The organism is Streptomyces parvus (genome assembly GCF_014648875.1).
In the GTDB taxonomy this organism is placed as follows: domain Bacteria; phylum Actinomycetota; class Actinomycetes; order Streptomycetales; family Streptomycetaceae; genus Streptomyces; species Streptomyces parvus.
Genome location: NZ_BMRY01000006.1, coordinates 1 through 230,686, shown reverse-complemented (window position 1 = coordinate 230,686; position 230,686 = coordinate 1). Strand labels below are relative to the sequence as shown.

The window sequence follows — 230,686 nt, the reverse complement described above, 5'->3', positions numbered from 1 at the left end:
CTTCGTGCCCGACCACCCGGCCCGCCAGATGCAGGACACCTTCTTCGTCCAGGGCACCACGCCCGACGGCAAGGTGACCGAGGGCGACGAGTCCGGCGTCGTGCTGCGTACGCACACCTCCCCGGTCCAGGCCCGCTCGCTCCTGGAGCGCAAGCCCCCCGTCTACGTGGTCTGCCCCGGCCGGGTCTACCGCACCGACGAGCTGGACGCCACGCACACCCCGGTCTTCCACCAGATCGAGCTGCTCGCCGTCGACGAGGGCCTGACCATGGCCGACCTCAAGGGCACCCTCGACCACATGGTCCAGGCGCTCTTCGGCCCGGACATGAAGACCCGGCTGCGGCCGAACTTCTTCCCGTTCACCGAGCCGTCCGCCGAGATGGACATGGTCTGCTACGTCTGCCGCGGCGAGTCCGTCGGCAACCCCGACCGCCCCTGCCGCACCTGCGGCAGCGAGGGCTGGATCGAGCTGGGCGGCTGCGGCATGGTCAACCCCAAGGTGCTCACCGCCTGTGGCGTCGACCCCCAGAAGTACAGCGGATTCGCCTTCGGGTTCGGCATCGAACGGATGCTGATGTTCCGCCACAACGTCGAAGACATGCGAGACATGGTCGAGGGTGACGTCCGGTTCACCCGGCCGTTCGGGATGGAGATCTGATGCGCGTCCCGCTTTCCTGGCTGCGGGAGTACGTCGACCTGCCGGAGACGGAGACCGGCCGTGACGTCCAGGCCAAGCTCGTCTCCGTCGGCCTCGAGGTCGAGACCGTCGAGCAGATCGGCGCGGGCCTCAAGGGCCCCCTGGTCGTCGGACAGGTCCTGACCATCGAGGAGCTGGAGGGGTTCAAGAAGCCCATCCGCTTCTGCACCGTCGACGTCGGCACCGCCAACGGCACCGGCGAACCGCAGGAGATCGTCTGCGGCGCCCGTAACTTCTCGGTCGGCGACAAGGTCGTCGTGGTCCTCCCGGGCGCGGTCCTGCCCGGCGACTTCGCGATCGCCGCGCGCAAGACGTACGGCAAGACCTCGCACGGCATGATCTGCTCCACCGACGAGCTCGGCATGGGCGACGACGGCACCCACGGCATCATCGTGCTGCCGCCGGAGCACGAGGTCGGCACCGACGCGATCGAGCTGCTCCAGCTCGTCGACGAGGTCCTCGACATCGCCGTCACCCCGGACCGCGGCTACTGCCTCTCCATGCGCGGTGTCGCCCGCGAGACCGCGACCGCCTACGGGCTGCCGCTGCGCGACCCGGCGCTGCTGGACGTGCCCGCGCCGAACGCGTACGGCTACCCGGTCCAGATCAGCGACCCGATCGGCTGCGACCGCTTCACCGCCCGCACCGTCACGGGTCTCCAGCCCGAGGCCCGCTCGCCGATCTGGATGCAGCGCCGGCTGCAGAAGGCCGGGATGCGGCCGATCTCGCTGGCCGTCGACATCACCAACTACGTGATGCTGGAGCTCGGCCAGCCGCTGCACGCCTACGACCGCAACCGGGTCGACGGGCCGATCGGCGTGCGCCGCGCCACCCAGGGCGAGAAGCTCACCACCCTGGACGGCACCGTCCGCGTGCTGGACGCCGAGGACCTGGTCATCACCGACAACCGCGGGCCCATCGGCCTCGCGGGCGTCATGGGCGGCGCCAACACCGAGATCGCCGACGCGGACGGCGAGCACGCGCTGACCACCGAGGTCGTCATCGAGGCCGCGCACTTCGACGCGATCTCGATCGCCCGCACCGCGCGCCGCCACAAGCTGTCCTCCGAGGCGTCCAAGCGCTTCGAGCGCGGCGCCGACCCGCAGGCCGCCGCGGCAGCGGCGCAGCGCACGGTGGACCTGCTGGTCCTCCTCGCGGGCGGCACCGCCGAGGCCGGGGTCACCGAGATCACCTCGCCGCACGCGCCGCGCACCATCGCCATGCCGGCGAACCACCCGGACACGGTGGCCGGTGTGGAGTACGGCCGCGAGACCGTCGTCCGCCGCCTCCAGGAGGTCGGCTGCGACGTCTACGGGCAGGACGAACTGATCGTCACCGTCCCGTCCTGGCGGCCCGACCTGAACGAGCCGAACGACCTGGCCGAAGAGGTCATCCGGCTGGAGGGCTACGAGAACCTGCCCTCCACGCTGCCCACGCCCCCCTCCGGGCGCGGTCTCACCGGCCGGCAGCGGCTGCACCGCCGCATCGGCCGGGTGCTGGCCGGAGCCGGTTACGTCGAGGCGCTCAGCTACCCGTTCATCGGCGACGCGGTCCTCGACCAGTTCGGCCTGGAGGCGGACGACGCCCGCCGCCGCACGGTCAAGCTGGTCAACCCGCTCTCCGACGAGGAGCCGGCGCTGCGCACCACGCTGCTGCCGGGCCTCCTCGGCGCCCTGCGGCGCAACGACGGCCGCGGCAGCCACGACCTGGCGCTCTTCGAGACGGGCCTGGTCTTCCGGCCGACAGGCGAGGAGACGCAGGCCGTCCGGCTGCCCGTCGACCGCCGCCCCACCGACGAGGAGATCGCCGGTCTGGACGCGGCCCTGCCGCGTCAGCCGCGCCGCGCCGCCGTCGTCCTCGCGGGCGCCCGCGAGCAGGCCGGCTGGTGGGGCAAGGGCACCCCGGCGACCTGGGCCGACGCCGTCGAGGCGGCCCGCCTGATCGCCGCGGAGGCCGGTGTCGAGGTCATCGTCCGCGCCGACCAGCACGCCCCGTGGCACCCGGGCCGCTGCGCCGCGCTGTACGTCAACGTGAACGGCGAGGAGACCCTCTTCGGACACGCGGGCGAGCTGCACCCGCGCGTGATCAAGGCGCTGCACCTGCCCGAGCGGACCTGCGCCGCCGAGGTCGAGCTGGACGTCCTGGAACAGGCCGTCGACGGAGCGCTCCAGGCGCCGAGGATCTCCACCTTCCCGGTGGCGACCCAGGATGTCGCGCTCGTCGTCGCCGGGGATGTCCCGGCCGCCGACGTGGAGGCGGCGCTGCGCGAGGGCGCGGGTGAACTCCTCGAATCGCTGCGGCTGTTCGACGTCTTCACCGGCGAGCAGATCGGCGGGGGCAACAAGTCCCTGGCGTACGCGCTGCGCTTCCGCGCCGCCGACCGCACGCTGACCGTCGAGGAGGCCTCGGCCGCCCGCGACAGCGCGGTGGCCCTGGCCGCCGAGCGTACGGGCGCGGTGCTGCGCGGGGCGTGACACCCAGGTGCCACGGCGTTGAGAAGGGGCGTATCCGGCCACCGGATACGCCCCTTCTCCGTCCCGCCGATCGGCGGAGGGACCACACGCCGGATCCGGAGCGGGAACCGGGAGGAAGCGCGGTTCCGGCCGCCGTTCCGCAGCCACCCTCCTTCGTCGTCGGTCAGTGGGCCGTGCGGTCCGGGCGCCGTCCGCACCGCCTCGGAGTGTCGGGCAGGTAGCGGTGCGGACGGCGCGGGTGCGGGTCGTGGGCCGTTACGAGGGGGAGCCGACGACCCGGCCGCCTCTTGCGAGGGAGTTCATTCAACCGAGCCCGGGACCCGCGCGGCAGAGCGCACAGCAGGAGGGTTCGGGCATTCCGTTCACACCCCGTGTGAATCGTGCTCCACTAGGCTCATTGCGACACGCACCTGGGGGGACGATGGAGCCCAATGTCCTGCTCGAATCGTTGATCGAGGAGTCCGGTGTCTCCCGGGCGGGCCTCGCCGGTCACGTCAACCGGGCGGGCCGGTCCCGCGGGCTGGCCCTGCGGTACGAACACACCGCCGTTTCTCGCTGGCTCAAGGGCCAGCGCCCGCGCGGCCAGGTGCCGGACCTGATCTGCGAGGTGCTGGCCGGACGGCTGGGCAGGCCGGTCGGGCTCGACGACATCGGGATGGGCGCGTCGGCGTCATCCGCGGGGACGGACGCCGGCACCGCGAGCGCCTCCCTCTCCGGGTTCGTCGAGCGGGCCACCGCGCTGTGGCGTTCCGATGAACAGCGGCGCCCGCACCTCGCCGCCGTCCCCGCCGTCACGGGGACCTCGGCGGTGATGCCGGTCTGGGAGTGGGAGAACCCGCCGGAGGACACCGACGTCTCCCGTCCCGGCCCCGGCCGGGTGAGCCCCGCCGACATAGCGATGCTCAAGGCGGCCCGCGACCACTACGAGCAGATGTACCGCAAGACGGGCGGCATCGCGACCAGATCCCGGATCGTCCGCTTCCTCAACGCGGAGGCCGCGCCGCTGCTGCGCGGCGGCCACAGCGACGCGCTCGGCCGCAGCCTGCACCGGGCGACGGCGGGCCTGGTCGCGGTGGCGGGCATCTGCGCCTACGACTCCGACGCCCACGGTCTCGCCCAGCGCTACTTCCACCAGGCGCTGCGGCTCGCCAAGTCCAGCGGCGACCGGGGGCTCGGCGGCTATGTGATCGCTCTGCTGGTCACCCAGTCGCTGTTCCTCGGCGACTACCGCCGCTCCATCGCGTTCGCCGAGGCCGCGCTGCGGGCCGCCGGCGGCCACATCACCCCGGCCCTCGCCGCCGATCTGCACGCCATGCAGGCCAAGGCGTACGCCCAGCTCGGCGACGCGGCGAGCGCCCGCGCCTGCATCGGGCGGGCCGAGGCCCAGGCGGGCCGGATCCACACCGGCCGGGAGCCGGACGAGACCGGGTACGTCCAGCCGGGCCTGGTCGACGTCCAGGTGGCCGAGGCGCTCATCTGTCTCGGCGATCTGTCCGCCGCCCGGGAGCACGCGGCCTCCGCCGTGCGCGCCCCGGCGCACGACCGGGGGCGCGTGCACCGCCTCGCGATGCTCAGTCATATCGAGCTGCTCCAGCGCGAGGCCGACCGCGCGGCCGGTACAGCTGCCGAAATGGCCGTACGGGCCCGGGGAATGGAGTCCCAGCGGCTGCGCGACCGGCTGCGGCAGGTCCGCGGCGAGCTGGCCGCGAGCGGCTGCGCCGACGCCGTCGAAACCACCGATCTCATCGACGAGGCGCTCCGCGTGCCTCTGTGAGCTCCGCCGACGCCCCCGTCGTCCGTTCCCTCCGACTGCCGAGCCTGCTGGCATGTTGACCCCAACATGTCGAAAGGCGGCAGAACCGTGCAGTGGACGAACTTAAGCGAACAGAATGTGTATCAGAACCCGTGGTTCCGGGTGAATCTGGCGGATGTCGAGCTGCCCGACGGCAGCCACCTCGATCATTTCGTCATCCGGCTGCGCCCCGTCGCGGCCGCCACGGTCGTCAACGAGGCGAACGAGGTGCTGCTGCTCTGGCGGCACCGGTTCATCACCGACAGCTGGGGGTGGGAGCTGGCCGCGGGCGTCGTCGAGGACGGCGAGGACATCGCGTCGGCGGCGGCCCGCGAGATGGAGGAGGAGACCGGCTGGCGCCCCGGCGAGCTGCGCCCCCTGCTCACCGTGGAACCGTCGAACGGCCTCACCGACGCCCGCCACCACCTCTACTGGTCCGACGAGGCCCACTGGACCGGCCGGCCGCAGGACGCCTTCGAGTCGTCGCGCCGCGAGTGGATACCCCTCAAGGTGGTCCCGGACATGATCGCCCGGGGCGAGGTGCCCGCAGCGAACATGGCGGCCGCGCTGCTGATGCTGCACCATCTGAGACTGGGCTGAGCCGGGCCCCGTAACCCAGTCCCTGTGTGCCACGACCTCCGAGGAGGAGAATGCGATTCCTTGTCCGGGCCGACCGCGACATGACCGTGGTGTTCGAGCCCACAGCGGAGGAGGTCTCCCTGAAACCGGGCGAGACCCTCACCGTGGAGTGGTTCGCCGAGAAGACGGACGGGATGGTCTCGCTGGAGGAGGGGGACCTCGTCGTGTCGGCCCCGAGCGGCGGGTACACCCGCGTCTGGGGGTCCGACGGGGCGGAGATCTACGTCGGCCCCGACTCGGGCGGCGACGCATGGTGATCGACGCCTCGGCCGTACGGTCCTGACCTCGGAAAAGTGCTGTGGCGGGCCCGGCCGCGTGAGCGTCGGGCCCGCCACCGGGACGGTCAGTAGGCGTAGAAGCCCGAGCCGGTCTTCCGGCCGAGGCGCCCCGCGTCGACCATGCGCTGGAGGAGAGGCGGGGCGGCGTACAGCGGCTCCTTGTACTCGGCGTACATCGAGTCCGCGACTGAGGCCACGGTGTCCAGGCCGATCAGGTCCGCCAGCTTGAGCGGGCCCATCGGGTGGGCGCAGCCCATCTCCATGCCGTTGTCGATGTCCTCGCGGCTGGCGATGCCCGACTCGAACATCCGGATCGCGGAGAGCAGATACGGGATCAGCAGCGCGTTCACGACGAACCCGGACCGGTCCTGGGCGCGGATCGGGTGCTTGCCGAGCACGTCCTGCACCACGGCCTCGGCGCGCTTGATCGTCTCGTCCGACGTGGTCAGCGCCGGGATCAGCTCGACGAGCTTCTGCACCGGTGCCGGGTTGAAGAAGTGGATGCCGATGACCCGGTCCGGGCGCGAGGTGGCGACGGCCAGCTTCACCAGCGGGATCGAGGAGGTGTTGGACGCCAGGATCGCGTCCTGCCGGGTCACCACCTGGTCGAGCACCTGGAAGATCTCCGTCTTGACCTGCTCGTTCTCCACGACGGCCTCGATGACGAGATCGCGGTCGGCGAACTCCCCGAGGTCGGTGGTGAAGCTCAGCCGGCCGAGGGTCTCGTCCCGCTCCTCCGCCGTGATCTTGCCGCGTTCGGCGGCCTTCGAGAGGGAGTTGTGCAGACGGGTGCGGCCGATCTCCAGCGCTTCGCCGGTGGTCTCGGCGACCTTCACTTCGAGGCCGCTGCGCGCGCACACCTCCGCGATACCTGCGCCCATCTGGCCACAGCCCACCACTCCGACGCGTGCAATGTCGGCCATAAGGTCCGTCACCTCGTGCCTTTCGCTGTTCTCCGTATCGCAGGGTCCCGTGTGATTCCGGTGCCCGCCTCGACCCCACGACGTTACTCCGAATGCCGACGCGAACGTCCCGCGGGTCATGACGGCTACGGATGGGCATGATGCGGTTACGTGGAGCCATCGGAGTCGGGTGCGGGACACGGCGGAGAGAGGTGGGCCGGGATGCGGCGCACGGGTGTGGCGAGAAGGGCGTTCGTACTGAGCGCGGCGGGACTGCTGGCGGCGATGACGACCGCAGGTGACGCGGTCGCCTCCCCGTCGGGGCGGCGGAAGGGTGGCGGGCTTCCGTGGGCGGCGGGCGAGGTGCGCGGCATGTGGATCGCCACCGTCGCCAACATCGACTGGCCCTCGAAGCCGGGCCTCACGGCGGTACAGCAGGAGGCCGAGCTCTTCGCCTACCTGGACCGGGCGGTGGAGCTGCGGCTCAACACGGCGGTGTTCCAGGTCCGGCCGACCGCCGACGCCCTGTGGCCCTCGCCGTACGAGCCGTGGGCCGACTGTCTCACCGGCACCCAGGGCAAGGACCCGGGCTGGGACCCGCTCGGCACGGCGGTGCGCGCGGCGCACGACCGGAGCCTGGAGCTGCACGCCTGGTTCAACCCGTACCGGGTGGCGAACCACACGGACCCGTCCCGCCTGATCGCCTCCCACCCGGCCCGGCTCAACCCGGGCTGGACCGTGCCGTACGGAGGGAAGCTCTACTACAACCCCGGCCTGCCCGAGGTCCGTCGCTTCGTCCAGGACGCGATGCTCGACGCCGTGCGCCGCTACGACATCGACGCCGTGCACTGGGACGACTACTTCTACCCGTATCCGGTGGCCGGGCAGACCTTCGACGACGACACGGCGTTCGCGCGGTACGGCGGCGGCTTCGCCGACCGGGCGGCCTGGCGGCGCGACAACATCGACCGGCTCGTGCGCGAGACGGGGGAGCGGATCCGGGCGATCAAGCCGCACGTCCGCTTCGGGATCAGCCCCTTCGCGGTCTGGCGCAACAAGGAGACCGATCCGCTGGGGTCGGACACACGGGCGGGCGTGCAGACCTACGACGACCTGCACGCCGACACCCGCAAGTGGGTCAAGGAGGGCTGGATCGACTACATCTGCCCGCAGATCTACTGGCACATCGGCCAGACCGCCGCCGACTACGCCAAGGTCCTCGCCTGGTGGAGCGCGACCGTGCGGGGCACGGGCGTCGAGCTTTACGTGGGCGAGGCGCTGTACAAGGCGGGTGACCCCGCCCAGGCAGCCGCCTGGCAGGACCCGGTGGAGCTCTCCCGCCACCTCGCCCTCGCCCGTGACCACGAGGAGGCGGGCGGCCATGTCTTCTTCTCCGGGAAGAGCGTGATGGCGGACCGGATCGGCGCGATGCGACGCGTGGTGGCCGACCACTACCAGGACCGGGTCCGGCTCTACCCGGACCGGGGCCGCGCCCGCTCCCGCCGTCGGGGCCGGTTCCCGGGGTGAGCCGCCCGGGGCGGTTCGCGGACTGAGCCGCTGGGAACGGTTCCCGGGCTGAGCCGTCCACGCCGCGGGCCGGGACCCTTCTGTGCGGTCCCGGCCCCGGCGCTGTTACCGCGTCTGCTCGTCCTTCGGCGCCTCCATGTGCTGGACGACGCTGTCGGGGCCCGGTGACATCAGGTGTTCATGGCCGTCGTCGAAGCGGAGCCGGTACGGGGGAGCGCCCCCGTCACCGAGCACCTCGATGATCTCGGCGACCCGGTCGTGCTGTCCCACGGTCCTGCCGTGCATCAGCAGCCGGTCGCCCGTGTGTGCCTCCATCGGGAGCGACCTCCTCACAGGGGGAGACGGTGTCCGTGTCGACAAGTCTATGACCGTAAGGGCCGGGATTCCCGTCCTGACCGTACGGTCCCGGCTTCCCGCCCCGCGCGGCGGCCGGCCCGCTGGGTGGCGGCGATGCAGACGAGTACGGCCACCGCCGCGACCGGAGCCGCCGCCGAGAGCTCCTCGCCGAGCAGGAGGAACGACCACACGAGCGTCAGCAGCGGCTGGGCGAGCTGGAGCTGACTGGCGCGGGCCACCCCGATCGCCGCCATCCCCCGGTACCAGACGTACAGCCCGAGGAACGTCGATCCGGCGGCGACCCAGACCAGGCCGAGGACGCCGTGGGCGTTCAGGTGCACGGGTTCGAGCGGCAGGGCGATCAGGCTGCCCGCCACCGCGAGCGGCAGGCACAGGACCAGCGCCCAGCCGATCACCTGCCACCCCGGCATCACCCGGGCCAGCCGGCCGCCCTCGGTGTATCCGGCCGCGCAGACCAGCAGAGCGCCGAACAGATACAGGTCGCCGGTCGTCAGGGCGCCGCCGCTCTGCTGCACGGTGAAGGCGATCACCACGGCCGCCCCGGCGAGGGCCGCGATCCAGAACGCGCGCGAGGGCCGCTCGCCGGTGCGCAGGGATCCCAGCACCGCCGTGGTCAGCGGCAGCAGACCCACGACCACGGCCGCGTGCGAGGTGGTGGAGGTCTGCAGGGCCAGCGTCGTCAGCAGAGGGAAGCCCACCACCACCCCACCCCCGACCACCGCGAGCCCGGCCCAGTGGCGGCGCGCGGGCAACGGGACGCGCGCGGCCAGCAGCACCCCGCCCGCGACCAGGGCGGCCAGCACGCTGCGCAGCGCCACCAGGGACCAGGGGCCGAAGCTCTCCAGCCCCCAGGCCGTGGCCGGGAAGGTGAGCGAGAACGCCACGACGCCGAGCCCGGCGAGCACGGTCCCGCTCCGGCCGGCCGAAGGAGCGGCCGAGGAAGCCACCGAAGAACTTGCCGGAGAGGCGGCAGAGGAAGCTGCCGAAGAACCGGCCGGAGGGGCGGTTGCGGAGCCGGCCGGAGAGGAGGCCGCCGAAGTGGGGTGCGGGGGGACCGCCGGATCGCCGGCGACCGCTATCGCTGAAGTTCGGGTAGCGCTATTCTCTGCTCTCATGCAAGAGCGTAGCAGCGTCGCCGAACTGGTCACTTCCCTGCGGGCCGAGCTTAACCGCTACTCTCCCGGTGGAAAGCTGCCGTCCAGTCGGGCGCTCGTCGAACGGTTCCGGGTCAGCCCCGTCACCGTCTCCCGCGCCATCGCCCAGCTCTCCGCCGAGGGGCTCGTCACCACCCGCCCGGGCTCCGGCGCGTTCCGGGCGGACCCTCGCGCCGCACTCCCGGCCCCGGGCGACACGTCCTGGCAGGAGGTGTCGCTGAGCGGCGACGGCGGACCCGAGGTCGTGCCGCGTACGGTCGACGCCTCCGGGGTGCTGGTCACCCTCACCGCTCCGCCGCCCGGCGTCATCGAGTTCAACGGCGGCTACCTCCACGCCTCGCTCCAGCCCGAACGGGCCCTCTCCGCCGCCCTGGCCCGCGCGGGCCGCCGGCCGGGCGCCTGGAGCCGGCCTCCGACGGACGGGCTGCCCGAGCTGCGGTCCTGGTTCGCCCGCGAGATCGGCCCGGCCGTCAGCGCTGCCGACGTCCTGATCACCGCGGGCGCGCAGGGTGCCTTGGCCACCGCCCTGCGCGCCCTCGCCCCGCCCGGTGCCCCCGTCCTCGTGGAGTCACCGACCTACCCCGGGATGCTCGCCGCCGCCCGCGCCACCGGACTGCGCCCCGTCCCCGTGCCGATGGACGCCGACGGGGTCCGCCCCGAGCTGCTCGCCGACGCGTTCCGGGCCACCGGCGCTCGGGTCTTCGTCACCCAGCCGCTCTTCCACAACCCCACCGGGGCCACCCTCGTGCCCGCCCGCCGCCCCGAGATCCTGGCCATCGCCCGGGCGGCCGGGGCATTCGTGGTCGAGGACGACTTCGCCCGCCGGCTCGTCCACGACGACTCGGGGCCGCTCCCCGCGCCGCTCGCCGCCGATGACCCCGACGGGACCGTCGTCCACGTCTGCTCGCTGACCAAGGTCACCTCGCCCAGCCTCCGGGTCGGCGCGCTCGCCGCCCGCGGCCCGGTGCTGGAGCGCCTGCGGGCCATCCAGGTCGTCGACAGCTTCTTCGTGCCCCGGCCGCTCCAGGAAGCCGCCCTGGAACTCGTCGGCTCCCCGTCCTGGGGCCGCCACCTGGCCGCCGTCGCCACCGAGCTGCGCCACCGTCGTACGGCCCTGGCCACCGCCCTCGGCGGCGAGCTCCCGGAACTCGTGCTGCCGCACCTCCCGGCGGGCGGCGGCAGCCTCTGGCTCCGGCTCCCCGGCGGCGGTGCGGGGGACGGCCCTGACGAACCGGCGCTCGTCTCGGCCGCCCTGCGCGCCTCGGTCGCCATCGCCCCCGGCCGCCCCTTCTTCTGCGCCGAACCCCCGGCCGGACACGTCCGCCTGAGTTTCGCCGGCGTCTCCGGAGCGGCCGAGATCGCGGAGGGCGTCCGTCGCCTCCGTACCGCTTTCGACGGCCTCCTGGGCGGCTGACGCTGCGTCCGGGCGGGCACGCCCTCTTGACCAAACGCGCGTTCGGCCTCACGATCCCGCCATGACGCTTCGGGTCCACCTGGTCGCAGCGGCGCGCAGCTCCTCCCGGCTGGCCGAACGCTTCGACGACGACCGGCCGCTCGATCAGGCCGGCTGGCACGAGGTGCAGCTCGTCGCCCACACGCTCGTCCCGCTCGGCGCCGCCGAGCTGCGCTACTGCTCGCCCACCCCGCGCAGCCGCGCCACCGGCGACGCCCTCGGCTTCGCGCCGATGGCTCAACCGGCCCTGCGCGACTGGGAGATGGGCCGCTGGCGGGGGCTGACCCTGGGCGAGGTCACCTCCCGGGAACCGGCAGCCGTGGACTGCTGGCTCGCCGACCCGCGCAGCGCCCCGCACGGCGGCGAGTCGATGCTCGGCTTCATCGGGCGCGTGGGCGGCTGGCTGGACACCCGCCCCGCCGACGACGGCCTCGTCGTCGCGGTCGCCGAACCCGCCGTGATCCGGGCGGCCCTCGTCTACGCCCTGAACGCCCCGCCCGCCACGTACTGGAACGTCGACGTCCGCCCCCTGTCGACCATCACCCTGACCGGTCTGCCGGGCCGCTGGAGCCTGAGCCTGGAGGCGGGCATCCGCTGAGCCGGGCGGCGGCGGCCGGGGCTCCGCTGTTCCCCGGGCATCGGCCCTTCCCTCCGATCCGACCAGTCGGTACGTTGCGGGGGCGTCAGGCTCCGGTTTCCGCCGCCGGACCCGCGCCCGCGACGAGGGAGGCCCCGTGCCCCAGATCCACGGCCACTGCGACGACCGGTTCGCCGGGGTCCGGGACGCCTTCGAGGAGAACTTCACCGAGCGCGGCGAACTCGGCGCGGCGGTGACCGTCCTGGTCGACGGCGAACCGGTGGTCGACCTGTGGGGCGGCTGGGCGGACGCGGCCCGCACCCGGCCCTGGGAACGGGACACCCTGGTCAACGTCTGGTCCACCGGCAAGGGCCCGACCGCGCTCTGCGCCCATGTCCTGGCCGACCGGGGGCTGCTCGATCTCGACGCCCCGGTCGCCCACTACTGGCCGGAATTCGCCGCGCACGGCAAGGAGTCCGTCCTCGTACGCCACCTCCTCTCGCACCGCTCCGGAGTGGCCGGGCCCGACAGCCCGCTCTCCCTGGAGGAGCTCTACGACTGGGATACGGCCTGCGCCCGGCTCGCCGCCACCGCCCCCTGGTGGGAGCCGGGAACCCGCTCCGGATACCACGCGATCAGTTACGGATTCCTCGTCGGCGAAGTGGTCCGCCGGATCACCGGGCTGCGGCCCGGGGCGTTCCTCCGGCAGGAGATCACCGGACCGCTGGGCATCGACTTCACCTTCGGCCTCCCGGAGAGCGAGACCCACCGGCTCGCCGAACTCGTCCAGGAGCGCTCCGACCGGGCCGCCCAGGCGGCCCTCCTGGACCGGATGACACCGGTCGCCGTCGCCTCCCTGCTCAATCCGCCGACCGGCCGGGCCGCCGCCAACACCCCCGCCTGGCGGGAAGCGGAGATCCCCGCCGCCAACGGCCACGGCACCGCCCGGGCGGTCGCCGCGCTCTACGGGATCCTGGCCGGACGCGGCAGTCTCGACGGCCGCCGGATCCTCTCGGAGAGGGCGGCCGCCCGCGCCGGGGAAGGGCAGGGAGCCTGCCGCGACCTGGTCCTCGGCGACGGCTTCCCGCACGACACGGAGATCGCCCTCGGCTTCTGGCTGAGCGGTGCGAACCGCTCGTACGGCCCCGACCCGCGGGCGTTCGGCCACGACGGCGCGGGCGGTTCCTGCGGCCTGGCCGACCCGGATGCCTCCATCGCCCTCGGATACGTCATGAACCGGATGGGCTCCCGGCTCGCCGACGACCCGCGCAAGACGGCCCTGGTGAACGCCGTCTACGCGGCCCACCGAGGTGCCGCCGGAGGGTGAGCGGAATCCAGACTTCCGGCGTGCCGACCCAACCCGGGTTTCACCTGCGGTTGCCAGGAATGTGAGGATGTCACCATGACAACCAAGGTCTACTTCGACATCACCATCGACAACGCCCCCGCAGGGCGGATCACGTTCAACCTGTTCGACGACGTCGTCCCCAAGACGACGGAGAACTTCCGCGCGCTCGCCACCGGCGAGAAGGGCTTCGGCTACGCCGGCTCGTCCTTCCACCGCGTCATCACGGACTTCATGCTCCAGGGCGGTGACTTCACCCGCGGCGACGGCACCGGCGGCAAGAGCATCTACGGCGAGAAGTTCGCCGACGAGAACTTCAAGCTCAAGCACGACCGTGTCGGCCTGCTCTCGATGGCCAACGCCGGCCCGAACACCAACGGTTCGCAGTTCTTCATCACCACGGTGCTCACCCCGTGGCTGGACGGCAAGCACGTGGTCTTCGGCGAGGTCGCCGACGAGGACAGCATGAAGCTCGTCCGCAAGATCGAGGCGCTCGGCTCCGGCAGCGGCCGTACCAGCGCCAAGGTCACCATCGCCGAGTCCGGCGTTCTCTGACCTCACCGGTACCCGACGACCGATCCGGTACCCGACGGGCCCGTGGCAGGGCCGCGCCACCGACGTACGCGTCGGCGGGGCGGACCGGCCACGGGCCCGTGGCATGTGTCCGGCCGTTTCCGTGGTGCCGGCCCCCACGATCGGGCAGAATTTGAGGTGTCCACGACGGGGGAAACGGCGATGCGACGCACCGAAGCCGCACGGGAACTCGGCGGATTCGTCCGCGAACACCGCACCGACGGCGGCAGACGGCTACGACTGGCCGGGATCCTGCTGGTCACCGGGGTCGTCGGACTCGCCTTCGGAGTGCCGGTGACCATCGCCTCGATCGGGACCACCGACGGCGCGCCCGAACTGGCGGGCCTGCTCCTCGGGGTGGGGCTGGCCGGTCTCGGGCTCGGGATCTGGCGCCTGATGCAGGCCCTCCGCACCCGGGAGCAGTGCTTCGACGTTCATGAGCGCGGGCTGACCCACCGGGTCGCGGGCACCGCCACGCTGATCCCCTGGGCGGACATCGAGCGGATCGGGTCCGCCTCGGCCGGGGACGGACGCCCGCTGGCCGAGGCCCGCGGGACGGGCTTCGGCTACGCCATCGAGCTGCGCGACGGGCGGAAGATCCGGGTGGACACCTTCACCGAGGATCCGCGAGAACTGGCCGAGACGATTCACCGTGCGGTGAGCCTCGGCGAGTTCCCGCAGGGGCGGGGCCGCAGGCCCTGACGGGCGGGCCCGACGCCCTGAGGGGAGGCCCGGAATCCGTGACGGTCGACGTCCGGCCGGGGGATCCGGCCACTGCTGACCGCCGGAGTTACTGCTGCTCGCCGGAGCGTGCGGCCCGCTCGGCGTTGCGCTCCTTGATGCGGGCGGCCTCCTTGCGCACCTCGGCCTGCGTGGCGCGCTCCTTCCGGAGCCACTCCGGCATCTCGTCCTTCAGCGCGTCGATCTGCTCGGTGGTGAGCGGCTCGGTGACCCCGCCGCGGGCGAGCCCCGCGATCGAGATACCGAGCTTCGCGGCGACGACCGGGCGGGGGTGCGGGCCGGTGCGGCGCAGCTCCACAAGCCAGGCGGGCGGGTCCGTCTGGAGGGCGTTGAGCTCGGTGCGGGAGACGGCACCCTCCTGGAACTCGGCGGGCGTGGCCTGGAGGTACACACCCAGCTTCTTCGCCGCCGTGGCGGGCTTCATGGTCTGGGCGGTCTTGTGCGACGTCATGGGTCCAGGGTATCGACCATGGGACATACCTCCGACCACCGACCGGTAGCCTGGTTCCGTGACAGGCTCGGACATCCCCTCATCCTTCCGACTCGCGTACGTCCCCGGCGTGACGCCCACCAAGTGGGTGAGGGTCTGGCACGAGCGGCTGCCCGACACCCCCCTGGAGCTCGTCCAGGCGACCGCCGCCGACGCCCCCGGACTGCTGGCGGACGGCGGCGCCGACGCCGGGCTCGTACGGCTGCCGGTCGACCGGGACGTCCTGGCCGCGATCCCCCTCTACACCGAGACGACCGTCGTGGTGATCCCCAAGGACCACGTGGCGACCGCCGCCGAAGAGGTGTCGCTCGCCGAGCTGGCCGACGAGATCGTGCTGCACCCGCTGGACGACGTCCTCGACTGGGAGACCCTGCCCGGCCGCCCCGCCGTCGAGCGCCCGGCCACCACGGCGGACGCGATCGAGCTGGTCGCGGCGGGCGTGGGCGTCCTCCTCGTCCCGCAGTCCCTGGCCCGGCTGCACCACCGCAAGGACCTCACCTACCGCCCGGTCCCGGAGACCCCCGAGTCCCGCGTCGCCCTGTCGTGGCCCCAGGCGGACGAAGCCCCCGACCTGGTGGAGGAGTTCATCGGGATCGTCCGGGGCCGCACCGTCAACAGCACCCGGGGCCGCGCGGCCACTCCGCAGCGCCCCACGGCCAAGGCCAAGGAGAAGGCCAAGGGCAAGCGGGCCGGTACGGGCGGCGGGCAGGGCGGGGCCCGGCACAAGCCCGCGGCGGGCAGGAAATCCTCGTCGGGCGGCCGGGCCGGCGGCCAGAGCGGCAAGCGCGGGAAGCCGCGCGGCCGGTAGCGGGCACCCGAGCCCGCCGGGACCGGCACGCTCCGCCGACTCCCGGCCCGCGGGGACCGGCACGCTCCACCGGCTCCCGGAAACCACCCCGCGAACGCCCCGGAACGCCACCCCGCGCCGGTTCTCTCGTTGATGAGGCAACCGCCGTATGCAGGGGAGCGCCCGACCGATGCCGAACATCCGCAGAACCCAGCACCTAGGCCTCGTCGGGATGCTGCTCATTGCCGTGGCCTTCACCGGACTCCAGCTGACGGCGGCCACCGGCCGGGCCTCGCCCGACACGAAGAACTACCTCTCCTACGCCCTGAGCCTCAGCGGCGAGAGCCGCGGGGAGGCGGGCCGCAGGGCCATCGCCTACTCCTGCGACAGCGGGCAGCACGCGTCCCTGAGCCCCGTTCCCTGGACCAACAGGAAGACCGTGGGGGAGTCGGAGGAGCAGTGCGTGCGCCGGCTGAACGACTCGGTCGCGTACTGGACCCGCCACGGCAACACGTCAGGGATGACCGCCCCGTTCGCCAACCAGCGGTTCATGGCCATCTTCGAGGCCAGGCCCGGCTATCCGCTGTTCCTGGTCCCCTTCCTTGCCGTCTTCGGTATCACCTGGGGCCTCTGGCTGGCGGGGCTCGTCGTCGCGCTCGCGGGAAGCGTCTGCGTCCTGCTCACCCTGCGAGCGGCGGGCGCTTCCCGGCGCGCCGGTCTGGCCGGGCAGGCCCTGTATCTCGCCCTGCCCACCGGCACCGTCTCCATGAACCCGCTGAGCGACGGCCTCTCCCTGGCGCTCGGCACGGCGGTCGTCCTCGGCTGTGTCCTGCTGCTGCGGGACCGGCCCGGTATGGACGGGGGATCCGGTGCGCTTCCCGGCCCGTGGCCGGTGGCCGTAGCGGGACCCCGTACGGGCGCGGCGCTCGTCGCGGGCGGACTCGCCCTGATGTTCTTCGTCCGCTACTCGCAGGCACTGCTGCTGGCGGCCGCGCTCGCGGGAGTCCTCGTCCTCCGGTACGGGTGGCTCCGCCTGAAACAGCGGCAGTTCACGCCCGTCCTCCGGGCGGCCGGGCTCTGCGCCGGTCTGACGGTGGGCATCTACGCCGGGGCGCATCTGCTGGGGTGGCCCATGGGCGAGGACAGCGCCCAGGATCTGCTGACCCACCACTACCAGCGCCCCGATCTGCCCGACCCCTGGCCCGAGTTCTTCGTGCAGGAGGGTGTCTTCTGGTCGGCGTGGCTGCGCCGCCAGGCCGCGTCCCCCATCCTCCCCGTCCTGCTCGCGCTCTCGGCCTGGGCGATGCTGAGGCGGCGCTCCGTGGTGCTGCCCATCGCCCTGGCGGCAGGTGCGGCGGGCCTCCTCAACCAGGCCGGCCACCCGAACCTGGGCCAGCTCTACGGCTTCCGCCTCCTCGTGTTCCTCTGGCTGGTGCCCGCCCTGGTGATCCCGCTGCTGCTGGACCGGCCGGCGCGGGGTGCCTCACCCGTCCCCGCGCAGCCGGAGGAGGTAGGCGGCGGTCAGCGCGACGGCACGGTCGGCATCGCCCACCAGGTCCGCGAGCGCACGTGAGGCCGTGGCGCCCGGGATGCCGGCCAGCGCCTGAGTGAGCCGCCCGCGCGCGGGCTGCCCGGTGGTCCCGTCGCCGATGCGGCCGACGAGGAGGGACGCGATCCGGTCCGCCGCCGCGTCGTCGCCGGCCAGGACGCTCAGCGCGTCGGCCGCGTCCGTGTCGTTGCTTCCCGCGACGATCATGTCGACGAGCACCGGGATCGCGGCGGCCTCGCCCCGGGCCCCGAGCGTCAGCGCCGCCCGGCCCCGGACCACGGCGTCGGGGCTCACGAGGGCGTCCCGGAGCAGCGTGGCGGCCTCGCGGCCGGGCATCTCGGCGAGGGCCCGGACGGCACGTTCCCGTACCGCCGCCACCGGGGAGCCGAGCCCCTCCGCGAGCAGCACGGCACCGCCGCCCGATCGGGAGAGAGCCCAGCGCAGGGCCCCGGCGACGTACGGGTCCTCCTCACCGAGCGCCGCCTGGGCCAGTGCCTCCACCGGAACCTCGTCGACCGAGGCGAGGGCCGCGCGCTGACGGGTGCCCGCACTCGTGGATCCGAGGGCCCGCAGGAGCGCCAGGACCTGGAGGACGTCCTCCCAGCCGGCCGGGTCCGTGGCGTGGACCCGGTCCAGCCGGATGAGCAACTCGGTCTCGGCGGCGATACGTTCGCGCGTCCGGCGGATGAGGCCGTCGACCAGGTCCGCGGGGGTGAAGCCGGGATCGTCGAGCGCGCGGCCGATCTCCCGCAGCGACAGCCCCATCGCCCGCAGGCTCTCGATATGGAAGATGCGCCGGACGTCCTCCCCGGAGTACTCCCGGTAGCCGGACCCGGTGCGGCCCGAGGGCCGCACCAGACCGAGCGACTCGTAGTGCCGGAGCATGCGGGCGCTGACGCCGGACCGCCGGGCGACCTCACCGATCAACACGCGCTACGACCCTCCCTCGCCGCTGTCCGCCCCGCCCAGGGCCACCACGCGCTTCGCCTCCTCCAGGGCGAACGCGAAGCCGGTGTCCGGGTCGTTCCGCAGCCGCTCCGTGGCGAGCGCGTGCGCGCGTACGTCCGGGTCGGGGGAGCGCCGCGCGGCGTCCAGGGCCGACACCACCGCGCTCCCCAGCCCGACCAGCGCCCGGCCCAGGCTCAGCTGTGTCTCCTGCCCACCGCGCCCGAGCTGCGTCACCAGCACCGCGGCCAACGCGCCCTCCTCCCCTTCCGGTACGAGCACGACGGCCGCCCGCCAGGCGGTCCGGGCGACCTCGTCGTCGGCGTCCGTCAGGAGCGCCCGGGTGATCACGGGCCACGCCCTCGGGTCCCCGACCTTGGACAGGGTGTGCAGCGCCTGGCTCCGGGCCTGCGGACGCTCCGAGTCGACTTCCCGGAGCAGCAGGGGCAGGGTGTCGGAGACCGGGTGGCGGGTGAGCGCCCACGTCAGCATGTCGCGGACGAGGAACTCCGGCTCGACCGCGCACCGCTCGACCAGCGGTCCGACGAAGCGCTGATCCGGCGTCGAGCCGATCGCCAGAGCGGCGCTCAGCCGCACCGACGAACGCTCGTCCCGCAGCGCCCCGAGCGCTCGTACCGCATCCGTACCGTGTCCCGTGACCGTCATCGAGACCACCTCCTCGGCAAGCAGTGAAGAGCTTGTCACCGTGTCAAGGTCAAACCGGGGAGGCCGGGTCCCCGGCTCAGGGGCCGCGCCAGACGTTGGCGAAGGCGGTGTTCTCGATGGTCCGCCGCTGCCGTACGGCCTCCAGCTCCATCACCGCTTCATGGACGGTGGCGACCACGGTGGTCACCGTCTCGTCGCCGAGGTGGGGTTCGTCGTCGTCGGACCGCTCGCCGTCGAGGCCCACGGCCGACGCGAGGGAGGCGAGGACGGGGTCCCCCTCGTCCCGGCGGGACACGGCCCGGCGGCGGGCGGGCGTGTCCACCAGCTCCACCTCCTTCGGGCCGAACGGCAGCAGGCCGCTCCGCTTCCGCGTGAGCTCGCCGTCCTCCTCCAGCGCGTCCTGGTAGGCGGCCGCGAGGTCCCGGCCCCGGCGCCACAGCCAGTCCTCGATCCGCTCGTGGGGCGGCTGCCGGCTGATCCCCGCCGCGGCCGCGGCCAGCAGCCGGTCGTCCGGCACCGACGACCCGCCCGGTACGACGAGGTCGCCGTCCACGGTGATGGTCCCCGCGTCGAGCAGGTCGAGCAGTTCGGCACCGGCGAGGGCGAGCGACAGATCGCCCTGTCCCACGGGACGCTCCGACGCGGGATCCATCGAGATGATGAACAGGTCTTTCGCCGTGGTCATGAACGGCTCCCCTCAAAGGCATCGACTGAGGCATCGACTCAGGAACGGGACCTCAACCACCCGAGCCCGCCCGGCGAGGCGACTGCCGGGACCAGTATCGCTTCGGCCCCGGCTGGACCGCGAGCAGTTGATGGTCGTTTCGCGGCACCGCGACGCCGGGACAGCGCGTCATGACGGGCCCTCACCGTGCCGTCAGGGGCCGCTGTTCCCCTCGAAGTCGCCCAGGTTGACAAAGCTCACCCGGTCCTCCCACGCGTCCCACGTCACATGCTTCCGAGAACCCCAGTAGTAGGCCTCGTAGCTCATGAGGTCGCCGTACGCCTCGTTCTCGTGCACGCGATCGGGCCGGCCGAACGCAGCCAGGAACTCCTCGTACGAGGTCAAGTGCGCGAAGTGGGACAGATGCGGGCCGCTGATCGCGAAGCCCACCACTGCTCCCGCGCGCACCTTGTAGTTGACCTTGTCGACGCCGTACAGGAACCCGTCCGATCGGACGACGTCGTCGATGATCTCCTCCAGCGTCAGACTCCGCCCATCAGCGGCGTAGTACTCGCCTTCGATGTCGGTCCCGCCGCGGTACCGGGCGATGACCGGGGACAGGCCGCTCGCGATGCGCTCCCGTGGAACGGTGGCCGCAGGCGCCCCCAGGGCGATGCCGTTCACCTCGACTGCGGCGAGGTCGAGGTTCGGCCGGGACAGCAGGTCCAGGTTCTCGAGGATCTCGGTCACCGTTGGAGTCTAGAAGGGATTGATCCGGGCCCCGACCGCCGCGACCCGGGGATGCCCGCCACCGGGAAGTCGAGTGTGTGGTTCGCGCTGCCCTCATGACTCTTTGCATAAAAGTGCGTCGATGCGTATAGTCATGCCATCGATCAGGAGGGTTACCGATGGTGGTACGAGCAGCAGTGGCAGGGGCGAGCGGATACGCCGGCGGGGAGCTGCTCCGTCTTCTGCTCGCACACCCGCAGGTCGAGATCGGTGCCCTCACCGGGCACTCCAACGCCGGGCAGACGCTCGGCTCGCTCCAGCCGCACCTGCGGTCCCTGGCCGACCGGGTGCTGGAGCCCACCACCGCCGAGGTGCTCGCCGGGCACGACGTCGTCTTCCTCGCGCTCCCGCACGGGCAGTCCGCCGCCGTCGCCGAGCGGCTCGGGGACGAGGTCCTCGTCGTCGACATGGGGGCCGACTTCCGGCTGAAGGACGCGGGGGACTGGGAGGCGTTCTACGGGTCCCCGCACGCCGGGACCTGGCCCTACGGGCTGCCCGAGCTGCCGGGCGGGCGGGCCGCGCTCGCCGGGGTGAAGCGGATCGCCGTGCCGGGGTGCTACCCGACCGCCGTCTCGCTCGCGCTCTTCCCCGCGTACGAGGCCGGTATCGCCGAGCCCGAGGCCGTCATCGTCGCCGCGTCCGGCACCTCCGGGGCGGGCAAGGCGGCCAAGCCGCATCTGCTCGGCTCCGAGGTCATGGGCAGCATGACCCCGTACGGCGTCGGCGGCGGTCACCGCCATACGCCCGAGATGATCCAGAACCTCAGCGCCGCCGCCGGGCAGCCGGTCACCGTCTCCTTCACGCCCACCCTCGCCCCCATGCCCCGCGGCATCCTCGCCACGTGCAGCGCCAAGGCGAAGTCCGGAGTGAGCGCGGAGAGCCTGCGCGCGGTGTACGAGAAGGCGTTCGCGGACGAGCCGTTCGTCGACCTCCTGCCCGAGGGGCAGTGGCCCGCCACGGCCTCCGTTTACGGCTCCAACGCCGTCCAGATCCAGGTCGCGTACGACCCCGCCGCCGGGCGGATCGTCGTCGTCGCGGCCATCGACAACCTCGCCAAGGGCACCGCGGGCGGCGCCCTCCAGAGCATGAACATCGCCCTCGGACTCCCCGAGGACACAGGTCTTTCGACGATCGGAGTCGCACCGTGAGCGTCACGGCAGCACAAGGGTTCTCGGCGGCGGGCATCGCCGCGGGAATCAAGGAGAGCGGGAACCCGGACCTGGCCCTCGTGGTCAACAACGGGCCGCGCCGCGCCGCCGCGGGCGTCTTCACCTCCAACCGCGTCAAGGCCGCCCCCGTCCTCTGGTCGGAGCAGGTCCTCAAGGGCGGCGAGGTCACCGCCGTCGTCCTCAACTCCGGTGGAGCCAACGCCTGTACGGGCCCCCAGGGCTTCCAGGACACCCACGCCACCGCCGAGAAGGCCGCCGAGGTGCTGGACGGCCACAGCGCGGGCGAGGTCGCCGTCGCCTCCACCGGGCTCATCGGCATCCTGCTCCCCATGGACAAGCTGCTCCCCGGCATCGAGCAGGCGGCCGCCGCCCTCAGCGAGCACGGCGGCGAGAAGGCCGCCATCGCCATCAAGACCACCGACACCGTCCACAAGACCGCCGTCGCGGGCGGCGACGGCTGGACCGTCGGCGGCATGGCCAAGGGCGCGGGCATGCTCGCCCCGGGCCTCGCCACCATGCTCGTCGTCCTCACCACCGACGCGGATGTGGAAGCCCCCGCACTGGACGCCGCTCTCCGCGAGGCCACCCGGACCACCTTCGACCGGGTCGACTCCGACGGCTGCATGTCCACCAACGACACCGTGCTGCTCCTCGCCTCCGGCGCCAGCGGCATCACCCCGGAGCAGGACGCGTTCGCCGAGGCCGTCCAGGCCGTCTGCGCCGACCTCGCCCGGCAGCTCATCGGCGACGCCGAGGGCGCCTCCAAGGACATCCGGATCGAGGTGATCAACGCGGCCACCGAGGACGACGCCGTCGAGGTCGGCCGGTCCATCGCCCGCAACAACCTCCTCAAGTGCGCCATCCACGGAGAGGACCCCAACTGGGGCCGGGTCCTCTCCGCCATCGGCACCACGAAGGCCGCCTTCGAACCGGACCAGCTCAACGTCGCCATCAACGACGTCTGGGTCTGCAAGAACGGGGGAGTGGGCGAGGACCGCGACCTCGTCGACATGCGCTACCGGGAGGTCAAGATCACCGCCGACCTCGCCGCGGGCACCGAGTCCGCCGTCATCTGGGCCAACGACCTCACCGCGGACTACGTCCACGAGAACAGCGCGTACAGCTCATGAGCGCCGCGCGGAAGCACACCGCACTCCCGAAGGCGCAGACCCTCATCGAGGCGCTGCCCTGGCTGACCCGGCACAACGGCAAGACCGTCGTCATCAAGTTCGGCGGCAACGCCATGATCGACGAGGAGCTGAAGGCCGCGTTCGCCCAGGACGTCGTCTTCCTGCGGCACGCCGGCCTCAAGCCCGTCGTCGTGCACGGCGGCGGCCCGCAGATCAGCGCCCAGCTCGACAAACAGGGCCTGGTCAGCGAGTTCAAGGCCGGGCTGCGCGTCACCACCCCCGAGGCGATGGACGTCGTCCGGATGGTGCTCGCCGGACAGGTCCAGCGTGAGCTGGTCGGTCTCCTCAACCAGCACGGCCCCCTCGCCGTCGGCATGACCGGCGAGGACGCCCACACCATCACCGCCACCCAGCACCGGCCCACCATCGACGGCGAGTCCGTCGACATCGGCCGGGTCGGCGAGATCACCGCCATCGACACCGGAGCCATCCAGGCGCTCCTGGACGACGGCCGCATCCCGGTCGTCTCCTCCATCGCCCGCTCCGCCGACGACCACCACGTCTACAACGTCAACGCCGACACCGCGGCCGCCGCGCTCGCCGCCGCCCTGAACGCCGAGACGCTGATGGTCCTCACCGACGTCGAGGGGCTGTACGAGGACTGGCCCAACAGCGACGACGTCATCAGCAGGCTCACCGCGAGCGAGCTGGAGAAGCTGCTGCCCGAGCTGTCCAGCGGCATGGTCCCCAAGATGCAGGGCTGCCTCCACGCCGTACGCAACGGCGTCGAGACCGCCCGCGTCATCGACGGGCGGGTCCAGCACTCGATCCTGCTGGAGATCTTCACCGACGAGGGCATCGGCACCATGGTCGTGCCGGACGCCCCCATCGACGTACACACAGGTCCTGAACTGGGGGAATCATGACAACCGGCACCGGAACCACGACCGGACTCACCGCGCGGTGGCAGGGCGCGCTGATGGACAACTACGGCACCCCCCGGCTGCCGCTCGTCCGCGGCGAGGGCGCCCACGTCTGGGACGAGGACGGCACCCGCTACCTCGACTTCGTCGGCGGCATCGCGGTCAACGACCTCGGCCACGCCCACCCGGCCGTCGTCGAGGCCGTCTCCAGCCAGATCGCCTCCCTCGCTCACGTGTCGAACCTGTTCATCAGCGAGCCGCCGGTCGCCCTCGCGGAGCGGCTGCTCCAGCTCTTCGGCCGGCAGGGCCGGGTCTTCTTCTCCAACTCCGGTGCGGAGGCCAACGAGGCCGCCTTCAAGATCGGCCGGCTCACCGGGCGCACCCACATGGTCGCGACCGACGGCGGTTTCCACGGCCGGACGATGGGCGCGCTCGCGCTGACCGGCCAGCCGGCGAAGCAGGAACCCTTCCGCCCGCTCCCCGGCGATGTCACCCATGTCCCGTACGGGGACGCGGACGCCCTGCGCGCAGCCGTCACGACCGACACCGCGCTGGTCGTCATCGAACCCATCCAGGGCGAGAACGGCGTCGTTGTGCCGCCCAAGGGCTATCTGGAGGCCGCCCGGGAGATCACCCGGGCGACCGGGACGCTGCTCGTCCTCGACGAGGTGCAGACCGGCATCGGGCGCTGCGGCCAGTGGTTCGAGCACCAGGCGCACCAGAGCGTCGAGCCGGACATCGTCACGCTCGCCAAGGCGCTCGGCGGCGGTCTGCCGATCGGCGCGACGGTCGCGTTCGGCCCGGCGGCCGACCTGCTGAAGCCGGGTCACCACGGCACGACGTTCGGCGGCAACCCGGTCGCCTGCGCCGCCGGACTCGCCGTCATCGACACCCTCGCGGCCGACGGCACGCTCGACGACGTCAAGCGGCTCGGGGAGAAGATCCGCGACGGCGTGGAGGCGCTGGGACACCCGCTCGTATCCCATGTCCGCGGCAGTGGCCTGCTGCTGGGTATCGTGCTCACCGGACCCCTCGCACCGCAGGTGCAGCAGGCGGCCCAGGGAGCCGGCCTCCTGGTGAACGCGCCCGCCCCCGATGTCGTGCGGCTCATGCCGCCGCTGATCATCGGTGACGCGGAGGTGGACGCGTTCCTGGAGATCCTGCCGGGCGCTCTCGACGCGGCACACGGGGACGGACGATCCGGAGCATGACCCTCCGGAGAATGAGGCGACGACGATGACCGAGGCGCAGGAAACCGAGCACGGCGGGCCGTCCGTGCCGCAGACCCGCACCGCCCGCCACCGCCGGATCGTGGACATCCTGAACCGGCAGCCGGTCCGCTCGCAGAGCCAGCTGGCCAAGCTCCTCGCCGACGACGGGCTGAGCGTCACCCAGGCGACGCTCTCGCGCGACCTGGACGAGCTGGGCGCGGTGAAGATCCGCAACACCGGCGGCGAGCTGATCTACGCGGTGCCGAGCGAGGGCGGATTCCGTACCCCGCAGGCCCCGCTGGGCGGCTCGGCCAAGGAGGAGCGGATGCGCAGGCTCTCGGCCGAACTGCTCATCTCGGCCGAGGCCTCGGCCAACCTGGTGGTGCTCCGTACGCCACCGGGCGCGGCCCAGTTCCTCGCCTCGGCCATCGACCAGGCCGAACTGCACGACATCCTCGGCACGATCGCGGGCGACGACACGCTGATGCTCATCAGCCGCGACCCGAACGGCGGTCAGGCGCTCGCCGACCATCTGCTGAGGCTCGCTCAGAACGACCGCTGAGCCGCCGCGTTCAGTAGCGCGTGATCGCGGTCGGGCCCGAAGTGGTCCCGACCGCGATGTGCGGTTCGCGCTCCGGGTCCGCCCACGCCAGGATCTCCGCCATGGCGTCGGCGGGCACGGACACACAACCCGCCGTCGCCCCGCGCCCGTTCACATGCAGGAAGATCCCCGCGCCCCGGTTGCGCACCGGCTGCTCGTAGTTGAAGCCGATCACCAGCGCCCGCGCGTACTGCGTGCCGTAGGAGACCAGGTGCTCGGCCTCCGCCGCGCGGCAGTGGGCGGGCCGCGGTTCCACCCAGCGGTTGTACGCGACCGAGTCGTTGTCCTGGCACCACCAGGAGTCCTCGTTCACCTTCCGGTACGGATACGTCGTCCCCGCCGGGGCGCCCTCGATACCGAAGGCGTACGGCAGGTCGAACAGCCCGGTCGGCGTGGTGCTGGTGCCCTGTTCCCGGGTCGCCCCCTCGGCCAGCCCGTTCGCCCCGAACCGCGCGGGCGCGGACCCCGCCTCCGCCCATCGGCCCCCGCGCCGCTCCCACCAGGTCACCGTGCCGGTGGTCGAGCCGGTGGCGGGGGCCTCGGCGGTGATCAGCTGAGTGCCGCCACCGGTGTCCGCCAGCCGGTCCGGCAGGGGCGGCACGTCGGAGGCGTCGGCGGGAGCGGCCCCGAGGGACCCGGCCAGGGCGAGGAGAACGGCGGCGGTCACCAGTGATCTGCGCATGCTCCGGACCGTACGGCGACCGGGGGCGACCCCCCACCGCACCTGCTCCGTACGGCCCAGCGGCGCACACCGGCCGGGGCATCACCGGCCGGGACATCACCAGTACCCGGGCTCCGGACGCCGCTGCCGCCCCGCCGCCCGCAGCAGCCGGTCCGCCGCCACCCGCACCGCGCGCGGCCTCTCCGGCGCACTCCGCTCGCGCAGCAGGTGCTCCGGAATCCCGGCGGCCTCCGGCAGCAGGGCCCGGGTCGCCGCCCGCACCACGGCCGGGCTCGGGTCGTCCAGCGACGGCGTCAGCCGCTCCCGCACCACCACGTCCAGGGCGCGCAGCCCGCTGATCGCGTGCAGGCGCACGGCGGGCACCGGGTGCTCGACCAGGGTCCACAGCGCCTCGGCGTCCGTCACGCGGTCGCCGCACTCGCCGAGACCCGCGGCTCCACCCGGGTGCGCGGCGGGGTCGGCGCACAACTCCCGGTAGAGGGGCAGCGGGTCGACGCCGCCCTGCCGCAGCACGTAGCGCGCGCAGGCCCGTACGACGGCCGACCGGTCGGCGAGGAACGGCTCCGCGTCACCGTGCCGCCCGGCCCGCCGCAACGCGGTCACCCCGGCCGAACGCACCCGGGGCGAGCGAGCCCCCAGCAGCCGGTCCAGCACGGCGGCCCCGTCCGGTCCCGGAGACGCGCCCGGCCGCACGGCCTCCTCCGGCTTCACGGCCGCGACGGCGGCTTCCGCGCAGAGGTCCTGGAGCGTGACGTCACCGCAGGCCGCCGCCGTGGCGGCCAGCTCGATGGGCGTCAGCAGCCCGCGTTCCACCGCGATCCGGTACGCGATTCTGTACGTCGCCCGGTCCGGGTCGGCCGTCAGCGCCAGCACCTCGGCCGCCGGGCCCTCGCGCAGCGCGCCCTCCAGCAGGGCGCGGGCGAAGCCGCCCCGGTCCCGTCGTGCCAGCCGCAGGATCAGCCCGGCCAGCGGGAACAGGGCGTCGCCGGGCAGCTCGGCGAGCAGCGCCCGGGCCCTCTCGCGGACCGGCGCGACCCAGTCCGCGCACCGCACCACCAGCAGCGGGCGCAGCTCAGGGGCGGTGCGGACCGCGTCCAGCGCCGCCTCCCGGACCCGCCCGTCCGGGTGGCACAGGGCGACGGCGGGAGGCGGTGGCGGCGGCGAGGCCGGGGGAGCGGCCCTGGGACCTTTATGTCCGCGCAACCGGTCCAGCAGCGTCGGGGCCGGCCGTTCCGGCTCCCCGGGCGGGCGGATGGACAGCCAGGGGCGGTCGTCCGTATTCCGCACACCGGCGTCGAAGGCGAGCCACGCGTCGGCCGACGCGATGCCGAACGCCTCCTCCGGCGTCGCGCCCTCGCACACCCGTACCACGGCGCGCATGGTCTCCCCGTCCCAGCCGTCCACGGCCGCCCCCTTCGTCGGCTGCCGAGGATAGAGGCGTTCCGGCCAAGGAGCGTCGGCATTTTCCGTCGGAACGACCGCACGGACCGCTCTGACCTGCCGCTTTGACAAACAATACGGAGGACTGCATAGTTATACCCATCAGTGATTGCACCGTAAGGAGAAACCCGTGACCGAGCGCGTCGTACTCGCCTACTCGGGCGGCCTGGACACCTCCGTCGCCATCGGCTGGATCGCCGAGGAGACGGGCGCCGAGGTCATCGCCGTTGCCGTGGACGTCGGCCAGGGCGGCGAGGACCTGGACGTCATCCGCAAGCGCGCGCTCGCCTGCGGTGCCGTCGAAGCCGAGGTCGCGGACGCCAAGGACGAGTTCGCCGAGGAGTACTGCCTCCCGGCGATCAAGGCCAACGCCCTCTACATGGACCGCTACCCGCTGGTCTCGGCCCTCTCCCGGCCGACCATCGTCAAGCACCTCGTCGCCGCCGCCCACAAGCACAACGCCGGGATCGTCGCCCACGGCTGCACCGGCAAGGGCAACGACCAGGTCCGGTTCGAGGCCGGTATCTCCGCCCTCGGCCCCGACCTGAAGTGCATCGCCCCGGTCCGCGACTACGCGATGACCCGGGACAAGGCGATCGCCTTCTGCGAGGAGAAGAACCTCCCGATCGCGACCACCAAGAAGTCCCCCTACTCCATCGACCAGAACGTCTTCGGGCGGGCCGTCGAGACGGGCTTCCTGGAGGACATCTGGAACGCGCCGATCGAGGACATCTACGAGTACACCGAGAACCCCGCCGTCCAGCGCGAGGCCGACGAGGTCGTCATCTCCTTCAAGGAGGGCGTGCCCGTCGCCATCGACGGCCGGCCCGTCACCGTCCTCCAGGCGATCCAGCAGCTCAACGAGCGGGCCGGCGCCCAGGGCATCGGCCGGATCGACATGGTCGAGGACCGGCTCGTGGGCATCAAGTCCCGTGAGGTGTACGAGGCACCCGGCGCGATCGCGCTGATCACCGCCCACCAGGAGCTGGAGAACGTCACCGTCGAGCGCGAGCTGGCCCGCTACAAGCGGCAGGTCGAGCAGCGGTGGGGCGAGATGGTCTACGACGGCCTGTGGTTCTCCCCGCTGAAGCGGGCCCTGGACGGCTTCATCAACGAGGCCAACCAGCACGTCACCGGCGACATCCGGATGACCCTGCACGGCGGCCGCGCCGTCGTCACCGGCCGGAAGTCCGAGGAGTCGCTGTACGACTTCAACCTCGCCACCTACGACTCGGGCGACACCTTCGACCAGTCCAAGGCGCAGGGCTTCATCGAGATCTTCGGCCTCTCCTCGAAGATCGCCGCGAAGCGTGATCTGCAGGCATAGCCTGCCGCGTACCTCGCCTGATCCTCTCTCGTTGTACAGCCGCCTCCCCGTCGTCACGCGGCAGGGAGGCGGTCGCATATCCGCACCTTGGCCACACGCCTTTGCCTTTTGAGGAGCACGCAGTGAGCAGCAACAACGGTGACGTCCGGCTCTGGGGCGCGCGTTTCGCCGACGGACCGGCCGAGGCACTGGCCAAGCTGTCCGCCTCCGTCCACTTCGACTGGCGGCTCGCCCCGTACGACATCGCCGGCTCCCGCGCCCACGCCCGCGTCCTCAACAAGGCAGGCCTGCTCACCGAGGACGAACTGACCCGGATGCTCGCCGGGCTCGACCAGCTCGAAGCCGACGTCGCCGACGGCTCCTTCACCGGCACCATCGCCGACGAGGACGTCCACACCGCCCTGGAGCGCGGCCTGCTGGAGCGCCTCGGCCCCGACCTCGGCGGCAAGCTCCGGGCCGGGCGGTCCCGGAACGACCAGATCGCCACGCTCTTCCGGATGTACCTGCGCGACCACGCCCGCACCATCGGCGGCCTGATCGCCGACCTCCAGAGCGCGCTGGTCGGCCTCGCCGAGGCCAACGCGGACGTCGCGATGCCGGGCCGGACCCACCTCCAGCACGCCCAGCCCGTCCTCTTCGCCCACCACGTGCTCGCCCATGTGCAGTCCCTCTCCCGGGACGCCGAGCGGCTGCGCCAGTGGGACGAGCGCACCGCCGTCTCCCCGTACGGCTCCGGGGCGCTCGCCGGATCCTCGCTCGGGCTCGACCCGCAGGCGGTCGCCGCCGACCTGGGCTTCGAGCACGGTTCGGTCGCCAACTCCATCGACGGCACCGCCTCGCGGGACTTCGTCGCCGAGTTCGCGTTCATCACCGCGATGATCGGCGTCAACCTCTCCCGGATCGCCGAGGAGGTCATCATCTGGAACACGAAGGAGTTCTCCTTCGTCACCCTCCACGACGCCTTCTCCACCGGCTCCTCGATCATGCCGCAGAAGAAGAACCCGGACATCGCGGAACTGGCCCGGGGCAAGTCCGGCCGCCTCATCGGCAATCTGACCGGCCTCCTCGCCACGCTCAAGGCGCTCCCGCTCGCGTACAACCGGGACCTCCAGGAGGACAAGGAGCCCGTCTTCGACTCCTGCGACCAGCTGGAGGTCCTGCTGCCCGCCTTCACCGGCATGATGGCCACCCTCACCGTCAACCGCGAGCGGATGGAGGAGCTGGCCCCGGCGGGCTTCTCCCTCGCGACCGACATCGCGGAGTGGCTGGTCAAGCAGGGCGTCCCCTTCCGGGTGGCGCACGAGGTGGCCGGCGCCTGCGTCAAGGAGTGCGAGCAGCACGGCATCGAGCTGGACCAGCTCACCGACGAGCAGTTCGCGAAGATCTCCGAGCACCTCACCCCCGAGGTCCGCACGGTCCTCAACGTGCGGGGCGCCCTCGCCTCCCGCGACGGCCGGGGCGGGACGGCCCCCTCCGCCGTCGCCGTACAGCTCGCCGAGGTGAAGGAAGACCTGGCGGCCCAGCACGCCTGGGCTACCGCCCGCCAGTAAGGCCAGCAGGTGGTGGCGGTGTCGTAAGAGGTCCACGAAGGGTGTCGCGAGCTACGTTCACCGGGGTAGGAGTAACCGAAACCGACCCCGAGGAGCCCGCGATGCCCTTCGCCGCCCTGGCCGCCGCGACGACCCCGACCGCCCACATCGGACTCGGCCTGGCCGCCGTCGGGAGGCCCGGCTACATCAACCTCCACCGGGACCGGGACCTGCCCGCAGACCGGGACCCCGAGTCCCTGCGCGCCCGCACCCATGAACTCCTGGACGCCGCCTACGCGCAGGGTGTGCGGTACGTCGACACCGCCCGCTCCTACGGCCGTGCCGAGGAGTTCCTCGCCGAGTGGCTGGACGCCCGGCCCTCGTTCACCGACCTCGTCGTCGGCAGCAAATGGGGCTACACCTACACCGCCGACTGGAGCGTCGAGGCCGAGCACCACGAGGTCAAGGACCACAGCCTCGCCACCTTCGAGCGCCAGTACGCCGAGACCCGCGACCTCCTCGGCGACCGGCTCAGCCTCTACCAGGTCCACTCGGTCACCCCGGACAGCCCGGCGCTCTCCGACAAGGAGCTGCTCGACCGCCTCGCCGCCCTGGCCGCCGACGGCGTCACCGTCGGCCTCTCCACCAGCGGGCCGGCCCAGGCCGACGCGATCCGGGCCGCCCTCGCCGTCACGGTCGACGGCGAACCCCTCTTCCGTACGGTCCAGGCCACCTACAACGCCCTGGAGACCTCGGCCGCCCCCGCGCTCGTCGAGGCCCACGACGCCGGGCTCACCGTGATCGTCAAGGAGGGCATGGCGAACGGGCGGCTCGCCGGGGACGAGGCCCCCGCCGTGTTCCAGGAGATCGCCGCCGGCGCGGGCGTGGGCGGCGACGCGGTGGCCCTGGCGCTCGTCCTGCACCAGCCGTGGGCGGGTGTCGTGCTCTCCGGAGCCGCCACGGCTGCCCAGCTCTCGGGCAATCTGCACGCCGCCGTCGTCGACCTGGACGACGAGCAGCGGGCGAGCCTCGACGCCCTGGTCGAGGAGCCGGAGGCGTACTGGCGGCACCGCGCCGGGCTGCCCTGGCACTGACCCCGGTCCGGCCGGGCGGCCCGCCGCGCGCCGTGCCGGCGACCCGGCCCGGCGGCCTCAGGAACCCGTGAGGACCACGAGTTCCCGGGTCGCCCGGGTCATCGCCACATACCGGTCCACCGCCCCCCGGACGCCCTCGCCGAACGCCTCCGGGTCGACGAGCACGACCAGGTCGAACTCCAGGCCCTTCGACAGCTCCGGCGTCAGCGACCGAACCCGGGCCGTCGCCCGGAAGTCCGGGGCGCCGATGACACAGGCGGTCCCGTCCTCGTGGGCGGCGATCCGGTCGGCGAGGACCGTGTCCAGGTCCTCGGCGCGGCCGTGGGCGACCGGGATGCCGCTGCTGCGGACGGAGACCGGCACGTTGGCGTCGGGGAGCGCGGCCCGGATCACCGGCGCCGCCTCCGCCATGATCTCCTCCGGCGTGCGGTAGTTGACGGTCAGCGAGGCGAGGGTGATCCGGTCGAGACCGACCCGTTCAAGCCGCTCCCGCCAGGTCTCGGGGAACCCGTTCCGGGCCTGCGCCCGGTCCCCGACGACGGTGAAGCTGCGGGACGGGCAGCGCCGGATCAGCATCTGCCACTGGGCGTCGGTCAGTTCCTGGGCCTCGTCCACGACGATGTGCGCGAACGGTCCGGCCAGCACATCCGGCTCGACCCCGCTCGGCCGGTCGGCGGTGGCCAGGGACTCCCGCAGGTCCTCCCCGCGCAGCATCACCAGCGCCCCCTCACCGTCCGCGTCCGCGTCGGCCAGCGTCTCGTCGGCGAGCAGGCTCTCGACGACCCGGTCCATCTGCTCCCGCTCGGCGGCGGCCGCCGCCTCGTGGCGGCGCCGGCGCCGGGACGCCTCCGGGTCGCCGAGCCGCAGCCGCGCCGCGTCCAGGATCGGCAGGTCGGACTCCGTCCAGGCCTGAGCGCCCGCCCGCCGCAGCCGCCGGACCTCCTCAGCGGTCAGCCAGGGGGCGCACCTGCGCAGATACGCGGGTACGGACCAGAGGTCGGCGACCAGGTCGGCCGCTTCGATCAGCGGCCAGGCGCGGTCGAAGAGGGCGAACAGCTCCCGGTTCCGCCGCAGCGAGGCCCGCAACTGCTCCTCCGGAGCATCGCCGTCGTGCTTGTCCACCAGAATCGTGAGCAGCTCCTCCCAGACCTCGTCACGCGCCTCGTTGTGCGGCGTGCCCGGATCCGGCGCCCCGAACGCCGAGGCCCAGTCGGCGGCGCTCAGCCAGATGTCCGACCAGTGCGTCTCCACCCGTACGCCCTCGGAGGGCGGCTCCTCGTAGAACCGGACGGCCGGCTCGACCGCCGCCACCAGCTCCGCCGACGCCTTCAGCCGGGCCACTTCCGGATCGGTCTCGGGCCCCGCCGCCGCACCCTCGGCGACCAGGTCCCGCAGGGTGCACGTCTGCACCCCCTCCTCGCCGAGGCTCGGCAGGACATCGGAGACGTACCCGAGATAGGGCTCGTTGGGCCCGACGAACAGCACGCCGCCACGACGGTGGCCCAGGCGCGGGTCGGCGTACAGCAGATAGGCGGCGCGGTGCAGGGCGACGACGGTCTTCCCCGTGCCGGGGCCGCCGTCGACGACGAGCGTGCCCCGGGAGCCCGCCCGGATGACGGCGTCCTGGTCGGCCTGGATGGTGCCCAGCACATCGCGCATCCGGGCCGACCGGGCGGAGCCGAGACTCGCGATGAACGCGGACCGGTCGTCCAGCGCGGCATGACCGGCGAGCCCCTCCGGAGCGAACACCTCGTCCCAGTAGTCGCCGACCCGGCCGCCGGTCCACCGGTAGCGGCGGCGGCTCACCAGGCCCATCGGGTCGCCGTGCGTGGCCCCGAAGAAGGGCTCGGCGGCCGGCGAGCGCCAGTCGACCAGCAGCCGGCGGCCTGTGCTGTCGGTCAGGCCGAGCCGTCCCACGTACAGCGGGCCCGATCCGTCGGCGGGGACCATGCGCCCGAGGCACAGGTCGAGGCCGAACCGGCGCAGGGTGCGCAGCCGGGCGGTCAGCCGGTGGATCTCCACGTCCCGGTCCATCGCCGCCCGGCTCGCCCCGCCGGGCGCGCGGCGCGCGGCCGCGAGCCGTTCGGTCAGCTCGGCGATCGACTGTTCCAGGCAGTGGGCGATGGCCGCGAAGTGCTGCTCGTCCTCGGCGATCAGCGCCGGGTCGGCCTTGGGGGAGAGCCGGTCGGGGAGATTGAACGCACTGGTGGTCAGGGGTGTCACGTCGTCAGTTCCGATCTGCGGGTGGTTACGGGGGCGGCGTCCCGTCCCGGCTACGGCGGACGATTCTGCGGCATTTGGGGGGCCTTGCCGCAAGGCCCCCCATGCGCTATAAGTTGAGAGTGGCCAGGAGAGGTTCTTCCTCCGGCCACTTTTTTTGTTTCCCGGTCCCACCCCGCCGCGCCCGGTTCGCCCCCGGGGTGAGCCCGCACGCTCTTCGATGAGACGAAAATGTCTCACATGAGTTATGGTCGTCTCATGACACTCGACCGTGAGCAGGTGCTGCGCAGCGCCGCCGCTCTGCTGACCCGCAAATCGACCGCCACCATGGACGAGGTCGCCAAGGCGGCGGGTATCGGCCGGGCCACCCTCCACCGCCACTTCGCCGGGCGCGACGCCCTGGTGAAGGCGCTGGAGAGCCTCGGTATCCAGGAGTTCGAGGCGGCCCTGGACGCCGCCCGGCTCGACGAAGGCACCTCGGAGGAGGGACTGCGCCGCCTCATCGCGGCCGTCGAGCCCAGCGCCGGGCTGTTGTCCTTCCTCGTCAACGAGAACCAGCTCTTCGAGGGCGACGAGGTCAACGAGGGCTGGGACCGAGCCGACGCCCGGGTCTCCGCCTTCTTCCGCCGTGGCCAGGAACGCGGCGAGTTCCGTATCGACCTCACCCCCGCCTGGCTGACCGAGGCCCTCTACGGCCTCGTCGGCACCGGAGCCTGGTCCATCCAGGCGGGGCGGGTCGCCGCACAGGATTTCCAGTACATGATCGTCGAGCTGCTGCTCGGCGGAGCACGCCGGAGCGTGGAGCAATGATCAGCACCGAGAAGAACCCGGACACCACGGACGCGGTACGCCGTCCAGGACGGTGGATCGCGCTCGCCGTCCTCGTCCTCGCCGTGCTGCTGGTGGCCGTGGACGCCACCGTCCTCGGTCTCGCCACCCCGTTCCTCAGCGAGGACCTGGAGCCCACCGGGAACCAGCTCCTCTGGATCGGTGACGTCTACTCCTTCGTCATCGCCGGTCTGCTCGTCTCGATGGGCAGCCTCGGCGACCGCATCGGCCGCAAGAAGCTGCTGCTGATCGGCGCCGTGGCGTTCGGCGCGGTCTCCGTGCTCAACGCGTACGCGACCACGCCCGAGATGATGATCGTGGCCCGGACGCTGCTCGGTGTCGCGGGCGCCACCCTGATGCCGTCCACCCTCGCGCTGATCCGCAACCTCTTCCACGACCCGCGCGAGCGCAGCCTCGCCATCGGGATCTGGGGCGCCATGGCCTCGGCGGGCGCGGCCGTCGGCCCGGTCGTCGGCGGATTCCTGCTGGAACACTTCTGGTGGGGCTCGGTCTTCCTCATCAACCTGCCCGTGATGGCCGTCCTCGTCCTCGTCGGCATCAAGCTGATCCCCGAGTCCAAGAACCCGGCCCCCGGCCCCTGGGACATGCTCAGCGTCGGGCTCTCCCTGGTCGGCATGATCGGTGTCGTCTACGCCATCAAGGAGACGGCCTCGCACGGAGTGAGCTGGGACTCGGCGGCAGCCGCCGTCGTCGGCGTCGCCGCGCTGACCTGGTTCGTCCGCAGGCAACTGCGGCTGCCCGCCCCCCTGCTGGACATGCGGCTCTTCCACCACCGGGGCTTCTCCGGCGCGGTCCTCGCCGACCTGCTGACCATCCTCGGCCTGTCGGGCCTGGTCTTCTTCCTCTCCCAGTTCCTGCAACTGGTGCAGGGGCGCGGCCCGCTGGAGGCCGGGCTCGCCGAACTGCCCGCTGCGATCGGCGCGGTGACCGCCGGTCTGCTCGCCGGATTCGCGGCCCGCCGCTTCTCGGTCCGCTCCGTCGTCTCGGGCGGCCTGGCCGCGGTCGGTCTCGCCCTGGGCAGTGTGACCCTGCTCGACCAGCACACCGACTATCCGCTGCTCGGCGCCATGCTGCTGGTCGTCGGCGTCGGCGCGGGCTTCTCCTTCACCGTCACCGCCGACGTGATCCTCTCCAGTGTCCCGAAGGAGCAGGCGGGCTCCGCGTCCGCCGTCTCCGAGACCGCGTACGAACTGGGCGCCGCCCTCGGCATCGCCCTGCTCGGCTCCATCGTCACCGGCGTCTACCGGGGCTTCCCGACCCCGGCCGGCATCCCCGCCGATATCGAGTCGGCCGCCCACGAGTCGCTGGGCGGTGCGGTCGAATCGGCCGCGGCGCTGCCCGCCGCCCAAGCGGGGCCGCTGGTCTCGGCGGCCCAGGAGGCGTTCGTCGACGGACTGCGGTCGGCCGCGGGCGTCGGCGCGGCGGTCCTGCTGGCGGCTGCGGTCGCCGCCTGGTTCCTGCTGCGGGGCCAGAAGCTGGAGGACGGCATCGAGCACCCGTAAGGGTGTACGACGAAGGGCCCGCACCCCGGAGCTTCCGTTCCTAGTGGGGTGCGGGCCCTTCCCGTGTCTGTACGGCCGACGGAATCAGGCCGCCTTCGCCTTCGTCGCGTACATGTCCACATACTCCTGGCCGGACAGCCGCATCACCTCGGCCATCACCGAGTCCGTCACCGCCCGCAGCACATAGCGGTCGCGGTCCATGCCCTCGTACCGGGAGAACTCCATCGGCTCACCGAAGCGCACCGTGACCTTGCCCGGCCGGGGCAGGCCCGCGCCGCCCGGCTGGAGCTTGTCCGTCCCGATCATCGCGAACGGGATCACCGGAGCGCCCGTCATCAGCGTCAGGCGGGCGATGCCCGTACGGCCCCGGTAGAGCCGGCCGTCGGGGGAGCGGGTGCCCTCGGGGTAGATCGCGAAGGCCTGCCCCTCCTCCAGCACCCGGCGGCCCGTCATCAGCGCCGCGACCCCGCCCCGGCCGCCGTCCCGGTCCACCGGGATCATGCCGCAGCCGGTGAAGAACCAGGCCATGAGACGGCCCTTGAGCCCCTTGCCCGTGACGTACTCGTCCTTGCCGATGTAGAACACCGGCCGGTCGACGCAGACCGGCATGACCATCGAGTCGATGAACGTCAGGTGGTTGCCCGCGAGGATCACCGGCCCGGTCCCGGGAATGTTCTCGGCGCCCTCCACCTGGGGGCGGAACATCAGGCGCAGAATCGGTCCGAGCACTGCCTTGATGACCGTGAGACGGGACAACGGTTCCTCCGGTGTCGTGGCCGGGCCGACCGCGCGGGAACGGGTCCCACGGGCGGTGGCCGGTGCCGACGGATGATGGTCGGTGCAGGTGAGGACGATACTCGCGGGTATGCGCTGATCGCACATCGGGTTCACGCAGCGGATACGCGGTGTTGACATGTGTTTCCGCCACGTTGGCCGAAGGTCCGTCCTCGGTTACGTCTCCCAGCCTACGATCGTGCCTCGCTCGACCGGTCCCGGACATCACCAAGCGAGGAGCATTCATGACGGAGCGTGCGCGGAAGACCCCCGGCCGACGGACCCTGCTGGGCGCGGCCGTCCTCGGCACCGCGGCCCTCGGCCTGCCCGCCGCCGCCCAGGCCGCCGAGCGGGGCCGCGGCCGCGGCACAGGAGGCCACGGGTCGCTGCGCGATCTGCCCGTGCCCACGGTGATCGGCCACCGCGGGGCCAGCGGCTACCGCCCCGAGCACACCCTCGGCTCCTACCAGCTGGCCCTGGACCTGGGCGCGCACATCGTCGAGCAGGACCTCGTGCCGACCAAGGACGGCCATCTCGTCTGCCGTCACGAGAACGACATCACCGGCACCACCGACGTCGCCGACCACCCCGAGTTCGCCGGCCGCAGGACCACCAAGAGCATCGACGGCGTCTCCTACACCGGCTGGTTCACCGAGGACTTCACCCTCGCCGAGCTCAAGACCCTGCGGGCAACGGAGCGCATCCCGGGCAACCGCCCGGACAACACCCTCTACAACGGCCGGTGGACGGTTCCCACCTTCGAGGAGGTCCTGCGCTGGGCCGAGAAGGAGGGCCGCAAGCGCGGTGCGCCCGTCTGGCTGTACGTCGAGACCAAGCACCCCACCTACTTCCGCAAGCTCGGCCTCGGCCTGGAGGAGCCCCTCGCCCGGCTGCTGCGCCGGTACGGCCGGGACCGGAAGAACTCCCCGCTCATCCTCCAGTCCTTCGAGCCCGGCTCCATCCAGCGCCTCGCCCGGCTCGTCGACACACCGCGCATCGTCCTGCTGTCCGGCCCCAAGGAGCGCCCCTGGGACTTCGTCGAGTCGGGCGACCCGCGCACGGTCGCCGATCTGGTGAAGCCCGCCGGCCTGAAGTGGCTGGCCTCCTTCGCCCAGGGCATCGGCCCCACCCTCGACCTGGTCATCCCCAAGGACGCCTCGGGGCGGCTCACCACCCCGACCACCCTGGTACGGGACGCGCACGCCAAGGGCCTGCTGCTCCACCCGTACACCCTGCGCAACGAGAACAGCTTCCTGCCCGCAGACTTCCGCCGCGGCACCGACCCCAACGCCTACGGGGACGTGTTCGGCGCCTGCGCGGCCTACTTCGCCACCGGCATCGACGGCATCTTCGCCGACCACCCGGACACGGCGCTGCTGGCAGCCGCGGACCACGCGGGACGCTGACGGGGTACGGGGCGGCGCACCTCCCGTACGGGCTGGATCGGCGGGGGCCGCGTACGCGAGGCACGCCGTCAGCCGTACGCCCCCGCATGCCCCGGTCGGGTGGTGCGGCGCGGCCGGAGCAACCGGCCGCCCCCACCGGCACGTCCGCCGGGGCATGACGCTTCTCGATCATGACCTCGGCCCTGCCGCCTCCACCGCCCTCGTCGTCCGCGCCCTGCAACCCCTGGTGCGCGCGGAGGCGAGGGCCGAGGCCCCGGCGGCCGGAGTCGATCCCGCCGATCTCGAACAGGGCGTCTGGGTACGGCTCCTGGAGCGCCCGGACGACGCCGGACCGCCCGCCGACGCCGCCCGCTGGGTCCGCGACACCGTACGGGCCGAGGCCCGCCGCGCCCGGCGCACGGCCCGGCGGGAACGTCCGTACGCCGGAACGGAACCCGTCGCCGGGCCGGCCGACTGCCCGGAACGCGCCGCGCTCGGGGCCGCCGAACGCCGGGCGCTGCGCTCCGCGATGGCCAGGCTGCCCGGACGCTGCCCCCGGCTGCTGGAGGCGTTACTCGACCCCGGCGACCCGACCTACCGGGAAATCGCAGGGGAGTTGGGTATGTCACAGGGGAGTTTGGGCCCGATCCGTTCCCGTTGCCTTGGATGTCTGCGCAGAATGCTGGCTGCGGAGGTTGTCGCCCCATCCGTGCGGGGATAGGGAGCGGTAGGCAACCGGCGGACAGGTGAGCGGGAGGCGTGCACACATGGGCATGAGCGTGACCATCTCGGCGGCGACGGCACAGGACGTCGAGCAGATCTTCAGACTTCAGTACCTCTGCTTCCAGCGCGAGGCCGAGCTGTACGACAACTACCGGATCGACCCGCTCGTCCAGAGCCTCGACTCACTGCGCGCCGAAGTCGCCGACGACCTGGTGTTCGTGGCCCGGCTCGGGGACGAAGTCGTCGGCGCGGTCCGGGGATTCACCGATCCCGACGGCACGGGCCTGATCGGGAAGCTCTGCGTCCACCCCCGGCTCCAGGGTCACGGCCTCGGCGCCCGGCTGCTGCTGGCCGCCGAGTCGGCACTGACCGCCGAGCGGTCGGCGACCCGCTACCGGCTGCACAGCGGCCATCGCAGCGAGAGTAATCTGAGGCTCTACCGGAAGGCCGGATACGCCCAGGTCGGAGCCGTCACAGGAGCCGACGGCGTACGCCTGATCCTGCTGGAGAAGGACGCCGCCGAGCGGGACTTCGTGGCCAGCGCCTGACCGCGCGCCGCGCGAGGCCGGGAGGAACGGGGCCGGGAGCAGCGGGGCCGGGAGGAACGGGGCCGGCGGAGCCGTAGGCCTCGGACCGCCGGCGTCTTCAGACCGCCACCGTCTTCGCGCGGCGCAGCCAGATCATCCCGGTGACCGGCAGGATCACCGGGATGAAGAGGTACCCCATCCCGAAGTCCGACCACACCGTCGCGTCCGGGAACGCGGCCGGTTCGGCCAGCGTCCACGCGCCGACGACCAGCACGCCCAGCAGCTCCGCCGCGCAGCACACCAGCGCCGCCCGACGGGCCTTCTCCCCGCCGCGCACCAGCGAATACGTGATGAAGCCGTACACCACGGCCGCGACGGCCGAGAGCACGTACGCCAGCGGCGCCCGGTCGAAGTCCATGATCATCTGGACGATCGAGCGCGAGGCCGCCGCGACCGTGAACACCCCGTAGAACCAGACCAGGACCCGGCCGGGACCGGTGCCCAGCTCGAAGGCCGGCTTCGGGGCCGCGGCCACCTCGGGGCGGTCGGTGTCGCTCACGTCAGTTTCCCCAGATGTCATAGAGCCGGACCTCCAGAACCGCCAGCACCACCGCGCCCGCCGCCACCGTGACCGAACCCCAGCGGGTCCGCTCGGTCAACGACAGGAATCCGGCCGCGGGCACGGCGGCGAACGAACCGATCAGATAGGCGATGAACACCGCCATCCCCTGCTCCGGCCGCTCCCCGCGCGCCAGCTGCACGACGCCCACCACCAATTGGGCCAGCGCCAGCACGGAGACGACCGCCATCCCGATGAAATGCCAGTCCTTCGTCGGCTGGTCCCGGTAGGCGGCATGTCCGCACCAGGCGGCGAGGGCGAGCGCGGTCACGGCGACCGCGACCGTCAGGGCGTCAAGCATGAGTCGAGGGTATTACGGACGGAACGCCCGCCCGCGTGCGGCCCCGGCCCCGCACGGGCGGCCGCCGCCCCGGCCGCGCGAGGGTGGCCTTGAACACAACCGGCGGGCAGGATTCCGCTCACCGGTCGGTCGGGTGCCCTTGGGTGTGCTTCTGAATCCTGTCCGTTTCCGCAGGTCAGGGACGTGCGCGAGAAGGTGTGCGGTTGAAGCGGAAGGTGGGCGTCCGACCATCCAGCACTGTCCGCTATGCGGACAACCGGGATCGCGGCGACCTCACGTCTGTTTTACTTGGGCCCATGACCACGACGAGCAGCCGCACCCTTGCGACCGAGGCGATCAGCACGCCCGGTGCTCGTTGTATGTGTCGAATGCGCGCCTTCTGAGGGCCCCCGCCTGAGCCTCGCGCCCCGAAGCGAGACCCGAGCCTGTGCCGTTCGCAGTCCCTGGAACGAGCCCGCCCGCGCATGCGCTGCCTCCCGGCCGATCGCCGCTCGAAGCCATGCCGAGACATGACCCGGCCCACCAGCCCGAACAGTCTCCTCGACGAATGCCCCGTGCCCGGCGGACACCGCGCCGCGCACTCGACAGTGACGGAAACCCCCTGTGATCACCACGACGGGCCTCACGAAGGTCTACCAGTCGCGCGACCGTGAGGTCACCGCACTCGACGGCGTCGACCTGCACGTCCGCGAAGGCGAGGTCTACGGCGTCATCGGACAGAGCGGCGCCGGCAAGTCCTCCCTCATCCGCTGCGTCAACCTCCTGGAACGCCCCACCTCCGGCACCGTGACAGTGGCCGGCCAGGACCTCACCGCCCTCGCCGGCCGCGGCCGGCGGGCGAGCGCCGAGCTGCGCCGGGCACGCACCCGCATCGGCATGGTCTTCCAGCACTTCAACCTGCTGGACTCCCGCACCGTCCTGGACAACATCGAACTGCCGCTGGAGATCCTCGGCGTCTCCGGCCAGGCCCGCACCCGCAAGGCCAAGGAGCTGCTGGACCTGGTCGGCCTGGCCGACAAGGCGAAGTCCTACCCCGGACAGCTCTCCGGCGGCCAGAAGCAGCGCGTGGGCATAGCCCGCGCCCTCGCGGGCGACCCCCAGGTGCTGCTCTCCGACGAGGCGACCTCCGCGCTCGACCCCGAGACCACCCGCTCCATCCTCCAGCTGCTGCGCGACCTCAACCAGCAGCTCGGCCTCACCGTCCTGCTCATCACCCACGAGATGGACGTCGTCAAGACCATCTGCGACTCCGCTGCGCTCATGCAGCGCGGCCGGATCGTCGAGTCCGGGACCGTCGGCGAACTCCTCGCCACCCCCGGATCCGAACTGGCCCACGAGCTGTTCCCGGTCGGCGGCACCGCCTCCGGCCCGGACCGCACGGTCGTCGACGTCACCTTCCAGGGGGAGTCGGCCTCCCAGCCGGTCATCTCCCAGCTCTCACGGACGTACAACATCGACATCTCGATCCTCGGCGCCGCGATGGACACCGTCGGCGGCAAGCAGATCGGCCGGATGCGCATCGAGCTGCCCGGCCGGTTCGAGGAGAACGTCGTCCCCATCGGCTTCCTGCGCGAGCAGGGCCTCCAGGCCGAGGTCGTCGACGGCGAGAGCACCGCGACCGCCGCGGCCCCCCTCGTACCCGAGCAGACGCCCGCCGCGATCACCAAGGAGGCCGTCAAGTGACCTGGTCCGAAATGCAGCCCCTGCTGACCCAGGGCACCTACGACACCCTCTACATGGTGCTGTGGTCCGCCCTGGTCACCGTCGTCGGCGGACTGCCGCTCGGTGTTCTGCTGGTCCTCACCGACAAGGGCGGACTGCTCCAGAACACCGTGGTGAACAAGGTCATCGGCGTGATCGTGAACATCGGCCGCTCGCTGCCCTTCATCATCCTGCTGATCGCCCTGATCCCCTTCACCACCTGGGTCGTCGGCACCTTCATCGGCCCCACCGCGATGATCGTGCCGCTCGCCGTCGGCGCCATCCCGTTCTTCGCCCGGCTCGTCGAGACGGCGATCCGCGAGGTCGACCACGGGCTCGTCGAAGCGGTCCAGTCGATGGGCGGCTCCATCCCCACGATCGTCCGCAAGGTGCTCCTCCCGCAGGCCCTGCCCTCCCTCGTCTCCGGCGTCACCACCACCCTCATCGTGCTCATCGGCTACTCCGCGATGGCCGGTGCGGTCGGCGGCGAAGGACTCGGCTCCAAGGCCGTCACCTACGGATTCCAGCGCTTCGACAACCAGTTCATGCTGATCACCGTCGCGCTGCTGATCGTCATCGTCACCGTGATCCAGCTGATCGGCGACCTCACCGTCCGGCTGCTGGCCCGCCGCGGCCGCACCGCCTCCTGAGGCCCGCCCCCAAGACTTTCCGTCCCCACCGAGCCCGAACTCCTTGTCCGGGCGCACCACCACAAGAAAGAGGCACTTTTCGTGCGCAAGAACATCAAGATCACCGCAGCTGCCGCCGCCACCGCCGCCCTCGCCATCGGCCTCAGCGCCTGCGGTACGTCCTCCGACCCCGCGTCCAAGAGCGAGACCGGCGCCAACGCCGACACCTCCAAGGCCCTCGTCGTCGCCGCGTCCCCGACGCCGCACGCCGACATCCTGAACTTCGTCAAGAAGAACCTGGCGGACAAGGAGGGCCTCAAGCTGGAGGTCAAGGAGTTCACGGACTACGTCCTGCCGAACACCGCCACCCAGAACGGCCAGGTCGACGCCAACTTCTTCCAGCACAAGCCCTACCTGGACGACTTCAACGCCAAGCAGAAGACCACCATCGTCCCGGTCGTCGACGTCCACCTGGAGCCGCTCGGCCTCTACTCCAACAAGGTCAAGGACCTCAAGGACATCAAGGCCGGCCAGACCATAGCCGTCCCCAACGACACCACCAACGGCGGCCGAGCCCTCCAGCTGCTCGCCGAGAACGGCCTCATCACCCTCAAGGACGGCGTCGGCACCAGCGCCAAGCTGAGCGACATCACCGACAAGAAGGGCCTGGAGTTCAAGGAGCTGGAGGCCGCCACCGTGCCCCGCGCCCTGAACGACGTGGACGCCGCCGTCATCAACGGCAACTACGCCATCGAGGCCAAGCTCAAGCCCGGCAAGGACTCCATCGCCCTGGAGAAGGCCGAGGGCAACCCGTACGCCAACTTCCTGGCCGTCAAGGAGGGCAACGAGAAGGACCCGCGCGTCGAGAAGCTCGCGAAGCTCCTCAACTCCGACGAGGTCAAGAAGTTCATCGAGGACACCTACCAGGGCTCGATCGTCCCGGCCTTCGGCGCCCCGGCCAAGTCCTGACGCCCGCCCGGCACTTGCCGACGGAGCCCCGCCCCTCCCTCCCCGGAGGCGCGGGGCTCCGTCGTGCCGACCCGCCCATGCACAAGCCGTACCCGATGCTGCATGCTGTGCTTTTACCCGGTCCTCGGCATGGAGTTGCGCATGACTACCACCTTTCCGTCCATCTCCATCAGCACGGACAGGTTGGTGATGCGCCCCTTCGAGATGGCCGACATCCCCGCGTACATCGAGATGATGAACGACGAGGCCGTCGTCGCGTGGATGGACGGACCGAACCCGTACACCCAGGTCGACGCCGAACGCTGGGTCCGCAGGGTCGCCCCCGCGGAACGCACCGGCGGCCAGGGCATCGCCCTCGCCGTCACCGAGTTCCTCACCCAGCGGCTCGTCGGCAGCGTCCGCCTCCTCAACACCGACTGGCGCACCCGCTCCACCGAGGTCCGCTACATCACCGCCCCCTGGGCCCGCGGTGAGGGGTACGCCACCGAATCCGTGCTCGCCATAGCCGAGTGGCTCTTCCGCGACCAGGGCTTCGAACGCATCGAGCTGCGCACCCCCGCCGACAACACCGCCTCCCAGCAGGTCGCCCAGAAGCTCGGCTGCATCAGCGAGGGCGTCCTGCGCAACGCCCGTATCGCCCGCACCCGCACCGAGAACGGCACCGACGGCGGCTGGACCGACATCCGCACCGACCTGATCGTCTGGGGACTCCTCCCCGAGGACCTCGAAGGGGTCGCCGAACAGCTCGCGGACGCCGGCGGCTACGGCACGTACAACGACTGGAAGTAGCGCCCGAGGCCCCCCGCGGAGCCTTGGCCCGGACCAGGTACTCTCACCCCTGCCCGGCACCGCAGGGGCAGCGCCCCGCACCTCCGGGCAAACGCCCCGCACCACACGGGTGAACGCTCCCGAAACCCTCCGACCCCCCAGGAGACAGACGACGATGGCCGACCGGGTCACGGTGATCGGCTGGGACGGCTCGCCACTGTCCGGAGCGGCCACGGCCGCGCTCTCGGCCGCCACGCTCGTCGCCGGCGCCGCACACCACCTCGCCCTGCCGGAAGTGCCACCGAACGCCGAACGCATCCGGCTCGGCAGTGTCGACCTCGCCGCCCGCAGGATCGCCGGACACCGCGGCAGCGCCGTGGTCCTCGCCGGCGGCGACCCCGGCTTCTTCGGCGTCGTCCGCACCCTGCGCGCCCGCGAACACGGCCTGGAGGTCGAGGTCGTCCCCGCCGTCTCCTCCGTGGCCACCGCCTTCGCCCGGGCCGGGATGCCCTGGGACGACGCCCAGATCGTCGTCGCCCACCCCCGCACCCTGCGCCGCGCGGTCAACGTCTGCCGCGCCCACCACAAGGTCGCCGTCCTCACCTCACCGGGCGCGGGCCCCGCCGAACTGGCCCTCCTCCTCGACGGCATCCACCGCACCTTCGTCATCTGCGAGGAACTGGGCACCGACCGCGAACGCGTCACCGTCCTCACCTCCGACAAAGCGGCCGATCACGCCTGGCGCGACCCCAACGTCGTGATCGTCATCGGCAGCGGACCCGAGACCACAGCGGCCGGTGCCTGGATCGCCGGCCGCCAGCCTGCCTACCCGCAGGGGATACGCGGCTGGGCCCTGCCGGCCGAGGCCTACCGGGCCGCCGGGGCCGAACGGATGCAGGAGTCCGGCGAGGGGGAGTTCCCCGGCCTGCGCGCCGCCCAGCTCGCCCGCCTCGGCCCCCGCACCGGCGACCTCCTCTGGGACATCGGCTCCGGCAGCGGCGCCCTCGCCGTCGAGGCGGCCCGCTTCGGCGCGGCGGTCCTCGCCGTGGACGCCGACCCGGCCGCCTGCGCCCGTACCGAGGCCGCCGCCCGCGCCTTCGGCGTCCCCGTCCAGGTCGTCCGCGGCAGCGCCCCGCACATCCTGGAACGGCTGCCCGAACCCGACGTCGTACGGATCGGCGGCGGGGGAGTCCCGGTGGCCCGGGCCGTCATCGACCGGCGGCCGGAACGCATCGTCACCCACGCCTCCAACCGGGACGAGGCCGAGGCGCTCGGCGCGGCCCTCACCGGCAACGGGTACACCGTCGAATGCTCGCTGCTCCAGTCCGTCGACCTGGACACCGAGGTGTGGACCGAGCGGGAGAGGTCCGTCGTGTTCCTTCTCTCCGCAGGGCGTTCGGACCTCGCCCCCTGATCCGTTACGCCCGGTACGCGAGGTAGGCTGGCCGATTGTTGTACCGCGCCCGGGCGTTCGTCACTTCGTTCGTCAATGTCCGGAAAAGTGGACTGTTTTGGTCCGCTCTGTGGTACGGCACAACCCGGGGGACGCGCAACGTGGCGCAGTCCACAGTGAGCCGTGGCAGAACTGCCTGTCGCGGCGGCGATCGGCCGCGAGAATAGGAAGCCCGCGGGCGTTTCGTGCCGCGCGGCGAGCCCGCTCGTTCTTGATGACGAGCACCGGCGTGCCGTGGTTCGGCGTCCCGGGCGAAGGGCCGAAGGAGCACTGACGATGGGCGAGGGGTACGCATGACTGACACCGGCCAGATCCCGGGCGAGGGACTGCCGGAGAACGCAGGCATGGTGGAGCAGCCGGGCATCCCCGCCCCGGACGCGCACACCTTCCTCGACCCCTCCGAGCACACTCCCGAGGACGACGACCTTCTGCTGATGCCGACCTCCCAGGGCGCCTGGAGCGACCCGCAGGCCGCCCCCGCCCCCACGCAGGGCCAGCCCCTCGCGCAGACCGCGACGGCGCAGCCGCCGGTGGCCGAACACGGTCCGGGCCTGCCCCAGCCGCAGGTTCCCGCGCAGCAGTTCCACGAGGCCCCCGCCGCGGAGACGCCCAGCACCCACGAGACCGGTGGCCGCGACTCCGGTTCCGTGGACCTCAACGGCGTACGCATCCCGGCGCCCGCCCCCGCACCGGTGGGCGCGCACGCCGCCGCGCCTGCCCCCGCCCGCCGTCCCCTGCACCGGGGCCCGGCCGCCGCCGACCCCCCGTCGTACGGCGGCGGTACGCAGGGCGGCGTCGTACGCTCCCTGGCCGACCGGGGCCCTGCCGGCGCCACCCGGACCGCCCCGCCGGCCCGCCACGCGGGCCCGCCGACGACCGGCCCCGAGTACTTCGACATCCCGGCCGAGGACCCCTCGACCCTGCCGGGCCCGCAGCTGGGCGAGATCCCGCCGCAGGCCGGCGCCCCGTGGGGGGCACAGCCGGAGCAGCCCGTCGCGGAGCCGGTGGCGGTTGAGCCGGTGGCCGCCGAGCAGACGGCTGCCGAGCCGGTTCAGCAGCCGGAGCAGGTGGTCGCGGAGCCGGAGCAGGCCGTCACGGCCGAGCAGCCGGTGACGGAGCCTGCGGTGGCCGAGCAGGCCGAGGCAGTGGCGGAGCAGCCGGTCCAGGCCGAGCAGCCGGTTCAGACGGCTCCTCCGGTCCAGCCGGTCGAGCAGCAGGTCCAGCAGCCCGAGCAGGCGGCCGTGTCGGCCCCTGAGGACGTCCGGGTGGCCCCGGTGGCTTCGGTCGCCCCGGCGGCCCCGGTCGAGCAGCTGCACCAGCCGGCCCAGCCGGTTCAGCCCGCTGCCGAGGTACAGCCCGAGCCGGCCCCGCAGGCCGTCCCGGCAGAAACGGTCGTTCCCGAGCCGGTCCCGGTGGCGATGCCCCCCGCCGGGCCGGTCCTCGTCCCGGAGGCCGAGGCGGCCCAGCCGGAAGCCCCGGCAGAACCGGCGGAAGCACCCATCCAGGCCCCGGCCGACGAGGCGACCGCGCAGGAGCTGCCGGAGCCGGTCGAGCCGGTGGAGGCCCAGCAGGTCGTCGCCGTGACCCCGGAGCCCGAGGCACAGGCAGTCCAGGTGGATGCCGCCGCCCCGGGACCCCAGGCTCCCGTACAGGACCAGCCCGTCGTCGAGCAGGTGGCACAGCCCGAGCCCGTGGTGCAGCCTGAGCAGGTGGCACAGCCCGAGCAGGAGCAGCCCGTCGAACCGGCGCAGGCCGCAGCAGTGGCCGAGAGCCCGGAGGCGGTCGTGGCTCCGGAGCCCGCCGTGGCCCAGCCCGAGCAGGTGGCCGCACCGCCCACCCCCGAGCCCGTACAGCCGGAGCCGGTCGCGGAAGAGCCGGTCGAGCCCGCCGAGCCCGTCGCCGAGGAAGTGGAAACGGCCGGAGAAGCCGCGCCGCAGCAGGAAGCGGCCCCGGATCCCGCCCCCGCCCCCGAGCCCGCAGTGGCGGAGACGGAGCCCGAGGCAGCCCCCGTGATCGCGCCCGACGCCGAGGACGGCACCGGCCCCGAGGTCATCGAGACGCCGGAGCTCCTCCCGGAACCGCAGGCGCAGGCACCGGCCGAGGCGGTGCAGCAGTCCGAGGGGACACCGCAGCGGGTCGAGTCGGATCAGCAGCCGGTGACGGCAGTGCGGCCCGAGGAGCCGGCGGAGCCGCTGGAGGCCGTGGGGCCCGCCGAGCAGCCGACGGCCACCCCGCCCGCCCCCGGTTACGACGACGCCGAGCGCGAAGCGGTGCTGCGGGTCATGCGCGAACGCCGGGACATCCGCAACGGCTTCCGCAGCGACCCGATTCCGCACGAGGTCCTGCTCCGGGTGCTGGAGGCGGCGCACACCGCGCCGAGCGTCGGCCACTCGCAGCCGTGGGACTTCGTCGTCATCCGCTCGGCGGAGACCCGCCGCTCGATGCACGAACTGGCCCAGAGCCAGCGTGACGCCTACGCCAAGTCGCTGCCCAAGGGCCGGGCGAAGCAGTTCAAGGAACTGAAGATCGAGGCGATCCTCGACACCCCGGTCAACATCGTCGTGACCGCCGACCCGACCCGCGGCGGCCGCCACACCCTGGGCCGCCACACCCAGCCGCAGATGGCGCCGTACTCCTCGGCCCTCGCCGTCGAGAACCTGTGGCTCGCCGCCCGCGCCGAGGGCCTCGGCGTCGGCTGGGTCAGCTTCTTCGACGAGCGGGAGATGGTCCGCGCGCTGGGCCTGCCCGAGCATCTGGAGGTCGTGGCCTACCTCTGCGTCGGTTACGTCGACGAGTTCCCCGAGGAGCCCGAGCTGATGCAGGCGGGCTGGTCGAAGCGCCGCCCGCTGTCCTGGGTCGTCCACGAGGAGACGTACGGCCGTCGCGCGCTGCCCGGTGCCGAGCCGCACGATCTGCTCCAGGAGACGATCTCCGCGATCCGCCCGCTGGACGCGAAGGCGCTCGGCGAGGCGTGGGAACGCCAGAAGCGGATGACGAAGCCCGCCGGGGCGCTCGGCATGCTGGAGATCATCTCCGCGCAGCTGTCCGGGCTCTCCCGGATGTGCCCGCCGCCGATCCCGGAGCCCGCGGCCGTCGCGATCTTCGCCGGCGACCACGGCGTGCACGCCCAAGGGGTCACCGCCTGGCCGCAGGAGGTCACCGCCCAGATGGTGGCGAACTTCCTCGGCGGCGGAGCCGTCTGCAACGCCTTCGCGGCCCAGGTCGGCGCGGAGGTCTGCGTCGTGGACGTCGGCGTGGCCACGGACCTGCCCGCGACGCCCGGTCTGCTGCCCCGCAAGGTGCGCCCGGGGACGGCGGACTTCACGACGGGCCCCGCGCTCACCCGCGAAGAGGTCCTGGCCGCGATCGAGGTCGGCATCGAGACGGCCAGGGACCTGGTGGCGGCGGGCAACAAGGCGCTGCTCACCGGCGAGATGGGCATCGCCAACACCACGGCGTCGGCCGCTCTGATCTGTGTCTACACGGGGATCGACGCGGCCGAGGTGACCGGCCGGGGGACCGGCATCAACGACGAGATGCACGCCCGCAAGGTCGACGTCGTACGCCGCGCCCTCGACCTGCACCAGCCGGACCCGGCCGACCCGATCGGCGTGCTCGCGGCGGTCGGCGGCCTGGAGCACGCGGCGATGGCGGGCTTCCTCCTCGGCGGAGCCTCCCTGCGTACGCCGGTGATCCTGGACGGTGTGAGCGCGGGGGCAGCCGCCCTGGTCGCCCGCGCCATCGCCCCCGAGGCACTGGCCGCATGCATCGCGGGCCACCGCAGCGCGGAGCCCGGCCACGTCGCCGCACTCAACAAACTGGGCCTGCGCCCCCTGGTCGACCTGGACCTCCGCCTCGGCGAGGGCACCGGCGCGCTGCTGGCACTCCCGATCGTGCAGAGCGCGGCACGGGCGATGCACGAGGTGGCGACGTTCGACTCGGCAGGCGTGACGGAGAAGTAGAACCGCGCTCCGCCCCGTTTCAGCCCCTCCGGCGTCTGAGGAGCGGGGCCCGGGGCGGAGCCCCGGTTCCGGGAAGGGGCGGGGCAGGGGAGAAGGCCCGCCGCAGGCGCCCCAACCGGCCCCGCCCCGCCGCCCCACCCGCACCCCCACCCCGTATCGTGTTCCCACCCGCACCCCCACTTCCCGCACGTCACAGCCGCTCCACCGCCGCAGCGGCACGCAACGCAGCACCCGCACGAGGAGCCGTACCGCCATGGCCGAGCACGCAGACCACGCCGACCGCTCAGGTCACGCCGACCACCCCGCGTATCCCGTAGGACTGCGCCTGCACGGCCGCCGCGTCGTCGTCATCGGCGGCGGCCAGGTCGCCCAGCGCAGGCTGCCGCAGCTCATCGCCACCGGTGCCGTCATCACCCTGATCTCGCCCTCCGCCACGCCCTCCGTCGAGGCGATGGCGGATGCCGGGGAGATCCGCTGGGAGCGCCGCCGCTACCAGCACGGCGACCTCGCCGACACCTGGTACGCCCTCGTCGCCTCCTCCGACACCACAGCCAACGACGCCGCCTCCGCCGAGGCCGAGCGCACCCGCACCTGGTGCGTCCGGTCCGACGACGCCGAGGCCGCCACCGCCTGGACCCCGGCCACCGGCCGCATCGAGAACATCACCGTCGCCGTCCTCAACACCACCCCCCGGGGCCGCGACCCCCGGCACTCCGCCGCCCTCCGCGACGCCATCGTCGAAGGCCTCCGCGACGGCACCCTCGCAGCCCCGCACCACCGCACCCGCGCCCCCGGCGTCGCGCTCGTCGGACTCGGCCCCGGCGACCCGAACCTGATGACCCTGCGGGGCCGCCGCCTCCTCGCCGAGGCCGACGTGGTCATCGCCGACCGCCTCGGTCCCCGCGACCTGCTCGACGAACTGCCGCCGCACGTCGAGGTGATCGACGCCGCGAAGATCCCGTACGGCCGTTTCATGGCCCAGGAGGCGATCAACCAGGCGCTCATCGAGCACGCCAAGGCGGGCAAGTCCGTGGTCCGGCTCAAGGGCGGCGACCCGTTCGTCTTCGGCCGCGGCATGGAGGAGGCCCAGGCGCTGGCCGCCGAGGGCATCCCCTGCACGGTCGTGCCCGGCATCTCCAGCACCATCTCCGTCCCCGGGGCGGCCGGCATCCCGGTCACCCACCGGGGCGTCGCCCACGAGTTCACCGTGGTCAGCGGGCATGTCGCCCCCGAGGACCCGCGCTCGCTGGTCGACTGGGAGGCGATCGCCCGGCTGCGCGGCACCCTGGTCCTCCTCATGGCCGTCGACAAGATCGGCGCCATCGCCGCCGCCCTGATCGCCCACGGCAAGGACCCGGCCACCCCGGTCGCCCTCGTCCAGGAGGGCACCACCGCCGCTCAGCGCCGGGTCGACGCGACCCTCGCGGACGTCGGGGAACGAGCGGTCGCCGAGGACGTGCGGCCGCCCGCCGTGATCGTCATCGGCGACGTCGTCGCGGTCGGCCCGGACTCCGCGCCCGCCCCCGCCGAGGACGCGGCCGAGTAGGCAAGAGCCCCCGCCCCGTAACCCGCGGTTACGCAACTCCCTCCCGGGCGTTGGCACCGCACACCGGACAAGGCAGTATCACCCTGTGGCAGAACTCATCACCGTCGACGACCCCGACGACCCGCGGCTGAGCGACTACATCGGCCTGACCGACGTCGAGCTGCGACGACGGCGCGAACCCGCCGAAGGCCTCTTCATCGCCGAGGGCGAGAAGGTGATCCGCCGCGCCCGGCAGACCGGGTACGAGATGCGGTCCATGCTGCTCTCGGCCAAGTGGGTCGACGTGATGCGCGATGTCATCGACGAGGTCCCGGCCCCGGTGTACGCGGTCGCTCCCGAGCTGGCCGAACGCGTCACCGGCTACCACGTCCACCGCGGCGCGCTCGCCTCCATGCAGCGCAAGCCGCTGCCCGCCGCCGATGACCTGCTCACCACCGCGCGCCGGGTCGTGGTCATGGAATCGGTCAACGACCACACCAACATCGGCGCCATCTTCCGCAGCGCGGCGGCCCTGGGCATGGACGCGGTCCTGCTCTCCCCGGACTGCGCCGACCCGCTCTACCGCCGCTCGGTCAAGGTCTCGATGGGCGCGGTCTTCTCCGTCCCGTACGCACGCCTCGAAGCCTGGCCCAAGGGACTGGAGGCCGTACGGGAAGCGGGCTTCCGGCTCCTCGCCCTCACCCCCGACGCCAAGGCCACCAGCATCGACGAGGCCGCCCCGCACCGGTTGGAGCGCGTGGCGCTGATGCTCGGAGCCGAGGGCGACGGGCTGTCCACGCGGGCCCTGATGGCCGCCGACGAATGGGTCCGCATCCCGATGGCGCACGGCGTCGACTCGCTGAACGTGGGCGCGGCGGCGGCGGTCGCCTTCTACGCGGTGGCCACGGGACGCCCGGAGAGCTGAGGAACGGGCTGAAGCACGGCCCCGGCCGGTCCGTGCGTCGGCGTCAGGACGCCGGGCCCGCCGGGACCGCGGACCCGGCACCAGCACCCGCACCCGCACGGGAGGCGGAACCAGGGCCGGCCCCGGAACCGCCCGGCACCGAATCGGCCCCCGTCCACGCCTGCGCCCGCGGCACACTGCCCGGCCGGTCGCTCCCGCCCAGACCACGCGCCGGCCCCTGGCAGCCCTGTGCCGCCGCGATGCCCAGCGCCACCAGCAACGTCACCACGACGAACACCACCAGCCGCTGACGCAGCAGCCGCGGATTGGCCGGACGCCGCCCCGCCGAGGTCGTACGGCCCCCGGAACGCGTCCCCGGGCGTCCGTTCGTCCCGGCCGGGGCCCCCGGCCGCTTCCCGCTCTTCCCACCCGAACGCGTCGTGTTGCGCGACGCCTGCTGCGGGCGCGATCCACCGGTGCGCGGCGGCCCCGAACGCACGGGCGCGCCACGCCTGCCCGGCTGGGGGCGGGAGCCGGACGGCCCCTCCGCACGACGGGTGTGCTGATCGGCGTACGGATCGGCCATCCGCCCCGTCGGCCGTTCGGCGTCCTGGGCGGAACGCTGGACGGGCGGCCGGCTCTCGTGCAGCCCCTGCGCCTCGCGCGCCGCGATCTCCTTGAGCCGCATGGACAGTTGCAGCGTGCTGGGCCGCTCCTCCGGATCCTTCGCCAGACAGGCGCTGATCAGCGGGGCCAACGCGTCGTGCACCCCGCGCAGCTGCGCCTCCTCGTGCACCACGCGGTACAGCATCACCTCGGAACTGCCGTGCCCGAAGGGGGAGTCGGCCATCGCCGCGTACGCCAAGGTCGCGCCGAGCGAGAACACGTCCGTCGCGGGCGTCACCGCCGCGCCCCGGACCTGCTCGGGCGCGAGGAACCCCGGCGACCCCACCGCCGTACCGACATGGGTGAGCGTGCTGGCCCCGGTCGCCCAGGCGATACCGAAGTCGATGATGCGGGGACCCTTGGGGGAGAGGAGGATGTTCGACGGCTTCAGGTCCCGGTGGACCACCCCCGCCTCGTGCACCGCCACCAGGCCCTCGGAGAGCGCCGCCCCGATCGAGGCGACCTCCGCGGCGGCCAGGGGGCCCTCCTCGGCGACCTTGTCGTGCAGCGAGGGGCCGGGCACGTACTGCGTGGCGAACCACGGGCGGTCCGCCTCCAGATCGGCGGCGACCAGCCGGGCCGTGCAGCCGCCGCGGATCCGCCGGGCCGCGGACACCTCGCGCGCGAACCGCGAACGGAACTCCTGATCCTCCGCCAGGTCGGGCCGGATCACCTTCAGCGCGACCCGCTGGCCGCGCCGGTCGGAGCCGAGGTAGACGACGCCCATACCGCCCGCGCCGAGCCGCCGGTGCAGCCGGAACGAGCCGACGAGACGCGGGTCCTCGCGCCGGAGCCGCATCATCGCCATCGTCTGCCCATCCCCGCTGCCTGGTCCGCCTGACGAGGCACAGCTTACGTACCCCGCGCCCGGCGCGCTCAGAGGCCGCGCCCTCGCCGGGGTTTCGATTGTCCGTGCCGGTCGGGAGAAGTGAAGAAGGGTCAGTGCGCGGTGGATCCGGGCCCGTCGGCCGGCCGGTCGCCCCAAACGGCCACCGGGGCACGGGGATTGGATCACCGAGGGAACGCCGGGACGCCGCCGCCACCCAGGACGCGGTCACCGCCCCCGCATGCGGGGTGGAGGTGTCCCCGGTGGTCCCCGGGTGGGACGGCCGCCCGCCGGGCGGCTGCGGACGTGAGTGAAGTCACCCGCCGACGCCCTTCCGGGCCCGGACCTCTACCGGACGTGCACCTGCTGACCCCCCGGCGCCCCCTCCGGGATGACCCCAACCTTCGGCAGTCCGTCTCCACCCAGGGGAGTACGCCGATCGGCGACGGCTCATCCTCCGGGAGGCCCGGTATTCGGTACGCGGGCATGACGCCCCGTGGTCGCCGTTTACCTAATGTTGAGATCAAGCGGCGGGTGAAGCACTCGTCCCCCGAGGTCACGCCCGCCGCTTCCCGATCAGGTCAGGAGAGGAACCATGGCGGACACGGCAACGCGGACGGTGGTCCGTATGCGGGGACGCAAGGCGTACGCCTCGTTCGGCGCCCGTCCGTCCGGCACGCGTCACCCGTTGGTGGCGACGGTCATGGTCCTTCCCCTGGCGGCCCTGCTGGCGGTCGTCTTCGGCGGCTGGGAAGCGGTGGTCACACAGGCGTCGTCCGTGGCGGTGATGCTGGGGCGCTGAGCGGCGCCCGGGGTCCGGAAGAGCGGTCCGGACCCACACATCCGGCCAACAGCCCCGTGGGGACGGGGGTGCGGCGGACGGCAGCGTTTGTCCGGTCAGCTGGGGAGCTGACCGGGCATCGCGCTGTCCGGGCCCGGGAAGCCTTCCGGCTGTCCGGGCCGAGGTGTTGACCGGGGCGGGGTGCCTTTCGGCTGTCCAGGCCCAGGCGCTTCCGACGGGGCCGACGCCCCGCGCACCGCCGTGGCTCGGACCGGCTCCCGCGTTAGGCTCGCAGCGGGCCCGGTGCCACGGCCGGGCCGACCGCCGCCGGGGGAGCCGTTGACCACCACCCAGACCTCCGTAGTCCATGACCTGGGCACGCTCGCGCACCGTCTCTCCCACCCCGCCCGGACGCCGTGCGTGTGCGAGCCGCCGCAGGTCCTCGCGGACCGGCCCGACGGCACGGTGGTGCGCAGCGGCGCGATCGTCGCGAAGGCCCACGCCGCAGACACCGACCGCGAGGCGCTGGCCGCCCGGATCGCCCTGGCCGCCGCCCCGCAGCTGGCCGGCATCCTGCTCCCGCCGCTCACCGCCCCGGAACCCGCCGTGCCCACCGCCCGCCCGGTCAGCCTCTGGCCGCTCGGAGCGCCCGTGGACCCCACCGACCCCGGCGCGGCCCCCTGGGCCGAGGCCGCCGATCTGCTCGCCCGCCTCCACCGGACGGAGCCCCCGTTCCCGCTGCCGCCGATGCGCGGCCCGGCCAAGGCGGCCCGGGCCGTCGCCCGGATGCGTGCGGCACTCCGGGGCGACGCGATCACCCCGCCGCGTGACCCGGCTGCCGAGCCCGGCGACGTGATCGCCCTGCCCCGTGACCCGGCTGTCGAGCCCGGCGACGCGATCGCCCTGCCCCGTGACCCCGCCGTCCTGTCCGTGCTGGCCGGCTGGCGGTCCCTGCCCGCCTGGGCGCGCGGCGAGGCCCCGGCCCCCGCGCCCGGGGCCGATGCCCTGTGCCACGGTGACCTGCACCTCGGCCAGCTCGTCCGCCACCCCGCCCCGGACGGGCCCTGGCTGCTCATCGACATGGACGACGCGGGGGTGGGCGATCCCGCCTGGGACCTCGGCCGGCCCGCCGCCTGGTACGCGGCCGGACTCCTGGCCCCCGAGGACTGGTCCATCTTCCTGGACGCCTACCGCGCCGCCGGGGGACCGGCTGTTCCCGCCGACGGCGACCCCTGGCCCGCCCTGGACGTCCCCGCCCGCGCGCTGACGGTGCAGACGGCGGCCGTCGCCCTCGCCAAGTGCGCCACGGAGCAACGGGATCCGGACGACCACGAACAGCTGATGATCGAATCCTGTGCCCGAATCGCTACGTTGCCGCCCGAGTTGGCCACCGGTCCCGCGTCGTAGGGTGAACGGACTGTGGCCGGGCAGACATTCCGGCGACGGCACAACGAGGGCGAGGAGCCGAGTCGATGATGCAGTGTCCGAAGTGTCACGCGCAGATGAACACGTACAACCGCAACGGTGTTCAGATCGAGCAGTGCAACGGTTGCCGGGGGATATTCCTCGACTACGGCGAGCTGGAGTCGCTGACCCGTCTGGAGTCCCAGTGGGCCCAGCAGGCTCCGCCCGCGCCCCCCGCCCCGCAGCAGGCCTACCCGCCCGCTCCTCCCGCCGCCCACGCCCCGGCCTGGGGCGCGCCGCAGCACGGCGGGCACTACGGCCACCGCCGCCAGAAGGGCTTCGGCCGGATGCTCTTCTCGTCCTGAGCCGTCCGAGCCGCTTCCTGCGTGGCCCGGGGCCCGGGCCACGCAGGGCGGGGTGGGCCGTACGACGAAAGAACCCCCGGCCGTGGAGACGACCGGGGGTTCTTGCTGGTGCGCGATACTGGGATTGAACCAGTGACCTCTTCCGTGTCAGGGAAGCGCTCTCCCGCTGAGCTAATCGCGCAGGTGAACCTGCGTTTACCGCGTGTGTACTGCGTGCGCGATACTGGGATTGAACCAGTGACCTCTTCCGTGTCAGGGAAGCGCTCTCCCGCTGAGCTAATCGCGCGGGGATCCTTGCGGATCAGTGGACGATACTGGGATTGAACCAGTGACCTCTTCCGTGTCAGGGAAGCGCTCTCCCGCTGAGCTAATCGTCCTTGGAGGTGGAGACGGGATTTGAACCCGTGTAGACGGCTTTGCAGGCCGTTGCCTCGCCTCTCGGCCACTCCACCAGGGATGGGGGCTCGGGAAGAATCCCCCACCTTCTGCGAGCGGACGACCAGGTTCGAACTGGCGACCTCAACCTTGGCAAGGTTGCGCTCTACCAACTGAGCTACGTCCGCTTGTCTTTCCCGTTCCGCTTGCGCGTCCCGGCGACGTGTTGAACTCTAGCGGATTCCTGGGCCAGTACAAAAACGCGTTTGCGCAGCGTGCTGCGGCGGCCTGGGCCCGGTCCCCGCCCCGGCGCAGGTCACCGCGCACCGTCCTAGACTCGTTCGCGTGTCCGACCTCGCCCCCTTGGCCCGTTTCGACGGCCTCACAGCCTCCGGTCTGCAGGATGTGACCCACGATCCCGCGGCGCTCGACTCGTCCGGTTTCTGGGCTGTATCCGCCGATTTCGAGGGGCGTATCGTCTGCGCCCGCTTCTCCGACGTACGCAGGGAGGCGGTGCCCGCTCCCGTGCCCGGAGCCTGGCGCGGACCCGCTGTCGGCGACTGGACCTCCTCGCTGGACCGTGACGCCTACACGGCGGGCGTACGGCGGATCCGTGAACACATCGCGGCGGGCGACGTCTACCAGGCCAACCTCTGCCGCGTGCTGTCCGCACCGCTCCCCGACGGCGGGGCCGGCGCCGACGTCGACGCCCTGACCTCCCTGCTCGCCCGCGGCAACCCCGCCCCGTACGCGGGAACGGTCCGGCTGCCCGGCCACGGTGTGGAGATCGCCACCGCCTCCCCGGAACTGTTCCTCCGGCGCGACGGGCGGACGGTGGAGTCCGGGCCGATCAAGGGCACCGGCCGGACCGAGGACGATCTGCTGGAGAAGGACCACGCCGAGAACGTGATGATCGTGGACCTGGTCCGCAACGACCTGGGCCGGGTCTGCGCCACCGGCAGCGTGAGCGTGCCCGATCTCTGCGTGGTGGAGAAGCACCCGGGCCTCGTCCACCTCGTCTCCACGGTCCGGGGCCGGCTGGCCGACGGAGCGGGCTGGCCGGAGCTGTTCGCGGCGGCCTTCCCGCCCGGCTCGGTCACCGGCGCGCCGAAGTCCAGCGCACTGCGGATCATCGCCGAGCTGGAACGGGGTCCGCGCGGGCCGTACTGCGGGGCGATCGGCTGGGTCGACGCCGACCGGGGCACCGCGTCGCTCGCCGTGGGCATACGGACGTTCTGGATCGACCGGACCGGGCCGGCGCCGCTGCTGCGGTTCGGGACCGGCGCGGGGATCACCTGGGGTTCGGACCCGGAGCGCGAATGGGACGAGACCGAACTCAAGGCCTCCCGGCTGCTCGCTGTAGCGTCGGGGACGCAGCTGGAGACAGGAAGGGACGCATGATGAGGATCTGGGTCAACGGCGGACTGCGGGACGCCGACGACGCCCGGCTTTCGGTGCTCGACCACGGTCTGACCGTGGGCGACGGCATCTTCGAGACGGTGCGTACGAGCGAGGGGCGCCCCTTCGCGCTGACCCGGCACCTCGACCGTCTCGCCCGCTCCGCCCGGGGCCTCGGCCTGCCCGACCCGGACCACGACGAGGTACGGCACGCCGTCGCCGAGGTCATCGACGCCAACCCCGTCGCCCTGGGGCGGCTGCGGATCACCTGCACCGGCGGGCTGTCCCCGCTCGGCTCGGACCGGGGCGACCACGGGACGAGCCTCGTCGTCGCCCTCGACGGGGTGAGCCGCCGCCCGGACACCACGGCGGTGATCACCGTCCCCTGGACCCGCAACGAACGCGGCGCGCTCGCGGGCCTGAAGACCACCTCGTACGCGGAGAACGTCGTCGCCCTGGCCCGGGCGCGGGAGAGGGGCGCGTCCGAGGCGCTGTTTCCCAACACCGCCGACCGGCTCTGCGAAGGCACCGGCTCCAACGTGTTCGTCGTCCTCGGCGGCCGCATCCACACCCCGCCGGTCGCCTCCGGCTGCCTCGCCGGGATCACCCGCGCGCTGGCCGTCGAGTGGACCGGCGCGGAGGAGACCGACCTGCCGATGGAGGTGCTCGCCGAGGCCGACGAGGTGTTCCTGACCTCGACCCTCCGCGACATCCAGGCGGTGCACCGGGTCGACGGCCGGGAGCTGACGCCGGAGATCGGGCCGGTGACGGCGAAGGCCATGCGGATCTTCGCCGAGCGGGCCGGTGACGACCTCGACCCGTAAAGCGCGTGACGGGGCGTCGTCCAGGGGATACAAACCTTTGATGACGACGACACTCCGGCCGTCCGGGCCGCTTCAGGAGGGGGCCGACGGCGCGCGGGCCCGCCACTACGACGTGTGCGACAACGGGCGGCCCGTCGGCTCCGTCGCGATCAGCACCGACGACGCGTTCGGCCCGACCGCCGGAGTGCTGCGCTCCCTCAGCGTCGAGGAGTCCCGGCGCAGGCGCGGCCGGGGCGTCATCGCGGCGCTCGCCGCCGAGGAGGTGCTGCGGGGGTGGGGTTGTACCCAGGTGCGCGTGGAGGTCCCCGCCGACAACGACCCGGCCCGGCGCCTCGCCGCGGCCCTCGGCTACACCGAACGCAGCCGCAACATGGTCAAGGACCTCGGCCCGGACACCGCCCCGCTGCCCCAGGGCCTCACCTCGCGCGCCATGAGCGAGGAGGAGTTCGCCGGCTGGCGGCAGGACGCGGTGCGGACGTACGCCCAGGGCTGGATCGACCGCGGCGTCTCCCCGGAGCAGGCCCGGCTCAAGTCCGAGGCCGACCACGCCGGCCACCTGCCGGACGGACTGGCGACCGAAGGGGTGCGTTTCCAGGTGCTGGTCCGGGCCGGCGAGGTCGTCGGCCATGTGTGGGTGGCCCTGCGGGAGCCGGCGCCGGACGGCACGGGCGGATTCGTCTTCGACGTCGAGGTGCGCGAGGAGCACCGGGGCCGGGGCCACGGCCGGACCCTGATGCTCCTCGCCGAGGACATCACCCGCGCCTGGCGCGCGGACCGGCTCGGCCTGCACGTCTTCGCGTCCAACACCCCGGCCCTGCGGCTGTACGAGTCCCTCGGCTACACGACGACGCGGTACAACCTGGCCAAGGCGCTGTAGGTCCTCTCCGAGGCGGCCGCCCGGTTCCCGCCCCCGGCCTGCCCCGGCTAGCGGTCCCGTGCGGCCAGGGTCCGGTCGACGATCTCCTCGATCCGCTCGCGCAGCCCTTCCTGGCTCTTGCCGCCGTCCAGCCGCTCGTCGCCGATCACATAGGTGGGGGTTCCGGTGACGCCGATCGCCTTGCCCTCCGCATGGTCGGCGTCGACGATCAGCAGATGCCGGCCGTCGATCAATGCCGTGTCGAACTCCTCGGTGTCCAGGCCCAGTTCGCGGGCCACGTCGAGGAGCACCGGCTCGCCCGTGCGGCCGAGGTCGTCGGTCCGGGACAGCAGAGCCTCGATGTACGGCCAGCCCCTGCCCTGTTCCACGGCCTCCTCGGCGGCCTGCGCCGCGGCGAAGGCGTGCTTGTGCTTCTCCAGCGGGAAGTGCCGCAGCCGGATCTCGACGCGGTCCCCGTACCGGGCGCGCAGGGCGCGTACGTCGTCGAGGGCTCGGTGGCAGTCGGGGCATTCGAGGTCGCACCAGAGGTCGAGGGCGACCGGTGCCGCGGGGGTGGAATCGCTCATACGCCCAGTCTTCCAGGCCGGGCGGACGCGACCCAATCGGCACCGGGCCCCACCCCCTGGGGAGGAGCCCGGCCCTGAAATGTCCCTGAGGTGGGCCGCCACCGTGGCCCCGACGGCGCTCGTCGGTGCAGGATGGAAGGGACGTACCCCCTGCGCCTGGAGGCCGTGATGCTTGCCGAGACCATCTGTTCCGCGGTGTCGGCGGCCGGCCTGGGCATCGCCGCGGTGACCGCGTACCGCAAGCGGTTCCTCACGGCGACGAGGATCGCCGCCTACTCCCTCGTCCCGGTCGGGCTCGTGCTGACCGGCGTTGTCGAGTGGGTCGCCGGGATCGCCTTCAAGCCGAGCGTCTGGCTCGGCTTCGGGGTGCTCGGCCTGTCCTGGCTGCTGTTCATGACCACCCGCGCCATCGAGCGCCGCAGCGGCACCACCCGCGCGGAACGCAAGGCCGCGCGGGCGGCCGGGCGGAACGAGGCGGTCGCCCCGGGCGCCTCGGCCCCCTCGCTCGGTGCGGGCGGTGGAGCCGGACCCGCGGCGACAGCGGCGAAGCCGCAGTCGAAGCCGAGGAAGAAGCAGGAGGCCGCCGCGTCCGGCGACGACTTCAGCGACATCGAGGCCATCCTCAAGAAGCACGGCATCTGAGGCCCCGGGTGCCCGGCGAGCCCGGGCGCCCGCGCCTTCCCGGTCCGAATGCCTGACGGCGACCCGTACGCCGGAGCGATTTCCCATGGCCACGGGACGGTGAACTCCCGGGGGAATGACCCCGGTTGAGCGCGAACCCGCTTATGCGTGCGTCATGATCACACCGAGATGGTGGACACTTCCCGGGGCGAAGCCCCCGCACGCCCCGCCGAAGAGCCCCGCGGCTGCCTCTTCGCGCTCTCCCAGCCGCCCCTGATGATCTTCCTGACGGTCATCGGGGTGCTGCTGCTGATGGCCGCCCTGCACGACCTCTTCATGCTGTGACGCGCCGCGCCGCCGCGCGGGGCGACGCCGGCGACGGCGTCAGCCCGCGGCTTCCTTGCGCCGGGCCCGGTACGCCGCGACGTGGAGCCGGTTCCCGCACGTACGGCTGGAGCAGTAGCGGCGGGAGCGGTTGCGCGACAGGTCGACGAACGCGTGCCCGCAGTCCGGGGCCTCGCACCGCCGCAGCCGCTCCTGCTCGCCCGCCACGATGATGAAGGCCAGTGCCATCCCGCAGTCGGCCGCGAGATGGTCGGCGATCGAGGCGTCCGGCGCGAAGTAGTGCACGTGCCAGTCGTAGCCGTCGTGGTCGGTGAGCTGCGGGGTGGTCCCGGCGGCCGCGACGAGCCGGTTGACCAGATCGGCCGCGGTACGGGGGTCGGAGGCCGCGAATACCTCGGCGAAACGGGCCCGCACGTCGCGCACGGCGGTCAGGTCCTTCTCGCCGAGCGTGCCGACCCCGCTGATGAGATGCCGCTCCGCGAAGCCGTACAGCGCGGCGATGTCGGCGAGCCCGTCCTCGGGACCGTCCCCGGTCCCGTCCGGCGGCGGCTGGCTCTCCGGCGCGGTGTTCATCAGATCGACCACCGTGTCGAGGGCGATCCGGGTGTCGTGAGGGATCAGCACGCTTCGCTCCCTGGCCTCCGGCGGGCGGGCGCCCGCCGATGGCGGCTGACTCTACTGGCTCGGCCCGTCGGCCCCCGGGCCGGTGCGGGCCGTGCCGGGAGCGGAACGGACCCTCCGGAGCCCGCGAGGGGGAGCGGGAGGGGGAGACGCACCGGCGCCGTCGTCGCGGTGGATTCCGCGGCGACGGCGCCGGTGTCTGCCCTATGCGGTTGTCGGCACGGCGCCGTCGCCCCGAGTCGGACGGCGTCGAGCGGCTCTCTGCCTGGCTCAGCTCTCGGCCAGGATGTGGGAGAGCTCCGTGTCCAGATCGAAGTGGCGATGCTCGGTGCCGGGCGGAACCGCGGCGTCGGTCCTCTTCAGGAACGACTCCAGGGCCCGCGCCGGAGCTTCGAGCAGGGCTTCTCCCTCCGGGGAGCTCAGGGCGATGCATACGACGCCTTGACCGTGACTACGAGATGGCCAGACGCGGACGTCTCCGGTGCCGGTGGGCCTGTGCAGCCCCTCGGCGAGGAGGTCGCGGGCGAATACCCATTCGACCGTCTCCTCCGCTCCGGTGTGGAAGGTGGCGTGCACGGCATAGGGATCGGCCGTGTCATACCGCAGGCCCGCGGGTACAGGCAGTGAGGACTCGCTCGACACAACGAGGCGCAGGTGCAGCTCGCAGCTGACCGTGGTGTTCATAAGCGCCAGGGCCTTTCGCTCAGTGTGCGCTCGGGGATTCGCACGTCGGCGAAATCGACATGCCACCTACGGTGGCGTTGTAAACCCCTCTGACCCATTTGTGATGCTTCGGGTCCCTCGCTCAGCGGCGTGTAACTTTGAGTTATGCGTCCATTCCAGTGACAAAAGTGTGACCGGGGCGGGTCGGGTAAGTTGGGTTCATGAACGCGGAGAGTGACGAGCGGAACAGGGTCGCCGAGCAGGCGCCCCCGGCATCCGCCACGGGGGAATCAGACCGGGAGGAACGCGAGCTCGGTTCGCGGGCGCCCGGCTTCATCAAGGCGTCGAAGGCGCTCCATCTGAGCTGGCAGGTCGGCGTCTTCGTCGTCGGCCTCGGCGTCGTGATCGCGGGCGTGCTCATGCTGGTGCTGCCCGGGCCCGGCTGGCTGGTGATCTTCGCCGGCATGGCGATCTGGGCGACCGAGTTCGTCTGGGCCCAGCTGGTGCTGCGCTGGACCAAGCGCAAGGTCACCGAGGCGGCGCAGCGGGCCCTCGATCCCAAGGTCCGGCGGCGCAACATCATCCTCACCACGGTGGGGCTCGTGATCGTGGCGGTGCTGGTCGGGATCTACGTCTGGAAGTTCGGGATCACCATGCCGTGGAAGATCAGCGAGTAACCCGGGAACGGTCCAGAAGCACCGCTGACATGGGGTAATGTTTGCGGTGCGCCCGGGCGATTAGCTCAGTGGGAGAGCGCTTCGTTCACACCGAAGAGGTCACTGGTTCGAACCCAGTATCGCCCACCCGGACAGAGGGCCCGGGAGACAGATTCCGTCTCCCGGGCCCTCTGCGTTGCCCGCTTCCCCGCCGGTCCGGGAGCCGCCGCGAACAGCGCGCCCCCGGACCGGCACACCTCACCGCATCCGCCCCAGCGCGTCCTTCAGCCGGCGGGCGTCGCGCAGCCGCTGCTCGTACGTCGCCCCCACCACCAGCAACAGCAGCCCGGCCAGCGCCGGCGGCAGCCACCGGGGGAGCGCCCCGGCCACCTGCACCACGTACGGCGCCAGCTCGTGCAGCCCGTCCAGCGCCAGCACCGCCCCGCCGAGCAGCAGCAGCGCCTGGAGGCGGTACCGCGCCCCCAGCAGCGTGATCACCAGCGCCGACAAGCCCAGCAGCAGCGGCCGCTGCCAGTCCGGATCGGTCCAGGCCACCGCCAGGCTCGGCAGCAGCGTCGCCGCGAGCCCCGGACCGTACGCCGTCCACGACGAGGCCTCCGGGTCCTTCCGCCGCCGCAGGAACCCGACCACCAGCGCGGGCGCGGTCACCGGCAGCGTGTACGCCTCCGGGAACGACACCTCCGAGGCCGCCAGCCGCACCCAGGTGGCCAGCACGAACAGCGCCGCCGCCAGGTAGGCCGCCACCGGCCGCCGCTCCGGCCGCACCGCCGCACCCGCCGCCAGCACCCCGCACAGCGCGAGCACCAGGGCCAGGAACGGCGCGTCCGGCACCGCGAGCGCCACCGCGACCAGCGCACCCAGCGCGCCCGTCAGCTCCACCGGCAACGCCGCGGGGTTCCGCCGCAGCCGGGCCCCGAACAGCACCGTCAGCGCGGGCACCAGGAGCATCAGCGGCGCGGCCTCGTGCGGGGCGAGCCCCAGAGACCGGCCCGCGAACCCCGTGAGCACGGTGCCCCCGACCGTGGCGGCGACCGCGAACACCGCACGCTCCACCCCGGCCCCCGCCCGGACCGCCGCCCCGGCGAACAGGGCCGCCAGCGCGCCGAACACCGCGTAGGAGGCGCCCTCGGACGCCAGCGACAGCAGCCCGGCGCTCACCGCCCCGGCCAACGCCGCCACCAGCGCGGTCACCGGAACCGCCGCCGAACCCTCCCGGCCGCTCCCCGTGCCGCGTACGGCCAGGGCGAGCAGACCCGCCACCAGGACCGTCTCCCCGGCCACCGCGACCGCGTAGGGCACATCCAGCACGGCCCCGGTCAGCAACAGCGCACCCCAGCCCAGCACCGCCGCCCCCGCACCGGCGGCCCCGCGCAGGGCCGCCCCGGACGGTCGCCTGCGGGCAGCGGACGCCCCACCGGCGTACCAGGGCGCTCCGGCCCGGCCCCCGGCGTACCAGGGCGCCCCGGTCCCGTGCGGCGCTCCGGAAGCCCCGGGTGCGGCCGCGCCGGGTGCGCCCGGGGCCTCTGCGCCCGACGCGCCCGGGGCCGGCGTGCCGACTGTCCCTGCGGTCCCGGCGCCCGGCTCCGGCGTTCCGGCGCCCGGTGCTCCCGCCGAGCCCGCCGGACCCGCGCCGTACGCGGCCGCACCGCCCGACCCCGGCTCCTCCCGTGCGATCAGCGACGCGGCGATCCGGGCCGGCGACGGCCACCACCGGTACGCCGACCCCAGCAGCCCTGCCGACACGGCGAGCACCACCGGGGTCGCCGCCAGGCCCGTCCACGGCAGCGTCGAGCCCAGTGCGGCCCGGAAGCCCTCCGGCGATCCCGCCCACACGTCCGACAGCAGCGTCACCGGGCCCAGCAGCACCGCCGCGAGCCCCGGCAGGGCCCCCGCCAGGGCTCCCGCCACCACCGCGGCCGACGCCACCAGCGCTCCGATCGCCGCGTTTCGCGGCAGCCGGGTCCGTACGACCGCCGTCAGCGCCAGGCCGGCCGACAGGTACGCGAGCACCGCCCAGTCCTCCGGCACCGCCGCCGCCGGGACGCCGCCCACCGCGGCCACCGACGCGAGACCGGCCACCACACCGCCCGCCCGCGCGAACCCCCTCGGCGCGCGCCACGCCCCGGCCAGGGCCGCCACCGCGGCCGTCAGCAGCAGCGCACCGGGCGCCAGGGCCCCGAGCGGCCCGGAGGCCGTCACGGACAGCGTCAGGCCCACCATCAGCGCCGAGAACGCCATCACCGATCCGCCGACGCACGCCGTGACCCGCGCCCCGGTGCCCTTGCCCCACAGGGCGATCGCCCCGTCCAGCACCGCCGTGGCCAGCAGCGCCCACCCGACCACCAGCGCCGACGCGCCCGCGGCCCACGCCCCGAACAGCAGCGGCCACTGGGCGAGGACCACGGCGGCGGGCAGCGGAAGGCGAAGCTTGCCCAGCGCCAGCCCGTACGCCGTCCACAGCGCCGCGAGCACAGCGGCCGCGACCGCGGTGAAACCGAGCCCGTCGGTGTCCGGGGCCGCCACCGCGTGGACCGCGTAGGCGTCCAGCAGTGTCAGCACCAGGGCAAGGGCGGCCAGCGCCTCGGCGGTGGCCGTCAGCCCCCGTCGCAGCAGCACCGCCGGGGCGGCCAGGGCCCCCACGGTCACCGCGGCCAGCACGGCCGACCGGCCGCCGATCCCCATCGAGCCCCAGCTCACCAGCGTGAACGCGATCGCCGCGACCGTCAGCAGCAGACCGCCCAGCGTCAGCAGGACGTTCTGCGCGCTGCGCGGCGCGGATGCCTGCTTCGGGGGGACGTGACCCCACGGCTGGGCCGGAGCCCCCGGGCGGCCGGGAGCGGGCGCGCCCCAGGCCGACGGGTTCCAGCCGGGAGCGGCCGTCGGCGCGGGCGGCCGCAGCGCGGCGAGCAGCCAGGCACGCCGGGTCAGCAACTGGGCCCGGCGGGCGTCCAGCTCGGCCAGTTCACGGTCGAGGCGGGCCAGTTCCTCGGCGGGCGGGGGCACATGTTCCATGTACGGGAGTGTGAGCCCCGGCCACCCGGCCCGTACATGCGCTCGGATACTCACTTCCCGGCCGGGACGCCCTGAGTAGAGCGGCGCCGGAAGCGGTTTGAACGAAGCCCGCGAAGCCCTGTATGGTTCAACCCGTTCCCGGGCGATTAGCTCAGTGGGAGAGCGCTTCGTTCACACCGAAGAGGTCACTGGTTCGAACCCAGTATCGCCCACCGGGGAAAGCCGGTCCGCAACGATCACGCGGGCCGGCTTTCGTATGTCCGGACCCTCGGACCCCTCACGCCGCCGCGGGCAGCTCCGGGCGCAGCGGCCACGACGGGTCCACCGCCTCCGGCGTCCCGCTCTTCGCGAACCAGGCCTCCAGGCCCCGCGCCTGGGCCGCGTGCCAGGTCGCCTGAAGCGTGTGCAGCTCCGACGGCGACAGCCGCTCCAGCCGGGTCGAGAAGCGCCGGCACACCGCCCGCACCAGCTCCAGTGAAGCCGTCGCGTCGGCCGCCGCGTCATGGGCCCCGTCGAGTACCACCTCGTAACTCGCGCACAGATCCGTGAGCGTCCGGCGGCCCTTGCGGTAGCGGTCCAGATGCTTGTCCAGCACCCGCGGGTCCACCACCCGCATCGGCACCCCGTCGAGATACCGCGCCAGCGACGACGCCCGGTGGCGCTTCAACTCCCGGTCCAGCAGCGTCAGATCGAAGGGAGCGTTCATCACGACCAGCGGCCGGCCGGTCGCACAGCTCTCCGCCAGCGCCCGGGCTATCTCGTCCATCACCGGGGCGGGCCAACGCCCGTTGCGCTGAAGGTGATCGTCGGTCAGCCCATGGATCTCGGTCGCCCCGGGCGGGACCGGAATCCCCGGATTGACCAGCCAACGGGTCACGCGGACGCGACCGCCCGCGGTGTCCTGCGCGACGAGAGCGGCCGAAACGATCCGGTCCCGCTCGACGTCCACGCCTGTCGTCTCCGTGTCAAAAGCGGCCAGCGGCCCTTCGAACCAGTGCATCATCCCCGAACTCCTCGCACCCGCACGGCAGATGGAATGATTCCTCTGCCCGATATCGGTGATACCCGGGCTGTTTGCCTGATACGCCGTTTGCGGTCGGTCTGATGCGGTGACAACACAGGTGAGACGTCGGGGAGTTGCCGTTGACGTCCGTCGATCCGTCCCGCCCACCACACCCGTCGGCAGGCTGCCTGCCGACGATCGGCACGCCCGGAAGGCACACGGAGCCATGGCGCTCGCGCAGCCCGACCCCGGGGGAACCGCCCGCACCGAGCCCTTCGGGCCCCGGTCGCCGCAGCAGCCGGACACGCCGCTGCGCGGCTCCCTCGCCACCACCGCCTGCATGGAGACCCTTCAGGTGGGCTACCTGCACGCCGTCGCGGCGGCGGCCGGATGCTCCCTGTCCCAGCCCTTCCCCGACAACGGCATCGACTGGCACGTCAGCCACGGCGCCCCCACCCACACCGTCGACGACGAAGTGACCATCAAGGTGCAGCTCAAGTGCACCTACCAGATACCGCCGCACCCGGCGGGCGGGGCGTTCTCCTTCACCCTCGACAACGCCCACCTCGTCAAGCTCGCCCGCTCCCCGGTGACGGTGCACAAGATCCTGGTCGTGATGATCGTGCCCCGCAGCCAGGACGACTGGCTGCGCGCCGGGCCCGGCGGCCTCGACCTGCGCCACTGCTGCTACTGGACCAACCTGGCCGGCCACGCGGTGACGGGCCGGTACCGGACCACTGTGCGCATCCCGACCTCGCGGATCTTCGACGACCGCGCACTCTGCGACATCATGGCCCGGGTCGGGGCCGGAGGGAGACCCTGATGCACCGGTCGATGGACGAGCCCACGGGCGCGGCGGGACTGCCCGCCGCCCGCTCGCACCCCACCGCCCGCCCATGGCCCCCGCCGCTCGCCGAGGCGGGCACCGAACTGCCCGACCCCGCCGTCCTCGGGGCCCTCCTGCGCCGGCACGGCTGGCAGCGGCGCGGGGGAGCGCCGGGACGCTACGGCCGCTGGACCCCGCCCGGGGCCGCCGCCGGGGCGACCAGCCTGCTCGTGCCCGAGAGCGCGGCCTTCCCCGACAGCGGGGAGCTGATCGAGGAGGCCCTCATCGCCCTCGGCCGCAGCGCCGCCCCATCCGCCCGCGACGTCCTCGTCTCCCTCGCCGTGCCCAGCGACGAGATCCGCTGGTGGCGCGAGGTCCCCGAATCGGCGGCCGGAGCGGCCGGGGCCGCGGGCTGGACCGAGGCCGAGGAGCTGAGGTCGGCCGCCCGGCAGGTCCTCATGGCCGGAGCCCTCGCGGCCCGCGGCCGGGCCGGCTACCACGGCGCCCGGCACCGCCGGAAGGCCCGGGCCGCCCTCGACGACGCCCTGATCGGGCCCGGCGCCGACGGCCGCACCCTCACCGCGTACGTCCCCGTCGCCTCCGGGCGCGCCGTCGCCGTCCAGCTCTGCCACGCCCTGCACGCCACCCGGGAGGCCGTGGACTACCAGCGGGCCACCGGCGGCATGGAGGCCTTCGACAGCGCGATCGCCGCGGGCGTCGGCCGGGAACTGACCGAATCTCTGATCGCCCTGGTCCGCGGCTGTGAAGGGGCCCGGATCGACCTGCGGTGGGCGCCCGCCGCGGGCACCCCGGACGGCTGCCCGGCCCGCCCCGCGCCCGTCGAGTTCTCCCCGGGCGACCTGCCCGCCCTCCGCGCCGCCGGAGCCCGCTACCTCCGCGACGAACCCGCCGTGCAGGTCCGGCTGACCGGCGCGGTGGTCCGGTTGCGCCGCTCCGGGCCGCGCGGCGCCGGGATCGTACGGCTGCGGGTGCTGGCCGGGGCCGAGGTCGCGCACGTCCGCGTGGAGCTGGACGAGGAGGCGTACCGCATCGCGGGCCACGCCCACCTCGTGGGGCTGCCGCTGCGGGTGGAGGGACGCCTGGAGAACCGGGGCGGCTTCCGGCGGCTCACCGGCGCCTCGCAGGTCGCACCCGTCCAGGTCGACGAGGCGGAGCGGGACCGGCTGATGAAGGCGCTCCAGGAGAACGTCGACTTCTTCGAGGAGGCGTGCGCGGGGGAGGAGGCGTAGGGGCCCGCCCGGAAGGCGTTCGCATCGGGGGCTGAGGGCTCGGTACGATTCGTATTGCCCAGCCGTACGAAGGCAGGCATCCCCCTCAGTCAGGAGAGACCGGTGTCAGACGTCCGTGTGATCATCCAACGCGATTCCGAGCGGGAAGAGCACGTGGTGACGACGGGCACGACCGCCGGTGAGCTCTTCCCCGGTCAGCGCACCGTCGTCGCAGCGCGCATCGGCGGCGAGCTGAAGGACCTGTCCTACGTCCTCCAGGACGGCGAGAGCGTCGAGCCCGTGGAGATCTCCTCCGAGGACGGCCTCAACATCCTGCGCCACTCCACCGCGCACGTCATGGCCCAGGCAGTGCAGGAGCTCTTCCCCGAGGCCAAGCTCGGGATCGGCCCGCCGGTCAAGGACGGCTTCTACTACGACTTCGACGTCGAGAAGCCGTTCACGCCCGAGGACCTCAAGGCCATCGAGAAGAAGATGCAGGAGATCCAGAAGCGGGGCCAGAAGTTCTCCCGCCGTGTGGTCTCCGACGAGGACGCCCGCGAGGAACTGGCGGACGAGCCGTACAAGCTGGAGCTCATCGGCATCAAGGGCTCCGCCTCCTCGGACGACGGCGCGGACGTCGAGGTGGGCGGCGGCGAGCTGACCATCTACGACAACCTCGACGCCAAGACCGGCGAGCTGTGCTGGAAGGACCTCTGTCGCGGTCCGCACCTGCCCACCACCCGGTTCATCCCGGCGTTCAAGCTGATGCGCAACGCCGCCGCGTACTGGCGCGGCAGCGAGAAGAACCCGATGCTCCAGCGCATCTACGGCACCGCCTGGCCCACCAAGGACGAGCTGAAGGCGCACCTGGAGTTCCTGGAGGAGGCCGCCAAGCGCGACCACCGCAAGCTCGGCAACGAGCTGGATCTCTTCTCCTTCCCCGACGAGATCGGCCCCGGCCTCGCGGTCTTCCACCCCAAGGGCGGCGTCATCCGCCGGGCCATGGAGGACTACTCGCGCCGCCGGCACGAGGAGGAGGGCTACGAGTTCGTCTACTCGCCGCACGCCACCAAGGGCAAGCTCTTCGAGAAGTCCGGCCACCTGGACTGGTACGCCGACGGCATGTACCCGCCCATGCAGATCGACGACGGGGTGGACTACTACCTCAAGCCGATGAACTGCCCGATGCACAACCTGATCTTCGATGCGCGCGGCCGCTCCTACCGTGAACTGCCGCTGCGCCTCTTCGAGTTCGGCACGGTGTACCGGTACGAGAAGTCGGGTGTCGTGCACGGCCTGACCCGCTCGCGCGGTTTCACGCAGGACGACGCGCACATCTACTGCACCAAGGAGCAGATGGCGGAGGAGCTCGACCGCACGCTCACCTTCGTGCTGAACCTGCTCCGCGACTACGGGCTCACCGACTTCTACCTGGAGCTGTCCACCAAGGACCCGGAGAAGTACGTCGGCTCAGACGAGACCTGGGAAGAGGCCACCGAGACGCTCCGCCAGGTCGCCGAGAAGCAGGGCCTGCCCCTGGTCCCGGACCCGGGCGGCGCCGCGTTCTACGGCCCGAAGATCTCCGTGCAGTGCAAGGACGCCATCGGCCGTACCTGGCAGATGTCGACCGTGCAGCTCGACTTCAACCTGCCGGAGCGGTTCGACCTGGAGTACACCGGTCCCGACGGCTCCAAGCAGCGCCCGGTGATGATCCACCGTGCCCTGTTCGGCTCCATCGAGCGCTTCTTCGCCGTGCTCCTGGAGCACTACGCGGGCGCGTTCCCGGTCTGGCTCGCCCCGGTCCAGGCCGTCGGCATCCCGATCGGCGACGCCCACATCCCCTACCTCCAGGAGTTCGCCGCCAAGGCGCGCAAGCAGGGGCTGCGGGTGGATGTGGACGCGTCCTCGGACCGGATGCAGAAGAAGATCCGCAACCAGCAGAAGAACAAGGTCCCGTTCATGATCATCGCCGGTGACGAGGACATGGCCAACGATGCCGTCTCCTTCCGCTACCGCGACGGTTCGCAGGAGAACGGCATCCCGGTCGACGAGGCCATCGCCAAGATCGCGAAGGCCGTCGAGGACCGCGTACAGGTCTGATCCGTACGCCGGAGTCGATCCTTGACGCAGCAACGGCCCCCGGAGCGCTAACCCCGCTCCGGGGGCCGCTTCTCGTCCTCCCTGGTGAACACCTGGATCAGCCACGACGAGAACGAGCCCGTCACCGCGCCCAGCAGCGCGAGACCGCCGGCCATCAGCCCCGCCGCGACCACCCGCCCCCAGAACGTGACCGGGGCCGCGTCTCCGTAGCCGACCGTCGTCAGCGTCGCGCAGGCCCACCACACCGCGTCGCCGAAGGTGCGGATGGAGGCGCCGGAGGCTGTGCGTTCGAAGTGGTAGACCGCCAGTGAGGCGGCGAAGCCGAGGAGGGCGGCGGTCAGGCCGGCGTAGGACATCACTCGCGCGTACAGGCTCAGCCGCGGCCGGTCGCGGCGGCGCTGCACCACCTGGTACACCTGGACCATCCGTAGCGGGCGCAGCAGCGGCAGCAGCAGGACCGCGGTGTCGAGCCAGTGCGTCCGGAGGAAGCGCGCGCCCAGGCCGCTGAGGTGCAGCCGGGTCGCGTAGTCGACGAGGAAGAGCAGCCAGGTCGACCAGACGAGGATCAGCGCGATGTCGTTCCACGGCTGGGCGTCGTGCGGGGTCAGCACCCGGACCGCGTACCCCGTCAGGAAGATCAGCCCCGCGAGGAAGAGCGGAACCTCCGTGCGCTGCTCCCAGCGGGTCAGCCGGGCGGGTGGATCGGGGGTGGTTCGGTCGCTCATCGCCTCAGCATCGTGGGCGGCCGAGCGGTCCGGCCCCGGCGACACGCTACGCCGGGGTGACGCAATATGCTGATCGGCATGACGAGTGAGCCGGAGCAGCAGATCGGCGTGGGGACGCCCGACGCATTCCAGCGCCTGTGGACGCCCCATCGGATGGCGTACATCCAGGGCGAGAACAAGCCGAGCGGCCCGGGTGCCGAGGACGGCTGTCCGTTCTGTTCGATCCCGGCGAAATCCGATGAGGACGGGCTCGTCGTGGCTCGTGGCGAGCACGTCTACGCGGTGCTGAACCTGTATCCGTACAACGGCGGCCATCTCATGGTCGTGCCCTTCCGGCATGTCGCCGACTACACCGAGCTGGACGGTCCGGAGACGGCTGAGCTCGCGGACTTCACCAAGCGGGCGATGGTCGCGCTGCGCGCCGCCTCGGGGGCGCACGGCTTCAACATCGGCATGAACCAGGGCTCCGTGGCCGGCGCGGGGATCGCCGCCCACCTGCATCAGCACCTGGTGCCGCGCTGGGGTGGGGACACCAACTTCATGCCGGTCATCGGGCACACCAAGGTGCTGCCCCAGCTGCTGGGCGACACCCGGGCGATGCTGGCCGAGGCCTGGCCCGCCGCCGTCCAGTAGGTACGTCGAACGCGGAGGGCCCCCGCCACGGCGGGGGCCCTCCGCGTTCGACGTACCTACGCGTCGTAGACGTCGGCCTTGCGCGGGGCCGGGTCCTGGACGAGGCCGCTCAGTATCATCGAGCGGCTGTCGAAGCGCTCGGTGTCGACGCCGTTCTCCTCAAGAACGCGCATCGCCGCCGAGTGGACCGCCCGCAGCACCGGGGTGGCGGCTCGCATCGCGTCGTCCGCCATGAAGCGGTGGTTCCAGGGCTTGGCCGCCCAGGCGTGCCGCAGTCCGAACGGCTCGGGCAGCACGATCTTTCCGCCCAGGTAGTCCAGCAGCGGCGGATACCAGGTGAGGGGGGCCCGCAGGGCGAGCCGGACGACCTCCTTGGCGTCCACCAGCGCCAGTTGGACGTCCCGGGTCTCCCAGAACCGGACGGTCTTGTTGACCGTCTTCGTCTTCGCCGCCGGCTTGGTGAGGAACAGACCGTGCACCGGGCCGAGCGCGTGGCCGGTGACCTCGATGCGCAGCGTCTCGTGGAGCACGGTGACGGTGATCATCATGGTGATCACCAGCTGACCGTCCCACAGGGTGAACTGGACGCCCAGGTAGTGCCGGTCGCCGCTGCCGAACTGCTGGTGGTTGCAGATCCGCTGTATCTCGTGGGGCTTCACCTGGAAGGTGGCGACGTCCTCGCCCTCGGGGCGGGTGACGGCGTCGGCGTTCTCCCCGATGGGCGAGACGATCCAGTGCTTCACGGACGGCTTCGGGAAGCCGCCGGTGTTCAGCGGTCCGCGCTCCAGCATCGCCAGCTGGTCGTGGATGATCCGGACCAGGTCCCAGCTGCGGAACTGGTGGATCTCCTTCGTCGGGTCCTTGGTGATCAGCTCCTCGGCCAGCTGCCAGCTGCCCCAACGGGTTCCCATCCCGAGGACGCCCTTGGGTCCTGCGTAGAAGACGGCGTTCGACTGCTGCTCGGCCGACAGCTTCTCCAGGCCCTGGCGCAGGGCCTCGCGCGCGGTCTCGTTGGGGTTCTTCGGCACCGCCTCGGGGATCTTCGCGATCACCCCGGTGCCGGAGAGAAGGCCTTCCCAGCGGGCCCGCAGGTCCTTGGCCGAGGTCTCCGCGATCCGTTTGGCGAGCAGCCAGCCGATCACCGGGGCGATGACGGCGCCCCGGAAGTAGAGGGCCCAGAAGCCGTCCAGCGGCAGCTTCACCACCAGGATCAGCGCCCCGACCCCGAAGGCGGCCAGCAGGACCGTGCCGACGGCCTTGAACGCCGTGTCCTTGGACTTGTTGAGCGCGTCCCGGATCCGGAAGGCGATCACCCAGGCCAGCATGCCGGGCAGGAACAGCACGCCGAACACCACGGTCACCAGGGTGAGCCGGGTGTCGCGGGCCTTGCGCAGGTTGTTCGCCGACAGGCAGTGCTCCACCACGGTCTGCGGGTCCGTCCCGAAGGACTGGATGAGCGCCTTGCGGGCGCCGCCGAGCATCCGCTCCTGTACGGCGCGCGCGAACGCCTCTCCGAGATTCGGCTTGAAGTAGTCGGACTTGAAGAGTTTGGAGGAGCCCGGCTTCACTTCCGATTTGTGCCACTCGCTGTTGGCGTCGAGGATCGTCTCCACCGGACTGTCCCGATAGGCCGCCGAGGCCAGGGCATTGGTCGCCACGGTCTGACTGCCCGCGCCCTGGATCGGGATCTGGGCCCCGGGTGAGAAGTCGAATCCGTCGTTGGCCACCTTGTCGCCCCCACTCGCCGCACGTCTGCTCCTGCGGTGTGCCCAACTACCGTACGCGGCATACCTTCTGAGCTGCGACCACAGCGTATCGTCCGGATCACCGCACCGGCGGCCACCGGCGTGGACGCGGACGGTGTGTGCGACAGTGCGCCGGTCACGCGCCGGGGGCCCCGACGGTCGACGCCGGGGCGGCCGTCGCCGAGCGGGTCGCCGGTCACGCGCCGGGGGACCCGTCCGCCCCCTCCGCGCGGACCCGGTCGGCGATCTGCGGCGGCATCGGCTCGTGCCGGGCGTACACGCGGTCGAAGCGGCCGGTGCCGTGCGACAGGGGGCGCAGGTCCACCGCGTACCGGCCGACCTCGATCTCCGGCACCTCCGCCCGTACGAGGGTGCGCCCGCCCGCGCCCTGCTCGGTGCCCACGACCCGGCCGCGCCGCCCCGACAGGTCGCTCATCACCGGGCCCACGTAGTCGTCGGGGATCAGGACGCTCACCTCGCACACCGGCTCCAGGAGCCGGATGCGGGATTCGGCCGCGGCCTCGCGCAGCGCCAGCGCCCCGGCGGTCTGGAACGCGGCGTCCGAGGAGTCCACCGAGTGCGCCTTCCCGTCCAGCAGGGTGACCCGTACGTCGACCAGCGGGTGCCCGGCGGACAGCCCCTTGGCGGCCTGGGCCCGGATGCCCTTCTCCACCGAGGGGATGAACTGGCGCGGCACCGCACCGCCGACGACCTTGTCGACGAACTCGATCCCGGAGCCCGGCGGCAGCGGCTCCACCTCGATCTCGCAGATCGCGAACTGGCCGTGCCCGCCGGACTGTTTGACGTGCCGTCCGCGCCCGGCGGCCCGCCCGGCGAACGTCTCGCGCAGCGGCACCCGGTGCGGTTCCGCGTCGACCTGGACGCCGTACCGGCTGCGCAGCCGATCCAGGGCCACTTCCTGGTGGGCCTCGCCCAGGCACCACAGGACGACCTGTCCGGTGTCCGGGTTCCGTTCGAGGCGCAGGGTGGGGTCCTCGGCGACCAGCCGGGCCAGGCCCTGCGACAGTTTGTCCTCGTCCGCCTTGCCGTGGGCCCGTACGGCCAGCGGAAGCAGCGGGTCCGGCGTCGACCAGGGCTCGATCAGGACCGGGTCGCCGGCCGGGGAGAGCGTGTCTCCGGTCTCCGCCTCGCCGAGCCGGGCCACGCACGCCAGATCGCCCGCGACGCACCGGTCCAGCGCGTTCTGCCGGCGGCCGAACGGAGAGGTCAGCGCCCCGACGCGGAGTTCCGCCTCGTGACAGGGGCGCGGGGCGTGCCCCGTGGCGTCCAGGCCGTGGCCGCACAGGTGTACGGAGTCGTCGGGGCGCAGGGTGCCGGAGAAGACGCGGACCAGCGAGACGCGGCCCACGTACGGGTCGGAGGACGTCTTCACGACCTCGGCGACCAGCGGGCCGTCCGGGTCGCAGACCGGCGCGGGCCGGGGCTTGCCCGAGGGGGTGGTGACGACGGGCGGGGTGCGCTCCAGCGGGGTCGGGAAGCCGCGGGTGATCAGCTCCAGCAGTTCGACCGTGCCGATGCCCTGGCGGGCGCCCTCGGCCGCCGGGGCCGCCGTGAGGACGGGGTGGAAGGAGCCCCGGGCGACGGCCCGTTCCAGATCGGCGATCAGGGTCGCGACGTCGATGTCCTCCCCACCGAGGTAGCGGTCCATCAGGGACTCGTCCTCGCTCTCGGCGATGATCCCCTCGATCAGCCTGTTCCGGGCCGCCCGCAGCGGTTCCTCCTGCTCGGGCGCCGGCGGCAGCTCGGTGCGTTCGCCCGAGGAGTGGTCGAGGATCCGCCGGCTCAGCAGCCCGGTGAGCCCGGTCAGCGGGGCGTGCCCGTCGGCTCCCTCGGGACCCAGTACGGGCAGGTACAGCGGCAGTACGGCGTCGGGGTCGTCGCCCCCGAAGTTCTCGGCGCAGATCCGGGTCATGTCGTCGAAGGAGGTGCGTGCTGTGTCCAGATGCGTGACGACGATCGCGCGCGGCATGCCGACGAGCGCGCAGTCCTCCCAGGCGGCCCGGGTGGTCGCCGCCACCGACTGGGCCTCCTGGGCCGCCGAGACGACGAAGAGGGCCGCGTCCGCCGCGCGCAGACCGGCCCGCAGCTCCCCGACGAAGTCCGCGTAGCCGGGGGTGTCCAGCAGATTGATCTTGCACCCGTCCCAGGCCACCGGGACCAGCGAGAGCTGTACGGAACGCCGTCGGCGCTGCTCGATCTCGTCGTAGTCGGAGACGGTCGCGCCGTCCTCGACCCGGCCGGCCCGGTTCAGGGCCCCCGCCGTCAGGGCCAGGGCCTCGACCAGGGTGGTCTTGCCCGATCCGCTGGGGCCGACCAGCACCACGTTCCGTACGGCGGAGGGATGGCCGGCCGCCGGTACTCCTCCGGCGGCTCCGGGGTGTGCGTGTGCCTTGTCGCCCATGGTGCGTGCCTCCCGGTCGACGGCGCGGTGCGGGGAGGGCGACCGCGCGCGGAGCAGCGGTGGTCACGGGGTGGGGAGGCCGCCGCGGCGGTCTCGGCGACGCCCGCGGTCCTTCGAGCTTGGCACCGCGGCGGGGCCTCGTCCATAGCTCGCGCACGGGCGGCCGCCCGCGTGGACCGTGCCCCGGGCACGGCGGGGTCCGGGGCGGGTGACACCCGGCGGCGGGTACCCGTCCGGTGGAAGGGACCGGCCGTGACTACGATGGGCCAGCCGGTGGCCGAAGGGGCCGCCCGGCGAACCGAGCCCTCGGGAAGGCCATGCTGAACAAGTACGCGCGTGCATTCTTCACGCGTGTCCTCACACCGTTCGCCGCTCTGCTGCTCCGTCTCGGGGTCAGCCCCGACGCGGTCACTCTCATCGGCACGGCCGGAGTGATGGCAGGTGCGCTGGTCTTTTTCCCGATGGGGGAGTTCTTCTGGGGCACGATCGTCATCACGATCTTCGTCTTCTCCGACCTCGTCGACGGCAACATGGCGCGGCAGGCCGGGATCTCCAGCCGGTGGGGCGCGTTCCTCGACTCGACACTGGACCGGGTCGCCGACGGGGCGATCTTCGCCGGCTTCGCCCTCTGGTACGCGGGCAGCGGTGACGACAACATCCTCTGCGCCGTCGCGATCTTCTGCCTGGCCAGTGGTCAGGTGGTCTCGTACACGAAGGCGCGCGGCGAGTCGATCGGGCTGCCGGTCGCGGTCAACGGCCTCGTGGAGCGCGCCGAGCGCCTGGTGATCTCGCTGGTCGCCGCGGGTCTCGCCGGACTGCACAAGTTCGGCGTGCCCGGCATCGACGTCCTGCTCCCGATCGCGCTGTGGATCGTCGCCGTCGGCAGCCTCGTGACGCTGATCCAGCGGGTGGTGACCGTACGCCGCGAGTCGGCGGAGGCGGACGCCGCCGAGGCCGCCGCGACGGGGCCGGCCGCCACGGATTCCGCGGGCTCCGCCGGCCGGGGGAGCGAGGCCGACCGGTGAGCACGCTCAAGGGCCGGCTCACCGACGGGCTGTACGGACTGGGCTGGAGCGCGGTCAAGACGCTGCCCGAGCCCGCCGCCGCCCGCCTCTTCCGGACCATCGCCGACCAGGCCTGGAAGCGTCGCGGCAAGAGCGTGCTGCGCCTGGAGTCCAATCTGGCGCGGGTCGTCCCCGACGCGAGCCCGGGGCGGCTGGCCGAGCTGTCGCGGGCCGGGATGCGCTCCTACATGCGCTACTGGATGGAGTCCTTCCGGCTGCCGACCTGGAGCCCGGAGCGGATCAGGGAGGGCATCGACGTCAAGGACGCCCACCTGCTCACCGAGGGACTGGACGCCGGCAAGGGCGTGATCCTCGCCCTGCCCCACCTGGGCAACTGGGACCACGCGGGCGCCTGGGTCACCACCCACCTCAAGGTCCCCTTCACCACCGTCGCCGAACGCCTGGAGCCCGCGACGCTCTACGACCGGTTCGTCGCCTACCGCGAGGGCCTCGGCATGGAGGTCCTGCCGCACAGCGGCGGGGCCGCCTTCGGGACCCTGGCCCGGCGGCTGCGCGCGGGCGGCCTGGTCTGCCTGGTCGCGGACCGGGACCTGTCCGCGTCCGGCGTCGAGGTGTCGTTCTTCGGCGCCACCGCCCGGATGCCCGCGGGCCCGGCGCTCCTCGCCCAGCAGACGGGCGCGCTCCTGCTGCCGGTCACCCTCTGGTACGACGGCACGCCGGTGATGGGCGCCCGCGTCCACCCGGCGGTCGAGGTGCCCGAGGAGGGCACCCGTACCGAGAAGACCTCCGCGATGACGCAGGCACTGGCCGACGCCTTCGCCGGCGGGATCGCCGAGCACCCGGAGGACTGGCACATGCTCCAGCGGCTCTGGCTGGACGACCTGGATCCCCGGGGGGAACCCACGTGAAGATCGGCATCGTCTGCCCGTACTCCTGGGACGTACCGGGCGGCGTGCAGTTCCACATCCGGGACCTCGCCGAGCACCTGATCCGGCTCGGCCACGAGGTCTCCGTGCTGGCCCCCGCCGACGACGAGACCCCGCTGCCTCGTTACGTCGTCTCGGCGGGCCGGGCCGTCCCGGTCCCGTACAACGGCTCCGTCGCCCGGCTGAACTTCGGCTTCCTGTCGGCGGCCCGGGTGCGGCGCTGGCTGCACGACGGCACGTTCGACGTGATCCACATCCACGAACCCACCTCCCCGTCGCTGGGCCTGCTGGCCTGCTGGGCGGCGCAGGGTCCGATCGTGGCCACCTTCCACACCTCCAACCCGCGCTCCCGGGCGATGATCGCCGCGTACCCGATCCTCCAGCCCGCGCTGGAGAAGATCAGCGCCCGGATCGCGGTCAGCGAGTACGCCCGGCGCACCCTGGTCGAGCACCTCGGCGGGGACGCCGTCGTCATCCCCAACGGCGTCGACGTCGGCTTCTTCGCCCGGGCCGAGCCGAAGGCCGAGTGGCAGGGCCAGACGCTCGGCTTCATCGGCCGCATCGACGAACCCCGCAAGGGCCTGCCCGTCCTGATGAAGGCGCTGCCCGCGATCCTCGCGGCCCGCCCCGAGGCCCGGCTGCTGGTCGCCGGGCGCGGCGACGAGGAGGAGGCGGTGGCCACGCTGCCGAAGGAGCTGCGCGAGCGCGTCGAGTTCCTCGGCATGGTCAGCGACGAGGACAAGGCCCGGCTGCTGCGCAGCGTCGATGTGTACGTGGCCCCGAACACCGGCGGCGAGAGCTTCGGCATCATCCTGGTCGAGGCGCTGTCGGCCGGTGCGCCGGTCCTCGCGAGCGACCTGGACGCCTTCGCGCAGGTGCTGGACCAGGGGGCGGCGGGCGACCTGTTCGCCAACGAGGACGCCGACGCGCTGGCCGAGGCCGCGATCCGGCTGCTGGGCGACCCGGAGCGCCGCAAGGGTCTGCGGGAGCGCGGCGAGGCCCACGTACGGCGCTTCGACTGGGCGACGGTGGGGGCCGACATCCTCGCGGTGTACGAGACGGTGACCGACGGGGCCGCCTCGGTCGCGGCGGACGAACGCTCCGGGCTGCGGGCCCGGTTCGGGCTCGCGCGGGACTGAGCCCAGGGCTCTCGCGGGCGCCGGGGCTCCCGGCGGTCGAGGTCCGGCCCCCGGTACGCGGCCTCGGTGGACTCCTGTTGAAGCGGGGGCCGCCGACGACGGTAGCGTGTGGGCCCGTGACCGTAACCCTCATCGTCTGGATCGTCCTCGCGCTCATCGCGATCGGCGTGTACCTCAGCTGGACCGCCGGTCGGCTCGACCGCCTGCACTCCCGGATCGACGCCGCCCGGGCCGCCCTCGACGCGCAACTGCTGCGCCGTGCGTCGGTCACCCAGGAGCTGGCCACCTCCGGCGTCCTGGACCCGGCCGCCTCGATCGTCCTGTACGAGGCCGCGCACGCCGCCCGGCAGGCCGAGGAGGACCACCGTGAGGTCGCCGAGAGCGAACTGAGCACCGCGCTGCGCGCGGTCTTCGGCGAACCGGCCCAGGTCGACGCGGTGAAGGAGATCCCCGGTGGTGTCGAGGCGGCCACCGAACTGGCCGCCGCCGTACGCCGCGTGCCCATGGCCCGCCGCTTCCACAACGATGCCGTGCGCGCCGCCCGCGCCCTGCGCCGGCACCGCACCGTCCGGCTCCTCCGGCTGGCCGGGCACGCCCCGTTCCCGCTCGCCTTCGAGATGGACGACGCCCCGCCGGTGGCCCTCGCGGACCGCCCGGGTACCTGAGATACGGGCGGATCCCAGGCCAAAACGATCCACGGCCTGTTCATTGGCCCTTGCTGTGGCCTGCTCCCACAGCGTTTGCTCGGCGATGCAGTATCCAGCGTCTTTCACCGAGTGAGGTCCCGTGTCCACGCTTCCCAGCACCCCGCAGTCCGCCGAGTCCCCCGCCACCGGCACCGCCCGCGTCAAGCGCGGCATGGCCGAGCAGCTCAAGGGCGGCGTGATCATGGACGTCGTCGACGCCGAGCAGGCGAAGATCGCCGAGGACGCGGGCGCCGTGGCCGTCATGGCCCTGGAGCGGGTCCCCGCCGACATCCGCAAGGACGGCGGCGTGGCCCGGATGTCCGACCCCAACATGATCGAGGAGATCATCGGGGCCGTCTCCATCCCCGTCATGGCCAAGTCCCGCATCGGCCACTTCGTCGAGGCCCAGGTCCTCCAGTCCCTCGGCGTCGACTACATCGACGAGTCCGAGGTCCTCACCCCGGCCGACGAGGTCAACCACAGCGACAAGTTCGCCTTCACCACCCCCTTCGTCTGCGGCGCCACCAACCTGGGCGAGGCCCTGCGCCGCATCGCCGAGGGCGCGGCCATGATCCGCTCGAAGGGCGAGGCCGGCACCGGCAACGTCGTCGAGGCCGTCCGCCACCTGCGCCAGATCAAGAACGAGATCGCGCGTCTGCGCGGCTTCGACAACAACGAGCTGTACGCCGCCGCCAAGGACCTCCGCGCCCCCTACGAGCTGGTCAAGGAGGTCGCCGAGCTCGGCAAGCTGCCCGTCGTGCTGTTCTCCGCCGGTGGTGTGGCCACCCCGGCCGACGCCGCGCTGATGCGCCAGCTCGGAGCCGAGGGCGTCTTCGTCGGCTCCGGCATCTTCAAGTCCGGCGACCCGGCCAAGCGGGCCGCCGCCATCGTGAAGGCCACCACCTTCTACGACGACCCGAAGGTCATCGCGGACGCCTCCCGCAACCTGGGCGAGGCCATGGTCGGAATCAACTGCGACACCCTGCCCGAGTCCGAGCGCTACGCCAACCGCGGCTGGTAACCACTGATGAGCGACACCCCTGTGATCGGCGTCCTGGCGCTCCAGGGCGATGTACGGGAGCACCTGATCGCCCTGGCCTCGGCGGACGCCCTGGCCAGGCCGGTCCGGCGCCCCGAGGAGCTCGCCGAGGTCGACGGCCTGGTCATCCCCGGCGGCGAGTCGACCACCATGTCCAAGCTGGCGGTCCTCTTCGGCATGATGGAGCCGCTGCGCGAGCGGGTCCGGGCCGGGATGCCGGTCTACGGCACCTGCGCCGGGATGATCCTGCTGGCCGAGAAGATCCTGGACCCGCGTTCGGGCCAGGAGACCGTCGGCGGCATCGACATGATCGTGCGGCGCAACGCCTTCGGCCGGCAGAACGAGTCGTTCGAGGCGGCGGTCGAGGTCGCAGGGATCGACGGCGGCCCGGTGGAGGGCGTGTTCATCCGCGCCCCCTGGGTGGAGTCCGTCGGCGCCGAGGCGGAGGTCATCGCGGAGCACGGCGGTCACATCGTGGCCGTGCGCCGGCGGAATGTCCTCGCCACGTCGTTCCATCCCGAACTGACCGGCGATCATCGCGTGCACGCTCTGTTCGTGGACATGGTGCGCGCAGTGAAGTGAGCGGACCCCGGTAGGATCTCTCGGGTTCGACTCGATTTTGGTGACGCGAAGGAGAAGGCAGATGTCCGGCCACTCTAAATGGGCTACGACGAAGCACAAGAAGGCCGTGATTGACGCCAAGCGCGGCAAGCTCTTCGCGAAGCTGATCAAGAACATCGAGGTCGCGGCCCGCTCCGGCGGCGTCGACCCCGATGGCAACCCGACGCTCGTCGACGCCATCCAGAAGGCGAAGAAGAGTTCCGTCCCGAACAAGAACATCGATTCCGCCGTCAAGCGCGGCGGCGGTCTCGAAGCGGGCGGTACCGACTACGAGACGATCATGTACGAGGGGTACGGCCCGAACGGTGTCGCGGTGCTCATCGAGTGCCTCACCGACAACCGCAACCGTGCCGCCTCCGACGTACGCGTCGCGATGACCCGGAACGGTGGCTCGATGGCCGACCCGGGCTCCGTCTCGTACCTGTTCAACCGCAAGGGCGTCGTGATCGTGCCCAAGGGCGAGCTGACCGAGGACGACGTCCTCGGCGCGGTCCTCGACGCGGGCGCCGAGGAGGTCAACGACCTCGGCGAGACCTTCGAGGTGGTCAGCGAGGCCACCGACATGGTCGCGGTGCGCACCGCCCTCCAGGAGGCGGGTATCGACTACGACTCCGCCGAGGCCAACTTCCTGCCGACCATGCAGGTCGAGCTGGACGAAGAGGGCGCGCGCAAGATCTTCAAGCTCATCGACGCGCTGGAGGACAGCGACGACGTGCAGAACGTCTTCGCCAACTTCGACGTGTCCGACGAGGTCATGGAGAAGGTCGACGCCTGAGGCGCGGCCGGCACAGCACGGCACGACGGGCCGACGGGGACACCCCGTCGGCCCGTCGTCATGTGGTTGCGAGGCTTTGTCAGTGCGAGCCGATAGCCTGCGGGAACAGATGAACGAGTGGGCGTCGCGAGCGGCGAGGACAGGGGGGCTCCATGCGGGTGCTGGGTGTTGACCCGGGGCTGACCCGGTGCGGTGTCGGCGTGGTCGAGGGGGTCGCGGGCCGTCCGCTGACCATGCTCGGCGTCGGTGTCGTGCGCACCCCCTCGGACGCGGAGCTGGGCGACCGGCTCGTCGCCGTGGAGCGGGGCATCGAGGCCTGGCTCGACGAGTACTCCCCGGGTTGTGTGGCGGTGGAGCGGGTCTTCGCCCAGCACAACGTCCGTACGGTGATGGGCACCGCCCAGGCCAGCGCGATCGCCATGCTCTGCGCCGCCCGCCGGGGCATCCCGGTCGCCCTGCACACGCCCAGCGAGGTCAAGGCCGCCGTCACCGGATCGGGCCGCGCCGAGAAGGCCCAGGTCGGGGCGATGGTGACCCGGCTGCTGCGGCTGGACGCCCCGCCCAGGCCCGCCGACGCCGCCGACGCCCTGGCCCTCGCCATCTGCCACATCTGGCGGGCTCCCGCACAGAACCGGCTCCAGCAGGCGGTGGCGGCCCACCGCACGCCGAGCGCCTCTCGCCGGCAGACCACGCCGGGCATCTCCCGTACCCCTGGCGCGTCCGCCACACCTCGTACCCCTGGCGCGTCCGCCACGCCTCGTACCTCAGGCGCGTCCGCCACGCCTCGTACCTCAGGCGCGTCCGCCACGCCTCGTACCTCAGGCGCGTCCGCCACGCCTCGTACCCCAGGCGCGTCCGCCACGCCTCGTACCCCAGGCGCGTCCGCCACGCCTCGTACCCCTGGCGCGCCCGGCGCGACCGGGGCCTCCGGCATCGCCCCCGCGCCCGGCGCGTCCGCCGCACCCCGTACCTCCGGCGCGTCCCGCGCCCCGCGCACGCTGAAAGGCCGCTCCGCATGATCGCCTTCGTCTCCGGCCCGGTGGCCGCCCTCGCCCCGACCACGGCCGTCATCGAGGTCGGCGGCATCGGCATGGCCGTCCAGTGCACCCCGCACACCCTCGCCGACCTGCGCGTCGGCAAGGAGGCCCGGCTCGCCACCTCCCTCGTCGTCCGGGAGGACTCCCTCACCCTCTACGGCTTCCGGGACGACGACGAGCGGCAGGTGTTCGAGCTGCTCCAGACCGCCAGCGGAGTCGGACCCCGGCTCGCCCAGGCGATGCTCGCCACCCACAGCCCCGACGCCCTGCGCCTCGCGGTCTCCACCGGCGACGAGAAGGCGCTGACCGCCGTCTCCGGCATCGGGAAGAAGGGCGCCCAGAAGCTGCTGCTGGAGCTCAAGGACCGGCTCGGCGAACCGGTCGACGCGCACATCGGCCAGCAGGGCGTCGGCACCCCCGTCACCGCGGGCTGGCGCGACCAGCTCCAGGCCGCCCTGATCGGCCTCGGCTACGCGAGCCGCGAGGCCGATGAGGCCGTCAACGCCGTCGCCCCGCAGGCCGAGGCCGCCGCCGCGGAGGGCACCGCACCCCCCGTGCCCCAGCTGCTGCGGGCCGCCCTGCAGACTCTCAACCGCGCACGCTGACCGGCACCGAACCACCGAAGAGGCCCTTGATGAACTGGGACGAGACCGGACCCGAGACTGACGAGCCGACCGGCCCGGTCTTCGACGACCGGCTGGTCGACGCCGACGCGGACGGCGAGGACACCGCGGTCGAGGCGGCGCTGCGCCCCAAGGACCTGGACGAGTTCGTCGGCCAGGAGAAGGTCCGCGAACAGCTCGACCTGGTCCTCAAGGCCGCCCGCGCCCGCGGCGCCACCGCCGACCACGTGCTGCTCTCCGGCGCCCCCGGCCTCGGCAAGACCACCCTCTCGATGATCATCGCGGCCGAGATGAACGCCCCGATCCGCATCACCTCGGGCCCCGCCATCCAGCACGCCGGCGACCTCGCGGCGATCCTCTCCTCCCTCCAGGAGGGCGAGGTCCTCTTCCTCGACGAGATCCACCGCATGTCCCGGCCGGCCGAGGAGATGCTCTACATGGCGATGGAGGACTTCCGGGTCGACGTCATCGTCGGCAAGGGACCCGGCGCCACCGCGATCCCGCTGGAGCTGCCCCCCTTCACCCTGGTCGGGGCCACCACCCGGGCCGGACTGCTGCCGCCCCCGCTGCGCGACCGCTTCGGCTTCACCGGGCACATGGAGTTCTACGCCCCCGCCGAGCTGGAGCGCGTCGTCCACCGCTCCGCCCGCCTGCTGGACGTCGGGATCGACGTGGAGGGCGCCGCCGAGATCGCCGGACGTTCCCGGGGCACCCCCCGTATCGCCAACCGGCTGCTCCGCCGCGTCCGCGACTACGCCCAGGTCAAGGCGGAGGGAGCGATCGACCGGGAGATCGCCGCGGCGGCCCTCAAGGTGTACGAGGTCGACGCCCGCGGCCTCGACCGGCTGGACCGTGCCGTCCTCGGCGCCCTGCTGAAGCTGTTCGGCGGCGGCCCCGTCGGCCTGTCCACCCTGGCCGTCGCCGTGGGGGAGGAGCGCGAGACCGTCGAGGAGGTCGCGGAGCCCTTCCTCGTACGGGAAGGACTGCTGGCCAGGACCCCGCGCGGCCGGGTCGCCACCCCCGCGGCCTGGGCCCACCTGGGGCTGGTACCGCCGCAGCACGGAGCAAAGGGACAACAGGGCCTGTTCGGGGCGTGATATGTCACAGGTTCGCGTGGACAGGAACCCGGGTGCCATGCTGGGCGTTGTTCCATCGATGCGGACTCATCTAGACTCCGCCGATGCCGCCCTAACCGGTCGGTGTACCCACCCCCGTATATAGAGGCCGCATTCCAGTCGCGGTCGTGCGAAGGAATTCCCGTCCCGTGGATCTCATCACTCTTCTCCCCTTCATCGTGCTCATCGGGGCCATGTTCCTGATGACCCGCTCCGCCAAGAAGAAGCAGGCGGCGGCCGCGCAGATGCGCAACGACATGCAGCCCGGTACCGGCGTCCGCACGATCGGGGGCATGTACGCGACCGTGAAGGAAGTCCACGACGACACCGTGCTCCTCGAGGTCGCCCCCGGCGTGCACGCGGTCTACGCGAAGAACGCCATCGGCGCCGTCCTCGACGACGCGGAGTACAACCGCATCGTCCACGGCGACGACCAGGAGCTGGACGCGGACGGCACCGTCGTTCCCGACGACGCCTCCTCGCTGACCGGTGACGCCGACGCCGAGGTCGCCAAGATCGACCTGGGCAAGGACGACGCGGCCGACGACGCCGAGACCGAGGACGCCACGGCCAAGGACGCCAAGGGCGAGGGCAAGACCGACGGCGACGCCGACTCCAAGTAGTTCTCACGATCCCGGGGACGTCGCGCGCCCACCGGCGCGGGGCGTCCCCGGGACCGTGCGGTCGTCTGCGGGGGCAGGGTCCCCACTACACTTCGTGGCCGCTCGGGCGCGTACCCGGCGCGGGGCGGTTGGACAGGGAGAAACGAGAAGGTGGCAGCACCCAAGAAGGGCCGAGGGCCGGCCGGCGGTCAGGGCAGGCCGGGGCGTGCCCTGGCTCTGATCCTCATCGTCATGGTCGCGCTCGCCGGCGGGATGTTCCTGTCCGGGCACACCACACCCCGGCTGGGCATCGACCTGGCCGGCGGCACGTCGATCACGCTGGAAGCGCAGAACCAGCCCGGCAAGCCGAACGCGATCAACCCGACCAATATGGACACCGCGGTCGGGATCATCGAGCGGCGGGTCAACGGTCTGGGCGTCTCCGAGGCCGAGGTCCAGACCCAGGGCAACAAGAACATCATCGTCAACATCCCCAAGGGGACGAACTCCAAGCAGGCCCAGGAGCAGGTCGGTACCACCGCCCAGCTCTACTTCCGGCCTGTTCTGACGGTGCAGGCGAGCGGTCCCGAGGCGCCCAAGCCCTCCGACTCCGCCAGCCCCTCGGCCTCCGGCACCCCGAAGCCCGGCGAGTCCGCCCAGGGTGAGGACAAGGCGACGGACGAGGACAAGCCCCAGGGCGAGGAGGCCACCGGTTCGGAGGCCACCCCCTCGGCGAGCGCCACCACCCAGGGCCGCGCGGTCACCGGCGCCCTGAAGAAGGACGACCCGACCCCCGGCGCCTCCGACAAGCCGAAGGCGTCCGAGTCGCCCGAGGCGTCGCCCTCCGCGGACCCGGCCACGGCGAAGCTCCAGGAGGAGTTCGCCAAGCTCGACTGCACCGACCCCAAGCAGCGGACCGACGCGGGCAAGAACGCCAAGGCCACCGACTCGATCGTCGCCTGCGGCTCGAACGTCCCCGGCAGCTACGAGAAGTACATCCTCGGCCCCGCCGAGGTCTCCGGCAGCGACGTCGACGACGCCAAGGGCGCCATCGACCAGCAGACCGGCGAGTGGATCGTGTCGATGGAGTTCACCTCCGCCGGCGCCAAGAAGTTCCAGACGATCACCGGCCGGCTCTCGCAGCAGCAGCCGCCGATGAACCAGTTCGCGATCGTCCTCGACGGCGAGGTCGTCTCCGCACCGTCGGTGCGCCAGGCGCTCAGCAAGAACGCCCAGATCTCCGGCAGCTTCGACCAGCAGTCGGCCGAGGACCTCGGCAACATCCTCTCCTACGGCGCCCTGCCGCTGACCTTCAAGGAGGTCAGCGTCACCACGGTGACCGCCGCGCTCGGCAGCGAGCAGCTCCAGGCGGGCCTGATCGCCGGTGCGATCGGTCTGGCACTGGTCATCATCTACCTGGTCGTCTACTACCGGGGTCTCGCGTTCATCGCGCTGCTGAGCCTTCTGGTCTCCGGCATCCTGACCTACACGATCATGTCCTTGCTGGGGCCGGCCATCGGCTTCGCGCTGAACCTCCCAGCCGTCTGCGGCGCCATCGTCGCCATCGGCATCACAGCGGACTCCTTCATCGTCTACTTCGAACGCGTCAGAGACGAGATCCGCGAAGGACGCACGCTGCGACCGGCCATCGAGCGCGCCTGGCCGCGCGCCCGCCGCACCATCCTGGTCTCCGACTTCGTGTCGTTCCTGGCCGCCGCGGTGCTCTTCATCGTCACCGTCGGCAAGGTGCAGGGCTTCGCCTTCACGCTGGGCCTCACCACCCTGCTCGACGTCGTCGTGGTGTTCCTCTTCACCAAGCCCCTGATGACGCTCATGGGCCGGACGAAGTTCTTCTCGAAGGGCGGCCCGTGGTCCGGGCTGGACCCGGAGCGGCTCGGCGCCCAGCCGCCGCTGCGCCGCTCGCGCCGTGTCAACGCCCCCACCGAACCGAAGGAGGCGTGAGATGTCGCGACTCGGCAATCTCGGCGCCCGGCTCTACCGCGGTGAGGTCGGCTACGACTTCATCCGCAACCGCAAGATCTGGTACGGCGTCTCGATACTGATCACCATCACGGCCATCATCGGCGTGGCGGTCGGCGGCCTCCGCATGGGCATCGAGTTCAAGGGCGGCGCGGTCTTCACGACCGACACCAAGGCCCAGATCTCCACCGCCCAGGCCACGGACGTGGCGACCGAGGCCTCCGGCCACCAGGCCATCGTCCAGGAGCTCGGCAACGGCGGTCTGCGCATCCAGATCACCGAGGTCGACACCGCGAAGGCGAACGAGATCAAGGAGACCCTCTCCGACGAGCTCGGCATCCCCGCCAACGACATCAACGCGGACCTGGTCGGCCCCAGCTGGGGTGAGCAGATCGCCAACAAGGCGTGGACCGGACTCGGGGTCTTCATGATCCTGGTGGTGATCTATCTGGCCATCGCCTTCGAGTGGCGGATGGCCGTCGCCGCCCTCATCGCGCTGATCCACGACATCACCATCACCGTCGGCGTCTACGCCCTGGTCGGCTTCGAGGTCACCCCGGGCACGGTGATCGGTCTGCTGACCATTCTCGGTTACTCCCTGTACGACACGGTGGTCGTCTTCGACAGCCTCAAGGAGGGCCAGAAGGACATCACCAAGCAGACCCGCTTCACGTACAGCGAGATCGCCAACCGGTCGATCAACAGCACCCTGGTCCGTTCCATCAACACCACCGTGGTGGCGCTGCTGCCGGTCGCCGGTCTGCTGTTCATCGGCGGCGGCGTCCTCGGCGCGGGCATGCTGAACGACATCTCTCTGTCGCTGTTCGTCGGTCTCGCCGCCGGTGCCTACTCCTCGATCTTCATCGCCACGCCGCTCGTCGCCGACCTCAAGGAACGCGACCCGCAGATGAAGGCGCTGAAGAAGCGGGTCCTGGCCAAGCGGGCCGCCGCGGCCGCCAAGGGCGAGTCCCCCGACGACGGCCCCGAGGACCTGCGTGACGACGCGGAGACCGCGGGCACGGCGATCGGCCGCCCCCGGTCGCACCGCACCCCCGGGAAGCGCTGAGCGATGACGAGCACCACCGAATCCCTCAGGGAGCTGCTGCTCAGCCGGATCCGCGATGTCGCGGACTACCCGAAGCCGGGCGTGGTGTTCAAGGACATCACCCCGCTGCTCGCGGACCCGGTCGCCTTCACGGCGCTGACCGACGCCCTCGCGGAGCTGTGCGTACGGCACGGAGCCACGAAGATCGTCGGCCTGGAGGCGCGCGGCTTCATCCTGGCCGCGCCCGTCGCGGTCCGGGCGGGCATCGGCTTCGTCCCGGTCCGCAAGGCCGGAAAGCTCCCCGGAGCCACGCTGAGCCAGACCTACGAGCTGGAGTACGGCAGCGCGGAGATCGAGATCCACGCCGAGGACCTCGACGCCGAGGACCGAGTCATGGTCATCGACGACGTCCTCGCCACCGGCGGCACCGCCGAGGCCTCGCTGGACCTCATCCGGCGGGCCGGCGCCCAGGTCGCGGGCGTCGCGGTGCTCATGGAGCTCGGCTTCCTCAAGGGCCGCGCCCGCCTGGAGCCGGGCCTCGCCGGCACCCCGCTGGAGGCCCTGATCACGGTCTGAACAGCGGACCGCCGTCCGGCGACGGACATCGAGCACACCAGGACGGGCACCCGGGAACACGGGGTGCCCGTCCCTCGTTGTGCAGGCTCCCACCGTCCCCGGACGAGGTCCCGCCGGGGGATCGATACCATGGGCTCTCCGGGTACCCCGGATCCGCACGAGGAGCGCTCTTGCCAGACGAGGCCCAGTCAGCCGCCGCCCCGCAGCCCGACAAGCCCGTGGCGGCCCCCGCCACGCCCGAGAAGGCTGCGCCCTCGAACGCGCCGGAGCCCGCGCCCGCCGAGCCGGCCGCCGATTCCGTGCGCCCCCGGGCGGCGAAGCCCGCCGCTCCTCCCGTGAAGCCCGCGGCCCCCGAAGCCCCGCCGAAACCGGCCGGGACGACGGGCCCCGTGCAGCCTCCGGCCAGGAAACCGGCCCCTGCCGCGCCCAAGCCCCCGCCCCCCGGGCCCCCCGCGAAGTCCGGATCCGCCACCGGCTCCGCGTCCCGCTCCGGCGGCTCCTCCAACCGGGTGCGGGCCCGCCTCGCCCGACTGGGCGTACAGCGCTCCAGCCCGTACAACCCGGTCCTGGAACCCCTCCTGCGTACGGTCCGGGGCAACGACCCCAAGATCGAGACGGCCACGCTCCGCCAGATCGAGAAGGCCTACCAGGTCGCCGAGCGCTGGCACCGGGGCCAGAAGCGCAAGAGCGGCGACCCCTACATCACCCACCCGCTGGCCGTCACCACGATCCTCGCCGAGCTGGGCATGGACCCGGCGACGCTGATGGCGGGCCTGCTGCACGACACCGTCGAGGACACCGAGTACGGCCTCGACACCCTCAAGCGCGACTTCGGCGACCAGGTCGCCCTGCTCGTCGACGGCGTCACCAAGCTGGACAAGGTCAAGTTCGGCGAGGCCGCCCAGGCCGAGACCGTACGCAAGATGGTCGTCGCCATGGCCAAGGACCCCCGGGTCCTCGTCATCAAGCTCGCCGACCGCCTGCACAACATGCGCACCATGCGCTACCTCAAGCGGGAGAAGCAGGAGAAGAAGGCCCGCGAAACGCTGGAGATCTACGCCCCGCTGGCGCACCGGCTGGGCATGAACACCATCAAGTGGGAGCTGGAGGACCTCGCCTTCGCGATCCTCTACCCCAAGATGTACGACGAGATCGTCCGCCTCGTCGCCGAGCGGGCCCCCAAGCGCGACGAATACCTCGCCATAGTGACCGACGAGGTCCAGTCCGACCTGCGCGCCGCCCGCATCAAGGCCACCGTCACCGGCCGCCCCAAGCACTACTACAGCGTCTACCAGAAGATGATCGTGCGAGGCCGCGACTTCGCCGAGATCTACGACCTGGTCGGCATCCGCGTCCTCGTCGACACCGTCCGCGACTGCTACGCGGCGCTCGGCACCGTCCACGCCCGGTGGAACCCGGTCCCCGGGCGGTTCAAGGACTACATCGCGATGCCCAAATTCAACATGTACCAGTCACTGCACACCACGGTGATCGGTCCCAGCGGCAAGCCCGTCGAGCTCCAGATCCGTACGTTCGACATGCACCGCCGCGCCGAGTACGGCATCGCCGCCCACTGGAAGTACAAGCAGGAGGCCGTGGCGGGCGCCTCCAAGGTCCGTACCGACGTCCCCAAGAACACCGGGCGCGGCCAGGACACGGTGAACGACATGGCGTGGCTGCGCCAGCTCCTGGACTGGCAGAAGGAGACCGAGGACCCCGGCGAGTTCCTGGAGTCCCTGCGCTTCGACCTCTCGCGCAACGAGGTCTTCGTCTTCACGCCGAAGGGCGATGTCATAGCGCTGCCCGCCGGCGCGACCCCCGTCGACTTCGCCTACGCCGTCCACACCGAGGTCGGCCACCGGACCATAGGAGCACGCGTCAACGGGCGGCTCGTCCCGCTCGAATCGACGCTCGACAACGGAGACCTGGTCGAGGTCTTCACCTCCAAGGCGGCCGGCGCCGGACCCTCACGGGACTGGCTCGGCTTCGTCAAGTCGCCGCGCGCCCGCAACAAGATCCGCGCCTGGTTCTCCAAGGAGCGCCGCGACGAGGCCATCGAGCAGGGCAAGGACGCCATCGCGCGGGCCATGCGCAAGCAGAACCTGCCGATCCAGCGCATCCTCACCGGCGACTCCCTGGTCACCCTCGCCCACGAGATGCGCTACCCGGACATCTCCTCGCTGTACGCGGCGATCGGCGAGGGCCATGTCGCGGCGGCGGGCGTCGTCCAGAAGCTGGTGCAGGCCCTCGGCGGCCACGACGAGGCCAACGAGGACATCGCCGAGTCCACCCCGCCCTCGCACGGCGGCCGCAGCAAGCGCCGCGCCAACGCGGACCCCGGCGTCGTCGTCAAGGGCGTCGAGGACGTCTGGGTCAAGCTCGCCCGCTGCTGCACGCCCGTCCCCGGCGACCCGATCATCGGCTTCGTCACCCGGGGCAGCGGCGTCTCCGTGCACCGCGCGGACTGCGTCAACGTGGAGTCGCTGTCGCAGCAGCCCGAGCGCATCCTTGACGTCGAGTGGGCGCCCACCCAGTCGTCCGTCTTCCTGGTCGCCATCCAGGTCGAGGCGCTGGACCGCTCCCGGCTGCTCTCCGACGTCACCCGGATCCTCTCCGACCAGCACGTCAACATCCTCTCGGCGGCCGTCCAGACGTCCCGTGACCGGGTGGCGACCTCGCGCTTCACCTTCGAGATGGGCGACCCCAAGCACCTGGGCCACGTCCTGAAGGCCGTACGTGGTGTGGAGGGCGTCTACGACGTCTACCGGGTCACCTCCGCCCGCAGGCCGTAGGCGTCGCCGAAACCGAGGCCGTGGCGTGACCGTACCGAGGTCACGTCACGGCCTTTTCCGTGCGGCCACCGCGTCCTGACGCCCGGCGATTGACCCATGATTTTGCCCTGAGAATGCACCCCGTTCCGGGTCGCTTCCGCGCCTACGGTCCTTTCATGACCACTTTTCAGGTGCCTCAGCGCATGAACTTCGCCGCCGTCTCTCCCAAGGTCTTCAAGGCGGTCCTCGCCCTCGACGCCGCCGCCCGCGAAGGGCTCGACCCCGTCCTGCTGGAACTGGTGCAGATCCGCGCCTCGCAGATCAACCGCTGCGCCTACTGCATCGACTACCACACCGGGGACGCCCGCAAGGCCGGGGAGTCGGAGGAGCGGATGCACCAGCTCTCCGGCTGGGAGGAGTCGAGTCTGTTCACCGAGAAGGAGCGGGCCGCCCTCGCCCTGACCGAAGCCGTCACCCTGCTGCCCGCGGGAGTGCCGGACGCGGTGTACGAGGAAGCCGCACGCCACTTCGAGGAGAAGGAGCTCGCCCAGCTCATCGCCCTCATCTTCACCGTCAACGCGTGGAACCGGATGAACGTCACCACGCGCAAGACACCCGGTACCCCGTGACCACCGTCGAGACCGGGGCGACCACGGCCACCGGTCCCTCACCCGTCAAGGGCTGGCTCGCCGTCCTGGCGGTGACCCTGGGCATCTTCTCCCTGATGACCTCCGAGCTGCTCCCCGTGGGCCTGCTCACCCCCGTCGGCCAGGCCCTCGACGTCTCCGAGGGCACCGCCGGGCTCATGGTGACGGTGCCCGGCCTGGTCGCCGCGGTCTCGGCGCCCCTGGTCACCGTGGCCACCGGGCACATCGACCGCCGTATCGTCCTGGTGGTCCTGATCGGCCTGATGGGCGCGGCCAATCTGGCCTCCGCCTTCGCCACCAGCTTCACGGTGGTCCTCGTCGCCCGGTTCCTGATCGGCCTCAGCGTCGGCGGCTTCTGGTCCATCGCCGGCGGCATCGCCCTGCGCCTGGTACCGGCGAGGCACGTCGCCCGGGCCACCGCTGTGATCTTCGGCGGGGTGGAGACCGCGTCCGTCCTGGGCGTGCCCAGCGGAACCCTCATCGGCGATCTCAGCGGATGGCGCACCGCGTTCGCCGCCGTGGGCATCCTCGGTCTTGTCTCCCTGGCCTGCATGCTCTTCTTCATGCCCAGGGTCCCGGCCGGGCGGACCGTCACCTTCTCGGCCCTGCCGCAGGTCTTCCGGGGCAACGCCGGTGTCCGGGTGGGTATCGCCCTCACCTTCCTGGTCATCACCGGCCACTTCCTCGCCTACACGTTCGTCCGGCCGATCCTCCAGGGCGACGGAGTGGCCGACAGCTCGATCAGCGTGCTGCTGCTGACGTTCGGAGTCGCCGGGATCTGCGGCAACTTCATCGCCGGAGCCCTCGTCACCCGCCACCTCCGGCGCTGCGTCATGGGCATCTCGGTGGTCCTCACGGCGGCCATGGCGGTCCTCGCGCTCGCCGACACCGGCGCCTTCTCGGCGGGGGCGATCCTGGTGCTGTGGGGGCTGGGCTACGGTGCGGTGCCGGTCACCTTCCAGACCTGGATACTCGACGCCGCACCGGACGCCACCGAGGCGGCCACCTCGCTGTACGTCTCGGCGTTCAACCTGTCCATCGCGCTGGGCGCGCTCCTCGGCGGCTTCGCCGTCGACGGCATCGGCACGACGAGCGTGCTGTGGGCCGGCGCCGCGCTGACCGTCCTGGCGCTGTTCGTGGTGGGCGGTGTTCGCCGCCCGGTCCCTGTCCCGTGACCGCGAACACGGGAAAGGCCCCGGTACGCATCGCGTACCGGGGCCCTGCCTGTGGGCTTCTCAGCCGCCGAACTCCTCCAGGCCCTTCAGCGCCTGGTCCAGCAGCGCCTGGCGGCCCTCCAGCTCCTTGGCCAGCTTGTCCGCGCGGGCGTTGTTGCCCTGGGCGCGCGCGGTGTCGATCTGGCCGCGCAGCTTGTCCACGGCGGCCTGGAGCTGACCGGTCAGACCCGCGGCGCGGGCCCGCGCCTCCGGGTTCGTCCGGCGCCACTCGGACTCCTCGGACTCCAGGAGCGCCCGCTCCACCGCCTGCATCCGGCCCTCGACCTTCGGGCGGGCGTCACTCGGTACGTGGCCGATGGCCTCCCAGCGCTCGTTGATGGACCGGAACGCGGCGCGGGCCGCCTTCAGGTCCTTCACCGGCACCAGCTTCTCGGCCTCGGTGGCGAGCTCCTCCTTGAGCTTGAGGTTCTCGCCCTGCTCGGCGTCCCGCTCCGCGAAGACCTCGCCGCGGGCGGCGAAGAAGATGTCCTGGGCGCCGCGGAAGCGGTTCCACAGATCGTCCTCGGCCTCGCGCTGGGCGCGGCCCGCCGCCTTCCACTCGGTCATCAGGTCGCGGTAGCGCGCCGCCGTGCCGGCCCAGTCCGTGGAGCCGGACAGCGACTCGGCCTCGGTGACCAGCTTCTCCTTGGCCTTGCGGGCCTCCTCGCGCTGGGCGTCCAGCGCGGCGAAGTGGGCCTTGCGCCGCTTGGAGAACGCCGAGCGGGCGTGGGAGAAGCGGTGCCACAGCTCGTCGTCCGACTTGCGGTCGAGGCGGGGGAGACCCTTCCAGGTGTCCACCAGCGCCCGCAGCCGCTCGCCGGCCGACCGCCACTGCTCGCTCCGCGCCAGCTCCTCGGCCTCGGCGACCAGCGCCTCCTTGGCCTGCTTGGCCTCGTCGGTCTGCTTGGCCTTCTGCGCCTTGCGCTCCTCACGCCGCGCCTCGACCGTCGCGACGAGCGCGTCCAGCCGCTTGCGCAGCGCGTCCAGGTCGCCCACCGCGTGGTGCTCGTCGACCTGCTGCCGCAGATGGTCGATGGCCGTCGTCGCGTCCTTAGCCGACAGATCGGTGGTCTTCACCCGCCGTTCGAGGAGGCCGATCTCGACCACAATGCCGTCGTACTTGCGCTCGAAATAGGCCAGAGCCTCCTCGGGGGAACCGGCCTGCCACGATCCGACGACCTGCTCGCCCTCGGCTGTACGCACGTACACGGTGCCCGTCTCGTCGACGCGGCCCCACGGGTCGCTGCTCACAGCGCCTCCTCCACCTGATGCCTGCGAGGGGGTTCGCCCCCCGGGCATCGTCCACAGTTTCCTGGGGCGGGCCTCGCCCGCCCTGCACAACGCCAATCTAGGCGACCGGCCACCCGGCTGTCCGCACTCAGCGCGGCTGAAATTCTCCGCTCGGGTTCCGCTCGGGCGGGGAGGGGCCTCCGCCCGGGCGGAGGCCCCTCCCCGCCGGTCGCCGTCCCGCGGGCTCAGCTCTTCTCGACGGACACCTTCTCCACCGTCACGGCCTTCTTCGGGGCGCCGTCGCCCGCACCGCCCTCGACCCCGGCCGCGCCGACCTTCTCGACGGCCTTCAGCGAGGCGTCGTCCATCGTGCCGAACGGCGTGTAGGTGGGCGGGAGCTTCGTCTCCTTGTAGACCAGGAAGAACTGGCTGCCGCCGGAGTTCGGCTGACCGGTGTTGGCCATCGCCACCGTGCCCGGCGGGTAGACGACCGTACCGTCGTCGCCCGCCTTGCCGAGCGCGTCCAGGTTCTCGTCCGGGATGTTGTAGCCAGGACCGCCCGTGCCGTCGCCCTTGGGGTCGCCGCACTGGAGCACGAAGATGCCCTGGGTGGTCAGCCGGTGGCACTTGGTGTCGTCGAAGTAGCCCTTGTCGGCGAGCGCCTTGAAGGAGTTCACGGTCTGCGGGGTCTTCGCCGCGTCCATCGAGAACGCGATGTCGCCCTGGCTCGTCGTGAGCGACATCGTGTACTTCGCCTTCTTGTCGATCTTCATCGCGGGGAGCGGAGCCTTGCTCTCGCTCTCCGAAGGCTCCGGAGTGGGGGTCTGGCTCGCCGCCGCCTCGCTCTTCTTGTCCTTGTCGTCGTCCTTGCCCGCCACGACGAACGCGCTCACGCCCACGACGGCGACCACGGCCACCGAGGCCGCGACGATCGCGGTGATGCGCCTCGTCCTGCGGCGGGCTTCCTCGCGGCGCTTCTGCTGGCGCTCGAACTTCTCCCGGGCGAGCTGCCGCCGCCGCTGTTCGCTGCTGGACACCGGTTGGGCTCCTTGTTACGTCGTGGATCGTCGGATGAGGGCCTGAGCTGCCCGTACCGTATATGGGTTACCTGTGTCATGAGGAGCGCCGGTAGGCTCTGATCCGCCGCATCCTTGTACTGCGGGCCGCATCCTCCGCCGAACATTAAGGACGATCGTGCTTATTGCCGGGTTCCCCGCCGGGGCCTGGGGGACCAATTGCTATCTGGTCGCCCCCGCCGCCGGTGAGGAGTGCGTGATCATCGACCCGGGCCACCAGGCCGCCCAGGGCGTCGAGGAAGCGCTGAAGAAGCATCGGCTCAAGCCCGTCGCCGTCGTTCTCACCCACGGCCACATCGACCACGTCGCCTCGGTCGTGCCCGTCTGCGGCGCCCATGACGTCCCCGCCTGGATCCACCCCGAGGACCGCTACATGATGAGCGACCCGGAGAAGGCGCTCGGCCGCTCCATCGGGATGCCGCTCATGGGCGAGCTGACCGTGGGGGAGCCGGACGACGTCAAGGAGCTGACCGACGGGTCGAAGCTGACCCTGGCCGGTCTGGAGTTCGGCGTCTCGCACGCGCCCGGCCATACCAAGGGGTCGGTGACGTTCGGGATGCCCGAGGCCGCGGACATTCCGCCGGTCCTCTTCTCGGGCGACCTGCTCTTCGCCGGCTCCGTCGGACGCACCGACCTGCCCGGTGGCGACCACGCCGAGCTGCTCGAGTCGCTGGCCCGTGTGTGCCTGCCGCTCGACGACTCGACCGTGGTGCTGTCCGGCCACGGCCCCCAGACGACCATCGGCCGCGAGCGCGCCACCAATCCGTTCATGAACGGCCTGGATGCGGCGCCGCGCCGAGGACTGTAGACGAGAGACGTAATCACGTGAGCACCTTTCAGGCCCCCAAGGGCACGTACGACCTGACCCCGCCGGACTCCGCGAAGTTCCTGGCGGTGCGCGAGGCCATCTCCGCGCCCCTGCGCGACTCCGGCTACGGCTACATCGAGACACCCGGCTTTGAGAACGTCGAGCTCTTCGCACGCGGTGTCGGTGAGTCCACCGACATCGTCACCAAGGAGATGTACACCCTCACCACCAAGGGCGGCTCCCAGCTGGCCCTGCGCCCCGAAGGCACCGCCTCCGTCCTGCGCGCGGCCCTCCAGGCCAACCTCCACAAGGCCGGCAACCTCCCCGTCAAGCTCTGGTACTCCGGCTCGTACTACCGCTACGAGCGCCCGCAGAAGGGCCGCTACCGCCACTTCTCGCAGGTCGGCGCCGAGGCCATCGGTACCGAGGACCCGGTCCTGGACGCCGAGCTGATCATCCTCGCCGACCAGGCGTACCGCTCGCTCGGCCTGCGCCGGTTCCGCATCCTGCTGAACTCGCTGGGCGACAAGGAGTGCCGCCCGGTCTACCGCGAGGCGCTCCAGACCTTCCTGCGCGACCTGGACCTCGACGAGGAGACCCGCCGCCGCATCGAGATCAACCCGCTGCGCGTCCTGGACGACAAGCGGGCCGACGTGCAGAAGCAGCTGACCGACGCCCCGAAGTTCCGCGACTACCTGTGCGACGCGTGCAAGGCGTACCACGAAGAGGTCCGGGCCCTGCTCACGGCGGCCGGCGTCGCGTTCGAGGACGACGAGAAGCTGGTGCGCGGCCTCGACTACTACACCCGTACGACTTTCGAGTTCGTCCACGACGGTCTCGGCTCGCAGTCCGCGGTGGGCGGCGGCGGCCGCTACGACGGCCTGTCCGAGATGATCGGCGGCCCCGAGCTGCCGTCCGTCGGCTGGGCGCTCGGCGTGGACCGCACGGTCCTCGCCCTGGAGGCCGAGGGCGTCGAGCTCGACCTCCCCGCCACCACCAGCGTCTACGCCGTCCCGCTCGGCGAGGAGGCCCGCCGGGTGCTGTTCGGCGTCGTCACCGAGCTGCGCCGCGCGGGCATCGCCGCGGACTTCGCGTTCGGCGGCCGGGGCCTGAAGGGCGCGATGAAGAGCGCCAACCGCTCGGGCGCGCGCTACACCCTGGTCGCGGGCGAGCGTGATCTCGCCGAGGGTGTCGTGCAGCTCAAGGACATGGAGTCCGGCGAGCAGAGCGCGGTGCCGCTGGCCGAGGCGGCGGCGGAGCTGGCGAAGCGGCTCGGCTGACGAGAGCACGGAGCACGGCGCGGACGGGAGGACTCCAGGTCCTCCCGCCCGCGCCGCACTCGTCTACAGCAGCCCGTGGCGCATCGCCCCGGTCACCGCGGCGGTCCGGTCGCTCACGCCCAGCTTGCCGAAGATCCGCAGCAGATGGGTCTTCACCGTCGACTCCCCGATGAACAGCTTCCGCCCGATCTCCGCGTTGGTGCACCCCTCCGCCACCAGCCGCAGCACCTGCGTCTCCCGCTCCGAGAGCCGCGGCAGCTCCGGCACCCCGCGCAGCCGGTCCACCAGCCGGGTCGCCACCGTCGGCGCGAGTACCGTCTCGCCCCGCGCCGCGGCCCGGATCGCGTCCGCCAGCTCGCCCCGGCCCAGGTCCTTGAGCAGATAGCCGGACGCCCCGGCCTCCACCGCCCGCAGGATGTCGCCGTCGCTCTCGTACGTGGTCAGCACCACGACCCGGCACGGCAGCCCCGCCGCCCGTATCCGGCGGATCGACTCGACGCCCCCGCCGCCCGGCATCCGCAGGTCCATCAGCACGATGTCCGGCAGCAGTTCGGCGCACAGGGCCTCGGCACGGGGGCCGCTGTCGGCCTCGCCGACCACGTCGAGGTCCGCCTCGGCGTCCAGCATTCCGCGCAGCCCCTCCCGTACGACGGGGTGGTCGTCGGCCAGCAGGACACGGATCATCAGGTGCTCCTTCGAAGGGTGGCGGGGGAGAGCGGCAGGGTCACGGTCAGCGAGGTCCCCGAGCCCGGGGCGCTCCGGACCTCCGCACCGCCGCCCGCCTCCTCGGCCCTGGCCCGTACCCCGTCGAGACCGTAACCCTCGCGTGGCGCCCGGGCGTCAAAGCCGCACCCCTCGTCCCGTACGGACAGGGTCAGGGCGTCGGGGGCGTACGCGAGCAGCACCGTCACCGGTACGGAAGGGCCCGCGTGCTTACGGGTGTTGGCCAGGGCCTCCTGGCAGGCGCGCAGGGCGACCACCTCGTACGCGGTCGGCAGCGGCCGGACACCGCCGTTCACCGTCAGCCGCGCCGGGGCCCCGGTCTGCGCGGTGTGCCGGTCGGTGAGCCGCTCCAGGGCGTCCGCCAGCGACGTACCGGCCAGATCGGCGGGGGAGCCCCCGGCCACCAGCGCCCGGGCCTCGGCGAGGTTCTCCCGGGCGGTCCGCGTCATCAGCGCCACATGCCGCCGGGCCTGCGGCAGGTCGTGCTCCAGCTCCGACTCCACGGCCTGGGAGAGCATCAGCAGGCTGGTGAACCCCTGGGCCAGGGTGTCGTGGATCTCCCGTGACATCCGTTCCCGCTCCGCCAGCGCCCCGTGCGCCGCCGACAGCCGGGCGATCTCCTCGCGGCCCGCCTCCAGCTCGGCGATCAGAGCGGCCCGGTCCCGGCTCTGGGCGATGATCCGCATCGTCCACTGCCCCAGGAACGCGCTGAAGGCGAACGTCGCCACCGCCAGCAGAAGCCGGAAGACCCCCTCGCCCAGCGACGGCCGCCACAGCAGCGTCCAGCCCGCGAACGGCACCGCGCCCATGATGCCCAGCACCCACAGCGCGCCCCGCAGCCGCAGCAGCATGAAGCACTGCGGGGCCAGCGCGAACGTGACGAGCTGCGTCTCGTTCACCAGGACCGCGGTGGGGAGGAACAGCAGCATCGCCCCCACCACATACCGGCGGGCGGGCCCCTGGTCCCCGGTGTCGTCCAGCACGGCCGGGCGGCCCACCAGGACGTACCACGGCAGGTTCAGCGCCACGATCGACGCCGCCACCGCCCGCAACGGCCACGAGGGCTGGGCGGCACCGAGGACCACGGCGAGCGTGACCACCCAGACGACGGCGAAATAGCCGTCCCAGGGGCGCAGCGACCGGACCCAGACGTCGGAGTCGCGCGCTCCGTCCGCGCCGGTCAGCCGTCGCGCCGGCTCTTCCAGCGAAACGTCAGCAGACACAGCAGCAATCCTCCGATGCACCACGCGCCCAGCACCAGGGCGATCCGGCCGAACTCCCAGTCGCCCGCCTGCTCCAGCACGGCGGCCGATTCGGGCAGGAAGACCCCGCGGAAGCCCTGGCACATCCACTTCAGCGGGAACAGGGCGCCGATGTTCAGCATCCAGTCGGGCAGTTCGCCGGCCGGGATGTAGACCCCGGAGATGAACTGGAGCACCAGGAACGGCAGGATCACCACCGACCCCGCGCTCCGGCCCGACCCGGGCAGGCTGCTGATCGCGATGCCGAGCAGCGCGCAGGCCGCCGTCCCGAGCAGGAAGATGCAGCCGAACGTCAGCCAGGTGGACACGTCCCCGGGCAGGTCGAGATCGTACAGTCCGACTCCGACCGCCAGCAGGACGGCGGCCTCCAGGGCCCCGGTGACCAGGACCAGCCACACCTTTCCCAGGAAGTAGGCGGCGGGCGGCATCGGTGTGGAGATCAGCCGACGCAGCAGCCGTTCGTCGCGCTCGATCGCGATGGAGATGCCGAGCGACTGGAAGCTGGTCGCCATGATGCCCGCCCCGAGCATCGCGGCCACATAGATCTGCGAGACGGGGACCTCGCCGTCGGCCACATCGCCGCCGAAGATCGAGGCGAGCAGCACCAGGAGGACGACGGGGAAGGCGAGCGAGAAGACGACCTGGTCGCGCAGGCGGAAGAACTGCTTCAGCTCCAGACCGCCGCGCAGCAGACCCAGGCGCCACGCTCCGGGCAGGCCGGTGGTGTCCCGCGGGGTCATCGGACGGCCTCCGACTGCCCGGTGAGCCGCAGATAGACGTCTTCGAGCGTGGGCCGGGTGACCAGGAGCCCCGGGACCTCTCCGCCGAACCGGCCGGCGAGCGCGGTGACCGTACGGGTCGGCGTCCCGGTCTCCTCGCAGCGCGGCGTTCCGTCGGGCTCCGTCCACCGGACCGTGGCGCGGGTGCCGTACCGGGCCCGCAGTTCCCCGGGAGTTCCCTCGGCGACCGCGGTGCCCGAGGCGACGACCACGAGCCGGTCGGCGAGCGCCTCGGCCTCCTCCAGGTAGTGCGTGGTCAGGAGGATGGTGGTGCCGCCGTCGGCGAGCAGCCGGATCAGCTCCCAGAACTGCCGCCGGGCCGCCGGGTCGAAGCCGGTGGTCGGCTCGTCGAGCAGGAGGAGTTCGGGGGAGCCGATCACTCCGAGCGCCACATCGAGACGGCGGCGCTGACCGCCCGAGAGGGCCTTGGTCCGGGACCCGGCCTTCGCTTCCAGGCCGACCAGGGCGATGATCTCGTCGGGGTCGCGCGGGCGCGGGTAGTAACGGGCGAAGTGCCGCACCGTCTCCCGCACCGTCAACTCGGCGGGCGCGGATTCATCCTGCCAGACGATCCCGACCCGGGACCGTTGACGGCGGTCGGCCGTCGCGGGGTCGACGCCGAGGACTTCCACCTGGCCGCCGTCCCGGTCCCGCTGCCCCTGGAGCACTCCCACACAGGTGCTCTTCCCGGCGCCGTTCGGGCCGAGCAGTCCGCACACCTCACCGCGCCGGATGCCCAGGTCCAGGCCGTCCAACGCGGTCACACCGCCGTACCGCTTGCGCAGTCCGCGCACGTTCACCACGAGTTCCGTCATGGGTCCGAGCATTCCGCGCGGCCGGCGATCCGCTGCCCACCGGGCGTACACCTTTATGTCCATCGAACGGTGGACCGGTGCAGGGGTGCGGCACAATGACCTTGCCCGGCTGACCACTCGGTGACGGAACGGCGATATGACGACTGCAGCGGTAGACCACGACCTCTCCTCCGATCAGGACGAGGGCGGCCGCAAGCGCACCTTCGGGGCCGGACGCGGTCTGGCCCTGCTTCTGGTGATCACCGGCGCGGCCGGCCTGCTGGCCTCCTGGGTCATCACGATCGACAAGTTCAAGCTGCTGGAGGACCCCTCCTTCACCCCCGGCTGCAGCCTCAACCCCGTCGTCGCGTGCGGCAACATCATGAAGAGCGAGCAGGCCTCCGCGTTCGGGTTCCCCAACCCGATGCTGGGGCTCGTCACGTACGGCATGGTCATCGCGATCGGGATGGGCCTGCTCGCCGGCGCCCGCTACCGCAGCTGGTTCTGGCTCGGGCTGAACGCCGGGACGCTGTTCGGGGTCGGCTTCTGCACCTGGCTCCAGTACCAGTCGCTGTACAACATCAACTCGCTCTGCCTGTGGTGCTGCCTGGCCTGGGTCGCCACCATCGTCATGTTCTGTTACGTGACCACGCACAACGTCAAGCACCGCATCCTCCCGGCCCCGGCCTGGCTGCGGAACGGGCTCACCGAGTTCCCCTGGGTGCTTCCGGTGATGTGGATCGGGATCATCGGCATGCTGATCCTGACCCGCTGGTGGGACTTCTGGACCAGCTGAGCCGTCGGACCCGCCCCTGGTCGGGCTGTCAGTGGGGTCGCTTAGGCTTCATGACGTGGAGCCCGACCTCTTTACCGCAGCCGCCGAAGACCGCCAGGAGAAGGACCCGTCCAGCAGCCCCCTCGCTGTCCGGATGCGTCCGCGCACTCTCGACGAGGTCGTCGGCCAGCAGCATCTTCTGAAGCCGGGCTCGCCCCTGCGCCGTCTCGTCGGCGACGGGGGCGGTCCGGCGGGGGCGTCCTCCGTCATCCTGTGGGGCCCGCCCGGCACCGGCAAGACGACCCTGGCGTACGTGGTCAGCAAAGCCACCAACAAGCGTTTCGTGGAGCTCTCCGCGATCACCGCGGGCGTCAAGGAGGTCCGCGCCGTCATCGAGAGCGCGCGTCGCGCCACCGGTGGCTTCGGCAAGGAGACCGTCCTCTTCCTGGACGAGATCCACCGCTTCTCCAAGGCCCAGCAGGACTCCCTCCTGCCCGCCGTCGAGAACCGCTGGGTGACGCTCATCGCCGCCACCACGGAGAATCCCTACTTCTCGATCATCTCCCCGCTGCTCTCGCGCTCCCTGCTGCTCACCCTGGAGCCGCTGACCGACGACGACCTGCGCTCCCTGCTGCGCCGGGCGCTGACCGAGGAGCGGGGGCTCGGCGGGGCGGTCACCCTGCCCGAGGACGCCGAGGCGCATCTGCTGCGGATCGCCGGCGGCGACGCGCGCCGGGCGCTCACCGCGCTGGAGGCCGCCGCCGGTGCGGCCATCGCCACGCACGAGGCGGAGATCACGCTGGAGACGGTCGAGGCGACCGTCGACCGCGCCGCCGTGAAGTACGACCGTGACGGCGACCAGCACTACGACGTGGCCAGCGCGCTCATCAAGTCGATCCGCGGTTCCGACGTGGACGCGGCACTGCACTATCTGGCCCGGATGATCGAGGCGGGGGAGGACCCCCGGTTCATCGCCCGGCGGCTGATGATCTCGGCCAGCGAGGACATCGGGCTCGCGGATCCCACCGCGCTGCCGACGGCGGTGGCGGCCGCCCAGGCCGTCGCCATGATCGGCTTCCCGGAGGCGGCGCTCACCCTCAGCCACGCCACCATCGCGCTGGCGCTCGCCCCCAAGTCCAACGCGGCGACGCTGGCGATCTCCGCCGCGCAGGACGATGTGCGCAGAGGACTGGCCGGACCCGTCCCGGCCCATCTGCGCGACGGCCACTACAAGGGCGCGGCCAAGCTCGGCCACGCCCAGGGCTATGTCTATCCGCACGATGTGCAGGGCGGCATCGCCGCCCAGCAGTACGCCCCGGACGCCGTCCGCGACCGGCAGTACTACACACCCACCCGCTACGGCGCCGAGGCGCGGTACGCGGACGTCGTCGAGCGCGTCCGCGAGCGCCTCGGCCGCGCCGGCGAGGGCGGCGAGCAGGAGTAAGGGGTGCTCATCCCGCCCGGGTCAGGACGCGGCCGCCTCGAAAAGGGTGTGCATGGCGCGACGCAGCTCGGTGACGTCCCGCACGGGCTCGGGGAACTCGAAGCGGGCGTCGAAGCACGCCTCCCTGCTCTCGATGAAGCGCACCCGCAGCCCGAAGCGGTCCAGTGCCACGGGCACGGCGCTCGGCTGGTTCGGCGCCACGGCCCGGGCGGTCCGCTCGCCCAGCAGCCCGCACAGCGTGCGCATCTGCTCGTCGTGGGCGGAGGCCAGGTGCTGGAGCAGCTCCGCCTCGTGGAGGACCAGCGGGTCGGGGGCCGCGTCGCGGAAGTCCTCCGGCTCGATGTCCTCGGCGCCCCAGAGGTCGTCCACGTACGCCTCGCCGAACTCCAGGCGCAGCATCATCCGGCCGGGCTCGGCGATGCCGGGGACGGAGGTGAGCCAGCCGGAGACCCAGGCCCGGCCGCGGATCCGGTGCGGTACGGAGACGGGAGCGACGTCCGTGATCTCCAGCACGGCGGTCAGCTCGTCGCCCTGCGCGTGCGTCGCGGCCCGAACGGCCGGGGAATCCGCGGCGAATTCGAGGAACACATCGCCCTCGGGCCCCACGCTCCGGCTGTCCGGGACCAGGGGTTCGGCGCGGGCCAGATCGAGCCCCGGTACGACGAGCAGCGCGGAGCAGGTACTCTGTACGAGAGTTCGTGTGCGCTCGGCTGCTGACGGCATCCGAGTGTTTTCTAGCCCGCTGGGACGCGGCTGACCACGATCTGATCGGCCTTCCGTCGTAGCAGCATCCTCCTCTGAGGTGCTGCCGCTGTCTGTGCTGTCCGTGACGTGAGTGGTGTTCCCAGGGCGAGACATGCGATCTCCTTGAGTAAGGTAAGCCTAACCTAACCTACAACGGAGGTCTGGAGAACGTGCCTAACCAGTCGCGTCCCAAGGTCAAGAAGTCGCGTGCCCTCGGCATCGCCCTGACGCCCAAGGCTGTCAAGTACTTCGAAGCTCGTCCGTACCCGCCGGGTGAGCACGGCCGTGGTCGCAAGCAGAACTCGGACTACAAGGTCCGTCTGCTGGAGAAGCAGCGCCTGCGTGCGCAGTACGACATCAGCGAGCGCCAGATGGCGCGCGCCTACGACCGCGCCAAGAAGGCCGAGGGCAAGACGGGCGAGGCGCTGGTCGTCGAGCTCGAGCGCCGTCTCGACGCCCTGGTCCTGCGTTCGGGCATCGCCCGCACCATCTACCAGGCCCGTCAGATGGTCGTCCACGGCCACATCGAGGTCAACGGTGGCAAGGTCGACAAGCCGTCCTTCCGCGTGCGCCCGGACGACATCGTCCAGGTCCGCGAGCGCAGCCGCTCCAAGGTCCCCTTCCAGGTGGCCCGCGAGGGTGGTTACGACACCGAGGGTGAGACCCCGCGCTACCTCCAGGTGAACCTGAAGGCCCTGGCCTTCCGCCTGGACCGGGACCCGAACCGCAAGGAGATCCCGGTGATCTGCGACGAGCAGCTCGTCGTCGAGTACTACGCCCGCTGATCCAGGCGTAGCCGCTCTCACCAGCGCTCCGGCCCGCCCCTCCCTGTCATCCGGGAGGCGGCGGGCCTTCGCGTTCCCCCGGGCCCGCCCGGCGCCGGCACCCCGCCCGCGCCCGGCGCGTCCACCCGCGCGCCCGGTCCGCCACCGGCCAGGGCCCGGTCGACCGCCGTGGCCGGATCCAGTCGCCTCCCCGCCCGCAGCCCTTCCTCGTACGCCGCGTTCCCCAGCTCCCGCCGCGCCTGCTCCTCGCACTCCACCCGGGGCCGCCCGTAGAACGCCGAACCGAACAGCTGCAGACCCACCGACGGCCAGATGCCCTCCGCCGCACCCTGGAGCACCGCGGCCTCCCCGGCGTCCCCCTCCACCGCCGTCACCAGCGCCAGCAGCTCCAGTGACAGCACCGTGCCCAGCAGGTCGTTGAACGTCCGGCCGATCGTCAGGCACTCGCCCAGCATCTGCCGCGCCCGGGCCGGCCGCCCCCGCCGCAGCGCCGCGTACGCCAGGACGTACAGCGCGTACGCCAGTGCCCACCGCTCGCCGTGGTCCTCGCAGATCTCGCGGACCTCGTCGCAGATCACCGCCGCCGCGTCCAGATCGCCGAGGAACGCCACCGCCATGGCCAGCTCCACCTGAGCCATCAGGACGTTGCTGTTGAGCTCGCCGACCTCGCGGTACCGGCCGAGCGCCTCGCGCAGCAGCTCCTCGGCGCGCTCCATGTCGTCCGTCACGATCGCCAGACACCCCGTGCGGTGCACCGCGTACGCCAGCGCCGTCGCGTCCCCGCGGCGCTCGGCCTCCTCCCGGCACTCCTGGAGCGCCGAGATCGCGCCCACCGCGTCGCCCTGGAGCACCGCCACATAGCCCAGCACCCACAGCACCTTCAGCCGTGCGGCATCGTGCGGGGTCGGCTCCTCCAGCACGTGGTCCAGCCAGTGCCGCCCCTCGGACAGCCGCCCGCAGCCGGTCCAGTAGAACCACAGGGTGCCCGCCAGATGCTGCGCGAGATGCACCTCGTCGGGGCTCTCCATCGAACATTCCATCGCCCGGCGAAGATTGGGCAGTTCGCTGTCGATCCGCGCCGCCACCTCCGCCTGGCGCGGACTGAACCAGTCCAGCTCGCACCAGGTCGCGAGCCCCAGGAACCAGTCCCGGTGCCGGCGCCGCAGCCGCTCGGCGTCCCCGGTCGCCGCCAGCCACTGCGCCCCGTACTCGCTGACCGTGTCCAGCAGCCGGTAGCGGGCCCCCGCCGGGCCGTCCTCGCGTTCCACCACCGACTGCGCGATCAGCTCGTCCAGCACATCGAGCACCGCGTCGGCCGGCAGATCCGGCCCACCGCAGATGTACTCGGCGGCCTCCAGATCGAACTGCCCGGCGAAGACCGAGAGCCGCGCCCACAACAGCCGCTGCTCGGGCGTGCACAGCTCATGGCTCCAGCCGATCGCCGTCCGCAGCGTCTGATGGCGCGGCGGCGCACCGCGACGGCCGCCGGTCAGCAGCCGGAACCGGTCGTCGAGGCGCAGCAGCACCTGGTCCACCGAGAGGGCTCGCAGCCGCCCGGCCGCCAGCTCCAGGGCCAGCGGAATGCCGTCGAGGCGGTGGCAGAGCTCCAGCACGGCCGCCCGCTCGTCCGTCGCCGGTTCCCAGCCCGGCCGCACCCCGCGCGCCCGCTCGGTGAAGAGCTCCACCGCGTCCCGGTCGGACATCGGGGCGAGCGGATACGTCCGTTCCCCGTCCACCCGCAGCGGGCAGCGCCCGGCCGCGAGCACCTGGAGGCCCGGAGCCCGGCGCAGCAGATCGGTGACGAGGTCCGCGCAGGCGTCGACGAGGTGCTCGAAGCCGTCGATCACCAGCAGCGTCCGGCGCTCGCGGAGGTGCTCGACGAGGACGGCGCGCGGCGGCCGGCTGGTGTGATCGGCCAGCCCCAGGGCGTCGATCAGGGCGTGTTCCAGCAGGTCGGCGTCGCGGACGGTGGACAGCTCGGCCAGCAGGACGCCGTCGCAGTACCGTTTCTCCCGGAGTGCGGCGACCCGGATCACGCACCGGGTCTTGCCCACCCCCGCCACTCCGGCGACGGTGACGAGCCGGGACTCCTCCAGCAGCCCGCCCAGCTCGGCCAGTTCGTCCTCGCGGCCCACGAACCGGGTCAGTTCGGCCGGGAGGGTGCCGGGCGCCGCCACGGGACGGGCGTCGGGACCATCGGGATTCGGGCAGGGGTCCTGCAGGCGTCGCATGAAACACGGAGCGTACTGGCTTGAAAGCTCTCCGTACAATCTCGCCGGACAACTCCGGTCCGGCCCGCGGGGAATGCGGTAGGGGAGGAGATGCGCGGCGCGATAGGCTCGTGGGACGACGATCGGGCGCGCGGGCGGCAGCCGGGCGGCACCGACGGAGACAAGCCCCCGAAGGGGCCGATCGACAAGCAGAGAGCGGTGCACTGTGTCCGGTGGAGAGGTGGCCGGGATCCTCGTGGCCGTCTTCTGGGCGATCCTGGTCTCGTTCCTCGCCGTGGTGCTGGTGAGGCTCGCCCAGACGCTCAGGGCGACCACCAAACTCGTCGCGGACGTGACCGAACAGGCCGTTCCGCTGCTGGCCGACGCCTCGGCGACGGTGCGCTCCGCGCAGACCCAGCTGGACAAGGTCGACGCCATCGCGAGCGACGTCCAGGAGGTCACCTCCAACGCCTCCGCGCTCTCCACCACCGTCGCCTCCACCTTCGGCGGCCCCCTCGTCAAGGTCGCCGCCTTCGGCTACGGCGTACGGCAGGCGCTCGGCCGCCGCACCGAGCCCGAACCGGAACCGGCGCGGGGCCGTGGCTCCGCCCGCCGTACGGTGATCGTCGGCCGGACCGTACCCTCGGCGCGCGGACGCAGGAGCCAACGCCGAAACGCCCGCGGACAGAAGGACTGATCGAGCGATGTTCCGCCGCACGTTCTGGTTCACCGCCGGCGCAGCCGCCGGTGTGTGGGCCACCACCAAGGTCAACCGCAAGCTCAAGCAGCTGACCCCCGAGAGCCTCGCGGCCCAGGCCGCGGACAAGGCGATCGAGACCGGTCACAAGCTCAAGGACTTCGCCCTCGACGTACGCGAGGGCATGGTCCGGCGCGAAGCCGAACTGGGCGGCGCCCTCGGCCTGGAGGCCCCGGTCGAGGACCTTCCCGTACAGCGGCACTACGCCGTCGAAGCGCCCGAAGCCGCGGCGCACCCGAACACGTACCGCACGCTTCCCTACAAATCGAACAACCGGAATGAGGACCACTGATGGAGTCGGCTGAAATTCGCCGCCGCTGGCTGAGCTTCTTCGAGGAGCGCGGTCACACTGCCGTGCCTTCGGCGTCGCTCATCGCGGACGACCCGACTCTGCTGCTGGTCCCCGCGGGCATGGTCCCCTTCAAGCCGTACTTCCTCGGCGAGGTCAAGCCGCCCGCCCCGCGCGTCACCAGCGTGCAGAAGTGCGTGCGTACCCCGGACATCGAAGAGGTCGGCAAGACCACGCGCCACGGCACGTTCTTCCAGATGTGCGGCAACTTCTCCTTCGGGGACTACTTCAAGGAAGGGGCCATCCAGCTCGCCTGGGAGGCCCTGACCAACTCCGTCGAGGACGGCGGCTACGGCCTCGACCCCGAGAAGCTCTGGATCACCGTCTACCTCGACGACGACGAGGCCGAGGCCATCTGGCGCGACAAGATCGGCGTCCCGGCCGAGCGAATCCAGCGCCTGGGCAAGAAGGACAACTTCTGGTCCATGGGCGTCCCCGGACCCTGCGGCCCCTGCTCGGAGATCAACTACGACCGCGGCCCCGAGTTCGGCGTCGAGGGCGGCCCGGCCGTCAACGACGAGCGGTACGTGGAGATCTGGAACCTGGTCTTCATGCAGTACGAGCGCGGCGCGGGCGACGGCAAGGAGGACTTCCCGATCCTCGGGGACCTGCCGTCCAAGAACATCGACACCGGTCTCGGCCTCGAACGCCTGGCGATGATCCTCCAGGGCGTACAGAACATGTACGAGACCGACACCCTGCGCGTCGTCATGGACAAGGCCACCGAGCTGACCGGCGTCCGCTACGGCGCCGAGAACGGCACGGACGTCTCGCTCCGCGTCGTCGCCGACCACATCCGTACGTCGGTGATGCTCATCGGCGACGGCGTCACCCCCGGCAACGAGGGCCGCGGCTACGTGCTGCGCCGCATCATGCGCCGCGCCATCCGCAACATGCGCCTCCTGGGCGCCACCGGCACGGTCGTCAAGGACCTTATCGACGTCGTGATCGACACGATGGGGCAGCAGTACCCGGAGCTGATCACCGACCGCAAGCGCATCGAGACGGTCGCGCTCGCCGAGGAGGCCGCCTTCCTCAAGGCCCTCAAGGGCGGCACCAACATCCTGGAGACCGCCGTCACCGAGACCAAGGCCGCCGGTGGCCGGGTCCTCGCCGGGGACAAGGCGTTCCTGCTCCACGACACCTGGGGCTTCCCGATCGACCTCACCCTGGAGATGGCCGCCGAGCAGGGGCTCTCCGTGGACGAGGACGGCTTCCGCCGCCTCATGCAGGAACAGCGCGACAAGGCCAAGGCCGACGCCCGCGCCAAGAAGACCGGTCACGCCGACCTCTCCGCCTACCGCGAGGTCGCCGACACCGCCGGCGCCACCGAGTTCACCGGTTACGCCAGCCTGGCCGGCGAGTCCACGATCGTCGGCCTGCTGGTCGACGGTGTGCCCTCACCCGCCGCCACCGAGGGCGACGAGGTCGAGGTCGTCCTCGACCGCACCCCCTTCTACGCCGAGGGCGGCGGCCAGCTCGCCGACACCGGCCGTATCCGGCTCGACACGGGTGCCGTGATCGAGGTCCGCGACGTCCAGAAGCCGGTCCCCGGCGTCCACGTCCACAAGGGCGTCGTCCAGGTCGGCGAGGTGACCGTCGGAGCCCCGGTCTTCGCCTCCATCGACGCCACCCGCCGCCGGGCCATCGCCCGCGCCCACAGCGCCACGCACCTCACGCACCAGGCGCTGCGCGACGCGCTCGGCCCGACGGCCGCCCAGGCCGGCTCCGAGAACTCCCCGGGCCGCTTCCGCTTCGACTTCGGTTCGCCCGCCGCCGTCCCCGGTACGGTCCTCACCGACGTGGAGCAGCGGATCAACGAGGTTCTTTCGCGCGAACTCGACGTCCAGGCCGAGGTCATGTCGATCGACGAGGCCAAGAAGCAGGGCGCCATCGCCGAGTTCGGCGAGAAGTACGGCGAGCGGGTCCGCGTCGTCACCATCGGCGACTTCTCCAAGGAGCTGTGCGGCGGCACCCACGTCGGCAACACCGCCCAGCTGGGTCTGGTGAAGCTGCTCGGCGAGTCCTCCATCGGATCCGGCGTGCGCCGCATCGAGGCCCTGGTCGGCGTGGACGCGTACAACTTCCTCGCCAAGGAGCACACGGTCGTCGCCCAGCTCCAGGAGCTGGTCAAGGGCCGCGCCGAGGAGCTCCCCGAGAAGATCGCGGGCATGCTCGGCAAGCTGAAGGACGCCGAGAAGGAGATCGAGAAGTTCCGCGCGGAGAAGGTCCTCGCGGCCGCCGCCGGGCTCGTCGAGTCCGCCAAGGACGTCCGCGGCGTCGCCCTGGTCACCGGCCAGGTCCCCGACGGCACCTCCGCCGACGACCTGCGCAAGCTGGTCCTGGACGTGCGCGGCCGCATCCAGGGGGGCCGAGCAGCCGTCGTGGCCCTGTTCACCACGGCCAACGGCCGCCCGCTCACGGTGATCGCCACCAACGAAGCCGCCCGCGAGCGCGGTCTCAAGGCCGGTGACCTCGTGCGTACGGCCGCGAAGACCCTCGGCGGCGGTGGCGGCGGCAAGCCGGACGTCGCCCAGGGCGGCGGCACGAACCCGGCCGCCATCGGCGACGCCGTCGCCGCGGTCGAACGCCTCGTCTCCGAGACGGCGTGACGAGCGGGATGACGCAGATGCGCCGAGGCCGACGGCTGGCCGTCGACGTCGGGGACGCCCGGATCGGGGTCGCCTCGTGCGACCCCGACGGGATCCTGGCCACGCCGGTGGAGACCGTGCCGGGACGCGATGTCCCGGCCGCCCACCGGCGGCTCCGCCAGATCGTCGAGGAGTACGAGCCGATCGAGGTCATCCTCGGTCTGCCGCGCTCCCTCGGCGGCGGCGAGGGTCCGGCGGCAGCCAAGGTCCGCGACTTCGCCCAGGTGTTCGCCCGTTCGATCGCGCCCGTTCCGGTGCGACTGGTGGACGAGAGGATGACCACAGTGACGGCGGCCCAGGGCATGCGCGCCTCGGGCGTGAAGTCCAAGAAGGGCCGATCTGTCATCGACCAGGCTGCCGCTGTGGTGATCCTTCAGAACGCTCTGGAGTCCGAACGGGCGTCAGGCAATCCCCCGGGCGAGGGCGTCGAAGTGGTTGTCTGATCGCGATACGGTAACGTTCCGCGCGATGCGGCGGTGTTCGAACAAACCGCACAGCGAAGCGAAGAGACGGAACGTCGTCTCGCGGCTCTAGGGGATCGATGACTGAGTATGGCCGGGGTCCCGGCTCCGAACCGTGGCATCCCGAGGATCCCCTGTACGGGGACCAGGGATGGGGAGGCCACCAGGCCGCCCACGGCCAGGGCCAGTACGGCGACCAGCAGCAGTCCTATCCGCAGGACCCGTACGCCCAGCAGCACCAGAACCATCAGCAGTACCAGCAGTACCAGGGCCAGGCGCACCAGCAGCAGCCGTACGACCAGCATCAGCAGTACGGCCAGCAGCAGCCGAACCACCAGCCTCAGCAGCAGTACGGCATGTCCCAGGACCCGTACGCGCAGCAGTCGGGTGCCCAGCCGCAGTACAACGGCGGCTGGGACACCGGCCAGCAGGCCGCCATGCCGTACGGGGCCGGGCCCCAGGACCCGTACGCGCAGCACCCCGGCGCGTACGACACGGGCCAGGACTACTACGGCACGCCGGAGGCCTACCCTCCGCCGCAGCCCCCGGGCCGCCGCGAGGCCGCGCCCGAACAGCAGCCCCAGCAGCCGCCGCAGCACCAGCAGGCCCAGCAGCAGGGACCGACGGACTGGGACCCGGACCAGCCGCAGGAGGAGACGCACCCCTTCTTCACCGGCGCGGACGACCCGGACGACGGTGAGCCCCGCGACGACGACGATGACCCGGACGACGACGGATCGCGCTCCTCGCGCCGGGACCGCGGGGGCAACGAGCGCCGGGGCGGCAAGGGGAAGAAGAAGAGCCGCAGCGGTGTCGCCTGTCTGGTGGTCTCCGTTGTCCTCATCGGCGGCCTGGGCGGCGTCAGCTACGTCGGTTACACCTTCTGGAAGAAGCAGTTCGGCGCACCGGCCGACTACACCGGGTCGGGCACCGGCGAGCAGGTCGAGGTCGAGATCCCCGAGGGCGCGTTCGGGTACGACATCGCGAACATCCTGCGCAAGCAGGGCGTCATCAAGTCCTCCGACGCGTTCGTCGCGGCGCAGAACGACAACCCGAAGGGCAAGTTGATCCAGGCCGGGGTCTATCTCCTCAACAAGGAGATGTCGGCGGCCAGCGCGGTCACGCTGATGCTCGATCCGAAGAGCCAGAACGCGTTCGTGATCCCTGAAGGGACGCGTAACGCGAAGGTCTACGAGATGATCGACACGCGGCTCAAGCTGAAAGAGGGCACCACGGCCGACATCGCCAAGACCAAGGCGGAGAGCCTCGGACTGCCCGACTGGGCCGATGACAACCCGGACGTGAAGGACCCGCTGGAAGGATTCCTCTATCCGGCCGCCTATCCGGTCGCCAAGGGGTCCAAGCCCGAGGACGCGTTGAAGCGGATGGTCGCGCGGGCGAACAAGGAGTACGGCAAGCTCGACCTGGAGGCCAGCGCGAAGAAGCTCGGCCTGAAGACCCCGTGGGAGCTCATCACCGTCGCGAGCCTCGTGCAGGTCGAGGGCAAGTACAAGCACGACTTCGACAAGGTCGCGAGGGTCGTCTACAACCGGCTCAAGCCGGGCAACATGGAGACCGTCGGGCGGCTGGAATTCGACTCCACGGTCAACTACATCAAGGGCCAGAGCACGCTGGACGTCGGTGCTGTCGACGATCTGCGGAAGATCGACGACCCGTACAACACGTACAAGATCATCGGCCTGCCGTCCGGCCCGATCAGCAACCCGGGTGCGGACGCCCTGCATTCGGCCATGAATCCCACACCGGGCCCTTGGTACTACTTCGTCTCGATCAACGAGGACAAGACCGTCTTCGCCGAGACCAACGAGGAGCACGAGAAGAACCGGCGGGAGTACGAGGACGAGAAGGCCGGCCAGTGAGCGCGCCACGCCGGGCCGCCGTCCTCGGCTCGCCCATCGCCCACTCCCTCTCCCCGGTCCTGCACCGCGCCGCGTACGCCGAACTGGGCCTGGCGGACTGGTCCTACGACCGGTTCGAGGTCGACGAGGCGGCGCTGCCCGGGTTCGTCGAGGGTCTTGACGCCTCCTGGGCGGGGCTGTCCCTGACGATGCCGCTCAAGCGGGCGATCATCCCGCTGCTGGACGAGGTCAGCGCGACGGCCGCCTCCGTGGAGGCCGTCAACACGGTCGTGTTCACCGAGGACGGCCGCCGGGTCGGCGACAACACCGACATCCCCGGCATGGTCGCCGCCCTGCGGGAACGCGGCGTCGACAAGGTGGAGTCCGCCGCCGTCCTCGGCGCCGGCGCCACCGCCTCCTCCGCGCTGGCCGCGCTCGCAGTGGTCTGCGCCGGGCCGGTCACGGCATACGTGCGCAGCCCCGAGCGGGCCGCCGAGATGCGCGGCTGGGGAGAGCGGCTCGGGGTCGACGTCATCACCGCCGACTGGGCGGACGCGGCGGCGGCACTGAGCGCACCCCTGGTCATCGCCACCACCCCGGCGGGCGCGACGGACGCCTTCACCGGCTCCGTGCCCGAGGCCCCCGGCATCCTCTTCGACGTGCTGTACGAGCCGTGGCCCACCCGGCTCGCCGCCGCCTGGTCCGCGCACGGCGGGGCGGTCGTCGGCGGACTCGACCTCCTTGTCCACCAGGCGCTGCTCCAGGTCGAGCAGATGACCGGCCGGATCCCGGCGCCGCTGGCCGCCATGCGGCATGCCGGGGAAGCCGCGCTCGCCTCCCGCTGATCGCCTCGTCCGCGGGCGTTGCCGGTCCGTCTGCTGGACCGGCGACCGGATCGTGCCTCCGTTCGTGGGAGGATCGGGGGTGGCGGGCCAGGGCCGCGCACCCGGTGGCGCCGTTGGAGTTCAGGCGCGAGCATGAGGAGCACCGTTGAGCAGGTTGCGCTGGCTGACCGCGGGGGAGTCGCACGGACCCGCACTGGTGGCGACGCTGGAGGGTCTTCCCGCCGGTGTCCCGATCACCACGGAGATGGTCGCGGAGGCGCTGGCCCGGCGACGGCTCGGCTACGGGCGTGGCGCGCGGATGAAGTTCGAGAAGGACGAGGTCACCTTCCTCGGCGGCGTACGCCACGGGCTCACCATGGGCTCCCCGGTCGCCGTCATGGTCGGCAACACCGAGTGGCCCAAGTGGGAGCAGGTCATGTCGGCCGACCCGGTCGACCCCGAGGAGCTGGCCCAGCTCGCCCGCAACGCCCCGCTGACCCGGCCCCGGCCCGGCCACGCCGACCTCGCGGGAATGCAGAAGTACGGCTTCGACGAGGCCCGGCCGGTCCTGGAGCGCGCCAGCGCCCGGGAGACCGCCGCCCGCGTCGCCCTCGGGACCGTCGCCCGCTCCTACCTCAAGGAGACCGCGGGCATCGAGATCGTCAGCCACGTCGTCGAGCTGGCCGCGGCCAAGGCGCCGTACGGCGTCGTCCCGGTCCCCGGTGACGTGGAGAAGCTGGACGCCGACCCGGTCCGCTGCCTGGACGCCGACGCGTCCAAGGCGATGGTGGCCGAGATCGACCAGGCCCACAAGGACGGCGACACCCTCGGCGGCGTCGTCGAGGTGCTCGCGTACGGCGTGCCCGTCGGGCTCGGCTCGCACGTGCACTGGGACCGGCGCCTGGACGCCCGGCTCGCCGCGGCCCTCATGGGCATCCAGGCGATCAAGGGCGTCGAGGTCGGCGACGGCTTCGAGCTGGCCCGGGTCCCCGGCTCGAAGGCGCATGACGAGATCGTCGCCACCGAGGACGGCATCCGGCGTACCTCCGGGCGGTCCGGCGGCACCGAGGGCGGGCTCACCACCGGTGAGCTGCTGCGCGTCCGCGCCGCGATGAAGCCCATCGCGACCGTGCCGCGCGCCCTGGCCACCGTGGACGTCACCACCGGCGAGGCCACCAAGGCCCACCATCAGCGCTCCGACGTCTGCGCCGTCCCGGCGGCGGGCATCGTCGCGGAGGCGATGGTCGCCCTGGTCCTGGCCGACGCGGTCGCGGAGAAGTTCGGCGGCGACAGCGTCGCCGAGACCCGCCGCAACGTCCAGTCGTACCTCGACCACCTCCAGATCCGATGAGCGGCCCCCTGGTCGTCCTCGTCGGCCCGATGGGCGTCGGCAAGTCAACCGTCGGCGAACTGCTCGCCGCCCGGCTCGGCACCACCTACCGGGACACCGACGCGGACGTCGTCGCCGAGGCCGGCAAGCCGATCGCGGAGATCTTCTACGACGAGGGCGAGGAGCACTTCCGTGCCCTGGAGCGCCGCGCCGTCGCCGCGGCCGTCGCCGGGCACCCGGGCGTCCTCTCCCTCGGCGGCGGAGCCGTCCTGGACGGGGCGACCAGGGAGCTGCTGGCCGGCCGGCCGGTCGTCTACCTCTCCATGGACGTGGACGAGGCCGTCCGCCGCGTCGGGCTCGGCGCCGCACGTCCTCTGCTCGCGGTCAACCCGCGCAGGCAGTGGCGCGAGCTGATGGACGCCCGCCGCCACCTGTACGAAGAGGTGGCCCGTACCGTCGTCGCGACCGACGAGAACACCCCCGAAGAGGTCGCCCAGGCGATCATCGACGCACTGGAACTGCCGGAGGGCGAAGCCGCCCCCGGCGTGGAGAACACCGGCATGACGCAGCAGGGCCCCACCCGCATCCAGGTCGCAGGCTCCGCGGGCTCCGACCCGTACGAGGTCCTCGTCGGCCACCAGCTCCTCGGCGAGCTGCCCCAGCTCATCGGCGACCGCGCGAAGCGGGTCGCCGTCCTGCACCCCGAGGCGCTCGCCGAGACCGGTGAGGCGGTCCGCGAGGACCTCGCCGCCCAGGGGTACGAGGCCATTGCCATCCAGCTGCCCAACGCGGAGGAGGCCAAGACCGTCGAGGTCGCCGCCTACTGCTGGAAGGCGCTCGGCCAGACCGGCTTCACCCGCACCGACGTCATCGTCGGCATCGGCGGCGGCGCCACCACGGACGTCGCCGGATTCGTCGCCGCCAGCTGGCTGCGCGGAGTCCGCTGGATCGCCGTCCCGACCACCGTGCTCGGCATGGTCGACGCGGCGGTCGGCGGTAAGACCGGCATCAACACCGCCGAGGGCAAGAACCTCGTGGGCGCCTTCCACCCGCCCGCCGGGGTCCTCTGCGACCTCGCCGCCCTGGAGTCGCTGCCGGTCCACGACTACGTCTCCGGCATGGCCGAGATCATCAAGGCCGGGTTCATCGCCGACCCCGTCATCCTCGACCTGGTCGAGGCCGACCCCGAGGGCGCCCGTACGCCCTCCGGGCCGCACACCGCCGAGCTGATCGAGCGCTCCATCCGGGTCAAGGCCGAGGTCGTCTCCAGCGACCTCAAGGAGTCCGGGCTCCGCGAGATCCTCAACTACGGTCACACGCTGGGCCACGCGATCGAGAAGAACGAGCGCTACAAGTGGCGGCACGGCGCGGCCGTCTCCATCGGCATGGTCTTCGCCGCCGAGCTGGGCCGGCTCGCCGGACGCCTCGACGACGCCACCGCCGACCGGCACCGCACGATCCTGGAGTCGGTGGGCCTGCCGCTCACCTACCGCGGCGACCAGTGGCCCAAGCTGCTGGAGAACATGAAGGTCGACAAGAAGTCGCGCGGCGACCTGCTGCGCTTCATCGTCCTCGACGGCATCGGCAAGCCCACCGTCCTGGAGGGCCCCGACCCGGCCGTGCTGCTCGCCGCCTACGGGGAGGTCTCCGCGTGACCCGCAGGGTCCTCGTCCTCAACGGCCCCAACCTCGGCCGGCTCGGCTCGCGCGAGCCCGACGTCTACGGGGCCACCTCCTACGCCGGACTCGTCGAGACCTGCACCGCGCTCGGCAAGGAGCTCGGCTTCGACGTCGACGTACGGGAGACCAACGACGAGGGCGAGCTGATCCGCTGGCTCCACGAGGCGGCGGACGGATCGATTCCGGTCGTTCTCAACCCGGGCGCCTTCACGCACTACTCGTACGGCATGCGGGACGCGGCCGCCCAGCGCACCGCCCCGCTGATCGAGGTGCACATCTCCAACCCGTACACCCGCGAGGAGTTCCGGCACACCTCCGTGGTCGCGGCGGTGGCCACGGGCACGGTGGCCGGGTTCGGCATCGGCTCCTACCGGCTCGCCCTGCGCGCCCTGGCCGACGAACTGACGGACTGACACCCCGCGGTTCCTGTCCGTCCCGCCGCGCGGCCGACGGGCACTTCGTACCCTCCCGGGCCGTTCACCCCGAGACGGCCCGGGAAGGTACGGTAGCCCTCCCAGCAGCGCAAGTTGCAGTGACGAGACGGAGTGGCACCGGATGCAGCACGCAGTGGGGGCCCCGCTGCCGCCCCACGGACCCGGTAGCGGGCACGTCGGCCGGCCGTACCAGGCCCAGCACCCCGGCCACCCCGGCCCGCCCCCGATATCCCCGCCGCCCCCGGGCCCCGGGCAGGCACAGCCCGCGCCGCCTCCCGGCCAGGGCCCGCCCCCGTCGGCTCCCGGCCAGGTTCCGCAGCCCCCGGCTCCCGGCCAGGCCCCTCCCGCACCCGGCCACGCTCAGCCGCCGCCCGCACCCGGCCAGGCCCCGGGCCCCGCATGGAGCGGCACCGGCCCCACGCCCCCCGCCAGGGAGGCCGTCGGGCACACCGGACACGTTCAGCTGCCCCCGGGCGGCCCCGTGCCGCTGCCCGCACCCCCCGCCGAGCCCGGCACCGGCGGCGCGACGCTCGCCGTGCTGCTCATCGGCCCCGCCGGGGCGGGCAAGACCACCGTCGCCAAGCTCTGGGCGGCCCGCCGCCGGGTGCCCACCGCCCACGTCTCCCTCGACGACGTCCGCGAGTGGGTCCGCTCCGGCTTCGCCGACCCGCAGGCCGGCTGGAACGACCACTCCGAGGCCCAGTACCGCCTGGCCCGCCGCACCTGCGGCTTCGCCGCCCGCAACTTCCTCGCCAACGGCATCTCCTGCATCCTCGACGACGCCGTCTTCCCCGACCGCCCGGTCGTCGGCCTCGGCGGCTGGAAGCGCCATGTGGGCCCCGGTCTGCTGCCCGTGGTCCTGCTGCCCGGCCTGGAGATCGTCCTGGAGCGCAACGCGGCGCGCAGCGGCAACCGCCGGCTCTCCGACGAGGAGGTCGCCCGCATCCACGGCCGGATGGCCGGCTGGTACGGCTCCGGCCTCCCGATCATCGACAACTCCACGTACGACGTCGAGACCACCGCCCGCGTCCTGGACGACGTGCTCGCCCGCTCCATCGCGAGCCCGCCCGCCTGGTAGCGACGGGCCCCCGGGTGGGTGCGCTGGCCGGGCGGGCCACCGCACCCGCTCGTACGCTCGAACCATGTCTGAGGTGCACGCCGTCCGACGCGGGCTGCTCCGCGACCGGTGCGCCGCCGCGGGTTCCGCGGCCGCCCTGGTCTCCCGCCCCGCCAACGTCCGCTATCTCGCGGGCGGAGCGCCCCCCGGCGCCGTGCTGCTGCTCGGCCCCGGCGAGGACGTTCTGCTCTGCCCCCGCGCCCCGGCCGGCGAAGGCGCCCACGGGCGGCCCGACGAGGCCCTGCGGATCGACCTGCTGCCCGCCCCGGACGAGGACCCGGTGGTCGCCGCCGCGGGTCTCGCCGCCGCGTCGGGCGCCGAGTCCCTCGCTGTCGAGGAGCACGACCTGACCGTCGCCCGGCACCGGGCCATGGGGAAGTCCGCCCCGCGGCTGAAACTGGCCGACCTGGGCTTCACGGTGGAGCAGCATCGGATCGTCAAGGACGAGGAGGAGATCGGCTGTCTCCGGATCGCCGCCGAGATCACCGACCAGGCCCTGGGTGAACTCCTCGAATCGATCCTGGTCGGCCGCACCGAACGCCATCTCGCCCTGGAACTGGAGCGCCGCCTCGTCGACCACGGCGCGGACGGCCCCGCCTTCGTCACCTCCGTGGCCACCGGACCCAACTCCGGCCAGGGACGCCACCGGCCCTCGGACCGCAGGGTGGAGGAGGGAGATTTCCTCTCCGTCCGCCTCGGCGCGAGCTACCACGGCTACCGCTGCGAGATCGGCCGCACCTTCGTCATCGGCACCGCCCCCGCCGAGTGGCAGATCGAGCTGTACGACCTTGTTTTCGCCGCTCAGCGGGCAGGCAGGGAGACCCTGGCGCCCGGGGCCGCCTACCGGGACGTGGACCGTGCGGCCCGGCATCCGCTGGAGTCCGCGGGGTACGGAGAGGGCCTTCAGCCGGTGACCGGGCACGGTGTGGGGCTCGAAAACGAGGAGGACCCGCAATTGGCACCGACAGCCATGGGTAAACTGGACGCTTGTGTGCCGGTCACCGTCGGACCGGGGGTCCACCTCCCGGGCCGGGGCGGTGTCCGGATCGATGACACGCTCGTCGTGCGCCCCGAGGCGGACGGCGGACCCGAGCTACTCACCATGACGACCAAGGAGCTGCTCGCGCTCTAGCGCGGATCCTCGGTCGTTCCACCAGCTTCAGTCCAGGAGATTCCGCAACCGTGGCTTCCACGAACGACCTCAAGAACGGCATGGTGCTCAAGCTCGACGGAGGCCAGCTCTGGTCCGTCGTCGAGTTCCAGCACGTCAAGCCCGGCAAGGGCCCTGCCTTCGTGCGCACCAAGCTCAAGAACGTGCTCTCCGGGAAGGTCGTCGACAAGACGTTCAACGCCGGCGTGAAGGTCGAGACGGCCACCATTGACCGCCGCGACATGCAGTTCTCGTACATGGACGGCGAGTACTTCGTCTTCATGGACATGGACACGTACGACCAGCTCATGGTCGACCGCAAGGCCGTCGGCGACGCCGCCAACTTCCTGATCGAGGGCTTCACCGCCTCCGTCGCCCAGTACGAGGGCGAGGTGCTCTACGTCGAGCTGCCCGCCGCCGTCGAGCTGACGATCCAGCACACCGACCCGGGCGTCCAGGGCGACCGCTCCACCGGCGGCACCAAGCCCGCCACGCTGGAGACCGGTTACGAGATCGGCGTGCCGCTCTTCATCACCACCGGCGAGAAGATCAAGGTCGACACCCGCTCGGGCGACTACCTCGGCCGGGTGAACAGCTAACCGTGGCCGCCCGGAACAAGGCCCGCAAGCGCGCCTTCCAGATCCTCTTCGAGGCCGACCAGCGCGGTGAGTCCGTGCAGAGCGTTCTCGCGGACTGGGTACGGCACTCGCGGACCGACGACCGTCAGCCGCCGGTCGGTGAGTTCACGATGGAGCTCGTCGAGGGGTACGCGCAGTACGCGGACCGGATCGACGACCTCATCGTCACCTACGCCGTGGACTGGGAGATCGACCGCATGCCGGTCGTCGACCGGAACATCCTGCGGCTCGGTGCGTACGAGCTGATCTGGCTGGACGAGACCCCGGACGCCGTGGTGATCGACGAGGCCGTCCAGCTCGCCAAGGAGTTCTCCACCGATGACTCCCCGTCCTTCGTGAACGGCCTGCTGGCCCGTTTCAAGGACCTGAAGCCGAACCTCCGCCGGGAGCAGTAGCCCCGTCGCGACGGCTCGGTCGCACACCACGAAGGGCCCACAGCCGACCGGCTGTGGGCCCTTCGGTGTACCCGGGGCGACACCGGGCGCACAAACGCCGGGCGGGCGGGAACCCGAAGGTCCCCGCCCACCCGGCGGCACGTTTCTGCTGTGGGGCCCGGCCCCGCTCGCTCAGCTCTCGTCGTGGGAGACCGCGCGGCGCGCGTCCGCGTCCAGCACGCCCCAGCTGATGAGCTGCTCCGTCAGCACGGACGGCGACTGGTCGTAGATCACGGCCAGCGTGCGCAGGTCGTCCTGGCGGATCGAGAGCACCTTGCCGTTGTAGTCACCGCGCTGGCTCTGGATGGTCGCCGCGTAGCGCTGCAGCGGACCGGCCTTCTCCGGCGGGACGTGGGCGAGGCGCTCCAGGTCCAGGACGAGCTTCGGCGGCGGCTCGGCCGCCCCGCCCGGCGTCGTGCCGGGCAGCAGTTCCTGCACCGGGACCCCGTAGAAGTCCGCCAGCTCGGCGAGGCGCTGCACGGTCACGGCACGGTCGCCGCGCTCGTACGAACCGACCACGACGGCCTTCCAGCGGCCCTGGGACTTCTCCTCCACGCCGTGGAGGGAGAGGCCCTGCTGGGTGCGGATGGCACGGAGTTTGGCCCCGAGCTGTTTTGCGTATTCGCTGGACATATGGCTCCCCGGACGCTGGAACAGTGTGCGGCTCCGCCGCGTGGCTGGTAACTCACTGTGAGGTTACGCAGCGTTACTTGGATGCGTCAAGCCGAATGGTCCGGACCGGCACCTCCCGGGGGGTGGGGCCAGGGCCGGGCGCAAGCCCTGGTAGCGTGGATGACGCAAATTCGACGTCCTTTAACGATCCGTCCCGTGAGGCGGAGAAGGAGGTCCGTTTCTTATGGACGCACAGCACGGCGACACCGGCAATGCGGCGCGCCCCGTTCTCGAGGCCCCCGACATCGCCCGTGTGCTGACCCGTATCGCCCACGAGATCGTCGAACGCGCCAAGGGCGCCGACGACGTGGTGCTGCTCGGCATCCCGACCCGGGGCGTGTTCCTCGCCCGTCGGCTCGCCGACAAACTCGAAGAGATCACCGGCCGGAAGACGCCGGTCGGATCGCTCGACATCACCATGTACCGCGACGACCTGCGGCTGCGCCCGGCGCGTGCCCTGGCCCGCACCGACATCCCCGGCGAGGGGATCGAGGGCAGCCTGGTCGTCCTGGTCGACGACGTGCTCTTCTCCGGCCGCACGATCCGCGCCGCCCTCGACGCGCTCGGCGACATCGGCCGCCCCCGCGCGGTGCAGCTCGCGGTCCTCGTCGACCGCGGCCACCGGGAACTCCCCATCCGCGCGGACTACGTCGGCAAGAACCTCCCCACGTCGCTGCGGGAGACGGTCAAGGTCCAGCTCGCCGAGGAGGACGGCCGCGACGCCGTGCTGCTCGGCGTCAAGCAGGCCGCCCCCGCGGACGCGCAGTAGCCGGAACGCTCCCGTACGCCCTCTCAGGGGACGTACGGCGCCCTTCTGCGCGCCCGCATGCCTGAAACCCCCTCCAGCCACCCGGAGAACCCCAGATGAAGCGTCACCTCATCTCGGCCGCCGACCTCACCCGCGACGACGCCGTCCTGATCCTCGACACCGCCGAGGAGATGGCCCGGGTCGCGGACCGGCCGATCAAGAAGCTCCCCACCCTGCGCGGCCGTACCGTCGTCAACCTCTTCTTCGAGGACTCGACCCGCACCCGCATCTCCTTCGAGGCGGCCGCCAAGCGGCTGTCCGCCGACGTCATCAACTTCTCCGCCAAGGGCTCCTCCGTCTCCAAGGGCGAGTCCCTGAAGGACACCGCGCTCACCCTGGAGGCGATGGGCGCCGACGCCGTCGTCATCCGGCACGGCGCCTCCGGCGCTCCCTACCGGCTCGCCACCTCCGGCTGGATCGACGGGGCCGTGGTCAACGCCGGGGACGGCACCCACGAGCACCCCACCCAGGCCCTGCTGGACGCCTTCACGATGCGCCGCCGGCTCGTCGGCCCCGACGCCGGACTCGGCCGGGACCTGGACGGCCGCCGCATCACCGTCGTCGGCGACATCCTGCACAGCCGCGTCGCCCGCTCCAACGTCCACCTGCTCACCACGCTCGGCGCGCACGTCACCCTGGTGGCCCCGCCCACCCTCGTCCCCGTGGGCGTCGAGCAGTGGCCCTGCGACGTCAGCTACAGCCTCGACGACGTGCTGGCGAAGTCCGATGCGGTGATGATGCTGCGTGTGCAGCGCGAACGGATGAACGCCGCCTATTTCCCGACCGAGCGCGAATACTCCCGCCGCTACGGCCTGGACGGCGAGCGGATGGCGAAGATGCCCGAACACGCCGTCGTCATGCATCCCGGCCCGATGGTCCGCGGCATGGAGATCACCGCCGAGGTCGCCGACTCCGACCGCTGCACGGTCGTCGAGCAGGTCGCCAACGGCGTCTCCATCCGCATGGCCGTGCTCTACCTGCTGCTCGGCGGCTCCGACACCGCGCTGTCCGCCGCCCCCGCCCGTACCGAGGAGAACAAGTAACCATGAGCAAGATCATCATCCGCGGTGCGCGGATCCTCGGCGGCGAGCCGCAGGACGTCCTGATCGACGGCGAGACCATCACCGAGGTGGGCACCGGACTCGACGCCGAGGGCGCCACCGTGATCGAGGCCGAGGGGCAGATCCTGCTGCCCGGCCTGGTCGACCTGCACACCCATCTGCGCGAGCCCGGCCGCGAGGACTCCGAGACCGTCCTCACCGGCACCAAGGCCGCGGCAGTCGGCGGCTTCACCGCCGTGCACGCCATGGCCAACACCTTCCCCGTCGCCGACACCGCCGGTGTCGTCGAGCAGGTCTGGCGGCTCGGCAAGGAGTCCGGCTACTGCGACGTGCAGCCCGTCGGTGCCGTCACCGTCGGCCTGGAGGGCAAGAAGCTCGCCGAGCTCGGCGCCATGCACGACTCGGCCGCCGGGGTGAAGGTCTTCTCCGACGACGGCAAGTGCGTCGACGACGCGGTGATCATGCGCCGCGCCCTGGAGTACGTGAAGGCCTTCGACGGCGTCGTCGCCCAGCACGCCCAGGAGCCCCGCCTCACCGAGGGCGCCCAGATGAACGAGGGCATCGTCTCGGCCGAGCTGGGACTCGGCGGCTGGCCCGCCGTCGCCGAGGAGTCGATCATCGCCCGCGACGTCCTCCTCGCCGCCCACGTCGGCTCCCGCGTCCACATCTGCCACCTCTCCACCGCCGGCTCCGTCGAGATCGTCCGCTGGGCCAAGTCCAAGGGCTGGAACGTCACCGCCGAGGTCACCCCGCACCACCTCCTCCTCACCGACGAGCTGGTCCGCACCTACAACCCGGTCTACAAGGTGAACCCGCCGCTGCGCACCGAGGCCGACGTCCTGGCCCTGCGCGAGGCGCTGGCCGACGGCACGATCGACTGCGTCGCCACCGACCACGCCCCGCACCCGCACGAGGACAAGGACTGCGAGTGGGCCGCGGCCGCCATGGGCATGGTGGGCCTGGAGACCGCGCTCTCGGTCGTCCAGCAGACGATGGTGGACACCGGTCTGATCGACTGGGCGGGCGTCGCCGACCGCATGTCGTTCCGCCCCGCGGCCATCGGCCGGCTCGAAGGACACGGCCGTCCCGTCTCGGCGGGTGAGCCCGCCAACCTCACGCTGGTCGATCCGGCATACCGTGGAGCAGTGGACCCCGCGGGCTTCGCGTCCCGCAGCCGCAACACCCCCTACGAGGGCCGTGAGCTGCCGGGCCGTGTCACCCACACCTTCCTGCGGGGCCGTGCCACGGTCGTCGACGGGAAGCTCGCGTGACAACTCTGACCCCCCTGTACCACCTGGCCGCCGAGCAGAAGTCGGCGGAAGTGACGGACTGGGCCGCCCGCATCGCCTGGGTGATCGGCCTGTTCGTCTTCATCGCCCTCGTCTACTGGCTGATGCGCCAGGGCTGGAAGTGGCGCGCCAGCCTCCAGTCTGACCTGCCGGAGCTCCCGGCCACCCCCGAGGGCTTCGCCGACGACGAGACGCTGCTGACGCTGGAGGGGCGCTACCACGCCTCCACCACCGCAGGCCACTGGCTCGACCGGATCGTCGCGCACGGGCTGGGCACCCGCAGCCGCACCGAGCTGACGCTCACCGCCCGCGGCCTGGACGTCGTACGCCCCGGGGCGGCCGACTTCTTCATCCCGGCCGACGCCCTGAGCGAGGCCCGCCTCGACAAGGCGCTCGCCGGCAAGGTCCTCCCCGAGGGCGGCCTGCTGATCATCACCTGGGCGCACGGCGGGACGCTGATCGACTCCGGCTTCCGCTCCGACCGCGCCGCCGAGCACCAGGCCTGGGTCGACGCCGTCAACCGGCTCGCCGACGCCCCGGCCGCCACCGAACTCACCAGCACCACGACGGAAGGCACCGCACGATGACCCTCTCCACCCGGGGGGCACAGACCCCCGCCGTACTCGTCCTGGAGGACGGCCGCGCCTTCCGCGGCCGCGCCTACGGGGCCGTGGGGGAGACCTTCGGCGAAGCGGTGTTCTCCACCGGCATGACCGGCTACCAGGAAACGCTGACCGACCCCTCGTACCACCGCCAGGTCGTCGTCATGACGGCCCCGCACGTCGGCAACACCGGTGTGAACGACGAGGACCCCGAGTCCGGCCGCATCTGGGTCTCCGGCTACGTCGTCCGCGACCCCGCCCGCAAGCCCTCCAACTGGCGCTCGCAGCGCTCGCTGGACGAGGAGCTGGCCGCCCAGGGCGTCGTCGGCATCAGCGGCGTCGACACCCGCGCCCTCACCCGCCACCTGCGCGAGCGCGGCGCGATGCGCGTCGGGATCTTCTCCGGAAACGCGATCCCCGACGAGGGCACCCTCCTCGCCCGGGTCCGCCAGGCCCCCGAGATGACCGGCGCCGACCTCTCCGCCGAAGTGGCGACGAAGGAGGCGTACGTCGTCCCCGCGATCGGCACGAAGAAGTTCACCGTCGCCGCGATCGACCTCGGCATCAAGGGCATGACCCCGCACCGGATGGCCGAGCGCGGCATCGAGGTGCACGTCCTGCCCGCCACCGCCACCCTGGAGGAGGTGTACGCGGTCCAGCCCGACGGCGTCTTCTTCTCCAACGGCCCCGGCGACCCGTCCACCGCCGACCACCCCGTCGCCCTCATGCGTGGCGTCCTGGAGCGCTCCACCCCGCTCTTCGGCATCTGCTTCGGCAACCAGATCCTCGGCCGCGCGCTCGGCTTCGGCACCTACAAGCTGAAGTACGGCCACCGCGGCATCAACCAGCCGGTGCAGGACCGCACCACCGGCAAGGTCGAGGTCACCGCGCACAACCACGGCTTCGCCGTCGACGCCCCGCTCGACAAGGTGTCCGACACCGAGTTCGGCCGCGCCGAGGTCTCCCACGTCTGCCTGAACGACCAGGTCGTCGAGGGGCTCCAGCTCCTGGACCGGCCCGCGTTCAGCGTCCAGTACCACCCCGAGGCGGCCGCCGGCCCGCACGACGCCGCGTACCTCTTCGACCGCTTCGTTTCCCTGATGGAGGGCCAGCGTGCCTAAGCGCTCCGATATCCAGTCCGTCCTGGTCATCGGCTCCGGTCCGATCGTCATCGGCCAGGCCGCCGAGTTCGACTACTCCGGCACCCAGGCCTGCCGCGTCCTCAAGGCCGAGGGCCTGCGCGTCATCCTGGTGAACTCCAACCCGGCGACGATCATGACCGACCCGGAGATCGCCGACGCCACCTACGTCGAGCCGATCACCCCGGAGTTCGTCGAGAAGATCATCGCCAAGGAGCGCCCCGACGCGCTCCTGCCCACCCTCGGCGGCCAGACCGCGCTGAACACCGCGATCTCCATGCACGAGAACGGTGTCCTGGAGAAGTACGGCGTCGAGCTCATCGGCGCCAACGTCGAGGCGATCAACAAGGGCGAGGACCGCGACCTCTTCAAGGGCGTCGTGGAAGCCGTCAAGGAGAAGATCGGCTACGGCGAGTCCGCCCGCTCCGTCATCTGCCACTCCATGGACGACGTCCTCGCCGGCGTCGACACCCTCGGCGGCTACCCCGTCGTCGTCCGCCCCTCCTTCACCATGGGCGGCGCCGGCTCCGGCTTCGCCCACGACGAGGAGGAGCTGCGCCGCATCGCCGGACAGGGCCTCACGCTCTCCCCGACCACCGAGGTGCTCCTGGAGGAGTCCATCCTCGGCTGGAAGGAGTACGAGCTGGAGCTGATGCGCGACCGGAACGACAACGTCGTGGTCGTCTGCTCCATCGAGAACTTCGACCCGATGGGCGTCCACACCGGCGACTCCATCACCGTCGCCCCCGCGATGACGCTCACCGACCGCGAGTACCAGCGGCTGCGCGACGTCGGTATCGCGATCATCCGCGAGGTCGGCGTCGACACCGGCGGCTGCAACATCCAGTTCGCCATCGACCCCACCGACGGCCGGGTCATCGTCATCGAGATGAACCCGCGCGTCTCCCGCTCCTCGGCGCTCGCCTCCAAGGCCACCGGCTTCCCGATCGCCAAGATCGCCGCCAAGCTGGCCGTCGGCTACACCCTGGACGAGATCCCCAACGACATCACCGAGAAGACCCCGGCCTCCTTCGAGCCGACCCTCGACTACGTCGTCGTCAAGGCCCCGCGCTTCGCCTTCGAGAAGTTCCCCTCCGCCGACGCCACCCTCACCACCACCATGAAGTCGGTGGGCGAGGCCATGGCCATCGGCCGGAACTTCACCGAGGCCCTCCAGAAGGCCCTGCGCTCGCTGGAGAAGAAGGGCTCGCAGTTCGCCTTCACCGGCCCGGTCGGCGACAAGGCCGAACTGCTCGCCGAATCGGTCCGCCCGACCGACGGCCGTATCAACACCGTCATGCAGGCGATCCGTGCCGGAGCCACCCAGGAGGAGGTCTTCGACGCCACGAAGATCGACCCCTGGTTCGTCGACCAGCTCTTCCTGATCAAGGAGATCGCCGACGAGCTGGCCTCCGTCGAGCGCTTGGACGCCGACCTGATCGCTGAGGCCAAGCGGCACGGCTTCTCCGACGCCCAGATCGGCGAGATCCGCGGGCTGCGCGAGGACGTCGTCCGCGAGGTCCGGCACGCGCTCGGCATCCGCCCGGTCTACAAGACGGTCGACACCTGCGCCGCCGAGTTCGCCGCGAAGACGCCGTACTTCTACTCCTCCTACGACGAGGAGAGCGAGGTCGCGACCCGCACCAAGCCGGCCGTGATCATCCTCGGCTCGGGCCCCAACCGCATCGGCCAGGGCATCGAGTTCGACTACTCCTGTGTGCACGCCTCCTTCGCCCTGAGCGACGCGGGCTTCGAGACCGTCATGGTCAACTGCAACCCGGAGACCGTCTCCACCGACTACGACACCTCCGACCGGCTCTACTTCGAGCCGCTCACCCTGGAGGACGTCCTGGAGATCGTGCACGCCGAATCGCTGGCGGGCCCGATCGCCGGTGTCGTCGTGCAGCTCGGCGGCCAGACCCCGCTCGGCCTCTCGCAGGCGCTCAAGGACAACGGCGTGCCCGTCGTCGGCACCTCCCCGGAGGCGATCCACGCCGCCGAGGACCGCGGCGCCTTCGGCCGGGTCCTTGCCGAGGCCGGACTGCCCGCGCCCAAGCACGGCACCGCCACCACCTTCGGCGAGGCCAAGGCCATCGCCGACGAGATCGGCTACCCCGTCCTCGTACGGCCGTCCTACGTCCTCGGCGGGCGCGGCATGGAGATCGTGTACGACGAGACGCGCCTCGCCTCGTACATCGCCGAGTCCACCGAGATCAGCCCCACCCGGCCGGTCCTGGTCGACCGCTTCCTCGACGACGCCATCGAGATCGACGTGGACGCCCTCTACGACGGCCACGAGCTCTACCTCGGCGGCGTCATGGAGCACATCGAGGAAGCCGGTATCCACTCCGGCGACTCGGCCTGCGCCCTGCCCCCGATCACGCTCGGCGGCTTCGACATCAAGCGGCTGCGCGCCTCCACCGAGGGCATCGCCAAGGGCGTCGGCGTGCTCGGACTGATCAACATCCAGTTCGCGCTCTCCGGCGACATCCTCTACGTCCTGGAGGCCAACCCGCGCGCCTCCCGCACGGTCCCCTTCACCTCGAAGGCGACCGCCGTCCCGCTCGCCAAGGCCGCCGCCCGCATCTCGCTGGGCGCGACCATCGCCGAGCTGCGCGAGGAGGGCCTGCTGCCGAAGACCGGTGACGGCGGCACGCTGCCGCTGGACGCGCCGATCTCCGTCAAGGAGGCCGTGATGCCGTGGTCGCGCTTCCGCGACATCCACGGCCGGGGCGTCGACACGGTCCTCGGCCCGGAGATGCGCTCCACCGGTGAGGTCATGGGCATCGACTCGGTCTTCGGCACGGCGTACGCCAAGTCGCAGGCCGGCGCCTACGGCCCGCTGCCCACCAAGGGCCGCGCCTTCATCTCGGTCGCCAACCGGGACAAGCGCTCGATGATCTTCCCGGCCCGCGAGCTGGTCGCCCACGGCTTCGAGCTGATGGCCACCTCCGGCACCGCCGAGGTCCTCAAGCGCAACGGCATCAACGCCATCGTCGTGCGCAAGCAGTCCGAGGGCCCCGGCCCGAACGGCGAGAAGACGATCGTCCAGCACATCCACGACGGCGAGGTCGACCTCATCGTCAACACGCCGTACGGCACCGGCGGCCGCCTCGACGGCTACGACATCCGCACCGCGGCCGTCTCCCGCTCCGTACCGTGCCTGACCACGGTCCAGGCGCTCGCCGCGGCCGTCCAGGGCATCGACGCCCTCAACCACGGCGACGTCGGCGTCCGTTCCCTCCAGGAACACGCCGAGCACCTGACAGCGGCGCGCGACTAGCCGCCCGAGAGGGGGACACCGGAAACGGTGTCCCCCTCTTTGCGAGCCCTGTCGAGCACACCGAGCACCAAGGACACCTCTCCATGTACAAGCTCTTCTTCCGGCTGGTCTTCAAGCGGATGGACCCCGAGCAGGCCCACTACGCGGCCTTCCGCTGGATCCGCCTGGCCGCCAGGATCCCCGTCCTGCGCACCTTCGTCGCCGCAGCCCTCGCCCCCCGATACAAGGAGCTGCGCACCGAGGCCCTCGGCCTGCGGATGCACGGCCCCTTCGGCCTCGCCGCCGGCTTCGACAAGAACGCCGTCGCGATCGACGGCATGGCGATGCTCGGCTTCGACCACGTCGAGATCGGCACCGTCACCGGCGAACCGCAGCCCGGCAACCCCAAGAAGCGCCTCTTCCGGCTCGTCGCCGACCGTGCGCTGATCAACCGCATGGGCTTCAACAACGAGGGCTCCGCGGCCGTCGCCGCCCGCCTGGCCGCCCGTAACCCCGTCTTCCGCACCACGGTCGGCGTCAACATCGGCAAGACCAAGGTCGTCCCCGAGGCCGAGGCCGCCGCCGACTACGTGAAGTCCACCGAGCGGCTCGCAGCCCACGCCGACTACCTGGTCGTCAACGTCTCCTCGCCCAACACCCCCGGCCTGCGCAACCTCCAGGCCACCGAGTCGCTGCGCCCGCTGCTCACCGCCGTGCGCGAGGCCGCCGACCGCACCGTCACCACCCGGCGCGTCCCACTGCTCGTCAAGATCGCCCCGGACCTCGCGGACGAGGACGTCGACGCCGTCGCCGACCTCGCCGTGGAGCTGGGCCTGGACGGCATCATCGCCACCAACACCACCATCGCCCGCGAGGGCCTCGGCCTGAAGTCGGGACCCGAGCTGCTGGGCGAGACCGGCGGACTCTCCGGCGCACCCCTCAAGGCACGCTCGCTGGAGGTCCTGAGCCGCCTGTACGCCCGGGTGGGGGACCGGATCACCCTGGTGGGCGTCGGAGGCGTCGAGAACGCCGAGGACGCCTGGCAGCGCATCCTCGCCGGGGCCACCCTCGTCCAGGGCTACAGCGCCTTCATCTACGAAGGCCCCTTCTACGCCCGTGCGATCCACAAGGGCCTCGCCGCCCGGCTCGCCACCTCCCCCTACGCCACCCTCGCCGAGGCCGTCGGCGCCGAGACCCGGAAGAAGGCCGCCCTGTGACGCTCGAACCCTTCGGCGCCCGACTGCGCCACGCCATGGACACCCGCGGGCCGCTCTGCGTCGGCATCGACCCGCACGCGTCCCTGCTCACCTCCTGGGGCCTGAACGACGACATCGCGGGCCTGGAGCGGTTCACCCGGACCGTGGTGGAGGCGCTGGCCGACCGGGTCGCCGTGCTCAAGCCGCAGTCCGCGTTCTTCGAGCGGTTCGGCTCGCGCGGCATCGCCGTCCTGGAGAAGGCCGTCGAGGAGGCCCGCGCCGCCGGGGCGCTGGTCCTGATGGACGCCAAGCGCGGCGACATCGGCTCCACCATGGGCGCCTACGCGGCGACCTACCTGGACAAGGACTCCCCGCTCTTCTCCGACGCGGTCACCGTCTCCCCGTACCTCGGCTTCGGCTCGCTGCGCCCGGCGCTGGACGCCGCCGCCGTCTCCGGCGCGGGCGTCTTCGTCCTCGCCCTCACCTCCAACCCGGAGGGCGCCGAGGTCCAGCGGGCCACGGCCGCCGACGGCCGCTCGCTCGCCCAGCTGATGCTCGACCACATGGCCGCCGAGAACGAGGGGGCCACCCCGCTCGGCTCGGTCGGCGCTGTGGTCGGCGCGACGCTCGGCGACGCGGGGGTGGACCTGGCGATCAACGGGCCGCTGCTCGCACCCGGCATCGGCGCACAGGGGGCGACCCCGGCGGATCTTCCGGCGGTGTTCGGCGACGCGGTGGGCAACGTGGTGCCCAGCGTGAGCCGGGGCGTGCTGCGCCACGGCCCGGACGCGTCCGGGCTGCGCGAAGCGGCCGGACGGTTCGCGGACGAGGTCCGCGCCGCCGTATCCGGCAGCTGACCCTGACACGTTTACAGCGTGTTGACGAATTACTGACGAGAAACCTGGTCGATATGTCGGGAAAATACTGGTCGGCCACAGCTGACCAGGACTTTTCGTCTGTTCTCGCTGACTACAGCGGCCCTTGCCGCTAGTCTCCGTCGAAGAGCGGCCGAGCACAGTGTGTTCGTCGCTCACCTGGTGGGGTGGCGTCCAGCTTCCCCGCCGGTCCGTATCCGACAGATCGACATCCGAGGTGACGTAGGCGTGGCTCTTCCGCCCCTTACCCCTGAACAGCGCGCAGCCGCGCTCGAAAAGGCCGCCGCGGCTCGCCGGGAGCGGGCCGAGGTCAAGAATCGACTCAAGCACTCCGGCGCCTCCCTCCACGAGGTCATCAAGCAGGGCCAGGAGAACGACGTCATCGGGAAGATGAAGGTCTCCGCACTGCTGGAATCCCTGCCGGGCGTCGGCAAGGTCCGCGCCAAGCAGATCATGGAGCGTCTCGGCATCTCCGAGAGCCGCCGGGTCAGGGGTCTTGGCTCCAACCAGATCGCATCCCTGGAGCGTGAGTTCGGCGGCAGCCCCGCCTGACGTTCTCAGGCACTCCTGAGAACCTGGATAATCGCTCCATGGCTGCAACATCCCGGGGGACGTCCCCCGTACCCCCGGACGTACGTCCGCGGCTGACCGTGCTCTCCGGCCCCTCGGGGGTCGGCAAGAGCACGGTCGTCGCCCATATGCGCTCCGTGCACCCCGAGGTCTGGCTCTCCGTGTCGGCGACGACGCGCAAGCCGCGCCCCGGGGAGCGCAACGGCGTCCACTACTTCTTCGTGGACGACGAGGAGTTCGACAAGCTCATCGCCAACGGCGAGCTGCTGGAGTGGGCCGAGTTCGCGGGCAACCGCTACGGCACGCCCCGCCGGGCCGTGCTGGACCGCCTGGAGGCGGGCGAGCCGGTCCTGCTGGAGATCGACCTCCAGGGCGCCCGGCTGGTCCGCCAGTCGATGGACGACGCGCGTCTGGTCTTCCTGGCCCCGCCGAGCTGGGAGGAGCTGGTGCGCCGGCTCACCGGCCGGGGCACCGAGGCCCCCGAGGTCATCGAGCGCCGGCTCGACGCCGCCAAGGTCGAGCTGGCCGCCGAGGCGGAGTTCGATACGACGCTCGTCAACACCTCCGTCGAGGATGTGGCACGCGAGCTGCTAGCCTTGATGCTTCAGGCCTAGATCCCGGCCATCGTCAAGACCGCTCGGATCTTTGATCTACACCCCCTTCGGAAGGCAGAGAGTGTCCTCTTCCATCACCACGCCCGAGGGCATCATCAACCCGCCGATTGATGAGCTCCTCGAGGCCACCGACTCGAAGTACAGCCTGGTGATCTACGCGGCCAAGCGCGCCCGTCAGATCAACGCGTACTACTCGCAGCTCGGTGAAGGCCTCCTCGAGTACGTCGGTCCGCTCGTCGACACCCACGTGCACGAGAAGCCGCTGTCGATCGCGCTCCGCGAGATCAACGCGGGCCTGCTGACCTCCGAGGCCATCGAGGGTCCCGCGCAGTAACGCAGCAGCACCGCAGCACCTTCACTCCAGGCCCGGCGGCCCGTCCGCCGGGCCTGAGGTGTGTCCGGGGCCGGGTGAACGCGCCGCGCGTGGTGAGGCAGCATGGGACGCACATGTTGCCGTTACGGTGCCGAGTGCGGGGAGACGCAGTGGACAAGCCGAAGGTGGTCCTGGGGGTCAGCGGGGGCATCGCCGCCTACAAGGCGTGCGAGTTGCTGCGCCGGCTGACCGAGTCCGGCCACGACGTACGGGTCGTCCCGACCGCCGCTTCGCTGCACTTCGTGGGCGCGGCCACCTGGTCGGCGCTCTCCGGCCACCCCGTGTCCGACGAGGTCTGGCAGGATGTCCACGAGGTCCCGCACGTGCGGATCGGGCAGGGTGCCGACCTCGTGGTGGTCGCCCCGGCCACGGCGGACATGCTGGCGAAGGCCGCCCACGGGCTCGCAGACGACCTGCTCACCAACACGCTCCTGACCGCCCGCTGTCCGGTGGTCTTCGCCCCCGCCATGCACACCGAGATGTGGGAGCACCCGGCCACCCAGGAGAACGTCGCCACCCTGCGCCGCCGGGGCGCCGTCGTCATCGAGCCCGCCGTCGGGCGGCTCACCGGCGTCGACACCGGCAAGGGCCGGCTGCCCGACCCCGGCGAGATCTTCGAGGTCTGCCGCCGGGTGCTGGCGCGCGGGGTTCCCGAGCCCGACCTCGCGGGCCGCCATGTGGTGATCAGCGCCGGCGGCACCCGCGAGCCGCTCGACCCGGTGCGCTTCCTGGGCAACCGCTCCTCCGGCAAGCAGGGCTACGCGCTGGCGCGCACCGCCGTGGCCCGGGGGGCCCGGGTCACCCTGATCGAGGCCAACACCGGGCTGCCCGACCCGGCCGGGGCCGACGTCCTGCGGGTCGGCACGGCCGTCCAGCTCCGCGAGGCCGTGGTGAAGGCCGCCGCCGACGCGGACGTCGTGGTGATGGCGGCCGCGGTGGCCGACTTCCGCCCGTCCGAGTACGCCACCGGCAAGATCAAGAAGAAGGACGGCGAGGAGGCGCCCGCGCTCACCCTGGTCCGCAACCCCGACATCCTCGCCGAGGTCGCCGGGGAGCGGGCCCGGGCCGGCCAGATCGTCGTCGGATTCGCCGCCGAGACCGACGACGTGCTGGCCAACGGACGTGCCAAGCTCCGCCGCAAGGGCTGCGACCTCCTCGTGGTCAACGAGGTGGGGGAGCGCAAGACCTTCGGCTCGGAGGAGAACGAAGCGGTCGTCCTCGCCGCCGACGGCCAGGAGACGCCGGTGCCGTACGGCCCCAAGGAAGCCCTCGCCGACACGATCTGGGATCTGGTTTCCGCCAGGTTCCAGCCGAATTCCTGATCAGTCCTTCGGGCGAGTGAAATCGCCTCATAACGCCGAAAACGGCGGCTGAGGAGGGTGAATTGTCCTACTGGTGATCTGTGTGGCGCACGTCACGAACCTCCCAAAGGGCGAGACACCTGGCCCGGTCGCCGGAAGTGACCGATAAACTGGCCGACGGTACGCGCCGAGCGCAGCTCTCGGACGTGCCACCCATGATCAGCCAGCAGCCGCTGCAACCCCAGGGAGCGATGTGTCCCGCCGCCTTTTCACCTCGGAATCCGTCACCGAGGGTCACCCCGACAAGATCGCTGACCAGATCAGCGACACGATTCTCGACGCGCTCCTGCGTGAGGACCCCTCCTCGCGTGTCGCCGTCGAGACCTTGATCACCACCGGTCTGGTGCATGTCGCGGGCGAGGTCACCACCAAGGCCTACGCCGACATCCCCAACCTCGTGCGCAACAAGGTTCTGGAGATCGGTTACGACTCCTCCAAAAAGGGCTTCGACGGCGCTTCCTGTGGCGTCTCGGTGTCGATCGGCGCCCAGTCGCCGGACATCGCCCAGGGCGTCGACACCGCGTACGAGAAGCGGGTCGAGGGTGACGAGGACGAGCTCGACAAGCAGGGCGCGGGCGACCAGGGCCTGATGTTCGGGTACGCCTGCGACGAGACCCCGGAGCTCATGCCGCTCCCGATCCACATCGCGCACCGCCTCTCCCGGCGGCTCTCCGAGGTGCGCAAGAACGGGACCATCCCCTACCTGCGCCCCGACGGCAAGACCCAGGTCACCATCGAGTACGACGGTGACAAGGCGGTCCGTCTCGACACGGTCGTCGTCTCCTCGCAGCACGCCTCGGACATCGACCTGGACTCGCTGCTCGCGCCCGACATCCGCGAGTTCGTCGTCGAGCACGTGCTCGCGCAGCTCGTCGAGGACGGCATCAAGCTCGACACCGAGGGCTACCGCCTCCTGGTGAACCCGACCGGCCGCTTCGAGATCGGCGGCCCGATGGGCGACGCGGGCCTCACCGGCCGCAAGATCATCATCGACACCTACGGCGGCATGGCCCGCCACGGTGGCGGCGCCTTCTCGGGCAAGGACCCGTCCAAGGTCGACCGCTCCGCGGCGTACGCGATGCGCTGGGTCGCCAAGAACGTCGTGGCCGCCGGTCTCGCCGCCCGCTGCGAGGTCCAGGTCGCGTACGCGATCGGCAAGGCCGAGCCCGTCGGTCTCTTCGTCGAGACCTTCGGCACCGCCGCCATCGACACGGAGAAGATCGAGAACGCGATCGCCGAGGTCTTCGACCTCCGCCCGGCCGCGATCATCCGGGACCTCGACCTGCTCCGCCCGATCTACGCCCAGACCGCCGCGTACGGCCACTTCGGCCGGGAGCTGCCGGACTTCACCTGGGAGCGCACGGACCGCGTGGACGCGCTGCGCGCGGCCGCGGGTCTGTAAGGACCTGATCCGGCATCGGCACTGAGTGACGGCGGGGCCCGGACACCGAACACGGTGGCCGGGCCCCGCTGCCGTGCCCCCACGACTTCCGTGCTCTCCGGACTGTCAGTGCCCTCTGGTAGGAATGCAGCTGTGAGCAGCGAGAACGAGCAGTCCGCCGAACCGGGTGCCGGGCCGCCGGAGCAGCTTGCGCTGATCCGGGAGACCGTGCGCCGGGCGAAGGTGCCGCGCGCCAAGCCGCGGACCTGGCGCGGCGCGCCCCTCGCCGACGATCTGCCCGTCGCCCGCGTCCTGGTCAACAAGGGCGTCCTCCACCTCGACCAGTATTTCGACTACGCGGTGCCTCAGGAGCTGGACGCCGACGCACAGCCGGGCGTCCGGGTGCGGGTCCGGTTCGGGGCCGGCGGGCGCAACGTCCAGGGAGGGCGGCGCGAGGGCGGCGGTCTGATCGACGGCTTCATCGTCGAGCGCCGCGCCGACTCCGACTACCAGGGCGCGCTGGCCGCCCTCGCCTCCGTGGTCTCCCCGGAGCCGGTCCTCGGCCCCGAGCTGCTCGCCCTCTGCCGCGCCGTCGCCGACCGGTATGCGGGCAGCCTCGCCGACGTCCTCCAGCTCGCCGTCCCGCCGCGCAACGGCCGCGCCGAGGCCAAGCCCTCCCCGGAGCCGCTGCCCCCGCCCCCGCCCCCGGATCCGGGCACCTGGGAGCGGTACGGTCAGGGCCCGGCCTTCCTGCGAGCCCTGGCAGAAGGCGGCGCCCCGCGCGCCGTGTGGACCGCCCTGCCCGGACCGCACTGGCCCGCGGAGATCGCCGGAGCCGTCGCGGCGACGCTCTCCTCCGGGCGCGGCGCCCTCGTCGTCGTCCCGGACGGGCGGGCCGCCGCACGGGTCGACGCGGCTCTGACCGAGGCGCTCGGCGCGGGTCGGCACGCCCTGCTGACCGCCGAATCCGGCCCCGAGAAGCGCTACCGCCAGTGGCTCGCGGTACGCCGGGGCTCGGTGCGGGCGGTCGTGGGCACCCGGGCCGCCATGTTCGCCCCTGTCCGCGACCTCGGGCTCGTCGTCGTCTGGGACGACGGCGACTCCAGCCACAGCGACGACAACGCCCCCTTCCCCCATGTCCGCGAGGTCCTGGAGCTGCGGGCGGCCCAGGGCCGCTGCGGCTTCCTGCTCGGCGGGACCAGCTGCACGGTCGAGGCCGCCCAGCTCGTGGAGAGCGGCTGGGCGCTGCCCCTCCTGGCGGACCGCGAACGGCTGCGCCGGACCGCGCCCCTCATCCGTACGGTCGGGGACGGCGAGCTGGCCCGGGACGGGGCCGCCCGCTCCGCCCGGCTGCCCAGCCTCGCCTGGGGGGCCGTGCGCGACGGCCTGCGCACCGGACCGGTGCTGATCCAGGTGCCCCGGCGGGGATACGCCCCCCGCCTCGCCTGCGAACGCTGCCGCACCCCCGCCCGCTGCCGGCACTGCGCGGGCCCCCTGGAAGCGCCGGACCAGCAGGATCTGAACTGCGCCTGGTGCGGGCAGGCCGAGCGGGCCTGGAGCTGCGCGGAGTGCGGCTCCACCCGGCTGCGCGCCCGGATCGTCGGCGCCCGCCGCACCGCGGAGGAGCTGGGCCGGGCCTTCCCCGCCGTGCCCGTCCGCACCTCGGGGCGCGACCACATCCTCGACGCGGTGCCCGACGCCCCGGCCCTGGTGGTCTCCACGCCCGGCGCGGAGCCCGTCGCCGAGGGCGGGTACGCGGCGGCCCTGCTCCTGGACGGCTGGGCCATGCTCGGCCGGCCCGATCTGCGCGCGGGGGAGGAGGCGCTGCGCCGGTGGCTGGCGGCGTCGGCGCTGGTGCGGGGGCAGGAGGAGGGCGGCACGGTGGTGGTCGTGGCCGAGCCGACGGAGCGTGCGGTGCAGGCGCTGGTCCGCTGGGATCCGGCGGGGTTCGCCCGGCGGGAGCTGGCGGACCGCGCCGAGCTGGGCTTCCCGCCGGTCTCCCGGATGGCCTCGGTGACCGGCCCGCCCGAGGCTCTGGCCGCGTTCCTGCAGACTGCCGGGCTGCCGCCGGAGGCCGAGATCCTGGGACCGGTGCCGGCCCCCTCGGCCGCGCCCGGAAGGGCCCGCAGACCGGGAGACGCGCCACCGGGCGAGACCTGGGAGCGGGCCCTGGTCCGGGTGGTCCCGGGGCGCGGGGCCGCGCTCGCCCGCGCCTTGAAGACGGCGCTCGCGGCCCGCACGGCCAAGGGCGCGAACGACCCGGTACGCATCAGGATCGACCCGCCGGACATCGGCTGAGCCCCGCGACGCAGCTTCCTCCGTGACCCGGGCCCGGGCAGAGAGCTGGACAGGGCCCCGGGCCCGGACAGGGGACTGCCCCGCCGTGCGACCGGCACGGTGGGGCAGAAGGGCGGTGTACGGTCAGCCGTTGCGCGGGCCCGGGAACGCACCGGGGCGCAGCTCCTCGCGGGCCGGCTGCGGGGCCGCCGACGGCTGCGGCGGCATCGAGCGGGCCGCCGGGACCGTGGGCACCGGGGAGCCGGACCCCTTGGCGGAGGATCCGGTGAGGCCGGTGCCGACGGAGACCGGGCGCGGCACGGCCGTGTTCTCGCCGCCCGTCTCGGCGGCGGGCTGCGGGGTGGCGCGGCGGGTTCCGTAACGGCGGTGGACGGCCTGCTTGGTGACGCCGAGGGCGGAGCCCACCGCGTCCCAGGAGAAGCCCAGCGAGCGGTCGAAGTCCACCGCGGCCGTCACCAGGGTCTCGACGCTGTCCCGCAGTTCCTGCGCGAGGCGGACGGTGGGGGCCGGGGCCCTGCCGTAGACGACGAAGCCCGCGGAAGGGCCGGAGCGGCGCGGACGGTAGACGTTGCCCAGCTGGGCGGTGAGGGTGCGCAGCGCGTCCACCTGCCGCCTGACCCGCTCGATGTCCCGCACCAGAAGATGCAGACTGGCCCGCGCTTGGGCGTCGTGCGTTGCGTGGTCGGCCATGAAGAAGCCTCTCGAACCGGCGTTGAAAGGGATCGGGCCGCGATCGGGGCGGCCCGCTTCGGTCAATCTCCTTTGACCAACGCCCGAGCCGGGTATGTGGTCACGCTATCGGGGCGTATGTGCATATGCACGGGGCGTGCGCGGCGCGCGTACGCCCCCTGGTCGCCGCCCCGCGCAAGGGAGTTGCCGCCCCTGTACAGAGGGGGTCGCCGCCCCTGCGCACAGAGGGGCGCCGCCCTCGCGCACGGGTGCGGCCGGGCCCGGTTCGACCCGAGACCCTAGACTGGTGTGCTGCTCGTCACCGTACGTCTTGGCCCGAGAGGCAGTCAGCCACCCATGAAGCTCGTCTTCGCCGGCACCCCCGAAGTCGCCGTCCCCGCCCTGGACGCCCTGATCGCCTCCGACCGCCATGAGGTGGCCGCCGTCGTTACCCGTCCCGACGCCCCCGCCGGGCGGGGCCGCCGGCTCGTCGCGAGCCCGGTGGCCGAGCGGGCGGAGGAGGCCGGGATCGAGGTGCTCAAGCCCGTCAAGCCCCGGGACGAGGAGTTCCTCGCCCGGCTGCGCGAGATCGCCCCGGACTGCTGCCCGGTCGTCGCCTACGGGGCCCTGCTGCCCAAGGTCGCCCTCGACGTGCCCGCCCGGGGCTGGGTCAACCTGCACTTCTCGCTGCTGCCCGCCTGGCGCGGCGCGGCCCCCGTGCAGCATTCCCTGATGGCCGGGGACGAGGTGACCGGCGCGTCGACCTTCCTGATCGAGGAGGGGCTCGACTCCGGCCCGGTCTACGGCGTCCTCACGGAGGAGATCCGCCCCACCGACACCAGCGGCGACCTGCTCACCCGGCTCGCCTTCGCCGGCGCCGGGCTGCTCGCCGCCACCATGGACGGCATCGAGGACGACACCCTGCACGCCGTGCCCCAGCCGCACGAGGGCGTCACCCTGGCCCCGAAGATCACCGTCGAGGACGCCCAGGTCCAGTGGTCCGCGCCCGCCCTGCGCGTCGACCGGGTGATCCGCGGCTGCACCCCGGCCCCCGGCGCCTGGACAGTGTTCCGCGGCGAGCGGCTCAAGCTGATCCAGGCGACCCCCGTCCTGGACCGCACGGACCTGGCCCCCGGGGAGCTGTCGGCCGCCAAGAACAACGTGTACGCCGGCACCGGATCCCACGCCGTCGAGCTGCTCTGGGTCCAGCCGCAGGGCAAGAAGCCGATGCGGGCCGCCGACTGGGCGCGCGGCGTCCGGATCGCCCACGGCGAGCTGCTGGGCCCGTAGCCCCCGGGGCCGGGGAACCTCTCGTTCGGGAGGCCCGGGACGGCGTCGTACGCTGGGAGGGTTCGCCCCCTCACCTTCAGCGGAGCACCTTTCACGTGAACGACCAGCCGCGTCGCCGTCCCGCCAAGCCTCACCGCCGGCCCAAGAAGGACCCGGTCCGCTTCCTCGCCTTCGAGGCGCTGCGGGCCGTCGACGAACGGGACGCGTACGCCAACCTCGTGCTGCCCCCGCTGCTGAAGAAGGCCCGCGCCAAGGGCGACTTCGACGGCCGGGACGCGGCGCTGGCGACCGAGCTGGTCTACGGGACGCTGCGCCGCCAGGGCACGTACGACGCGATCGTGGCGGCCTGCATCGACCGGCCGCTGCGCGAGGTCGACCCGCCGGTCCTGGACGTCCTGAACATGGGCGTCCACCAGCTGCTCGGCACCCGTATCCCCACCCACGCGGCCGTCTCCGCCAGTGTCGAGCTGGCCCGGGTGGTGCTGGGGGAGGGGCGTGCGAAGTTCGTCAACGCGGTGCTGCGCAAGGTCACCGCGCACGACCTCGACGGCTGGGTGGAGAAGGTCGCCCCGCCGTACGACGAGGACGCCGAGGACCACCTCGCCGTCGTCCACTCCCACCCCCGCTGGATCGTCTCCGCCCTCTGGGACGCGCTGGGCGGCGGCCGGGCGGGCATCGAGGACCTGCTGGAGGCCGACAACGAGCGGCCCGAGGTGACCCTGGTCGCCCGCCCGGGCCGTTCCACCACCGAGGAGCTGGTCAAGGCCCTGGGCGAGGACAACTCCCTGCCCGGCCGCTGGTCCCCGTACGCCGTGCGGATGGCCGAGGGCGGCGAGCCCGGCGCGCTGGAGGCCGTCCGCGAGAGCCGGGCGGGCGTCCAGGACGAGGGCAGCCAGCTCGTCGCCGCCGCCCTGGCCGCCGTCCCCGTCGAGGGCCGTGACTCCCGCTGGCTGGACGGCTGCGCGGGCCCCGGCGGCAAGGCCGCCCTCCTCGCGGCGCTGGCCGCCGAACGCGGCGCGACGCTGCTCGCCGCCGAGAAGCAGCCCCACCGCGCCCGGCTGGTCGAGCGGGCGCTCGCCGGCAACCCCGGCCCGTACCAGGTGATCACCGCCGACGGCACCCGCCCGCCGTGGCTGCCCGGCACCTTCGACCGCATCCTGATGGACGTGCCCTGCTCGGGACTCGGCGCGCTGCGCCGCCGCCCGGAGTCCCGCTGGCGGCGGCGCGCCGAGGACCTGGAGGCCTTCGCCCCGCTCCAGCGCGGCCTGCTGCGCGAGGCGTTGAAGGCCGTACGGGTCGGCGGCGTGGTCGGCTACGCCACCTGCTCGCCGCATCTCGCGGAGACCCGGGTGGTCGTCGAGGACGTGCTCAAGGGCCGCGGCGGGGAGCCCGTCGAGGCGGAGTGGATCGACGCCCGCCCGCTGCTGCCCGGGGTGCCCGCCCTGGGCGAGGGGCCCGACGTCCAGCTCTGGCCGCATCTCCACGGCACGGACGCGATGTATCTGGCTCTGCTGCGCCGGACCGGCTGAATATCGCCGCGTCAGCGCGCCCGCCCGTACGGCAAAAGAAAAGTAAAGCGCTGGCAAAATGCCCAGAATGTGCGGACTGTGAGGGCCGTGTGAGGCTTCGGAGGGGATCGAGGCGGGGAACCGGCCGCAGACGTGGCAGGCTTGGGGCATGGCGCAGATCAACCCCAGCATCCTGTCCGCCGATTTCGCGCGTCTCGCCGAGGAGGCGAAGGCCGTCGAAGGCGCGGACTGGCTCCACGTCGATGTCATGGACAACCACTTCGTGCCCAATCTGACCCTCGGCGTGCCGATCGTCGAGGCGCTCAGCAAGGCGACGGACACCCCGCTGGACTGCCACCTCATGATCGAGGACGCGGACCGCTGGGCCCCGAGTTACGTGGAGGCCGGCGCCGGGTCCGTCACCTTCCACGCCGAGGCCGCCGCGGCGCCGGTGCGCCTCGCGCGGGAGATCCGGGCGAAGGGGGCGCGCGCCTCGATGGCGCTCAAGCCCGCGACGCCCATCGAGCCGTACGAGGACCTGCTCCCCGAGCTGGACATGCTGCTGATCATGACGGTCGAGCCGGGCTTCGGCGGGCAGGCCTTCCTGGACATCATGCTGCCGAAGATCCGGCGTACCCGGGAACTGATCAGCAAGCACGGTCTCGAACTGTGGCTCCAGGTGGACGGCGGGGTCTCCGCCGCCACCATCGAGCGCTGCGCCGAGGCCGGAGCCGATGTCTTCGTGGCCGGATCCGCGGTCTACGGGGCGGCGGACCCGGCGGCGGCCGTGCGGGACCTGCGGGGCCTGGCGGACGTGGCGACGGCCGCAGCCCCCTGGGCATGCGACCACTGAACCAAGGGCAGATGAACGCGGTCCGACAGGGCCGATCAAGGATCGCCGGATCTGACAGGATGAACGGCGTATCGGGCGTGTGAACAGCAGTGAGGAGATCGCGGTGTCTGGCATCTCGGCGGGTCGGTCAGCCATGCGGATGGGACCCGCGGAGCTGGTGCAGGCGGCGGCCATGGCCCGCCGGTTCTATCTGGAGGGCAAGTCCAAGATCCAGATCGCCGAGGAGTTCGGCGTGAGCCGCTTCAAGGTGGCCCGGGTCCTGGAGACCGCCCTCGAACGCGATCTCGTACGCATCGAGATCCGGGTCCCGGCCGAGCTGGACGCCGAACGCTCCGACGCCCTGCGCGCCCGCTACGGGCTGCGGCACGCGGTGGTCGTCGAATCCCCGGCCGAGGAACAGGACGACGCCCCCGACCCGGAGAATCTGGGCGAGGTCGCGGCCGACCTCCTCGGCGAGCTGGTGGCCGAGGGCGATGTGCTCGGCCTGGCCTGGGGCCGCTCCACCATCCACATGGCGGCCGCACTCGACCGGCTGCCGCCCTGCACGGTCGTCCAGCTGACCGGGGTGTACGACGCGGGCACCGCCGAGCGCGGCTCGGTCGAGGCGGTCCGCCGGGCCGCCCAGGTCTCCGGCGGCGAGGCGCACCCCATCTACGCCCCGATGCTGCTGCCCGACCCCGCGACGGCCGCCGCGCTGCGCGAGCAGACGGGCATCGCCCGAGCCTTCGAGTACTTCGACAAGGTGACCGTCGCCGCCGTCTCCATCGGCTCCTGGGAGCCGGGCATCTCCACGGTCCACGACATGCTCTCGGACGAGGAGCGCGCCCACTACGCCTCGCTCGGCGTCGCTGCCGAGATGTCCGCACACCTCTTCGACGCGGAAGGCCGCCGGGTCGGCCGCGACCTGGGGGAGCGCTGCATCACCGTGGAGGCGGACCGGCTGCGCCGGATCCCCGAGGTGGTCGCGATCGCGGGCGGCCAGCGCAAGGCGGCGGCGATCGGCGCGGTGCTCCGCTCCGGCCTGGTCACCAGCCTGGTCACGGACACCGCAGCGGCCGACTATCTGCTCACCGAATCCGCCGCGGGGGTGCGCCCGGCGCTGGAGCGGGCCGACCCCGACGGGGAGTGACACCGAGGACGCGCCGAGGGCCGTGCACCTTGCGGGGTGCACGGCCCTCGGCATGTCGTGACTCTGTCCCTCAGCCGGCCGGGGGTGCCTTGGCCGCGCACGGGGCGGGGGCTGCGGCCTCGGTGCGCGCGGGCGGGACGCCCAGCACCGTCTCCTCCAGATACTCCTCGGGCTCCTCGTACTGCCCCACGTCCGCGGGGTTGTAGCGGGGCGTCTGGCGCGACCAGTCCAGATTGCCGCGCATCCAGCTCCGCATCCCGTCCAGGTAGGGCACCAGCAGCCCCGACAGCTCCGGATACAGCTCCAGCAGCTCGTCCTCGGCGGTCAGGAACCGCTCGGTCTCCATCGCGAGCCGCTCCGCGACGTGGTCCAGCGCCTGCTGCTCCCCGAGGCCCCGGTGGTGGCGGACCAGGTGGACGAGGTTGTGGATCTCGCCGAGCACCTGCTCCTTCTCGAAGGAGTACACGTCGTTGGCCCAGCAGACGTGGTTGCACGCGGCTTCCAGGGCGGTGATGAAGCGGGGGTCGTTGTGGAGCGACTCCGGGGCCTCGATGCCCGCCACGATCTCTATGAGGTCCATGCAGACGTGGATGGCCCCGGTGTGCCGCCGCTTGGCGATGTACGTGTCCTCCGAGGGCACCACGTCCCCGGCGCGGTTGCCCGCCTCCCAGGTCGTGGCGGTCGTGAGGTAGGTCACCAGATGCCAGGCGAACCGGGTCCGCCAGTGCGGGGCCGCGTTCGGCGTCGTACGTTTCCACAGGTCGGCCAGGGCGGTCACGGCCGCCGGGACGTCCTCGCCCGGCAGCGGCCCGGGGGCGGAGCCGTCGACGACCGCGCGCATCCGTTCGACCACGCTTCTCACCCGGTCGGGTGAACGGCCGAGGTGGCCGTCGTCGAGCTGGTCGTCGACCAGGAAGAGCCAGACGAACCAGTCGGCCACCAGATCGAGGTGTTCCTCGTCGGCCGTCGGGTAGACCATGCCGACGAACGCCCCGAAATCGGCTTGTTCGAATCGGTTCCTCGCGGACTCGCGATGGACCAGCCCCGTCCGTCTGGTCCAGGCGTCCAGATGCTCCCGGGTGTGCGCCACGTGCGGATTGGTCCGCTGCGGGAACGGGCAGTAGATGTCCGGCAGTTCGCTGTCCACAGGCGGATCGGGATCCTCTCCGGTCAAACGGTGTGCCCAGGGTTGCCGACGAGCCGGATCGACGCTTCCGACACCCCCGAGACCTGCGGCTTTGAAGCTACCTGACCCCTTGTCGCCCGGTCCAGGGATGGTGATCACGAATGCTTCGAATCCTGTTCGGGTAGAGTCCGTGGGTAAGGCAGGTTCACTTGCCCGGGACCCCCGGCCGCCTCTTCGGAGGATCAGACGAAAGCGGGGGTCTTTTGCTGTGTCTTCGGGGAAACGACCTGCGCGGTTTCGTGTGAAAAAATGAGAGTTATGCGTTTTCTTGAGCCGGGCACCGGTCGCTACACAGAGTCCCCCGCGGTCCCGTACGACCTCACGTACGACGACGTCTTCATGGTCCCGGGCCGCTCCGCGGTCGGCTCCCGCCAGGGTGTGGACCTCTCGTCGCCCGACGGAACCGGCACCACCATTCCGCTCGTGGTCGCCAACATGACCGCCATCGCGGGCCGCCGGATGGCCGAAACCGTCGCCCGCCGCGGCGGCCTCGTCGTCATCCCCCAGGACATCCCGATCGAGGTCGTCACCGACGTCATCTCCTGGGTCAAGACGCGCCACCTCGTCCTCGACACCCCGATCGAGCTGGCCCCCGGCCAGACCGTCGCCGACGCGCTCTCGCTGCTGCCCAAGCGGGCGCACGGCGCGGGTGTCGTCGTCGACGCCGACCGCCGTCCCGTCGGTGTCGTCACCGAGCACGACCTCAGCGGCGTCGACCGCTTCACCCAGCTCTCCGAGGTCATGACCAAGGACCTCGTGCTGCTGGACGCGGACATCGACCCGCGCGACGCGTTCAACAAGCTCGACGGCGCCAACCGCAAGCTCGCCCCCGCGGTCGACGCGGACGGCCGCCTCGTCGGCATCCTCACCCGCAAGGCCGCCCTGCGCGCCACGCTCTACACCCCCGCCACCGACGCCGGGGGCAAGCTGCGCATCGCGGCCGCCGTCGGCATCAACGGCGACGTGGCCGGCAAGGCCAAGCAGCTCCTGGACGCGGGCGCCGACGTCCTCGTCGTGGACACCGCCCACGGCCACCAGGAATCCATGATCAGCGCGGTGAAGGCCGTACGGGCCCTCGACCCGCAGGTCCCGATCGTCGCGGGCAACATCGTCGCCGCCGAGGGCGTGCGCGACCTGATCGAGGCGGGCGCGGACATCATCAAGGTAGGTGTCGGCCCCGGCGCCATGTGCACCACCCGGATGATGACCGGCGTCGGCCGCCCGCAGTTCTCCGCCGTCCTGGAGTGCGCCGCCGAGGCGAGGAAGCACGGCAAGCACGTCTGGGCGGACGGCGGCGTCCGGCACCCGCGCGACGTCGCCATGGCGCTCGCCGCGGGCGCGTCCAACGTGATGATCGGCTCCTGGTTCGCGGGCACCTACGAGTCGCCCGGCGACCTCCAGCAGTCCGCCGACGGCCGCTTCTACAAGGAGTCCTTCGGGATGGCCTCGGCCCGCGCCGTGAAGAACCGCACCTCGGACGAGTCGGCCTACGACCGCGCCCGCAAGGCGCTCTTCGAGGAGGGCATCTCCACCTCGCGGATGTTCCTCGACCCGGCCCGCCCGGGCGTCGAGGACCTCATCGACTCGATCATCGCCGGCGTCCGCTCCTCCTGCACCTACGCCGGTGCCGGCTCGCTCGCGGAGTTCGCCGAGAAGGCGGTCGTCGGCGTCCAGAGCGCCGCCGGTTACGCCGAGGGCAAGCCCCTGCACGCCAGCTGGAGTTGATCCTCCGGTCACCCCGACGACCCCGCCCCCTCCGGCTGTTCCACGCCGCAGGGGGCGGGGTCGTTTCCGGCCTGTCCCCGTGGCCGGGGGGCCGCTTCAACTCTGTTGAGATCTCAGTAATATGAACCGCAATCAGCTGCCTGCCTCTCTGCGGTAAGGGATCTCATGTCCTTCTTCACTGACCTGGCCCACCAGTACATCGACGGCGAGTGGAGGCCGGGGAAGGGGTCCTGGGACATCATCGACTTCAACCCGTTCGACGGGGAGAAGCTCGCCTCGATCCCGGTCGCCACCGCCGACGAGGTCGACCAGGCCTACCGGGCCGCCGAGCGCGCGCAGCAGGCCTGGGCGGACACCAACCCGTACAGCAGGCGGGCCGTCCTGGAGAAGGCGCTGCGCATCGTCGAGGAGCGCGAGCCGGAGATCGGCGAGGCGATCGTCGCCGAGCTGGGCGGCACCCGGCTGAAGGCCGCCTTCGAACTGCACCTGGCCAAGGAGTTCCTCCGCGAGGCGATCCAGCTGGCGCTGCGCCCCGCCGGACAGGTCCTCCCCTCGCCGACCGAGGGCAAGGAGAACCGCGTCTACCGGGTTCCCCTCGGCGTCGTCGGCGTGATCAGCCCGTTCAACTTTCCCTTCCTGCTCTCCCTGAAGTCCGTCGCGCCCGCGCTGGCCCTCGGCAACGCCGTCGTCCTCAAGCCGCACCAGAACACCCCGATCTGCGGCGGCACCCTGCTCGCCAAGGTCTTCGAGGACGCCGGGCTGCCCGCCGGACTGCTGAACGTCGTGATCACCGACATCGCGGAGATCGGCGACACCCTGCTGGAGCACCCCGTGCCGCAGGTCATCTCCTTCACCGGCTCGGACAAGGTCGGCCGCCACGTCGCCACCGTCTGCGCCCAGAACCTCAAGCGCGCCGTCCTCGAACTCGGCGGCAACAGCGCCCTGATCGTGCTCGACGACGCGGATGTCGACTACGCCGTCGACGCGGCGGTCTTCAGTCGGTACGTCCACCAGGGCCAGGTCTGCATGGCCGCCAACCGCATCCTGGTCGACCGCTCGGTCGAGGCGGAGTTCACCGAGAAGTTCGTCGCCAAGGTCGCGTCCCTCACCGTCGGCGACCCCGCCGACCCGGCCACCCAGATCGGCCCGCTGATCAACTCCTCGCAGGCCGAGTCCGTCTCCAAGCTCGTCGACCAGACCGTGGCGGCCGGGGCGACGGCCCTCCTGCACGGCCGCGCCGACGGCAACCTGGTCAGCCCCTCCGTGCTGACCGGCCTCGCCGCCGACTCGCCCGTCCTGCACCAGGAGATCTTCGGCCCCGTCGCCCTGCTGATCCCCTTCGACGGCGAGGACGAGGCCGTCCGGATCGCCAACGACACCCCGTACGGCCTCAGCGGCGCCGTCCACACCGGCAACATCGAGCGCGGCGTCCGGGTCGGGCAGCGCATCCACACCGGCATGATCCACATCAACGACGGCACCGTCCACGACGAGCCGATCGTCCCCTTCGGCGGCGAGAAGAGCTCCGGCCTCGGCCGGTTGAACGGCGACTCCATGATCGAGGCCTTCACCACCCAGAAGTGGATCTCCATCCAGCACGGCCGCTCGCAGTTCCCCTTCTGACGGGCTGCCCCGCCGCACCTGGCATGCCCGGGGCGGCGGCCCGTGGTCTACTGCGGGAGGCGGCACGCGCCGCCTCCCGCAAGCCGACCCACCGCAGAGATAGTGAACCGCCCGACGTGCGCCTGAACGACCTCGACGAACGCATCGTCCACGCCCTCGCCGAAGACGCCCGGCGCTCCTACGCCGACATCGGCGCCATCGTCGGCCTCTCCGCCCCCGCCGTGAAACGCCGCGTCGACCGGCTGCGCGCCGAGGGCGCGATCACCGGTTTCACCGTGCGGGTCGACCCGGCGGCGCTCGGCTGGGAGACCGAGGGGTTCATCGAGATCTACTGCAGCCGCAACACCTCCCCGGACGCGATCAAGCAGGGCCTCGCCCGCTACCCGGAGATCGCCTCGGCCTCGACGGTGACCGGTGAGGCGGACGCGGTGGTGCAGGTCTTCGCCGCCGACATGCGCCACTTCGAACAGGTCCTGGAGCGCATCGCGGGGGAGCCGTACGTCGAGCGGACCAAGTCCGTGCTGGTGCTCTCCCCGCTGCTGCGGCGCTACTCCGCGGAGGCCCCGCCGGCCTGAAACGGGTGGCGCACATCACCCCGTTGACCTGCGGTGATGTCCGACGCAACGATTCGCTGCCCCAGGCCCTTCCCGCGCAACGAATCAACGGTCGGCGCGCAACGCTCGCGCCTTGTCCGGGCCGATCCGGGCCACGTACCTTCGTTACGTCTCCCCACCCCGCCCGCACCGCCCGAGGTCAGCCATGCCGTCGTTGCGCACCGCCCTGCTCCAGAGCTCCGGACGGCCCGGCGCCGTCGCCGAGAACCTGAAGACGCTGGACGAGGCCGCCGCCCGGGCCGCCGGTGCCGGAGCCCGGCTGCTGGTCGCGCCCGAGCTGTTCCTCACCGGATACGCCATCGGCGACGCCGTGCCCGTCCTGGCCGAGCCCGCCGACGGCCCCGGCGTCGAGGCGATCGCCGAGATCGCCGTACGCCACGGCCTCGCCGTCCTCTACGGCTACCCGGAGCGCGACGGGGAGCGGATCTTCAACGCCTCCCAGCTCATCGGCGCCAACGGCGTCCGGCTCGCGAACTACCGCAAGACCCACCTGTTCGGCTGCTTCGAGCAGGAGTGGTTCACCCCCGGCGAGCAGACCGTCGTCCAGGCCGACCTCGACGGCATCCGCATCGGCCTGCTGATCTGCTACGACGTCGAGTTCCCGGAGAACGTCCGGGCGCACGCCCTGGCCGGCACCGATCTGCTGCTGGTGCCCACCGCGCAGATGCACCCCTTCCAGTTCGTCGCCGAATCCGTCGTCCCCGTACGGGCCTTCGAGAGCCAGATGTACGTGGCGTACGTCAACCGCACCGGCCCGGAAGGGGAGTTCGAGTTCGTCGGGCTCAGCTGCCTGGCCGGCCCCGACGGGGTGGTGCGCACCCGCGCCGGACGCGGCGAGGAACTCGTGATCGGCGAGGTGGACCCGGAGTTCCTGGCGGCGTCACGCGCCGCCAACCCGTATCTCGCAGACCGCCGCCCCGGCCTCTACGGCTCCCTCGCCTGAGCCCGTCCCTCCCCGAACTACCCGTACCGCGCAAGGAGTCCGTACCCCATGACGTCCACGGTGCCCAACGCCGTCCAGCACACCGACGCGGCCGCCCCGCCGATCACCATGTTCGGGCCGGACTTCCCGTACGCGTACGACGACTTCCTCGCCCACCCGGCCGGCCTCGGGCAGATACCGGCGACCGAGCACGGCCAGGAGGTCGCCGTCATCGGCGGCGGGCTCTCGGGCATCATCGCCGCGTACGAACTGATGAAGATGGGCCTCAAGCCCGTCGTCTACGAGGCCGACCAGATCGGCGGCCGGCTGCGCACCGTCGGCTTCGACGGCTGCGACGGCGACCTCACCGCCGAGATGGGCGCCATGCGCTTCCCGCCGTCCTCCACGGCGCTCCAGCACTACATCGACCTGGTGGGCCTGCAGACCCGGCCCTTCCCCAACCCCCTCTCCCCGGCCACGCCCTCGACCGTCGTGGACCTCAAGGGCGAGTCGCACTACGCCGAGACCATCGACGACCTGCCGCAGGTCTACCGCGACGTGGCCGAGGCCTGGAACGCCTGTCTGGAGGAGGGCGCCGACTTCTCCGACATGAACCGGGCGCTGCGCGAGCGCGACGTCCCGCGCATCCGGGAGATCTGGTCGCAGCTCGTCGAGCGGCTCGACAACCAGACCTTCTATGGCTTCCTCTGCGAGTCCGAGGCCTTCAAGTCGTTCCGGCACCGCGAGATCTTCGGCCAGGTCGGCTTCGGCACCGGCGGCTGGGACACCGACTTCCCCAACTCCATCCTGGAGATCCTGCGCGTCGTCTACACCGAGGCCGACGACCACCACCGCGGCATCGTCGGCGGCAGCCAGCAGCTGCCGCTGCGCCTGTGGGACCGCGAGCCGCAGAAGATCGTCCACTGGCCGCTCGGCACCTCGCTCTCCTCCCTGCACGACGGTGAGCCACGCGGCGCGGTCACCCGGCTGACCCGCACGGCCGGCAACCGCATCACGGTCACCGACGCCACGGGCGACATCCGCACCTTCCGGGCCGCGGTCTTCACCGGCCAGTCCTGGCTGCTGCTCTCCAAGATCGACTGCGATGACGCGCTCTTCCCGATCGATCACTGGACGGCGATGGAGCGCACCCACTACATGGAGTCGTCCAAGCTGTTCGTCCCGGTCGACCGGCCGTTCTGGCTGGACAAGGACGAGACCACCGGCCGCGACACCATGTCGATGACGCTCACCGACCGGATGACCCGGGGGACGTACCTCCTGGACGACGGGCCGGACAGGCCCGCCGTCATCTGCCTCTCCTACACGTGGTGCGACGACAGCCTGAAGTGGCTGCCGCTCTCCCCGAAGGAGCGCATGGAGGTCATGCTCAAGTCGCTGGGCGAGATCTACCCGAACGTCGACATCCGCAGCCACATCATCGGCAACCCGGTCACCGTCTCCTGGGAGAACGAGCCCTGGTTCATGGGTGCGTTCAAGGCCAACCTGCCCGGCCACTACCGCTACCAGCGGCGGCTGTTCACCCACTTCATGCAGGACCGGCTGCCGGAGGACAAGCGGGGCATCTTCCTCGCCGGGGACGACATCTCCTGGACGGCCGGCTGGGCCGAGGGCGCCGTGCAGACCGCACTGAACGCCGTGTGGGGCGTCATGCACCAGTTCGGCGGGGCGACGGACGCGACCAACCCCGGCCCCGGCGACGTCTTCGACGAGATCGCCCCGGTCGAGCTTCCGGAGGACTGAGCCGGGGGTCGTACCGACGCGGGCCTCAGCGGCAGGGGGTGAGCAGAAGCCGACCCACCAGACCCGCGCCCGCGTCGGTCCGCTGCCGGAACTCCTCGGCCAGCGAAGGGAATGCGCGCAGCCGCCAGAGCGTCCGGGCCGCCGACCAGGCCGCCTCGCGAGCCCGCTCCAGGCTCCAGGAACTCACCAGATGGGTCAGCGGATCCGCGATCTCCAGCAGGTCGGGCCCCGGCATCAGCTCGTCGTGGATCCGCTCCTCCAGCAACGCGAGGAGATCACCCACGCGCTCGAACTCCCCTTCCAGGTCCGGCGGATCGCAGCCGAGCGTACGACAGGCGTCCACCACCGCCAGGACCAGATCGTGGCCCACATGCGCCTGGAGACCGCTGAGGGCGAACTGCAGCGGACGTACGCCGGGATGGCGGCGGCAGGGGAGCAACGGCCGCCAGCACTCCGGCGGCCGCCCGCCCGCCGTCGCCGTCTCGGCGGCCGACAGATAGCGCTCGGCGCACCGTACGCCCAGCAGGGCGGTGGCTTCCCGGCCGTCGGGCCCGCCCCTGCCCGGCTCGGGTCCGGCCGTCTCCAGGGCCTCCAGATAGACCCGGTTGAAGACCGCCACCCCGTCCCCGGACGGCCACCGGGACCGCAATTCCCGCATACGTTCGATCACCGGGAAGTCGCCCGTCGGCGGGCCGCCGCCCTGGGCCGGTACTGCGGACTGCTCGATCTGCGTCATGGGCGGAGCGTCCCAGCCTTAGGCTCGCCACGGCGCCGACCGGCCCGAGTATTCATCGGAACGGGCGAACAGCGGTGCCGGAAAAGGGGATCGAGGAGTGCCGGGCACCCGCGTACGACGCCGCACCGCTCACCGTGAACGCCGCCGCGCGGCCCGCCGCCACGCCCTGCTCGCCGTCGCCTCGGCGGTGGTGGCGATCGGCGCGACGGCCGGCCTGATCGACGCGGGCCACCAGGACGGGCGCGACACGGCCCGCCCCGAACCGACGGCTCCGCCGGTCCTCCAGCCCCTCCCCGCCGTCCCCACGCCGACGCCCACCGCCCCAGCCCCGTCCGCCTCCTCCGCCCGCCCCGCTCCGGCCCCGTCCCCCTCACGCACCACGGCCCGCCCGAGCGCTGCCCCCGAGCCCCCGCCCTCCCCGTCGGCGACGCCCGCACCCGCGCCCCGTAACCGCCTGTTCCGGCACCCGCACTCCCAGGTCCTGGACTGGGTGCGGGCGAACCCCGACGACCCGCGCCGCCCGGTCATCGAGTCCCGGATCGCGGAGCGGCCCGCCGCCGTCTGGTTCGCCGCCCACAACCCGGGCGAGATAGCCGGGCAGGTCCGCGAGGTCACCCGGGGCGCGGCCGCCGCGGGCCGGATCCCGGTGCTCGTCCCGTACGCGATACCCGACCGGGACTGCGGCGGCGCGTCGAAGGGCGGCGCCCCGGACCTCGCGGCGTACGACGCCTGGATACGGCAGTTCGCCGAGGGGCTCGGCGCGGGCGCGGCGATCGTGATCCTGGAGCCGGACGCCATCGCCCTCTCCGACTGCCTGAGCGCCTCCGACCGGGCGGCCCGCTTCGCCTCACTGGCCCGGGCCGGACGCACCCTGCGCACAGCGAATCCGCGGGCCCGGGTCTACTTCGACGGCGGCCACTCGGGCTGGCACGCCCCCGCGAAACAGGCAGCCGCGCTCCGGGCCGCCGGAGCGGCCACCAACGGCGACGGCATCTTCACCAACGTGGCCAACTTCCACCGCACCGCCGACGAGAGGGCCTACGCCCGCCGGGTCCTCGCCGCACTCGGCGGCCCGGCCGGCCTCGGCGCGGTGATCGACACCAGCCGCAACGGCAACGGTGCGCCCACCGCCGGCGAATGGTGCGACCCGGCGGGCCGGGCGCTGGGGCAGCCCCCGACGACGCGCACGGGCGAGGACCGGATCGACGCGTACCTGTGGGTGAAGCTGCCGGGGGAGTCCGACGGCTGCTCGGGCGCGGCGGGCTCCTTCACGCCGGAGTACGCCTACGCCCTGGCCACCGGGTGAGCCTCGGCCGCTCCCGTACGGCTCAGCTCTTCTCGGGGCCCTCGGGCCCCGGCTTTTCGTCGTACGCCGACGTCCCCGAATCCAGCAGCGGTTCCTGGGTCTTGAGGTGGGCCGGGGCGAAGGCCTTCAGGACGTGGTAGCCGGTGATCACGACGAGCGTGCCGAGCGCGATGCCGCCCAGTTCGAAGTTGTCGGTGATCTTCAGGCTGACCCCGCCGACGCCGATGATGATGCCCGCGGCGGCCGGCACGAGGTTGAGCGGATTGCGCAGGTCCACCCGGCCGTTGAGCCAGATCTGCGCGCCGAGCAGGCCGATCATCCCGTACAGGATCACGGTGATCCCGCCCAGCACCCCGCCCGGGATCGCGGCGACGACCGCGCCGAACTTGGGGCACAGGCCGAAGAGCAGCGCGAAGCAGGCGGCGGCCCAGTAGGCGGCCGTGGAGTAGACGCGGGTGGCGGCCATCACGCCGATGTTCTCGGAGTACGTGGTGTTGGGCGGCCCGCCCACGGCGGTGGAGAGCATGGAGGCCGCGCCGTCCGCCGCGATGGCGGTGCCGAGCTTGTCGTCCAGCGGGTCGCCGGTCATCTCGCCGACGGCCTTGACGTGCCCGGCGTTCTCCGCGACCAGCGCGATCACCACGGGCAGCGCCACCAGGATCGCCGACCACTCGAAGGCGGGCGCGTGGAAGGACGGCAGCCCGATCCAGTCGGCCTGGCCGACGGCCGAGAGGTCCAGGCGCCAGTGGTCGACGGCCTCCGCCCCGCCGGCCGGGGAGTGGATCTTCCCGAAGACCAGGTCCAGCACCCAGGACAGCACGTACCCGAAGACCAGCCCCAGGAAGATCGCGATCCGGGAGAGGAAGCCGCGCAGGCACACCACGGCGAGCCCGGTGAACAGCATGACCGCCAGCGCCGTCCACTGGTCCTGCGGCCAGTACGTCGAGGCGGTCACCGGCGCCAGGTTGAAGCCGATCAGCATCACGACCGCGCCCGTCACCACCGGCGGCATCGCCGCGTGGATGATCCGCGCGCCGAACCGCTGCACGGCCAGACCCACCAGGAACAGGGCAGCGCCGACCACCAGCACCGCGCCCGTGACGGTCGCGCTGTCCCCGCCGCTCGCCCGGATCGTGGCCGCGACGCCGACGAAGGAGAGCGAGCAGCCCAGATAGCTGGGCACCCGGCCCTTGGTCGCCAGCAGGAAGATCGCGGTTGCTACACCGGACATCATGATCGCGAGGTTCGGGTCCAGGCCCATCAGGACCGGGGCGACGAACGACGCTCCGAACATCGCGACGACGTGCTGGGCGCCGAGCCCGAACGTACGGGGCCAGGTGAGCCGTTCGTCGGGGCGGACCACCGCCCCGGGGGCGGGGGTCTTCCCGTCGCCGTGCAAGGTCCAGCGCACGCCGAGGCTCATGGTTGCTCCCTGAAGGTCTGCTCGGTGTGCCGACCGGTCTGCGAGCCGGGGTTCGGTGTTCACCTGCGGAAAAGATCAGCGCCATGGTAGTGGTGCGCCCGGCGGCGGCCGCGCGGAGGTCACCCCCCGCGCGCCGCCGCGTCAGGCCCGTACGTGTGGGGTCTCCCCGTCGCGTACGCCCTTCCCCTCGCGTACGTCGCTTCCGTCCCGCCCCGCGTCAGCTCCCGTGCAGTCGCGCGGCTCCGCGTCAGCTTCCGGCCGCGCTCTTCGTCGTCGTACCCTCGCCGACCGCCGAGCCGGCGATCTTCCGGTCGGCCGACCGGAGCACTCCCGCGCCCAGCACCAGGCCGAAGGCCAGCACCGTCACCACGCCGAACGACACCACCAGCGAGGTCGCCTCGGCCAGCGAGCCGATCGCCGAGGGGGCGATCAGACCGGAGGTGTACGTGATGGTGGCGACGCCCGCGATGGCCTGGCTCGGGTTCGGCCCGCTGCGCCCCGCCGCGGCGAAGGCCAGCGGGACCACGACCGCCACGCCGAGGCCCAGCAGCCCGAAGCCGCACATCGCGGCCGCGGGGGAGGGCGAGAACACGACCAGCAGCCCGCCCGCGGTGGCCATCACTCCGCCGGTCCGCACCGTCCGGACCGCGCCGAACCGGTCGACGATCCGGTCCCCGGCGATCCTGGCCACCGCCATCATCAGGGCGAACGCCGTGGTGGACGCGGCCGCGAGACCGTCCGAGCTGCCCAGGACGTCCCGCAGGTAGACCGCCGACCAGTCCAGGCTGGCGCCCTCGGCGAACACCGCGCAGAATCCGACCGCCCCGATGATCAGGGCCGACTTCGGCGGCAGCGTGAACCGCGGCGGCGGCTCCTCGTCCGGGCTGCTCTGGATGTCGAGGACGTCCCGGCAGGCGATCAGGCCCAGCGCCGTGAGCACCAGGGCCGCGACGAGATGGTGCGTCCGGGCGTCGGTCGCGGTGTGGGCCGCGACCGTGCCCGCCGCCGAACCGATCAGCGCGCCCACGCTCCACATGCCGTGCAGCCCCGACATGATCGACTTGTCGAGACGGTTCTCCACCTCGACGCCCAGCGCGTTCATGGCCACGTCGGACATCCCCGCCGTCGCCCCGTAGACGAACAGCGCGGCGCAGAGGGTGAGCAGGTTCGGCGCCAGCGCGGGCAGGATCAGTGCCAGCGTCCAGAGCGTCAGCAGCCCCCGCAGTGCGGTCCGGGCGCCGAACCGGTGGCTGATCCGGCCCGCCAGCGGCATCGCGATCGACGCGCCGATCGCCGGGAAGGCCAGCGCCAGACCGAGCTGGCCCGCGCTCACCCCGGCATGGTCCTGGATCCACGGCACCCGGGTCGCGAAGCTGCCGGTCACCGCCCCGTGGACGGTGAAGACCGCGGCGACGGCGATCCGCGCCCGCTTCACCTGCTCCGTGCCGTAGACCGTGACGGTCGAGTCGTTCGTCATGCCGTCGAGCCCCTCCCCTGGGAATCCTCGGATGCCGGCCGTGCCGGCGCTTCCACCGCCTCTGCCGCTTCCTCGCGACGATGCGTGGCGTAAACTATCAGGAACCCTGCCTGATAAATAGTCGATTCTCATCGGCCCGGAAAAACGGCGGGGCGGCCATCTGGAAGGATCCCGGTATGCCCGCATCCCCGAGCACGGCTCGGGCCATCAACGACCGGCTCGCCCTGCGGCTGCTCCAGCAGGACGGCCCGCTGACGGCCACCCAGCTCAAGACGCTGACCGGACTCTCCCGGCCCACCGTCGCCGACCTCGTCGAACGGCTCCGCGGCGCCGGTCTGATCCAGGTCGTCGGCGAGTCCGGAGCCGTCCGTCGCGGCCCCAACGCCAAGCTGTACGGGATCGTCGCCGACCGGGCCCATCTCGCCGCGCTCGACGTGCGCCTGGGCAGCGTCAGCGTGGTCGTCACCGATCTGCTGGGGACGGTGCTCGCCGAGGACTCGCTGCCCATCGGCAGTGACACCGGCACCGAACCCGCCGTCGAGCGGGCTGCCGCCCTCCTGGAGCGCACCGCCCGCGCGGCCGGGTCCGTACCCCTGCACAGCGTCGGGATCGGGGCGCCTGGGTTGATCGACCCCGGCACCGGCGAGCTGCGCGACAGCTCCGGCCTGCCCGCCTGGCACCGGGGCCTGGTGCGGGAGCTCCAACGGCGGCTCCCGGCCACCGTCCTGGTGGAGAACGAGACCAACCTCGCGGCCGTCGCGGAGCACCGGGAGGGCGCCGCCCACGACCGGGAGACCTTCGTCCTGCTCTGGCTGGGCCAGGGGATCGGGGCCGCCGTGATGCTGGACGGCAAGCTGCGTCAGGGGGCGTCCGGCGGCGCGGGGGAGATCGGCTTCCTGCCGGTCCCCGGAGTGAGCGGGCTGCCCTCGGCGGTCAACTGCGAGGGCGGGTTCCACTCCCTGGCCGGCTCCGGCGCGCTGTGCGAACTCGCCGCCGCGCACGGGCTCGTGGACCGGGCGGCCGTGGCCGAGGGGCAGGAGGAGGCGGCCGCCGTGGACGCGGTGCGGGCCGCCCTGGAGGCGGGGGAGGCGGGCGAGCCCTTCCTGAAGGAGGTCGCCGACCGCCTCGCCCTCGGGTCCGCTGCCGTCGTCTCGGTGCTCGACCCGGGCTGTGTACTGCTCGCGGGGGCCGTCGGCCATGCGGGCGGGGCCGCGCTCGCCGCCCGGGTCGAGGAGCGGCTGGCCACGATGTCGCCGCTGCGCACCGAGGTCCGCGCCGGTTCGCTGGGCGACGGGGCCGTGCTGCGCGGTGCGCTGCTCACGGCCCGGGACGCGGCGCAGGACGCGCTCTTCGCCCCGGAGGTTTGACCGGCCGGACCGTAAGGCCGTGGACGGCCGAACCGGGAGCCCGCGGATAGCCGCCCGGACGGCGTCGGCTCACCCCGGGTGCCGGTGGCGGCGGTCGAGGAACTCCTCGAACGTCACGGTTCCCAGGGCGTGTTCGGGCGTCAGATGGTCACCGCGCCGGTAGCCCGCGTACGCCTGCCCCGCCAGTCGGACCGGCACCACCCTCCGCCTGCGGCCGGTGGCCCGCAGGAACGCCCCGGCCAGGTCGGTCAGTTCACGTACCTCGGGGCCGCCCAGGTCGGGCACCCGGCCCGCCGGTCCGCCGAGCGCCAGGGCCGTCAGCCGGCCGGCGACCTCGCCGCTGTCGACCGGCTGGAGCGACACCCCGGCGGGCACCGGCAGTACGGGCAGCCTGGACGCGCCGGACAGGATGCGCAGGGCCAGGTCGTGGAACTGCGTGGTCCGCAGGATCGTCGCGCCGAGCCCGGAGTCCTCGATCATCCGCTCGACCCGGTGCTTGACCGTGTAGTAGCCCAGCGGCAGCCGTTCCACACCCACGATCGAGATGTAGACGAGGTGCGGCGTCCCGGCCCGCTTCGCCGCGTTGATGAGGAAGCCGGCTGCCCGGTCGTCGCCGCCGCGCGGGGTGGTGGCGCAGTGGACGATCGCGTCCGCCCCCTCGACCGCCGCGTCCAGCCCCTTGCCGTCGCGCAGATCGACGGCGTACGAGGGGGCGCGGCGGCTGAGTCCCCGGACGTCGGCCCCTTCCGTGCGGAGCCGCTCCGCGACCTGCCGGCCGAGGGTTCCGGTGGCGCCGGTGACCAGAATCGTCGTCATGGGGCCAGTCTGCCGGAGCGCGGTCCGGCCCGGCGGCTACCGGGGGAGAACAGCGAGGCCCGGCGTGAGCGGGGAGAACCGCTCACGCCGGGTCGCACGATACTGGACGGGTCAGCAGGCGCCGAGGTCCTTCCAGACGCCCCACTCACCGGTGGATCCGGGCGTCTCGCCCTTCGTCCACCACGAGGCCTTCCACTCGTGGCCGCCGTGGCTGACGGTGGAGCCGCCGCCGTACTCGGTGGCCGCGTTCCACGCCGGGGCCGAGCAGCTGCCGCCCGGCTGAGTCGGGGTCGGGGTCGGCGTGGGTCCGGTCGGGTCCGGGGTCGGGGTCGGCGTCGGGTTGGTCCCGGTGCCGGGCTCGACCACCGTGGTGCCGCGGGCCAGGTCACCGGCGAGGGAGTAGGACTTGCCGCCGAAGGTCACGGTCCAGTTCGACGGTGTGGAGGTGGGCAGGTAGTAGACGAAGTCCAGCTCCACCGAGGCGCCGGGGGCCAGGCTCTGCCAGGCCGGGAGCTTCAGCGAGACGCGGTTGTAGTCGCCCTTCAGGCCGCCGATGTTGTTGGCCGCCGTGTGGTCGCTGCGGACGATCTTCGTACCGAATCCGGACTGGTCCTTCGCGTTGGCCGGGGCGGAGGTGGAGTAGTCGAACTGGAACTCCGTACCGCCGGGCAGCGTGGCCTGTGTCCGGTTGGTGATCTTCAGCTTGGGGCTGATCGGGTAGTTGGAGTCGCCCAGCGGGAACTGCCCGAAGGAGACGTCGATGTTGAGCGCCTCGGTCGGCAGGTCGATCGTGGAGCGCTTCGCGCCGTACGGGGTGGCCGACTTGAAGGCGTCGTACATCGCGGTGGTCAGCGTGGAGCCCGTCTCGTACTGCCCCTTCGCCGCGTTCCACTGGTAGTCGCCCGCCAGCTCCCAGATCATCGTGCCGCCGATGCCCTTGTCCACGACGTAGTCCGCCTTGGCCTTCACCGACTGCTCGTCCTCGGTGGAGAGGAACACCTTCTTCTCGGCGTTCCACAGCCACGGGGCGACCAGCGTGGAGTCGTACTTGCGGGCGTACGTGCCGGTCAGCTTGGTGTTCGCGGGGAAGCCGTAGTCGGTGACGTAGTCCCCGACGATGCCCTTCTCCAGGTTCTTCGCGTGCCACATCGGGTTGGAACCGGCGGGCGATTCCTTGCCGTTGGTGTCCTTGTCGTGCCACAGGTTGTCGATGCCGACCGCGCCGTCACCGCACTTGGTCAGCCCCGCGCCGGCCGGGCAGTCGGTCGTGGCCGCCTTGCCCCACAGGCCGTCGGTGCCGCCCTGCACGTTCTTGAAGCCGCGGGTGTAGTACGGCAGGCCGATGTTGATCCGGCCGGCCGGCATCGAGCCGCGGAAGTAGTGGTAGGCCCAGTCGGTGTTGAGGTAGCCGAGGCCGCCGTACTGCGAGGTGGTGTAGACACCCGCCTGAGCCAGCTCGTTGTCCTTGCCGTCGTCGAACAGCGAGGCGTTGGGCCCGACGTACTCGTTCCAGGCGCCGTGCAGGTCGTAGGACATGATGTTGACGTAGTCCAGGTACTTCTGCATCTGGTACGTCTCCATGCCCCGCAGCAGATAGCCGGAGGAGGGGGCGGCGACGGTCAGCAGGTAGTGCTTGCCGTCGGCCTCGCCCGCGCGGTCGAGCTTCTCGCGCAGCGTCTTCATCAGGGCGTCGTAGCCCTTGACCAGGCCCGCGCGGCGGCCGTTGGCCAGCGTGTGGTCCAGCGGGTTGCCCGCGTCCTTCATCGTGGTGGCGTACTCGTAGTCGATGTCGACGCCGTTGAAGCCGTACTTCTTGATGAAGGCGACGGCGGAGTCGGCGAAGGTGTTGATGCCCGCCTGGTTGACCGAGCCGTCGGCGTTGGTCGCCATCGAGTAGAAGCCGCCCGAGTCGACGCGCTTGCCGTCGGGGCCGAAGTAGCCGCCGGTCTCGGCCCAACCGCCCACGGAGACCAGGGTCTTCACGTTCGGGTGCTGCTTCTTGTACTTCGTCAGCAGGTTGAAGTGCCCCTTGTAGGGGAGCGTCGGGTCCATCTCCGCGCCTGCGACACCGGGCCAGGTCATCCCGGTGGAGGCGTTGTCGGCGCTGTCGGGGCCGACCGAGAGCTTGTTGGAGCCGTCGACGTGTGCGAAGGCGTAGTTGAGGTGCGTGACCTTGTCCCACGGGATGTCCGGGACGAGGTAGGCGTCCTTGCCGTCCTTGCCGGTACGCCAGTTGGTGAAGTAGCCGATGACGCGCCGCTGGTGGTCGGCGCCCATCTTCTCGCGTCCGTCGGCGTCGTAGACGGAGCAGTACGGGACGTTGACGCCGGGGGTCTGGTAAAGCCCGTCGGGGCGACAGGAGTTCTGGTTGGCGGCGGCCGAGGGGCCTGCGGCGAGGGAACTCAGCAGCAGCCCGGCGACGGCGGCGCCGGCGGCGAGGAGCGTGGCTCTCGCTCGGGTGGGGGACAGCATGTGGTCGTTCCTCCTGGGGAGGTCGGCAGAACACAACTGGTGAAAAGGGGGTGGGTCTGTCGGGGTCCCGGTGTGCGCCCACCGTGGGACCGAACCTCGGAGGTGACGCAGAGATTAAGAGGACTAGACCAGTGCGTCAATAGGTATGGACCTTTAAGGCTCAACTTCGTGAATGACTACGTTGTCGCGTTCGTTCCGAAGGGATGCGCCACGATTTTCGTGACCCCGCGTGACGCGATCCGTGAATCCTGTGACCCAGCCCACAGCGCTCACCCGCATGGTCGAGAGACGTCCGTGGCAGACTGGTTCCGTACCAGTAGCAGCGCACTCCGGGGTCGGTGCAATTCCGAACCGGCGGTTACAGTCCGCGACCCGTCCGCAGCCAGCGGCCGGTTGACCAGGTGAAATTCCTGGACCGACGGTTAAAGTCCGGATGGGAGGCAGTGCGCGGCGGTCTGTCATCGGTACGCCGCCGTCGGCGGACGCATGGCCGGGAATCTCCCGGATGCCGTGCGTTCCTGGCGTTTCCCGTTCCCGGGTTCGCGGCGTTCTCGCTGGTTTTCCGCTTTCTCTGTCGTCATCGACAGGCCCCGGAGTCCGTGCCCGAAGAGGCAGGAGGACCCGGTGGACACCGCAGCCGACATCACCGCGATGCGCCGAGCGATCACGCTCGCCGCCCGTGGTCTCGGCTCCACCAGCCCCAATCCGGTCGTCGGATGTGTGATCACCGACGCCGCCGGAGCCGTGGCCGGTGAAGGCTTCCATCAGCGCGCCGGAGGTCCGCACGCCGAGGTCCACGCCCTGCGCGCGGCCGGCGACCGGGCCCGTGGCGGTACCGCCTACGTCACCCTCGAACCTTGTAACCACACAGGCCGCACCGGCCCCTGTGCCCAGGCCCTCCTCGACGCCGGGATCAGCCGTGTCGTGTACGCGGTCGGCGACCCGAACCCGCAGGCCACCGGCGGCGGCGACACCCTGCGCGCGGCCGGGGTCCAGGTGGCGCAGGGCCTCCTCGCCGACGAGGCCGAGGCGGGCAACGCCGCCTGGCTGACCTCGGTGCGCCTCGGCCGGCCGTACGTCCTGTGGAAGTACGCCGCCACCCTCGACGGCCGCATCGCCGCCGCCGACCGCACCAGCCGCTGGATCACCTCGCCCGAGGCCCGCGCCGACGTCCACCGGCTGCGCGCCGAGGCCGACGCGGTGCTCGTCGGCTCCGGCACCGCCCGGACCGACGACCCCCAGCTCGGCGTACGCGGCATCGACGGCGCCACCCAGCCTCTGCGGATCGTCGTCGACACGAACGCCACCGCCGTGCAGCCCGGCGCCCGGGTCCTGGACGCCACCGCGCCCACCCTGGTCGCCGTCGCCGAGAACGCCCCGGCCGGTCACCTCCCCGAGGGTGCCGTCCTGCGGCTGCCCCGGGCCGCCACCGGCCCCGGCCTCGACCTCGACGCCCTCCTCGAAGCCCTGCACACCAGGGGCGTCCGCTCCGTCCTCCTCGAAGGCGGCCCCACCCTCGCGGGCGCCTTCGTCGCCGCGGGAAAGGTCGACAAGGTCGTCGGCTATCTCGCTCCGGTCCTGCTCGGCGCGGGCCCCGCCGCCCTCGCCGACGCCGGAATCTCCACCATCTCCCAGGCGTTGCGCCTCGATGTGACCGAGACCGTGCCGATCGGCCCCGATCTCCGCGTCACCGCCGTCCCCGCCCCTGCTCGGAAGGGAAACTGAGTGTTCACCGGAATTGTCGAAGAACTGGGTGAGGTCACCGCCGTCGAGCAGCTCGCCGACGCCTCCCGCTTCCGGCTGCGCGGCCCCCTCGTCACCGAGGGCGCGAAGCACGGCGACTCCATCGCGGTGAACGGCGTCTGCCTCACCGTCGTGGACACCGAGAACGGCGAGTTCACCGCCGATGTGATGGCCGAGACGCTGAAGCGCTCCAGCCTCGGCGCGCTCGCCCCCGGCTCCCGGGTCAACCTGGAGCGCCCGATGGCGCTCGGCGGCCGGCTCGGCGGACACCTCGTCCAGGGCCATGTGGACGGCACCGGCACCATCGTCGAGCGCACCCCCTCCGAGCACTGGGAGATCGTCAAGGTCTCCCTGCCGCCCGAGCTGACCCGGTACGTCGTGGAGAAGGGCTCCATCACCGTCGACGGCGTCAGCCTCACCGTCGTCGAGGCGGCGGCCGACTTCTTCACCATCAGCCTCATCCCCACCACCCTCGCCCTGACCACGCTCGGCCACAAGCAGCCCGGCGACCCGGTCAACCTGGAGGTGGACGTCATCGCCAAGTACGTCGAGCGGATGCTCGGGGACCGGGCCGGGCAGGACCCGCGATGAACGCCGCGTCCTGGCTCAACTCCGAGGCCTTCACCGTGTTCGGCCAGCACATCAAATGGTCGGACATGATCGGCAACATCGTCGGCCTGATCGCCCTGGCCCTCGGCTGGCGGCGCTCCATCTGGACCTGGCCCGCCCAGCTGCTCTCCGGCGTGATCCTGCTCGTCGCCTTCGCCTCCGCGCACCTCTCCGGCAGCGCGGGCAAGCAGCTGGTCGTCATCGTCGTCGCCCTGTGGGGCTGGTGGTCCTGGAACCGCGGCAGGCAGCAGGCCCAGGACGGCTCCATCGCCGTCCGCTTCGCCACCTGGCGCGAGCGCGGTGTGCTGATCGGCGGCGCCGCGCTCGGCACCCTCGCCGTCGGCGGCCTGTTCACCGCCTTCCCGTCGCTGTCCTGGGACCCGTGGCCGGACGCGTACATCTTCGTCGGCACCGTCGTCGCGATGTACGCCCAGGCCCGCGGCATGGTCGAGTTCTGGTTCGCCTGGCTGCTGGTCGACCTCGTCGGCGTACCCCTGAACTTCGCCAACGGCTTCGCCTTCTCCGGCTTCGTCTACATCATCTACGGCGCCCTCGTCCTGTGGGGCATGCGCGACTGGTGGCTGCGTACGCGGACACCCGCTCTGGAAGGAGCCACGGCATGACTGCTCAGCCCACCTGGCTGCACCCCGACCACGACCCGCTCGCCGAGCACCTCTCCCTGGACCCGGTCGAGCAGGCCATCCGTGACATCGCCGCCGGCCGCCCCGTCGTCGTCGTGGACGACGAGGACCGCGAGAACGAGGGCGACCTCGTCATCGCCGCCGAGAAGGCCACCCCCGAGATCGTCGCCTTCATGATGAGCGAGTGCCGCGGCCTGATCTGCGCGCCCATGGAGAGCGACGAGCTGGAACGCCTCGAACTCCCGCAGATGGTCGAGGACAACACCGAGTCGATGCAGACCGCCTTCACGGTCTCCGTCGACGCCTCCGCCGCGCACGGCGTCACCACCGGCATCTCCGCCGCCGACCGCGCCACCACCCTGCGGATGCTCGCGGGCGGCGTCGCGGGCCCCGGCGACTTCGTCCGGCCCGGCCACATCTTCCCGCTGCGCGCCCGTTCCGGCGGCGTCCTCGTCCGCAACGGCCACACCGAGGCCGCCGTCGACCTCGCCCGGCTCGCCGGACTGCGCCCCGCCGGGGCCATCGTCGAGATCGCCGGCGAGGACGGCGTGATGCTCCGGCTGCCCGAGCTGATCCCGTTCGCCCGCAAGCACGGCCTGACGATCATCTCCATCGAGGACCTGATCGCGTACCGCCGCAGCAACGAGCCGACCGTCCGCCGCGAGGCGCAGACCCGGCTGCCCACCGCGTTCGGCGACTTCACCGCGTACGGCTACCGCTCCATCGCCGACGGCGTCGAGCACGTCGCCCTGGTCCACGGAGACATCGGCGACGGCGAGGACGTCCTCGTCCGGATCCACTCCGAGTGCCTGACCGGCGACATCTTCCAGTCCCAGCGCTGCGACTGCGGCCCCCAGCTGCACGCGTCCATGCGGCGCATCACCGAAGCGGGCCGGGGCGTCGTCGTCTACCTCCGCGGCCACGAGGGGCGCGGCATCGGCCTGCTCTCCAAGCTCCGCGCGTACGAACTCCAGGAGCGCGGCGTCGACACCCTCGACGCCAACCTGGAGCTCGGACTGCCCGCCGACGCCCGCGACTACGCGGCGGGCGCCCGGATCATCGAGGACCTCGGCGTCACCAGCCTGCGGCTGATGACCAACAACCCCGAGAAGACCGCGGCCGTCGTCCGCCACGGACTCGCCGTCACCGGCCGCGAGCCCATGCCCGTCCAGGCGGGCGAGCACAATCTGCGCTACCTGCGCACCAAGCGCGACCGCATGGGCCACGATCTGCCGTGGCTCGACGGAACCCCGGCGTCTACCTGCGCCAACCAGTAACGAACACCTCTTAACCAGCAACAGGAGAGACATGAGCGGCAAGGGTGCACCCGAACTGTCCGTACGCAACTGCGGCGACCTGCGCGTGGCCGTGATCGCGGCCCAGTGGCACGAGAAGGTCATGGACGGACTCGTCGACGGCGCGCTGCGCGCCCTGCACGAGCTGGGCATCGACGAGCCGACCCTGCTCCGGGTCCCCGGCTCCTTCGAGCTGCCCGTCGTCGCCAAGGTGCTCGCCGGACGCGGTTACGACGCGATCGTCGCCCTCGGCGTGGTCATCCGCGGCGGCACCCCCCACTTCGAGTACGTCTCCCAGGGCGTCACCCTCGGCCTCACCCAGGTCACCGTCGACACCGGTGTTCCCGTCGGCTTCGGCGTACTGACCTGCGACACCGAGGAGCAGGCGCTCGACCGGGCCGGCCTCGAAGGGTCCAACGAGGACAAGGGGCACGAAGCGGTCACCGCCGCCGTCGCCACCGCCGCCACGCTGCGGACCGTCAGCGAACCCTGGCGCTGAGTGCGCCCCGGCGACCCCGTATTCTGAGGACCATCATGGCCAACAAAACCTTCGAAGAGCTCTTCGCCGAGCTCCAGCTCAAGGCCGCCGAGGGCGACCCCGCGACCTCCCGCACCGCCGAACTGGTGGACAAGGGCGTCCATGCCATCGGCAAGAAGGTCGTCGAGGAGGCCGCCGAGGTCTGGATGGCCGCCGAGTACGAGGGCAAGGAAGCCGCCGCCGAGGAGATCTCCCAGCTGCTGTACCACGTCCAGGTGATGATGGTCGCCCGCGGGATCTCGCTCGACGACGTCTACGCCCACCTCTGAGCACACCCCGCCCGTACCGCAACCCCTTCGCACAAAGGAAACCTGACCTCATGCTGCGCATCGCCGTCCCCAACAAGGGTGCAATCTCCGGGCCTGCGATGGCGATGCTCCATGAGGCGGGCTACCGGCAGCGCAAGGAGTCGAAGGAACTGGTCCTCGTCGACCCGACCAACGAGGTCGAGTTCTTCTACCTGCGGCCGCGCGACATCGCGATCTACGTCAGCTCCGGCAAGCTCGACATCGGCATCACCGGGCGCGACCTGCTCCTGGACTCCGGGGCGGACGCCGAGGAGATCCTCCAGCTCGGCTTCGCCCGCTCCACCTTCCGCTACGCCACGAAGCCCGGCACGGCCACCGGCCCGGGGGACTTCGCCGGCATGACGATCGCCACGTCCTACGAGGGCATCGTGGCGAAGCACCTGGCCGACGAGGGCGTCGACGCCTCCGTCGTGCACCTCGACGGCGCCGTCGAGACCGCCATCGAGCTCGGCGTCGCCCAGATCATCGCCGACGTCGTCGAGACCGGCACCAGCATGCGCAACGCGGGCCTCGAGATCATCGGCGAGCCGATCATGAAGTCGGAGGCCGTGGTGATCCGCCGCACCGGCGCCCCCGCCGACGACCCCAAGGTGCAGCAGTTCCTCCGCCGTCTCCAGGGCGTCCTGGTCGCCCGGTCCTACGTGATGATGGACTACGACTGCCGCGTCGAGCACCTGGAGCGCGCCGTCGCCCTCACCCCGGGCCTGGAGTCGCCGACCATCTCCCCGCTGCACCACGAGGGCTGGGTCGCCGTCCGCTCCATGGTCGCCGCCAAGGAGGCCCAGCGGATCATGGACGACCTGTACGAGCTCGGTGCCCGCGCCATCCTCACCACGGCCATCCACGCCTGCCGCCTCTGAGCCGCCCGCACCTCCCGAGAGAAGACCCCGATGTCCGCGCCCAGGCCCGAACTCCCCACCCTGCCGGTCACCTTCCGGCCCACCCTCACCCGGGTGGTCCTGCTGAGCGTGGGCCTGGCGACGTTCCTCGTCATCACCGTCATCGCGATGATGCTGGAGCGGCTCAACCCGGGGGAGCGGGCCAGCTTCGTCTTCGTCGCCGCGCTGTTCTTCGGCGTCCTGGCCCTGCTCAGCAGGCCCAAGGTCGCCGCCGACGACACCGGGGTCACCGTCGTCAACCTCACCCGGACCCGCAGGCTGGCCTGGGAGGAGATCCTCCGCGTCAACCTGCGCTCCGGCGACCCCTGGGTCTTCCTCGACCTCAGCGACGGCACCAGCCTGCCCGCCCTCGGCATCCAGCCCGGCCTGGCCAAGCAGCAGGCCATCCGTGACGCCCGCGCCCTGCGCTCCCTCGCCGAGGCGCGCGGCGCCGGCGACACTCCCACCGGCGGCTGAGCCCCTGCCCGGCACGGGGCCTTCTTGTCTACTCTGGTGGGCGGCGGCGCCCCGTGCGCCCCGCCCCGCCCGTACCACGGCCCCACCGGGCCCGCGGGGTTCTTCCTGCGACCCAAGGAGTGACTCCCTCCAGCAATGGACGGATCGTCCGGTAGTACCTGCGCCGCCCCTTCCCCGGAGGCGGCGGCCTCATGACCACCCCCCTGCTGCTCCTCGCGGCGGCCTTCCTCCTCATCCTCGCCAACGGCTTCTTCGTGGCAGCCGAATTCGGGCTCGTCACCGTGGACCGGCCCGACGCCGAACGCGCCGCCGCCGAGGGCGACCGACGGGCCCGCACCGTCGTCCGCGCCCTGCGCGAACTCTCCTTCCAGCTCTCCGGCACCCAGCTCGGCATCACCATCACCTCCCTGGTGGTGGGCATGCTCGCCGAACCGGCCCTCGCCCAGCTGCTCGCCCCACCCCTCGCCGCCACCGGACTGCCCGCGGGGGCCGTCTCCGGTGTCGCGGTCGTCGTCGGGATGCTGCTGGCCTCCGCCGTCCAGATGATCGTCGGCGAGCTCGTGCCGAAGAACTGGGCGGTCTCCCGGCCGCTCCAGGTGGCCCGCTTCGTCGCCGGACCGCAGGCCCGCTTCGCCGCACTCCTGCGACCGGTCATCACCCTCCTCAACGCCCTGGCCAACCGGCTGGTCCGCCTCTTCGGGGTCGAGCCCACCGACGAACTGGCCTCCGCCCGCACCCCGGGCGAACTGGTCTCCCTCGCCCGGCACTCCGCCGAGGCCGGGGCCCTGGAACAGGACACCGCCGACCTCTTCGTCCGGACCCTCTCGCTGGCCGGCCTCACCGCCCAGCACGTCATGACCCCCCGGGTGAAGGTCAGCGCCCTGCACTCCTCCGCCACCGCCGAGGACGTCCTCAACCTCACCCGCGCCACCGGCCTCTCCCGCTTCCCGGTCTACCGGGACCGCATCGACGAGGTCGTCGGCATGGTCCACCTCAAGGACGCCCTCGCCGTCCCCGCCCACGAGCGCCTGCGCACCCCGGCCGGCCGGATCGCCGTCGCCCCGCTCCTGGTGCCCGGCACCCTGCCGGTGGAACACCTGCTGCGGCGGCTGCGCCACGAACAGCCGATAGCCGTGGTCGTCGACGAGTACGGCGGCACCGCCGGTGTCGTCACCCTGGAGGACATCATCGAAGAGCTCGTCGGCGAGGTCCGGGACGAGCACGACGCCGAAGGGGCCGGCCGCCCCGAGCTGACCGCCGCCACCGGCGAGGACGGCCGCCCCGCGTGGGACGCCGAGGGCAGCTGCCGGGTCCACACCCTGCGCCGCGGCGGCCTGGACGTCCCCGACGGACCGTACGAGACCGTCGCCGGGCTCGTCGCGGAACTCCTGGGCCGCATCCCCGCCCCCGGCGACCGGGCCGAGCTCCCCGGCTGGCGGATCACCGTCCGCCAGGTCGGCCACAACCGCGCCGAACGCGTCCGGTTCACCCGGACGGGCGACCCCCTGCCGGAACCGGCCGCACCGGGCCTGCTGGAGGCCGCGCGATGAGCCTGCTCCAACTCCTCCTCGCCGCCCTCCTCGTGCTGGCGAACGGGTTCTTCGTCGGCGCGGAGTTCGCCCTCGTCTCGGTCCGCCGCAGCCAGATCGAACCGCTGGCCGCGAAGGGGTCCGGCCGGGCCCGCACCGTCCTGCACGGCCTCAAGAACCTGCCGCAGATGATGGCCGCCGCCCAGTTCGGCATCACCGTCTGCTCGCTCACCCTCGGAGCCGTCGCCGAGCCGACCGTCGCCCACCTCCTGGAGCCGGTCTTCCACGCGGCGCACGTCCCCGACGGACTCGTCCACCCCCTCGGCTTCGCCCTCGCGCTCCTGTCCGTGGTCGTCCTGCACCTGGTCATCGGCGAGATGGTCCCGAAGAACCTCGCGATGGCGGCGCCCGAGCGGACCGCGCTGTGGCTCAGCCCCGGCCTGGTCGCCTTCGCCCGGCTCTGCCGCCCGGTCACCACCGCGCTCGGCGCCTGCGCCGGTCTGGTGCTGCGGCTCTTCGGCGTCGAGCCGAAGGACGAGGTGGAGGCCGTCTTCACCAGCCAGCAGCTCAACCGGCTCGTGGAGGACTCCGGACAGGCCGGCCTGCTCGCACCGGAGGCCGCGGAACGCCTGGAGGACGCCCTCGAACTGGGCAGCAGGCCCGTCGCCGACGTCCTGCTGGAGCGGGCGTCCCTGGTCACCGTCGACCCGTCGGTCACCCCGCGCCGGATCGAGGAGCTGACGGTACGCACCGGCTTCTCCCGCTTCCCGGTCTGCGCGGAGGACGGCGGCCCCTTCATGGGCTACCTCCACGTCAAGGACGTCCTGGAGCTGGAGGACGCGGACCGCGCGGTCCCGCAGCAGATCTGGCGCCCGATGGCGACCGTACGGGCCGAACTCCCGCTGGACGACGCCCTGACCGTGATGCGCCGCGCCGCGACGCACCTCGCCCAGGTCGCCGACGGATCGGGCCGGGTCCTCGGCCTGGTCGCCATGGAGGACGTCCTGGAGATGCTGGTGGGGGAGGTACGCGACCCGGCCCACCGGGTGGTGTCCGTGCCCCGCCGCACCGTGGACGTACCGAAGGCGTCGGAGCTCCCGGCGCCCGGGGCCCTCGTGCACGGATGAGAGGCCGAGGCCACGCCGGGAGCGAACGCCCCGGCGTGGCCCTCACACCGCGCCCGGCTCCTGCTTGCCCCGGCCCACCGGACCGCGTCCCGACAGCACCTCGCCGTAGGCCTGCATCAGGTCCGCGAGGCGCAGCGTCGACAGGTCCTCCCGGGTCAGCTCGCCCGGGTAGCCGGAGAGCCGCAGATCGCGGTAGGCGCAGCTCTTCTCGTACAGCGTCCGCAGGAAACGGCCGTTGCCCAGCTCGTCGATCCACCCCTGGTCCACCACATGACCGCTGATGGAGCGCAGCTCGTCCACCGCCTCCTCGTCCCACACGTCGTCGTTCTCGGCGGCCAGGACACTGCCGATCGCGGTGAGTTCGAGCGGCCGGTAGCTGGGGAAGTCGACCCGGCTGGTGAACCGGGAGGAGAGCCCCGGATTGGTGGCGAGCAGCCGGTCCATGCCCTCCGGATACCCCGCGAGGATGACGACGAGATGGTCCCGGTTGTCCTCGGCCCGCTTGAGGAGCACCTGAAGCGCCTCGTCGCCGTACGCGTCGCCCTTGCTGTAACCGGAGTTGGCCAGGCTGTAGGCCTCGTCGACGAACAGCACCCCGCCGAGCGCCGAGTCGATCAGATCGTTCGCCTTCACCGCCGTCTGGCCCAGGAACTCCCCGACCAGATCCGAGCGCTGGGCCTCGACCAGATGATCGCCGCCGAGCAGCCCGAGGGCGTAGAAGACCCGGCCCAGGATGCGCGCCACCGTGGTCTTGCCGGTTCCGGAGGGCCCGGAGAAGACGAAATGGCGCTTCGGCGGCTGCACGGGCAGCCCCTGCCCGGCCCGCAGCCGGGCCATGTTCAGCTGCGCCGAGAGCGCCTTGACCTGCCGCTTGACCGGCTCCAGGCCGACCATCCGCTCCAGTTGCGCCAGCGCCTCGGCCAGCAGGACGGGATCGCTCGGCCCGGCCGGGAACGGCGGCGGCCTGCGGGTCTTGGTGCGCCGGGCCCCCTCGACGGGGACGGGCGGACCGGGCACCGGCTCGTCGCCGAGCAGCCCCGCCTCGCCCACCGGCCAGGACTCACGCCCGTCCACCAGGTCGGTGCCGAGCAACGCGTCGCCCTCCGGCTGCGCCCCCGCCCCCGCGCCGCCCGAACCGAAACCGGTCAGGGTCACGGCGGCCAGATCCGCCGACTCGTCGAACCCGTCGCCCTCCACGAGCGCCGCCAGCCGGGCGGAGGTGTCCATGAACGCCGGGTCCACCCGGTGCACCGCCCGGTACAGCGGCAGGGCGGCGGCACTCCGGCCCGTGCCCTCATGGGCCCGCGCCAGCCAGTAGCGCAGCTCCTTGCGCTGCGGCTGCTCACTGCGGCAGCGCATCAGCGCGGCCGACAGCAGCGGCTCCGCCTGCCCGAACATCTCCAGCCGTACCCGGGCCATCCCGCCGAACAGACCCGCCTCGATGCCCAGCATCGGATCGTCGACGAGCTGCTCGGTGCAGCGCACCAACTGCTCCCAGTCCTTGACCAGATACGAGCGGCAGGCGTGCAGGAACCGCACCTGCGGATCCGTGTCCACCGGCGGCAGCCCGGCCAACGCCCGTTCCAGCTCGGGCACATGGCGTCCGTCCAGCCAGTGCGAGGCGTGGGCCAGCAGCAGATCCCGCGGGCTCTCCAGCACCGGCTGCACCCACCAGCCCAGCCAGTACCAGGAGTTGAGCGCCCGGCGGTGGCGGGCACGCTGTTCGCCGAAGCGGTCGCGGTGCCGGTACATGCGTAACAGGGCCGTGGTGGTGTCGATGCGCAGCGCGTGGAGGCCGAGCCAGCCGTCCGCCATGCCGGGATCGAACCGCACAGCGGCTCTGAACTCCTCCTCGGCCTGCGGGTAGGCGCCCATCGTGTAGGCGTCCATGCCGCGCAGCCAGGCGAGGTCGGCGGGGGCTCCAGCGCCCTGTGTGCCGATGTCCATCAGGTCCCCCACAAACCGTGCCCCCAGGATGTCCCGCCCGCACAGCATGCCCACCTGAGCGTGCTGAATCACGGCGTGGAGGAAGGGAATTGACCACACCGAGGTGCATCGTACCCGCGCACAGGGGGCGGGACCGCTCAACGGCCGCCCCTCAGGAGTGGTCACCGAGGGTGAATGTATTGCTCTGCGTAGTCGCCAAAGTGGCGTCGGGAGCACAGGGCGAAGCCCCCGATCACGGGGGAACAACCGGGGGCTTCGCGTCTGCGGGGGCTCCGAAAAGCCTCACAATGAGAACGTAAGACCAGTAAGGCCCCTCGGTCAAGCGGAGTTGGGGCACTTCGGGGCCGATTTCCGACTGCTCAGTATGGCGGGCCGTCCTGGCTACGGTATGTGACGTTCCGGTTCGCTCCCGCTGTCGTACGAGGCCCCGGCAGCCACACGTACCCCTCGGGCAACTGGCGTACCAGAGTGTCGGCGTACGGCCGGGAGGGGTTCTCGGCGAAATGCCGCTCCTCGGCGCGTGTCCACCCGTCCCAGAACCCGGTGAGCCCGGCCCCGTCCCGGCGCCGGCCCCGTTCCCAGGACGTCTCCCGGTCCAGCTCCATCCAGCAGAGCGCCGCCAGCCACGGCCGCACCTCCCGGCGGCCCGCGCCGACCCCCTCCACCAGCACCACCGGGGCCGGCTCCAGGGTCCGGGCCGGCCCGAAGCGGCGCTCCGTCCAGTCGTACGGGAGATAGCGGGCGTGCTCGCCGTGCGAGAGCGGCCCGAGCACCTGTTCCCGCAGCCGCCCCGTCCAGCCGAACAGCTCCTCGTGCGTGGCGAGATCGTCCAGATGAAGGACCGGGGCGCCGCCCAGCGCCGTCGCGAGGCGGGCGGCGAAGGTGCTCTTGCCCGAACCGGCGTGTCCGTCGACCGCGACGAGCCGGACCGGCCCGCAGGAGGGGGGCAGTGCGGCGAGGTCATCGGCGTGGCGGGCCAGGTCGTCCATGGCCCCAGGGTACGTTCCGGCACGCGGGCACCAGGGAGCCGTCGCAGGTCATGCCAGTGGTCCAGACCCATATTGGTTCGGCGGCGACCGCCGAACCGCTGGCCCGATCCGCCCCGGAACCGGGATAGTTGGCGGACCGCACGGCATCCGAACCGCACCGAATCGCACGGCACCCGCACCCCGAATCGCACGGCACCGAACCGCACGGCACCGAACCGCGCGGCATCCGCAGACCACCTTCTTCCGCATCCGACCGGGGGTCACGACCATGACCAGTCCGACTTCGCGCAGAACCGTTCTGACCGCCGCGCTCGCCGCCGCGGCGAGCGCCGGCACGGTGGCCTCCTCCGCCGCGCCCGCGTCCGCCGCCGCGGCCTCACCCTCAGCCTCCTCCTCCGCCGCCCCGGCAGCCCTCGTGGACAACCGCTTCTGGCACACCTACACCGACTGGCGCTGCGGCTCCGCCGACGGCACCCGGATCCTCCCCGGCGCCCGCCCCGGCCTGGTGATCGCCGCCCCGGCCGGCCGCGTCGACCACACCGACCCGCACACCGGGGAGACGGCCGCCTGGGACTACGCCACCTGGACCTCGCCCGTCCACCGCTCCGCCGTCCCGGCCACCGAGGTGATCGCCTCCTGGAACGCCCGTACACCGGCCGGCACCTGGATCCAGGTCGAGCTGAGCGGCCGGTACACCGACGGCACCGACACCCCCTGGTTCGTGATGGGCCGCTGGGCTGCGGGCGACGGCGACATCCGGCGTACATCCGTCGACGGCCAGGGCGACCCGCGCAGCACCGTGTGGACGGACACCCTCGCGGTGGACGACCCGGCGAGCGGCGTACGCCTGGTCTCCTTCCGGCTGCGGCTGACGCTGTACCGCGCCCCCGGCAGCCGCCTCACCCCGACCGTGTGGCGGGTCGGCGCGATGGCCTCCGACGTGCCCGACCGCTTCACCGTGCCCGAGACCGCCCCCGGGCCCGCCCGCGAACTGCCCGTGCCCCGCTACTCGCAGAACATCCACATCGGGCAGTACCCCGAGTACGACAACGGCGGCGAGGCGTGGTGCAGCCCCACCTCGTCGCAGATGATCATCGAGTACTGGGGCCGGAAGCCCACAGCGGAGGACCTCGCCTGGGTCAAGCCCGGCCTGCCCGACCCCCAGGTCTGCCACGCCGCCCGCAACACCTACGACTACCAGTACGGGGGCTGCGGCAACTGGCCGTTCAACGCCGCCTACGCCGCCACGTACCGCGACATGAACGCCGTCGTCACCCGGCTCGGCTCGCTCACCGACGTGGAGCGGCTGGTCCGCGCCGGAATCCCCGTCATCACCTCCCAGTCCTTCCTGAAGGAAGAGCTGACCGGCGCCGGATACGGCACGTCGGGCCACCTGATGACGGTCATCGGTTTCACCCCGGAGGGTGACGTCGTCGCGAACGACCCCGCGTCACCCGACAACGACGCGGTACGCCGGGTCTACCGCAGGCGCGAGTTCGAGAACATCTGGCTCAGGACCAAGCGGTACGACGCCGAGGGCAAGGTCAGGAGCGGGACGGGCGGCGTCTGCTACGTGTACTGGCCCGATCGGCCGACGCCTTCCCGGCAGCGCGTGCTGCGTTCGCTCGGGCTGCTGTGAGCCCGCCTGATCGAAGGGAAACCCTCCGAAACATATGCGCGCGGTGATCATGGGATGCCACAGTTGAGCCATGCACAGTGACGAGGCCGGTACACAGGGTTCTGTCTCGGCCGACCTCGGGGTGAAGCGGTACGACCAGCTCAATGCGATCGCCAGGGTTCCGGCGCAGCCGGGGCCGGGAGTGCGCGCGGGCGGCGGTCCGGCATGGCCGCAGGACCTGGCCGTGCCGGACGGGACCGAGCCGCGCGCCCTGGCGTGGTGGAAGGCCGCCGACCCGGCGTGGCGCCCGGCCGAAGCGGCGCTCGCGGCGGCCGAGGACGCGCGGGTGATCCTCCCCGACGGCCCGGAGTACGAGGAGTTGCGGGGATGGCTTGAGGAGCGGGACGTCCCCTGCCGCGTCAGCCGATACTGGGAAGAGGCCGGGCAGGTCGGCACGGTGAACGACACAGGCGGCCGCACGGAGTTGGTCACGGCCGGCCCGGAGGGTGCGGCCCCCGCGGCGGGGCCCTGGGCGGTCGCGGCCCGGGACGCCTTCGCCGCCCAGTGGGACGCGCTGGAGGAGTTGCCGGAGGGCGACGCCGAAACCTACGTGCCCGTCGGAGCCCTGGTGCCGGCCGACTGGGCGGAACTGCTGCCGCACCCGTCGTTCAACCCGGTCCAGGCCGCTGCCGTCCCGGAGGTGCTGGAGGGCCGGGGCCATCTGGTCGTCGTGGCGCCGACGGGTGCGGGAAAGACCCCGATCGGCATGGTCGCGGCGCTGGAGGCGTACACCCGCGGGCGCAAGGCGGCCTGGCTGGTGCCGCAGCGCTCGCTCACCGACGAACTCGACCGTGACCTCCAGCTGTGGCGGAGCCGCGGGCTGCGGGTGGTGCGGCTGACCGGCGAGGCCGCGGTGGACACGGAGCTGATCCGGTCGGCCGACGTCTGGGTGGCCACGACCGAGAAGTTCGAGGCGATCTGCCGCGCGGGCTCGCTGCGGGACTCCCTCGCCGAGGTCGGCTGCCTGGTGGTGGACGAGATCCATCTTCTCGGCGACCCGACGCGCGGAGCCGTACTGGAGGCGCTGCTCGCCCGCGTCCGGGAGGACAGCGCGGGCACCCGCATCGTCGGCCTGTCCGCGACGGTCGCCAACGCGGAGGAGGTGGCCCGGTGGCTGGGCGCCCGCCTGCTCCGCACCACTTGGCGCCCGACCCGGCTCACCTGGCAACTGCCCCTCCTGGACCCGGTCGAGGAGACGGACTGGGCGGCGCGGGCCGCCGTCCGTACCGGCGCCGCCGTGCGGATCGCCCGGCAGGTCACCGACGACGGCGGCAGCGTCCTCGTCTTCTGCGGGAGCAAGCGCCGGGTGCGGTCGACGGCGCTCGCGCTGGCCGCGGACCGGGGCGTCTCCACCGTCGGCGTGGACGCGGACGACGCCGAAGCCGTAGAGCGGCTGTGCACCGGGGCCGGGGTGCGGCTGCACTACCGGGACTGGCCGTACAAGCGGGAGGCCGAACAGGCCTTCCGGGCCCGCGAGGCGGACGTCCTGGTCGCCACCTCCACGGTGGCGGCGGGCGTCAATCTGCCCGCCCGCGCGGTGATCGTCAGCGACACCACCCTCGGCATGGACCGAGTCGAGGTGTCGATGGTCCAGCAGATGTTCGGCCGCGCCGGGCGCATCGGCGCCGGAGAGCGCGAGGGCTGGGCGTTCCTGCTCACCGACCCGGCGGAACGGGCCCACTGGCAGGCCAGGCTGGCCGCCGGATACACCGTGCGGTCGCGTCTGGCCGACCACGTGGCCGACCATCTCCTCGCGGAGGCCGTGCAGCAGCGGCTGGCGACTCTCGAAGAGGCGGAGAGCTGGTGGGCCGGGACGTTCGCCGCGTACCAGGGCCACGACAGCGTCGAACCGCTGCACGAGGCGGCGAAGTTCCTCGCCTCGGTGGGCTGTCTGCGGCCCGCTGCCGACGAGGACCGCCTGGAGCCCAGCGCGCTGGGTCGGCTGACCAGCCGCTTCATGGTCGACGCCGTGCTCGCCGACGACCTGGCGACGGCACTGCGGCGGGCCCCGGTCCCCGACGACCCGCTCGCCGCCGAAGACCTGCTCGCGGAGCTGCTCAGCACCTGCCTGCCCGTACTCGAACAGGCGCCGTTCACCGAGCGGGCGAAGGCGGCCCTGCGCGCGGCCCTGAGGGAGACCGGACGGGCGGCGGCCGAAGAGCCGGACACCCCCTGGGGGCCGGCCCGCGCGGAGGCACCGGCGTCGGCCGAGGACGAGCAGGGCCCCCGGGCCGGAGACCTCGCCCGCGCGGTCCTGCTCCTCGCGGCGCACCGGCCCGCCCTCTTCCGCGGCCGTCCCGCGTACGTCCTGGGCATCCCCGTGGACTCCATGACCGGCATCCTGGAGGAGGCCCAGCGCTACCTGGCCTGGCTCGGTGCGCAGGGCCCCCTCGGCACGGTCCACCCCTGGGTGGCCGTCGTCGCCGCCGACCTCTCCCTCCGTATCCGCTGGCGCACCCTGGGGGCCGGCCGAGGAGCCGGACGCCTCCTCTGGATGTGCGAGCGCATGGCCACGGCCCCGCTCGCGCCCGGCCTCGTCCCCCGTCTGTGGAAGGCGGCCCGGGCGCGCGGCATCGACGCGCCCGACTGGAACGGCACGACGCCGCCGGGCGACTGCGCCATCTCCCGGGACGGCTACCGCGCCCTCCTCGCGGAGCGGGTCACCGGAACCCGCATCGCCCTCCAGGGCGAAGAAGTCCGCGTCTGGGCCCCGCCCGGGACGGCGATCCACCTGTGGAGCGGGGCGGCCACGACGCTGCACATCGCCGACGGCGAGGAGACCACGCTGCTCCTGCCGCCCGCCGGCCAGGCCGGCGCGGGCGACGGATGCCGGGGCGCGGCCGTCTTCACGCGCGGCGACCGGCTGGCGTCGGGATGGCTGGAGGCGTACGCGGCGCTGCGCGCCTGACCCGGGCGGCCGCGGCCGGACCGGAGGTGAGCAAAGCGCCCCCGGTGTACCGGAGTTGCCAGAGGGGCGCGCTATGTTGAACGCGTGACCGACATAGAATCGCGCATCGACACCACCCGGCCGCACACCGCCCGCATCTGGAACTACTGGACCGGCGGCAAGGACAACTATCCGGTCGACCGGGCGGCCGGTGACGAGATCCGGGCGCTGCACCCCGGGATCGGCGACTACGCGAAGGCGGACCGGCTGTTCCTGGGGCGGGCGGTGCGCCATCTGGCCGAGCAGGAGGGCATCACGCAGTTCCTGGACATCGGAACGGGGCTGCCCAGCGCCGACAACACCCACGAGGTCGCCCAGCGCGTCGCCCCCGGCACCCGTGTCGTGTACGTGGACAACGACCCGCTCGTCCTGGCGCACGCCCAGGCGCTGCTGGTCGGGACGCCCGAGGGGCGCATCGACTATCTGGACGCCGATCTGCGGGACGTCGACGGCATCCTGGCCACGGCGGCGAAGACGCTCGACCTCTCGCAGCCGGTGGCGCTGATGCTGCTCGGGGTCGTCATCTTCATCGAGGACGACGAGCAGTCGTACGCGATCGTGCGCCGCCTCATGGACGCGCTCGCGCCCGGCAGCCACCTCGTCCTCTCCCACACGGTCACGCACCCCGACATGCCGGACGTCGACGAGGCGGTGGCGTTCTGGAACGAGCACGGCACTCCGAAGCTCACGCAGCGCACCCCGGACGCCGTCGCGCGCTACTTCGACGGCCTGGAACTGCTGGAGCCCGGGGTGGTGTCGTGCTCCGCGTGGCGGGCCCGGACGCCCACGCAGGACGTCGCGATGTACGCGGGCGTCGGCCGCAAATGACGGCTCGGTCCCGGGGCCGGCGTTCCTCGCCGCCGGCCCCGGGAGCCTCACCCCGTCACCGTCAGGCTGTACGCCGCCGGCGCACCGCCCCCACCACCGCGTCGACGACCAGGAACCCGGCCAGGGTCACCCCGAGGACCGGCAGCGCCCAGCCCAGGGCGGCCACGGCCGGGATGCCCAGGACGAGGGCGGGCAGCGGGATCCGCCGCCACGCCCCGCGCTCGGGGGCCCTGCCGACCCGCGCGGGCCGGTCGCCCCGGGTGGGCCGGCGCAGCCACCACATGCGGTAGCCCCAGACGATCACCGCGGTCAGACCGAGGGCGATCAGCGCCAGCACGATCTGGTTGGCGACCCCGAACAGCACCCCCATGTGGCCCTGCACGCCCAGCTTGCTGAGCTTGTTGAGGGCCGGGTGGTCGGCCCAACGGGTGCGTGAGGTGATCTCGCCGCTCGTGGTGTCCACGGCCACCCGGTCGTAATGCACCGGCCAGGTGTTGTCGGTCTGCGCCACGACCCACGCGCTCGCCGCGTCCGCCGGGGGCGTCACCTCCACGATCCCGCCGAGTCCCGCGCCCCGGGCCGCGGCCAGGGCCGTGTCGAAGTCCGCCGGATCGGCGTCGGCCGTCGCGCCGCCGGAACTGCCGTGCCCGGCGTGCTCCGAGTGGTCCTCGGCAGGGGCATCGGAGCCCGGCAGCGCCGTGTCCAGGGCCGGGGCGTTGCCGTTCGCCGCGTCCAGCAGCCGCCCGAACCGCTCGCCGCCGTAGTTCGACCAGGTGAGGCCCGTGGCGCTCAGGAACAGCAGCCCCAGCGCCAGCCACACCCCAGTGGCCGCGTGCCAGCTGCGGGTCCGCCGTACGCCCTTGGCCTTACGGTCCGGAAGCAGCACGCCCCGGGCCGACCTGGCGCGCAGACCTCGGGCGCGCCCGAGCCACAGCACCAGGCCGCCCGCGACGGCCACCCACAGCCAGCTCGCGGCGACCTCGGAGTAGAGGCGGCCCGTGTCGCCGAGGTGGAGATTGCGGTGCAGGTCGTCGAGCCAGGTGGTGAGCGGCGTCGACCCGAACCAGGTGGTCAGCTCGCCCCGCACCTCGGCGGTGTACGGGTCGACGAACACCGTGCGCTGGTTCTCGCCCAGCTCCGGCACCGCGAGCACGACCCGGGTGGTGTCCTCGGGGCCCGGCGGGGTGATCACCGACGCCAGGGTGCCTTCGGGGTACGCGGCCCGCGCGGCGGCGATCTGTTCGGCCAGCGGACGCACCTCGTCGCCGACCTGTTCCACCCGGAGCTGGTCGCCGTAGACGAGCCGGTCGAGCTGGGGCGTCAGCGTGTAGGCCAGCCCGGTCAGCGCGGCCACCAGCAGGAAGGGGGCGACGAGCACCCCGGCGTAGAAGTGCAGCCGGACCAGGAGATGCCGCACCTCAGCCCAGGAGCGGGCCGGGCGCGGCCGCTCGGACGAGGGTTTCGCGGGACCGTCCGGTCTCCCGTCGGCCGGACCGTGTTCGTTCTGTTCCGGCTCGCTCTGTTTCTGCTCGTTCTGCGGTATTTCTTCGGTTCTGCGGGACATGGATGCTCCTCGGAGGGGCGGATGGTGACGGACGCGCGCCCGACGGCTCCCGCACGCATGCCTCAGGGACGCCGGAGCGGTTCCGGCGTCGCGCGGATGAGGCAGATGAGTGGAGAGGTCAGGCCGAGGCCGCCACGGGCGGCCCGCGCCGGGACCGGGACCGGGCGAGGAGCGCCCCGAACCGGATCCGCACCACCACCGGCGGCACCGGGCGCGACCGCGGCGGGCAGGGGAGCGACGGGGCCGGCCGGAGGACGACGCGCGGGGCGAGCAGCCCACCGAGGCGTCGCAGCACCCGCTCCCCGTACAGCACGCAGAGGGCCGACCCCAGGGTGGCCGCCGCGTGGGCCAGGGCCATCCCGGCATCCATGGCATGCGCGGCCCCGGGGTCCCCGGACGCCCCGGCCATGTGGTGCTGGGGTCCGTGCCCGTGCCCGGCGGGCATCCCGGGATGCGTGCCGCCACCGGGGGCCGGGAGGAAGTGGAACGCGTTGTGCAGGGCGAACTGGGTCGCCCCGAGCACCAGGACCACGACGTCGAAGCGCCGCCTCCGGCCGCCGAGGAGCAGGGCGCCCTGAACGGTCAGGGCGAGGAACAGGAGCGCGAGCACCCCCGTGCCGGGCAGATGTCCACCCGCCGCGACATGGCTCGCGGCACCGAGGACCAGGCACGCCGAACCGCAGAGCAGGCCCCTGGCCGCTCGCCTCGGCAGGCCGCCCGGTGCACGCATGGACACAAGGTAGCCACCAGCCCCGGGGGGCTCGGCGGGGGGTACGGCGTGCGATTCGGTGCCGCGGTCTCTTCCCATGGGGCAGTAGTCGGCCGGATGGCCGAAAAAGTTCCCACACCTGTCCGGTTCCGGATAAGAGCCTGCGGGGTGGGGCGGCGGATGTCGTACCCCGAGGGCGGCACGCTGTGGCGTCGCCCACAGCGGACCCCGACCCCGTGCCCCCGGCGCGGCGGCTTTTCCGTGCCGTGACGGGGGAGCGGTAGCGCTCCCGTCGCCCGGGCCGCATCGCGCCGTGACCGGGATCTCGTTCTGTCCGGGCCCGGGCGCTGGCACGCTGGTCGGGTCACCAGGGGGCGGGGCCCCTGCCTCAGCCGTACGAAGAGCGAGACGCCCATGACCGCGACCAGCGCCGCAGCACACGCCCACCACGCCCGCCGGGCCCGTACCGGTGGCCCCGACGACGGCTCGAAGCTGATGGAGCACATCGCCGGCTGGGCCTTCGTCGTCGTGTTCGCGATGCTCGTCACCCAGCTCGGCCTGCTCTAGGCCTGCTGGGAGAACTGCCGACGGAGACGGCTGTGGGGGTGGCGAAGCACCACCCCCACAGCCTCGCGGCCCGCTAATCGATCGCCTTGATCAGCTCGCCGTTCGTCGTGTCACCGCTCAGCTCCCAGAAGAACGTGCCGCCGAGGCCCTGCTCGTTCTTGTAGGTCATCTTGGTGCCGATGGTCTCCGGGGTGTCGTAGCTCCACCAGTTGTTCCCGCAGTGCGCGTACGCCGTGCCCGCGACCTTGCCCGTGGCCGGGCAGCTGTCCTTGAGGATCTTGTAGTCCTCGATGCCCGCCTCGTACGTGCCCGGCGCCGCGCCCGTCGCGCTGCCACCCGGCTCGGACTGCGTGACGCCGGTCCAGCCGCGGCCGTAGAAGCCGATGCCCAGCAGCAGCTTCTCCGACGGGATGCCCAGCGACTTCAGCTTGGAGATCGCGGCGTCGGAGTTGAAGCCCTCCGACGGGATGCCCGGGTAGGACGTCAGCGGGGAGTGCGGGGCCGTCGGGCCCTGCGCCGCGAACGCGCCGAAGAAGTCGTACGTCATCGGCAGGTACCAGTCGAGGTGCTGCGCCGCCCCCGCGTAGTCCACCGCGTCGATCTTGCCGCCGTCGGAGCCGTCCGCGGTGATCGCCGAGGTGATCAGGTTGTCGTTCCCGAAGGCCTTGCGCAGCTCGCCCAGCAGATTGCCGTACGCGTCGCGGCCGCTGGTGTCACAGGTGAGCCCGCAGGCGTTGGGGTACTCCCAGTCGATGTCGATGCCGTCGAAGACATCGGCCCAGCGGGGGTCCTCCACCAGGTCGTAGCAGGACTTCGCGAACGCGGCCGGGTTCTGCGCGGCCTCACCGAAGCCGCCGGACCAGCTCCAGCCGCCGAAGGACCACAGGACCTTGAGGTCGGGGTGGAGTTTCTTCAGCTTCCGCAACTGGTTGAAGTTGCCCCTCAGTTCCTGGTCCCAGGTGTCGGCGACCCCGTCGACCGACTCCTCGGCGGTGTAGGCCTTCTCGTAGTCGGCGTAGGAGTCGCCGATCTGGCACTTGCCGCCGGTCACGTTGCCGAAGGCGTAGTTGATGTGGGTCAGCTTGTCCGCGGAACCCGACGTCTCGATGTTCTTGACGTGGTAATTGCGGTCGTACGTACCCCAGTTGGTGAAGTATCCGATCACCTTGCCGCCCGCGGCGGCCGTGGGGGCGGCCTCCTTCGCGGTGGCGGCGGCCGACTGCGCGGTGGGGGTCGCGCCGGCCGGGGACGTGCCCGCGACGCCGAGCAGGGTGGCGCCGAGGGCCGCCGTACAGGCGGCCGCGGCGAGCGCCCGGAGGCGGGCGCGGGGACGGTGCAGCTTGAGCATCGTGGCTCCTCGTGGGGGAGGGCTTGTGCGTGGGGGGTGCTGGCCGAACTCCGGGCGACTGCGCCCGGTTTGACATGAACGCGTTAGGCGTTCGGTGGAACCGTAGAAGGACTAGACCAGTTGGGTCAATGGTTCGGACCAATTCACTGATCGTTCCCGCCCTCGTCGCCCCTCCGACCTGCCCTTTGCCCCCGTGACGGAAGGCGTCCGATCGGGCATACTCAACCCGCCACAGCCGATGGCCGCGCCACCCGTGACCCGGGAGGGCAGGATCGGCTGTGCAGTCTGTTTTTCCCGGGATCATCTCCGGGAGATCACCCGGCGGCGCCTCTCCCACCCCGAGCGCGCGACCGCCGCAACGCCCGACAGGGAGGAGAGCGCCGTCATGTCCGACCGTGCCCCGCAGCCGGTGGAACGCCGTCTGCCCACCGAGGAGTCCCGGCAGCTCGTCGCGCTCGTCCGCGACATCGTGGCCAAGGAGATCGCTCCCCGGGCGGCCGAGGAGGAGGAAGCGGGCGTCTTCCCCCGCGAGGTCTTCACCCTGCTGTCCGAGGCCGGTCTGCTCGGACTCCCGTACGGCTCCGCCCACGGCGGCGGAGACCAGCCCTACGAGGTCTACCTCCAGGTCCTGGAGGAACTGGCCGCCGCGCGGCTCACCGTGGGACTCGGCGTCAGCGTCCACTCCCTCGCCTGTCACGCGCTCGCCGGATACGGCACCGACGCGCAGCAGGCCGCACACCTTCCGGCGATGCTCTCTGGCGGCCTGCTGGGCGCCTACTGCCTCTCCGAGCCCGCCTCCGGCTCCGACGCGGCCTCCCTGCGCACCAAGGCCGTACGGGACGGGGACGACTGGGTCATCACCGGGACCAAGGCGTGGATCACCCACGGCGGCGTGGCGGACTTCTACACGGTGCTCGCCCGTACGGGCGTCGAGGGCGCCCGCGGCATCACCGCCTTCCTCGTCCCCGGTGACGCCGAGGGGCTGAACGCGGCCCTCCCCGAGAAGAAGATGGGGATGAAGGGCTCGCCCACCGCCCAGCTCCACTTCGACGGCGTACGGGTCGGCGACGACCGGCGCATCGGCGAGGAGGGCCAGGGCTTCGCCATCGCCCTGTCCGCCCTCGACTCCGGGCGGCTCGGCATCGCCGCCTGTGCCGTCGGTGTCGCCCAGGCCGCCCTGGACGAGGCCGTCCGCTACGCCACCGACCGGCGCCAGTTCGGCCGCCCCATCGCGGACTTCCAGGGGCTGCGGTTCATGCTCGCCGACATGGCCACCCAGATCGAGGCCGGCCGGGCGCTGTATCTGGAGGCGGCCCGGCTGCGGGACGCGGGGGAGCCCTTCTCCCGGCAGGCCGCCATGGCCAAGCTGTTCTGCACGGACGCGGCCATGCGGGTGACCACCGACGCCGTCCAGGTGCTCGGCGGATACGGCTACACGCTCGACTTCCCGGTCGAGCGGCTGATGCGCGAGGCGAAGGTGCTCCAGATCGTGGAGGGCACCAATCAGATCCAGCGCATGGTCATCGCGCGGCACCTCGCGGGTCCCGAGACGCGCTGAACCGCAGCGGCCCCTCGGACCACGCGGGCAGGGCCGCGGCCCGGGCCCACTCCGGGTCGCGGCGTCCCGGCACGGTTCTGCCGGCGCTCTCCCACTGTCTGAGCAGGGCGCTGTAGATCGGTGGGTCCACGGGGGCGCCCATGGGCGAGTTCCCCGTGGAACGGGGCAGCGGCTGTGCGGGCGTTCCCGGCTGCGGAACCGATTCTTCGGGGGCGGGTACGGCGAGCCGACGGCGACCCGAACCGACTGGTGAATGCAGCGTGGTCATACGGGGCCAACGCCGTGGGGCGGGCCGGGGTCACTGTCCCACCGATTCGAGCGCGCGTTCGCGGGTGCCCGCGTGCTGGGCCGGCGAGCGGCGGACGGGAGAGCCGCGGGCACCACGGCGGCGGTCCGTCGTGGTGCTGGGCGGGGCGTACGGGGTGCGGGTCAGGCGGCCTCGCGCCGCATCCGCGGCACGCGCAGCGGACGGGAGCCGGGCCCTCCGGCGTGCGAGAAGGGCTGCATCCGCCAGTCGAGGCCCTGGGGCAGCGTCAGCAGCAGCCCGGCCTCCTGCTCCTGGAGCTCCAGCGTCTCGTCCGCCGGCCGGGCGTCACTCGCGCCGCGGCCGGTGCCGGCGCAGACGGTGAGCACGAAGGGGTTCCACGGCGTGGGGCACCGGGCGTGTTCCGGCAGGACGTCCTCGTCGGCCAGCAGCGCGATGGGCTGGGCGCAGTCCGGGCAGATCACCCGGACCATCTCGAACATGTCGTACGCGTCGGCGGTACCGTCGTCGTCCGGATCGACAGGCTCCGGTTCGGTACGTTCGGTGAGCTTCAGGCTCTGCACGGGAATTCCCCCCTCGGGTGGGTCGACAAGGCGACACGGCCTCGACCACAGCAAGCACTTCCCGCCGCGCGTGGCCGGTAACCGCGAGGCGACCCCTTACCGACCCGTGAACCTGTGGCGTTCGTCACATGCCGCCCGCAGGTGCCGTTCCGTGACCCGCGCGACTGTGCCGAGCGGTGCCCGGGGCCATAGGTTGATCCGCATGGAGGAGCTGGACCGTCAGATCGTTGAGTTGCTCGTCAAGGACGGGCGGATGAGCTACACCGACCTGGGCAAGGCCACGGGCCTGTCCACCTCGGCGGTTCATCAGCGTGTCCGCAGGCTGGAGCAGCGCGGGGTGATCCGCGGCTATGCCGCGGTCGTCGACCCCGAGGCCGTCGGACTGCCCCTCACCGCGTTCATCTCGGTGAAACCGTTCGACCCGAGCGCCCCCGACGACATCGCCGAGCGGCTCGCCGGGGTGCCCGAGCTGGAGGCCTGCCACAGCGTCGCCGGGGACGAGAACTACATCCTCAAGGTGCGGGTGGCGACCCCGCTGGAGCTGGAGCACCTGCTGACCCGGATCCGCACGCTCGCCGGCGTGTCCACCCGGACCACCGTCGTCCTGTCCACCCCGTACGAGGCCCGGCCGCCGCGGATCTGAAGCCCCGCCACCCGGGGCCCGGGCCCACTGCCCCGCGGATCCGGACCCCGGACCGCCCCTCGGGAGGGGGGGGCGCGGTCCGGGCGGCCCCCGCCAGGCGCGAGACTGGTCCCATGAGCCAGAGCACCGCCCCCCAGAGCACCCCCGACCACCGCACCGTCCTGTTGCGCGGCGGAGACGTCCACAGCCCCGCCGACCCGTTCGCCACCGCGATGGTCGTCGAACGCGGGCACGTCGCCTGGGTGGGTTCCGAAGGGGCCGCCGACGCCTTCGCGAGCGGGGTGGACGAGGTGGTCGACCTCGAAGGCGCCCTGGTCACCCCGGCGTTCACCGACGCCCATGTGCACACCACCGCCACCGGCCTGGCCCTGACCGGGCTCGACCTCTCGGGCGCCCGCACCCTGTCCGAGGCGCTCGGCCTCGTCAGGGCGTTCGGCCAGGGCCGCGCCCCCGGGGACGTCCTGCTCGGACACGGCTGGGACGCCGCCCGCTGGCCCGAGCGCCGTCACCCCTCGCGTGCCGAACTCGACGAGGCGGCCGGCGGCCGGGCCCTCTACCTGCCGCGCATCGACGTGCACTCCGCAGTCGTCACGACGGCCCTGCTGGACCTCGTCCCCGGCGTCACCGCGATGAGCGGGTACCACCCGGACGGGCCGCTGACCGGCGACGCCCACCACGCGGTGCGGGCCGCCGCCCACAACGCGCTCCCGGCCGCCCAGCGGGCCGCGGCCCAGCGCGCCGCCCTCGACCACGCCGCCTCCCTCGGCATCGGCAGCGTCCACGAGTGCGGCGGGCCCGAGATCTCCGACGAGGGGGACTTCACCGCCCTCCTCGCGCTGGCCGCCGAGCGACCGGGACCGCGTGTCTTCGGCCTCTGGGCCGAGGAGATCGCGGACGAGAAGGACGCCCGTCGCATCCGCGAACTCGGCGCGATCGGCGCGGCCGGAGACCTGTTCGTCGACGGCTCCCTCGGCTCGCACACCGCCTGCCTGCACCAGCCCTACACGGACGCCCCGCACACCGGCACCGCCCACCTGGACGCCGCCCGGATCGCCGCCCACGTCACCGCCTGCACCGAGGCCGGCCTCCAGGCGGGCTTCCACGCCATCGGCGACGCCGCGGTCACCGCCGTGGTGGACGGGGTCAGGGCCGCCGCCCAGGCGCTCGGCCTCGACCGGATCCGGGCCGCCCGCCACCGCGTCGAACACGCCGAGATGCTCACCCCCGAGACGATCGCAGCCTTTGCGGAGCTGGGCCTCACCGCCTCCGTCCAGCCCGCCTTCGACGCCGCCTGGGGCGGCCCGGACGGGATGTACGCCGAACGCCTCGGCGCGGAGCGGGCCGCCTCCCTCAACCCGTACGCCGCGCTGCTGCGCGCCGGAGTGCCGCTCGCCTTCGGCTCCGACAGCCCCGTCACCCCGCTCGACCCCTGGGGCACCGTGCGGGCCGCCGCCCACCACCGCACCCCGGAGCACCGCGTCTCGGTCCGCGCCGGGTTCACCGCCCACACCCGGGGCGGCTGGCGGGCCATCGGCCGCGACGACGCGGGCCTCCTGGTACCCGGCGCCCCGGCCGACTACGCCGTCTGGCGGACCGCCGAACTGCTGGTCCAGGCCCCCGACGACCGGGTCGCCCGCTGGTCCACCGACCCCCGGTCCGGCACGCCCGGTCTGCCGGACCTGACCCCCGGCGCCGACCTGCCCGTCTGCCTGCGGACCGTGGTCCTCGGACAAACGGTCTACGTGCGACCGAACGAGTGACGTCAGGACATTTCGTACCACCGATCGATGGCCCGACCGCCGGTCCGCGACCTGCGACCCTTCGGCACTGACCAGGCCATTTCGGAAAAAGTCGCAGGTCGCACGGCTGTTGACAGAAAGCGCCCACGGGCCGGTAGGTTCGGCCGGGTCCACCACAGGACGTCCGACCGGTTAAACCTCCACGCAGTCGTCGAACGCCGCTGGGTCATGAGGTGGTGTGCCGCACCGGCGCACCACCGCTGGCAGCCAGGTTCAGCGCCCGCGCCTCGGGGGCGAGGGAGGGATTCAGCCGGACGGAGGGTGGGACCCGGGTGGGGCCCGGACGTTCAGTAGACAACGGCTTTCGGTCGACCCGCAGCCAGCGGGTCCCAGGTCGGCCCGAAGGGCGCCGGGCCCCGATCCGCAGTTCCGCCGTGGGGGCGCGACCTTCCGGCCGGTGCGCTGGATATGGTGTCCCCCTGTGTACGGACTCTAAGGGGCAGTAGTGAACGACGGCGGTCAGAGGCAGTTCGGCCCGCTCGGCAAGGTGCTGGTGATCATCCCGACCTACAACGAGGTCGAGAACATCAAGCCGATCGTCGACCGGGTGCGCACCGCCGTCCCGGACGCCGACATCCTGGTGGCCGACGACAACAGCCCCGACGGCACCGGCAAGGCGGCCGACGAGATCGCCGCCGCCGACGACCAGGTCCACGTCCTGCACCGCAAGGGCAAGGAAGGGCTCGGCGCCGCCTACCTCGCGGGCTTCGCCTGGGGCTCCGAGCACGGCTACGGCGTCCTCGTAGAGATGGACGCCGACGGCTCCCACCAGCCCGAGGAACTGCCCCGGCTGCTCACCGCGCTCAAGGGCGCCGACCTGGTCCTGGGCTCCCGCTGGGTGCCGGGCGGCCGGGTGGTCAACTGGCCCAAGAGCCGCGAGGTCATCTCGCGCGGCGGCAGCCTCTACTCCCGGCTCGCCCTCGGCCTCACCGTCCGGGACGTCACCGGCGGCTACCGCGCCTTCCGCACCGAGACGCTGAACGGCCTCGGGCTCGGCGAGGTCGCCTCGCAGGGCTACTGCTTCCAGGTGGACCTCGCCCGACGCGCGGTCGAGGCGGGCTATCACGTCGTCGAGGTCCCCATCACCTTCGTCGACCGGGAGGTCGGCGACTCCAAGATGAGCCGGGACATCCTCGTCGAGGCGCTCTGGCGGGTCACCGGCTGGGGAATCACCTCCCGCGCCAACAAGGTCCTGGGCCGCAAGACCCTCTGACGGCCCCCGGGACCCGCGACCGAGGGCTGCGCCGGGAACCGCGCCCGGGGCCCGCCCGCCGGTCCGCTTCATGATCACCCTCTTACGCCGTTTGCACGCCGGTACGGGCACACTGGGGGCATGACGACCGGCACTCCGCCCCCGACCCGTCCCCGGCGCTCGCGCGCCCGTAGATTCCTGCCGCCGGCCCTGGCCGCCTGGCTGGTCCTGGAGATCTGGCTCCTGACCCTGGTCGCCTCGGCCGCGGGCGGCCTCGTGGTCCTGTTGATCCTGGTGGCCGGGGCCGCGCTCGGCACCGTGGTCATCAAGAGCGCCGGCCGGCGCGCCTTCAAGAACCTCACCGAGACCCTCCAGCAGATGCCGGGACAGCCCGGCGCTCCCGCCACGCCGCCGGGTGCCCCCGCCGGCGGCAGCGGCACCCGGGGCAACGGGCTGCTGATGCTGGGCGGGCTGCTGCTCCTGATCCCCGGACTGATCTCGGACGCGGCCGGGCTGCTCCTGCTCGTACCGCCGGTGCGCACCATGATCAGCCGTTACGCGGAGCGCTCGCTGGAACGCCGGATGCGGGAGGCGACGCCCGGCAGCCTCGGGGACGCGTTCCAGCAGGCCAGGATGCACCGCCCGGACGGCAAGGTCGTCCAGGGCGAGGTCATCCGCGACGACGGCCCCCGGACGCCCGGCGGACCCGACGACGCCCCCCAGGACCGGCGCCCGCCCCTCACGCCCTGAGACCGGAACCACGGGCCTCACGCCCCGAGGGCCCCGCGCCCTGGTGGCCTACCGCACAAGAGCCGCGGGCCGTGACACATGTTCTGTGTCACGGCCCGCGGCTCTTGGTGCTGTGCTGCTGTGCGGTGTTACGCGGTCAGGCAGACTTCCTGCTGTCCCGCGGGTGCACGGCGATGTTCATGGCTCCGGAACGGAGAACCGCCAGCCTCTCGGCCAGCACCTCTTCCAGCTCCTCGCGGGTGCGCCGCTCCATGAGCATGTCCCAGTGCGTGCGCGCCGGCTTGCCCTTCTTCTCTTCGGGGCCGTCCCCGTCCACCAGGAGTGCCTGGGCGCCGCACGCCTTGCACTCCCACTCCGGCGGAATCTCTGCCTCTACCGAGAACGGCATCTCAAAACGATGTCCGTTCTGGCATGCGTACTCCACCGCCTGGCGCGGGGCCAGATCGATGCCGCGGTCCGTCTCGTAGCTGGTAACCACAAGTCGCGTGCCGCGGAGAGCTCGCTCACTCATGAATCGTGCCTCCCGGGCTTGTCGCCCACAGGACAAAATGTCGCTGTCGTCGTCATCCGGTCAACGTCCGGTCGGCGGTAAAGATTCCCGTTGCGGGTCATACGTCGCCCGTCGTGCCGCTGCTTTATCTGGGTTGAGTACCCGCCCATGCCCGGTTTGTCACCTCTGGTGGATGTTGTCACCCAACGGTTGAACCGCTTCCACTGGCAGTAACGGTCCTCCGGGCAGGCCAAAGACGTATACTACCGGCCTTTGACTTCAACGTCTAAATCCGTTCCGGCACGGGGTTGCCCGCGGCCTCCACCGCGCGCCTCACCGGGACCCGCGCGAGCAGCACCGCGCCGAGGGCGAAGAACGCCACCAGCGAGATGATCGCGTCCCGGTAGCTGCCGGTCAGCTGGTACGCCAGACCGAACACCAGGGGCCCCAGCCAGCTCAGACCGCGGTCGCTCATCTCGTACGCGGAGAAGTACTCCGCCTCCTTGCCGCGCGGCACCAGATGCGAGAACAGCGACCGGGACAGGGCCTGGCTCCCGCCCAGCACCAGCCCGATCGCCGCCGCCAGGACGAAGAAGAACACCGGCGCGTCGGCGGGCAGCAGATAGGCGGAGAGCAGGATCAGGGTCCATACGATCAGCGACCCCAGAATCGTGCGCTTCGCGCCGTACGTACGGGCGAGCCGCCCCATGCCGAGCGCCCCCGCCACCGCCAGGATCTGCACCAGCAGCACCGCGACGATCAGCGTCGTCTGGTCCAGGCCCAGCTCCTCGGAGCCGTACAGCGAGGCCTGCGAGATCACCGTCTGGATCCCGTCGTTGTAGACGAGATAGGCCAGCAGGAACGAGAGCGTGAGCGGGTGGCGCCGCATGTCGCGCAGGGTGGCCCGCAGCTGCTTCCAGCCGGAGCCGACCGCCCCCTCGCCGTCCGGCCGCACCCGGCGGTCGCGCAGCCGGCGCAGCGGTACGAGGGTGAACGCGCCCCACCACACGCCGGCCGAGGCCAGACAGATCCGCACCGCGTCGGACTCCGCGAGCCCGAAGGAGTCGTGACCGGTGTACAGGATCAGATTGAGGACCAGGACGAGGGCCCCCGAGGTGTAGCCGAAGGCCCAGCCGCGCGAGGAGACCGCGTCGCGCTCCTCCGGCTCGGCGATCTGAGGCAGATAGGCGTTGTACAGGACCATCGACACGGAGATCGACGCGTTCGCCACGATCAGCAGGAAGGCGCCCAGCAGATAGCGGTGGCCGTCCAGGAAGAACATCCCGGCCGTCGCCGCCGCCCCGGTGTACGCGGCCGCCGCCAGCAGCGGCTTCTTGCGCCCCGTACGGTCGGCCGCCGCGCCCACGATCGGCATCAGGATCACGGCCACCACGATGGACGCCGAGACGGAGTACGCGAACAGCGAGCCCGCGCGCACGGGTATGCCCAGCGGGTGCACAAAGCCGTCCGGGTCCGCCGCGGCCTTGGCGACCGACGTCAGATACGGACCGAGGAAGACGGTCAGCACGCTGGTGGAGTAGACGGAGCACGCGAAGTCGTAGAAGTACCAGCCCTGCTGCTCGCGCTTGCGGGCGGCGGCCGAGGTGCCGTCCGGCGGCTGCCCCGAAGGATCGGCCTTCCCCGCTGTCCCCGTGTTCATCCCCGCGTCCCCTCGCTCGTCCCCGGTGGACGTGGACGGACCGGGCGTCAGGACCAGGCCCCCCGCTCGCTCAGCACCGTACGCAGCGTCTCGATGTGATCGGTCATGATGCCATCCACTCCGAGGTCCAGGAGCGCCGCCATCCGCTCCGGTTCGTTCACCGTCCAGACGTGCACCTGGAGCCCCAGCGCGTGCGCCGTGCGGACGAAGCGGGCGTCCACCACCGGGACGGGGCCCTGCCGCTCGGGGACCTGCGCGCAGACCGCGCCCGCGCGCAGCGGCGCCGGGATCCCGTACGAACGCAGCCGCAGCGCGAGGACGCCCCCCACCCCGTACGACGTCGCCAGCCGGGGACCCGCCAGTCGCTGTGCGCGGGCCACCCGCGCCTCCGAGAACGAGCCGACACAGATCCGGTCCCAGGCGTCGGTCCGGCGGATCAGCCCGAGCAGCGGCGCCAGCGCCGATTCGGCCTTCAGGTCCACGTTCCAGCGGGCCTCGGGGAACTCCTCCAGCAGCTCCTCGAAGAGCGGGAGCGGTTCGCCGCCCCCGACCCGGGCCCGGCTCACCTCGCTCCAGGGGAGTTCGGCGATCCGGCCCCGGGCGTCGGTGACCCGGTCCAGCGTCGTGTCGTGGAAGGCGACCAGCCGGCCGTCCGCCGTGGTGTGGACGTCGGTCTCGAAGTAGCGGTAGCCCGCGTCCCACGCCCGGCGGAAGGCGGTCACGGTGTTCTCCACACCGTCCGCCGCCCCGCCGCGATGGGCGAAGGCGATCGGCGTCGGATGGTCCAGATAGGGGTGGCTCGGCTTCACTGCGGCAGTATGGCCTGCCCGGACGTCGGAGCGGCAACGGGCCCGGAACCGGCGGCCGGCGCGGGGGTGGACGGCTCGCCCGAGGCGACGGTGACACCCGGGCCGGAAGCCTCGGGGAGCGCGAACAGCCGCAGGAACAGCTGGGCCAGCGGGCCGATGGCCAGCGCGTACAGCACCGTGCCCGCCCCCAGCGAACCGCCCAGCAGGAAGCCGGTCACCACGACCGCCACCTCGATCGCCGTCCGGACCAGCCGGATCGAGCGGCCGGTGATCTGGTTCAGCCCGGTCATCAGACCGTCCCGGGGGCCGGGGCCGAACCGGGCCGCGATGTACAGCCCGGTCGCCACGCCGTTGAGGACGATGCCGAGCACCAGCACCGGGATACGGACGGCGAGCGCGTCCAGGTCGCCGACCACCGCGAGCGTCCCGTCCATCGCGAGACCGACCACGAAGACGTTCGACACGGTGCCGAGCCCCGGCCGCTGGCGCAGCGGGATCCACAGCAGCAGCACCACCGCCCCCACGATGATCGACACCACGCCGATCGAGATCCCGGTCAGCTCCGCGAGGCCCTGGTGCAGCACACCCCACGGCTCCAGACCCAGCCCCGCGCGCACCAGGAGCGCGGAGCTCGCCCCGTACAGCGCCAGACCGACGTACAGCTGGACCAGCCGCCGGGTGAGATGAGTGGTGCTCCGGTCGGTGGTCCTGGCCACGTTGTGCCCCCTGATGTAGTGATGGTGGACTGCTTCATGTCACTCTGTGGCAGGGGATCGGCCACCAACTATGGCCAATTCGAGGAAGGTGGACTGATTTCGATGGCGCAGTGGACATCGACGGTGGGAGCGGCCCAGCTCGCCCGGCAGCTCCGGTCACAACAGGCCCGGCCCACCGGCCCCGGCGGCCGCAAGCCGCCCGCGTACCGCGCGCTCGCCGACGGCGTACGGCTGCTCGTCCTGGAAGGCCGGGTTCCGGTCGCCGCCCGGCTCCCCGCCGAACGCGAACTGGCCCTCGCCCTGTCGGTGAGCCGCACGACCGTCGCCGCCGCCTACGAGGCCCTGCGCGCCGAAGGGTTCCTGGAGTCGCGGCGCGGCGCGGGCAGCTGGACCGCCGTCCCGGCCGGCAACCCGCTGCCCGCCCGCGGCCTCGAACCGCTGCCGCCGGAGTCGCTCGGCTCGATGATCGACCTGGGCTGCGCGGCCCTGCCCGCGCCCGAGCCCTGGCTGACCCGGGCGGTTCAGGGGGCGCTGGAGGAGCTGCCGCCGTACGCCCACACGCACGGCGACTACCCGGCCGGGCTGCCCGCCCTGCGGCAGATGATCGCCGACCGCTACACCGCCCTCGGCATCCCGACCATGCCCGAACAGATCATGGTCACCACCGGCGCGATGGGCGCCATCGACGCGATCTGCCACCTCTTCGCGGGTCGCGGCGAACGGATCGCGGTCGAGTCCCCCAGTTACGCCAACATCCTCCAGCTCATGCGCGAGACGGGCGCCCGACTCGTCCCGGTCGCGATGCAGGAGGGGCTCGGCGGCTGGGACATGAACCGCTGGCGCCAGGTGCTGCGGGACGCCGCACCCCGGCTCGCCTATGTGGTCGCCGACTTCCACAACCCCACCGGCGCGCTCGCCGACGAGCAGCAGCGCCGCGATCTGGTGGAGGCGGCCCGGTCCGCCGGAACGGTCCTCGTCGTCGACGAGACCATGAACGAACTCCGCCTGGACGCCGACATCGACATGCCGCGCCGGGTCTGCGCCTTCGACCCGGCCGGCAGCACGGTCCTCACCGTCGGCTCGGCCAGCAAGGCCTTCTGGGCCGGTATGCGCATCGGCTGGGTGCGCGCTGCCCCGGACGTCATCCGCAGCCTGGTCGCCGCCCGCGCCTACGCCGACATGGGCACGCCCGTCCTGGAACAGCTCGCCATCAACTGGCTGATGAGCACCGGCGGCTGGGAACAGGCCGTCGAGGTCCGGCGGAGCCAGGCCCGGGAGAACCGGGACGCCCTGGTCGCGGCTGTGCGCCGGGAGCTGCCGGACTGGGAGTTCACCGTGCCGCGCGGCGGGCTGACACTGTGGGTGCGCACCGGCGGTATCTCCGGGTCGCGGCTGGCCGTGGCGGGCGAACGCGTCGGCGTCCGCGTGCCGTCAGGCCCTCGCTTCGGGGTCGACGGCGCCTTCGAGGGGTACGTACGGCTGCCGTTCACGGTGAGCGGGCCGGTCGCGGACGAGGCGGCCGTACGACTGGCCGCGGCGGTCGACCTGGTGCGCTCCGGGGCGGGCGCGGGGGCAGACACCCCGCGCTCCTTCGTGGCCTGAGGGCCGGCACGACGACGGCGGGCGGGGAGCGGACCATCAGGCCCGCTCCCCGCCCGCCGTGCTGCTGTTCGCGTGCGCCCGCTCAGCTCTCGGCGCCCGCCGGCTGCGCCTTCGCCAGCGGCTCGCCCGGCCGCGCCTCGCCGACCATCGCCTCCACCGGAACGGCCGCCGTTTCCGCGGCCACGGGCACCGGTGCCGTCGCCGGGCCCTCGTCGGCGGGCTCCGGCACGGGCGCCGCCTCCATCGGGTCGCCCCGGCCGGGCAGCAGGTCGAGCACCGCCTGCCGGTGCGCGTCGCTCGTCGCGTCGTCGTACGGGTCCGGGGTGGCGGGCACCTGGAGCCGTAGGACCGGTCCCGCGCCGAGCCGGACGTAGCCGCGGCCCGCGGGGACCTCGGGCGGGGGAGTGGTGTGCGGCCCTGCGCCGAGGACGGCCTCGATCTGCTCGGGGGAGGCCGGTCCGAGGACGGCGCGGGCGCGGGTGTGGGTCCGGACGGTCTCCGTGAGGGTGTCCAGCGCGTCGAACTGCTCGGCCAGCACGACGGTGACCTGGGCGGCCCGGCCGTGCCGCAGCGGGATCCGGAGCAGCTCCTGCGGGTCGGGCCTGCCGTCGGCCGCCGCGAGATGACCGAGGACACCGGGGCGGTCCAGCAGGATCCACAGCGGGCGGCGGATGTCGTCCGGCGCCGGACGGCCGCTCTGCCGGGCCAGATTGGCGGTGATCAGGCGGCGCTCCGTCTCGTGCGCCGCCCACTCCAGGGTGGCCAGCGCCCCGCCGAGCCCGGACTCCACGGCGAGGACGCCGTTGCGGCCGGTGAGAGCGGCGTACTCGCCGCTCCCGCCGCCGTCGACGATGATCACGTCGCCGTTCTGGAGGGCCTGGAGGGCGATCGAGCGGACCAGGGTCGTGGTGCCGCCGCCGGGCTGTCCGACGGCCAGCAGATGCGGTTCGGTGGAGCGGCCGCCGGTCCGCCAGACGACGGGCGAGGCGTCCACCGTGGTGTCGCCGTCGAGCACGGGGACGGTGCGCGAGACGGAGTCCGGGTCGGTGAAGCCGAGGACCGTCTCACCGGGGGCGGTGACGAAGCGCTGGGCGGCGACCGTCGTGGAGAGGGCGTCCAGCACGGTCAGGACGAGACGGTTGGCCTCCTCGTCCCAGCCGAAGTGGTACTCGCGGCCCCGGCCGGACTTGGTGTGGAGCAGCTGCTCGATCCGCGAGCGGGCGGCGGCCTCGCCGTCCGTGAAGTACGCGGGGTAGGAGATCCGGAGGCGGGTGAGCCGCCCGTCCTGGTCGAAGGCGTACGCGTCGAAGGCCTTCGACCAGTCGCCGCCGTGCGCGAACAGCGGATCGGGGTCGTCGGCCGTGGAGAAGTACGGCACGAGCGCCTCGTACAGGGACCGCAGACGCGCGGTCTCGGACTCGTCGGGCCCGGTCCGCACGGGGGTCCGCTCCCGCCCCTTCCACGCGGCGGCGCCCATCACCGTGATCAGGGCCAGGATCGGCCCGTACGGGACGAGCGCCACCACCAGCACGCAGGCCGCGCCGAGGAACAGCTTGGGACCACGCCGTTCCTTGGGGGTGGCGACCCACTTCTGCCGGCCTGACACGGCCAGCAGCCGCAGTCCGCGGACCACCGTGATCAGCGGATGGAGGACATCGGTGGCACTGTCGGCGGCCGTGCGCGCGATCTCTCTGCTGCGAGTGATCGAAGCGCTGCCGCTGCTCAGAATGCGGGGGAGTGGTCGCCGGGCCACGTCGGTCTCCTGAAGGGGTGGGAGCGGTTGCGGAGCGTCAGAACTTGATCCCGCCCAGCAGGCCGGCGAGGCTCGCCCCGCCCGCCGTGATGCTCGGGGCGATGGCGGTGCCGGCCAGGTAGAAGCCGAACAGGGCGCAGACGATGGCGTGGGAGGCCTTGAGCCCGTCCTTCTTGAAGAACAGGAAGACGATGATGGCGAGCAGGACCACGCCCGAGATGGAAAGGATCATGAGCGGTTCTCTCCTGGTTGAAGGGGACAGTCACCATGAGTCCTTCCATGATCACGGGAAGTATCTATACGACAAAAGGTGCAATCGAGTGAATATCCCGCGCTTTCACTTGACTGGCTCACAGAAGTCGGCCCCCGGGGAGCGGCATCACCCGGTCCGTGCCGGGCAGGATCAGCCGCGGTGATCCCTTGCCGTATCCGGGCCGGGTCATGTCGGCCCGGGAGCAGTACCCTGTCGATTCACTCGTACGGCCCCCCGCCGTACTCCCCACCAGGTCAACCACGGCGGTGAGCCGTGGCAGCAGTCAAAGGAAGGCGGCTTTGTCCCGATGAGCGAAACCCCCGATCCCGAGGTGGTCGAGCTGGCGACCAAGGTCTTCGACCTGGCCCGCACCGGCGACACCGAGGCCCTCACCGCGTACGTCGAGGCCGGAGTCCCCGCCAACCTCACCAACGACCGGGGCGACACGCTCCTGATGCTCGCCGCCTACCACGGGCACGCCGCCACGGTCGCCGCCCTCGTCGCCCGCGACGCCGACCCGGACCGGGCCAACGACCGGGGCCAGACCCCGCTGGCCGGAGCCGTCTTCAAGGGCGAGGACGCCGTCATCGACGCCCTGCTCGCCGCCGGCGCCGACCCGGCCGCCGGAACACCGTCCGCGCTGGACACGGCCCGGATGTTCGGCAAGTCCGACCTGCTGGAACGCTTCGGTGCGCGGTGAGACACCGGCGGGGGCGCCGCTGGGCGCGTCCGCCGTGGGCTTCGCTGACCGGTCCGTCGTAAATGTGGTCGCGGTGGCGAAATGGCTGGGTCATCATGACGTCGCGGGCCCGCTCAGGGCCACCGACGAGAGGCAGAGGAAGATGCTCTACACCAGGCGAAAGACGGCGGTCGGCCGATCATGTCACTGCGCGGCGTAGCGGTGTCCCCCGGACACCCCCACGTGCCGAGAGGCACGGGGCACTGCACAGTCCCGGTTGCGTCGACAGCTTGATGTGAGGCTTTCTCCCATGTTCGATCCGTTCATAGCGCCGAGCGGCACCCTGCTCGGCCTGCTGCAGAGGGGCCGCGGCGACGGCACGCTCCACGCGCTCGCCGCACCACGCCCCGAGGCCCTCGCGGCCCTCAACCACTGCGTCGTGAGCGACCCCCGCCACGACTGGCAGGTGGAGAACCGCTCCCTCTACTACGCCCGTCTCTACCTCGACCTCGACGGCGGTATCGAGGAGATCGAGCGGCACCTCGCCGATCCCGACGACCACATCGATACCGACGACTCCCGCACGGGTCTGGCGCTCTCCGTCCTCGGCCACCTCGCCTCCTACGGACGCGACGACGCCCTGGCCCTGCTCCGCCGCTACGCGGCCACCGGCGCCAACTGGGCCTGGGCCCTGGACGAGCTGGCCCTGCGCGACGACGACGCCGGCCTGCGCTCCCTCGCGCTGCCCGTCCTCGCCCGCTTCCCGGTCACCGACGAGGGCGCGGCCGACCTCGCCGCCGCCGTACGCGACTCCTTCGAGCCGCGACCCTGGCGGCTTTGGGCCGACGACCCTCGCGAAGCGGTCGGCGCCCGTGTCCGGGCCGCCGGCGAACAGGGCTCGTTCGACCGATGGCAGCGCCAGATGCGCCCCGGGGGCCCCCGCCCCGGCTGGAGCGTCCAGGCCGTCTTCGACTGGGCCCAGCAGGCCCTGGAACGCGGCAGCGAACTGCACGTCCCCGCGGCCCGCTGCCTCACCGCCGTCGCCGGACCCGACGACCTTCCCCAGATCGTCGAGGCCGCCCGCAGCGGCCCCGAAGGCGCCCGCTGCGCCGCCCTGCACTACCTCGCGGAAGCCGCCGAACCCGTCGTCCTCGACCTCATCGAGGCCGCCGCCGTCAGCCCCTCCCGCACCGTCGCCCACACCGCCATCGCCGCCTTCGAGCGGATGACCGGCGACGACGCCGTCGAACGGGCCAGGCGCTGGGCCCACCGCCCCGACGCCCTCGGCGCCTCCGCCGCCGGAGTGCTCGCCTGCCGAGGCACCGCCCAGGACGCTCCCCAAGTCCTCGGCGCGCTCCGGGAGGCCGTACGCGGCGACGGACCCGACGCCCCCCGGCTGTGGACCCTCGTCGACGGAGCCGGCCGCCTCGGCATCGCCTGCGCGGCCCCCGTCCTGCGCCACGTCTACCGCGAGACGTCCTCCTCGCACCTGCGGGGCAGGGCCGCCCGCGCCCTGGCCGCCACCGACCCGTCCTTCGCGACCGGATTCGCGGTGGAGTGCCTCTGGGACTGCGAGGAGACCACTCGCGAGGTGGCCGCCCTGCACGCCGAGACCGGCGACATCCGCGTCGCCGAACGCCTGCGCCGCCTCGCCGCCGACCCGGCCGAGGAGGCCGAGGTCCAGACGGCGGTGCGCAGCCGGATCGGGCCGGACGCGTCGGCCGTCTGAGGCCAGGGACCGAGAACGGAGGAGGAGGGTCGTTGTCAGACCCTCCTCCTACGCTTTTCCCATGGACAGCAACGAGTGGTGGGGGCTCGTCGAACGGGCTCGTGACGTTGTCGGGGACCGGGCGGACGACCGGGACGCGCCCGACGATCCGCTGCCGGGCGCGCTGACGGACGTGCTCGCCGCCCTGGAGCCGGAACGGATAGCGGCGTTCGCCGTCACGGCGGTCGGGGTGACCGATTCCGCCTACCGGTGGCCCGTCTGGAACGCGGCCTACCTCATCGAGGGCGGCTGCGGCGACGACGGCTTCATGGACTTCCGCGACGGGCTCGCCCTGCTCGGGCGGGAGACCTTCACCCGGGCGGTCGCCGATCCCGACTCCCTGGCCGGTCTGCCGGTGGTGGTCCGGATGGGCCGAGGCGAGCGAGGCTGGATCGGATACGAGTCGCTGAGCGCGCCGGTGACCGAGGCCTACCGGCGTGTCCGGGGCGAGACCGACTCGCTCGACGCGGCGGTGGAGGCGGCGCTGCGCGAGCGGATACGCCCGGCGGCACCGGAGGGCGAGAGCTGGGACGCCGAGGACGACGAGGCGAACCGCAGGCGGCTGCCCCGGCTGGCGGCGCTCTTCCTGGACTGAGAGCCCCGCCAGTACTTCCGCTCCTGCGAGGTCATGGGCGCGGGCACAGAATGGCGCCATGACCGGACGCTGGGAGTTCTGGATCGACCGGGGCGGCACCTTCACCGACATCGTGGGCCGCCGCCCCGACGGCCGGCTGATCACCCGCAAGCTCCTCTCCCACGACCCCGGCCGCTACGACGACGCGGCCGTCGCCGGAATCAGGCTGCTCCTCGGCCTGGACCCCGGCGAACCGGTGCCCGCCGACCGGGTCGCCGCCGTCCGGATGGGCACCACCGTCGCCACCAACGCCCTGCTGGAGCGGCGGGGCGAACCGACCGTCCTGCTGATCACCGAGGGCTTCCGGGACGCGCTGCGCATCGCGTACCAGAACCGGCCGCGCCTCTTCGACCGGCACATCGTCCTGCCCGATTCCGTCCACGAGCGCGTGATCGAGGTCCCCGAACGCATCGACGCCCACGGCCGCACCGTACGGCCCCTGGAGCTCGCGTCCGTACGCGAACAACTGCGTGCCGCCCACGCCGAGGGGCTGCGCAGCGCCGCCGTCGTCCTCATGCACGGCTACCGCCACCCCGCCCACGAACGGGCCGTCGCCGAGGCGGCCCGGGAAGCGGGCTTCACCCAGGTCAGCAGCTCCCACGAGGTCAGCCCGCTGATCAGGCTCGTCCCCCGGGGCGACACCACGGTCGTCGACGCCTACCTCTCACCCGTCCTCGGCCGGTACGTCGACGAGGTCGCCGCCCGCCTCGACGGGATCCGGCTGATGTTCCTCCAGTCCAACGGGGGGCTGCGCGAAGCCACCCGTTTCCGGGGCAAGGACGCAGTCCTCTCCGGACCGGCCGGAGGCGTCGTCGGCATGGTCCGCACCTCCCAGCAGGCCGGCCACGACCGGGTCATCGGCTTCGACATGGGCGGCACCTCCACCGATGTGTCGCATTACGCCGGGGAGTTCGAACGCGAACTGGGGACGCAGGTCGCCGGGGTCCGGATGCGTGCCCCGATGATGAGCATCCACACCGTCGCGGCCGGCGGCGGCTCCGTCTTGCACTTCGACGGCAGCCGCTACCGCGTCGGCCCCGACTCGGCCGGCGCCGCCCCCGGCCCCGCCTGCTACCGCCGGGGCGGCCCCCTCACCGTCACCGACGCCAACGTGATGCTCGGCCGCGTCCAGCCCTCCCACTTCCCGGCGGTCTTCGGCGCGGACGGCGACCTTCCACTCGATGCCGACCACGTACGCGAACGGTTCACCGAGCTCGCCGACGAGGTGGGGCGCGCCACCGGAAGCCGGCCGGACGAGGCGGAGGCGGCGGCCGGCTTCCTGGAGATCGCCGTGCTCAACATGGCCAACGCCGTCAAGAAGATCTCCGTGCAGCGCGGCCACGACGTCACCCGCTACGCGCTGACCGGTTTCGGCGGCGCGGGCGGCCAGCACGTCTGCGCGGTCGCCGACGCGCTGGGCATCGGCACCGTCCTCGTCCCCCCGCTCGCCGGGGTGCTCTCCGCGTACGGCATCGGCCTGGCCGACGCGACCGCGATGCGCGAGCAGTCGGTGGAGGAACAGCTCGACACGGCCTGCCGGGAGCGGGTGGAGCGGCTCTGCGCCGAGCTGGCCGACCGTACCCGCGAAGCGCTGCGCGCGGACGGAGTGCCCGACTCCGCGATCACCACCCGCGCCCGGATCCTGCTCCGGTACGCGGGGACGGACGCGGCGCTTCCGGTGGACCCGGACACGGAGGCCGCCATGGCCGAGGAGTTCGCGGCCGCCCACCGGGCCCGTTTCGGCTTCAGGATGGACAAGCCCCTCGTCGTCGAGACGGTCTCGGTGGAAGCCACCGGGGCGACCGGGGTCACGGACACCACGGGGACCCTCGACGCGACCGATGGCAGCGCGCCCGTCACCGGCTCCGACCCTCACGACGCCTCACCGCCCCCGGCCGACACCGTGGACCTGTACGCCGAGGGGCGGTGGCAGCGCGCCCCGCTCCATCGGCGGGCGGACCTGCACGTCGGCGCCACCGTCACCGGGCCCGCGATCGTCGCCGAGGACGACTCCACCACCGTCGTCGACCCCGGCTGGCAGGCCGCAGCGGCCCCCACCGGACATCTCGTCCTCACCCGCGGCAGCCCCCGCCCCGAACGCACCGCCGTCGGCACCCGAGTGGACCCCGTGCTGCTGGAGGTCTTCAACAGCCTCTTCATGTCCATCGCCGAGCAGATGGGCGTCCGCCTGGAGAACACCGCCCACTCCGTCAACATCAAGGAACGCCTCGACTTCTCCTGCGCCCTGTTCGACGCCGAGGGCAACCTGATCGCCAACGCCCCGCACATCCCGGTCCATCTCGGCTCCATGGGGGAGTCGATCAAAGAGGTCCTGCGGCGCAACGAGGGCACCCTGCGCCCCGGCGACGTGTACGCCGTCAACGACCCGTACCACGGTGGCACCCACCTGCCCGACGTCACCGTGGTCACGCCCGTCTTCGACGAGGGGAAGCTCCGGTTCCTGGTCGCCTCGCGCGGCCACCACGCCGAGATCGGCGGCACCACCCCCGGCTCCATGCCCGCCTTCAGCCGGACGATCCACGAGGAGGGCGTCCTCTTCGACAACTGGCTGCTCGTCCGCGACGGCCGGCTGCGCGAGGAGGAGACCCGGAACCTGCTCGCCTCCGCCCCGTACCCCTCCCGCTCCCCGGACACCAACCTCGCCGACCTGCGCGCCCAGATCGCCGCCAACGAGAAGGGCATCGCCGAACTGCGACGGATGACCGACCAGTTCGGGCCCGACGTCGTGGACGCCTACATGGGGCACGTCCAGGACAACGCCGAGGAGTCCGTACGCCGCATCGTCGCCGGACTCCACGACGGCCACTGCCGCTACGAGACCGACAGCGGCGCCGTGATCCAGGTCCGCCTCACCGTGGACCGGGACGCCCGCGGCGCCCACCTCGACTTCACCGGAACCTCCCCCCAGCAGCCCGGCAACGCCAACGCGCCCCGCTCCGTCGTCATGGCCGCCGTCCTCTACGTCTTCCGCACCCTCGTCGGAGCGGACATCCCGCTCAACAGCGGCTGCCTCAAACCCCTGGACGTGACCATTCCGCCCGGCTCGATGCTCGACCCCAGCTACCCGGCGGCGACCGTCGCGGGCAACGTGGAGACCTCCCAGGCGGTCACCGGAGCCCTGTACGGGGCGATCGGCGGCCAGGCCGAGGGCTCGGGGACCATGAACAACCTCACCTTCGGCAACGACCACGTCCAGTACTACGAGACGATCGCCAGCGGCTCCGGAGCGGGGGACGGCTTCGACGGCGCCGACGCCGTGCAGACCCATATGACCAACTCCCGGCTCACCGACCCCGAGATCCTGGAGTGGCGGCTGCCGGTCCGCCTGGAGTCCTTCGCCGTACGGGAGGACAGCGGGGGGACGGGCCGGTGGCACGGCGGCCACGGCGTCGAGCGCCGCATCCGCTTCCTGGAACCCGTCACGATCGCCCTGCTCTCCGGCCACCGCCGTGTCCCGCCGTACGGAGCCGGCGGCGGGGAGCCGGGAGCGCTCGGGGAGCAGCACATCGAGCGGGCGGGCGGCGAGGTCGTCCCGCTGGAGGGCTGCGACACCGCCGAACTGGAGGCCGGAGACGTGCTCGTGGTGCGCACACCGGGCGGCGGGGGCTACGGCCCCGCAGGGTCGTAGCCCCCGTACGGGACCGGTCGCATAAACGCCGTTTCGACCGTTGTCAGTGCGAGGACCTAATCTGTCCCACGTGACTTCGCCTGCCAACACGGACACCGCTGCGCCGCAGCTCAGCGCGGGGCCGCGGCCTGCCCCGGGCCCCGCCGCCGACGAGGGGCTCTCGCGGCGGCTGCGCGCGCTGGCGTGCACGGCGCCGCTGCACGACCTGGACGTCCGCAAGGCGAATCTGGCCGGCGAGTACACGGTGTACGCCATGGCGGAGGTCGCCCTCGCCGCGATCGACCACGTCACGCTCAACATGGACTTCGACACCGGGGCCGACCACGACCAGATAGTGGCCAGGCTGCTGCCCCGCGTCGCCGCCCAGGCCCCCGACCGCCCCGTCGCCGAGCACGAACGGGTCGCCCGCTGGGTCCTGGAGAACCTGATCAACGTCGGCAGCGTCGACCGCGGCTTCCGCGCGGTCTACGGCACCTTCAACACCGACGGGGTCTACGTCCGCCGCGACTACGACTTCAAGCTGATCGAGGAGGTCCCCGGCCACGGTGGCACGGTCTACCTCCGCGCCACCGACGAAGCGGTCAACGTCCTCGTCGGCGCGCTGGACACCGATGTCACCAGCGCCCAGATCGCCGCCGAGGTGAAGCTGGAGGTCCTCATCAGCCGGGGCCGCCTCGCCGACGCCCAGCTCGCCGCCGAACAGGCCCGCTACCGCACCGTGCAGTACGCCGAGACCCTGCGCCGCACCCTGGAGGCGACCCGGCGCAACGTCCGCGCCGTCGACTGGCTCCACACCGTCCCGGACATGATCGCCGAGGCCCTCGACCACGTGGCCGACCGCTACCGCCACGAGAACGCGATCCTCACCAACATCCGCAAGGCCCGCGACGAGGCCGAGGACCCCGAGCACAAGCGCCGGGCCGCCGAGCTCGTCGACATCGTCAAGGACTGCATCCGCCGCCACACCCAGCTCCAGTCCCGGCTGCTGGAGGCGGGCCCCCTCTTCCGCGCGGAGCAGGACCGGCAGGCCTTCGCGCCGCCGGCCCCCCACGCGGGCCTCGATCTGTACGGGCAGCTCCTCGCCCCGCTCCTCCCGCTCCCCGTCGAGCAGTCCACCCGGGCCACCGACGCGTTCTTCGCCCACGGCACCGGACTGCGCACCCCCACCTCCGTACGGATCGGGGACCTGGTCGACCTGCTGCTCACCCCGCCGCTGGAGCGCGAGCACCTGGGCGCGGAGATGCCCGAGCCCGATCTGATCGCCACCCCCGACGACAGCCGGTTCAGCGAGGAGCAGCTCGCCCGCGCCATGACCCTGCTCGACCTGGAGCACGACGCCCCGCGCCGGCTCTCCGGACTGCTCGCCGAGGCCCGACGCACCGGCGACACCGACCTGCCGTACCTGGTCGCCCTGCTCGCCGTCCACGCCGCCAGCCCGCCCGTCGGCACCGCCTACCGCCAGGGCGAGCGGCGCCTGCTCTTCGCCGTGGACGACGGTGCGGAGCTGGACGACCCCGAGTTCGGCGGCGCCGACCTCATCGTGGGCACCGCGCTGCTGGACGCCGTCGGCATGGCCGCCGACCGCCAGGAGGCCTCGTGACCGGCCCCGCCCGCCCCGCGCCCTCCGCCGCCTCTCCCGTCGCGGCCGGCCCAGCCCGCCCTCCGCACCCGCACCACGTCCGTACCGAGGAGTCCCAGCCGTGAGCGACCACGACGCCGAGCACCCCGACGCGTGGACCGAGCCCTCCGCGCACACCGGCCCCGCCACGACGTACGCGGCTCCCTCCACGGCGTACGGGCCCGACTCCGCGCACACCTCTCCGTACCCCGGCTCTCCACACGCCGCCGAGCCCGCCGGACAGACCGCCGTCACCCCGGCCGACGCCGCTGACGCCGCCCGGCTCGTCTCCTTCGGGCTCCAGCCCAAGCTGCTGCCCGCCCGTGACGCCGAATACGCCGACCTCCTGCGGCGCTACCGGGAGGAGAGCGCCTTCGCCCGGCTCGCCGACGCCGTCGCCACCGGCCTCGGCCTCGTCGTCCTGGAGGTCTCCCCGCGCGCCGGGATGGCCGTCACGGCGGGCGAGGACTCCGTCTTCGCCGTCCGCATGGGCGACTACGCCCGCCGCGCCTCCTCCGACGCCGCCGACCGCTTCCTGCACGGCCTCGCCCACCTCGCCGTCGCCGCCCTCGCCTTCCCCCGCCCCGAGGACCTCGCCGACGACGCGTACATCGGCCGCATCACGGTCAACGGCGTCGACGCCTTCGTACGCCAGGCCTGCCGACGGCTGGAGGAGCGCGCCGAGGAGCAGGGCGACAACACCGACCCCGTCAGCGACGCCCCCGGGCTCGAAGCCGGCTGGCGGATCTACGCGCGCCGCAGCTCCACCGGCGCCACCAAGGACGCGCGCCGGCTCGCCGGATCCACCACCGGCATCATCGGCAAGGCCGTCGCCTTCCTCACCGACTCCGGCTTCCTCCAGCGCACCGGCGACGACGCGGGCGGCGCCTACCGCACCACCGCCCGCTACCAGCTCCAGGTCCGTGACCTGGCGGGCAGCGCCGCCATGGCGGAACTGCTGGAGCTCGGCGTCGTCCCCGTCACCGACGGCTCCGCCACCCTGCTGCCGCCGCCCGACCCCGACAGCGTGGAGCTGGCCGCCGACGCGGGCCTGCCCTTCCACTCCTGACCCCGACCGACCCGCACACCCCCCGCCGCTCCACCCCCGCTCACCGAACGACGAGAGTCCGCCGCCATGTACGAGTTGTCCCGGGTCCGCCTCTACTCCATCGGGCCTGCCGGTGCGCGCTACGCCGACACCGTCCTCGACCTGCGCGGCGTCGGCGCACCCGTCCCCAACCCCGCCCCCGCCCAGGCGGAGTTCTTCGAGGACGAGCCGGTCGGCCCGCCCCGCCGCCCCGCGCCCGCGGGCGTCCTCTTCCTGGAGAACGGCGGCGGCAAGTCCGTCCTGCTCAAGCTGATCTTCTCGGTGATGCTCCCCGGCCACCGCAACACCCTCGGCGGGGCCAGCTCCGGCGTGCTGCGCAAGTTCCTCCTGGCCGACGACTGCGGGCACGTCGCCCTGGAGTGGCAGCACACCCTCACCGGGGAGTGCGTCGTCGTCGGCAAGGTCAGCGAATGGCGGGGCCGCCAGGTCTCCAACGACCCGCGCAAGTTCGCCGAGGCCTGGTATTCGTTCCGGCCCGGACCCGGGCTCAGCCTGGACAGCCTGCCCGTCGCCGAGGCCTCCGCCGTGGGCCGCCCCGCCGAAGGCGTCTCCGGCGCCCGAGGCAGGCGGCGCACCATGAAGGGCTTCCGCGACGCGCTGACGGACGCGGGCAAGTTCTACGCGCACCTCGACGTGCACTGGGAAGAGATCCACGACCGCTGGAACGAACACCTCGGCGACCTCGGCCTCGACCCCGAACTCTTCCGCTACCAGCGCGAGATGAACGCCGACGAGGGCGAGGCCGCCGGCCTCTTCGCGGTGAAGAAGGACTCCGACTTCACCGACCTCCTGCTCCGCGCCGTCACCGACACCCGCGACACCGACGGGCTCGCCGACCTGGTCAGCGGCTTCGGCAACAAACTGGGCCGCCGAGCCGAGCTGACCGCCGAACGCGACTTCACCGCGGGCTCCGTCGACCTCCTCGGCCGGATCGTCGAGGCCACCGACACCCGCACCCGGGCCCGCGACATCCACGCCGGGGCCGAGCGCCGCACCCGCACCCTGGCCCGCCGGCTCTCCGCCCGTGCCGCCGAGGAGCGCGGCCGCACCGCCGAGCTGGCCGAACGCGTCACCGCCGCCGCCCACACCGTCACCGAAGCCGAGTCGACCCGGGGCCGCCGCGCCCTGATCGCCGCCGAACTGGCCTACCGGCACGCCTCACTGGCCCTGACCGCCGCCGAGAAGAGCGCCACCGCAGGACGCAAGGAGCTGGTCGAGGCCCGCACCCTGCACTCCGCCTGGCAGGCCGCCGAAGCCGTCCTGCGCCACCGCGCCGCCGCCGACCGCTCCGCCAGGGTCGCCGCCGCCATCCGCGAGGCCGAACGCGACGCCGCCCCCGCCCTCGCCGCCCGCTCCGCCGCCGCCACCGACCTCGTCCGCGCCCTGCACAAGGCCGCCGAGGAGGGCGAACGCCTCGCCAACGAGGAGGAGGAGCGCTCCGACACCCTCCAGGCCACCGGTGAACGCGCCCACCGGGACGCGACGGTCGCCGCCACCGAGGCCCAGCGCGCCCGCAGCGAGGCGGGGCATCTGCGCCAGCGCCTCGCCGAGGTCGGCCAGGAGACCGCCGAAGCCGTCCGGGCCGGCTGGCTCGACGACACCGCGCCCGACGCCGACCCCGCCCGCGCGGCCCTCGCCGCCAGCGACGCCGAACAGTCCGCCGTCGCCGCCTGGGACACCGCCCGTGAAGCCGCCCGCTCCGCCGCCGACACCGCCCGCGAGGCGGCCGCCGCCGAGAGCCGCGCCGAACTGGCCGCCGCCCGCGCCGCCGACGGCGCCAAGGCCGCGGAGCGGGCTTACGAGGACGAGCACCTGGCCGCCGCGTCGATCGCCGCCGACCCCCGCCTCGCGGACCTGCTCGGCCTGCCCTCGGGCACCGGCGTCCCGCACCCTCGCCGGGAGTCCTTGGACGGGACGCCGGGCCAGGACCAGGGCACCGCCCGCACCACCCCCACCGGCGACGACACCACGACGACCGGCCACCGGAGCGACGGCACGGGCACCGCGCCGGACTCCTCCCCGGACCGCGCCGTCGCTCTCGCCGACCAGCCGGCCAACGCCCAGCAGCCCCTGACCGCCGAGGAGTTCGACCGCAGCGCCGACGAACTGCGCGACCTCCTCGATCAGTCCGTCGCCGCCGCCGAACGCCGCCTCTTCGACCTGCGCACCGCCGCCGCCGACGACGCCCGCATCCTCGGCGCGCTCGGCGAGGGCGGGCTGCTGCCGCCCGGCCCCGACGTCCTGGCCACCGTCGAATATCTCGGCGAGCACGGCATCCCCGCCCTGCCCGGCTGGCGCTACCTCGCGCAGGCCGTCGACCCCGCCGACCACGCCGCCGTCCTCGCCGCCCGCCCCGAACTCGTCGACGGCGTCGTCATCACCGACCCCGACGCCCACACCCGCGCCCGTGAAGTCCTCGCCGGGGCCGCCCTGCTGCCCCGCTCGGCCGTCGCCGTCGGAACCGCCGCCGCTCTCCTCGCCCCCGTCCCGGCCCCCGGCACCGGCTCGGAGTCCGCGAGCGACGGCGTCTTCCTCGTCCCGCCGAACCCGGCCATGCACGACGAACACGCCGCCGACGAGGAGCGCCACGCGCTGCGCAGCCGCGCCGCCGCCCGCGACGAGGACATCCGGACGCTGGCCGCCCGCCTCTCCGGCGACCGCGCCCTCGCCTCACGCATCGGCTCGTGGCGTGCCGACTGCCCGCCCGGCATGCTCGCCGAACTGGCCGAGGCCGCCGCCACCGCCCGTACGGCAGCCGAGAGCGCCGAAGCAGTCCTCGCCGAGGCCCGCACCGCCCGTGCCGAGGCCGACGAGGCCGCCGCCGACACCGCCCGGGTCCGCGACGAACGCCAGGAGGCCGCCCAGCGGGCCCGCCGCGCCGCCGACGCCCTCGCGGGACTCGCCCACCGGCTCCGCGAGCGCTCCGGCTGGCAGGCCCGCCTGCGCGAACTGGCCGACGAGGCCGCCGAGTCCGAGGCCCGCGCCGCCGTCTGCCTCGACCTCGCCCGCGCCGCCGACGAGGACCGACGCGCCGCCCAGCGCGCCGGGGACGACGCCCACCGCACCGCCCGCGCCCTGCGGGCCGAGCGTGCTGAGATCGCCGGCGTCCCCGAAGTCCTCCCCGAGGAGGACGAGGCGAAGGCCCGCACCGCCCTGCCCACCCTGCGCGAGGCCTACCGGGCCGCGTCCCAGCTGTACGAGAAGGTCGGCGTCGGCGCCGACCTGCGCGCCGAACAGGCCCGCGCCGAGAGCGACGAGAGCGCCGCCCTGGCCGAGCTGGACCGCCTCACCAACAAGGTCCGCACCCGCGCCGCCCAGCTCCTGGAAGGGACCGACGGAGCCGACGGCCCGTCCCGCCAGGCCGCCGCCGCCCGCGCCGAAGCACACGTCCAGCTCCTGGAGACCCGCGCCTCCAACGCCAGCGAGCACCTGGGACGGCTGCGCGGCGAAGCCGAACGGCTCGCCCCCGACGACGACCGCCCCCACCACACCGAGCTGCCGGACGACCTGGTCCCGGCCGACGCCGAAGGGGCCCAGGCCCTCCTGCGTACCGCCAACGCCGAACTGGCCGACGCCACCGCCACCCTGGACACCGCCCGCGCCGCCCACAGCGAGCTGTTGCACGCCCACCGCACCGCCGAGGACTCCGCCGGCGGCTTCGACGAGACCGCGGCCCTCCTGCGGGACCTCCTGCGCGACCACGGCGCTGAAGAGGAGACCGAGGGCCCCGACCCGTACCCCGGCAGTCTGGAGGAGGCCCGGCAGTCCGCCGCCGAGTCCCGCCGCTCCCTGCGCGGCTGCAACGCCGACCTGTCGGCCGCCGAAAGCGCCGTGAGGGAAGCGAGCGACATCCTCGTCCGACACGCCAACTCCACCCGGTACGAACAGGTCCGCACCCCCGCCCGCCAGCAGATCCGCGAACTGCCCGCCTCCGCGCTGCCCGAGCACGCCCGCAAGTGGGCCGACGCCTTCGCCCCCCGGCTGCGCGTCCTCACCGACGAGCTCGTCCAGCTGGAGCGCAACCGCGACTCGATCGTCGACCGGCTGCGCGGACTCGTCGAGTCGGCGCTCACCACCCTGCGCTCCGCCCAGCGGCTGTCCCAGCTCCCCGAAGGACTGGGGGAGTGGTCGGGGCAGGAATTCCTCCGCATCCGCTTCGAGGAACCCGACCAGGCCACCCTCACCGAGCGCCTCGGCGAGGTCATCGACGAGGCCACCAGCGCCGCCCTGAAGAAGAACTCCGATCTGCGGCGGGACGGCATGTCCCTGCTGCTGCGGGGGGTCGAGGCGGCCCTGCGGCCCAAGGGCATCGCGGTGGAGATCCTGAAGCCGGACGCCGTGCTGCGCGCCGAGCGCGTACCCGTCGGGCAGATGGGCGACGTCTTCTCCGGCGGCCAGCTGCTCACCGCGGCCATCGCCCTCTACTGCACGATGGCCGCGCTGCGCAGCAACGACCGGGGCCGCGACCGCCACCGGCACGCGGGCACCCTGTTCCTCGACAACCCGATCGGCCGCGCCAACGCCACGTATCTGCTGGAGCTCCAGCGGGCCGTGTCGGACGCGCTGGGCGTCCAACTCCTCTACACGACCGGCCTGTTCGACACGACCGCGCTTGCCGAGTTCCCCCTCGTCATCCGGTTGCGCAACGACGCCGACCTGAGGGCCGGGCTGAAGTACATCAGCGTGGAGGAGCATCTGCGGCCCGGTCTGCCGCAGCAGGACCCGGAGGGCGAGACGGTCCACGGCGAGATCACGGCGACCCGGATGTTCAAACGGAGCGAGCAGACCACCGCCGAGACCCCGGCCACCCCGGAGACCGAGGCGTAACCGCCGGACCGGGAGCAGCGGGCGGCTGCCCGCCGGGCCGACCACGGCCGCCGGCCGTTCGAGCGCGGGCAGTGCCCGTCAGGCGCGGGAGAGGCCGCCGGCGCTCCGGCGGCCGCCTATGCCACCGCCCGTGCCGTCCCGCTCGGCCGCCCGCTCGGCCCGGCGGGACCGGCGCCGCTCACGACGTATCTGACGGGCCGTGCTGCTCGGCACGGACACCACGCCGTTGCGCTGGTTCCACACCTGCCGGGTCACCCATACGTCGAGCACCGCCCAGGTGGCGACCACCGTGCTGGCCACACTGCTGAGCACCATCGGGAAGGCCAGCCAGGAGCCGGTCAACGTGCTCAGAAAGGCGACCATCGCCTGGATGATCGTCACCGACATGATCAGCACGGCGCGCACGGCGGCCGTCCGCACCGCATCGGGCATGCGCCGCTTCGAGGCCGGCTCCTCCACCCACAACTGCCGCGGGACCCGTGCCCCCTCCGCGGCTTCCGGCCGCGCGGCAGCCGATGCCGCCGCGCCCCCGCGTTCCTGCGTACTCAAGGTCTTCAACTCCCCGCCACTGTCCGACTTCAGGGTGGCTGCCCGGCTTGCGCCGGTTCTACGCGGGCGGAACATGTCCGTCCTGCCGCGCGCGACCCCACCGTGCGCCTACCCCGTACATATGGACGAACCACCCGTCCCGAAGATTCCCCAGGAAAAGCACGCGCAGGGCACAGAAGGTCACGGAGCGAAGAATTCCAGCCAACTGATACGTGCCGGTCCTGAGGAGTCAGGGCGGTGCCCTCTGTCACTTTCGCGAATTTCATCTCCGGGAATACCGGGACAACTCATGATCAAATTCCGGTTGGACGGCTGAAAATCATCCGGACGTGTCTTCGAGTTGTCTCGGTGTCAGTAGTAGGCTCGCGCCGTTTATTGACGGAGAAGACAACCCGCGCAGCCACCGCGCGGGGCGACCCCCGCAGCCGCCGTGCGGGGCCGATCTGGGGGAGGCCATGCGCTTTCGCGGGAAGTCCATCCGCAGGAAGATCGTGGCGTTGCTGCTGGTGCCGCTCGTCTCTCTCACGGGCCTCTGGGTCTTCGCCACCTACATCACCGGCCGTCAGGCCGACGAACTGATGAGCGCCGGATCCATCGTGGAGAAGGTGAGCGAACCCCTGGAGGACGCCGTCCGCGCCGTCCAGGACGAGCGACGGCAGACCCTGGTCTTCCTCGCCGACCCCAGGGCCTCCGACGCGCTCCCCGTCCTCATGGGCCAACGCGCCGCCACCGACCGCATCGTGAGCCAGGTCAGGGAGAACGCCCGGGAGCAGGACGTCCGGGAATCGCTGAGCGCCGCCGACAGCAGCCGCCTGGACGCGATCCTGAGTGCCGTCGACGGACTGGAGGCGCTGCGCGAGTCGGTCGAGAAGCGCACCATCAGCCGAGCAAAGGCCCTGGACTTCTACAACGGCCTCGTCGACCCCTCGTACCGCTTCCTCAACGGACTCCACACCCTTCAGAACGTGTCGATGGACAAGCAGATGCGGGCCCTGGTCGGCATCTCCCGGGCCCGCGAGATGCTCTCGCGTGAGGACGCGCTCATCGCCTCCGGCCTCATCGCCGGCCGCTTCACCACGGCCGAACTCCGCCAGATATCCGGCCTCGTGGCGCAGCGCGAGCTGCTCTACGAGGTCAGCCTGGAGAACCTCCCCGCCGCCGAACGCCGCCGCGTCGAGCAGTTCTGGGGCAGCCCCGACACCGAACCCCTGCGCACCGCCGAGGACGCCCTGATCGGCGCCGGGCCGACGAAGCGCCCCGCCGCCGTCGACGCCGACCGCTGGGAAGAGGCGGCCGTGCCCGTCCTGGACCGGCTGGCCGGCGACTCCACGGAGATGGGCAACCGTTTCCAGGACCGCGCCGAACCGGCCGCCTACCGGGTCCTCGCCCAGGCCGGGATCGCCGGGATCCTCGGCTTCCTGGCTCTGATCGTCTCGGTCTTCGTCTCCGTCCGCATCGGCCGTGAACTCGTCCGCGACCTCTCCCGGCTGCGCAAGGACGCCCACGAGGTCTCCGGTGTCCGGCTGCCGAGCGTCATGCGCCGGCTGGCCGCGGGCGAACAGGTCGACGTCGAGACCGAGGCCCCGCACCTCAGCTACGAACCCGACGAGATCGGCCAGGTCGGCCAGGCGCTCAACACCCTCCAGCGGGCCGCCGTCGAGGCCGCCGTCAAGCAGGCGGACATGCGGCGCGGCGTCTCCGAGGTCTTCGTCAACCTCGCCCGCCGCAACCAGGTCCTCCTGCACCGCCAGCTCACCCTGCTGGACGCGATGGAGCGCCGCACCGAGAACGGCGACGAACTCGCCGACCTGTTCCGCCTCGACCACCTCACCACCCGTATGCGGCGGCACGCCGAAGGCCTCGTGATCCTCTCCGGCGCCGCCCCCTCCCGCCAGTGGCGCAAGCCCATCCAGCTGATGGACGTGGTGCGGGCCGCCGTCGCCGAGGTCGAGGACTACGAACGCATCGAGGTCCGCCGCCTGGCCCGGATCGGCGTCGGCGGACCCGCCGTCGCCGACCTCACCCACCTGATCGCCGAACTCCTGGAGAACGCCACCGTCTTCTCACCCCCGCACACCGCGGTCCAGGTGCACGGCGAACGCGTCTCCAACGGTTTCACGCTCGAAATCCACGACCGAGGCCTCGGCATGACTCCCGAGGTCCTCCTCGACGCCAACCTGCGGCTCGCCGAGACCCCCGACTTCGAGCTCTCCGACACCGACCGGCTGGGCCTCTTCGTCGTCAGCCGGCTCGCCCAGCGCCAGAACGTGCGGGTCTCCCTCCAGAGATCGCCGTACGGAGGCACCACCGCGGTCGTGTTCATCCCGGCAGCCCTGCTCACCGACGCCCCGGACACCCACGGCACCGGGTTCCGCCTGGACCGCCGGGCCGAGCGGGCCATCGGCAGCGGCCGGAGCTCCGGGACGGCGCCGGGCGCGCCGGGGGCGCCATCGGGCGGGGAGCGCCGCGCCAACGGCAGGTCAGCGGTCCTGTCGCCGGTGCCCACCGGCCTCACCGGGCCGGGTGTCCTGGACGGGCCGGTCGAGCTGGAAGCCCCGGTCGGCCCGCTGGACTTCGCCGGCGATCCGCTGGACCGTTCACCGGACCCGGCCCTGGACCCGGCCCTGGACCCGGCCCTCGGGCCCGTCCTGGACGGCGTGTCCGACCTGGAGGACACGGAGAGCGAGCGCGGCGGCATCTTCCGCGCCCGGGACGTGCGCCGCGACGGGGACCGCGAGTCCCGGCGCGACAGGCCCGGCGGCCGTCCGCGCCGGGACGCCGACCGGGACCAGCACCAGCAGGCCCGCGACCACGGCGACGAGCCCACGGCGGAGGTCCGCCCGATGCGCCCCGCCGGACCCGTACCGCTGCCCCGCCGCACCCCGCCGACGCTGGTCACCGACCGGGGCCGCCGGGTCGACGCGCAGGGGGACGACGCGATCACGCCTCCCCCGAAGGCCACCGGACCGGTCCCGCACACCGCGGACCGTACGCCCGATACGGCCGACGGGCCCCGTACCACCGACGCCCCCTGGACCGTGCGAGCCGCCGCCCACCGCGGAGCAACAGGCGTCGCCCGTACACCGGGCACTTCCGGTACGCCGGACGCCACCCGCGCCACGGCGGCACCCGGCTCCGGGCGCGAGGAGGCCCCACCGGCACCCGACACCATCGGCGGACTGCCCCGACGGGTCCGGCAGGCCAGTCTGGCCCGCCAGCTCCGTGAGGAGTCCGCGGAGCGCACGGTGCAGCGTGCGCCCGTGGACACGGTCGACGACGCCGAGCGCGACGCGGACGAGGTACGCGACCGCATGGCCTCGCTCCAACGAGGCTGGCAGCGCGGCCGCCGGGAGAACGCCGAGACCACCGGGAACACGGCGAGCACCGGGACGCCCGGGAACACCACGCCCGTCACGACCACCGACACCACCGAAACCACCGAGGGGACCGCGAACACCGGCGACCCCGGTGGCACAGCACCAGGAACCACTCCGGGAGGGGACGGTCGATGACCGCACCGAACACCGCAGCACACAACCCCGCCCGCCACGGCTCGGGCGAACTGAACTGGCTGCTCGACGAACTCGTCCAGCGCGTCGCCAGCATCCGCAAGGCGCTGGTGCTCTCCAGCGACGGACTCGCCACCGGTGCCTCGGCGGACCTGACCCGCGAGGACAGTGAGCATCTCGCCGCCGTCGCCTCCGGGTTCCACAGCCTCGCCAAGGGAGTCGGCCACCACTTCGACGCGGGCCGGGTGCGCCAGACCGTCGTCGAACTGGACGAGGCGTTCCTCTTCGTCACGGCGGCCGGCGACGGCAGCTGCCTCGCCGTCCTCGCCGACGCCGACTCCGACGTTGGCCAGGTCGCGTACGAGATGACGCTGATGGTCAAGCGCGTGGGGGCCCATCTGGCCAACGCCCCGCGGACGACCGGTACGCCCGCCGGAGGGTGAGCGTGGCGGGCATGAGCGCTGACTCCCCCCGGGACGCCGGCCCCGGATCCCCGGACGGGACCGTCGACCCCCAGGCCTCCCGGTGGTACGACGCGGACGCCGGACCAGTGGTCCGCCCGTACGCGATGACCCGGGGGCGGACCAGCAGCGCTTCCCGTCACCGACTCGACCTGATCGCGCTCGTCGTGCCGGAACCGGCCGCCGACGACCCCGGCCGGGACCAGACGCTCGCCCCCGAACACGTGGCGATCGTCGAACTCTGCAGCGACAGACCCCAGTCGATCGCCGAGCTCGCCGCTGAACTCGACCTCCCCGTAGGGGTGGTACGGGTTCTGGTCGGCGATCTCGTCGAGGACGATCTGGTGCACGTCACCCGTCCCGTTCCGCCGGCCGAGTTGCCGGACGTGAACATTCTCCGCGAGGTAATCAATGGCCTTCGGGCGCTCTAGCCGCGCCGAGCAGCGGCCCGTCGAGCCCGTCACCCTGAAGATCCTGGTGGCGGGAGGGTTCGGCGTCGGCAAGACGACCGCGGTCGGCGCGGTCAGCGAGATCAGACCGCTGCGCACCGAGGAACGCCTCAGCGAGGCGGGCCGCCCGGTGGACGACCTGGAAGGGGTCGAGTCCAAGACGACCACCACGGTCGCGATGGACTTCGGGAGGATCACCCTGCGGGAGGATCTGGTCCTCTACCTCTTCGGCACACCCGGCCAGGACCGCTTCTGGTTCCTGTGGGACGAGCTGGCCCAGGGCTCCCTGGGCGCGGTCGTCCTCGCCGACACCCGGCGCCTGGAGGACTGCTTCGCCGCGGTCGACTACTTCGAGCGCAGGCGGATCCCGTTCACGGTCGCGGTCAACACCTTCGAGGGCGCCGAGCGGTTCCCCACCGGGACCGTGCGGGCCGCTCTCGACCTCGACCCCGAGGTCCCGCTGCTCGTCTGCGACGCACGGGACCGGTCCTCCGTGCGCGACGTCCTGGTCGCGGTCGTGGAACACGCGCTGGAGCGCGCGGCACGGGCCCGCGAACCCGTCGCCACCTGAGCCGGGGGAGGGGCGGATCCCGGTCTCCGGTACGCGTACGGCTCGTACCCCCGCCGACAGGGGTACGAGCCGCACGTCGTCCGGCGCGCCGGGTCCTGAGTGTTCTGCGGCGGTGACGGGCAGTCAAGCCAAGCGCGGGGAAAACCTGTTGAGATGCCGCTGTGGATCAGCGGACCGCCACCACCGCCGAGCCGTGCCCGAACAGCCCCTGGTTCGCGGTGATGCCCACCCGCGCGCCCGCCACCTGCCGCTGACCGGCCCGTCCCCGCAACTGCCGCGCCAGCTCGCACACTTGCGCGATGGCCTGGGCCGGGACCGCCTCGCCGAACGAGGCCAGACCGCCGCTCGCGTTGACCGGAATCCGGCCGCCCGGCGCGGTCGCCCCCGAGCGCAGGAGCTTCGCCCCCTCGCCCGGGCCGCACAGCCCGATGTCCTCGTACCACTCCAGCTCAAGTGCTGTGGACAGGTCGTAGACCTCGGCCAGCGAGAGATCCTCCGGCCCGATCCCCGCCTCCTCGTACGCTCTCCGCGCGATCGAGGCCCGGAAGCTCTCGGGCGAAGGATCCACCGCCACCGCCGAGTCCGTGCCGATGTCCGGCAGATCCAGGACGGTCCTCGGGAAGGTCGGCGTCACGGTGGAGACGGCCCGGATCCGCACCGGATCACGCACCCCGCGCCGCCGGGCGAACTCCATGCTGCACAGCACCAGCGCGGCGGCCCCGTCGGACGTGGCGCAGATGTCCAGCAGCCGCAGCGGATCGGCGACCACCGCGGAGGCGGCGACCTCCTCCGCCGTCACCGGTGCGCGGTAGCGGGCGTACTCGTTGAGCGCCCCGGCCGCCGCGTTCTTCACCTTGACCAGCGCGAAGTCCTCCGGGGTGTCTCCGTACAGCGCCATGCGGCGACGGGCGTAGAGCCCGAAGTACGCCGGGTTCGTCGCCCCGAGCACCCGGAAGCGCAGCCAGTCCGGATCGTCCGGCCGCTCCCCGCCCGCCGGGGCGAAGAACCCCTTGGGCGCCGCGTCGGCCCCCACCACCAGCACCACGTCCGCCAGCCCCGCCAGGATCTGCGCCCGCGCCGTGTCGACGGCCTGCGCCCCGGAAGCGCACGCGGCGTACACGGACGCGACCCGCGCCCCCTGCCACCCGAGCGCCCGGGCGAACGTCGCGCCCGCCACGTACCCCGGATAGCCCCCGCGCACCGTCTGCGCGCCGACCACCGACCGGACCTCGGACCAGTCGATGCCCGCGTCCGCGAGCGCGGCCCGCGCGGCGATCCTGCCGTACGTGACGAAGCTCCGCCCCCACTTGCCCCACGGGTGCATTCCGGCCCCGAGGACGGCCACGTCGCCGCTCATGACGAGTCCCCGTCCGCCGTGACCGGCCGCCAGTGCCAGGTGGTGTGCACGGTGCCCGTCGCCCGGCCCTCGTCCAGGACGCCCGGCACCACCTCCACCACCGAGCCCACGGGAAGATCGGCCACACCTACCCCGGGAGCGCCCTGCCCCAGCACCACCATGCGCTCGGCGGCCAGCTCGACGGCGACCAGCGTGTACGGGGTCCAGGGGGCGTCGGGGTCGCTGACGTACGGGGGAGGCGGCCGGTAGCGCCCGTCGGTGCAGGACCACACCGTGCCCCGCTTCGACAGCGGCGTCTCCTCCAACTCCCCGCCGGTGCAGCCCGGGTTGCGGCAGTGGCCGTCCTCCCGGGGGAAGTGGACCGTCCGGCAGCCGGAGCAGCGGGTGCCCAGCAGCCGGAAGTCCTCCTCCGCGGCGTCCTCGGTGAACCAACCGGCCACCACGGGTGTACGCGTGCGCGACAAAGCCCCTCCCGGCACTGGATCTGACGGAACGTCAGAAGTGTGCCACGGGCGCCCTTGTCCGGCGAGGGGTCCGGCCGGGGAGGTCTCAGCCGGTCCTGTCCTCCCCGTGCTCGGCCAGCCACTTCGCCGCGGTCTCCGCCAGCTCCGCGTCCCGGCCCGCGAGCATCGTCCGGATCATCTGCGCGTCCCCGCGCAGCGACCACAGAGGATGTCCGAAGGTGGCCGGGTTGTTCTTCTCGATCAGGAAGTGCGCGGGCCACGCCGTGCCGTACCCGATCAGCGGCAGGGCCGCCAGATACCGTTTCCGGCCCCGCGCGAGCCCGTATGCGGTGAGCGTGAGCCCGGTCAGCGTGCCGGTCAGATGGACCCACCGGGTGGCGGCCCGGGAGTGCATCGCGACGTAGTACGGCCAGAATTCCTCGTACGTTTCGAACGTCTGTTGTGACATACGGGCACGGTAGCCGCCCGATCGGCAACCGAACACGCCCCTTTCGCGTCCGAGATGAAGAACGGGCGGCCGGAGCCCACGGGGGTGGTCCCGGTCGCCCGTTCCGTTCAGTGCCTCCCGACCGACCCGCGGTCCACCGGGAAGTCGAAGTAGGTGTCGGGGAACAGTTCGGGCTTGTGGGTGAAGTGCCACCACTCCTCCGGCAGGTTCACGAACCCCACCTCGGTCAACGTCCGCTTCAGGAACTGCCGGTTGGCGCGCTGAGCACCTTGGATCCGCGGGTCGTCGGTGTGCGAGAGGGTGTCGAAGCAGTCGTAACCCGTACCCATATCCACCGAGTTGTCGGGAAACCGCTCGTCCTTCGGTGCGAAGCAGGGCGTCAGCCGCTCGCCCGGACGGTACGGCCTGGTCGGCAGGGCCGGCAGCCGGACCAGGGTCAGGTCCACCGTGCTGCCCCGGCTGTGCCCGGACTTCTCCGCGATGTATCCGTCCTCGAACAGCCGCGACTTGTCGACCAGCGGATAGAACTCTCCCTTCATCGCCTGATCGTCGAGATCCTTCGCCCACCGCACGAAGTGGTCCACCGCCCGCTGCGGCCGATAGCAGTCGTACACCTTCAGCGAATAGCCCTGACGCAGCAGCCGCTTCTGCGCCAGGTGCAGGGCGCGCGCGGCGGGCCTGGTCAGGATGCACACCGGCTGCCGGTACCCGTCCACCCGCTCACCCATGAAGGTGTGCGCCGTGGTGTAGCGCATCTCCTGGATGATCGTCGGATCCACCGAACGGAGCGCCACGAACTCCTCGGGGGCTCGCGGTTCGGGACGCGCCTGCGCCGTGGGGGAGAGGGCCGTGGCGGCGAGGAGGGCGGCGGCCGTGACGGCCAGGGCACGCAGAGCGGTACGCATTCCTGTCATGGGCACACCGTCTATCAGCTGGGCGGCCCGCGCGGAAGAACCCGTCGGATACAGTCCGCCCGTGTCCGAATCCGGCAACCGCCCTTCCCCGACCGCTCCGCAGCAGCCGCCGCCCCGGTACGTTCGGGACTCCCACTGCGGCACCTGCGGCGCCCCGTACACCGGCCTTCCGTCCGCCGACGCCTGGCCCCGCATCTGCACGCACTGCGGGACCACGGCCTACCGCAACCCGCTGCCCGTCGCGGTGGCGCTGCTCCCGGTCGACGGCCCGAACGCCACCGGACTCGTCGTCATCACCCGCACCATCGAGCCGCAGAAGGGCGGCGCGGCCCTGCCCGGCGGATTCATCGACCACGCCGAGGACTGGCGTACGGCGGTGGCCCGCGAACTACGCGAGGAGACGGGCATCGAGGCCACCGCCCGGGACGTCCGGCTCGCCGACGTCCTCAGCGACACGGCCGGTCACCTCCTGGTCTTCGGCCTCCTCCCGGCCTGCCCCCTCGCGAGCCTGCCGCCGTCGGCCCCGACCGACGAGACATCCGGCTACGAGATCCTGTACGGTCCCCGGCCGTTGGCGTTCCCCCTGCACACGGAAGCCGCCGACGCCTGGTTCGCGGGCCGCTACGGCTGAGGGCACCGGACCGGGGACGACTCCGGCGCCCCGCCCGACGCGTACAGACGCCCATCCCAGGCACCCGGAAACCGCCTACGGGGCGTCGCCTCCGGGAACCGCCTACGGGGCGTCCGCCAACCCCCGCACCCGCACCCGGCAGCCGACCTCACCCTCCCCGCCGTCCCGCTCCACCACCAGGCGGCCGCCCTCCCACCGCGTCGCGTACCGCTCGACCTCCGCCTCCGCCCACCCGTCGCCCACGTCCCGCACCACCAGGCCCCCGCCCGTACGCCCCGGCGCGGGCGCCCACACCTCCAGCTCCGGTTCGCCGTCCGCACCCCGCACCGGAATCACCGCCCCCGCCCGCGCCAGCACCGGCACCCCCGACAGCGGGGCATCGACCAGCACCTGGCCCGGCCCCTCGTACGCCCGCCCGGTCACCGTGTCGTACCACCGCCCCCTCGGCAGCCGCACCGCCCGCCGCCGCACCCCGGGCTCCAGCACCGGAGCCACCAGCAGCGCATCGCCCAGCAGGAACGCGTCCTCGCACTCCCGCAGCGCCCGGTCGCCCGGCGCACCCCACCACACCGGCCGCACATACGGCGCACCCGTCAGCCGCGCCACCTGCGACAGCGACACGAAGTACGGGTGCAGCCGCTCCCGCTCCACCAGCGCCGCCCGCGCGTGCTCCAGCACCTCGGGCCCGAACTCCCACGGCTCCCGCCGCCCCGCGTCGATCGCCGAGTGCGTACGGAACAACGGCAGATACGCCCCCAACTGGAACCACCGCAGATACAGCTCGGGCGACGGGAACCCGTCGAACCCGCCCACGTCCGGCCCGGAATACGGCACCCCGCACAGCCCGAGCCCCACCACCAGCGACAACGACGCCCGCAGCCCGTCCCACCCCGTCGACACATCACCGGACCAGGTGCCCCCGTACCTCTGCATCCCCGCCCACCCCGACCGTGAGAAGAGGAACGGCCGCTCCTCGGGCCGCAGCCGCAGCAGCCCCTCGTACCCGGCTCGCGCCATCGCCAGCGCGTACACGTTGTGCGCCTCGCGATGATCGCCCCCGGCGCCCTCCAGGACATGCCGGGCCGAACGCGGCAGCGACGGGTCCCCGAACGCCGCGAAGGAGACCGGCTCGTTCATGTCGTGCCAGATCCCCGAGAAGCCCTGCGCAAGCCGCTCCTCGTACAGAGATCCCCACCAATCCCGCACAACCGGATCGGTGAAGTCCGGATAGGTGCAGGCCCCCGGCCACACCTCCCCGACCACCATCCGCCCCCGCGCGTCCCGGACGAACGCACCGCGCTCCCCGACCTCCCGGCCCGCGTCGAACACCGCGTCACCCGGCTCCGCCTTCACCGCCGGATCCACGATCGACACCAGCCGCACCCCGTCACCGCGCAACTCCTTCGCCAGCGCGGGCAGATCGGGGAACCGCTCCCGGTCCACCGTGAACACCCGGTGCCCGTCGTAGTGGTCGATGTCCAGATGCAGCACCGACAGCGGCAGCCCCCGGTCCCGGTACCCGTCCACGACCCGCCGCACCTCGTCCTGGCTGCCGAACCCCCACCGGGCGTGCTGCGGCCCGAGCGCCCAGGACGGCGGCAGCGCCGGAGCACCCGTCAGCGCCGTCCACCCCTGGAGCACCCGGGCCGGCGTCCCCACCACCACCCAGCAGCGCAGCGGCCCGCCCTCCATCCGCACCTCGCAGCCCCCCGGCCGGTCATGCCCCGAACCGGCGCCCTCCTCGCCCTCCCGCAGCACCACCCGGCCCGACCAGCTGTTGTCGTGGAACGCCAGATGCGTCCCCGCGTCCGACACCACCACCTGCACCGGCATCGTCAGATACAGCGGATCGTCCCCGGGCCCGAAACGCCCGCCCGGATCGGTGTTCCACAGCCGGTACACCCCGTCCCGCAACCGGGGCCCGCCCGCACGCCCGCCGAGCCCGAAGAACCGCGCGTCCGCCGGCACCTCCGAGCGCTGCACCCACCGCACCGGCCCGTCGCCCTCCGGCTCCCACCAGCGCGGCGGCAGCTCACGCCGCAACAGCACCCCGCCCGGCGTGCGCAGCTCCACCGCCCCGGTCCGCGACACCTCCACCGTCAGCCGCTCCGCGACCACCTGCCAGCCGCCGTCCTTGCCCGGCTCCAGCACCGCCCGCTCGTCCGGCGCGGGAGCCTCGCCCGCCACCGCGTACGACGGCAGCGGCTCCGCCCCGTCCCACGCCCAGAACACCGCACCGCCCACCGACACACGGATGCGCAGCTCCGAACGGGCGAACCGCACCACACCCCCGCCGGGACCCGGCTCCGCACCCGTCGCCGCACCGGGCACCCGGGCCCGCTCCGCCCCGCGCGCCGGCAGCGCCGCGGCGTCCGCGGCCCGGCGCCGCCACGCCGAACGCACCGTGCGCAGCCCCCGCACCGAACCGACCAACCTCACCCGACGCACCAGGTCACGACCGTCCATGGCGCACACCCTGCCACCCCGCCCGACCCGCAGAACCTTCCGTTCAACTCCCGTTCACCCATGTCGGCCGCGGCTCCCCGGCATCCCCGGAGGCGGGGCCACCCTGGTGCCGAAGACGATCACATGGCATCGTCCGTGTCAGCCGCTCACGCGCACACCCCAGCCCGTGCGCGCCGACGCCCACCCCGCGTACCCGCACAGCCAGGGAGCAGCCCTCATGACCGCAGCCACGCCCGACGCCCCGCTCTGGCAGCCCGGCCCCGACCGCATCGAGGCCGCGGCCGTCACCCGCTTCCAGAACTGGGCCGCCACCCGGTACGGCGCCCCGGCCGACGGCGGATACGCCGCCCTGCACCGCTGGTCCGTCGACGAGCTCGACACCTTCTGGCAGGCCGTCGCCGAGTGGTTCGACATCCGCTTCTCCACCCCGTACGAGCGCGTCCTCGGCGACCGCACGATGCCCGGCGCCACCTGGTTCCCCGGCGCCACCCTCAACTACGCCGAACACGCCCTGCGCACCGCCGAGGACCCGGCCCGCGCGGACACTCCCGCCCTGCTGTACGTCGACGAGACCCACACCCAGGTCCCCATCAGCTGGGCCGAACTCCGCCGCCAGGTCGGCGCACTCGCCGCCGAACTCCGCGCGCTCGGCGTAACCCCCGGCGACCGCGTCAGCGGCTACCTCCCCAACATCCCCCAGGCCGTCGTCGCCTTCCTCGCCACCGCGGCCGTCGGCGGCGTCTGGACCTCCTGCGCCCCCGACTTCGGCGCCCGCAGCGTCCTCGACCGCTTCCAGCAGATCGACCCCGTCGTCCTCTTCACCGTCGACGGCTACCGCTACGGCGGCAAGGAGCACGACCGCACCGAGACCGTCGCCGAGCTGCGCCGCGAACTGCCCACCCTGCGCGCCGTCGTCCACATCCCACTGCTCGGCACCGACGCCCCCGAAGGCGCCCTCGCCTGGGCCGCCCTCACCTCCGCCGACACCGAACCGGTCTTCGAGCAGGTCCCCTTCGAGCACCCGCTCTGGGTCCTCTACTCCTCCGGCACCACCGGCCTGCCCAAGGCCATCGTCCAGTCCCAGGGCGGCATCCTGCTCGAACACTTCAAGCAGCTCGGCCTGCACTGCGACCTCGGCCCCGAGGACCGCTTCTTCTGGTACACCTCCACCGGCTGGATGATGTGGAACTTCCTCGTCTCCGGCCTCCTCACCGGCACCACCGTCGTCCTGTACGACGGCAGCCCCGGCTATCCGGACGTCAGCGCCCAGTGGCGGGTCGCCGAACAGACCGGCGCCACCCTCTACGGCACCTCCGCCGCGTACGTCATGGCCTGCCGCAAGGCCGGCATCCACCCCGGCCGCGACTTCGACCTCTCCCGGATCCAGTGCGTCGCCACCACCGGCTCCCCGCTCCCGCCCGACGGCTTCCGCTGGCTCCACGACGAGGTTGCCGAGGACCTCTGGATCGCCTCCGTCAGCGGCGGCACCGACGTCTGCTCCTGCTTCGCCGGAGCCGTCCCCACCCTCCCGGTCCACATCGGCGAACTCCAGGCCCCCTGCCTGGGCACCGACCTCCAGTCCTGGGACCCGTCCGGCAAGCCGCTGATCAACGAGGTCGGTGAACTCGTCGTCACCAACCCCCTCCCGTCCATGCCGATCCGCTTCTGGAACGACCCCGACGGCAGCCGCTACCACGACAGCTACTTCGACATGTACCCCGGCGTCTGGCGGCACGGCGACTGGATCACCATCACCGACCACGGCTCGGTGATCATCCACGGCCGCTCCGACTCCACCCTCAACCGCCAGGGCGTCCGCATGGGCTCAGCCGACATCTACGAAGCCGTCGAACGGCTCCCCGAGATCCGCGAATCCCTCGTCATCGGCCTCGAAGAACCCGACGGCGGCTACTGGATGCCTCTCTTCGTCCACCTCGCCGATGGCGCCACCCTCGACGACGACCTGCGCGCCGCGATCAAGCAGACCATCCGCGACAACCTCTCCCCGCGCCACGTCCCGGACGAGGTCATCGAGGTCCCCGCCATCCCGCACACCCTCACCGGCAAGCGCATCGAGGTTCCGGTCAAGCGCCTGCTCCAGGGCACCGAACTCGCCAAGGCGGTCAACCCGGGCTCCGTCGACAACCTCGACCTCCTCCACTTCTACGCCGACCTGGCGGCGAAGCGCCGCGCGTAACGCCACTGTCAGTCCCCCTGGTTACGCTGAGTGAGCAATGATTCACCGCGCACAGGGGGACACATGGCGCAGACCGAGAACACCAGGCAGAACGCCCAGCACAAGACGACGCTCAAGGCGGCACACCGCAAGAAGCACGGCAGGAGGCACGGCACCCCGCACACCACCACCCTGCGACGCACGCTGCGCCGCGAAGCACCCAGCACCGTCGGCCTCCTCGTCGACGCCCAGGACTTCGCGGCCATGCGGCGCTACGGCACCTTCCCCTTCGACGACCACACCGTCTACCTCCAACAGGTCGAGGCCCTGCTCAAAGCACTCACGGCCCAGGGCGTGCACACCACCGTCGCCCTCTTCGACCCGGAGGACTACGAGGAGTTCTGCACCGAGTCGGGCCTCGACGCCGACACAGGGGCCAGCCGCAGCCGCTTCACCGCGGAGATCGCCGCCGCCGGAGCCACGGTCACCTACACCGGCCAGGGCATCGACGACCTCATCCCCGTCCTCGTCTCCCGCGCGGTCCGCCAGGCCACCTGGGAGTACGCCACCCTCCTCCTCGCCGACCTCGGCACCTGCGCCGACTGCGGCCAGGACATCGGGCGCGCGGCCTTCGACCGCGCCTCGCACCTCCTGATGCGGCTGCTGGAGACGGCCGGGCCGGGCACCCACCACCTGGTGTGCAGCGTCCCGACGGACAACGACCAGCTCCTGGCCGTGCTCCACACCCACCGCGACACCACAGGACCGGCCCGCCTCGACAGCGCGGAGGGCGCCGAGTTCGCCACGGTCCTCGCGGTGGCCGTAGCCCTGGAATCACGCGGGGGAGTGGTCTTACGCACCAGCGCCCCCGAAAGCCCGGACCGCGTCCACGGCTGGCGCCTGGCCCACGGCGGCCTCGCCCCGCTCACCGCCGGCGAGGTCTTCAACGCCTATTGCACGGACGCGGACACCGGAGAGCCCGTCTCCCCGGAATCCGGCGTCGAGTACTGCGCGGGATTCGACATCGGAGCCGAGCCCCCGGAAACCCACCACTGACAGAGAGGGAGGGGCCTCCCGCCAACGGCGGGAGGCCCCTCCCCGGAACCCTTGCTGCTACTCGTCCACTCGCCTACTCGCCCGAGAGCACAGCCTGCGCCGCGCTGCGGGCCTCGTCGGCCGAATCGGCGGACCGAGCGGCGTTCGCCGCCCGCTCGCACTGCGCCAGCGTGTACTTGGCCAGCGTGGCCCGCACATAGGGAATGGACGCCGCACCCATGGAGAGCGAGGTGACACCCAGCCCCGTCAGCACACACGCCAGCAGCGGATCGGCCGCAGCCTCACCACAGACACCGCAGCTCTTGCCCTCGGCACGAGCGGCCTCGGCGGACAGCGCCACGAGATCCAGCAGCGCCGGCTGCCACGGGTCCTGGAGCCGCGACACCGCGCCCACCTGACGGTCCGCCGCGAAGGTGTACTGCGCCAGGTCGTTGGTGCCCAGCGACAGGAACTCCACCTCCTGGAGGATCGACCGCGCCCGCAGGGCGGCCGACGGAATCTCCACCATCGCCCCGAACTTCGCCTGCAGCCCCGCCTCACGGCACGCGTCGGCGAACGCCTTGGCGTCGGTACGGTCGGCCACCATGGGGGCCATGACCTCCAGGTACACCGGCAGACCCTCGGCGGCCTTCGCCAGCGCGGTCAACTGGGTACGCAGCACCTCGGGGTGATCCAGCAGGCTCCGCAGCCCACGGACGCCGAGCGCCGGGTTCGGCTCGTCGGCCGGGGTCAGGAAGTCCAGCGGCTTGTCGGCACCGGCGTCCAGCACCCGCACGACGACACGCCCCTCGGGGAACGCCTCGAGCACCGCACGGTAGGCCGCGACCTGCTTCTCCTCGGAAGGAGCCTGCTTGCTGTCGTCCAGGAACAGGAACTCGGTACGGAACAGCCCGACACCCTCGGCCCCCGCCTCGACCGCCGCGGGCACATCGCCCGGACCGCCGACATTGGCGAGCAACGGCACCTTGTGCCCGTCCGACGTGGCGCCGGGACCGGTCGAGGCGGACAGCGCGGCCTTGCGAGCAGCGGCGGCGGCCTCCATCTCGGCCCGCTTCTCCGCACTCGGGTCGACGAAGATCTCACCCGTGCTGCCGTCCACCGCGACGACCGTGCCCTCGGCCAGCTCACCGGCGCCGGGCAGTGCCACCACGGCCGGAACACCGAGCGCCCGCGCCAGGATCGCGCTGTGGCTGGTCGGCCCGCCCTCCTCGGTGACGAAGCCGAGCACCAGCGTCGGGTCGAGGAGCGCGGTGTCGGCCGGAGCCAGGTCCCGCGCGATCAGGACGTACGGCTCGTCGCTGTCCGGAACACCGGGCATCGGCACACCGAGCAGCCGCGCCACGATCCGGTTCCGAACGTCGTCGAGGTCCGCGACCCGCCCCGCCAGGTACTCCCCGGCATTGGCGAGCAACGCCCGGTACGCGGCGAACGCGTCGTACACAGCACGCTCGGCAGTGCTGCCGACGGCGATACGCCGGTCGACATCGGACATCAGCTCGGGGTCCTGCGCCATCATGGCCTGCGCCTCGAGCACGTGCTGTGCCTCGCCGCCGGCCAGATTGCCGCGCGCGACCAGGTCGGCCGCCACGGCCTCCACCGCCTGCCGGGCACGCCCCTGCTCGCGCTCGGCCTCCTCGGCGGGAATCGATTTGGCGGGCGGCTCCAGCACCGCCGTACCCATGTGCCGAACCTCGCCGATGGCCACACCGTGGCTCACGCCGACGCCTCGCAGCGTTGTCTCCATTTCACCCGTCTCCGGTTGTGCGGCGACGGAGTCACCGCGGTGGTTGTGCAACTGGCTGGTGACTGCGCCCGAGGCGCTACTGCCAGCCGAACAGCGTGTCGCCGATCTTCACGTCCCCGTCCTCACGGACATCGGAGAGCGATTCGGCGGTGGCCTCCAGGGCCACGATCGGGCAGATGGGTGACTTGCCGGCGGCCTCGACGGCGACCGGGTCCCAGCGCACGATGCCCTGGCCCCGGGTCACGGTGTCCCCCTTGTTCACGAGAAGCTCGAAGCCCTCGCCGTTGAGCTGGACGGTGTCGATACCGAGGTGCGTCAGAACGCCGTGCCCGTCCGCGTCGACGACGACGAACGCGTGGGGGTGGAGGGAGACGACGATGCCGTCGACCGGGGACACGGCCTCGGAGGGCTCACGTACGGGGTCGATGGCGGTACCGGGACCGACCATCGCGCCGGAGAAGACCGGGTCGGGAACCTCGGTGAGTCCGATGGCGCGGCCGACAAGAGGGGACGTCACGTTGGTCATGGGGAGCCTCCCAGGGGGTGGAGATTCAGGTGTCGCCGCCGCGACTAATGGGGGACGGCGTACTGCTCAGCAGCGTAAGTCATATGAAGTCCCGGTTCCGCCCGAGACCTACCGCTTGGCGGACCTAGGGGTGCACCAGAAACGATTTGCCTCGATCCCCGGCGGCCTGTACAGTCGTACTCCTGCCTGACCCCAACGCGACATTGAGTCGGGGGTCGGCGGCGACTTTCAAGCCCTGATCCTAACCTTGCTCCCTCCTTCGGCGTGCCCGCAGGCCGTGGTCAAGGAGGCGGAAAAGGCCTGATAGAGTCGGACTCGCCGAAAGGGAAAGCGCGAAAGCGAATTACCTGGAAGCGAATGTGAAACCCGCTTCGACCGGGAATCGGACACGAAAGAGTCTGATAGAGTCGGAAACGCAAGACAGCAAGACAAAGAAGTAAAACGAAGGGAAGCGCCCGGAGGGCCCCGGTGATACGGGACCGAAGGAAGCGT

199 protein-coding genes, 7 tRNA genes, 1 pseudogene and 1 riboswitch (1 of these 208 cut by a window edge) are annotated in these 230,686 nt (G+C 72.4%); of the genes and pseudogenes, 143 read left to right on the top strand and 64 right to left on the bottom strand.

Features of this window, described 5'->3' with window-relative positions:
• From pheS to IE140_RS20270, 5 genes are all read left to right on the top strand, one after another.
• Positions 1 to 658, top strand: partial view of a phenylalanine--tRNA ligase subunit alpha gene (pheS, locus tag IE140_RS20290; protein ID WP_100562204.1) — the 3' portion only. It extends 482 nt beyond the left edge of the window; 658 of the gene's 1,140 nt are visible here — the last part of the coding sequence; the start codon falls outside the window, past its left edge; it ends in the stop codon at positions 656 to 658.
• Complete coding sequence (gene pheT, locus IE140_RS20285) at positions 658 to 3,171, top strand: phenylalanine--tRNA ligase subunit beta (protein WP_150196979.1); 2,514 nt, start codon at positions 658 to 660, stop codon at positions 3,169 to 3,171. Before pheS ends, pheT begins: the two co-directional genes overlap by 1 nt.
• A gap of 421 nt (positions 3,172 to 3,592) precedes the next feature.
• On the top strand, positions 3,593 to 4,945 hold the full coding sequence (locus IE140_RS20280; protein WP_150196978.1) for an NsdA family TPR-like regulatory protein: 1,353 nt from the start codon (positions 3,593 to 3,595) through the stop codon (positions 4,943 to 4,945).
• A gap of 87 nt (positions 4,946 to 5,032) precedes the next feature.
• Complete coding sequence (locus tag IE140_RS20275; RefSeq protein WP_150196977.1) at positions 5,033 to 5,563, top strand: NUDIX hydrolase; 531 nt, start codon at positions 5,033 to 5,035, stop codon at positions 5,561 to 5,563.
• 50 nt (positions 5,564 to 5,613) lie between these two features.
• The gene (locus tag IE140_RS20270; protein ID WP_150196976.1) at positions 5,614 to 5,859 is read left to right on the top strand and encodes a hypothetical protein; all 246 of its coding nucleotides are present in this window, start codon (positions 5,614 to 5,616) and stop codon (positions 5,857 to 5,859) included.
• Between the two features lie 86 nt (positions 5,860 to 5,945).
• Here IE140_RS20270 and IE140_RS20265 read toward each other — a convergent pair whose 3' ends face one another.
• The gene (locus IE140_RS20265; protein ID WP_032775571.1) at positions 5,946 to 6,803 is read right to left on the bottom strand and encodes a 3-hydroxybutyryl-CoA dehydrogenase; all 858 of its coding nucleotides are present in this window, start codon (positions 6,801 to 6,803) and stop codon (positions 5,946 to 5,948) included.
• A gap of 201 nt (positions 6,804 to 7,004) precedes the next feature.
• Here IE140_RS20265 and IE140_RS20260 point away from each other — a divergent pair, with 201 nt between their 5' ends.
• Positions 7,005 to 8,309 (top strand): glycoside hydrolase family 10-like protein, encoded by a 1,305-nt coding sequence (locus tag IE140_RS20260; RefSeq protein WP_150196975.1) that lies wholly within the window; start codon positions 7,005 to 7,007, stop codon positions 8,307 to 8,309.
• A gap of 105 nt (positions 8,310 to 8,414) precedes the next feature.
• Here IE140_RS20260 and IE140_RS20255 read toward each other — a convergent pair whose 3' ends face one another.
• Together IE140_RS20255 and IE140_RS20250 are read right to left on the bottom strand one after the other, a co-directional pair.
• Complete coding sequence (locus IE140_RS20255) at positions 8,415 to 8,624, bottom strand: DUF1918 domain-containing protein (RefSeq protein WP_006123325.1); 210 nt, start codon at positions 8,622 to 8,624, stop codon at positions 8,415 to 8,417.
• Between the two features lie 47 nt (positions 8,625 to 8,671).
• Positions 8,672 to 9,571 (bottom strand): DMT family transporter, encoded by a 900-nt coding sequence (locus tag IE140_RS20250; RefSeq protein WP_229826855.1) that lies wholly within the window; start codon positions 9,569 to 9,571, stop codon positions 8,672 to 8,674.
• Between the two features lie 208 nt (positions 9,572 to 9,779).
• Between IE140_RS20250 and IE140_RS20245 the strand changes: the two genes are divergently transcribed.
• From IE140_RS20245 to IE140_RS20225, 5 genes are all read left to right on the top strand, one after another.
• The gene (locus tag IE140_RS20245; RefSeq protein ID WP_150193766.1) at positions 9,780 to 11,234 is read left to right on the top strand and encodes an aminotransferase-like domain-containing protein; all 1,455 of its coding nucleotides are present in this window, start codon (positions 9,780 to 9,782) and stop codon (positions 11,232 to 11,234) included.
• Positions 11,235 to 11,295: 61 nt separating this feature from the next.
• Positions 11,296 to 11,871 (top strand): histidine phosphatase family protein, encoded by a 576-nt coding sequence (locus IE140_RS20240; protein WP_150193765.1) that lies wholly within the window; start codon positions 11,296 to 11,298, stop codon positions 11,869 to 11,871.
• 136 nt (positions 11,872 to 12,007) lie between these two features.
• Positions 12,008 to 13,177 (top strand): serine hydrolase domain-containing protein, encoded by a 1,170-nt coding sequence (locus tag IE140_RS20235; protein ID WP_150193764.1) that lies wholly within the window; start codon positions 12,008 to 12,010, stop codon positions 13,175 to 13,177.
• Positions 13,178 to 13,252: 75 nt separating this feature from the next.
• The gene (locus tag IE140_RS20230; RefSeq protein ID WP_010070201.1) at positions 13,253 to 13,750 is read left to right on the top strand and encodes a peptidylprolyl isomerase; all 498 of its coding nucleotides are present in this window, start codon (positions 13,253 to 13,255) and stop codon (positions 13,748 to 13,750) included.
• A gap of 180 nt (positions 13,751 to 13,930) precedes the next feature.
• Complete coding sequence (locus IE140_RS20225) at positions 13,931 to 14,470, top strand: hypothetical protein (RefSeq protein ID WP_150193763.1); 540 nt, start codon at positions 13,931 to 13,933, stop codon at positions 14,468 to 14,470.
• 88 nt (positions 14,471 to 14,558) lie between these two features.
• On the opposite strand, the gene IE140_RS20220 is transcribed toward IE140_RS20225, so the two are convergent.
• On the bottom strand, positions 14,559 to 14,960 hold the full coding sequence (locus IE140_RS20220; RefSeq protein ID WP_093438409.1) for a DUF5997 family protein: 402 nt from the start codon (positions 14,958 to 14,960) through the stop codon (positions 14,559 to 14,561).
• A 58-nt stretch (positions 14,961 to 15,018) separates the two neighbouring features.
• Here IE140_RS20220 and IE140_RS20215 point away from each other — a divergent pair, with 58 nt between their 5' ends.
• Together IE140_RS20215 and IE140_RS20210 are read left to right on the top strand one after the other, a co-directional pair.
• Positions 15,019 to 15,807, top strand: a complete 789-nt coding sequence (locus IE140_RS20215) for a LysR family substrate-binding domain-containing protein (RefSeq protein ID WP_150193762.1) — start codon at positions 15,019 to 15,021, stop codon at positions 15,805 to 15,807.
• A gap of 169 nt (positions 15,808 to 15,976) precedes the next feature.
• Positions 15,977 to 17,359: a hypothetical protein gene (locus IE140_RS20210; protein WP_150193761.1), complete on the top strand. Its 1,383-nt coding sequence runs from the start codon at positions 15,977 to 15,979 to the stop codon at positions 17,357 to 17,359.
• Here IE140_RS20210 and IE140_RS20205 read toward each other — a convergent pair.
• The 4 genes from IE140_RS20205 to IE140_RS20190 all read right to left on the bottom strand — a co-directional run bounded on the left by IE140_RS20205 (position 17,270) and on the right by IE140_RS20190 (position 20,360).
• Positions 17,270 to 18,265: a MerR family transcriptional regulator gene (locus IE140_RS20205; RefSeq protein ID WP_150193760.1), complete on the bottom strand. Its 996-nt coding sequence runs from the start codon at positions 18,263 to 18,265 to the stop codon at positions 17,270 to 17,272. The genes IE140_RS20210 and IE140_RS20205 overlap by 90 nt on opposite strands.
• A 3-nt stretch (positions 18,266 to 18,268) precedes the next feature.
• Positions 18,269 to 18,946 (bottom strand): HEAT repeat domain-containing protein, encoded by a 678-nt coding sequence (locus IE140_RS20200; RefSeq protein ID WP_150193773.1) that lies wholly within the window; start codon positions 18,944 to 18,946, stop codon positions 18,269 to 18,271.
• Positions 18,947 to 19,022: 76 nt separating this feature from the next.
• On the bottom strand, positions 19,023 to 19,631 hold the full coding sequence (locus IE140_RS20195; RefSeq protein WP_093438396.1) for a GOLPH3/VPS74 family protein: 609 nt from the start codon (positions 19,629 to 19,631) through the stop codon (positions 19,023 to 19,025).
• Positions 19,632 to 19,823: 192 nt separating this feature from the next.
• The gene (locus tag IE140_RS20190) at positions 19,824 to 20,360 is read right to left on the bottom strand and encodes a hypothetical protein (protein ID WP_150193759.1); all 537 of its coding nucleotides are present in this window, start codon (positions 20,358 to 20,360) and stop codon (positions 19,824 to 19,826) included.
• A 158-nt stretch (positions 20,361 to 20,518) separates the two neighbouring features.
• Between IE140_RS20190 and argC the strand changes: the two genes are divergently transcribed.
• Genes argC through IE140_RS20165 form a run of 5 tightly spaced genes read left to right on the top strand, consistent with a single transcriptional unit; the run spans position 20,519 to position 25,394 of the window.
• Positions 20,519 to 21,547, top strand: coding sequence for an N-acetyl-gamma-glutamyl-phosphate reductase (gene argC / locus IE140_RS20185; RefSeq protein ID WP_150193758.1), 1,029 nt, complete (start codon positions 20,519 to 20,521; stop codon positions 21,545 to 21,547).
• The gene (gene argJ / locus IE140_RS20180) at positions 21,544 to 22,698 is read left to right on the top strand and encodes a bifunctional glutamate N-acetyltransferase/amino-acid acetyltransferase ArgJ (protein ID WP_032769531.1); all 1,155 of its coding nucleotides are present in this window, start codon (positions 21,544 to 21,546) and stop codon (positions 22,696 to 22,698) included. The genes argC and argJ overlap by 4 nt, the downstream gene beginning before the upstream one ends.
• On the top strand, positions 22,695 to 23,624 hold the full coding sequence (gene argB / locus IE140_RS20175) for an acetylglutamate kinase (RefSeq protein WP_032769533.1): 930 nt from the start codon (positions 22,695 to 22,697) through the stop codon (positions 23,622 to 23,624). The genes argJ and argB overlap by 4 nt, the downstream gene beginning before the upstream one ends.
• Entirely contained in the window at positions 23,621 to 24,832 is a 1,212-nt protein-coding gene (locus IE140_RS20170; RefSeq protein WP_032769535.1) for an acetylornithine transaminase, read from the top strand. Before argB ends, IE140_RS20170 begins: the two co-directional genes overlap by 4 nt.
• Before the next feature lie 25 nt (positions 24,833 to 24,857).
• Positions 24,858 to 25,394 (top strand): arginine repressor, encoded by a 537-nt coding sequence (locus tag IE140_RS20165; protein ID WP_019764598.1) that lies wholly within the window; start codon positions 24,858 to 24,860, stop codon positions 25,392 to 25,394.
• A gap of 10 nt (positions 25,395 to 25,404) precedes the next feature.
• On the opposite strand, the gene IE140_RS20160 is transcribed toward IE140_RS20165, so the two are convergent.
• Both IE140_RS20160 and IE140_RS20155 read right to left on the bottom strand, forming a co-directional pair.
• Entirely contained in the window at positions 25,405 to 26,115 is a 711-nt protein-coding gene (locus tag IE140_RS20160) for a L,D-transpeptidase family protein (protein WP_150193757.1), read from the bottom strand.
• A 96-nt stretch (positions 26,116 to 26,211) separates the two neighbouring features.
• Positions 26,212 to 27,519: a hypothetical protein gene (locus tag IE140_RS20155; protein ID WP_150193756.1), complete on the bottom strand. Its 1,308-nt coding sequence runs from the start codon at positions 27,517 to 27,519 to the stop codon at positions 26,212 to 26,214.
• Positions 27,520 to 27,685: 166 nt separating this feature from the next.
• Here IE140_RS20155 and IE140_RS20150 point away from each other — a divergent pair, with 166 nt between their 5' ends.
• From IE140_RS20150 to IE140_RS20140, 3 genes are all read left to right on the top strand, one after another.
• A complete protein-coding gene (locus IE140_RS20150) occupies positions 27,686 to 28,882 on the top strand; it encodes an argininosuccinate synthase (RefSeq protein WP_088574675.1) in 1,197 nt (398 codons plus the stop codon).
• A 122-nt stretch (positions 28,883 to 29,004) separates the two neighbouring features.
• Positions 29,005 to 30,432: an argininosuccinate lyase gene (gene argH, locus IE140_RS20145; RefSeq protein ID WP_093438383.1), complete on the top strand. Its 1,428-nt coding sequence runs from the start codon at positions 29,005 to 29,007 to the stop codon at positions 30,430 to 30,432.
• 101 nt (positions 30,433 to 30,533) lie between these two features.
• Positions 30,534 to 31,505, top strand: a complete 972-nt coding sequence (locus IE140_RS20140) for an aldo/keto reductase (RefSeq protein ID WP_150193755.1) — start codon at positions 30,534 to 30,536, stop codon at positions 31,503 to 31,505.
• Positions 31,506 to 31,562: 57 nt separating this feature from the next.
• Here the strand turns inward: IE140_RS20140 and helR are convergent, their stop codons facing one another.
• The gene (gene helR, locus IE140_RS20135) at positions 31,563 to 33,728 is read right to left on the bottom strand and encodes an RNA polymerase recycling motor ATPase HelR (RefSeq protein WP_150193754.1); all 2,166 of its coding nucleotides are present in this window, start codon (positions 33,726 to 33,728) and stop codon (positions 31,563 to 31,565) included.
• 255 nt (positions 33,729 to 33,983) lie between these two features.
• On the opposite strand from helR, the gene IE140_RS20130 reads away from it, so the two are divergent.
• Together IE140_RS20130 and IE140_RS20125 are read left to right on the top strand one after the other, a co-directional pair.
• Positions 33,984 to 34,535 (top strand): TetR/AcrR family transcriptional regulator, encoded by a 552-nt coding sequence (locus IE140_RS20130; protein WP_032769544.1) that lies wholly within the window; start codon positions 33,984 to 33,986, stop codon positions 34,533 to 34,535.
• Positions 34,532 to 36,076: an MFS transporter gene (locus IE140_RS20125; RefSeq protein ID WP_150193753.1), complete on the top strand. Its 1,545-nt coding sequence runs from the start codon at positions 34,532 to 34,534 to the stop codon at positions 36,074 to 36,076. The genes IE140_RS20130 and IE140_RS20125 overlap by 4 nt, the downstream gene beginning before the upstream one ends.
• An 84-nt stretch (positions 36,077 to 36,160) precedes the next feature.
• Here the strand turns inward: IE140_RS20125 and IE140_RS20120 are convergent, their stop codons facing one another.
• Entirely contained in the window at positions 36,161 to 36,832 is a 672-nt protein-coding gene (locus IE140_RS20120; RefSeq protein ID WP_032769920.1) for a lysophospholipid acyltransferase family protein, read from the bottom strand.
• 263 nt (positions 36,833 to 37,095) lie between these two features.
• Between IE140_RS20120 and IE140_RS20115 the strand changes: the two genes are divergently transcribed.
• The 3 genes from IE140_RS20115 (at position 37,096) to IE140_RS20105 (ending at position 39,506) form a co-directional block, all read left to right on the top strand.
• Complete coding sequence (locus tag IE140_RS20115; RefSeq protein WP_150193752.1) at positions 37,096 to 38,256, top strand: glycerophosphodiester phosphodiesterase; 1,161 nt, start codon at positions 37,096 to 37,098, stop codon at positions 38,254 to 38,256.
• 154 nt (positions 38,257 to 38,410) lie between these two features.
• Positions 38,411 to 38,956, top strand: coding sequence for a sigma-70 family RNA polymerase sigma factor (locus IE140_RS20110; protein WP_150193751.1), 546 nt, complete (start codon positions 38,411 to 38,413; stop codon positions 38,954 to 38,956).
• 46 nt (positions 38,957 to 39,002) lie between these two features.
• On the top strand, positions 39,003 to 39,506 hold the full coding sequence (locus tag IE140_RS20105) for a GNAT family N-acetyltransferase (protein ID WP_093438368.1): 504 nt from the start codon (positions 39,003 to 39,005) through the stop codon (positions 39,504 to 39,506).
• 97 nt (positions 39,507 to 39,603) lie between these two features.
• Here IE140_RS20105 and IE140_RS20100 read toward each other — a convergent pair whose 3' ends face one another.
• Positions 39,604 to 40,044 carry a hypothetical protein gene (locus IE140_RS20100; RefSeq protein WP_032775521.1) on the bottom strand — a complete coding sequence of 147 codons (441 nt, stop codon included), beginning with the start codon at positions 40,042 to 40,044 and terminating at the stop codon, positions 39,604 to 39,606.
• Position 40,045: 1 nt separating this feature from the next.
• The gene (locus tag IE140_RS20095) at positions 40,046 to 40,405 is read right to left on the bottom strand and encodes a hypothetical protein (RefSeq protein ID WP_003970287.1); all 360 of its coding nucleotides are present in this window, start codon (positions 40,403 to 40,405) and stop codon (positions 40,046 to 40,048) included.
• Positions 40,406 to 41,008: 603 nt separating this feature from the next.
• Here IE140_RS20095 and IE140_RS20090 point away from each other — a divergent pair.
• The 8 genes from IE140_RS20090 (at position 41,009) to IE140_RS20055 (ending at position 52,337) form a co-directional block, all read left to right on the top strand.
• Positions 41,009 to 42,088, top strand: coding sequence for a methionine ABC transporter ATP-binding protein (locus tag IE140_RS20090; protein ID WP_109177946.1), 1,080 nt, complete (start codon positions 41,009 to 41,011; stop codon positions 42,086 to 42,088).
• Complete coding sequence (locus IE140_RS20085; RefSeq protein WP_030799984.1) at positions 42,085 to 42,756, top strand: methionine ABC transporter permease; 672 nt, start codon at positions 42,085 to 42,087, stop codon at positions 42,754 to 42,756. The genes IE140_RS20090 and IE140_RS20085 overlap by 4 nt, the downstream gene beginning before the upstream one ends.
• An 81-nt stretch (positions 42,757 to 42,837) precedes the next feature.
• Positions 42,838 to 43,704 (top strand): MetQ/NlpA family ABC transporter substrate-binding protein, encoded by an 867-nt coding sequence (locus IE140_RS20080; RefSeq protein ID WP_006123268.1) that lies wholly within the window; start codon positions 42,838 to 42,840, stop codon positions 43,702 to 43,704.
• 102 nt (positions 43,705 to 43,806) lie between these two features.
• A complete protein-coding gene (locus IE140_RS20075) occupies positions 43,807 to 44,493 on the top strand; it encodes a GNAT family N-acetyltransferase (protein WP_150193750.1) in 687 nt (228 codons plus the stop codon).
• A gap of 154 nt (positions 44,494 to 44,647) precedes the next feature.
• Positions 44,648 to 45,886: a precorrin-6y C5,15-methyltransferase (decarboxylating) subunit CbiE gene (gene cbiE, locus IE140_RS20070; protein ID WP_150193749.1), complete on the top strand. Its 1,239-nt coding sequence runs from the start codon at positions 44,648 to 44,650 to the stop codon at positions 45,884 to 45,886.
• 332 nt (positions 45,887 to 46,218) lie between these two features.
• Positions 46,219 to 49,887, top strand: coding sequence for a nicotinate-nucleotide--dimethylbenzimidazole phosphoribosyltransferase (gene cobT / locus IE140_RS20065; RefSeq protein ID WP_189460591.1), 3,669 nt, complete (start codon positions 46,219 to 46,221; stop codon positions 49,885 to 49,887).
• 253 nt (positions 49,888 to 50,140) lie between these two features.
• The gene (gene cobA / locus IE140_RS20060) at positions 50,141 to 51,433 is read left to right on the top strand and encodes a uroporphyrinogen-III C-methyltransferase (RefSeq protein WP_189460588.1); all 1,293 of its coding nucleotides are present in this window, start codon (positions 50,141 to 50,143) and stop codon (positions 51,431 to 51,433) included.
• Between the two features lie 85 nt (positions 51,434 to 51,518).
• Entirely contained in the window at positions 51,519 to 52,337 is an 819-nt protein-coding gene (locus tag IE140_RS20055) for a TrmH family RNA methyltransferase (RefSeq protein ID WP_150198195.1), read from the top strand.
• A 43-nt stretch (positions 52,338 to 52,380) separates the two neighbouring features.
• Here the strand turns inward: IE140_RS20055 and IE140_RS20050 are convergent, their stop codons facing one another.
• Positions 52,381 to 53,790 (bottom strand): serine/threonine protein kinase, encoded by a 1,410-nt coding sequence (locus tag IE140_RS20050; protein WP_150198193.1) that lies wholly within the window; start codon positions 53,788 to 53,790, stop codon positions 52,381 to 52,383.
• A gap of 613 nt (positions 53,791 to 54,403) precedes the next feature.
• Here IE140_RS20050 and IE140_RS20045 point away from each other — a divergent pair.
• From IE140_RS20045 to IE140_RS20035, 3 genes are all read left to right on the top strand, one after another.
• Entirely contained in the window at positions 54,404 to 54,610 is a 207-nt protein-coding gene (locus IE140_RS20045) for a hypothetical protein (RefSeq protein ID WP_093443851.1), read from the top strand.
• 318 nt (positions 54,611 to 54,928) lie between these two features.
• Positions 54,929 to 55,996: a phosphotransferase gene (locus IE140_RS20040; RefSeq protein ID WP_150198190.1), complete on the top strand. Its 1,068-nt coding sequence runs from the start codon at positions 54,929 to 54,931 to the stop codon at positions 55,994 to 55,996.
• Positions 55,997 to 56,061: 65 nt separating this feature from the next.
• Positions 56,062 to 56,358, top strand: a complete 297-nt coding sequence (locus IE140_RS20035; protein ID WP_010070170.1) for a TFIIB-type zinc ribbon-containing protein — start codon at positions 56,062 to 56,064, stop codon at positions 56,356 to 56,358.
• Between the two features lie 106 nt (positions 56,359 to 56,464).
• On the opposite strand, the gene IE140_RS20030 is transcribed toward IE140_RS20035, so the two are convergent.
• The 5 genes from IE140_RS20030 to IE140_RS20010 form a co-directional block, all read right to left on the bottom strand.
• Positions 56,465 to 56,539, bottom strand: a tRNA-Val gene (locus tag IE140_RS20030).
• A 33-nt stretch (positions 56,540 to 56,572) separates the two neighbouring features.
• Positions 56,573 to 56,644, bottom strand: a tRNA-Val gene (locus IE140_RS20025).
• 19 nt (positions 56,645 to 56,663) lie between these two features.
• Positions 56,664 to 56,735 (bottom strand) — tRNA-Val (locus IE140_RS20020).
• Between the two features lies 1 nt (position 56,736).
• A tRNA-Cys gene (locus IE140_RS20015) sits at positions 56,737 to 56,810 on the bottom strand.
• A 38-nt stretch (positions 56,811 to 56,848) separates the two neighbouring features.
• Positions 56,849 to 56,921 (bottom strand) — tRNA-Gly (locus IE140_RS20010).
• Between the two features lie 157 nt (positions 56,922 to 57,078).
• On the opposite strand from IE140_RS20010, the gene IE140_RS20005 reads away from it, so the two are divergent.
• Genes IE140_RS20005 through IE140_RS19995 form a run of 3 tightly spaced genes read left to right on the top strand, consistent with a single transcriptional unit; the run spans position 57,079 to position 59,832 of the window.
• Complete coding sequence (locus IE140_RS20005; protein WP_176741688.1) at positions 57,079 to 58,134, top strand: chorismate-binding protein; 1,056 nt, start codon at positions 57,079 to 57,081, stop codon at positions 58,132 to 58,134.
• The gene (locus tag IE140_RS20000; protein WP_150197567.1) at positions 58,134 to 58,955 is read left to right on the top strand and encodes an aminotransferase class IV; all 822 of its coding nucleotides are present in this window, start codon (positions 58,134 to 58,136) and stop codon (positions 58,953 to 58,955) included. Before IE140_RS20005 ends, IE140_RS20000 begins: the two co-directional genes overlap by 1 nt.
• 40 nt (positions 58,956 to 58,995) lie before the next feature.
• Complete coding sequence (locus IE140_RS19995; RefSeq protein ID WP_150197565.1) at positions 58,996 to 59,832, top strand: GNAT family N-acetyltransferase; 837 nt, start codon at positions 58,996 to 58,998, stop codon at positions 59,830 to 59,832.
• A 47-nt stretch (positions 59,833 to 59,879) separates the two neighbouring features.
• On the opposite strand, the gene IE140_RS19990 is transcribed toward IE140_RS19995, so the two are convergent.
• Positions 59,880 to 60,398, bottom strand: coding sequence for a DsbA family protein (locus IE140_RS19990; RefSeq protein ID WP_167533571.1), 519 nt, complete (start codon positions 60,396 to 60,398; stop codon positions 59,880 to 59,882).
• A 168-nt stretch (positions 60,399 to 60,566) separates the two neighbouring features.
• Between IE140_RS19990 and IE140_RS19985 the strand changes: the two genes are divergently transcribed.
• Together IE140_RS19985 and IE140_RS19980 are read left to right on the top strand one after the other, a co-directional pair.
• A complete protein-coding gene (locus IE140_RS19985) occupies positions 60,567 to 61,040 on the top strand; it encodes a hypothetical protein (RefSeq protein WP_093438118.1) in 474 nt (157 codons plus the stop codon).
• 168 nt (positions 61,041 to 61,208) lie between these two features.
• Complete coding sequence (locus tag IE140_RS19980) at positions 61,209 to 61,364, top strand: hypothetical protein (RefSeq protein ID WP_010057260.1); 156 nt, start codon at positions 61,209 to 61,211, stop codon at positions 61,362 to 61,364.
• Positions 61,365 to 61,403: 39 nt separating this feature from the next.
• On the opposite strand, the gene IE140_RS19975 is transcribed toward IE140_RS19980, so the two are convergent.
• Together IE140_RS19975 and IE140_RS19970 are read right to left on the bottom strand one after the other, a co-directional pair.
• Positions 61,404 to 61,988 carry a CGNR zinc finger domain-containing protein gene (locus tag IE140_RS19975; RefSeq protein WP_150197564.1) on the bottom strand — a complete coding sequence of 195 codons (585 nt, stop codon included), beginning with the start codon at positions 61,986 to 61,988 and terminating at the stop codon, positions 61,404 to 61,406.
• A 267-nt stretch (positions 61,989 to 62,255) separates the two neighbouring features.
• Entirely contained in the window at positions 62,256 to 62,669 is a 414-nt protein-coding gene (locus tag IE140_RS19970) for an SsgA family sporulation/cell division regulator (RefSeq protein WP_003959770.1), read from the bottom strand.
• A gap of 200 nt (positions 62,670 to 62,869) precedes the next feature.
• On the opposite strand from IE140_RS19970, the gene IE140_RS19965 reads away from it, so the two are divergent.
• Positions 62,870 to 63,325, top strand: a complete 456-nt coding sequence (locus IE140_RS19965; RefSeq protein ID WP_032768107.1) for a TIGR02611 family protein — start codon at positions 62,870 to 62,872, stop codon at positions 63,323 to 63,325.
• 54 nt (positions 63,326 to 63,379) lie between these two features.
• A tRNA-Val gene (locus tag IE140_RS19960) sits at positions 63,380 to 63,451 on the top strand.
• 111 nt (positions 63,452 to 63,562) lie between these two features.
• Here IE140_RS19960 and IE140_RS19955 read toward each other — a convergent pair.
• Complete coding sequence (locus tag IE140_RS19955) at positions 63,563 to 66,337, bottom strand: SCO7613 C-terminal domain-containing membrane protein (RefSeq protein ID WP_150197563.1); 2,775 nt, start codon at positions 66,335 to 66,337, stop codon at positions 63,563 to 63,565.
• Positions 66,338 to 66,477: 140 nt separating this feature from the next.
• Here IE140_RS19955 and IE140_RS19950 point away from each other — a divergent pair.
• Positions 66,478 to 66,549: transfer RNA gene (locus IE140_RS19950), tRNA-Val, on the top strand.
• 65 nt (positions 66,550 to 66,614) lie between these two features.
• On the opposite strand, the gene IE140_RS19945 is transcribed toward IE140_RS19950, so the two are convergent.
• Positions 66,615 to 67,340: a 3'-5' exonuclease gene (locus IE140_RS19945; RefSeq protein WP_032768109.1), complete on the bottom strand. Its 726-nt coding sequence runs from the start codon at positions 67,338 to 67,340 to the stop codon at positions 66,615 to 66,617.
• A gap of 226 nt (positions 67,341 to 67,566) precedes the next feature.
• Here IE140_RS19945 and IE140_RS19940 point away from each other — a divergent pair, with 226 nt between their 5' ends.
• From IE140_RS19940 to thrS, 3 genes are all read left to right on the top strand, one after another.
• Entirely contained in the window at positions 67,567 to 68,163 is a 597-nt protein-coding gene (locus tag IE140_RS19940) for a DUF4365 domain-containing protein (RefSeq protein WP_189460586.1), read from the top strand.
• Entirely contained in the window at positions 68,163 to 69,416 is a 1,254-nt protein-coding gene (locus IE140_RS19935; protein WP_189460585.1) for a hypothetical protein, read from the top strand. The genes IE140_RS19940 and IE140_RS19935 overlap by 1 nt, the downstream gene beginning before the upstream one ends.
• Positions 69,417 to 69,518: 102 nt before the next feature.
• A complete protein-coding gene (thrS, locus tag IE140_RS19930) occupies positions 69,519 to 71,495 on the top strand; it encodes a threonine--tRNA ligase (protein ID WP_150196560.1) in 1,977 nt (658 codons plus the stop codon).
• A gap of 47 nt (positions 71,496 to 71,542) precedes the next feature.
• Here thrS and IE140_RS19925 read toward each other — a convergent pair whose 3' ends face one another.
• Complete coding sequence (locus IE140_RS19925; protein WP_150196561.1) at positions 71,543 to 72,220, bottom strand: potassium channel family protein; 678 nt, start codon at positions 72,218 to 72,220, stop codon at positions 71,543 to 71,545.
• A gap of 66 nt (positions 72,221 to 72,286) precedes the next feature.
• Here IE140_RS19925 and IE140_RS19920 point away from each other — a divergent pair, with 66 nt between their 5' ends.
• Complete coding sequence (locus tag IE140_RS19920) at positions 72,287 to 72,853, top strand: HIT family protein (RefSeq protein ID WP_010070160.1); 567 nt, start codon at positions 72,287 to 72,289, stop codon at positions 72,851 to 72,853.
• A gap of 56 nt (positions 72,854 to 72,909) precedes the next feature.
• Here IE140_RS19920 and IE140_RS19915 read toward each other — a convergent pair whose 3' ends face one another.
• Entirely contained in the window at positions 72,910 to 74,580 is a 1,671-nt protein-coding gene (locus IE140_RS19915) for an AbeC-like domain-containing protein (RefSeq protein WP_150196562.1), read from the bottom strand.
• 214 nt (positions 74,581 to 74,794) lie between these two features.
• The gene (locus tag IE140_RS19910; RefSeq protein ID WP_150196563.1) at positions 74,795 to 77,020 is read right to left on the bottom strand and encodes an elongation factor G-like protein EF-G2; all 2,226 of its coding nucleotides are present in this window, start codon (positions 77,018 to 77,020) and stop codon (positions 74,795 to 74,797) included.
• Positions 77,021 to 77,337: 317 nt separating this feature from the next.
• Between IE140_RS19910 and pgsA the strand changes: the two genes are divergently transcribed.
• The 17 genes and pseudogenes from pgsA (at position 77,338) to IE140_RS19825 (ending at position 94,802) form a co-directional block, all read left to right on the top strand.
• Positions 77,338 to 78,045, top strand: coding sequence for a phosphatidylinositol phosphate synthase (gene pgsA, locus IE140_RS19905; RefSeq protein WP_032768119.1), 708 nt, complete (start codon positions 77,338 to 77,340; stop codon positions 78,043 to 78,045).
• Positions 78,042 to 78,953 carry a phosphatidylinositol mannoside acyltransferase gene (locus tag IE140_RS19900; protein ID WP_093438756.1) on the top strand — a complete coding sequence of 304 codons (912 nt, stop codon included), beginning with the start codon at positions 78,042 to 78,044 and terminating at the stop codon, positions 78,951 to 78,953. The genes pgsA and IE140_RS19900 overlap by 4 nt, the downstream gene beginning before the upstream one ends.
• Positions 78,950 to 80,110 (top strand): glycosyltransferase family 4 protein, encoded by a 1,161-nt coding sequence (locus tag IE140_RS19895; RefSeq protein ID WP_150196564.1) that lies wholly within the window; start codon positions 78,950 to 78,952, stop codon positions 80,108 to 80,110. Before IE140_RS19900 ends, IE140_RS19895 begins: the two co-directional genes overlap by 4 nt.
• A gap of 116 nt (positions 80,111 to 80,226) precedes the next feature.
• Positions 80,227 to 80,775 carry a hypothetical protein gene (locus tag IE140_RS19890; RefSeq protein WP_006123227.1) on the top strand — a complete coding sequence of 183 codons (549 nt, stop codon included), beginning with the start codon at positions 80,227 to 80,229 and terminating at the stop codon, positions 80,773 to 80,775.
• Positions 80,776 to 80,896: 121 nt separating this feature from the next.
• Complete coding sequence (gene pdxS, locus IE140_RS19885) at positions 80,897 to 81,817, top strand: pyridoxal 5'-phosphate synthase lyase subunit PdxS (RefSeq protein WP_003970325.1); 921 nt, start codon at positions 80,897 to 80,899, stop codon at positions 81,815 to 81,817.
• 6 nt (positions 81,818 to 81,823) lie between these two features.
• On the top strand, positions 81,824 to 82,417 hold the full coding sequence (gene pdxT, locus IE140_RS19880; protein WP_150196565.1) for a pyridoxal 5'-phosphate synthase glutaminase subunit PdxT: 594 nt from the start codon (positions 81,824 to 81,826) through the stop codon (positions 82,415 to 82,417).
• Positions 82,418 to 82,478: 61 nt separating this feature from the next.
• Positions 82,479 to 83,231, top strand: coding sequence for a YebC/PmpR family DNA-binding transcriptional regulator (locus IE140_RS19875; RefSeq protein ID WP_006123225.1), 753 nt, complete (start codon positions 82,479 to 82,481; stop codon positions 83,229 to 83,231).
• Positions 83,232 to 83,383: 152 nt separating this feature from the next.
• Positions 83,384 to 83,986, top strand: a pseudogene (gene ruvC / locus IE140_RS19870) (crossover junction endodeoxyribonuclease RuvC); the annotation flags it as partial.
• A gap of 260 nt (positions 83,987 to 84,246) precedes the next feature.
• The gene (ruvA, locus tag IE140_RS19865) at positions 84,247 to 84,873 is read left to right on the top strand and encodes a Holliday junction branch migration protein RuvA (RefSeq protein WP_150196567.1); all 627 of its coding nucleotides are present in this window, start codon (positions 84,247 to 84,249) and stop codon (positions 84,871 to 84,873) included.
• 29 nt (positions 84,874 to 84,902) lie between these two features.
• The gene (ruvB, locus tag IE140_RS19860; RefSeq protein WP_093438743.1) at positions 84,903 to 85,988 is read left to right on the top strand and encodes a Holliday junction branch migration DNA helicase RuvB; all 1,086 of its coding nucleotides are present in this window, start codon (positions 84,903 to 84,905) and stop codon (positions 85,986 to 85,988) included.
• Between the two features lie 167 nt (positions 85,989 to 86,155).
• Complete coding sequence (yajC, locus tag IE140_RS19855) at positions 86,156 to 86,629, top strand: preprotein translocase subunit YajC (protein ID WP_150196568.1); 474 nt, start codon at positions 86,156 to 86,158, stop codon at positions 86,627 to 86,629.
• Positions 86,630 to 86,779: 150 nt separating this feature from the next.
• Positions 86,780 to 88,570: a protein translocase subunit SecD gene (gene secD / locus IE140_RS19850; RefSeq protein WP_150196569.1), complete on the top strand. Its 1,791-nt coding sequence runs from the start codon at positions 86,780 to 86,782 to the stop codon at positions 88,568 to 88,570.
• Position 88,571: 1 nt separating this feature from the next.
• Positions 88,572 to 89,654 carry a protein translocase subunit SecF gene (gene secF, locus IE140_RS19845; protein ID WP_093438737.1) on the top strand — a complete coding sequence of 361 codons (1,083 nt, stop codon included), beginning with the start codon at positions 88,572 to 88,574 and terminating at the stop codon, positions 89,652 to 89,654.
• A gap of 3 nt (positions 89,655 to 89,657) precedes the next feature.
• On the top strand, positions 89,658 to 90,209 hold the full coding sequence (locus IE140_RS19840) for an adenine phosphoribosyltransferase (RefSeq protein ID WP_150196570.1): 552 nt from the start codon (positions 89,658 to 89,660) through the stop codon (positions 90,207 to 90,209).
• Positions 90,210 to 90,379: 170 nt separating this feature from the next.
• Complete coding sequence (locus tag IE140_RS19835) at positions 90,380 to 93,001, top strand: RelA/SpoT family protein (protein ID WP_032768135.1); 2,622 nt, start codon at positions 90,380 to 90,382, stop codon at positions 92,999 to 93,001.
• A gap of 155 nt (positions 93,002 to 93,156) precedes the next feature.
• Positions 93,157 to 93,609 (top strand): carboxymuconolactone decarboxylase family protein, encoded by a 453-nt coding sequence (locus IE140_RS19830; protein WP_167533512.1) that lies wholly within the window; start codon positions 93,157 to 93,159, stop codon positions 93,607 to 93,609.
• Positions 93,606 to 94,802 (top strand): MFS transporter, encoded by a 1,197-nt coding sequence (locus tag IE140_RS19825; RefSeq protein WP_150195827.1) that lies wholly within the window; start codon positions 93,606 to 93,608, stop codon positions 94,800 to 94,802. The genes IE140_RS19830 and IE140_RS19825 overlap by 4 nt, the downstream gene beginning before the upstream one ends.
• A gap of 60 nt (positions 94,803 to 94,862) precedes the next feature.
• On the opposite strand, the gene IE140_RS19820 is transcribed toward IE140_RS19825, so the two are convergent.
• Together IE140_RS19820 and IE140_RS19815 are read right to left on the bottom strand one after the other, a co-directional pair.
• On the bottom strand, positions 94,863 to 96,092 hold the full coding sequence (locus tag IE140_RS19820) for a DUF349 domain-containing protein (RefSeq protein ID WP_150195825.1): 1,230 nt from the start codon (positions 96,090 to 96,092) through the stop codon (positions 94,863 to 94,865).
• 224 nt (positions 96,093 to 96,316) lie between these two features.
• On the bottom strand, positions 96,317 to 97,108 hold the full coding sequence (locus tag IE140_RS19815) for a peptidylprolyl isomerase (RefSeq protein WP_032780907.1): 792 nt from the start codon (positions 97,106 to 97,108) through the stop codon (positions 96,317 to 96,319).
• A gap of 157 nt (positions 97,109 to 97,265) precedes the next feature.
• Here IE140_RS19815 and IE140_RS19810 point away from each other — a divergent pair, with 157 nt between their 5' ends.
• Both IE140_RS19810 and hisS read left to right on the top strand, forming a co-directional pair.
• The gene (locus IE140_RS19810) at positions 97,266 to 97,955 is read left to right on the top strand and encodes an MBL fold metallo-hydrolase (RefSeq protein WP_032768143.1); all 690 of its coding nucleotides are present in this window, start codon (positions 97,266 to 97,268) and stop codon (positions 97,953 to 97,955) included.
• Between the two features lie 17 nt (positions 97,956 to 97,972).
• Entirely contained in the window at positions 97,973 to 99,235 is a 1,263-nt protein-coding gene (gene hisS / locus IE140_RS19805) for a histidine--tRNA ligase (RefSeq protein ID WP_150195823.1), read from the top strand.
• A gap of 63 nt (positions 99,236 to 99,298) precedes the next feature.
• On the opposite strand, the gene IE140_RS19800 is transcribed toward hisS, so the two are convergent.
• From IE140_RS19800 to IE140_RS19785, 4 genes are read right to left on the bottom strand one after another with little or no spacing between them, the layout of a single operon-like run.
• The gene (locus tag IE140_RS19800; RefSeq protein WP_093438724.1) at positions 99,299 to 99,919 is read right to left on the bottom strand and encodes a response regulator; all 621 of its coding nucleotides are present in this window, start codon (positions 99,917 to 99,919) and stop codon (positions 99,299 to 99,301) included.
• Positions 99,919 to 101,181: a sensor histidine kinase gene (locus IE140_RS19795; protein ID WP_167533511.1), complete on the bottom strand. Its 1,263-nt coding sequence runs from the start codon at positions 101,179 to 101,181 to the stop codon at positions 99,919 to 99,921. Before IE140_RS19795 ends, IE140_RS19800 begins: the two co-directional genes overlap by 1 nt.
• Positions 101,139 to 101,960 (bottom strand): ABC transporter permease, encoded by an 822-nt coding sequence (locus IE140_RS19790; protein ID WP_150195819.1) that lies wholly within the window; start codon positions 101,958 to 101,960, stop codon positions 101,139 to 101,141. The genes IE140_RS19795 and IE140_RS19790 overlap by 43 nt, the downstream gene beginning before the upstream one ends.
• A complete protein-coding gene (locus IE140_RS19785) occupies positions 101,957 to 102,814 on the bottom strand; it encodes an ABC transporter ATP-binding protein (RefSeq protein WP_150195818.1) in 858 nt (285 codons plus the stop codon). Before IE140_RS19785 ends, IE140_RS19790 begins: the two co-directional genes overlap by 4 nt.
• A 136-nt stretch (positions 102,815 to 102,950) precedes the next feature.
• Here IE140_RS19785 and IE140_RS19780 point away from each other — a divergent pair, with 136 nt between their 5' ends.
• Positions 102,951 to 103,589, top strand: a complete 639-nt coding sequence (locus tag IE140_RS19780; RefSeq protein ID WP_006123204.1) for a vitamin K epoxide reductase family protein — start codon at positions 102,951 to 102,953, stop codon at positions 103,587 to 103,589.
• A 55-nt stretch (positions 103,590 to 103,644) separates the two neighbouring features.
• Entirely contained in the window at positions 103,645 to 105,012 is a 1,368-nt protein-coding gene (locus IE140_RS19775) for a replication-associated recombination protein A (RefSeq protein WP_006123203.1), read from the top strand.
• 21 nt (positions 105,013 to 105,033) lie between these two features.
• Here IE140_RS19775 and IE140_RS19770 read toward each other — a convergent pair whose 3' ends face one another.
• Positions 105,034 to 105,735 (bottom strand): DUF2470 domain-containing protein, encoded by a 702-nt coding sequence (locus tag IE140_RS19770; RefSeq protein ID WP_150195816.1) that lies wholly within the window; start codon positions 105,733 to 105,735, stop codon positions 105,034 to 105,036.
• Between the two features lie 191 nt (positions 105,736 to 105,926).
• Here IE140_RS19770 and rpsD point away from each other — a divergent pair, with 191 nt between their 5' ends.
• Positions 105,927 to 106,541, top strand: coding sequence for a 30S ribosomal protein S4 (gene rpsD, locus IE140_RS19765; RefSeq protein ID WP_006123201.1), 615 nt, complete (start codon positions 105,927 to 105,929; stop codon positions 106,539 to 106,541).
• Between the two features lie 17 nt (positions 106,542 to 106,558).
• Here the strand turns inward: rpsD and IE140_RS19760 are convergent, their stop codons facing one another.
• Positions 106,559 to 108,772, bottom strand: a complete 2,214-nt coding sequence (locus IE140_RS19760; RefSeq protein ID WP_150195814.1) for an ATP-binding protein — start codon at positions 108,770 to 108,772, stop codon at positions 106,559 to 106,561.
• Positions 108,773 to 108,992: 220 nt separating this feature from the next.
• Between IE140_RS19760 and IE140_RS19755 the strand changes: the two genes are divergently transcribed.
• The 13 genes from IE140_RS19755 to nusB all read left to right on the top strand — a co-directional run bounded on the left by IE140_RS19755 (position 108,993) and on the right by nusB (position 122,395).
• Positions 108,993 to 109,448, top strand: coding sequence for a DUF948 domain-containing protein (locus IE140_RS19755; protein WP_032768154.1), 456 nt, complete (start codon positions 108,993 to 108,995; stop codon positions 109,446 to 109,448).
• A gap of 7 nt (positions 109,449 to 109,455) precedes the next feature.
• Positions 109,456 to 109,800: a DUF6167 family protein gene (locus IE140_RS19750; RefSeq protein ID WP_150195811.1), complete on the top strand. Its 345-nt coding sequence runs from the start codon at positions 109,456 to 109,458 to the stop codon at positions 109,798 to 109,800.
• On the top strand, positions 109,800 to 112,469 hold the full coding sequence (alaS, locus tag IE140_RS19745; protein WP_093438706.1) for an alanine--tRNA ligase: 2,670 nt from the start codon (positions 109,800 to 109,802) through the stop codon (positions 112,467 to 112,469). Before IE140_RS19750 ends, alaS begins: the two co-directional genes overlap by 1 nt.
• Before the next feature lie 8 nt (positions 112,470 to 112,477).
• On the top strand, positions 112,478 to 112,951 hold the full coding sequence (gene ruvX, locus IE140_RS19740) for a Holliday junction resolvase RuvX (protein WP_006123196.1): 474 nt from the start codon (positions 112,478 to 112,480) through the stop codon (positions 112,949 to 112,951).
• 98 nt (positions 112,952 to 113,049) lie between these two features.
• On the top strand, positions 113,050 to 114,849 hold the full coding sequence (mltG, locus tag IE140_RS19735) for an endolytic transglycosylase MltG (RefSeq protein WP_150195809.1): 1,800 nt from the start codon (positions 113,050 to 113,052) through the stop codon (positions 114,847 to 114,849).
• On the top strand, positions 114,846 to 115,673 hold the full coding sequence (locus IE140_RS19730; protein WP_093438701.1) for a shikimate dehydrogenase: 828 nt from the start codon (positions 114,846 to 114,848) through the stop codon (positions 115,671 to 115,673). The genes mltG and IE140_RS19730 overlap by 4 nt, the downstream gene beginning before the upstream one ends.
• 145 nt (positions 115,674 to 115,818) lie before the next feature.
• Complete coding sequence (gene aroC, locus IE140_RS19725; protein ID WP_093809274.1) at positions 115,819 to 117,003, top strand: chorismate synthase; 1,185 nt, start codon at positions 115,819 to 115,821, stop codon at positions 117,001 to 117,003.
• A complete protein-coding gene (gene aroB, locus IE140_RS19720; RefSeq protein ID WP_150195807.1) occupies positions 117,000 to 118,637 on the top strand; it encodes a 3-dehydroquinate synthase in 1,638 nt (545 codons plus the stop codon). The genes aroC and aroB overlap by 4 nt, the downstream gene beginning before the upstream one ends.
• Positions 118,634 to 119,074 carry a type II 3-dehydroquinate dehydratase gene (gene aroQ, locus IE140_RS19715; protein WP_030712607.1) on the top strand — a complete coding sequence of 147 codons (441 nt, stop codon included), beginning with the start codon at positions 118,634 to 118,636 and terminating at the stop codon, positions 119,072 to 119,074. The genes aroB and aroQ overlap by 4 nt, the downstream gene beginning before the upstream one ends.
• Before the next feature lie 142 nt (positions 119,075 to 119,216).
• Positions 119,217 to 120,173, top strand: a complete 957-nt coding sequence (locus IE140_RS19710; RefSeq protein WP_189460583.1) for an AAA family ATPase — start codon at positions 119,217 to 119,219, stop codon at positions 120,171 to 120,173.
• A 64-nt stretch (positions 120,174 to 120,237) separates the two neighbouring features.
• Positions 120,238 to 121,344 (top strand): M24 family metallopeptidase, encoded by a 1,107-nt coding sequence (locus IE140_RS19705; protein ID WP_109177911.1) that lies wholly within the window; start codon positions 120,238 to 120,240, stop codon positions 121,342 to 121,344.
• A 50-nt stretch (positions 121,345 to 121,394) separates the two neighbouring features.
• Entirely contained in the window at positions 121,395 to 121,961 is a 567-nt protein-coding gene (gene efp, locus IE140_RS19700; RefSeq protein WP_006123185.1) for an elongation factor P, read from the top strand.
• Positions 121,962 to 121,963: 2 nt separating this feature from the next.
• Entirely contained in the window at positions 121,964 to 122,395 is a 432-nt protein-coding gene (gene nusB / locus IE140_RS19695) for a transcription antitermination factor NusB (RefSeq protein WP_032768166.1), read from the top strand.
• Positions 122,396 to 122,566: 171 nt separating this feature from the next.
• Here the strand turns inward: nusB and bldD are convergent, their stop codons facing one another.
• Positions 122,567 to 123,067: a transcriptional regulator BldD gene (gene bldD, locus IE140_RS19690; RefSeq protein WP_006123181.1), complete on the bottom strand. Its 501-nt coding sequence runs from the start codon at positions 123,065 to 123,067 to the stop codon at positions 122,567 to 122,569.
• A 223-nt stretch (positions 123,068 to 123,290) separates the two neighbouring features.
• Between bldD and pyrR the strand changes: the two genes are divergently transcribed.
• The 14 genes from pyrR to IE140_RS19620 all read left to right on the top strand — a co-directional run bounded on the left by pyrR (position 123,291) and on the right by IE140_RS19620 (position 139,935).
• Positions 123,291 to 123,875, top strand: coding sequence for a bifunctional pyr operon transcriptional regulator/uracil phosphoribosyltransferase PyrR (pyrR, locus tag IE140_RS19685; protein ID WP_150195324.1), 585 nt, complete (start codon positions 123,291 to 123,293; stop codon positions 123,873 to 123,875).
• A 95-nt stretch (positions 123,876 to 123,970) separates the two neighbouring features.
• Complete coding sequence (locus IE140_RS19680) at positions 123,971 to 124,957, top strand: aspartate carbamoyltransferase catalytic subunit (protein ID WP_150195327.1); 987 nt, start codon at positions 123,971 to 123,973, stop codon at positions 124,955 to 124,957.
• Positions 124,958 to 124,959: 2 nt separating this feature from the next.
• On the top strand, positions 124,960 to 126,246 hold the full coding sequence (locus IE140_RS19675) for a dihydroorotase (protein ID WP_093439673.1): 1,287 nt from the start codon (positions 124,960 to 124,962) through the stop codon (positions 126,244 to 126,246).
• Positions 126,243 to 126,851 (top strand): PH-like domain-containing protein, encoded by a 609-nt coding sequence (locus IE140_RS19670; RefSeq protein ID WP_150195329.1) that lies wholly within the window; start codon positions 126,243 to 126,245, stop codon positions 126,849 to 126,851. The genes IE140_RS19675 and IE140_RS19670 overlap by 4 nt, the downstream gene beginning before the upstream one ends.
• Positions 126,848 to 127,987: a glutamine-hydrolyzing carbamoyl-phosphate synthase small subunit gene (gene carA / locus IE140_RS19665; RefSeq protein ID WP_150195334.1), complete on the top strand. Its 1,140-nt coding sequence runs from the start codon at positions 126,848 to 126,850 to the stop codon at positions 127,985 to 127,987. The genes IE140_RS19670 and carA overlap by 4 nt, the downstream gene beginning before the upstream one ends.
• Positions 127,980 to 131,288, top strand: a complete 3,309-nt coding sequence (gene carB / locus IE140_RS19660; RefSeq protein ID WP_150195336.1) for a carbamoyl-phosphate synthase large subunit — start codon at positions 127,980 to 127,982, stop codon at positions 131,286 to 131,288. The genes carA and carB overlap by 8 nt, the downstream gene beginning before the upstream one ends.
• Positions 131,289 to 131,371: 83 nt before the next feature.
• Positions 131,372 to 132,484, top strand: a complete 1,113-nt coding sequence (locus IE140_RS19655) for a quinone-dependent dihydroorotate dehydrogenase (RefSeq protein ID WP_150195338.1) — start codon at positions 131,372 to 131,374, stop codon at positions 132,482 to 132,484.
• On the top strand, positions 132,481 to 133,320 hold the full coding sequence (gene pyrF, locus IE140_RS19650) for an orotidine-5'-phosphate decarboxylase (RefSeq protein WP_150195340.1): 840 nt from the start codon (positions 132,481 to 132,483) through the stop codon (positions 133,318 to 133,320). Before IE140_RS19655 ends, pyrF begins: the two co-directional genes overlap by 4 nt.
• A gap of 246 nt (positions 133,321 to 133,566) precedes the next feature.
• Positions 133,567 to 133,890, top strand: a complete 324-nt coding sequence (locus IE140_RS19645) for an integration host factor (RefSeq protein WP_003970367.1) — start codon at positions 133,567 to 133,569, stop codon at positions 133,888 to 133,890.
• Positions 133,891 to 133,928: 38 nt separating this feature from the next.
• A complete protein-coding gene (gmk, locus tag IE140_RS19640) occupies positions 133,929 to 134,522 on the top strand; it encodes a guanylate kinase (RefSeq protein ID WP_023608339.1) in 594 nt (197 codons plus the stop codon).
• A 61-nt stretch (positions 134,523 to 134,583) separates the two neighbouring features.
• A complete protein-coding gene (gene rpoZ, locus IE140_RS19635; RefSeq protein WP_003970369.1) occupies positions 134,584 to 134,856 on the top strand; it encodes a DNA-directed RNA polymerase subunit omega in 273 nt (90 codons plus the stop codon).
• A gap of 149 nt (positions 134,857 to 135,005) precedes the next feature.
• Positions 135,006 to 136,217 carry a bifunctional phosphopantothenoylcysteine decarboxylase/phosphopantothenate--cysteine ligase CoaBC gene (coaBC, locus tag IE140_RS19630; RefSeq protein WP_032780950.1) on the top strand — a complete coding sequence of 404 codons (1,212 nt, stop codon included), beginning with the start codon at positions 135,006 to 135,008 and terminating at the stop codon, positions 136,215 to 136,217.
• A gap of 232 nt (positions 136,218 to 136,449) precedes the next feature.
• Positions 136,450 to 137,658, top strand: coding sequence for a methionine adenosyltransferase (gene metK / locus IE140_RS19625; protein ID WP_006123164.1), 1,209 nt, complete (start codon positions 136,450 to 136,452; stop codon positions 137,656 to 137,658).
• 132 nt (positions 137,659 to 137,790) lie between these two features.
• Positions 137,791 to 139,935 carry a primosomal protein N' gene (locus IE140_RS19620; RefSeq protein ID WP_150195342.1) on the top strand — a complete coding sequence of 715 codons (2,145 nt, stop codon included), beginning with the start codon at positions 137,791 to 137,793 and terminating at the stop codon, positions 139,933 to 139,935.
• Positions 139,936 to 140,058: 123 nt separating this feature from the next.
• On the opposite strand, the gene IE140_RS19615 is transcribed toward IE140_RS19620, so the two are convergent.
• The gene (locus tag IE140_RS19615; RefSeq protein ID WP_032768303.1) at positions 140,059 to 140,625 is read right to left on the bottom strand and encodes a hypothetical protein; all 567 of its coding nucleotides are present in this window, start codon (positions 140,623 to 140,625) and stop codon (positions 140,059 to 140,061) included.
• A gap of 336 nt (positions 140,626 to 140,961) precedes the next feature.
• Between IE140_RS19615 and fmt the strand changes: the two genes are divergently transcribed.
• The 4 genes from fmt to IE140_RS19595 all read left to right on the top strand — a co-directional run bounded on the left by fmt (position 140,962) and on the right by IE140_RS19595 (position 145,384).
• Positions 140,962 to 141,894 (top strand): methionyl-tRNA formyltransferase, encoded by a 933-nt coding sequence (gene fmt / locus IE140_RS19610; protein ID WP_093439653.1) that lies wholly within the window; start codon positions 140,962 to 140,964, stop codon positions 141,892 to 141,894.
• Between the two features lie 95 nt (positions 141,895 to 141,989).
• Positions 141,990 to 143,423: an RsmB/NOP family class I SAM-dependent RNA methyltransferase gene (locus IE140_RS19605; protein ID WP_032780955.1), complete on the top strand. Its 1,434-nt coding sequence runs from the start codon at positions 141,990 to 141,992 to the stop codon at positions 143,421 to 143,423.
• 148 nt (positions 143,424 to 143,571) lie between these two features.
• Complete coding sequence (gene rpe / locus IE140_RS19600; RefSeq protein ID WP_109177902.1) at positions 143,572 to 144,255, top strand: ribulose-phosphate 3-epimerase; 684 nt, start codon at positions 143,572 to 143,574, stop codon at positions 144,253 to 144,255.
• Positions 144,256 to 144,388: 133 nt separating this feature from the next.
• Complete coding sequence (locus IE140_RS19595; protein ID WP_030589527.1) at positions 144,389 to 145,384, top strand: sugar-binding transcriptional regulator; 996 nt, start codon at positions 144,389 to 144,391, stop codon at positions 145,382 to 145,384.
• 70 nt (positions 145,385 to 145,454) lie between these two features.
• Here the strand turns inward: IE140_RS19595 and IE140_RS19590 are convergent, their stop codons facing one another.
• Positions 145,455 to 146,531 (bottom strand): terpene synthase family protein, encoded by a 1,077-nt coding sequence (locus IE140_RS19590; protein WP_150195344.1) that lies wholly within the window; start codon positions 146,529 to 146,531, stop codon positions 145,455 to 145,457.
• 297 nt (positions 146,532 to 146,828) lie between these two features.
• On the opposite strand from IE140_RS19590, the gene IE140_RS19585 reads away from it, so the two are divergent.
• The 5 genes from IE140_RS19585 to IE140_RS19565 all read left to right on the top strand — a co-directional run bounded on the left by IE140_RS19585 (position 146,829) and on the right by IE140_RS19565 (position 153,218).
• A complete protein-coding gene (locus IE140_RS19585; RefSeq protein ID WP_032768188.1) occupies positions 146,829 to 148,295 on the top strand; it encodes a GuaB1 family IMP dehydrogenase-related protein in 1,467 nt (488 codons plus the stop codon).
• A 165-nt stretch (positions 148,296 to 148,460) separates the two neighbouring features.
• The gene (locus IE140_RS19580) at positions 148,461 to 149,918 is read left to right on the top strand and encodes an aldehyde dehydrogenase family protein (protein WP_150195346.1); all 1,458 of its coding nucleotides are present in this window, start codon (positions 148,461 to 148,463) and stop codon (positions 149,916 to 149,918) included.
• Between the two features lie 116 nt (positions 149,919 to 150,034).
• A complete protein-coding gene (locus IE140_RS19575; protein WP_003970382.1) occupies positions 150,035 to 150,493 on the top strand; it encodes an Lrp/AsnC family transcriptional regulator in 459 nt (152 codons plus the stop codon).
• 184 nt (positions 150,494 to 150,677) lie between these two features.
• Positions 150,678 to 151,475: a carbon-nitrogen hydrolase family protein gene (locus IE140_RS19570; RefSeq protein WP_150195348.1), complete on the top strand. Its 798-nt coding sequence runs from the start codon at positions 150,678 to 150,680 to the stop codon at positions 151,473 to 151,475.
• 48 nt (positions 151,476 to 151,523) lie between these two features.
• Positions 151,524 to 153,218, top strand: a complete 1,695-nt coding sequence (locus IE140_RS19565; RefSeq protein ID WP_189460581.1) for a flavin monoamine oxidase family protein — start codon at positions 151,524 to 151,526, stop codon at positions 153,216 to 153,218.
• A gap of 25 nt (positions 153,219 to 153,243) precedes the next feature.
• On the opposite strand, the gene IE140_RS19560 is transcribed toward IE140_RS19565, so the two are convergent.
• On the bottom strand, positions 153,244 to 153,954 hold the full coding sequence (locus IE140_RS19560; RefSeq protein WP_150198735.1) for a DUF5995 family protein: 711 nt from the start codon (positions 153,952 to 153,954) through the stop codon (positions 153,244 to 153,246).
• Between the two features lie 97 nt (positions 153,955 to 154,051).
• Between IE140_RS19560 and IE140_RS19555 the strand changes: the two genes are divergently transcribed.
• Complete coding sequence (locus IE140_RS19555; protein ID WP_109177895.1) at positions 154,052 to 155,260, top strand: glycoside hydrolase family 6 protein; 1,209 nt, start codon at positions 154,052 to 154,054, stop codon at positions 155,258 to 155,260.
• A 22-nt stretch (positions 155,261 to 155,282) separates the two neighbouring features.
• On the opposite strand, the gene IE140_RS19550 is transcribed toward IE140_RS19555, so the two are convergent.
• Both IE140_RS19550 and IE140_RS19545 read right to left on the bottom strand, forming a co-directional pair.
• On the bottom strand, positions 155,283 to 156,683 hold the full coding sequence (locus IE140_RS19550; RefSeq protein WP_109177894.1) for a uracil-xanthine permease family protein: 1,401 nt from the start codon (positions 156,681 to 156,683) through the stop codon (positions 155,283 to 155,285).
• Between the two features lie 247 nt (positions 156,684 to 156,930).
• Complete coding sequence (locus IE140_RS19545) at positions 156,931 to 158,160, bottom strand: MFS transporter (protein WP_109177893.1); 1,230 nt, start codon at positions 158,158 to 158,160, stop codon at positions 156,931 to 156,933.
• A gap of 176 nt (positions 158,161 to 158,336) precedes the next feature.
• Here IE140_RS19545 and IE140_RS19540 point away from each other — a divergent pair, with 176 nt between their 5' ends.
• A complete protein-coding gene (locus IE140_RS19540; RefSeq protein ID WP_150194974.1) occupies positions 158,337 to 159,527 on the top strand; it encodes an ROK family transcriptional regulator in 1,191 nt (396 codons plus the stop codon).
• A gap of 69 nt (positions 159,528 to 159,596) precedes the next feature.
• Here IE140_RS19540 and IE140_RS19535 read toward each other — a convergent pair whose 3' ends face one another.
• Complete coding sequence (locus IE140_RS19535) at positions 159,597 to 160,343, bottom strand: SDR family oxidoreductase (RefSeq protein WP_150194975.1); 747 nt, start codon at positions 160,341 to 160,343, stop codon at positions 159,597 to 159,599.
• A gap of 111 nt (positions 160,344 to 160,454) precedes the next feature.
• A complete protein-coding gene (locus tag IE140_RS19530) occupies positions 160,455 to 162,815 on the bottom strand; it encodes a chitinase C-terminal domain-containing protein (protein WP_150194977.1) in 2,361 nt (786 codons plus the stop codon).
• A 320-nt stretch (positions 162,816 to 163,135) separates the two neighbouring features.
• Positions 163,136 to 163,266, top strand: a riboswitch (FMN riboswitch).
• A 173-nt stretch (positions 163,267 to 163,439) separates the two neighbouring features.
• On the opposite strand from IE140_RS19530, the gene ribD reads away from it, so the two are divergent.
• The 10 genes from ribD to IE140_RS19480 all read left to right on the top strand — a co-directional run bounded on the left by ribD (position 163,440) and on the right by IE140_RS19480 (position 171,960).
• Positions 163,440 to 164,540, top strand: coding sequence for a bifunctional diaminohydroxyphosphoribosylaminopyrimidine deaminase/5-amino-6-(5-phosphoribosylamino)uracil reductase RibD (gene ribD, locus IE140_RS19525; RefSeq protein WP_150194979.1), 1,101 nt, complete (start codon positions 163,440 to 163,442; stop codon positions 164,538 to 164,540).
• Complete coding sequence (locus IE140_RS19520; protein ID WP_150194981.1) at positions 164,541 to 165,149, top strand: riboflavin synthase; 609 nt, start codon at positions 164,541 to 164,543, stop codon at positions 165,147 to 165,149. It begins immediately after the preceding gene.
• A complete protein-coding gene (locus IE140_RS19515; RefSeq protein WP_006123140.1) occupies positions 165,146 to 165,790 on the top strand; it encodes a nicotinamide mononucleotide transporter family protein in 645 nt (214 codons plus the stop codon). Before IE140_RS19520 ends, IE140_RS19515 begins: the two co-directional genes overlap by 4 nt.
• The gene (locus tag IE140_RS19510) at positions 165,787 to 167,085 is read left to right on the top strand and encodes a bifunctional 3,4-dihydroxy-2-butanone-4-phosphate synthase/GTP cyclohydrolase II (protein WP_032768214.1); all 1,299 of its coding nucleotides are present in this window, start codon (positions 165,787 to 165,789) and stop codon (positions 167,083 to 167,085) included. Before IE140_RS19515 ends, IE140_RS19510 begins: the two co-directional genes overlap by 4 nt.
• A gap of 31 nt (positions 167,086 to 167,116) precedes the next feature.
• Entirely contained in the window at positions 167,117 to 167,602 is a 486-nt protein-coding gene (gene ribH, locus IE140_RS19505; RefSeq protein ID WP_003970409.1) for a 6,7-dimethyl-8-ribityllumazine synthase, read from the top strand.
• Positions 167,603 to 167,637: 35 nt separating this feature from the next.
• Entirely contained in the window at positions 167,638 to 167,910 is a 273-nt protein-coding gene (locus IE140_RS19500; protein ID WP_032768215.1) for a phosphoribosyl-ATP diphosphatase, read from the top strand.
• 50 nt (positions 167,911 to 167,960) lie between these two features.
• Positions 167,961 to 168,809, top strand: coding sequence for an ATP phosphoribosyltransferase (hisG, locus tag IE140_RS19495; protein ID WP_032780983.1), 849 nt, complete (start codon positions 167,961 to 167,963; stop codon positions 168,807 to 168,809).
• 30 nt (positions 168,810 to 168,839) lie between these two features.
• The gene (locus tag IE140_RS19490) at positions 168,840 to 169,304 is read left to right on the top strand and encodes a PH domain-containing protein (protein ID WP_093439613.1); all 465 of its coding nucleotides are present in this window, start codon (positions 168,840 to 168,842) and stop codon (positions 169,302 to 169,304) included.
• 191 nt (positions 169,305 to 169,495) lie between these two features.
• Positions 169,496 to 170,854: a hemolysin family protein gene (locus IE140_RS19485; RefSeq protein WP_150194983.1), complete on the top strand. Its 1,359-nt coding sequence runs from the start codon at positions 169,496 to 169,498 to the stop codon at positions 170,852 to 170,854.
• Positions 170,851 to 171,960 carry a hemolysin family protein gene (locus tag IE140_RS19480; protein ID WP_150194985.1) on the top strand — a complete coding sequence of 370 codons (1,110 nt, stop codon included), beginning with the start codon at positions 170,851 to 170,853 and terminating at the stop codon, positions 171,958 to 171,960. Before IE140_RS19485 ends, IE140_RS19480 begins: the two co-directional genes overlap by 4 nt.
• A gap of 42 nt (positions 171,961 to 172,002) precedes the next feature.
• On the opposite strand, the gene IE140_RS19475 is transcribed toward IE140_RS19480, so the two are convergent.
• Together IE140_RS19475 and IE140_RS19470 are read right to left on the bottom strand one after the other, a co-directional pair.
• On the bottom strand, positions 172,003 to 173,907 hold the full coding sequence (locus IE140_RS19475; protein WP_150194988.1) for an AAA family ATPase: 1,905 nt from the start codon (positions 173,905 to 173,907) through the stop codon (positions 172,003 to 172,005).
• A 359-nt stretch (positions 173,908 to 174,266) separates the two neighbouring features.
• The gene (locus tag IE140_RS19470) at positions 174,267 to 174,896 is read right to left on the bottom strand and encodes a uridine kinase family protein (RefSeq protein ID WP_150194990.1); all 630 of its coding nucleotides are present in this window, start codon (positions 174,894 to 174,896) and stop codon (positions 174,267 to 174,269) included.
• A 268-nt stretch (positions 174,897 to 175,164) separates the two neighbouring features.
• Here IE140_RS19470 and IE140_RS19465 point away from each other — a divergent pair, with 268 nt between their 5' ends.
• The 3 genes from IE140_RS19465 to IE140_RS19455 all read left to right on the top strand — a co-directional run bounded on the left by IE140_RS19465 (position 175,165) and on the right by IE140_RS19455 (position 180,349).
• Positions 175,165 to 176,535: a C39 family peptidase gene (locus tag IE140_RS19465; protein ID WP_150194992.1), complete on the top strand. Its 1,371-nt coding sequence runs from the start codon at positions 175,165 to 175,167 to the stop codon at positions 176,533 to 176,535.
• Between the two features lie 70 nt (positions 176,536 to 176,605).
• Positions 176,606 to 179,482, top strand: a complete 2,877-nt coding sequence (locus IE140_RS19460; protein ID WP_150194994.1) for a DEAD/DEAH box helicase — start codon at positions 176,606 to 176,608, stop codon at positions 179,480 to 179,482.
• A gap of 84 nt (positions 179,483 to 179,566) precedes the next feature.
• A complete protein-coding gene (locus IE140_RS19455) occupies positions 179,567 to 180,349 on the top strand; it encodes an SAM-dependent methyltransferase (protein ID WP_150194996.1) in 783 nt (260 codons plus the stop codon).
• A gap of 61 nt (positions 180,350 to 180,410) precedes the next feature.
• On the opposite strand, the gene IE140_RS19450 is transcribed toward IE140_RS19455, so the two are convergent.
• On the bottom strand, positions 180,411 to 181,913 hold the full coding sequence (locus IE140_RS19450) for a PepSY-associated TM helix domain-containing protein (RefSeq protein WP_150194998.1): 1,503 nt from the start codon (positions 181,911 to 181,913) through the stop codon (positions 180,411 to 180,413).
• A gap of 118 nt (positions 181,914 to 182,031) precedes the next feature.
• The gene (locus IE140_RS19445) at positions 182,032 to 182,523 is read right to left on the bottom strand and encodes a hypothetical protein (RefSeq protein ID WP_150195006.1); all 492 of its coding nucleotides are present in this window, start codon (positions 182,521 to 182,523) and stop codon (positions 182,032 to 182,034) included.
• Between the two features lie 513 nt (positions 182,524 to 183,036).
• Between IE140_RS19445 and IE140_RS19440 the strand changes: the two genes are divergently transcribed.
• Positions 183,037 to 183,189, top strand: coding sequence for an SCO1431 family membrane protein (locus tag IE140_RS19440; protein ID WP_107408773.1), 153 nt, complete (start codon positions 183,037 to 183,039; stop codon positions 183,187 to 183,189).
• Positions 183,190 to 183,262: 73 nt separating this feature from the next.
• Here IE140_RS19440 and IE140_RS19435 read toward each other — a convergent pair whose 3' ends face one another.
• Positions 183,263 to 184,537 (bottom strand): glycoside hydrolase family 18 protein, encoded by a 1,275-nt coding sequence (locus IE140_RS19435; RefSeq protein ID WP_150195000.1) that lies wholly within the window; start codon positions 184,535 to 184,537, stop codon positions 183,263 to 183,265.
• A 385-nt stretch (positions 184,538 to 184,922) separates the two neighbouring features.
• Between IE140_RS19435 and IE140_RS19430 the strand changes: the two genes are divergently transcribed.
• A complete protein-coding gene (locus IE140_RS19430; protein WP_093439591.1) occupies positions 184,923 to 186,095 on the top strand; it encodes an acyl-CoA dehydrogenase family protein in 1,173 nt (390 codons plus the stop codon).
• A gap of 429 nt (positions 186,096 to 186,524) precedes the next feature.
• On the opposite strand, the gene IE140_RS19425 is transcribed toward IE140_RS19430, so the two are convergent.
• Positions 186,525 to 186,923, bottom strand: coding sequence for a hypothetical protein (locus tag IE140_RS19425; RefSeq protein ID WP_010070124.1), 399 nt, complete (start codon positions 186,921 to 186,923; stop codon positions 186,525 to 186,527).
• A 202-nt stretch (positions 186,924 to 187,125) separates the two neighbouring features.
• On the opposite strand from IE140_RS19425, the gene IE140_RS19420 reads away from it, so the two are divergent.
• The 4 genes from IE140_RS19420 (at position 187,126) to fxsA (ending at position 191,307) form a co-directional block, all read left to right on the top strand.
• On the top strand, positions 187,126 to 187,566 hold the full coding sequence (locus tag IE140_RS19420) for an Lrp/AsnC family transcriptional regulator (protein WP_010057405.1): 441 nt from the start codon (positions 187,126 to 187,128) through the stop codon (positions 187,564 to 187,566).
• Positions 187,567 to 187,679: 113 nt separating this feature from the next.
• On the top strand, positions 187,680 to 189,326 hold the full coding sequence (locus IE140_RS19415) for an amidohydrolase (protein ID WP_150195004.1): 1,647 nt from the start codon (positions 187,680 to 187,682) through the stop codon (positions 189,324 to 189,326).
• Between the two features lie 484 nt (positions 189,327 to 189,810).
• Positions 189,811 to 190,578, top strand: coding sequence for a polyprenol monophosphomannose synthase (locus tag IE140_RS19410; RefSeq protein WP_150196681.1), 768 nt, complete (start codon positions 189,811 to 189,813; stop codon positions 190,576 to 190,578).
• 120 nt (positions 190,579 to 190,698) lie between these two features.
• Positions 190,699 to 191,307: an FxsA family membrane protein gene (fxsA, locus tag IE140_RS19405; protein ID WP_150196682.1), complete on the top strand. Its 609-nt coding sequence runs from the start codon at positions 190,699 to 190,701 to the stop codon at positions 191,305 to 191,307.
• A gap of 136 nt (positions 191,308 to 191,443) precedes the next feature.
• Here fxsA and IE140_RS19400 read toward each other — a convergent pair whose 3' ends face one another.
• The 4 genes from IE140_RS19400 to yczE all read right to left on the bottom strand — a co-directional run bounded on the left by IE140_RS19400 (position 191,444) and on the right by yczE (position 194,982).
• Complete coding sequence (locus IE140_RS19400; protein ID WP_003959706.1) at positions 191,444 to 191,818, bottom strand: RNA polymerase-binding protein RbpA; 375 nt, start codon at positions 191,816 to 191,818, stop codon at positions 191,444 to 191,446.
• A gap of 265 nt (positions 191,819 to 192,083) precedes the next feature.
• Positions 192,084 to 193,457: an MFS transporter gene (locus tag IE140_RS19395; protein ID WP_150196683.1), complete on the bottom strand. Its 1,374-nt coding sequence runs from the start codon at positions 193,455 to 193,457 to the stop codon at positions 192,084 to 192,086.
• Between the two features lie 47 nt (positions 193,458 to 193,504).
• Entirely contained in the window at positions 193,505 to 194,266 is a 762-nt protein-coding gene (locus IE140_RS19390) for a glycerophosphodiester phosphodiesterase family protein (protein WP_150196684.1), read from the bottom strand.
• A complete protein-coding gene (yczE, locus tag IE140_RS19385) occupies positions 194,263 to 194,982 on the bottom strand; it encodes a membrane protein YczE (RefSeq protein ID WP_150196685.1) in 720 nt (239 codons plus the stop codon). Before yczE ends, IE140_RS19390 begins: the two co-directional genes overlap by 4 nt.
• A 102-nt stretch (positions 194,983 to 195,084) precedes the next feature.
• Between yczE and IE140_RS19380 the strand changes: the two genes are divergently transcribed.
• A complete protein-coding gene (locus tag IE140_RS19380) occupies positions 195,085 to 196,584 on the top strand; it encodes an SCO1417 family PLP biosynthesis transcription factor (RefSeq protein ID WP_093809160.1) in 1,500 nt (499 codons plus the stop codon).
• A gap of 82 nt (positions 196,585 to 196,666) precedes the next feature.
• Here the strand turns inward: IE140_RS19380 and IE140_RS19375 are convergent, their stop codons facing one another.
• Together IE140_RS19375 and IE140_RS19370 are read right to left on the bottom strand one after the other, a co-directional pair.
• The gene (locus tag IE140_RS19375; RefSeq protein WP_150196686.1) at positions 196,667 to 198,337 is read right to left on the bottom strand and encodes a hypothetical protein; all 1,671 of its coding nucleotides are present in this window, start codon (positions 198,335 to 198,337) and stop codon (positions 196,667 to 196,669) included.
• A 37-nt stretch (positions 198,338 to 198,374) separates the two neighbouring features.
• Positions 198,375 to 198,569 (bottom strand): hypothetical protein, encoded by a 195-nt coding sequence (locus IE140_RS19370; protein WP_006123109.1) that lies wholly within the window; start codon positions 198,567 to 198,569, stop codon positions 198,375 to 198,377.
• Positions 198,570 to 198,897: 328 nt separating this feature from the next.
• On the opposite strand from IE140_RS19370, the gene IE140_RS36410 reads away from it, so the two are divergent.
• From IE140_RS36410 to IE140_RS19335, 7 genes are all read left to right on the top strand, one after another.
• Positions 198,898 to 199,290, top strand: a complete 393-nt coding sequence (locus IE140_RS36410) for an ankyrin repeat domain-containing protein (RefSeq protein ID WP_006123108.1) — start codon at positions 198,898 to 198,900, stop codon at positions 199,288 to 199,290.
• Positions 199,291 to 199,579: 289 nt separating this feature from the next.
• Entirely contained in the window at positions 199,580 to 200,998 is a 1,419-nt protein-coding gene (locus tag IE140_RS19360) for a HEAT repeat domain-containing protein (RefSeq protein WP_150196687.1), read from the top strand.
• 61 nt (positions 200,999 to 201,059) lie between these two features.
• Positions 201,060 to 201,632, top strand: coding sequence for a DUF4240 domain-containing protein (locus IE140_RS19355; protein ID WP_093439567.1), 573 nt, complete (start codon positions 201,060 to 201,062; stop codon positions 201,630 to 201,632).
• Positions 201,633 to 201,690: 58 nt separating this feature from the next.
• Complete coding sequence (locus IE140_RS19350; RefSeq protein ID WP_150196688.1) at positions 201,691 to 205,320, top strand: hydantoinase B/oxoprolinase family protein; 3,630 nt, start codon at positions 201,691 to 201,693, stop codon at positions 205,318 to 205,320.
• Between the two features lie 70 nt (positions 205,321 to 205,390).
• A complete protein-coding gene (locus IE140_RS19345; RefSeq protein WP_032768269.1) occupies positions 205,391 to 206,920 on the top strand; it encodes a hypothetical protein in 1,530 nt (509 codons plus the stop codon).
• 100 nt (positions 206,921 to 207,020) lie between these two features.
• Positions 207,021 to 208,007, top strand: coding sequence for a hypothetical protein (locus IE140_RS19340; RefSeq protein WP_150198873.1), 987 nt, complete (start codon positions 207,021 to 207,023; stop codon positions 208,005 to 208,007).
• A 66-nt stretch (positions 208,008 to 208,073) separates the two neighbouring features.
• A complete protein-coding gene (locus IE140_RS19335) occupies positions 208,074 to 212,873 on the top strand; it encodes a coiled-coil domain-containing protein (protein WP_189460579.1) in 4,800 nt (1,599 codons plus the stop codon).
• 78 nt (positions 212,874 to 212,951) lie between these two features.
• On the opposite strand, the gene IE140_RS19330 is transcribed toward IE140_RS19335, so the two are convergent.
• Positions 212,952 to 213,305: a hypothetical protein gene (locus tag IE140_RS19330; protein WP_093439559.1), complete on the bottom strand. Its 354-nt coding sequence runs from the start codon at positions 213,303 to 213,305 to the stop codon at positions 212,952 to 212,954.
• 572 nt (positions 213,306 to 213,877) lie between these two features.
• On the opposite strand from IE140_RS19330, the gene IE140_RS19325 reads away from it, so the two are divergent.
• Genes IE140_RS19325 through IE140_RS19310 form a run of 4 tightly spaced genes read left to right on the top strand, consistent with a single transcriptional unit; the run spans position 213,878 to position 218,412 of the window.
• Positions 213,878 to 216,934 (top strand): sensor histidine kinase, encoded by a 3,057-nt coding sequence (locus IE140_RS19325; protein WP_150196698.1) that lies wholly within the window; start codon positions 213,878 to 213,880, stop codon positions 216,932 to 216,934.
• On the top strand, positions 216,931 to 217,374 hold the full coding sequence (locus IE140_RS19320) for a roadblock/LC7 domain-containing protein (protein ID WP_006123098.1): 444 nt from the start codon (positions 216,931 to 216,933) through the stop codon (positions 217,372 to 217,374). The genes IE140_RS19325 and IE140_RS19320 overlap by 4 nt, the downstream gene beginning before the upstream one ends.
• An 11-nt stretch (positions 217,375 to 217,385) precedes the next feature.
• Positions 217,386 to 217,823 (top strand): DUF742 domain-containing protein, encoded by a 438-nt coding sequence (locus tag IE140_RS19315; RefSeq protein ID WP_150196697.1) that lies wholly within the window; start codon positions 217,386 to 217,388, stop codon positions 217,821 to 217,823.
• Positions 217,804 to 218,412 (top strand): GTP-binding protein, encoded by a 609-nt coding sequence (locus tag IE140_RS19310; protein WP_006123096.1) that lies wholly within the window; start codon positions 217,804 to 217,806, stop codon positions 218,410 to 218,412. Before IE140_RS19315 ends, IE140_RS19310 begins: the two co-directional genes overlap by 20 nt.
• Positions 218,413 to 218,578: 166 nt before the next feature.
• On the opposite strand, the gene IE140_RS19305 is transcribed toward IE140_RS19310, so the two are convergent.
• The 4 genes from IE140_RS19305 to IE140_RS19290 all read right to left on the bottom strand — a co-directional run bounded on the left by IE140_RS19305 (position 218,579) and on the right by IE140_RS19290 (position 221,586).
• Entirely contained in the window at positions 218,579 to 219,769 is a 1,191-nt protein-coding gene (locus tag IE140_RS19305; protein WP_150196696.1) for a lipid-transfer protein, read from the bottom strand.
• Positions 219,766 to 220,233 carry a Zn-ribbon domain-containing OB-fold protein gene (locus IE140_RS19300; protein ID WP_189460577.1) on the bottom strand — a complete coding sequence of 156 codons (468 nt, stop codon included), beginning with the start codon at positions 220,231 to 220,233 and terminating at the stop codon, positions 219,766 to 219,768. The genes IE140_RS19305 and IE140_RS19300 overlap by 4 nt, the downstream gene beginning before the upstream one ends.
• A gap of 85 nt (positions 220,234 to 220,318) precedes the next feature.
• Entirely contained in the window at positions 220,319 to 220,681 is a 363-nt protein-coding gene (locus tag IE140_RS19295; RefSeq protein WP_032768287.1) for an Mpo1-like protein, read from the bottom strand.
• A gap of 107 nt (positions 220,682 to 220,788) precedes the next feature.
• Positions 220,789 to 221,586: a M15 family metallopeptidase gene (locus IE140_RS19290; RefSeq protein ID WP_109177863.1), complete on the bottom strand. Its 798-nt coding sequence runs from the start codon at positions 221,584 to 221,586 to the stop codon at positions 220,789 to 220,791.
• A gap of 70 nt (positions 221,587 to 221,656) precedes the next feature.
• Between IE140_RS19290 and IE140_RS19285 the strand changes: the two genes are divergently transcribed.
• A complete protein-coding gene (locus IE140_RS19285) occupies positions 221,657 to 222,226 on the top strand; it encodes an NUDIX domain-containing protein (RefSeq protein WP_150196695.1) in 570 nt (189 codons plus the stop codon).
• Between the two features lie 102 nt (positions 222,227 to 222,328).
• On the opposite strand, the gene IE140_RS19280 is transcribed toward IE140_RS19285, so the two are convergent.
• Positions 222,329 to 224,692 (bottom strand): glycoside hydrolase family 31 protein, encoded by a 2,364-nt coding sequence (locus tag IE140_RS19280; protein WP_189460575.1) that lies wholly within the window; start codon positions 224,690 to 224,692, stop codon positions 222,329 to 222,331.
• Between the two features lie 217 nt (positions 224,693 to 224,909).
• Between IE140_RS19280 and IE140_RS19275 the strand changes: the two genes are divergently transcribed.
• Entirely contained in the window at positions 224,910 to 226,889 is a 1,980-nt protein-coding gene (locus IE140_RS19275; RefSeq protein ID WP_150197965.1) for an acetoacetate--CoA ligase, read from the top strand.
• A 63-nt stretch (positions 226,890 to 226,952) separates the two neighbouring features.
• On the top strand, positions 226,953 to 227,924 hold the full coding sequence (locus IE140_RS19270; RefSeq protein ID WP_150197963.1) for a DUF8829 domain-containing protein: 972 nt from the start codon (positions 226,953 to 226,955) through the stop codon (positions 227,922 to 227,924).
• A gap of 73 nt (positions 227,925 to 227,997) precedes the next feature.
• Here IE140_RS19270 and ptsP read toward each other — a convergent pair whose 3' ends face one another.
• Together ptsP and IE140_RS19260 are read right to left on the bottom strand one after the other, a co-directional pair.
• Positions 227,998 to 229,668, bottom strand: coding sequence for a phosphoenolpyruvate--protein phosphotransferase (gene ptsP, locus IE140_RS19265; RefSeq protein WP_032784035.1), 1,671 nt, complete (start codon positions 229,666 to 229,668; stop codon positions 227,998 to 228,000).
• A 76-nt stretch (positions 229,669 to 229,744) separates the two neighbouring features.
• Complete coding sequence (locus tag IE140_RS19260; protein ID WP_150197961.1) at positions 229,745 to 230,194, bottom strand: PTS sugar transporter subunit IIA; 450 nt, start codon at positions 230,192 to 230,194, stop codon at positions 229,745 to 229,747.
• Positions 230,195 to 230,686 lie beyond the last annotated feature (492 nt).

Bases quoted from the DNA above. Each gene is read 5' to 3' on its own strand.
- IE140_RS20110 (WP_150193751.1), top strand. From the start codon at position 38,411: ATGACGCTTCTCGATCATGACCTCGGCCCTGCCGCCTCCACCGCCCTC.
- IE140_RS19395 (WP_150196683.1), bottom strand. From the start codon at position 193,457: ATGAACACGGGGACAGCGGGGAAGGCCGATCCTTCGGGGCAGCCGCCG.
- IE140_RS19360 (WP_150196687.1), top strand. From the start codon at position 199,580: ATGTTCGATCCGTTCATAGCGCCGAGCGGCACCCTGCTCGGCCTGCTG.
- IE140_RS20195 (WP_093438396.1), bottom strand. From the start codon at position 19,631: ATGACCACGGCGAAAGACCTGTTCATCATCTCGATGGATCCCGCGTCG.
- IE140_RS19280 (WP_189460575.1), bottom strand. From the start codon at position 224,692: ATGGACGGTCGTGACCTGGTGCGTCGGGTGAGGTTGGTCGGTTCGGTG.
- IE140_RS19990 (WP_167533571.1), bottom strand. From the start codon at position 60,398: ATGAGCGATTCCACCCCCGCGGCACCGGTCGCCCTCGACCTCTGGTGC.
- IE140_RS19875 (WP_006123225.1), top strand. From the start codon at position 82,479: ATGTCCGGCCACTCTAAATGGGCTACGACGAAGCACAAGAAGGCCGTG.
- IE140_RS19440 (WP_107408773.1), top strand. From the start codon at position 183,037: ATGACCGCGACCAGCGCCGCAGCACACGCCCACCACGCCCGCCGGGCC.
- IE140_RS20260 (WP_150196975.1), top strand. From the start codon at position 7,005: ATGCGGCGCACGGGTGTGGCGAGAAGGGCGTTCGTACTGAGCGCGGCG.
- IE140_RS20245 (WP_150193766.1), top strand. From the start codon at position 9,780: ATGCAAGAGCGTAGCAGCGTCGCCGAACTGGTCACTTCCCTGCGGGCC.
- IE140_RS19570 (WP_150195348.1), top strand. From the start codon at position 150,678: ATGCCGTCGTTGCGCACCGCCCTGCTCCAGAGCTCCGGACGGCCCGGC.
- IE140_RS19840 (WP_150196570.1), top strand. From the start codon at position 89,658: ATGACGAGCACCACCGAATCCCTCAGGGAGCTGCTGCTCAGCCGGATC.
- IE140_RS19370 (WP_006123109.1), bottom strand. From the start codon at position 198,569: ATGATCCTTTCCATCTCGGGCGTGGTCCTGCTCGCCATCATCGTCTTC.
- ptsP (WP_032784035.1), bottom strand. From the start codon at position 229,668: ATGGAGACAACGCTGCGAGGCGTCGGCGTGAGCCACGGTGTGGCCATC.
- IE140_RS19330 (WP_093439559.1), bottom strand. From the start codon at position 213,305: ATGCCCGATGCGGTGCGGACGGCCGCCGTGCGCGCCGTGCTGATCATG.
- cbiE (WP_150193749.1), top strand. From the start codon at position 44,648: ATGGCCGACCGGGTCACGGTGATCGGCTGGGACGGCTCGCCACTGTCC.
- IE140_RS19380 (WP_093809160.1), top strand. From the start codon at position 195,085: ATGGCGCAGTGGACATCGACGGTGGGAGCGGCCCAGCTCGCCCGGCAG.
- IE140_RS19675 (WP_093439673.1), top strand. From the start codon at position 124,960: ATGAGCAAGATCATCATCCGCGGTGCGCGGATCCTCGGCGGCGAGCCG.
- IE140_RS19400 (WP_003959706.1), bottom strand. From the start codon at position 191,818: ATGAGTGAGCGAGCTCTCCGCGGCACGCGACTTGTGGTTACCAGCTAC.
- IE140_RS20230 (WP_010070201.1), top strand. From the start codon at position 13,253: ATGACAACCAAGGTCTACTTCGACATCACCATCGACAACGCCCCCGCA.
- cobA (WP_189460588.1), top strand. From the start codon at position 50,141: ATGGCCGAGCACGCAGACCACGCCGACCGCTCAGGTCACGCCGACCAC.
- alaS (WP_093438706.1), top strand. From the start codon at position 109,800: ATGGAGTCGGCTGAAATTCGCCGCCGCTGGCTGAGCTTCTTCGAGGAG.
- IE140_RS20255 (WP_006123325.1), bottom strand. From the start codon at position 8,624: ATGGAGGCACACACGGGCGACCGGCTGCTGATGCACGGCAGGACCGTG.
- IE140_RS19310 (WP_006123096.1), top strand. From the start codon at position 217,804: ATGGCCTTCGGGCGCTCTAGCCGCGCCGAGCAGCGGCCCGTCGAGCCC.
- IE140_RS20130 (WP_032769544.1), top strand. From the start codon at position 33,984: ATGACACTCGACCGTGAGCAGGTGCTGCGCAGCGCCGCCGCTCTGCTG.
- IE140_RS19705 (WP_109177911.1), top strand. From the start codon at position 120,238: ATGTCTGAGGTGCACGCCGTCCGACGCGGGCTGCTCCGCGACCGGTGC.
- fmt (WP_093439653.1), top strand. From the start codon at position 140,962: ATGAAGCTCGTCTTCGCCGGCACCCCCGAAGTCGCCGTCCCCGCCCTG.
- IE140_RS19485 (WP_150194983.1), top strand. From the start codon at position 169,496: ATGACCACCCCCCTGCTGCTCCTCGCGGCGGCCTTCCTCCTCATCCTC.
- IE140_RS19910 (WP_150196563.1), bottom strand. From the start codon at position 77,020: ATGGGCGACAAGGCACACGCACACCCCGGAGCCGCCGGAGGAGTACCG.
- IE140_RS19995 (WP_150197565.1), top strand. From the start codon at position 58,996: ATGACGACGACACTCCGGCCGTCCGGGCCGCTTCAGGAGGGGGCCGAC.
- cobT (WP_189460591.1), top strand. From the start codon at position 46,219: ATGACTGACACCGGCCAGATCCCGGGCGAGGGACTGCCGGAGAACGCA.
- argC (WP_150193758.1), top strand. From the start codon at position 20,519: ATGGTGGTACGAGCAGCAGTGGCAGGGGCGAGCGGATACGCCGGCGGG.
- IE140_RS20210 (WP_150193761.1), top strand. From the start codon at position 15,977: ATGCCGAACATCCGCAGAACCCAGCACCTAGGCCTCGTCGGGATGCTG.
- IE140_RS20225 (WP_150193763.1), top strand. From the start codon at position 13,931: ATGCGACGCACCGAAGCCGCACGGGAACTCGGCGGATTCGTCCGCGAA.
- IE140_RS20095 (WP_003970287.1), bottom strand. From the start codon at position 40,405: ATGCTTGACGCCCTGACGGTCGCGGTCGCCGTGACCGCGCTCGCCCTC.
- IE140_RS19450 (WP_150194998.1), bottom strand. From the start codon at position 181,913: ATGTCCCGCAGAACCGAAGAAATACCGCAGAACGAGCAGAAACAGAGC.
- IE140_RS19465 (WP_150194992.1), top strand. From the start codon at position 175,165: ATGACCAGTCCGACTTCGCGCAGAACCGTTCTGACCGCCGCGCTCGCC.
- IE140_RS20280 (WP_150196978.1), top strand. From the start codon at position 3,593: ATGGAGCCCAATGTCCTGCTCGAATCGTTGATCGAGGAGTCCGGTGTC.
- IE140_RS19315 (WP_150196697.1), top strand. From the start codon at position 217,386: ATGAGCGCTGACTCCCCCCGGGACGCCGGCCCCGGATCCCCGGACGGG.
- IE140_RS19780 (WP_006123204.1), top strand. From the start codon at position 102,951: ATGACGACTGCAGCGGTAGACCACGACCTCTCCTCCGATCAGGACGAG.
- IE140_RS19760 (WP_150195814.1), bottom strand. From the start codon at position 108,772: ATGCGACGCCTGCAGGACCCCTGCCCGAATCCCGATGGTCCCGACGCC.
- IE140_RS19355 (WP_093439567.1), top strand. From the start codon at position 201,060: ATGGACAGCAACGAGTGGTGGGGGCTCGTCGAACGGGCTCGTGACGTT.
- IE140_RS19980 (WP_010057260.1), top strand. From the start codon at position 61,209: ATGGTGGACACTTCCCGGGGCGAAGCCCCCGCACGCCCCGCCGAAGAG.
- IE140_RS19305 (WP_150196696.1), bottom strand. From the start codon at position 219,769: ATGAGCGGCGACGTGGCCGTCCTCGGGGCCGGAATGCACCCGTGGGGC.
- gmk (WP_023608339.1), top strand. From the start codon at position 133,929: ATGGCTGCAACATCCCGGGGGACGTCCCCCGTACCCCCGGACGTACGT.
- pheT (WP_150196979.1), top strand. From the start codon at position 658: ATGCGCGTCCCGCTTTCCTGGCTGCGGGAGTACGTCGACCTGCCGGAG.
- IE140_RS19615 (WP_032768303.1), bottom strand. From the start codon at position 140,625: ATGGCCGACCACGCAACGCACGACGCCCAAGCGCGGGCCAGTCTGCAT.
- IE140_RS19655 (WP_150195338.1), top strand. From the start codon at position 131,372: ATGTACAAGCTCTTCTTCCGGCTGGTCTTCAAGCGGATGGACCCCGAG.
- IE140_RS19420 (WP_010057405.1), top strand. From the start codon at position 187,126: ATGGAGGAGCTGGACCGTCAGATCGTTGAGTTGCTCGTCAAGGACGGG.
- IE140_RS19335 (WP_189460579.1), top strand. From the start codon at position 208,074: ATGTACGAGTTGTCCCGGGTCCGCCTCTACTCCATCGGGCCTGCCGGT.
- IE140_RS19565 (WP_189460581.1), top strand. From the start codon at position 151,524: ATGACGTCCACGGTGCCCAACGCCGTCCAGCACACCGACGCGGCCGCC.
- IE140_RS19955 (WP_150197563.1), bottom strand. From the start codon at position 66,337: ATGGAACATGTGCCCCCGCCCGCCGAGGAACTGGCCCGCCTCGACCGT.
- ruvX (WP_006123196.1), top strand. From the start codon at position 112,478: ATGACGCAGATGCGCCGAGGCCGACGGCTGGCCGTCGACGTCGGGGAC.
- IE140_RS19560 (WP_150198735.1), bottom strand. From the start codon at position 153,954: ATGACGCAGATCGAGCAGTCCGCAGTACCGGCCCAGGGCGGCGGCCCG.
- IE140_RS20170 (WP_032769535.1), top strand. From the start codon at position 23,621: ATGACAACCGGCACCGGAACCACGACCGGACTCACCGCGCGGTGGCAG.
- IE140_RS19275 (WP_150197965.1), top strand. From the start codon at position 224,910: ATGACCGCAGCCACGCCCGACGCCCCGCTCTGGCAGCCCGGCCCCGAC.
- IE140_RS20160 (WP_150193757.1), bottom strand. From the start codon at position 26,115: ATGCGCAGATCACTGGTGACCGCCGCCGTTCTCCTCGCCCTGGCCGGG.
- IE140_RS19490 (WP_093439613.1), top strand. From the start codon at position 168,840: ATGTCCGCGCCCAGGCCCGAACTCCCCACCCTGCCGGTCACCTTCCGG.
- IE140_RS19470 (WP_150194990.1), bottom strand. From the start codon at position 174,896: ATGGACGACCTGGCCCGCCACGCCGATGACCTCGCCGCACTGCCCCCC.
- IE140_RS19945 (WP_032768109.1), bottom strand. From the start codon at position 67,340: ATGATGCACTGGTTCGAAGGGCCGCTGGCCGCTTTTGACACGGAGACG.
- IE140_RS20045 (WP_093443851.1), top strand. From the start codon at position 54,404: ATGGCGGACACGGCAACGCGGACGGTGGTCCGTATGCGGGGACGCAAG.
- IE140_RS19550 (WP_109177894.1), bottom strand. From the start codon at position 156,683: ATGAGCCTCGGCGTGCGCTGGACCTTGCACGGCGACGGGAAGACCCCC.
- IE140_RS19585 (WP_032768188.1), top strand. From the start codon at position 146,829: ATGCGTTTTCTTGAGCCGGGCACCGGTCGCTACACAGAGTCCCCCGCG.
- IE140_RS19515 (WP_006123140.1), top strand. From the start codon at position 165,146: ATGAACGCCGCGTCCTGGCTCAACTCCGAGGCCTTCACCGTGTTCGGC.
- IE140_RS20125 (WP_150193753.1), top strand. From the start codon at position 34,532: ATGATCAGCACCGAGAAGAACCCGGACACCACGGACGCGGTACGCCGT.
- IE140_RS19750 (WP_150195811.1), top strand. From the start codon at position 109,456: ATGTTCCGCCGCACGTTCTGGTTCACCGCCGGCGCAGCCGCCGGTGTG.
- IE140_RS20140 (WP_150193755.1), top strand. From the start codon at position 30,534: ATGCCCTTCGCCGCCCTGGCCGCCGCGACGACCCCGACCGCCCACATC.
- IE140_RS19535 (WP_150194975.1), bottom strand. From the start codon at position 160,343: ATGACGACGATTCTGGTCACCGGCGCCACCGGAACCCTCGGCCGGCAG.
- IE140_RS20220 (WP_093438409.1), bottom strand. From the start codon at position 14,960: ATGACGTCGCACAAGACCGCCCAGACCATGAAGCCCGCCACGGCGGCG.
- IE140_RS19545 (WP_109177893.1), bottom strand. From the start codon at position 158,160: ATGACGAACGACTCGACCGTCACGGTCTACGGCACGGAGCAGGTGAAG.
- IE140_RS19595 (WP_030589527.1), top strand. From the start codon at position 144,389: ATGCGGATGGGACCCGCGGAGCTGGTGCAGGCGGCGGCCATGGCCCGC.
- IE140_RS20270 (WP_150196976.1), top strand. From the start codon at position 5,614: ATGCGATTCCTTGTCCGGGCCGACCGCGACATGACCGTGGTGTTCGAG.
- rpe (WP_109177902.1), top strand. From the start codon at position 143,572: ATGGCGCAGATCAACCCCAGCATCCTGTCCGCCGATTTCGCGCGTCTC.
- IE140_RS19940 (WP_189460586.1), top strand. From the start codon at position 67,567: ATGGCGCTCGCGCAGCCCGACCCCGGGGGAACCGCCCGCACCGAGCCC.
- IE140_RS19295 (WP_032768287.1), bottom strand. From the start codon at position 220,681: ATGTCACAACAGACGTTCGAAACGTACGAGGAATTCTGGCCGTACTAC.
- IE140_RS19290 (WP_109177863.1), bottom strand. From the start codon at position 221,586: ATGCGTACCGCTCTGCGTGCCCTGGCCGTCACGGCCGCCGCCCTCCTC.
- IE140_RS19510 (WP_032768214.1), top strand. From the start codon at position 165,787: ATGACTGCTCAGCCCACCTGGCTGCACCCCGACCACGACCCGCTCGCC.
- IE140_RS19480 (WP_150194985.1), top strand. From the start codon at position 170,851: ATGAGCCTGCTCCAACTCCTCCTCGCCGCCCTCCTCGTGCTGGCGAAC.
- IE140_RS19965 (WP_032768107.1), top strand. From the start codon at position 62,870: ATGAACGCGGAGAGTGACGAGCGGAACAGGGTCGCCGAGCAGGCGCCC.
- mltG (WP_150195809.1), top strand. From the start codon at position 113,050: ATGACTGAGTATGGCCGGGGTCCCGGCTCCGAACCGTGGCATCCCGAG.
- IE140_RS19500 (WP_032768215.1), top strand. From the start codon at position 167,638: ATGGCCAACAAAACCTTCGAAGAGCTCTTCGCCGAGCTCCAGCTCAAG.
- IE140_RS20000 (WP_150197567.1), top strand. From the start codon at position 58,134: ATGAGGATCTGGGTCAACGGCGGACTGCGGGACGCCGACGACGCCCGG.
- ruvB (WP_093438743.1), top strand. From the start codon at position 84,903: ATGAACTGGGACGAGACCGGACCCGAGACTGACGAGCCGACCGGCCCG.
- ruvA (WP_150196567.1), top strand. From the start codon at position 84,247: ATGATCGCCTTCGTCTCCGGCCCGGTGGCCGCCCTCGCCCCGACCACG.
- IE140_RS19770 (WP_150195816.1), bottom strand. From the start codon at position 105,735: ATGCCGTCAGCAGCCGAGCGCACACGAACTCTCGTACAGAGTACCTGC.
- IE140_RS19325 (WP_150196698.1), top strand. From the start codon at position 213,878: ATGCGCTTTCGCGGGAAGTCCATCCGCAGGAAGATCGTGGCGTTGCTG.
- secF (WP_093438737.1), top strand. From the start codon at position 88,572: ATGTCGCGACTCGGCAATCTCGGCGCCCGGCTCTACCGCGGTGAGGTC.
- IE140_RS19790 (WP_150195819.1), bottom strand. From the start codon at position 101,960: ATGACCCCGCGGGACACCACCGGCCTGCCCGGAGCGTGGCGCCTGGGT.
- fxsA (WP_150196682.1), top strand. From the start codon at position 190,699: ATGACGACCGGCACTCCGCCCCCGACCCGTCCCCGGCGCTCGCGCGCC.
- carA (WP_150195334.1), top strand. From the start codon at position 126,848: ATGACCCTCTCCACCCGGGGGGCACAGACCCCCGCCGTACTCGTCCTG.
- IE140_RS19530 (WP_150194977.1), bottom strand. From the start codon at position 162,815: ATGCTGTCCCCCACCCGAGCGAGAGCCACGCTCCTCGCCGCCGGCGCC.
- IE140_RS19270 (WP_150197963.1), top strand. From the start codon at position 226,953: ATGGCGCAGACCGAGAACACCAGGCAGAACGCCCAGCACAAGACGACG.
- IE140_RS19320 (WP_006123098.1), top strand. From the start codon at position 216,931: ATGACCGCACCGAACACCGCAGCACACAACCCCGCCCGCCACGGCTCG.
- IE140_RS19830 (WP_167533512.1), top strand. From the start codon at position 93,157: ATGACCACTTTTCAGGTGCCTCAGCGCATGAACTTCGCCGCCGTCTCT.
- pgsA (WP_032768119.1), top strand. From the start codon at position 77,338: ATGCTGAACAAGTACGCGCGTGCATTCTTCACGCGTGTCCTCACACCG.
- pyrR (WP_150195324.1), top strand. From the start codon at position 123,291: ATGGACGCACAGCACGGCGACACCGGCAATGCGGCGCGCCCCGTTCTC.
- IE140_RS20050 (WP_150198193.1), bottom strand. From the start codon at position 53,790: ATGGCGATGATGCGGCTCCGGCGCGAGGACCCGCGTCTCGTCGGCTCG.
- IE140_RS20115 (WP_150193752.1), top strand. From the start codon at position 37,096: ATGACGGAGCGTGCGCGGAAGACCCCCGGCCGACGGACCCTGCTGGGC.
- ribH (WP_003970409.1), top strand. From the start codon at position 167,117: ATGAGCGGCAAGGGTGCACCCGAACTGTCCGTACGCAACTGCGGCGAC.
- IE140_RS20035 (WP_010070170.1), top strand. From the start codon at position 56,062: ATGATGCAGTGTCCGAAGTGTCACGCGCAGATGAACACGTACAACCGC.
- IE140_RS19970 (WP_003959770.1), bottom strand. From the start codon at position 62,669: ATGAACACCACGGTCAGCTGCGAGCTGCACCTGCGCCTCGTTGTGTCG.
- IE140_RS19540 (WP_150194974.1), top strand. From the start codon at position 158,337: ATGCCCGCATCCCCGAGCACGGCTCGGGCCATCAACGACCGGCTCGCC.
- IE140_RS19460 (WP_150194994.1), top strand. From the start codon at position 176,606: ATGCACAGTGACGAGGCCGGTACACAGGGTTCTGTCTCGGCCGACCTC.
- IE140_RS19800 (WP_093438724.1), bottom strand. From the start codon at position 99,919: ATGATCCGTGTCCTGCTGGCCGACGACCACCCCGTCGTACGGGAGGGG.
- IE140_RS19935 (WP_189460585.1), top strand. From the start codon at position 68,163: ATGCACCGGTCGATGGACGAGCCCACGGGCGCGGCGGGACTGCCCGCC.
- IE140_RS19680 (WP_150195327.1), top strand. From the start codon at position 123,971: ATGAAGCGTCACCTCATCTCGGCCGCCGACCTCACCCGCGACGACGCC.
- IE140_RS19580 (WP_150195346.1), top strand. From the start codon at position 148,461: ATGTCCTTCTTCACTGACCTGGCCCACCAGTACATCGACGGCGAGTGG.
- IE140_RS20240 (WP_150193765.1), top strand. From the start codon at position 11,296: ATGACGCTTCGGGTCCACCTGGTCGCAGCGGCGCGCAGCTCCTCCCGG.
- IE140_RS20105 (WP_093438368.1), top strand. From the start codon at position 39,003: ATGGGCATGAGCGTGACCATCTCGGCGGCGACGGCACAGGACGTCGAG.
- IE140_RS19920 (WP_010070160.1), top strand. From the start codon at position 72,287: ATGCTGATCGGCATGACGAGTGAGCCGGAGCAGCAGATCGGCGTGGGG.
- IE140_RS20265 (WP_032775571.1), bottom strand. From the start codon at position 6,803: ATGGCCGACATTGCACGCGTCGGAGTGGTGGGCTGTGGCCAGATGGGC.
- aroB (WP_150195807.1), top strand. From the start codon at position 117,000: ATGAGCGGCCCCCTGGTCGTCCTCGTCGGCCCGATGGGCGTCGGCAAG.
- IE140_RS19435 (WP_150195000.1), bottom strand. From the start codon at position 184,537: ATGCTCAAGCTGCACCGTCCCCGCGCCCGCCTCCGGGCGCTCGCCGCG.
- IE140_RS19475 (WP_150194988.1), bottom strand. From the start codon at position 173,907: ATGGACATCGGCACACAGGGCGCTGGAGCCCCCGCCGACCTCGCCTGG.
- bldD (WP_006123181.1), bottom strand. From the start codon at position 123,067: ATGTCCAGCGAATACGCAAAACAGCTCGGGGCCAAACTCCGTGCCATC.
- IE140_RS19925 (WP_150196561.1), bottom strand. From the start codon at position 72,220: ATGAGCGACCGAACCACCCCCGATCCACCCGCCCGGCTGACCCGCTGG.
- pdxT (WP_150196565.1), top strand. From the start codon at position 81,824: ATGAGCGACACCCCTGTGATCGGCGTCCTGGCGCTCCAGGGCGATGTA.
- IE140_RS19415 (WP_150195004.1), top strand. From the start codon at position 187,680: ATGAGCCAGAGCACCGCCCCCCAGAGCACCCCCGACCACCGCACCGTC.
- IE140_RS20075 (WP_150193750.1), top strand. From the start codon at position 43,807: ATGCTGTGCTTTTACCCGGTCCTCGGCATGGAGTTGCGCATGACTACC.
- hisG (WP_032780983.1), top strand. From the start codon at position 167,961: ATGCTGCGCATCGCCGTCCCCAACAAGGGTGCAATCTCCGGGCCTGCG.
- IE140_RS19985 (WP_093438118.1), top strand. From the start codon at position 60,567: ATGCTTGCCGAGACCATCTGTTCCGCGGTGTCGGCGGCCGGCCTGGGC.
- IE140_RS20200 (WP_150193773.1), bottom strand. From the start codon at position 18,946: ATGACGGTCACGGGACACGGTACGGATGCGGTACGAGCGCTCGGGGCG.
- IE140_RS19350 (WP_150196688.1), top strand. From the start codon at position 201,691: ATGACCGGACGCTGGGAGTTCTGGATCGACCGGGGCGGCACCTTCACC.
- IE140_RS36410 (WP_006123108.1), top strand. From the start codon at position 198,898: ATGAGCGAAACCCCCGATCCCGAGGTGGTCGAGCTGGCGACCAAGGTC.
- IE140_RS19430 (WP_093439591.1), top strand. From the start codon at position 184,923: ATGTCCGACCGTGCCCCGCAGCCGGTGGAACGCCGTCTGCCCACCGAG.
- argB (WP_032769533.1), top strand. From the start codon at position 22,695: ATGAGCGCCGCGCGGAAGCACACCGCACTCCCGAAGGCGCAGACCCTC.
- IE140_RS19785 (WP_150195818.1), bottom strand. From the start codon at position 102,814: ATGACGGAACTCGTGGTGAACGTGCGCGGACTGCGCAAGCGGTACGGC.
- IE140_RS20165 (WP_019764598.1), top strand. From the start codon at position 24,858: ATGACCGAGGCGCAGGAAACCGAGCACGGCGGGCCGTCCGTGCCGCAG.
- IE140_RS19710 (WP_189460583.1), top strand. From the start codon at position 119,217: ATGCAGCACGCAGTGGGGGCCCCGCTGCCGCCCCACGGACCCGGTAGC.
- IE140_RS19260 (WP_150197961.1), bottom strand. From the start codon at position 230,194: ATGACCAACGTGACGTCCCCTCTTGTCGGCCGCGCCATCGGACTCACC.